The following is a 230,686-nucleotide window of genomic DNA, read 5'->3' on the forward strand; positions in this document are numbered from 1 at the left end:
CACCCTGAGCCTGTCGGGGACGCCTAGTCGAAGGGCCAGGCCGCACCGGCGGACCGGTCAGCAATACGCTCACTCAATCTATATGCCCCTAGTGTAAATTTACAAATCGCTGTTAATCAGTGATTTCAGTGACAAGCTTCTATAGATTAAACGTCCCCGACGGCTTTCGAATAGAGTAGCGGGAGAAATCTTGGTCAGCATCCATACCCAGACCATAGAGCTTTTCGCCGGTGAGCTGACTGGTGATGATGACCTTATTTTCGGTAAAGACCTTCTTGGTGTTCGGATTCCAGTTGAGCAGGTTGGTCTGGAGTTTCTCCTGTTTCTGCTTGTTCACCACCACCACGTGGCCCATCACCGTGTAGAGATCCTTGCCCCGGTCATACCGGCCCGAATCAGAGCGGAGGGTCGTGACTATCTGCTGGCCGCTGGGGTCGTAGAAATCAATGTGTACTTCGTCGGGGTATTTGCGGTCGTCGTTGAGGAAACGAAACTGACGGGCCGTGGTAAGTTTTACTTTCAATAAAGCCGCCTCACTATAGCGTAGATTAACGTCTTTTATTTCCTCAATCGGCCCCACATACGGCACCGATTTCACCGGCTTTTTTTCTTCTTCGCAAGAGAATAATAATGTACAATGTATAATGTACAATGTACAATGAATGAATGCTCGTAAGTGCTTGTAAACACTTGATCTGTTGGGGCTGAACCGTTTAATTAAACAGACAAATGCATTGTTCATTGTTCATTGTACCGCGTCGGCGGACCGATTGTACATTACCTTAATCAATCACCGACTTCCGGAACCACCAGTCGTTGAGCGACAGGCCGAGGGCGAAGCGGAAATAACGTTCGCGGATTTGAGTACCCACCAGTGCGCCGCGCTGCCCGCCAATGATGGCGAAGTTGACGTGGTTCACGAAAAAGGCCCCCACCGGAATAGACAGGCCAAGGCTACCGTTGATGTCGGTGAGCTGGGTGCCCTCTACCTGATAGGGGAGGGTATTGTACTGAAAACCAGCCCGGTAGGTGATCAGGTCGCGGTAGCGGGTAGAGTTAGGCTTGGGCGTATACTCGAAGCCAATGGCCGTGTGGAGCGCGTCGCGGAGGTTGCCGGGTTGGTTGGAGATGGTGCGGTAGAGGCTCCAGTTTTGCACACCCGCTTCAATGCCTATGGCCAGCTGGTTGTTTTTTTCCAGCGTTACGCCAATCTGAAACTGTTGTGGCAACACTGCACTACCCACCGTATTGTTGCGCAGGGTATCGCTCGACGAGATGGGCCGTCCGCCCAGCACCTGCTGATACACATCGGTTTCGTTGCCGCTGATGCGTGACTGAGGCGAGTAGGTGGCCCCCACGTTTAGCGTATAATCTTTACCCAGGGTTGGTCGCCAAGCACCGCCGAAGGTGAAGAATGCATCGGCATAACCCACCCGGTTTACCCGCGACACAGTGATGTCGCTGGTTGAGTTGATAAGCACCTGCGAGTCGGACGAAGAAGAGATGTTGCCGAACAAAAAGGCTGCTTCTACACCTGCATAAATGTTTTTGGTCACCCGCACCCCGTTGCTGATGGCCGCTTTGTTGATGGCCCCGCGCCCGGTATAATTCAACACGGTCTCGTAGATCGTGCCAGGCACCTTGCCGTATTGGCGGCTTTGGTAATCGACAAAACTGTAGGGTCGCAGGCTGATAGACGTGTTCCAGCGCTGCGACAGCGGAAACGCCAGGGCCAGGTAACTGAGGTTGCCCCCAAAATCGCGCTGCGTTTGCTGGTCATTCGCCCGAATCTGGCTGATGGTCTTCTGTTGACCCAGCAGGCCGATTTCGAAGATGGTAAAGCGCGTGCGGCGGGCCAGCAGTGCGGGGTTTTGGCTGTTGAGGTAGAAGGGGCTGGCGTAGCTCACGCCAATGCCGCCCATGCCCAGGTTAGCCACATTGGCCGAAGGGAGTACTTCTCCCAGACCAAGTGCCGAATAAGGCGAATTGCCAAGGCCCTGCCCCCGCAATGTGGTGGTGGCCAAGAGACCCAGACCGACCGCAAATAGACTGATTTTTTTCACGAAAAGACGAAATAACGGGCCATCGACTGGCAGGTAAACAATGGGTTGGCGGGTGGTCAGGATGGACGATTGAACCGCAAAATGTGATTCAGGCCCCGCAGCACCAGTTCTGGCACTGCAAATATACCCGGTTTCAGGCGGTTTAGGAACAACGCTCCATCCCCACCGCAGACAATGACCCGCAAATCGGGGTGTTGGTTGGCATAGTGCGTCATCAGTCCGTCCAGCTCGAAGGTCATGCCGTAGAGTACGCCGCCCAACATGGCGTCGCGGGTGTTTTTGGCAGTAATGGGCGGTGCCTCGTCGGGGGTGGGCGTAATGAGGGGGAGGCGTTGGGTGAGCGTGTGCATGGCCTGAAGGCGCATCTGAAACCCCGGCGCAATAAGTCCACCCTGAAAAGTGCCGTCGGCCGAGACGAAATCGGCGGTGAGGCAGGTGCCCAAATCGAAGATCAGGCAGGGCTGATTTGGGAACAACGACACCGCCCCGGCGGCCCCGGCCAGGCGGTCGGCACCCAGCGTTTGGGGGGTGCCATAGCCGTTTCTGATGGGCAGGGGCGTATTTGGCCCTAAAACCAGCCAGTCGGCGCCCAGATCGAAGCTGCTCAGGTCGGCCCGTAGCTGGTCGGCAGGCCGGTTGGTCGACGACACAATGACGTGCTCGGCGGGGCGAGTCGGGAGCGCTGCCTGTAGGGCCTCGTGACTGGCAAACCGGGCAGTATCCACCAGTACGTCACCGTCGAACCAGCCTGCTTTCAGTCGGGTATTTCCCCAGTCAATAGCGAGATTCATAGGGATTGGGGATTGTGGATTTCGGATTTCGGATTTGTTGCTTACGCATGGGCTTGCGCCAGAGAGAACCCATGCGAAAGCAACAAATCCGAAATCCGAAATCCACAATCCGAAATCTTTTTTAACAAACTTTGTGAACCTATGCCAACGCTCTATCTGATTCCGACGCCGCTTGCTCCCGATACCAATGCCGACGTGTTGCCAACGCCGATTGCGGCGGTAGTGGCCCGCGTTGACTGCTTTTTTGTGGAAGAAGTACGCACCGCCCGCCGGTTTATCAGCAGCCTACGCACGGGACGGGTCATCGACGACACCCAATTTTTCGACCTCAACAAAGACACCCCTGAAGCCGACACCCGCCGCCAACTCACGGCCTTATTGGCGCAACACCGCGATGCGGGCGTGATCTCAGAGGCGGGCTGCCCCGGCGTGGCCGATCCGGGGGCGGTGGCGGTGCGGCTGGCACACCAATTGGGGTTTCGGGTAGAGCCGCTGGTGGGGCCGTCGTCTATACTGCTGGCCCTGATGGCGTCGGGCATGAGCGGGCAGTCGTTTGTGTTTCATGGCTACCTGCCCATCGACCGCGCCGACCGGAGCCGGGTGCTAAAACAACTCGAAGCCGATGCCAAACGGAAATCACAGACGCAGATTTTCATGGAAACGCCTTACCGAAATAACGCCCTCCTCACCGACCTCCTGGCCGGTGCTCAACCTGATACCCGCCTCTGCATTGCCTGCCACGTAACGGCCCCCGACGCCCTGATTCAGACCAAAACTATACGTGAATGGCGTAGCCACCTGCCCGACCTGCACAAAAAACCCACTATCTTTTTGCTGTTTTGACATCCAACGTCTTTATGCTTTATCGAACACTACTACTACGCAGTTTTTGGTTTTTCACGGTGTTGGCTGGCTTACCGGGTCTGGCCCAGACTACCGCACAGGATTCGGCCAAGATTGTGGCTATTAAAGATGATTCGACCCGGATCAGGCAACTGGCCAAGCTGGGCGTCGACATTATGTATAAAGGTACGGGGCGTTATGAACAGGCGCTGCCTTATCTTCAATTGGCTGAAGATCAGGCAAATGAAACGGGGTCTACGTTGTTGGTAGCCCATGTCCTGCGCGAACGGGCCGAACTGGAACGGGCAGTAAGCCACACGAGCGAATCTCTGGGCCGGTTGGGCAAAGCTGAAGCCCTGTATACCCAACTCGCCACCGGAAACGGTCCGGCTGCGGCTAAAAACCGGTATTTCGTGCTGCTAACTAAGCTAAAAATCGGTCAGGTGCAGATGGACAACAACGACTTCGAGAAGTCGCGCCGGTCGCTGGAAAGTGCCCGCCGGTATCAGCAGCAACAGCACCTCACCGACCGCGACAGCGAACGCCTGCTTTCCGACATCTATAACAGCTATTCTATTTTGGAAGGAAAGTTGAAACACCAGGAAAAATCGCTCGCCTACGCCGATACGTCGGCCATGAGGTCGCTGGCCGTGGGCGACACTGCCGACTATTACGTGACCTTGCTGAACACGGCCATTACCCGCAAAAACCTGGGCCACTATGCTCTGGCTGTGAAGCAGTATGAGGCCTGTGCGGCCTATTTCGCCCGGAAAAAAGACGCCTTTGCGCTTACGATGGTGTATGCCAACCTGCCCCGTGCGCTCTATGGCCTGAAGCGTTATGACGAAGGCATTGCCGTAGCCAACAAAGCCCTGACGATGGCCGCCACCACCGCTGACCGGCTCGCCATTCAGTCGGATGTGTACGAGGCCCTCTCGCAGCTGTACGAGGCCAAAGGTGACTACCGGCAGGCGTTGCGGGTTTTTCGGCAGTCGAAAGCGCAGCAGGACTCGCTGTTTAATGGGGAAAAGGAACGGCAGATTCAGGAATTGGAATCGAAATATGAGGCCGAAAAACGGGATGCCGAAATAGGTCAGTTAAGCGAAGAGCGGGGCCAACGCCGCTGGCAACTGGGTATTTTGGGGGCGGGGGCGCTACTGTTGGCCCTGTTGCTGGGCCTGAGCCTGAGCCAATCCAAACGGCTGCGGTTGGGTAGTCAGCGCATGAGCAAGCAGGCCGACCAGCTACAGTTGCTCATGAAAGAACTGCACCACCGCGCCAAAAACAACCTCGCCATTGTGTCGGGACTGCTGGAGCTACAGGCCAACCGCACCGACGACGGGCGCACGAAACAGGCCTTTCAGGAAGGTCAGCAGCGTATTCAGGCCATGTCGATGATTCACCAGCGGCTCTATCAGACCGATGCCCTCACCACCATCGACCTCCGCGACTACATCAGCAACCTGGTGCAGTCGCTGATGAACACCTACGGGTTTACGCCCGCCACCCTCGATCTGCACATGTCGCTGGTGGCCGACGCCGTAGATGCCGACCTGGCCATTCCGATGGGGTTGATTATCAACGAAGTACTCACCAATGCGTTCAAATATGCGTTTCAGGGCGTGGCGCACCCCCGGCTGAGCGTGATGCTGCACGCCAACCACGACACCATCCTGCTCGAAATCACCGACAATGGCCCCGGCCTTGACCTGGCGGCGTGGCAACAGGCGAAGGGGTCGTTTGGCAAGCAGCTGATCCGCAACCTGAGCGACCAACTCGACGCTGAGCTGACGGTCGAAAACCGGCAGGGTACTTACGTGCGGCTACAGGTGCCGGTGGGGACGCACGCGGTGGCATAGTGGCTGGTGTAGGTTTTTCGTACTTTTGCCCCCGCATTATGGTTCACTCATTCGTATTCTCTCCCCTTCAGGAGAACACCTATATCATTGCCGACGAGGCCACGCGTGAGGCCGTGGTGATTGACCCCGGTTGCTACACTCAGGCCGAAAAAGAGCAGCTGGCGGCCTACATTGCGGCTCAAAACTTCACCGTTCGTTACTTGCTCCTCACCCACGCCCACCTCGACCACGTGTTTGGCGGAGCGTTTGTGAAGCGCAAATACGGTGTAGATGCTTACCTGAATGAAAAAGATATTCCCATTCTCGACGACGTGCCCAGCCGCTGCCGCATGTTCGGCTTGCCGGGCTACGAACTCTTCGAGCGCGACCATAACCTGGCCGAGGGCGATGTGATCCGGTTTGGCAACACTGAGCTAGCCGTGGTGGAAACGCCGGGCCACGCACCGGGCCATGTGGCGTTTATCAACCATGCCGACCGCTACGTCATTGGTGGCGACGTGTTGTTCAACAACAGCATTGGCCGCACCGATCTGCCCTTTGGTGATTTCGATGTGTTGCTGCACAGTATCCAAACAAAATTCTACACCCTGCCCGACGATTACATTGTCTACGCCGGCCATATGGACTCCACCACTATTGGCCACGAAAAACGCACGAATCCGTTCACGAAATTAATTAAGAATTAAGAATGAAAAATTAAGAATGTTTTTGCGGGTTAGCCGGTACAGGATCATTCTTAATTCTTAATTCTTAGTTCTTAATTCTCTCCTATGCTAAAACACGTACCTAACGCCATGACCTGCGGCAATTTGCTTTGTGGGTGTATCGGGATTTTGTTTACCATGCGCGGCGACCTTGTTACGGCAGCGTGGCTGATTGTGCTGGCGGGAATACTCGATTTTGGCGATGGGTTTGTGGCGCGGGCGGTGGGTGCTTCCGGGCCGTTTGGCAAAGAGCTTGATTCCCTGGCCGACGTAGTCACGTTTGGCGTATTGCCCTCATTTATACTGCTAGCGTTGCTACAAGGCTCATTTTTGCCATCGTCGGCGCTGACTATAACAGGTGTAGACACAGCCTCTTTCTGGCCGTATCTGGCATTCTCTATTGCGGTTTGTGGTGCCCTGCGTCTGGCCCGGTTCAATATTGATACGCGCCAAACAGAGCAGTTTTTGGGCCTGCCTATTCCGGCAAACGCCCTGTTTGTGGCGTCGCTGCCTATGATCGTTGCGATGCAGCCGCAGTACGAATCGCTGGTATTAAACCCGTTTGTGCTCTACGGCACTATCATTGGTTTATCACTCCTGATGGTGTCTGAATTGCCACTGATGGCGTTTAAATTTAAGTCATTTGGCTGGGCCGAAAATAAAGTAAAATACAGCTTTTTACTTGCCTCCATTTTGCTATTATTCCTGCTCCAATTCGCCGCCATTCCGCTTATTATTTTGTTGTACATTTTTCTTTCAATTAGTATAAATCGTAAGACGAAAAGAATGTACAATGAATAATGAACAATGTACAATGAATACGCTCCGCAATGTGACTCCGAAGCCCAGCCATTGTACATTGTTCATTATTCATTGTACATTCCTTTCTCCCCCCCATGACGTACCTCGCTGAAATTGACATTATGCCCCAGAAAGAGATTCTGGACCCACAGGGTAAAGCCGTGAAACTGGGCCTGCACAACCTGAATATGGACAGCATCGATAACGTGCGTATTGGCAAGCACATCCGCCTGGAGGTAGAGGCCGCGTCGGAAGACGAGGCCCGCGCCACCGTCGATGCCGCCTGTCGGCAATTGCTGGCCAACCTCATTATGGAAGAATATTCCATTACGCTAAAGACGTCTTAAAAGGTCTGGTGGTTAGCCTGTTTGTCTGTTTGTCTGTTGCCAACCAGTTTGCAGGAAAACAGACAAACAGACAAACCAACAAACAGTTGTTATGACATCAATTTATTCGCGTATCACCGGTCTAGGCTTCTACGTGCCCGAAACGGTGGTGACCAACGACGACCTCACGCAGTATATGGACACGTCCGACGCCTGGATTCAGGAGCGGACGGGCATAAAACAGCGGCGGTATTTCACCTACGGCAAAGACACTAATGCCAGCATGGCCACCGCCGCCAGCAAACAGGCCATGGAACGTGCGGGCGTGGCGGCTTCAGACGTTGACCTGATCGTGTATGCTACCATCACACCCGATTACTACTTTCCGGGATCGGCGTATCTGATGCAGCGCGAGCTGGGCATGGACGGCATTGCCGTGATCGATGTGCGGCAGCAGTGTTCGGGCTTTGTGTATGCCCTTTCCATTGCCGACCAGTTTATACGGGGCGGTATGTACAAAACCGTGCTGGTGGTCGGGTCGGAGATACAGTCGTCACTGCTAAACAAGTCGACGGCGGGGCGGAACGTGGCGGTAATCTTTGGCGACGGGGCCGGGGCGGCCGTGGTGCAGGCCACCGACAACGCCGAACACCGCATCCTGAGCACCCACCTCCACGCAGACGGTCGCTATGCCGAAGACCTGATGGTGAAAGACCCCGGCAGCAGCCGCGACGGTCGCTGGCTTACCGAGGCTACCCTGGCTGCCGGGGACTACAATGTGGCTATGAACGGCAATGCGGTGTATAAACATGCCGTGGTGCGGTTTGCCGAAGTCATTAACGAAGCCCTCGACACCAACGGCTACACCGCCTCCGACCTCGATCTGCTGGTGCCGCACCAGGCTAATATCCGTATTTCGGAGTACGTGCGGCAGCAAATGGGCCTGCCCGAAACGAAGGTGTATAATAACATAGAGCGGTTTGGCAACACCACCGCCGCCTCTATCCCCATTGCCATGACCGAGGCCTATGACCAGGGCCTAATTCAGCCCGGCAGCCTCATCTGTCTCGCCGCCTTCGGTAGCGGCTTCACATGGGCCTCGGCGCTGATACGGTGGTGAGTGAAAGAGTGAATGGTGACGGTCCGGCGTCCCGGAGAGTGAAAGAGTGTGATCCGGCACTCTTTCACTCTCCGGGACGCCGGACCGTCACCATTCACTCTTTCACTCATAGTTCCCAATCGAGAGCATCACCAGGGTACAGGCCTCGATGGGTTCGATGCCGGCCTGGGCGAGTTCGTTCTCCAGGGCGGGGTTTTCGGTGCCAGGGTTGAAAATTACGCGCCTGGGCTTTAATTGCTTAATATAGTCGGCGAAGACGTGCTGGTTGGCGGGACCCACGTAAAGCGTCACCGTGTCGATATCGGTGAGGGTAGGGAAGCCGGTTTGGATAGGTGTGTCCTGAATGGTGCCTTCTTTCAGGCCGAGCAGTGCCACCGGGTGGCCGTGTTGTTTCAGGCTACGGGCGGCTTTGTTGGCGTAACGTTGCGGGTTTTCCGACGCCCCAATTACCAGAGTTTTCGTTGGCATAAGCAGATAAATAAAGTAAAACTATTGTGGCCAAATTGGCATTATTCGCTCTTAAGGATAAGACACGCATACGAGCCAGGTTGTTCAGCCGTTTTTATTTCGTATAGGCTTAACGGTATCTGCTTAGGCAAAGTAGTTATCTTGCATTCAATCCAGTGAATATAGGATTAACAGTAGAGTTCATATCCGTCTGACAGACACAGTTCCCCCATGATGTAATGATAAATCAACCTAAAAACACCAGCTATTGGCACGAGCGTTGGATGCCTATCGCTTTTGATGACGTGGGGCAGGCCCCCAACTACCAAATTTCGAACTATGGCCGGTTGCGGAGTTTTCAGTCAGGGCCAGAGGGTACCATCATTAAAGGGTCGGTGATTCAGGGCTACCGTTCACTCAATATCCGGGTGGGTGGTAAAACCGTAAACCGCTATGTTCACAAGCTTGTGGCGCAGTATTTTCTGGATGCCGCCCCGCCCGACCGTACGTATGTGTTGCACCTGGACCACGACAAACTGAACAACCGCGTAGAAAACCTGCGCTGGGCTACTAAAGAAGAAATGGTGATGCACAACCGCGATAATCCAAACGTGGTGAACCGCACCCAGCCCCGCCGCACCAGCAACTATAAACTGACAGAAAGTAAGGTCCTGATGATCAAAAAATTATTGCGAAACGACAAGAACCGGCTCAAGATGATAGCCCGACAGTTTGGCATCACCCACACACAGTTGAACCGGATTCGGTCGGGCGAGAATTGGCGGCACGTGGTGCTCACCGACGATACGCACGCGGCGGTGAAAGAAATGGCGTTTGCCACCGAAAATGGGTAGCCCTCGGGCTGCCTCTTTTTTTGCCTAATTATGTACCGTTCGGGTTTGGCTTACCAGGGGTAGGGCAATGAAAAACGACGTGCCTACATCCTCCTGAGTCTCGAACCAGATGCTGCCGCTGGCGTGTTCGATACCCCGCTTCGAAAGGGCCAGGCCAATGCCGTTGCCGCCCTGCTTGGTGCTGAAATTAGGCAGAAACACCTTGCTCCTGATATTTTCGGGAATACCCACGCCGTTGTCGTGTACTTCAATGTTGGCGTTGCCGTCGGTGGTGAACAGGCGCAGATCGACCACAGGCCGTTTGCCGTTCTCAACCGATTGAATACCGTTGATAATCAGATTGGTAAGTATTCGGGTGAGTAGTTGGCGGTCGCCCATGATCCAGACGGGGCCGGCTTCTATTTGCCGCCGGATTACCACATCCTTATCATCGTTGTAGAGATCGGCCGCTTTGTTGAGCACTGAGGCCAGCTCTACCAGCTCGTTTTGTGGCAGCGGCATGTTGGCAAAATCAGAGAACGACGTGGCAATGTCGCTGATGTTGTTGATCTGGTCGAGGAGGGTGTCGAGGGTGCGGCTCACAGCCCGGTCTGTCACAGGGTTCATGCCCGGCAGGGTGCGCTGAAGCTGTTGTAGGGTGAGCTTCATGGGCGTGAGCGGGTTTTTGATCTCGTGGGCCACTTGCTTGGCCATTTCGCGCCAGGCCGACTGTTTTTCGCTCTGCGCCAGGGATACCTTGCTCTCTTCCAGCTTGGCCAGCATCCGGTTGTATTCTTTGATCACCGCGCCAATTTCGTCGTCCGATTTCCACTCGATAGTCTGGTTGAGCCGGTCGAGGCTGGTGCGCCGAATTTTGTGCGTCAGCAACCGTAACGGGCCGGTGAGGCTGTTCGAGGCAAAGTAAGAGAGGATCAAAAACAACAAAAACAGGGCCGTAAACACACTCAGCGCCGACGAAACCACGTCGAGCAGTTGCCGGTCGAGTTCGGGGCGGGCGTAGAAGTAGGGTACACTCAGGATACCCAGCAGCTTGCCTTCGTACGACTTAATACCCGTGTAGACGGTACTGAATTGTTTGCTGCCCAGCGACTCGTTTAGCATTTTCTGGGTTTCCTTGTCTTCCACAATGTGGATGTAGGCACTGGGGTTTATAAACTTCGACAGGTGCCCGCTCTCATACATGAGTGGCCGCGTTGACGTATAGAGCTGCCCGTCGGTACTGAACACGTTGATGTCAATGTCGGCGTCGCGGGCAATGGTCTGCAACTCCTGTTCCATGGCCTCTTTACTGCGTAGTCCCTGTTGGTGTTCTTCGAGATACGTCCAGAAGTTGGCTGCAATATTCTTGGTATTACTGAGGTAGTTAGCCTGCTGATTGCTGATGTAGTTGGCGCTGATAACGCCTAAAATGATGAGCACCACCAGCAGCAGCGGCAGGAAAAAAGCCACGTTCAGCAGAATCTGGATGCGCGTGGAATAATTGATGCTGAACCGCGACAGGCCGTATTGCACGGCATAGAGCACGATAACCAGAATGACCGACAGCACCAGCAGCAGGTAAAGAAATGAAAAGCTCGACAGCACGGCCTGATAGGGGTACGCCTCTGACGATACAACCAGCGTGCGGTTGTTGGTGCCTTTAATTCCGAGGTGGTCATAGCCCTCTACGGTTACGCCGTTGCCATACAAGGCAGGGTCCTGGAGCAGGGTAGCCGGTAGCTTTCGTTCATAGTTGTAACTGCCCGTGCTGAGCAGCAGCCGCTGTGCGGTGGGGCGGCTGCTAGCAGACGTGTTGCCCGTTCCGAAAATAGCGTAGCTGTAGTCGCGCATCGCGGGCGACTGGCTGAGTTTATCATCGACCAGTAGTTCAGGATATACACTCCGGGGGGCCTCATTGCGTAGTTTCAGATCGAGCACAACGTAGCCCAGCAGGGTGCTGTCGGGGTTTTTTATGTTGATGAAGCTGACGTATTCCTTCAAAAAGCGGTTGCCTACTTCGTTAGCGAAATAGAGGTCTGGATACTGCGTTTTGTAGGCGGGCTGCTGAAAACGCTGCACCAGCGAGGCCAGCGACACGGCATCTTTGATTAAATCAAGCGGATAACCATTGGCATCGAACGATGACACTTCGATGTCGTACTTATCGAAATAACGGTCGAGGTGGGCAATTTTCACTCGTTTTTGAATGCGGGCGTGCTTGAGTAGCGAGTCGGTCTGGAAAATGCGCCGAATAGCGGGGTCGTTGTCGATAGACGTAGATGCTTTCCGCAGCAGAAATTCGCCAAACTGGTCATTTTCGGCCAGCAGTTGTTTGCCGATATCCTGTTTGGTGAGCAGGTCCTTTTTCAGGTGCTGCGTGTAGACCACGGTGGCGGCGGTGGCGGCGCAGATAAAACTGCCCAGAAACAGGTAGAGCGACGTCTTGTAGCGAAACGTGTAGAGGTAGCGCGGAAAGTGGCTGAGGTACAGCGCCAGGAAATAGAACGTGTTGAGCAGGTAGATCGGCTCGGCGGGCAGGCTAAGCAGCAGGCATATACTGCCCGACAGGAGGGTACCCACCAGAAAGACTACCAGACCCTGCCAGCGGTTTTGGTTTAGCCGTAAAAACAGACTGGCGAATACGTGCTGGGTAAGAAAATACAGCAGCGACAACACAATGAAAAAGAGGAGACAGGCCACCTTCAAGGGCGGAAACTGAATACTCAGTGACAAGTCGAGGGTGTACTGCGATTTTTCGTAGAGGGCATTGAGTTGGTTAAAACACAGAAAATAAACGGCGTAGCTGGCAATAACCAGTCCCAGCGACACGACCACTTGACCAGCCAAAGGGAGGTGGATGAGCCGAAAATAAATACGTGATCGATAGAAGGTCATCACCATATGAAACGCCAGCGCCACCAGGGCCAGGCTGTTGAGCAGCAGGTCGCCGAGCGAGGGAGATAGCTCAGAGGCGGCATAATATTTGGCGTTGAAGAGGTCGCTTTCGACAAACAAAAACGGCACGCCTGTGTAGAGCATCAGGCCGCGAAGGAGCACCAGGTAGCCCAGCAGCCACAGAAAACCCTGCTCGTATTGCCGCTTGCGGGCTGCCCAGCTAATGCGCCGCAGTACATAAATGCCCAGCAGCAGGACACCCAGTGTGGCCAGAATGACCGTGTTGACGGGGGTGCTGCGGTTATGGTAGGGGTCTATGCGGGGCGGCACCACCGAAAACAAAAACACGGGCGTATCGTCATACACGTTCTGGTAGGCCGGGCCGCGCTGGGTGGTGAGCGTGAGCGGGTCGTGGGTGAACAGTTGCGGATTATAGCCCGACTTCAGGTAGTTGTTGGTGCTGGTGTAGCGGCGGTAGACGGGCACCATAGAGACCACGTCGAGCGAATCGCCCTTGATGGCTACCCGCTGGCGGCTAACCACAAACTGGCCCTGGTCAAACTCCACTACGCGGGGGATGGCCACGTCGGCAATGCGGGCATAGTCGGGAATGAAGCGATTGTCGGACCAGAAGAGAAGCCTGCGATTTTTGAAAACGAAATAGGGGTACTTGTAGTCGGGCTGGTAGAGGGCACCAAACGAAAACTTGGGCAGTTGTTTCAGCCGTGCCGTTACCTGGTTTAGCTCGGTATGGCTGGTTTGCATTTCGGCTTTTACGCGTTCCTGCACGGCCACTACATATTGCTCATCGGTAGCACCGGGGGCATCGCGTTCCAGAAACGTGTAGCAAAGTCCTGAAAGCCCAAATGCCAGGGCAGCCAGCAACAGGAATATATGTCGTTCAAGAAAAGCCACCGAGTTAAGGTATGAGGTCTGTTGAGAAGACTTGCCCCCTAAAATCGTGCCATGATTTTGCTGTGCCATAATCTCGCTAGCTTAACGACACCGCCGCCTGCCGATCTACCACAAAGCCCCAGCCTTCATCACCCTGTTCAAAGCCAATGGTGGCGTCGAGCACGTAGAGTAGATGCTTTCGGTCAATGATAACCCGCACATCGTCAACCACATACACTTCGTCGGTAGGGCCGGGTAGATCGAAGCCGAGCAGCCACGAGGCCCCGCAGCCGCCGCCGCGCACACCCACCCGCAGGCCGTAGTCGGCGGGGATTTTCTGGGTTTGCAGGGTGTCGAGAATCTGGGCACGGGCTTCGGGCCGGATTGTAACGGGCGTGACGACCATCTGTAGTGGGGAGTTGGATGAAAAGGGACCTGACCCAATACCGGGGCAGGCAACCCCAACGTTACCTTTACGCTAAATTACGAAAAGACCCGCGAAATGACTGTCCTTAGCGACCTGGTAAAACTACTGGTGCCCGCCGCGCTGGTGCTCTACGGCATGTACCTGACGGTGAAACTGCTGCTGCAACGCGAGGCCGACCGCCACCACAACGAGGTGAAACAGCGCTACTCGGAAACGGTGGTGCCCATTCGGCTACAGGCCTACGAGCGCATGGTCCTGTTTCTGGAACGCATCAGCCCCAACCATTTATTGCTTCGGCTGGGCAATACCGCCGACACGGCCCTGGACCTGCATCAGACGCTGCTGCGCGAAATCCGCGACGAGTATAACCACAACCTGAGCCAGCAGGTATACATGTCGCAGCAGGCCTGGGATCAGGTGCAAAACGCCATGAACGACGTAACCACGCTCATCAACCAGGCCTCGGGCGACGTCCGTGCCGACGCCCCCGCTATTGAACTCTCGAAACGTATCTTCGAGCGCATCGTGCAGCGCGACCGCCTTCCCACCGCCGACGCCCTTCGCACCGTAAAAGACGAAATCCAAACGATGTTTATGTGAAAAAAAGAGTCTGGAAAGTCGTAAGTCTGGGAGTCGTAAGTCGTAAGTGGCTTCGCGTACTAGGCCCCTCGACTGCGCTCGGGGTGACATCAAACTTGAATCAACTTAGTAGACCTGAATCCATTTCCCTGTCACCCCGAGCGCAGTCGAGGGCGGTCCCGCGTCCGGGCCGCGCGTCAGCAACCACCAGCGCGAAGCCACTTACGACTTACGACTTTCCAGACTTACGACTCCTTCACTCCCAGACTTTTATGCTCAGACGTACTTTTATCAAGCAGGCCGCTGTTGGGGCGGTTGGTGTGGCTGCTGGCAGTACGCTGGCTTCATTTTCGGCCAAAAGCTACCGCCGTATTATTGGGGCCAATGAACTGGTTCGGGTGGCCACCATCGGGGTCAATAGCCGGGGCAACAGCATGGGCGGCACCTTCGCCGGGCTACCCAACGCCGAAGTCGGTACCGTCTGCGACGTCGATGAGCGGGCCATTCCCAGGGCGATTCAGACCATTCTGAAGACAAAGCAGACCGCCACGCCCAAAGCCGAACGCGACTGCCGCCGGGTGCTCGACGACAAATCCATTGATGCCATATACATTGCCACGCCCGACCACTGGCACGCGCCGCTAACCATTATGGGCTGCGCGGCGGGTAAGCACGTCTATGTAGAAAAGCCCCTGAGCCACAATCCCCACGAGGGCGAACTGGCCGTGGCCGCCGCCCGCAAGTACAACCGCGTGGTGCAGATGGGGGCACAGCGGCGGTCGGCACCAGTGCTGACGCAGGGTATCGAGCAGCTGCACAAAGGCATTATTGGGCGGGTCTACCTGGCCAAAACGTGGTATACCAACAAGCGGAAAACCACGTTTCTGAAGCCCGGCACCGTACCCGCCTGGCTCGACTATGAGTTGTGGCAGGGACCCGCCCCCCGGATGCCCTATCAGGAGGGGCTGATCCATTACGACTGGCACTGGTTCTGGCATTGGGGCACAGGCGAGGCCCTCAACAACGGCACCCACGAAGTAGACGTGGCGCGGTGGGGCCTGGGCGTGGATTTCCCGATCCGGGTGAGTTCGATAGGAGGGCGGTATGCGTTTAGAGACGACTGGCAAACGCCCGATACGCAGCTGATTACGATGGATTACCCCGGCCGGGTGTCGCTGATCTGGGAGTGCCGGAGTTCAAACGGGCGCAAGATTGAAGGCCTGGACCGGGGCATCATCTTCTACGGCGAAAACGGTAGTCTTGACACCGGCGGCGACAGCTACCGGGTCTACGACCTCGACGGCAAGCTGGTGAACGAGGTGAAACCCACCGCCGACGAGGGCGCGGTGCAGGGGCGCAACACGGCAAGCCCCAGTTTGGGGATGGATGCCCTGCACGCCGCCGATTTTCTGGATGCCATAAAAACCAACCGCCGCCCCAACTGCGACGTTGAGCTGGGTTACAAAAGCGTGTTGGCCATGCAACTTGGCAACATTGCCTGGCGCGTGGGCCGTGACCTGCATATCGACCCTAAAAACGGCCACATCGTCGGCGACAAAGACGCCCAGAAACTCTGGACCCGCGACTATGCAAAAGGCTGGGAGCCGAAGATGTAGGAGCAGAGAGCCTGGAGCGGAGAGCAAATAGTATAGAGTCTGAAGCGGCTTATTTAGTAGAAGCAAAACCGCGGTTAGGCCTTGTGTTTGTCAACTAACTGACTGCCGTATATGCCCCGGTGGCCCGAACAGAGGTAGGCCGTGACGCAGGCAAGGGCCGCGTAGGGTCCGCAGGGGGTGCCGAAGAGTTCGAGCGCCAGCACCATGCAGGCCAGCGGGGTATTGGCCGCCCCGGCAAAAACGGCCACGAACCCCATGCCCGCCAGTAGCCCCGTGGGCAGCGCAAGCCAATAGGCGAGGGCGTTGCCCAGCGTGGCTCCGATAAAAAACAAGGGCGTCACCTCCCCGCCTTTAAAGCCCATGCCTAGCGTGACGGTGGTCAGCAACAGCTTGATAATGAAGTCGTAAGCCGGAAGCGGCTGACCAAACGACTCGACAATGACGGGGATTCCCAGGCCTATGTAGCGCGTGGTGCCCAGTGCCCAAACGGCCCCGGCTACCACCACGCCGCCCACCACCGGGCGCAGGGGTGGGTAGGCGATGTAGCGGCTAGCCAGGTGGGCAATGGCGTGGGTGGTGCGGGTGAACAGCAGGGCGCAACCGCCAAAAATGGCCCCGGCCAGCAGGGCGCACCCCGCCAACAGGGGCGTGATGGGTGGCACCGTAGTGATGGCGTAGTGCGTATGCCCCACGCCCCACCAGCGCGTCACGTAGTCGGCACCGAGGGCGGCGATGAACACCGGAAAAATGGCCTGGTAAGTCAGGCGACCCACCACCAGCACTTCCAGTCCGAACACGGCCCCGGCCAGCGGCGTACCAAACACCGACCCAAACCCCGCGCTGATACCCGCCATCAGGATCAGTCGGCGGTTGGTAGGGGAGAGGCGGAAGGGGCGCGTGAGCTGATCGGCGAGGGAGCCGCCCAGTTGCAGGGCCGTGCCCTCGCGCCCCGCCGAACCGCCCAGCAGGTGGGTCACGAGCGTACCGATCAGCACCAACGGAAACATCCGAAACGGAATCCGGGCCGGGTGCTGTGCGTCTGAGCCGTGGATGGTGTCGATGACCAGGTTTGTGCCCCCCACCACCGACTGCCCCACGCGCAAATAAAGCCATTCGACGACAAAGCCACCCACCGGCAAGAGCGCAATAAGCCACCCATGCGCCTCGCGGTAGTCCGTAACCCAATCCAGCGACACGAGAAACAACGCCGACGCCGACCCCGCCCCAACGGCCACAAGGCTGCTCAGCAGCAACCATTTCAGGATATACGAGAGGAGGCGGGTGGGCATGGGGTAAAGATAGTTGGTGGTTAGTGGTTGGTGGTTAGTGGCCCCCCACCACTAACCACCAACCACTAACCACCAACTATCTTTACCCCATGCGTACACTTTTCTTTACGGCCCTCATGTTCTACACGCGGTTGCCGGTGCCTAAAGGCATTGACCATTCCGAAGACCTGCTCAACCGGTCTACGTTGTTTTTTCCGCTTATTGGCTGGATCGTGGGGGGCATCGGGTTGGGCGTGTACTGGCTGGGTACGTATGTTTTCCCGCCCGAACTGGCCGTTTTGTTCAGCATGATCGCTACTATTTGGGCCACTGGCGCTTTCCACGAAGATGGCTTTGCCGATATGTGCGACGGCTTTGGTGGCGGCTGGAGCAAGCAGCAGATCCTGACCATTATGAAAGACAGCCGCCTGGGCACCTACGGGGCGGTTGGGCTGGGGCTGCTACTGGCGGTGAAGTTTTTTGCGCTACTGAAACTGTTCACGATCCAGGAGCTTGGCTGGCCCGTGGCGCTGGTATTCCTGGCCGGGCATACCCTGAGCCGGTGGGTGGCTACAACCATCATTGCGGCCATGCCCTACGCCCGCGAAGACGAACAGTCGAAGGCCAAACCCATTGCCAAAGGCGGCATATCGGGCTGGCCGCTGGCTATTGCTACGCTGTTTGGCCTGCTGCCCCTGCTGCTGCTGGCGCTGGCGGGTTTCTGGGCTTACTTCGCCTTCCTCATCCCGCTGTGGCTGGTGCGCTGGCGGCTGATGGCATTCTTCCGAAAATGGCTCGGCGGCTACACCGGCGACTGCCTGGGCGCCACGCAGCAACTTACCGAAGTCATTGTGTACCTGGCCTACGTTTCTATTACCCACATCAGCCTCATGGCCTTATGACCATTTACCTTATCCGCCACACCGAAGTAGGCGTGGGTCGCGGCATCTGCTACGGCAACTCCGACGTGGCCCTGGCCGACAATTACCCCGATCAACTGGCCCGTATCCAGACCAACCTCCTGGCCCCACCCGACCTGATCTGGTCGAGTCCGCTGAGCCGCTGCCGCCAACTGGCCCAGGATCTGGCCCCGCCCGACACCGTCATTCAATTTGACGAACGCCTGCGTGAATACCACTTCGGCGACTGGGAAATGCTGCCCTGGACTGATATCCCCCGCGCCGCCCTCGACGGCTGGATGGCCGATTTCGTGACCAACGCGCCCCCCGGCGGTGAGTCGTTTCAGGCGCTGGCCAACCGTGTTGGGGCGTTCTGGCAGGAGCAGATTCTGCCCCTGGCCTCGCCGGAGGGGCCAAAAACGGTGTATCTGGTGGCGCATGGTGGGGTAATCCGCACGTTGCTTTGTCTGTTCTTAGACCTATCTTTGCACAACGCCTACCGCCTGCATCTGGACTACGCCGCCGTCTCGAAGGTGACGATTCAGCAGGGGACTTACCAGGTGGGCTATATCAATCGCTAAGTCAAAAAAGACGTTTTTTGCTTTCCTAACTACGTCATATTCGTCAATGAAACCGTTCCAGATTCGCCTTACTACGGCCGCTTCGCTTGTATTACTCGTTGCTCTGTCGCGCGTGTTGCCCCACCCGCCCAACGCCGCCCCCGTGATGGCGATGGCCCTTTTCGGCGGTGCCATGTTCGACAAAAAGTGGGTTGGCCTGGTAGTGCCCACGCTGGCTATGCTCCTGAGCGATGCCTACATTGGCTTCCATGGCACTATGGGCGCAGTCTATAGCTCGTTTGCCCTGGCGTGGCTCATTGGCGCGGTGGCCCTGCGTCAGCCTACGTTCGGTAAAGTAGTGGCGGGGTCGCTGGTGGGATCGGTGTTGTTTTTTCTGATCACCAACTTCGCCGTGTGGTACGGCAGCAGTTTTTACCCACAAACGGGCGTGGGCCTGCTGGGTTGCTACGCCGCCGGTTTGGCATTCTATAACAATCAGTCGTTTTTCGTCAACGCCCTCCTCGGCGATCTCTTCTTCAGCGGCCTGCTCTTCGGTGGCTATGCCTTGTTGCAACGTCGTTTCCCGGTGTTGAAAACAGCGTAAGCGCTTTATGATAATTGGCAAAAAGCGGCCTCTGGAGATTCCAGAGGCCGCTTTTTTTGTTGAGGGTTGGTCGTACGGGGTGTTGTGCTGTCAGGTCTGAGGACCTGACAGCACAACACCACCACCAGACACCCAATACAAAAAAAGCCCGAACCTCGCGGTCCGGGCAACATCTCACTAGGTTACTTGGTACTGCCTTAGTTCGGCATCAACACCGTGTCGATCACGTGGATCACACCGTTCGACTGGTTCACATCGGCGATTGTAACGGTCGATTTGCCACCTTTCTCGTCGGTCAACACAATCTTTTTGCCTTTCTGCATGGCGGTCAATGAACCGCCAGCCACTGTTTTCAGCGTTGCGGTGCCGTTACCGGCTTTAATTGCCTTCATCAGGTCCATAGCGCTCATCTTGCCCGACACCACGTGGTAGGTCAAAATGCCCGTCAGGGTTGCTTTGTTTTCGGGCTTCACCAGCGTTTCCACCGTGCCTTTGGGCAGTTTATTGAATGCCGCGTTGGTAGGCGCAAATACCGTAAACGGACCCGGACCCGACAGCGTTTCGACCAGACCAGCCGCCTTTACGGCCGCTACCAGCGTGGTGTGGTCTTTCGAGTTCACCGCGTTTTCAATAATGTTTTTCGAGGGGTACATTGGCGCACCACCCACCGTTACTGTTTTCTCCTGTGCGAAAGCGGATTGACCGACGGCCAAAAGGGCCACGGCACCAAGAATGAATTTGAACGAAGTCATTTGTTTAGCAGGAAAAACCTGCGTTTGTTAGTGAATATTGTTGAGATCGATCCTCGCCATCATTTACGACGATACCTACATGTTTAGATTTGCCCGTATTTAAAAAAAACCAAAAAAGGCCCTGAGCACGCGCCCAGGGCCTTTTTTGACCAATGACCAATTTCACCTCCCCCCCGGCGGGCAGTTTTTCTTCAGGAAATTGGTATAGAGCGCGTTCAAATGCGGGCGTGTACCGGCCCCTTCGTAAATCCCGTGCGACCGGTTGGGGTAGGCCATAAACTGAAACTGTTTGTTGTATTTCACCAACTCGTTCACCAGCATTTCGGCGTTGGCGTAGTGCACGTTATCGTCGCCGGTGCCGTGGATGTAGAGTAAATTACCGCGCAGGTTTTTGGCGTGTGTCACGGGTGAACCAGCCACAAAATCCCCCCTGTTCTCTTGCGGCAGACCCATATACCGCTCCTGGTAAATATTGTCGTAGGTAAGCTGGTTGGCCACGGCCGCCACGGCAATGCCCGTTTTATAAATGTCAGGGTACTGAAACAGCAGGTTCAGCGTGGTTGACCCGCCGCCGCTCCAGCCCCAGACCGCCACCCGGCTCGTGTCGATGTAGGCGTGGCGGCTGAACAGCGCTTTGGCGCCCATAGCCTGATCGCGGATGTTGATGCGGCCAATCTGCCGGTAAATACTTTTGCGCCAGGCGGCACCTTTCAGCGTAGGCGTTCCCCGGTTGTCGAGGGCGGCGTAGATATAGCCCGACTTCGCCATGTTTTCGGTATACATGTTGTTTTCTCCCGTGCCAAATACGTCGTTAGTAGTTGTGCCCGCCGGTTCGCCGTAGACGTAGAAAACGATGGGGTACTTTTTGGTGCTGTCGAAATCGGTCGGCAGGGCCATCCAGCCATCCAGTGTCACGTTGTCGGCAGTGTTGACGGTGAAAAACCGGACGTTGCGGCCTAGTTCTGCCGAGGGACGCGGGTTGGTACCGGGGCGCAGGGGCTTGTGGTCGGCTAGGGTCACAAATTCGCGCGTGGGTGGGGTGCGGTGGCTCGAAAAGCTGTGAAACGCCACTTGCCCGTTGGGCGACACGTCGTAACTGTGCGTGCCTACCTGTTCGGCGGGGGAGAGCCGTTCTGCTTTGCCGCCACTTGCCAGGGGTACCCGGAAGAGGTAGCGTTGCGTAGCGTTGTCGGGCGAGGCGGTGAAGTAGACGAAGCCCCCCCGCTCGTCGATGCGCTCCAGTTCGGCCATATCATAGTCGCCGGGGGTGAGCAGGGTCTGCTGCTTGCCGTCGGGGCTGAACTTGTAGATGTGCCGCCAGCCGTCTTTTTCCGACACCCACAAAAACGACTTACCCCCATCAACCCACTCCCAGCCGGTGGGGTCGTCGCGGTCCCAGCGAGCCTTAATGTCGATCCAGGCCTTGTCGGTTTCGGTAAAAATGGGCTTCACCGTGTTCTTCGCGGCATCACAGACGAAGATGATCGACTCGTTTTGCTTGCGGTTAAGCTGTTGCACAATCAGTTCGTTACCGGTCGATCCTGTGCTTGGAAACCACTCGGCCCGGACGAGGTAATGCTGCGCCGGGTCGCCGGGCAGGGGTAGCCAACGCGTGGCCCCACCCGTAGCCGACACCAGCCCAATGCGGGTAGGCGAGGGTGATTCGCCCACCTTCGGGTATTCGACCGGGATGGTGTAGGAATAGATCGAGTCGGTGTTGTCGATCATCAGGAAATCGCGGATTTTGCTCGCGTCTACCTGCCAGTAGGCCAGTTGCTTGCTGTCGGGACTCCACCGGAACCCGTCGCGGCAACCAAATTCTTCTTCATACGCCCAGTCGAAGGTGCCGTTGATGCGCTGCCGGGTGCCATCGGTGGTTAGCTGCGTTACTTTTCCGGTGGCAATTTCTTCCGAAAACAGGTTGCTCTTGCTCACGTAGCCTACCCGCTTGCCGTCGGGCGAGAGCTTGGCATACAGCAGCGATTGCGCGGGCTGTTTGGCCCCTACCTGCTTCAGTTGGCCCGTTTTTCGGCTTAGCACGTAATAATCGCCCCGCGTATTGTAGCGCCAGACGCGGGCCGTGTTGGTGAAAATGAGCACCTGCGACGAGTCCTGACTGAAGGCGAAATCGGCCACGGTGATGGGGCCTTTACCCCCGGCGGACGTGAGTTGAGCGGGGGTAACAAGGGTCGTTTCCTGGCCGGTGCGCACATCGGTGCGGGTGATGCCACCTTTGGCAATCTGCACGGTGGCGTTGCCGTCGGCGCTCCAGCGGAGGTTGCGCGACCGGAATTGTGCCGTGGCCGAGAGGGCGGTGCCGAGGAGCAGGGCAAACAGAAGTTTTCGTGAAAGATGCATTGAGTGGTTAGATTGAAGGCAGGGGAACGCGGATTTTTTGGGACAGGATTATCAGGATGACAGGATGAACAGGATTCTGAGTTTGCTCTACTAACTTGTTCGGAAGTGAAAAGAAAATCCTGTTCATCCTGCCATCCTGATCATCCTGTCCCAAAAAATCCGCGTTCCCCTGTTTTATTCTGCCGTGAAGTTAAATCCTAAGCCGTAAATACCTTTACGTTACCTATGCACCTGTTTTACCAACCCGCGCTTTCACCCACCGACACCTCCGGCCAACTAAGCGACGACGATGCCCGGCACGCCACCCGCACCCTCCGCCTTGGCCCTGGCGAGGCCATTTTGGTGACCAACGGACGCGGAAATCGGTTCGGCAGCGTTATTACCAGGGCCGATAACAAAGGTTGTGCGTTTCGGATTGAGACGGTCGAAACAGTCGAACCACGCCCGTTTTCCGTACGTATCTGCGTGGCCCCCACCAAAAACCTGGATCGTATTGAGTGGTTTGTGGAAAAGGCCGTTGAACTGGGTATCGAGCAGATTAGTTTTTTCTACGGGCAGCATTCCGAGCGGCGCGTACTGAAGCTGGAGCGCATCGAAAAAATTGCTGTGGCGGCCATGAAACAGTCACTGCAATCGTGGTTACCACAGCTTGATGAGGGCCTTCCGCTAACAAAGTTAATAAGTCAATCGGTTGATGGTCAGTGCTTTATTGCTCATCTGCCCGACGATGGCCAGGCCCCGCACTTGTTCCATGCAGCCAGCCCGACTCAGAAATACACCGTGCTCATTGGCCCGGAAGGTGATTTTTCGGCACAGGAAGTGCAGCAGGTTATAGCGGCGGGTTTCCAACTCGTCACCCTCGGCCCCAACCGCCTCCGCACCGAAACCGCCGCGTTGAGTGCCTGTCAGTGTTTGAATTTGCTAAACGTAGTAAACTCAGTAAACCTATAAGGTTTCCAAAACCTTATAGGTTTGATAACAGCCCTATGAAACGCCTCCTTCTTTTACTGTTCGTTGCCTACTGTTCACTGCATACTGTAAACGCTCAGCCCTACGGCTTCAAAATTGCCAAGCTGAAGTATAACGGCGGGGGCGACTGGTATGCCAACAAAACGTCGCTGCCCAACCTGATCAAGTTTGCCAACCAGCAGTTGCGGATGGCCATTTTCCCCGAAGAAGACATCGTAGAGGCGGGTAGCCCCGATCTGTTTTCGTACCCGTTCGTACACATGACCGGCCACGGCAACGTGTCGTTTTCCGACGGCGAGGTAGAAAACCTGCGCAAGTATTTGCAGTCGGGCGGGTTTTTGCATGTGGATGATAATTACGGCCTCGACAAGTTTATTCGCCGCGAGATGAAGCGCGTGTTTCCCGATCTGTCGTTTATTGAACTGCCCTTTTCGCACCCCATTTACAATCAGAAATTCAAGTTTCCCAACGGCCTGCCCAAAGTACATGAGCATGATGGCAAGGCCCCGCAGGGATTTGGTTTGATTTATCAGGGACGATTAGTTTGTTTTTACAGTTATGAGTGTGACCTGGGCAACGGCTGGGAAGATCAGATTATCTACAACGACCCCGAATCGGTTCGGCAGGCTGCGTTGCGTATGGGAGCCAATCTGCTTCAATACGCTACCACGGTGGCCAATTGATCGAATTAGCCAATTAAATAGGCCATCATAGTCTGGAATAGCCTTGTAGTCCCCGAAAAATCTTATTTTTGTTAAGACATTCGGTTTTTGTTTCTGCTCAAAGTTTAACTGTTAATCACTGTGATCGTTATCGCCGCCTTTGCCGCGCACTGGTACCTCTCGTTGTTCTGCCAGACGTTTTTTCTGCACCGCTATTCGGCGCACAAGATGTTCTCGATGAGCAAATTCTGGGAGCGCTTTTTCTACGCCCTGACCTACGTCTCGCAGGGGTCGTCGTACTTAAGCCCACGGGCCTACGCCGTGCTGCACCGGATGCACCACGCCTTCAGCGACACGCCCAAAGACCCCCACTCACCGCACCACACCAAAAACGTGTTTACGATGATGTGGCAGACCAAAAATATTTACAACGCCGTATTGCACCGTAAGCAGGCTATCGAGCGTCAGTTTGACCGTAATTACCCGGAGTGGAATTTCATCGAAAAAGTGGGTGACTCGTGGTTTTCGCGGGCTGGTTGGGGTGTGGCCTATAGCCTGTTCTACATCTTCGCGTTTATTTACCTCGACATGCACTGGGCGTTTTTCTTCCTGCTGCCCGTTCATTTCGTGATGGGACCCGTGCACGGCGCGATCATCAACTGGAGCGGCCACAAATACGGCTACGCCAACTTCGACAACCACGACAAATCGAAAAATTCGTTGATGCTCGACGTGGTGATGATGGGCGAACTGTTCCAGAACAACCACCACAAACTGCCCAATTCGGCCAATTTCGGAGCCAAGTGGTTCGAGTTCGACCCCACGTATCCGATGATTAAGGTGCTCTCGAAGCTCCGCATCATTAAGATGCGCCCCGCCAAAGCCACCGCTGAGTTTGAAACCGGCCACGAGCGGAGGGTGGAAGAGAATGTACAATGAATAATGTACAATGTATAATGGCTTCGCGCTTTGAGATGTACTGCCGCACCGGCGGACCGGCGGAGCCATTATACATTGTACATTATTCATTGTACATTAAAAAAGACATATAATCCATCCTTCCCTGCCACCACTATATCATTGCGGCCGGTGTTGCGGAGGTCGGCGAGGGCGAAGTAGATGCCGGTGCCCTTGGCTTCGCCGGCGGGGCCGTAGCTAATGATATGCTTGTCGAAGGTCTTGCCATTGTAGGTGAAGTAGTATAGGCCCACGGGGTCGTTCGAGCCGGGGTCATTGTCGTTGTGGGCGCGGAAACGTTTGCCCGTAATTAGCTCAGGCTTGCCGTCGCCGGTGATGTCGGCCCACTCCATGACGTGGTATTGCGAGTTTTTTTCATCGATAACGTGCTTTGTCCAGGCACCAGGTTGATTTCCCTGTTCATACCAGTGCAGGCCGTAGCCATGGCCTTGCCCCACAATGAGGTCGGCCCGCTTGTCGCCGTTCACGTCGGTCACGATGATGGGTACGCTGGCCGTGCCTAGGGCAAAGTCTTTGTGTAATGTCCAGGTAGGGGTTTCTTTCGGTCCGCCTGCTTCCAGCCAGCCTTCGCTCACGATAAAATCACCTCGGCCGTCGCCGTTGACATCGCCAAAACCGAGGCCGTGGCCCTGCGTAGGGTGTACGTCGACCACGCGAAACGACTTATCGGCGGGTTGGTACTTGAGGTATTTTAGAGCCTTACCGGGGTTGTTAGGGCAGATTTCGGGCTTGCCGTCGCCATCTACGTCCCAGGCGCGGGTGGTTTCTACGTTGCCCACAGTGGCAATGTCGTGCACGGGCCAGTCGCCTTTGGGCACGTTTTCGAGCCAGCGGAGGGTGCCGCTCCACCAGCCGCCCGAAATGACGTCCATCCGCCCGTCGGCGTTCACGTCGAAGGGGATTGTGGAGAAGTCGTCGTAGTACTGGTCTTCGCGTTTTTGGTGGCCAATCAGGTGCCGTCTGCGAAACGTAGGCCTGCCGCCGCCCGGCCCGGCTCCCTCATTTTCATACCAAAAATCGCCCGACACGATATCCAGCGTGCCATTGCCGTCAACATCCATTACCCCCGCCGACTCATAGCTTTCGGCGGCCACAAAATATTTCTCAAAGCGCGGCGGCGCAGCAGGCTGAGGCATGGTAACGCCAGCAAACAGGGTACCAATAAGTAGCATGATCGTTTTCATAAGTTGGTTTTGGTCTGGTACATGGGCAATAGTCAACCCTCTTTTAGGAAAGTCACCTAACCAGCCTATTTACCGGACTCATCCATTATCTATCATGGTCGTTTTGCCGGACGTTCATTGTCCGATTCTGGACAGCCTATATGTTCAGAAAGCTCCTCAAGTGCTGTCAGGCTTATTGTTGGGTATTGGCGTGGTCTTTGAACCTAGGTAAGCAACACACGGTACTCAGTATGAACATAACGCGCACTTTTTGTTGGGTAGGGTTGATGGCCTTCACCCACCTGGCTCTGGCAAGCTACCCCGACACTAAACCATATGCTGTGAAGACCTTTCCGGCCAAATTTATCAATCGCCTCAACGTACAGATCGAAGGGGGTGGAGGTAGTGTTTTCTTTGTCGGTACCAGTAAGACTGCCAACCAGATCAGCGTGGAGATCTACGTGGAAAACAACCACTGGCAGGTGCCGCTTTCTGACGAAGAACGCGCCCAGCGGCTCAACAACTTTGTTGTTACGGTGGCGCTGGACCCGGTCACGCCTACAGCCTTGTTGGCCCGGGTGGCACAGACCAAAGCCGACTGGCGCGAGGGGCTAAACATCTCGTTCAGGATAGTTGTACCCGCCGCTATTGATACTTACGCTAAAACCAGCGGTGGCAACGTGGAATTTACCGATTGGCAGGGGGGACGGCATCAGGCGCAAACCAGCGGTGGTAACCTTCAGTTAAACAGCTTTAGCGGTAACCTGGTGGGCGAGTCGAGTGGGGGCAACATTAATCTCGATGATTCGTCCGGCGAACTGACACTGCGTTCGTCGGGCGGTACTATTTGGCTGGGGAGCATCAGAGGCAACGTTGACGTGGTGTCTGGCGGGGGTAATCTACAGGGTGACATAGCATGGCTGGACAACCATGTGGCCATCAACACGGGCAGCGGCAACGTGCAATTGCGCCTGCCGCTCAAGCAGGGGCTAGACCTGGACCTGCGTGGTCGGAAGGTGTCGATACCATTGACCAACTTTGTGGGCGAATCGTCGACAGAGCGCGTGTTAGGCAGGCTCAATGGGGGTGGTGTTCGCGTGCAGGTCGATGGGGGCAGTAGTGGCACCATCCAAATTGCCAGATAGCACCACAGGCACTGCTGTCTCGCCCATCGTTATACAAGCAAAGCCCGTTCAGACGCATCTGAACGGGCTTTGCTTGTATAACGATGGGCAGTGAGCTCCCTACAACTTACAGTCTTCCAGGATCTTCTCGTTGTTTTTGATGTAGGCATCGTCACCGGCTTTTTTTGCCAGGTCGAGCGACATTTGGGCATCGGTGCGAGCGGCTTTGCAGTTGCCGCTACGAGCCAGAATCTTGGCACGGAGGTGATAGGTCCAGTACTCGGTGCTTTTCTCGACTACTTTATTGGCCCAGACCAGCGCCTGTTTCAGGTCGCGGTTGGTGTCGAGGTAGTAGTTGGCGGCGCTGTAATACGTATCTGTCGATACGGTAGCAGCGCTCGTTTTCTCTTTGATCTGCGCCATCACGTGCGAGTCGGCATCGTCGGCAATGTTGAGCCGGACAAGGGTATTTTCCCAGCGCATTTGCAACACCGCTGAGGCGGGTGTAAGGTCCACAAACTCGAAGGTTAACGTCTCGGTTTTGGCCGCGGTCTTCTCTGATTTCACCACCAGCCGAATTACGTCATTGGCAGCTTTGTAGTCATAGGCTCCCCAGGCGTTGGCGTCTTTGTTAATGATAAATGTAAACGAGTCGGCGTTGGGGATCGAATAGAGGCCATATTTGCCCGTAGCCACGGCTTTGCCTTCAATCGTCATTGGCTCTGAGAGCGTCAGATCGGTGATTTTGTTGGCCCCGGTGCGCCATACTTTTCCATAGGGTACCCGGTCGCCAAACATGGTCCGGCCCTTGAGCGATGGTCGGCCATAGTCGACGGTGACAGTGCCGAGGCCTACTTGCTGGGCAACGGTGGCGGCGGGGCTGGCGGCGGGAAGCGTAATCTGGGCATAGCCCGCTGTCAGACAAACCGACAGGCACGCGGTGATGATGAATTTAGACATCTGTAGTTCTCTTAAATATGGAGCAAGTTTACGACTCAATGATGAAAAAACAGCCCGGATGGTCTCCGGGTCGTTTGACAACGCTTGGGTAGGTGGGGTTTAACGAGTGTGTTACTATTACAGGAACATATTGCTACTTTTTTAGATCACCTTCTTTTCAATCACTATTCATGGAACGCATGGTTACTGCCAAACCGCACACCCAGTCTCGGACCGTCTGGCGCAACGTTCATTTTGCCTCCGGCCTGCTACTAGCCGTTTTTGTGGGTACGCACCTCACCAACCACCTACTGGTGCTCATCAGCCCGGCGGCGCATATTGCCTTCATGACGGCGGCGCGGGTGGTGTACCGAAACCCGCTTATCGAAGTGGTGTTGTTGGCGGCGGTGTTGCTTCAGATTGTGACGGGCCTGAGCCTGGTAAGGAAAGTTTGGCGTGTACCAAAAGCTGGCTGGGGTCGTTTACACGTGTTTTCTGGTCTGTATTTGGCCTTTTTTCTGGTTATCCACCTCACGGCGGTACTGTCGGGACGGTACATTTTCCGCCTCGATACTAACCTCTATTTTGGCGCAGCGGGGTTGAATCAGTTTCCGTTGCTGCTCTTTTTTGTGCCCTACTACAGCCTGGCTATACTGGCTTTTTTCACTCATGTGGCGGCTGTTCATCACAAGAAAATGACTCGTCGGGTGGTTGGTTTGTCTGTCAGCAGACAAAGCCAACTTATTTTGGTAGTGGGTATAGTGCTCACAATCAGCATCCTATATGGCCTTACGGGTGGCTTCCGGGGGTTGTCTATTCCGCCGTCATCGTCGCTACTCACGCGTTAGTGTAGTAGGCGAATGATTTGACACCGTTTTGCCACACTGTAGCAGGGCGTTAAGTGAATGGTAAATCATTTGTGTTGCTGCAATAACCACTGATACAACTTCGGATTTTCGTAGAGATACTGAATCCCATGCCCTTCGTTCGGCAGCTTTGTAAACTGCACCTTGCCATGACACCGCTCAAGGCGCTTCACCAGCCGGGCGGTTTCGTCGATAGGTATGAGATCGTCGGCGGTACCGTGGAACGTCCAGACCGGTATGTTACGGATAGAGCAGATTTGGGTGGAATCATCGCAGCCACCGCAAAGGGGCATAATGGCCGCGAATGTATGAGGATGGGCCACGGCGGTTTGCCATGTGCCATAGCCACCCATACTGATACCCGTCAGGTATACCCGTTTTTTGTCGATCCGGTATCGTGTAGTTAATTCCGTAAAAAGCGAGTCAAACCAATTATCGGTCGACCAGAATTTGCCTTCGGGGCATTGGGGGGCTGCCATCACGAAGGGAAAATCGTGGCCCTGACTCACCTGTTTAGGCGGTCCGTACAAAGAAAGCTTCGCTAAATCTGTTCCTTTCTGCGACCCTCCGTGTAGGTAGATTACCAGCGGAAAATTCCGCTTCGCTACAGCGTAATTTTTGGGTAGGTATAACTGGTACGGATAGCTAGCCGATTTCTTTGTTTGAGCAAGTACCGAAAAGGAGAACAAGACAAGTGCGAATAGCAGGACAAAGCGCATCGAAGCTGTTAGGAGATTTTGTTTTAGTTGAGGTATTAGCCTGGTATTCAGGTGAGTAGCTGGGCCTCAGCTACCCTACCTCATCACTCAATACCCCTACTTATTATTCCCATCTGTCACTTTTGCGGGGGTATTTGGGCTGTTGCCTGGTCCGCTGGCGGGGGTGTTCTTTACGTACCGCTCCATCCAGCCGTTCATTTCCCAGAGCATGTGCAGCAGCGACTCTTTGGCCGCGTAGCCGTGCGACTCGTAGGGGAGGAACACCAGACGCGTGGTGGCACCGAAGCCTTTGAGGGCGTTATAATACCGCTCCGACTGGATCGGGAATGTGCCCGTATTGTTGTCGGCTTCGCCGTGGATGAGCAGCAACGGCGTCTTCATCTTGTCGGCGTTCATAAACGGCGACATTTTGTTATACACGTCGGGTGCCTGCCAATAAGACCGCTGTTCGTTCTGGAAGCCGAAGGGCGTCAGCGTACGGTTGTAGGCCCCGCTCCGGGCAATGCCTGCCTTGAATAAGTTGCTGTTCGACAGCAGGTTGGCCGTCATGAAGGCCCCGTATGAGTGCCCGCCCACGCCCACGCGAGTGGCATCGACCACGCCCAGCCGAACGCCTTCGTCAATGGCCGCTTTGGCGCTGGCTACCAGCTGCTCAACGTAGGTGTCATTGGGTTCTTTGTCGCCTTCGCCCACAATCGGGATGCTGGCGTTGTCTAATACGGCATAGCCCATGGTGGCGAAAACAGCCCCGCCCATCGCCGCAATCCGGTTGAACTGGTAAGCCGATCCCTGCGCCTGTCCGGCGGCGTCTTTGCTTTTAAACTCGGCGGGGTAAGCCCACATAAACGTGGGCAACGGACCATCTGTTTTCTTGTACCCCACTGGCAAATAGAGCGTTGCGGTGAGGTCTACGCCGTCGGCACGTTTGTAACGAAGTTGCTGTTTGGTGATGCCTTTCAGCTGCGGGTAGGGGTGTGGAAACTGCGTAACCTGGATGGGAGCAATACGCTTTTTCAAGTTGCGAATAAAGTAGTTCGGATTCTCGTCGGGCGTTTCGCGGGTGGTAAGCAGCACGCCACCTGTGGCATCGAGTACGGCAATGGGCCTTTCGAAAACGGGGGCTTCTGACCGCCAGAGGGGCGTAACTTTTTTGGTGGTCAAGTTCATGACGTTCACAAACGGCCGGTCGCCTTCGGGCGAGGCACCCTGCGCGTTAACAAGCATGATGTCGTTACCGGGCAGGATGTTGAGTACCTCGCGACCATACTGATTGGGCTTGGTGTCGGGGTCGCCGGGGTTGGTGTAGCGGTCTTCAAACGACCGGTCGAAGAGTGTAGTGGCGGCGAAATTGGCCGACGGGTTCACGAGTTTGGTGACAAGTTTACGCGTTTGCCACCAGCGTTCGGTGGCCAGAGCGGTGTTGGCATTGCCCCAGGTGAAGCCTGTAAACCGGAAAGCGGCATCATAGATGGCGTGGGGTTCGGCCGAAAACGGGGCATCGACCAGATATACCCGGTCGCGCACGTCAGCCTTTACTTTGGGATCGCCTTTGTCCTGCGCCACGGTGAAATAAACAGAGGCGGGGGCGTCGTTGCGCCACTCAAAATCGCGCGGGCCGCTCGGCGCACCGTCTGAACTGTAGGGCACGCTCTCCTGCAAGGGGCCGTCGTTCAGGGTTTTCACCAATTGCCCATTTATAGCATACACGTCTGTTCTGAGCGGAAACCGGTACACCGGCACGAGGTACGAAAATGGTATGTGCACCGTCTCGATGAGCACATACTGCCCGTCGGGCGAGGGCGACGCGGTGGTGATAATGCCCGGCTGACCAATGGGCTGCACCGACCCGTCGAGACCGAGTTTCGCCACCTGCGCGGTGGTGAAGTACGTGAACTGCTGCTCGTCGGAAGGGCTTTTCAGCAAGTCCTGGTAGGTGGGCGCCTGCCCTTTTTTGCCGCTGCTGTTGTCCTGCGTGGTGGGGCCGCTGGGTACCCGGTTTGGCGGCGTGGCAGCGGGCCGGTTCTGAACTATCGTTTTGGCAATCAGTGCTTTACTATCCGACGTCCACTGGAATGGCGCACCGAGTGTAGCGTTCAGCGCCCGGTCGCCAAGGTGGCTGGCGGTGGCCGTGGCTACGTCGGCCACATAAAGGTCAAGGCGCGAGTCGCTGGCTACGGCAAAGGCGACCTTCTTTTCGTCTGGCGACCATTGCACGTAGGCAATCAGCGGTGAGGCAGGCAGGCCTTTCACGGGAATCTCGGTACCACCGGGCAGTTTTTTCAGCCGCAAGCCGGTGATGTACGACGCCCGGCTGGGACCGTTGTTGGCGGGGTTGATGCGCAGGCCGGCCAGTTTCAGTTCAGGCTGCGCCAATTCGGCAATAGACGGTGCCGATGCCCGTTCCAAAATCAGCAGTTGGTCGCCTTTCGACGTCACGCTGACACCAGGCGTGGGGGGCACCGTCACCAGATCGGCGAGGGCTTTGGGCGGCGTTTGGTAGGTAGGCAGGTCCTGGGCCGTGGCCAGGGCAGGGGGCAGGCTGAGTAGCAGCAACGTGCTCAGCAGACGAAGGTAACGCAGTGTCATATTGAGGTGTTTTGTCAGGTTGAGCAGTCAAACGAGCGAACATCACGCCGGTTATGCCCAGAAAGATAAGTGTGGTGTAGCTAAAATACATAGCCTGCAAGATAGTCAGCAGACGTAATGACCACTACCTATCTGTTGAAGATGGCGCGTAGGGCGCTGTGGGGGAGGCCTTCTTTACAGGCCAGTCGTAGGAGCCAGTTGCACGACTGGCTGGTGGTTGGCGACGACTGGCAGTCGGGGTGTTGCCACGCTTTAATAAGCGTATTACTCAATATGGTTTCGGCCTGGGGCGTTGGCAGATTAGCCGCCAGAATCAGCCCCCACAGCCTGGGCGCGTGGGCCGCATAAAAAACGGCGAAAGCACGCTGCTGCGCCTGGGTGGGCGCTTTCTTGAATAGAGATAGCATACAAACGTTGAGCGTAAGCAAAGGTCAACATATAACGCAAACTGACCTGCGATGGCCGGGGCTGGTAATCTATTTTTTAGCGAATGGAACAGGATTATCTTTGGTTGTTAATCTATTGACTAACACGTATTAACGCTTCAGGCTGCTGAGCTTCTCCACCATGAGCAGAGCTTCGGCTACCCGCTACCGCACCGACTGGGTAGGCCAGCTTAAACATGCGTTCCTATTGCGCGGCTATCGGTTGCCAGCATGCCAATTGCCTGGTTAGCCACCACCTGATAATGGTATACGAGGGCTAAAAAGTCGGCCTTTGAAATGGCGCAGATGTGGGTATCATCGAGTAGTTCGGCAATTTCGGTAGAGTTGGTGTCTCCGGTTAAACTGGGTAGTGGGGTAATACTGGCAAAGCACCCGACGGACGTCATCTATGTCAAGCAACGCCTGCCTTACCGGAGTCAGGTTAGCCGGACGCTGGAGCAAATCGGGTTGGCTGAGTCGGCATCCGGGATACCAATACCCTTGGAAATCGTTGAGCAGGCTGGCCATTTCGGTCATCGCTGTCATCGTCGGCCAGGTAAATGACAGATTTAGAAGAAATCATATGGTTAGTAGCAGTACGGTTACAGGGAATATAGCAAAGCTACATTGGTGATCTGCTTTCTACCTATGACGCTCGTCACTACCGGAGATGATCCTTTACAGACCTATGGACAAACATAAAAAAGCCCCTCTGTGACGCACAAAGGGGCTTTTTAACCAATATAACAGCTTGTCAGCGCGTCTTTGGCTCGTCTTTGTTGCTGGCCGGGGTGGTTCCAGCTTTGGCCGCCGGGGCCAGGGAGTTGATCCAAGCGGCAATTTTCAGCGCGTCGGCTTTGGGTACCTGCGGCATGGGGGGCATCTCGGTGGCGTAGTCGGGCCAATTGGTGGGCTTGGGGTTGTAGATCAGCTCTACCAGCTGGTCGTTGGTATAGCCGCGCTTGGCCACTTCCTTGTAGGCCGGACCAACCTGCCGTTTGTCGGCGTTGTGGCAGGCCAGGCAGGTATTCTTGGTTAGCAGGCCGCGCACCTCTTCGTAGGTGGGGGCCTTGGCCATGCTTACGGCCTGACCCAGTTGCAGGGCCGACTTGGTCTTCGCGTTGGCTTTGGCCAGTTCCTGTTTGGTCATCGGCTTACTACCGCCCGCTTTAACGGGTGTGGCGGCGGTGCTGACGGGAACTGCCGTGGCCGAATTTCGGGTGCTCACGCCCGTCATGGCCAGCTTGTCGCCGTCGGGAATATTGTTGAGCGTGTAGTAGGCAACGGGGTGAACCAGCGAGTAGCTCCCGTCCTGCGACCGTATGCCGTCGATGGTGAGCTGATGGATGTAGTGCTGCCGGAGGTTGTCGACAATCACCCGCGCTTTCATCCCGTCGTTAGACAGCTTCACGCCCTTGATCGCGTGCTTTTCTTTGTTGATCGTGGGCGACCCATAGACGGGGTGGTACTTGTAGATGAAACTCTCTACTGAGTACGACGCCAGGTCTTCTGCCGAAATCTTGGACACGGGCTTCGTGAATTCTACCTCAAAGCCATCGGGCATGGCTTTTACGGTGCGCATCTCAAACGGTATGCCGTCGTTATACACCAGCCGTTGCAGGCCCTCGTTGGCATCACCAGCCGATCCCCAGCCCCGGTTAGTTTCGCCCACAAACAGCGACCCGTCGGGCGCGAACGCCAGCCGCATCACCCCCGACCGGAACCCCGACCGGAACATGATGGAGGCACCCTGGTATTCACCTTTTACTTTCTCCATCATCACCCGCGAAATAATGCTCATGCCCTGATCGCCCACCAGCAGCTGCCCGGCAAACGGCCCGAACACGCCATCGGGTATTTTCACGATTTCGGAATTAGAGATACCCAGCACCCCGTGTGGCAAATAGACGGCGGGCGTCTGAATGTCGGGGAAGGTTTCTTTGACTTTATAGAGAATGTCGGGCGTTTCGTTCACCACGTTTTCGGGCTTGATCATCCGCCCGTTTTCGCCCCGTTTCTGCCTAATGTCGATTTTGGCGTAGAACTGCTGCTCCGATAATTTAAGGGGTGAGTTGGGCATGCCCGTCCATTTCAAACCCGCCGGGTGGCCCGTGAAGGCTCCTTTCTTTACGTGTACGACCCCACCCGAACCTTGCCAGTCGCCCTGATTGTCGGCGTAAAACAGTTCGCCGTCGATCATGCCGAGGCCCGCCGGTGAGCGCATTCCGGTGGCCCAGGGCTGCATTTGACCATTTTCCGAAATCTTCATCGTCCAGCCGCGCCAGGGCACCCGGCTTTCGCCCCGCCACCACTCTTCGTCGCCGAAGGCCACGTTACCCGTCACGAAGAAGGTGCCGTCGGGGGCAATTTTTGGTCCGAAACTGTACTCGTGGTAATGCCCGGACAGGGGCCATGCGTAGACCGTTTCGAAGAGATCAGCCTTGCCGTCGTTGTTGGTGTCGGTTAGTTTGGTCAGCTCCCCGCGTTGCGCACAGTAGAGCGATCCGTCTTTCCAGGCCAGGCCCAGCACCTCGTGCAGCCCCGACGCAAACTTGCGGAAGTAGGGTCGCTTGCTGGTGGGGTTCTGCACAATGAAGATATCACCGCGCCGGGTCGAAATGCCCAGGTCGCCGTTGGGTAGCATGGTCAGGCCACCTACTTCCAGCAGGGTGCCTTCCGGGGCCGACACTTTCGTGATTTTGAAGAAGTCTTCCTCCTTAGGCGACTCTTGTGCCTGCGCCAGCGATACCACCGAAAGGGCAGCGAGGAGGAGGGATTTTTGGATGAATTTCATTTTAAAAGAGTATCGAATACGTGAGTTTGCTTGCTACGGGTACAATCAGTTCCTGTCGGCCATTGCTGCCGTTGCGCACCTGCGCACCAGCGGCATTGTCGAGCTGGATGTAATAGGCCTTACCGTCAACGAGATACATATTATTCGTCATAGCCTCAATGGTTTTGCCGTCGGCGAGACGGGCGTAAAGGCTGGTGCCGGGCTGGGTCACGGTCAGTTCGCGACGCAGGCCGTGGCCGTCGGGCAACACCCGGATCTGATCCTGTACAGCGGCGCTACCTACCAGATAGCGGAATGTAGGCCTTTCGGTATCGTCGAGGGCGTAGCCTTTGGGTCGGAACCCGCTGCCAGTGGTGTCGGTGGGCCAGGCTGCCCCAGCCGAGGCCAGCCGGGCCAGCGTCAGTTGTGGTTTCAGGCCCAGGTACTGCACCGCGCCCATGGGCCGCGACGAGCCGTCGCCCCGGTTTTCCCACATCGGCGTGGCGTTGAGAAACATACCCCGCCACACCTGCACCACCGAGCCATTGTCGGCATCGTAGGTGTAATGCACCTGTTCGGGGCTACCCACCGAAATGCCGTGGGTGACGCGGTAGGCCCGGCCGCGCTCGTTGCGGGCCAGGGGCAGGTCCATAAAGCTGCGCAGGAGGGTGTTGGTTTCGGCAGTCACCAGAATCGGGTCGGCCACTTCCTCGTCATCCAGGGCGGGAGTGAGCATAAACTGCCTGATGCCGGGACCCGACACCGCCAGTTGCAGGTTAGCCTTGCTCCATTCTACGTATTTGCTGTAGGTGGCCTGGAAAGGCAGGTCGCCTGCGGGTAGCGTTACTTTGCCCCGGTGGCTATTGTCCGACCATTTACTCAGTGGCTGGTTGTTGATAGTCAACTGCCCGGAGCCGCCCGCCGTATTCAGCGCGAAGGTGTATTCGCCGGGCTGCTCGATGTGGAGCTTACCCGTATACTGCACCACAAAATCGTTGGGCAGCCGGTTCACCCCCGACGTCAGAATAGGCGTAGTGCCTTTCGACTCCGGGGCCATGCCACCAAACGAGGGTTCGTTTTTGTATTGCCCTTTATAGATCGAGTAGCTCAGGTCGGTGAGGCGGGGCTTGATCCCGTCGTAGGGCGTGTACTGGATAGTACGAAAAGCCACCGCACCGTGGTCGCCCTGAAGCATCAGCGGACCGCGGGCTTTTTCGTCCATAAACTGCGCAGACCGGGTCGGGCCAGTGACTTCCACGTCTTCATGCAACACTACGCCGTTCAGTTCCACCCGCAGAAAACGGGCGTTGGCTGTTTTCTGGCCCGACGCATCGAACCGGGGGGCCTGAAACGAGATCCGCAGGTGCTGCCAGAGACCGGGGGCCTTGCCTGCATTCTGCCGGGCGGGGTGGCCCTCGTAGCCTTTCTTACCGTCGGGCCGGGCGTCATCCCAACGTTCATAAATAGACCCCACGTCGGTCGTTTTCGGCGACGTAACCCCCCAGCTATCAAAGAGTTGTACTTCGTAGCGGCCCTGTAGGTAGATGCCCGAATTAGCGCCTTTGGCCACCATGAAATCCAGTTCCAGGTCGGCATCACCATGTTCGAGGGTGGTGAGCAGGTTATACTGCGAACCGTACTGCCCGGTAGGCTGGCAGACCAGCACACCCGTGCCGGGTTTGGTGGTCAGGCCATTGTTTTTGGCCAAATCAGCGTTGACATCAGCCGTAATTTTCCAGTTAGCTGGCACGGGCTGTCTGAATGCGCTGAGATCGTTGAGTGGTAGGGGAGTGCTTTGACCAAGGGCCAACAGGCTACTTAGCCAGCCCCCGGTAAGGAGCAAAACGCGTCGAGTGGATTGATGCATGAACGAAGTTGGTGAATGCAAAAAATACACTCAAAAGTACTGCATTTTAGGTATTTACGGCTGTATAGGTCACTTTGGGCTATTGAATGGGATAGATTGGATACTGGATATTGGACAGCGTCCAGCGTCTAGTATCCGATGTCCAATATCTAACGTCTAGCATCCAGCATCCGCTACTGACAATTTTGCCTTTATCTTTGACCGCTATACGTTTACTCGTGCACATGAAAAAAATAACCTTACCCCTCGCATTAATTGCCTTGTCGGCGGGCCTGACAATGGCACAGGTTCAACCCAGTAAGCAGTCACCCGAATCGACCGAGATTTGGGAGCCAGTACCCCCCGTGGTCACGCCCGGCGTGTACTCGGCCAACACCGCCGGTACCACGCCACCCTCTGATGCTATTGTGCTTTTCGACGGTAAAAACGCCGATAATTGGGTGGCCAACAAAGGCTACAACCCCACCAACAGCACCGACCCGCTCCAGTGGCTGGTGAAAGACGGTGTGCTCTATTCGGGCAAAACATCGTCGGCGATGACCAAGCAGCAATTTGGCGACATGCAGCTGCACCTTGAGTTCCAGACGCCGCCCAAAGTAGAGGGCAACGGGCAGGGCCGGGGTAACAGCGGTGTCTTTTTACAGGGCCGTTATGAGGTGCAGGTGCTGGACAACTACGAAAACCCGACCTACGTGAACGGCATGGTAGGTTCGGTCTATAAACAGGCGATTCCGCTGGCTAATCCTAGTCGCAAACCCGGCGAGTGGCAGAGCTACGATATCATTTACCTGGCCCCCCGGTTCAACAAAGCTGGTCTGATGATTGAACCCGGCTACGTGACGGTGCTGCTCAACGGCGTACTGGTGCAAAACCGCGCTGCCATCCGGGGCACCACCGAATACATCGGTTACCCCAAAGTACAAGCCCACGGCAAAGGCCCACTCATCCTGCAAGACCACGGCAACCCAGTGGGCTTCAGAAATATCTGGGTGAGGGAAATTTAAGAACAGTCTTCTGTTTACCGTCTTCTGTTTTCTGTTGCTTCGCCAGCTTAGATTGTTTCTCTGGCGAAGCAACAGAAAACAGAAGACGGTAAACAGAAGACTTCCGAAGGATGAAACGTACCCTCTATATCGTGCGGCATGCCAAGGCTGAAGACCGGGCTGCTTTTATGAGCGATCATGACCGTGACCTGGTGCCGGAAGGCATCATGGCATCGGCCCGGATGGGCCGTTATCTGCACGAACAGGGTGTGCAGGCAACTGTGCTAATCAGCAGTACTGCCAACCGCGCCCGCGACACCGCCAAGGTAATTGCCGAACAGTTGGCTATTGATCCTCAGTCTATTATACTCGACGAAAAACTGTTTGAAGGTGGCCCCAAAGCCTATCTGGCGGCGGTCAACAGCCTGCCTGCCGACTGTGAATCGGCTATGATTTTTGGGCATAATCCCGATGTGTCGTACTTCGCCGAATACCTCACCCATCAGGACGTAGGTTCTATGAGCAAGGGGAGTGTGGCGGCCATTACGTTCGACAATCTCAACTGGAGCGAGGTGTCGGGCCGAACGGGTTTTCTGGCGTTTTACGTTACGCCTAAAGAACTCCTGAAACAATGAACCGCAATAAGCGCATTTTCATCGGCGTCTTCCTGGCCTTTACGCTCATCGTGATCCTGCTCACCATCGACATGGCGCGGCATACCACGGCCCCCTGGAACCGCAAAAAACAAGCCGGACGCGCCCTCCCCGGCAACCGCGTCGATGCCAAAACCATGCTTCTCGACACCACAGGATTAGACTCGCTGAAGTGATTTACGATGTACGAATTACGAATTACGATTTTTGCTGACCCGTCAGCCTGCTCTACAGCAAACACAGGCGTCAGCAAAAATCGTAATTCGTAATTCATACATCGTAAATCACTTCAGCGCCTCCACCAACGCCTGCACGTCTTCTGGTGAGTTGTATACGTGGGGCGAGATGCGGATGGCACGGGCGCGGGCCGATACCGATACGTTCCGGGCCAAGAGGGCTTTGGTAATGGCCATCGGGTCGGCGTGGTCGGGTACCCAGACTCCCAGCAAGTGATGACCCCGGCCCGATGCGGGTTCGATTCGGTACCCCAGCGATTCAAGTTCGGGCAGGGCATCGGCCATTAGGTTCTGGCAATAGGTCTGAACGCGTTCGGGTTGGTAGTCAAGCAGTTGGCGGAGGCTGGCTTCCAGCATGGGCATCTGCGTGAAGTTGCTCTGCTCACCCATATTGTAGCGATAGGCCCCCGGCCGGTAGGCGGGCTGGTACTCGGCTAGGCGGTGAAACTGGTTGCTGTCGAGGCGGTTCATCCAGGCTTCTTCCAGCGGAATACCCCCATCAAACGCTGGTCCGAAACAGGCCACCCCCAGCGAATACGGCCCCATCAGCCACTTGTAGCCTGCGCATACCAGCGCGTCGGGACGGATGCGCGCCCAGTTGAAGGGCATGGCGCCAATGCTCTGCGTGCCATCTACCGCCAGCCAGGCTCCCACGTCGCGGCACCGTTCGCCGATGGCTTCCAGATCGAATTTGGTGCCGTACATCCAGTGAATCATGGGCACCACCACCAGGGCCGTTTCGGAGGTTATCCGGGCCAGGATAGCTTCGTTCCAGGCGTCGGCGGCGGGCAGGGTAGCGGGCATGTCGACCGTAACGATGGTCAGATCTTGTTCCTTGCTCACGCGGTCCCAGGCAAACACGTCGCTCGGAAATTCGCCGGTGGCCAGCACAATTGTTTGTCCCTTCCGGAAACCCGGTTTGCGGGGCAGGTTTTGCGCGACCACGGCCATACCGTAGGATATAGATGGAATGATGGCAATGCGCTCTGGGTCAGGCTGGTCGATAAGCTGCGCAAACAGTTGCCGGACCAACACGCCGCCACTGAAAAAATCGTCGGGCACAAGGCCCATGGGGTTAAGCTGCCGCTGCACGGCGTCGATACCGGCCTGGGCCACGGCCCGACTCAGCGGTGCCCGCGTGGCGCAGTTGAGGTAATGTGCATCGGCCGGGTAGGGGTACTGGTCCCGTTGACATACCAGCAAGTTATTTTCTGCAATCATGCCCCTAAGCTACGGATTTGGCATAATTATAGTCTTCAGAAGACAGTAAACAGAAGACTGCCTTCTGAAGACTTCCCTCCAAAACAAACTCACCTATGACCCTCCTCGGCATTGGCTCCCGCGTTATTCACCCCGACTTTGGCCACGGGGTAATTATCAACCTCAAAAGCAATGGCTACACCATCACCTTCATGGATGAAGGCGTGAGAGTGCTCAAGTTTTCGGCTCCGCTGGAGATCATCGAAGCCATTGAACCCGACGGCGATTTGGTGAGCCTTTTCGATGTGGAGCAGGCCCTTTCCCGTGTACTTCAGAAGTGGGCCGACGTGACCGAGGTAGTACCCCTGGGCGATAAATGGAAGGGCGGCAAGCTCATCATGAAGCCCGGCCGCACCGATCTGGCATCAAAAGAAATGCCCATCGATGCCTTCTTCCACAAGATCGTGATGGTCCGCGACCGGCTTCGTGTGCTCGAACAGCGCGTGAACGCCAGCGCCCTCGACGACGAAGAAAAGGTAAACATCCAGCAGTACATCACCCGCATCTACGGCAGCCTCACGTCCTTCAACGTGCTCTTCAAACAACCAGAGCAGGTATTTGTAGGAGCGGGAGAGAATTGATTTACGATGTACGAATTACGAATTACGATTTTTGCTGACGCATGGGGTTGCTCTACAGCAAAGGAGTGCCGCACCGGCGGACCGGTCAGCAAAAATCGTAATTCGTAATTCGTACATCGTAAATCACTTCCCTCTCGGGTGGAAATCCGTCAGCGTTTGGGTCAAATACGCTCTGTCCAGGTGGGTGTAGATCTCAGTGGTGGTGATCGATTCGTGGCCCAGCATCTGCTGTACGGCGCGGAGGTCGGCCCCACCTTCGATGAGGTGCGTGGCGAAGGAGTGCCGGAACGTGTGCGGGCTGATGGTTTTGCGAATGCCCGCCGCTAGGGCCAGCGTTTTAATGGTAGTAAAGACCGTGATGCGCGAAAGCTGCGTACCCCGCCGGTTTAGAAACAGCGTGTCTTCGTCGCCTTTCTGAACGTCGTATTGGCTGCGGGTGTGGGCAATGTAGAGCGTGGTGTAATGGATGGCATCGCCCCCCACGGGCACCAGACGGGCCTTGTTGCCTTTGCCCAGCACCCGCACAAAGCCCGAATCGAAGTAGCAATCGGTCAGTTTCAGGTCCAGCAACTCCGACACCCGAAGGCCCGAACTGTAGAGCAACTCTAGGATAGCCCGGTCGCGCGGCCCCGCCGGTGAGGACAGGTCAATGGCGGCCAGCATCTGCTCGATTTCGGGGAAGCTCAGCGTATCGGGCAGTTTGCGGCCTAGCTTGGGGCCTTCAATATGCTGGGCGGGGTCGTGCTGAATCAGGTTTTCGAGCAGCAGGTATTTGAAGAACGCCTTCAGCCCCGACAGCATCCGCGCCTGACTGTGCGCCACCAGCCCCAGTTCGCCCAGGTGCTGCAAAAAGCCCGAAATATGGCCCTCGTGCACCTGCAACGGCCCCACGTCGGGGTGAATCCCCTCCAGGTATTGCCACAGGCTGTTTACATCGTGCAGATACGCCTCGATGGAATGTTCCGACAACGACCGCTCGAGCCGGAGGTAGTTCTTAAACGCGATACTATACCTTTGCCACAAGTTGGAATTTACGATTTACGATTTACGATTTACGATGTAGCCAGTTGGCGTATTGCGGCGCTTTTCAGGGTGGCTTGTTTGTAGATCGTACACCTCTATGAAACAGATACTGATTATTAACGGGCCGAACCTGAACTTGCTGGGCAAGCGCGAACCGGACATCTACGGCAACCGGTCGTTTGTGGATTACCTAAAGACCGTCGAGCCGCTGTTTCCCGACGTGCAACTTCGCTATTTCCAGTCGAACCACGAAGGCGAGTTGATCGATAAAATCCACGAACTTGGTTTCGACGTCGACGGGATCGTAATCAACGCGGGGGCTTACACGCATACGTCTATCGCCATCGCCGATGCGCTATCGGCCGTGACGGCCCCGGCGGTTGAAGTACACATCAGCAACGTCCACGCCCGCGAAACCTACCGCCACCACAGCTACCTCTCTGCCAAGTGCAAAGGCGTAATCCTCGGCCTGGGGTTGATGGGCTATGAGTTGGCAATCAGAAGTTTACTATGACCACCTTCTACCCCGGCCCCTCAAAAATATACCCTGCCGTGGCCGAGTGGGCGGCGGAGGCCTGCTCGTCGGGTGTGGTGAGCATGAACCACCGCAGCCCGGAGTTTATGGCCGTGACCGAATCGGCAATGCGTGGCCTGCACGAGAAGCTGGCCCTGCCACCCGACTACCATGTCGCGCTGGTATCGTCGGCCACGGAGTGCTGGGAGATCGTGGCGCAGTCGCTCACGGCGCGGCATAGCGTTCATCCCTATGAGGGGGCCTTTGGCCAGAAATGGATGGAGTATGCCTACCGCATCAAGCCCGTGGTTGGGGCACACCAGCCTGACGTGCTGTGTGTGGTGCAAAACGAAACGTCAAACGGTACGCAGGTAAGCATGGCCGCGCTGGCGCAGTACCGGCGTGCGTATCCCGATGCCCTCGTGGCTGTTGATGCCGTATCGTCCATGGCCGGTATCGTGCTCGACTGGGCACTGGGCGACGTCTGGTTTGCTTCGGTGCAGAAGTGCTTCGGCCTGCCGGCGGGGCTGGCGGTGGTGATCTATTCGCCCCGTGCGTTGGCCCGCGCCGAGGTTATTGGCGAACGAAACCACTACAACAGCCTGCTCTTTTTGCACGACAATTTCAGCCAATTCCAAACCCCCTACACGCCCAATGGCCTGGGTATCTACCTGCTGGCTCAGGTGCTGAAAAAAGTACCCCCCCTGGCCCACGTTGACGCCACGACCAAAAAACGCGCCGCCGACTGGTACGCTTTTTTCGACCACGAACAACCGCACCTGCCGTTTAAACCCCTGATTCCGGCCCACAATACCCCCCAGACAGCCACCCGTTCCGACACAGTGATTGCCCTGACGGGCGACGAAGCTGCTATTGCGCTGGTGAAAAAAAAGGCCAAAGCGGCGGGGTTGCTGCTGGGCAACGGCTACGGCGACTGGAAAAATACCACCTTCCGCATCGCCAACTTCCCCGCCATTTCAGACGAAGAAATCGGGCAGCTGAAACAGTTTTTTCGGCAGTACAAGGGGTAGGGTAGGGCGTCCTAAATCCAACGGCTACTATCCAGCGTCTTTTTTTATGGAATTCGCCAGCGGGCTGCATCCATAGGGCTATACTTAATTCCTTACTCAATAGACCATTATGATACGCAACGCACTTTTGGTTGGGGGGCTACTTAGCCTAGGCACGCTGGGTTGGGCGCAACAAAAAAACGCCGAGGTTCGGGTGATGCTGGCCGCCGATACAGCTCAGTTTGGTATTAGTCCCGCCCAATTAACGGCCACGCACACACCGTTCGATAGGCAGGTTCAGGAACTGCCCGATCAGGCACAGGTAATTCCACGTAAAGCGATGAAAGCCTATAACACGGCTAAGATTGGGCTACTGAAGAAGTTATCTCAAACTATCTCCACTAACGTTTTCTACAGCTACCAGGCATTTTATCGGGCCGATGGGACCGCCGAATGGGTTATTATCGACCCGAAAGAGGATGCCAGTATACAGGAGATTAGCACGTTACTGACCAGCCTGACGCAATTTTATCAGAGCACACCACTGTCAACCAGCCTACCTAAGCCGTTTACGATCAGCGGTGCGCAAATGGCAGGGCGGCCATCGTTTGTCTCCAAACGAACCATTCGTACCGGTGACAGCACGATTAGCACCCTCGAAGCAGCCCGGCTGACCAACCGCCCCGACACGGTGAAATACGTTTTTTTCAATCAGCTTAATCTGAAGACCATACCCGACGAATTGTATCGGTTCAGCAACCTGGAAGAACTTGACCTGTCGAAAAATGACCTAACGCAATTACCTCTGCGCCTTACCGCCGACCTGCCCAACCTAAAGCGGTTAAGCTTGCTTGAAAATGAGGTGGGCGACGAGGGCGTTTTCTTTGCCAAGAACACGCATTTGGAGGCACTTAACATCCAGCACAATAAGCTCACTCGGGTGCCCAAGTCAATATCGAAAAACCGGAAGCTGGCAAGTCTCTGGCTGGGGCATAATGCGTTGAACACATTGGCGATCAGTCCGTTGAAAAAATTAAAGCGGCTGTATGACCTTAACTTGTATGAAACGGGATTGACCAGTATACCCAAAAAAATCTGGAAACTAAGGAGCCTGACCACCTTGGATCTGTACTACAATGAGTTGACTACCCTGCCTAAACAGATGGGTAAACTGAAGGCGCTGGAGCAGCTTGCCGTGGCCAATAACAGGCTCACGCAATTACCCAAAGAATTGGCCAGGCTACCCCGGTTGAATACTTTGTTTGTTCACCACAACAAACTCAGCCAACTACCAACCGAACTGGCCAGCCTAAACAACCTGCGCCTGCTCGATATTGGCAGCAACCAGTTCAGCGAGTTACCCGCCGTGGTGCTAACGCTGCCCTCATTGGAAGATCTCGACCTGTCGAGCAACAATATCCAGACGCTGCCTCCCAGCATTGCGCAGCTTACCAAGCTCAAAAAGCTTTACATGCGCAGCAATCCTATTACCAAAGACGACGCTAAAGTTGGCCCCTACGCCAAGGTAATCGACCAACTGGAAGCTAACAAAACAGAAGTATTTTATTGAGTGGTAAGTGCTGAGTGGTAAGTGATGAGTTTGCTGACGCGAGCGTAATGCTCTTGCGTCAGCAAACTCATCACTTACCACTCAGCACTTACCACTTCCTTATTCCTCTTCCCCCCGCCGCACCATGATTTTGTCGATGCGGTTTTTGTCCATGCCCACGATCTCGAAGGTGAACTGTTGCCAGTGGAAGGTTTCGCCTACTTTGGGAATGTCGCGGATGATGTGGAGCGCGAAGCCGCCGAGTGTGTCGAAATCGGTGAAGTCGCGGCGGGCCTGGGTAGAGAGGGTGATGTCGAAATGGCCCAAAAAATCGTCGAACGGCATGGCCGCGTCGATCAGGTAGCTGCCGTCTTCGCGCTGGTGGATGTCGTAGCTGAACTCGCTGGTGTCTGAGATGTCGCCCACAAGCGCGTCGAGGATGTCGTTGAGCGTTACGATGCCCAGCACCCCGCCGTATTCGTCAACGATGATGCCCACGTACTGCCGCCGTTCGCGGAAGCGTTCCAGCACCTGATAAGCGCGGTTGTTTTCGGGAATAAACAGCACGTCGCGCTTGAGGTTTTCCAGCCGGGTCAGTTCCGTGTCGAGGTCTTTGCCCAGCAGGTCTTTGGAATAAATCACCCCTACCACCTCATCGACGCTGCCGTTGCAGAGGGGGTAAATAGCGTGGCGGTATTCCAGAATGTGCCCCTTGTTTTCGGCCACGTCGGCTTCCAGATCGAGGTAGACAATGCTCTGCCGACTGGTCATGAGCGAGGTAATCTTGCGGTCGCCGAGCTGAAACACGTTCTGCACAATCTCGTGCTCGATCTCATCAATAGCCCCCGCTGTGCTGCCTTCCTGCACCAGGCTTTTGATTTCTTCTTCCGTAACGGCGCTCTCGTTGGGCTTGATTCCCAGCACTTTAATGAGCATATCGCTGGAAAATGTCAGCAGTGCAATAAACGGCGAGGTGGCACGTGAGAGCAGGTTCATGGGCGCGGCCATGGTTTTGGCAATGCCTTCGGGGTTCGAGAGACCAATGCGTTTGGGTACCAGTTCGCCCAGCACCAGCGAGGTGTAGGTCAGGCCCAACAACACCCCCACCACGGCCATTGTGTGGGCATAGGGGCGCAGCAATTCCACGCGGGCAATCAGCTCCTGAAGGTCGGTGGTGAGTTTATCGCCCGAAAAAATACCGAGCAGAATACCGATCAGCGTAATGCCAATCTGCACCGTCGAGAGAAACCGGTTGGGTGAGTTGGCCAGCGCGAGGGCCGTTTCGGCGCGACGGTCGCCGTTTTTAGCCGCGGCTTCCAGGCGTGACCGGCGCGATGATACCAGCGCAATTTCCGACATTGAGAAGATGCCGTTCAAAATTGTTAGCACCAGGATGATGAGTAGCTCCACGAAATAGACAATTGGCCTGTTCGCAAAAATAGCAGAACTATAGCGCCTTCAACCACGGCCTGTTTGCTATTTTTGCGGGCTTTACGGGTCACTCAGCTCCGTAATTCACTTGCATGATCGTATTCATCGACGACCGCCCGCTGCGGCTCATCAGCCCCAAAGCCACCGAAAAACTGGCGGCTCTCACTGATTTTGACCGTATTGTCGACGCTCGACTCGATTCGTTGAAAGCCGATGCCCTCAACGGCCATTTGCTCATTCTGAACGCCACACCCGCCACTGCCGAACGCCTTATTGGGCTGCTGGAAGACGAAGACATTAGCCATTTGCTCTCCGTCACGCTGCAATGCCTCGATAAAGACGCGGTAGAAACGCGGATCAAGTCGCGCTACAAGGTGGTAAAAGCAGCCGGGGGCGTAGTCATGACCGGGGGGCGTATGCTGCTCATATACCGCCGGGGGGTGTGGGATTTGCCCAAAGGCAAACTCGACGACGGCGAAGACTCGAAGACGGCGGCGGTTCGGGAGGTAGAAGAAGAAACCGGTGCCCGCGTTACCCTCGGCGACAAGATCTGCACCACCTACCACACCTACACCCTCAATGGCAACCGTATTCTGAAGCGTACCAAGTGGTACCGCATGACCCTGGTCGATGATAGTAAGCTGGCCCCGCAGGCCGAAGAGCAAATTGAGAAAGTGGTGTTCATGGAACCTCGACAGGCGCAGGTGGCCCTGGCCAATTCTTACAGCTCTATCCGCCATGTGGTAGAACAAGCTATGCTGGTGAAACAATCCTAGTTACCCCATATATTGATAGTTTTCTGCTGATTTTGAGGCGCTTAGAAAAGAGCATCGTTAATTTCTCGTTGTAAAATCAGTCGGCTTAGTGACCGAAAAAGGGAGTATAATAACCTTTAAGGTAAAAATTGAACCCTTTAATAAATAGGTAGGATATGTGTATCGCGGTGTTGAAGAATACTCTTTAGCTTACTCCCAGTACTGCCATACACCATTTAACTCCTACACATTATGAAACGGTTTACCCTTTACCTCACAGTCCTGGTTGCTGGTGGTATGCTATATGCCTGCCAGCCCATTCAGGAAGAAGCACCCATCAGCCTTACCGACATTGATCCGGCGCTGGAAGCCAACGTACGGGCACTTGGTTTCGGCACCACCGGTATGCAGCGCGTGGCGGGTGGCTACGTTGTAGAAAACGACATCTTCCTCGACGAACATCAGCTCAGCAACGCCAAGCAGATGCAACTCACACGCGTGGGCAATGAAGAGCAGTATCGCACCACCAACCTCGTCACTAGCTTGCCCCGCACGATCACGGTGAGCCTTGCCGCTGGCCTGCCATCGGGCTATGCACAGGCGCTGGATATTGCCGTGGGACGCTACAATGCCGAGAAACTGCAAGTTAAGTTTACGCGGGTAAGCTCAGGTGGTACCATTCAGTTTGTGGCGGCCCCCAGTGGCTCAACCTACCTGGCATCGGCTGGTTTCCCCAGCGGAGGCAACCCCTACAATCAGGTTCGGGTAAATACGTCTTACCTGACGGCTACGTCCGATGCCACGAAGCTCAATAACTACGCGTCAATCTTCGCGCATGAGATGGGCCACTGCATCGGCTTCCGTCATACTGACTACATGAACCGGGCTTACAGTTGCGGCGGTTCAGCTGTCAACGAAGGTGCCAGCAGCGTAGGGGCCATTCTTATTCCGGGTACCCCGTCGACGGCTGATGCAAACTCGTGGATGTTAGCCTGCATTGGCAGCACGACCAACCGGCCGTTCAATGCTAATGATAAAATTGCGCTGAATTACCTATACTAATCGTCATGTCGGCAGTACAAACAGACAGCCCGGCCTCAGGTATCTGAGGCCGGGCTGTCTGTTTGTAAAGGGAGAAAAGTACGCTCTTAATAAATAGTCGGTGGGTAGGTAGTGAAAAACCCATTAAAAATGCTTGCTTTGTCTTGTTACTGCATCACACAAAATCATACTAACTTACTCCTTGTTCTATGAAACGAATAACCCTTTACCTAACTGCCCTCGTTGTTGGTGGCGTACTTTATGGCTGCCAGCCTATCCAGGACGAGGCAACCCCTACCAGCCTTACTGAAATTGATCCGGCTCTGGAGGCCAACGTACGGTCGCTCGGCTTCAGCACTGCGGGCATGCAGCGCGTTGAAGGCGGCTACATTGTGGAAAACGACATCTTCCTCGACGAACACCAACTAAGCAACGGCAAGCAAGTCCAACTCATGCGGGTGGGCAATGAAGAACAGTACCGCACCACCAACCTCGTCAACAACCTGCCCCGTACTATTACGGTGTCACTGGCCAGTGGCCTGCCTGCGGGTTACGCAGAAGCAATGGACGTAGCGATTGCCCGGTATAACGCCGAGCCGCTGCAAATCAAAATGGCTCGTGTGCGCTCTGGCGGCGATATCAAGTTTGTGGCCGCCCCGGCTGGTGTAGGTTATCTGGCTTCGGCTGGTTTCCCCAGCGGTGGTAACCCATTCAACCAGGTTAAAGTGAACACTTCGGCGCTGCCTGCTATTGACCCCGTGGCCAACACCACAAAGCTCAATAACTACGCGTCAATTTTCGCGCATGAGATGGGCCACTGCATCGGCTTCCGCCACACCGACTACATGGACCGGTCTTACAGTTGCGGTGGTGCAGTTGCCAACGAAGGGGCCAGCAGCATTGGCGCTATCCTGATTCCGGGTACCCCTGCTGCGGCTGATCCGAACTCGTGGATGCTGGCCTGTATTGGCAGCACGACCAACCGGCCGTTCAACGCTAATGATAAGATTGCGTTGGACGCTCTGTATTAAGCGTATCTCCCTTTTCTGGCAGTAACATCCACGAAAAACCCCCGGCCACAATTGGTCGGGGGTTTTTCGTTTAGCAAACGCCTATTCGTAGTCTAGTGGCTCCGCCGGGAATCGAAGGCGAACGCGCCCCCGGCCGTATCAAGCGTTTAGCAAACGCCTGTTTATTCGTGGCTCCGCCGGGAATCGAACCCGGATCTAGCGTTTAGGAAACGCCTATTCTATCCGTTGAACTACAGTGCCTTTTACTCCCCGAACTCGGATCTAGCGTTTAGGAAACGCCTCGGTCCGCCGCTGCGGTTCTATCCGTTGAACTACAGTGCCTGGCTGCTGACGCTTGTGGAGACGCAAGGATGCGTCTCTACGGTTGGCCAACAAAAACGCCGGGTGGCTAACCCGACGCGGGTGCAAAAATGCGAAAAAATCAGCCTACGCCCTACGCGACTTTACCCGCTACCTCAACTTTCTGTCTCCGTTGGTACTTCTTTGGTGGCCTGACTGTCGCCGCCGAGCGTGGCCGATTCGAGGAGGGGTACGTCGAGCCAGTTGGGGTAGATTTGGAAGTGCTGCGGTTTCACCATGTCGTGCAATAACACCCGCAACTCGTCGATGTTCTCACGGGTTTGGGCCGACACAAACACCACGTGCTCGGCCTGTTTGGTCAGATAGGTGCGTTTCAGGTACTCCAGGGCCGTTTTGCGGCGGGTCTCCACCGGCACTTCGCCCTCAGTGGCTTCGTCGAACTCCGGTGCCCATTCCTCTTTTGGCACAAACGCGTCTACTTTATTAAACACCAGCACCACCGGCTTATCGGCCACACCGAGGTCGGCCAGAGTCTTGTTGACCACCTCGATATGCTCTTCAAACGACGGGTGCGACACGTCGACCACGTGCAACAAAATGTCGGCTTCGCGCACCTCATCGAGCGTCGATTTAAACGACTCGATCAGCATGGTAGGCAGCTTGCGGATGAACCCAACGGTGTCGGTAAGCAGAAACGGAATGTTGCCAATCACCACTTTCCGCACGGTCGAATCGACCGTAGCAAAGAGCTTGTTTTCGGCAAAGACGTCGGCCTTGGCCAGCGCCCGCATCAGCGTCGACTTGCCCACGTTGGTGTACCCCACCAGCGCCACCCGCACCAGCCGGTCACGTTCTTTGCGGCGGGTCATGCTCTGGCGGTCAATCTTCTCCAGCTTTTCCTTCAAAAACGCAATCCGGTCTTTCACAATCCGGCGGTCGGTTTCCAGTTCGGTTTCGCCTGGACCCCGCATCCCGACGCCCCCCTTCTGGTTTGTTAAGTGCGACCACATCTTGGTTAGGCGGGGGTAGAGGTACTGATACTGAGCCAGTTCCACCTGCACCCGCGACTGTGCTGTTTGCGCCCGCATGGAGAAAATGTTCAGAATCAGCAGGCTCCGGTCCAGCACTTTCACGTTGGTGAACTCGGCCTCGAGGTTGCGGACCTGCGCCGGCGAAAGGTCATCATCGAAGATGATCGTGTCGACGGGTTCGGCCAGGATATAGGTCTTTATTTCGTCGAGCTTACCCTTGCCCACAAACGTCCGGTGGTCGGGGTGTTCGAGCTTTTGGGTAAACGATTTCTTCGTAATAATCCCCGACGTTTCGGCCAGAAAGGCTAGTTCGGCAAGGTATTCACGCGTCTGTGCGGCCGTCTGCTTTTGGGTAGCCACGGCAACGAGCACAGCGGTTTCAGGGTTTTTATGGTTATCAATCATGGGGATGTCGGATTGGGGATTTTTGGATTGCGGATTGGGGATTTCGGATTGCGGATTGGTTGCTTACGCCACAGCAAACACTGGCGTAAGCAACCAATCCGCAATCCGAAATCCCCAATCCGCAATCCAAAAATCCCCAATCAAAATAACGGTTGGTTATAGGTGAAGGTTCAGACCTGTACGGTGCGCCAGCGGCCTTGTCGGAATACCCAGACCGCCGCTAGGGCCAGCAGCGATTCAGAAATGGCCACCGACCAAAACACGCCCGGAGGTCCCCAGCTCAGCCCGTTGGCTAGTGTGTAGGCCAGCGGGATCTCGATTACCCAGAAACACAGGATGTTGATGAGCATGGGCGACCGGGTATCGCCCGCGCCGTTAAGCGCCTGCGTGACCACCATACCGTAGGCCATGAACACAAAACCAAGGCAGAATATGCGCAGGCTCTGCGCCCCAATGGTCAGCACGGCCACGTCGTGGCTGAAAATACCAACCACGTTTTCGGCGAACACATACAGCAACAGCCCAATGGGCGTTAGAAAGAGTAGGTTGCAGAAAGCCGCTCGCCATACCGACGTTTCGGCCCGGTCGGGTTGGCCCGCGCCCAGGTTCTGCCCCACCAGCGTAGCGGCCGCGTTGGCCATACCCCACGAGGGTAAGATCGTGAAGATGAAAATGCGGATGGCCACGGTATAACCCGCCACCACGTCGGCACCAAACGTCGAGACGATCCGAGTGAGAAACACCCAGCTTGCCGACCCGATCAGGAACTGCCCGGTGCTGCCCGCTGCCAGGCTCAGCAGCGTTTTTACCACGCCAAGGTCCGGCACGAACGAGGCCAGGCTAATAGAAATACGACCATTACGGCCAGCCAGCGCCCAAAATTGGTACAGCACCCCCGCCGACCGCCCCAGCGTAGTGGCCACTGCCGACCCCATCACGCCCAGTTCGGGAAACGGCCCCAGCCCGAAAATAAACACCGGGCAGAGCACGATATTCAGCCCGTTGGCTAGCCACAACGACCGCATCGCCACCGAGGCGTCGCCTGCGCCGCGCAGGCAGCCACTGAGGGTGTGTAGCAAAATGATGGCCGGTGCCGATGCGAAAATGACGCGCGTATAGCCGCTACCGTTGGCAATCAGGTGGGTATCGCCGCCCATAAGCCGCAGCAGATCAGGAGCGAAGACCAGCCCCGGAATGCCCATGAATACTGCGAAAGTGAGCGAGATGAAGATCACCTGTCCCACGGCATGGCTGGCTCCGGCCGGGTTTTCTTCGCCAATACGCCGCGCCACAAGGGCTGTGGCGGCGGTGCTAAGGCCAATAGCAATGGAATACACCAGCGTAAGCACCGACTCGGTCAGGCCCACGGTAGCTACGGCTTCGGTGCCGATTTTGGCCACAAAAAACACGTCGACAATGGCAAAGAGGGCCTCCATGACCATCTCGAGGATCATGGGTACCGACAGCATGAAAATGGCCCGGTTGATGTTGCCGGACGTAAAATTGGTTTCTGTGCCGCGCAACGCAGCTAGGAATAACCGGATGATTCTGGTCATTTGAGACAAAAGAGTATTGAGCCGCCCGTGGGCAGCTACCGATGGTATATGAATGGGGAGAAATGGCCAGCGCGGCCCGGAGGGCGGCAGAGTCTGGCAGGAAGAAATTGCCCGGAGGCAATTAGCAGGTGAGCTTCATGGGCGTTGGCGACCGCAGGGCGCGGTGCAGTTAGCGGTACAAACGTACGGTAATTCGCTCGAAATCACCAAGCCAATTGAGGGAATGGTAGGTTATAGACGAAACACCAGACCCGATGATCCACCTATATAACCTCGATGTATTGCTGCAAACGGCCCTGATCACCCACCGCTACCCGGCTGCTGAACGGGGCGGTATTTACCGGCCATCGTCCCGGCCCGTGGAGCGCATTGGCCTCGCGCTGGAGCCACCACCGCAGGTAGGTAACTGGGTGAGAGATAACAATCTGGATGCCCTTTGGCTGCACCGCCCGTGGCGGTTAGATCAGGCTGCACTGCCGCCCGATGTAGGCGTTTTGTATCACCACCTGCCATTTGACGAAACGCTGACTACGGGCTACAATGTGCCCCTGGCGGCTGCACTGGGCCTTTCTGAACTGGACATCCTCGGCTACAAAACTGCTCCCGGCCCTGCCGATGCGCACCTGCCACCCCGGCCCATCGGTATGGTGGGCGCGGTGCCTCATCGTTCGTTTGACGAATGGAAGCAACTGATAAACAACCTATTTGGAGGCTATGATAGAGCTGAGTTCGGCTCGGTGCGGATGCCGGAAATGGTAGCGGTGGTGGGGGCTATGAACCCGGCCCTGATACAGGAAGCCCACGAGTGCGGTGTGGGCTTGTACCTCACCGGCGAGTATCGCAAAAGCGCCCAGGAAGCCGTTGATGAAACGGGCATGGCCGTCATTGCCATTGGCCACCGCCGCACCGAAGAATGGGGCCTACGAGCACTGGCAGGCCTGTTGCGAGAGAAAATAGGCGTAGAGGTCCATGTCTATCGGAGCAATGCTCCGCTGTGAACGTAATGGCTAAGGTGAGTTATTGATAAGATATATCACAACTCGCTGAACCCCGGCTTGTGTCTCCACAGGCCTACGCCTGCGTAAGCCATCCGGGCGCGTAAGCTGGCCGGTCCGCCGTGGTTGGATTGCCGTACCACCGGCATTCCGGTGCGGCACTAGTAGGCCTGTGGAGACACAGGCCAGGGTGGCGGCGGTATCTGCTCCGCTAGACATGCCTCAAAACCGCCCTACAAACCCTAAGCCTGCACTGCTGTAGGACGAATAGGGCTGCAACTGCCACGAGATGCCCTGCCGTTGCTTCAATGCCCGGTTGTAAAATTGCACTGCCTTCCGAACGTGCTTGCCGGGATATTGCATACTCCAGCCAATGCTCGTCAGAACACCGCCCATCACAAATGTCAAAACCCCTGTCTTGACGGCCGTTTCACGCTGATGGTCGATGGCATTTTGATAGCCAACTACCTGACCACCGTAGACAGTGCCGTTTGCCCCTCCGCAGACCATACCCGTTGGGCAAACAATGGCCTGTTGCACATTGACGGGGCTATTAGATGTACCGATAATAGCCCCTACGAGCATGGCTGTGAGTCCACCGCCAATAAGCCAACCACCAGTGTGCCGGTTACTGAGGTATTTGTTGAACTCTTGAATGGCCGTGGGTTCGCCGGAGGCCATGATGTAGGGAGCAAGGTCTTTTGCCCGGATGTCTAGCCCGTCGTACATATACTGCGACCGAACCATGCTGCCGTAGCGGCCATAATAGGCCGGTTGCAGCTCACTGTCAATCAGTTTCAGGTCATCTCGCCGCAGCGTTTGTACGCTGTCTGTCTGCGCCAAAAGCTGAAACGGGCAGAGGAGTAGCAGGAGTACTGTCAGTTTCATAGCGCTCGTATCTTCTGTGAGTTGAAAAGTATAAACTGTAACAACTGTAGACATTAAGCGGCCTATAAATCTGGATTAAGATGCTGTTAACCACCTCACTTCGCTTTCCCAATCAACTTCCCCATCATTTCCGAAAAGTAGGCACCATTCTGGGGGCCGAACCAGTTCATGACGCGGGTTTCGTAAGCGTCTTTTTCGTAGTAGGCGTCAGGGGTGATGTAGCCTACGTAGCCGCCGTTGAAGCTGGTTACAATTAGATTAAGGCCTTGTTGGTCAGCAATTTTGGCGAGTGGCGGTAGTAATTCGCCGGAGAAATCGCAGGGGGTACCCAGCAGCAGCGCCGGACCAAGGCGCAGGGCTTTAATATCAGACGGGTAGCGGCCATAAATGGCATGAAACAGCCAGGGCCGGATGCGCCAGTCGCCGATGAGGCGGGGGGCGGGGTCGCGCAGGGTGAGGGGCAGGGTGAGCAGGCCCAGCGTACTATCGGTGCCCGTCTGAAACTGCGTTAGTTCGGGCTTCAGGCGGGTCAGTATCTCAGACGCGTATTGTTTCACCAACGGAAAATCCTTACCCGTGGGTGGTCCTTTTGGCCCCATACTGCCCACGGCCCCGGCCATAAACAGGGCGAAGCCACCCGTTTCGCGCTCGATGCCGTCTACCACCTGCCCTGGCCAGTCGCGGGTGAGGTATTGGTAGCTGAACATATCCATCATGGTAGCGTGGGCGGCGTAGGTGCAGAGCGTGGCGGTCTGGCCCGCGCCGCCGGTCTGTTTCAGTTGCACTAACCGGAAAAACGGGTCTACGGGCTTGGTGTCATCCAGCCGGTTATAGACGAACTGCGGCGCATTAACGGACCGAAACCCCACGCTGACGGGCTGCAAATTGGCTTTTGCCCGCATCAGCGCGGTCAGTATGGTGTTGGTAATATGGTCTACCACACGCCCGTCATAGCTGCCCGAAAACAGGTTACCCACCAGGCCCGGTGCCCAGCCGCCGAGGCTGTTGTGGCTGTGGGTAGTGCCAAAATACACCGACTCCCAGCGCAGGCCTACCTCAGGCAGGCGTTTACGCAGTTGTTCACTCACGCTGGGTGGCGTAATGAGCAGGTCAGACGCCACCATGGCCACGGGACCGTTGCCGTTGTCGAGTACAATGGCCCGCACCCAGACCGAGTCAGCCACGGTGGTCCAGTGTTTACCCTGCCGTGCACCATAGCCGCCGGTGGGGGTGGTGTAGGCGGGAGTTAGGTTGGCCTTTGCCCAGCCCGCCCAGATGGCCGTTTTGGGCGTGGGCAATGCGGGCAGACTATCGAGCCGATGGATGGTCTGGCTATAGAACCCGGTTTGACCGTAGGGGGTATGGTCGTTGGGCGACAAACCAATAGCCAGCAAGAGCACGATTATGGCTAGTAGACCCAGCAGGCCTTTGAGCAGAATGCGCAGAAATTTCATCTGGCAAAGCTACGCGATAGGCAGCAACACAGTGATTTTGGTGCCCTTGCCCACCGCCGATTCGGCCGAAATCTGACCGTTGTGCCATTCGGCAATCTTCTTCGATACGGCCAGCCCCAGCCCCATGCCTGGTGTGTGGGGGTGCAGTTTTTTCAGTATCCGAAAGATCTCCTCGCGCTGGTGATTGTCGAACCCAATGCCGTTGTCGCTGATGGTGATGCGGGCATAGTCTACATACCTATACTTGTCGGGGTTGGTGCGAAAGCTGTTGTGGCCCACCACGGTACCGCTGATGCGCACTACAGTCAGGTTATCGTCCATCTTCCGGAACTTCACCGCATTGTCGAGCAAGTGCCTGAATAGGCTGGTCAGGCTCTCTCTGTTGCCCATCACCACCGGGAGCGACGTAAGGTTGAACGTCACGCCAGTGGTTGTGTATTGCGCAATTAATTCCTGCATAATAATCTGAAGATCAACGCTTTCTATATCTGACCGCTGACTGGTGAGCGTGAAGTAAAGCTGTAAATCACTGACCAGCATTCGCAGTCGGTTACTGGCTTTACTGATGCCCGCCAGGGCCGAATAGCCCATGCTGGTGAGAGCACCGGGCTGTTCGTTGGCTAGCAAACCGGCAAAGACGTTGATCTTTCGCAGGGGCTCCTGAAGGTCGTGAGTGATGACCTTGCTAAACTGTTCGAGTTCGTTGTTGCGTTGTTGAAGCTGACTTAGTTGCCGGTCTTGCTCGGTTTGGTGCTGTTCCAATTGCTGTTGTAACGTCAGCAATTCATCATTGCGCAGCAGGGCGTCTTCGGCAGCTTTTTTGGCATCAAGAATTTCTTTTTCGTAGAGCCGCCGCTGGTGGACCGGTATAAAGGAGATATAGATGACCTGTTGCCCCTCGTGCTCGCGTCGAACAGCATTGAGCAGTACAGGAACAGGTTGGCGTTGCTGGGTCTGTATGGTAGCGTACAGTGCGCTGGCACTACCGTGGAGGGTGACAAGGGGGAAAATGTGGGTTTGAAAATAGATCCGGCTGGCCACGCTCAACAATACGTCAATACCCTTACCAGGCAGTTCGTCGGCGGTATAACCCATCAGGTCATACACAAATGCATTGGCTGTTAAAATCCGACTTCGGGCATCCAGCACCAGTATGCCACAGGGAAGTAACGCCGTAATGTCTTGTATGACACGTGATTCCAAGGCTCAGTGTGGCTGGTGGAGGTACTGATTGATGGCGTCTATAGTCTCCTGGGGAGCGCTCATATGGGGGCAATGCCCAGTGGCGTCAATCACGTGCAATGTACTGTTGGGCGTATGTTTGGCCATATAGTCACCCACTGCAACCGGTGCAATGATGTCTTCGCGGGTCTGAATAATCAGGGATGGGGTCTGGAGTTTTGGCAAATCCTGTCGATTATCGCCCAGGAAGGTTACACGAGCAAAATGTAGGGCTACTTCGATATCTGTATGGCAAAAAGTTGCCCCCAGTTCTGCCCCCAATTCTGGCCGATCACCGTTGGCCATAATAGCAGGGGCTGTTGAGGTGGCCCAGCCAAAAAAGTTACCATCCATCGTCTCGATCAGTTCTTCGACATCCTCCCGCTCGAAGCCGCCAACATACCCGTCGTCATTCAGATATCGGGGCGAGGGGCTAACCATAACCAGATTGCTAAACCTGTCTGGTTCCTTAATAGCGGCTAACATACCAATCATGCTGCTCACCGAGTGACCCACAAAAACAATGTTATGCAAATCCAGTGCCTGGCAAATGTCGAGCACATCCTGGGCGTAGCCGTGCAGGCTGGCGTACCGCTCCCGATTATAGGCGTTCAGGCGGGTACGGCCGTGCCCAATGTAGTCGAAGCAGATGACCCGATAGTCGTTCTCAAAAGCGGGGGCCACAAACCGCCACATGCTCTGGTCGCAGCCAAAGCCATGGGCAAAAAGCATGGGCTGTGTACCCCGCCCACTGACGGTAACATTATAGCGGTCAACGATGGTCTGACTGGTGGCCAATGGTGGTGTGGTAAGCATAGCTAGAGGGGTGTTTCGGGTAGCCATTGGCGCGTCAAGTCGCGGGCCAACTGGGTTAAATCGGGAAAGCTGTCGGGTTTTGTATGAAAATCATTGGCCCCCAGGGCAGTCGATTTCTGTCGGTCGGCCGGATTATTGGACGTAGTGAGCACCACCACCGGCAGGTGCCCGAACTGCGGCAAAGCCCGTACCTGCGCCAGCGCGTCGAACCCGTTGAGGTAGATCATATTGAGGTCGATCAGGATCAGGTGTGGAAACGGGCGCGTATCCTGAAGTTGTGGCAACAGGTCTTCGCCGTCGGCCATGGTTCTAATCTCGATCCGGGGGTCTACGCTATTAAAGGCCGCCCGCATCAGCAGCAGATCTTCGTCGTCATCATCTACTAACCAGACGCAGGGAGGCGTGCTATATTCTACAGACATAGTAGTTAGTACAGAAAGTGTAGTGTAAACAAAAATAACGTATGGCCATCATTATCTACTTAGTTGCTTGGGTAATTTTTCTAGATAAACCTGCCATGCCTGTGCTGGCGAGACAGGCCCCTCACGGCATCAGTCGGAAACCATTGACCAACCAGAATGAGTTACCTTCCCAGCACCAGGTAATGGCCGTTGGCCACCGGTACTGGCTAACAAAACGCGCACAACTACGCTATCTCCTTTGTCAACAGGCTTAATCATACGCTCAACCGGTTCGTGGTACGACCTCCGCAGTGAAGACGGACATATTTTTCACGCCCGGCTGAAAGGGAAATTCAAGATCAAAGACCTGAAAGTCACCAACCCCATTGCCGTGGGCGACCGGGTGCAGTATGATGTGGAAGACGAGGCCGAAAACACGGCTATCATCTACGACATCGAACCCCGCGAGAACTACATCATCCGGCAGTCAGTACATAAAACGGCGCACGGCCATATCCTCGCTGCCAACCTCGATCAGGCCGTGTTGCTGGCTACGCTTACCCTGCCTCGCACCTCGCTCGGCTTCATAGACCGGTTTCTGGTGGCCGCCGAATCGTTTCGGATTTCCACCACGGTGGTATTTAACAAAACCGACATTCTGAATGACGAAGGGCTTGATTATCAGCGTGAAATACAGGATATGTATGAACGAATTGGCTATAACACCCTCGCTACATCGGCCACGGAAGGCGATGGCGTAGAGGCGTTTCGGGCGTTGCTCACGGGAAAAATTACCCTGCTGTCGGGGCATTCGGGGGTGGGCAAATCGTCGCTGGTGAACGCCATTGCCCCCTCGCTGGATCTGCGCACCAACGAGGTCTCGACCTTTGCCAACAAAGGAGTACACACCACCACCTTCGCTGAGATGTTTGAGCTAGCCCCCAACACGTTCATTATCGACACGCCGGGCATCAAAGAGTTGGGTTTGGTAGAGACGTCGAAGGAAGAGATTGCCCATTATTTCCCCGAAATGCGCGACCGCCTGAACCAGTGCCGGTTTCATAACTGCCTGCATATCAACGAACCCGGCTGTGCCATTAAGGCCGCCGTGGAAGAAGGCACCATCGCCGAGAGCCGCTACTACAGCTACCTGAGCATGATGGAGGGGGGGGATAATAGAAGGTAATTCTACCGCATCATCATGCCATTAATCAACGCCTGCACTTCGGCGGGGGGGCGTTTCACGACCAGGTGGGCGTGGCCCTTGGTGGTGGTATCCCAGCTGTTGCTGCCGCCGGGACCCATAATCAGTCGGCCCTGTTGAGTGGTGTAGTAGGGTTCCGCGCCGTCGATAGCGACCAGCACGGCGGTTTGGTCCCAGCTCATGCGGCCCTCTTTGTCGTTTTTATCGAGCGGAATACTGATGCGGAACACGTCGCGGATGGGGCTGTTTTTGATGGCCTTGTTCTGGGCCAGAGGTAGCCCTGTCTTGATGACTTCGCCAATTTCAAACCCGCTCAGCAGCATCGGCGTGGGCCATTCGGCGAAGACAATTTTTGAGGCGGTCGAGTCTTTGAACACGTTGTATTCGTAGCCCGACGGAAACTTGCCTGCCATGCTCACCAGGTTACGTACTTTCTGTATAACCAGTTCACGACCAGGGAGTTTAGAGTACTGGTCGGGTTTCGAATTGAGCAGATTAGCCAGGTTGGTCAGGAAGCCCACCGTGAGGACCGTTACGCTGCGGTCGGGCTGTTTGGCCAGAATCTGCCGGTAGAGAGCCACGGCGTCGGGGGCGTCGTCGTTGGTCTTCAGCATGTGCGGGTAGCGGGCCACCAGCGTGTCGGACCAGTGTTGCTTATCGGCATCGGTTACGGCCCAGCCTTTGGGTACGCCAATAGGAATAGTGGGGCGGTCGAAATAGGTATTCAGCACACTCAGCACCGGCCCCACCCGCGGGTATTTGCTCGACGCAATGGTAGCCAGAATTTCGGCTTTGCCCGCGTCGGCATAGGTATGCAGCATGGTAATGGCCCCCACGTCGTCGTAGTCAGGACCCATATCGGTATCGAAAATAACTTTCACGGGTGCTTCGTGCTGGGCGAAAGCAGGTGTGGTGGCAAGCAGGAATAGGAGGATGAGGTATCGCATAGAAAGGGAGTAGCAGTCGGCAGCGGTCCGACGTTTCGAGGCAGTCGGCAATACTTGTGTGAGAGCAATACGCTGGCCGCACCGGGATGCCGGACCACGGCGGACCGCTGCTGACTGCCATTTAATTTGGAAACAAGCTCTTGTCAAGCCCAGGAATGAGCCGCAGGGCGTTTTTGTAGTAGACTTTTTTCAGCACCTCGTCGGGGAGGGCCATGCCATACATGCGCCAGAAGGCGTGGTACTTCTTGTGGTACGGAAAGTACTCATCGGCAGTTTCCAGCACGCGGAAATAGGTCGCGTATTCCGATGGTACCCAGCTGTCTTTGCCGAAGACGATACGGTCCTGGTGTTTCACAAAAAAGGCATGGGCAGCGCGGGGCTGACGACCCAGTTCGGCAATGACTGCCCCAATTTCGAGCATCATGTTGGGGTACACTCGCATCAGGCTGTCAAGCTTGCCGAGGTTGTTGGGGTACCAGCCCATGTGGGCGTTGATGAACGTGGTTTTGGGATGCTTTTGAAAGATATGGTGCTGTTGGTCAAGCAGTTTGGCCCAGTCTACGGAGTTGGCACCGCGCTTCCGGTTGGGGTGCAGTTTCAGTTCCAGCCAGCGTTCGTTGTAGCGGTCCATCGGGTCCCAGAATGATTTTGGGTCGGCGGTGTGAATGAGCACGGGGATGCCCAGTTGGCCACATCTTGCCCAGATAGGGTCCAGGCGCGGGTCGTCGATAGCCACCAGTTTGCCGCCAGCATCTTTGATATCCATGCCCAGGTTCTTGTAGATTTTCAGGCCGTGGGCACCCGCTTTCACGTCGGCCTCCAGTCGTTTCACCGAGGCCTCTGTCCAGCCCGGCGTACCGATACCGTCGAACAGGATATTGGTAAACAAGATGAGCCGGGGGGTGTTGGTTTGCTTGATATTGGCCAGCGACTTCGTAAAAAACTTGTCCGATTCCGCCTCTGACCCCCAAGCCCGCCCGCTGAGGTTGACCATGATGCCCATATTGAGCTTATCCATCTCGCTCAGCAACGGTTTCAGGCTGGCGTCGTCCATGTCCCACTGGTGATTATGCACATCGATGAACGGGTATTTGGCCCGCGTCAGCTTGTGTTCGGGCACTTTCAGGGTTGAGACGGGGTCGTATTCCTCAAAACCCAGGGGCACGTCGGCGGGCTTTTGCTGGGCATGGAGGGTACGAATGGTGAGGGCACAAAGGCAAACGATGAGTAAACTCAGGAACGGAAGGCGCATGATGAATGGAATAGCGATGAACAGGCGGTCAGAAACTAACAACCTTTTTCAAAGATACAGCCAAAGCACTTTCTACGCAGTTGGGCGTCAACTCCCCAAACGGACCACTCGCCGCTTGAAAGCTGGACGTAATAGCCCTGCACCTAGCGCCAGCGGGGGCTAATGGCAACGCAAGATTTACTTGAGGGTATCTAATTCCTGCTGAACTTGAAGTACGAAATCAACGGAAACGCCGCTGTCTTCTGCTATTTCCTCAATCGTGAGTTTCTCCCGATTCAGAGCTTTTCTCACGACCTCGGCTCCAACCTCCTCTATCTTCCTTTGTTCGTTCTTGACTGCGAATGCATTAGCCGAAATGGTCATTTCGTAGCTCAATCGCTGTTCAGGGGTTAAAGCTCGCTTGTCTAATTCATGAATCGCTATCTGTAACCACTCCTCATCCCAGAAGGGGGGAAACTGCGTTGGCTCGGTTACTTCATGTATCGTTTTCATCGTATAAATCAGTTTGTCCAAGTCGCTTCCAATAGCCGCTAAGCCCTTTGTAAACTTGTCTAATTCTACTGTTATAAACACGGTCCGCCGCTGCGGTCATTTGGTCATCGATCAGTTCGTTGTTCTGATTTTTTAGAACCGCAATGTTTTGATAATCAGCAACGTTCGGGAAAATATTAACGGCTAAGATGCCAATGCAGTATATTTTGGGTAGGTCGTCAAATTCGTAATCTCCTTTCCGAATCAAGGTGTTCAGTCGGTAGAATAAGTAAAATTTCACGCGTTGAATGAACTCCGGGTACTCGCTCAATTGCATCTCCACAATGAACTCGTCACCCCGCTCATCTTTGCAAAACAGATCATAAATGCCTCTTCGGCTGTCGCGGGTTACGCCCTTAATTTTGTTCTGAATAAACGTTACCTCCTGAATGGCTACGGGCGAGTTGATGAGTGCCTGTAATGCTTTCCGTAAAAACCGGGTGTCGGTTTCGTTGCCAAACGTCGCTTTAAAGCCATAATCGGAGAGGATAGAAATAAACCGCTCATTATCATTGTACAAGTCCAGGCGGTAAAAGTAACTAAAACCGGAACCAGACAAAGCAAGTAAAAGGCCTTGACTATGAGCTAGCTATTCTGTGAACTGACACCGCCGAGTTTTGGAACCTTTAGGTTCTAAGTTCTTGGTGTAATACAATGCCTAGTTCTTCGGCTTTATTGAGAACCATCAAATGCCCGCCGCCTGCTATGGCTCGGCTACTGTGGGCAGAGCTGAACGGCAAAATATGGTCGTTGGTGCCATGAATGTGGACGACATTGGCAATACGAACTTGGTTGTGCCAACGGGCAATTTTGTCAATAGCCCACTTCAGGAAAACTGGATCGGTATCCTGTAGGATCTGTTTTAACAACCGCTTATGGGCGGGTGAACTTACCCCAAACAGCCAGTTAGTGATGAAGTTGGCTTGCTTGAGTAGGGTAGCGGGTAATAGGTTATGCAGGCCCATTGCTCCGGCGAGGCGGTAATAAATCGGTAAGTCCTGCTTGGTCTTGGCTGACGAGATCAGAATGACCTTTTCGCTGTCGATGAGCTTGGCAATTTCTATAGCCATGATGCCTCCAAACGAAACCCCGATCAAAATGGGTTTAGGTGCCGATAGCTGCCGGGTTATTCGTTGAGCGTACTGCTCAATAGTTTCGGCCTCGATGGGTAATTGCCAGCGAACGAATGTAGTGGCAAAGCCTGAAAAGTCGAGGTGCTGAAAAACACGCTCGTCGGCACCCAGACCGCTAAAAATATAGAGTTGCTTCACGCTAATGGGACATTGACGGATTCCGTGACGGCGTTAAGGTGCCTAATTGGCCATTTCGCCCCGCAGCGACGTACCCAATTGCTGGGCTACGGTGCCGGGGTAGGGGAACTGGCCGAGGAGTACCATGAGCTTGGTGATGGCGGCTTCGGTGGTCATGTCGGCCCCGCTCACCACGCCGATTTCCTGGAGGCGCGAACTGGTCTGGTACTGCCCCTGCGTGACGCGGCCACCCTCGCACTGCGACACGTTGACCACCACCAGCCCCCGCCCAATGGCCGCGCTCAGGGCTTCGGATAGCCACGCATCGGTGGGGGCGTTGCCTGACCCGAAGGTTTCCAGCACCAGTCCCCGCAGGCCCGGAATGGCCAAAATGGCGTTGACTACGGCGGGCGTGATACCGGGAAACAGCTTCAACACGGTCACGTTGGCGTCGATGACTGTGTGGATGCTGAACGGGTGCGACACGTCGGCGGGGGCAATAAACGGGCGGTTGTATTCGATACGTACCCCGGCCATGGCCAGGTGGGGGTAGTTTTCGGAGTGGAACGCGTTGAAATGGACGCTCTCTCGCTTTTTGGCCCGGTTACCCCGCAGCAGCAGCGAGTTGAAATAGATGCACACTTCGGGCACGGCGGGGCGTCCGTCGGGGCGGTCGGCGGCGATTTCGAGAGCGGTCAGCAGGTTTTCGCGGGCGTCGGTCCGGGCTACGCCGATAGGCAGTTGCGCCCCGGTCAGGATCACCGGTTTACCCAGATTCTCAAGCATGAAGCTCAACGCCGACGCCGTGTAGGCCATCGTGTCGGTGCCGTGCAGAATCACGAAACTGTCAAACTCGTTGTAGTGCGCCTCAATAGCCTGCGCCAGCCGCACCCACACCGCCGGTTTCATATCCGACGAGTCGATAATGGGGTCGAGCGTGATGAGCGACACGTCGAAGTCGAGCCGCTGAATTTCGGGTACGCGGTCCATCACCTGACTGAAATCGAACGGGCGCAACTGCCCGGCCTTGTCGGGTCCGGCGCGGTAATCATAGACCATGCCGAGCGTACCACCGGTGTAAATCACCAGCACCGCACCAACGGGGTTTTCGGCTTTGTTGAGTTGGAACATGGAAGGAAATTAAGAATTGACAATTAAGAATTAAGAATGGGCCTGCGCTAGAAGTAGGACGGAATGCGAAGCCATTCTTAATTCTTAATTCTTAATTGAGCGGCGTTTCGCGTGGTCACTTCCGCCACTTCGTCCACCGAAACGCTCAGCATCTCGGCGAGGCGGGCGGCGATGTAGGGGACGTAGGCGGGTTCGTTGCGTTTGCCGCGAAAGGGCACGGGGGCGAGGTAGGGGGCATCGGTTTCGAGCACCAGATGATCGAGGCCAATGTGGGGAATGACCTTGTCCAGGCCACCATTTTTATAGGTCGCCACGCCGCCAATGCCCAGCATAAAGCCCATCTCGATGGCGCGTTTGGCTTCGTCGAGAGTGCCCACAAAACAGTGAAAGATGCCCCGTATGCCGCTTTTGGGGGCGGGCAGGGCTAGTTTATCGATTAAGTCGGCTGCTTCCATCATGGCGTTGCGGTCGTGACCTGACCGGGTGTGGAGCGAAACGAACATACCCCGTTCGGCGGCCCAGCGCAACTGCGTTTCGAAGGCCATAAACTGCTGTGGCACGAAGGTCATGTCCCAGTAAAAATCCAGCCCGATTTCGCCCACGGCCAGAAACTCGTGGCTGTTCAGTTGGCTCTCTACCTCGCCCAGTTCAGCCTCGACGGTCTCGTTCACATAGGTGGGGTGGAGGCCCATCATGGGTCGGCAGCGGCCGGGGTATTGGGCGGCGAGGGCCATCATGCCGGATATGGTTTCGGCGGCGCAATTGGGCATCCAGATTTCCGACATACCTGCCGCAAAAGCCCGCTGTAGCATGTCGTCGCGGGTGCCGTGGGGCTGGCCGTCGGTGAATGTATCAGCCTCGAATTTATCGTCGTAAACGTGGGCGTGGGTGTCGATGAAGGTAAACATGGGGGCGAAATTACTGTAGTTTACAGTTGCTTCGGCGTAACCCCCCGCCCTGAAGGGTGCCCGCTGGCGCAAACGGCTGACGCGTAAGCAACTACTCGTGCGCAAGCAGGGCCCCCTTCAGGGCGGGGGGTTACGCCGAAGCATATTCCCTTTCCTTCCACCGTATCCCCACCGGAAGCAGGTAATACACTAGACAAGCCAGGCTGGAGATAACCAGGTAAGGTTCGAAGAGAAAGATGTCAGGCCAGCGGTTTTTCTGGTGCGTGTAGCGCAGGGTTCTGAGCAGGAGCGTACTCTGGAACGTGAGCTTGGCGAGGTAGATGAAGAGGGCTATTTTCGGAGCTAAAAGGGCTAATAGAAGCAAGAAAGGCACGAGTAGGTATTGAACCAACACCCCGACCACCAGCAGTGGCGGCAGCGAAAAGGCACCCCGCATCCAGCGTTTGCGCTGTTGCAAAAAAGCCCTCAGCGTGGGTGCGGGCAGGGTTTCGGCCAGCACGTCGGGCTGGAGGCGGTGGCCAAAACGGAACCCTTTTGCCACGATAGCCTGAAACAACGTGTAATCTTCCACCACCGAAAACGGTAGGCCCTCGAACCCACCCACGGCGTCATAGGCCGACCAGCGGAGGGCCATGTTGTTGCCGGAGCCGGTGAGGGGCAAACGCAGGGTCGTGCCCAGGTCAATGAGGCCAAACGCCAACAGCCAGTCAAGTGCCTGTAGCCGCGCCCCGACCGACCGCCCCGCCACCAGCGTGGTACCCGTAACGATGCCCGTTTCCGGCCCGAACTCGGCCAGCATTCCCGCAAGCCAGGTGGGTGGTACGCGCACGTCGGCGTCGGTGATGAAGAGGAACTCGCCGGTGGCGTGGCGGGCTAGCTCGGCCAGTACGCGGGCTTTGCCGTTGAGGCGGGTAATATCGCCAGGGGGGATATTGAACAGCCGAAAATGGGGTTTGTCGGCAATAAAATCCGCGGTAAGCCGGGCGGTTTGGTCGGTCGAATCGTCGTTGCCGACCAGCACTTCATAACCGCCAAAAGAGCCATCCAACGCCGCCAGGGCACATAAACAGGCCTCAATAGTGACGGCTTCGTTGCGCGCGGCCACCAACACCGACACCCGTGGCCGGTCAGGCATAGTGGGGTAGGGTGTGCAGCTTGCCGGTGGCAGGCTTTAGCGGCAATGCCCGGAACTGATAACCCTCCTGAGCAAAGTGAGCCAGGTAGCGCGGCAGCACATACTGCAAATTGGGCCAGGCTTTCAGGCTGTCGTGAAACACCACGATAGACCCCGGTTCGGTATACTGAATGCTCTTCTGCAACACCGTCTGTGGCGATAAACTCTGATCGAAATCGCCGGTGAGCACGTCCCACATAATAACCGAATACTCATTTTGAATACCCACCGCCTGACTTTTGTTAATGCGGCCATAGGGTGGTCGGAACAGGGGCGTGGGCACGTTCATCTGCCGTTCGCACTTACGGATATTTGCCCAGTACACCTCGTTGTGGGTTTTCCAGCCGTTGAGGTGGTTGAACGTGTGATTGCCCACCATATGCCCAGCCTCAATCACCTTATAAAACACGTCGCGGTGTTTGCGCACATTATCGCCGATACAAAAAAACGTAGCCTGCGCGGCGTATTCCTCCAGCAGCCCCAGCACAAACTCGGTCACGCCCGGAATCGGCCCATCATCGAAGGTGAGGTAGATGGTGGGTTCCTGCCCGTCGGTCACGGGTATCCGCCACCAAAAGTCGGGGTACACCGTGCGGAACAGGAAGTTGGACTTATGCAGGAATAGCGGCATGAGAAGGAATTTACGATTTGGGATTTACGAATTACGATTTATTGCTTACGCCAGAGCAGTCATTCGCTGGCGTAAGCAATAAATCGTAATTCGTCCATCGTAAGTCGTAAATCAGTTTAGTTTGCGTTCTTTCCAGATAAAGCCGCGCTGTTGGGCGACGAGGCCGAAAAAGACGACATAAAACGGGTAAATCCACTGGGTCGGCGGAATCCAGGGGAGGGTAGCTCGCTTACGGAAAAAGAGCAACACCGCGCCCAAAAATAAGGCTTCGGGCACCCACTTCAATACGAATATACTCAGTACGGCACCTACCGAAAAGGCGCCCATTAGTCCACCAGCCAGGGCGACAACCGGCGTGAGGTTGCAGAGAAATACAAACACCGCCAGCAACGTCGGAAACCACGATGCGTAGGCCCGCCACTTGCCTGCCCACCGCTTGCGTTGCTGATAAAATGCCCCCAGCGACTCGTGAGGGCTTGTTTTGACAATGGCGTCGGGATGTTTCAGAAACCGAACGCCACCCGGAAACCGCGCCGCAATCTTGTGCATCAGCAGCTCATCATCGCCCGAAGCCACCTGATCGATGCCCGTAAAACCACCTACTTCCTCAAAAACAGCTTTACTGTAGCAAAGGTTAGCGCCGTTGCACATGGTGGGGTTGCCCAGGGCCATGGTGGCCGCACCCGCACCAATTAGGCTGGCAAATTCCACCGTTTGTAAGGAGCCAAAAACGGTACGGTTGGTTGTAAACGTGACAGGACCACTAATGAGTTTGGCACCGGTTTCGGCCTGGAAACGAGCCAGCAAACCCAGCCACTGCGGCCCCACCCGACAGTCGCCGTCGGTGGTTACAATGAGCTGCCCCGTGGCTTGCGCAATGCTCTGAGCTATAGCCCGTTTCTTAGGCGAACGAACGGTAGGGTCATCTATCAACGTGTTGACTATCAAGTGATAACTTGCCGTTTTGGCAAAGGCCCGGGCCAGGGCGGCGGTGTTATCGGTAGAGGCATCATCGGCCACGATAACCTCGAAATCGGGGTAATCCTGCTGACTTAAATCAGCTAATAAAAGAGGCAGATTATTGGCTTCATTGCGAACGGGAATAACCACCGTCAGCCGGGGTAAGGGGGTAGTTGGCAACGGCGCGGGCCTAAACGTAGGCATCTGCAGCCAGGTGCGCCACAGCACCAACGTCATAACGGCATATGCCCCCGCCAGCACCCATAAGATCCAGATCATAGAGGCAAGATAGGCTGGGTTTTTAATGAACAATGCATAATGGCTTTGCCGGTCCGCCGTTCGCCGAATCGGTGCGGCATTGAGTATAGTGCGCAAAGCCATTGTACATTGTTCATTATGCATTGTTCATTAAAAACCCCTTTTTCCCGTTGCCTCAGTCTTTGTAAGCCACTTGAAAAAGCCTAGTGTTTAAATAGGGTAAACCAAAACCAACCCCATTTTATGCAAGCGCAGACGACCGCAGGCCTGAAAGCGCAGGAGCTTGATCTCCTCCGCGATAAGATTAAAGACGTTCGTATCACTATGATGACTACGACGGAAGAAGATGGCGATCTGCACACGCGCCCCATGGCTACCCATGCTATTGATGACGACGGCACGATGTGGTTTTTCACCTACGACGATTCTAACAAGATTAAGGAAATCCAGCACAGCAGCAATGTAGCATTGGGTTTTGCCGATCCTGGCTCTGAACTATACGTATCGGTGCAGGGGCGTGCCGAAGTGGTGAAAGATCAGGCCAAAATCGATCAGTTGTGGGACGACTTTCTGAAGACGTGGTTCCCCGGTGGTAAAGATGACCCACGCATTACGCTGTTGAAAGTGACCCCCCACGGCGGCGAATATTGGGACCGCCCCGGTGGTAAAATGCTGAAACTGTTCGAAATGGCCAAAGGTGCCCTCACTGGCCAACAGGACAAAACCGGCCGCAACGAAAAATTCGGAGACGAGCCGAGGTAGGAGGGAGTCGTAAGTGGTATGTAATTCGTAAGACTGGAAAGGGCCTAGAGCGCGAAGCCGCACTGCATACCCCCTTTCCAGACTTACGACTGTTTAAAGAAAAAATATCCCGTCATCAACAGTCCTACCAAGATGACGAAAATGCGAAGGATGTGGGCCGGAATGCGCTGGGCGAAGCGGGCACCGAGGTAGCCACCCAAGATAGACCCACCCACCATGACCCCCGCCGCCGACCACACCACCACGCCCGATACTACGAACGTAACAATAGAAATGCCGTTGACAAAGCTGGCAAACAGCACCTTAAGCGCGTTGGCATGATGCACGTTGCGCATCCCCAGCAGACTAAACATGGCCATAAACAGGATGCCAATACCCCCGCCAAAAAAACCTCCATATACTGCCACCGCAAAGATGGTCAGCCATTGCATCCAGTCAGGGGCCGGTTTGGCAGCCTTTTCCTGCTTCTCCAGCCGCGACCGAAACGCAAACAGGCCTGTGGCCGTGAGCAATAGATAAGGAAAAATGGTGCCCAGCACATCGGGCGACAAGCGCAGCAGGAGCAGGGCGCCCGTTAGCCCGCCTACCAGGCAGATAGACAGCCACACCAGCAACTGCCCCTGGTAGCGTATCCAGTCGCGGTATAGCGCCACGGCACTAGATAATGACCCCGGCCACAGGGCTACCGTGCTGGTGGCGTTGGCCTGGAGCAACGGCAACCCCGAAAATGTCAGCGCCGGAAAGGTAAGAAACGTACCCCCACCAGCCAGGGCGTTCAACCCCCCGCCCAGCAGCGCCGATATAAAAAGTAGCCCGTGTATAAGCATAAAAAAAATGGCCCGGCTGCGTCTAGTTAAGTGTTAACTCGTTTAGCTGCTCAGGGGCCATCACGAAGGTGTTGATGTCAACAAAACCGCGGATGCCCCGCACCCAGCCGCTCTTATTGTGCTGCCAGATGTAGAGCTTGTCGGCGTTGTAGCGGTTGAGGTCAGACTTCGAGTAGTCGGCAATCCAGAGGGGATACACGTCAAAGTTGCCCTTCACAAACCGCTTGTAGAGGCTGGGGTTGGTGTAGATAATAGGCCTGATGTTGTATTCGGCCTCGATGGCATCCAAAAAGAGATGTAAGTCGCTGATGATCTTGTCTTCGGGCACGCCATTGGTCACCTCAAAATCGAGTACCGGGGCCAGGTCGCCGGTTTGTAGCGACACCCGTTTAATGAAGTTGGCGGCCTGTTTGATGGGGTCGCGGGTGGGGTGGTAGAAGTGGTACGCCCCCCGCCGAAGGCCCACTCGTTTGGCTTCGCGCCAGTTTTTGGCAAAGGTAGGGTCGCCTAGGGTGGCCCCTTCGGTGGCTTTCATAAACGCAAACTGCATCCGTACCCCGTCTGCATTCATCCCCGCCACCCGGTCCCAATCGATGCGGTTATTGTGCCGCGACACGTCGAGACCGTGCAGGCTGTAGCGCATGGGGAACTTGATCCCGTAGGCATCTACAAACTGCCATTGCATCACGTTGTTGGCCGTGGTCCGCATAAGTCGCCAAACCATCAACCCAACCACCAGCACACCTATGCCTAGCCAGACCTGGCGTTTATACTGGCCGTAAATGAACCTGACAAGGGTAAGAAACTTCATAAAGCAAGTGGCAGCACCAGGCCGTAGCCCGCCACAAACTTAAAGCATAGCGGTGAGAGGTAAGTGGTAAGCGGTTAGTGATGAGTGGGGCTGACGCAAATTAATGGCTGCGTCAGCTCCACTCATCACTAATCGCTTTCCACTTACCACTCTAATTAGATCCTTCCAGTTTCACCAGCTTGTTATACAGGCCGAGGATGAGGATGGGGGCTGCCCATTGGCCAATCAGCAAGGCTTCGTGGCGTTTGCCGTTGGCGTAGCTGACGGCCGCAGTGGCCAGAGCACCAAGGCCACCCCACAGAAAAATATCGGAAGGCAATTTGGCGGTTTGTTGTTCGATAGCCTCGGCCACTGGGCCTTCATCGTGTTGGGGATTCATGTTCTTTGGCATGACGTTGAGTTTTTAATTGGTTACGTATGCCTAACGAGGAGGGATGGGAAAAGTTTAAAAGCAAAGAGGGAAGGGCTGAGAGCTAAGAGGTGAGAGCCAAGGGCCAAGATTGCTGTCGCACGAATAGGCTTGCGACAGCAATCTTGGCCCTTGGCTCTCACCTCTTAGCTCTCACCTCATTTATTTGGCTGCGGCGTTTTGCGCAGGTAGGGCTTCACGAAGGTGACACCCTTGGGGAATTTCTCGTCGAGCTGGTCATTCGACACGGCGGGCGTTACAATTACGTCTTCGCCCTCCTGCCAGTCGGCGGGGGTAGCAACGGAGTAGTTGGCCGTCAGTTGCAGCGAGTCGATCACGCGCAGGATCTCGAAGAAGTTGCGGCCTGTGCTGGCGGGGTAGGTCAGCGTAAGTTTGATCTTCTTGTCAGGCCCAATAATAAACACCGACCGCACCGTGGCTTTCTCGCTGGCGTTGGGGTGAATCATGTCGTAGAGGGTGGCCACCTCGCGGTTTTCGTCGGCAATGAGAGGAAAGTTCACGGTGGTGTTGTTCACCTCGTTGATATCCTTTACCCATTCGTGGTGCTGATCGAGGGGATCAACGCTCACGGCAACGACCTTCACACCCCGCTTGGCAAATTCGTCAGACAGTTGCGCTGTGCGGCCCAGTTCGGTGGTGCAGACGGGGGTAAAATCGGCGGGGTGCGAAAAAATCATGCCCCACGAGTTGCCCAGCCATTCGTGGAAATGTATTGGGCCTTCGGTGGTGTTGGCCGTAAAGTCAGGGGCGATATCGCCAAGACGTAGAGACATAGGATGAACAGTTTAGTGTTAGTACTCGATTGACTGACTAGAGTAGTTCTAAAAACTGAAAGACCGGCCACAGACCGGTCTTTCTTGTTATACTGACTTAACGAAATGCGCATGGAAAAGGGTTCCTAACGTGCCTAGTGGCTTACCAGCGTTGAATCGGGTTGAACGCCTTTTGGGCCGGGCGGGCGAATACCACCAATAGCGCGTTGCATATCGGGCTTTTTGTTTTGGTAGGTCGTCCACTGTTCAGGGGTGAGCAGTAGCTTCAGTTTGTCTTCCTTTTCCTCGTTATACATCATCATCGCGTCTTTGATCTGCTGCGACGCCTGCGGGTTCGACTTGCCGCCGTCAGCGCCTACAATCTCTTTGATGGCTTCCTGTTGCAGCTTGGCGTAGTCGTTATTGAGGGTCTTCACATCTTTGGCCTGCTCTTTGGTAAGGGCCAGATTTTCCTTCAGCCACTTGGTTTCTTTGGCCGCCATATCGCCCGCCACGTTGGGTATCGACGGCTTGAAGTTAGCCTGCGGCTGACTCATGGCCCCGCCCATGCCACTACCATAGCCCCCGCGTCCGTAGCCACCACCATACCCGCCATATTGGGCAAAGCAGCAGGAAGTGGTCAACAGGAACAGCGCAACAAACAAGAGCCGGGTCGTTTTCATGGAAACAGCGTTAACGGTGAAGCCATAAAGTTCGGGAAACTTGACCTGTTTAGCCAATGCAATCAAAGCAGATTTAAAACCAGTTTTCTACTGAGCTACTGCTTTCACGATCAACTGGACAGCTTTGGGCGTCGGCTCTTTGGTGAAGTCGACTGTGCCACCATTTTTCTTGTCAATACTAGCCAGTGCAAGGCCACAGAAAAAAGCAATGCCTGATTCTTCGTCGGTCAACGTCTTCTTCGACAGATCTACGTTTATAGTGCCCAACTCCATACTGCTACTTGTGAGCGATTTAATCTGCCACGACGATGCCAATGCGTCGGCATCTGTCAATGTCAGAGTCTGGTTATTATTGCTGAGCGTCCATTTGCCTTTTTTCACCAGTTTGTCTTCTGTGTAGCTGTATGTGCCACCCGGTGCAAGCGTAATGATATTATCATCACTGACGAGTTGAGTTTTGTCGCCAGGGATGGTGTACTTTTTGGCATCTGTTTGTACGAAGATCTCGGAGAAAGCCCACTTACGGGCTATTTGAGTAGGTACATCGGCGGGCGAAACCGCATCCGTCGATTTTTTGCAGTTGGCAAGCAGAAAAACAAGGGTTAACAGCGCAACAAGGTTAGACAGGCGGTTCATAGTGTATGGTTTGGTTTGATTAGAGATCCAAACCTACTTGCCTGGCGGTAAGCCACCATGATACGATTGAGCCACTGGTTATTCTGTTGTGTTACCGGCAAAAGATTAAGGTTTAACGTCTAAAGGCCAATGGGTAAGGTTGCCAGCCCGCTCCAGCGTACTAGCAACCTTACCCATTGGCCTTTAGACGTTAAACCTTAAACGTTAAACCAGTTTTTCTTCCACTGCCATCCGCACTAGTTCGGCGGCGTTGCGTACCTGTAGGCGGCGCATCATATTGGCGCGGTGGTTGTCTACCGTGCGGACGCTGAGTTGTAGTTTTTCGGCAATAAGGCGGCTGCTAAGACCTTCAATGAGGTAGCTCAAAATCTCTTTCTCTTTCTTCGACAGCTTCGAGCGGCGGGTTTTGCCATTGGCCACAGTACCCGTGTCTTTGCGCATCTGCTGCATGTAGCCGTTCAGGATAATCGTGGCCACGGGCGAACTGAAGTATTTCTCGCCGGTAGCTACGGTCTTGATCGCCTTCATCATCTCATCGCTCGACGAGTCTTTCAGGATGTAGCCAATGGCTCCAGCTTCTACGGCCCGCAGGATGTAGTCTTCGTTGTTGTGCATCGACAGCATCAGCACCTTCGCCGACTTGTATAGCCGGGTGATCTGCTGCGCCGTTTGAATGCCTGACATACCGGGTAACGAAATGTCCAGCAGCACCACGTCGGGCATGGTGCCGTCGGTGGCGTGGGTTTTCAGCTTCTCCAGCGCCTCTTCGCCGTCGTTTGCTTCGTCAATAATTTGCAGGCCTTCGCCCTGCTCCAACAATAAACGGACACCATCGCGCACTATGGCGTGGTCGTCAACTAACATTAGTTTTATCATAATCGTGAGTTAATGCATGCGAATGATAGGGTATGCTGACCTTCAGTTTGGTGCCTTTGCCCGGCACCGAGGTTAATTTAAACGTCCCGTTAACCAGTTTCACACGTTCGTGCATATTATGTACGCCCTGTCCGTGTGGCTCTTTACTCAGCCGTTGTGTTTTAAAGCCCACGCCGTTGTCGGTAATACTCAGGTGCAGGTACTGATCTTTTTCAAACAAATGAATGCCAATGTGGGTGGCCTTGCCGTGCCGGATGGCGTTGGTGAGCGCCTCCTGCGTAACACGATACAGCGTAATTTCAACGGGTTGGGCCAGCCGTGCGGCATGGGGATCCATCAGCCACCGGTCGGCCTCTAACGTAACCATGCCGGGGGCCAGTCGGTTATGCTGTTCGGCCAGTACGCGCAACGCAGGCATCAACCCAAAGTCACTTAACGCACTGGGCATTAAATTGTTAGATATGGACCGTGCTTCCTGAATGGTTTGCGTAATCAGGCTTTTAAGCGGTTGCAGGTTGGTTTCTACGGGCGCCCCGTTGGCGAGCCTGCCTTCCAGCCCTTCAATTTGCAACTTAATGGCGGTCAGCATCTGCCCCAGGCCGTCGTGCAGTTCGCGCGAGAGGCGTTTGCGCTCTTCTTCCTGTCCGGCCACTAGGTAAGCCGTGCGCGATTTTTGCTCATTGATCTGTAGCTGAAACTGTTGCTTAGCCGACTCGACCAGTTGCTGCCGGGCTTTGTTAAGCGAAGTGTTCACCGAGGTTAGTTTCCGATTGGCTTCGGTGGTGCGTTGTTCGGCTGCCACCAGTTGGGCTACTGCCTCGCGGAGACGCCGGGCGGCGGGGCGATACACAAACCAGGCAATGGCGGTCAGTATAGCCAGGGTGAGCAGGTAGAGGTATTGCTCAAACCGCTGAAGACTGGCCAGCTTTTGCCGCAACTCGTGGGTGTATTGCCGCACTACCGCGTCTATACGTTCCAGAAAAGCCGTTTCATTAGCCAATATCAGCTTCAGCCCCCGCTGTCCTGCTTCTGTGCGTAAATCATCGGGGCCGCGGAGCTCCGTTAACAGACGAGTACCTGCCTGGAGACCGTCAAAATGGGGCTGCACGGCCCGGTAGAGTAGTTTTACGCTGTCGCTATTGGCAATGGTTCGGCTAGGCTCGGTCAGAATTCCCTGCTGTCCCTGCCGGTAGTATTTACTGATTGTCTCGAACGTGTTTTGCAGGCTTTTCTGCGTCTGCCGAAATGCGGCAGGATCATGCTGATCGGACAGTAAAAGGGCCTTTTTAGCCACCTGCTGGCTCTGATGGCGTTGCAGCGCGGTATACCGGATGATCCAAAGTTCGTCCTGGAACTTATCAAACTGCCACTGCGTAATGAGTTGACCAACGGTCAGAAGAACAGCCAATCCAAGAAGCGTGGCTATATATAGCCTAGTGAGCCGGAGCGGCCCTGTCGTTGAGGTAGCCACTGGAGTGGTGAAGAAGGTTCGTCGTTGAGTTGGATTGGCGCGTCTGTCGGTTGCCCGCATTCGCATCAGTAAAACTAATAAAGTTTGTAGATTTACTACTCTGTTCCTCAAAAAACTTACTTAAGTATGCGCCGTTTAATCCTGTTATGCTGTCTGCTTAGCGTTGGTTTAACCAGCTTTCGGCCTGCGGTGGTTACATCTAGTTCGTTGATCAACAGTCGTTTAGCCGACCCTGTGAAACTTTCTTGGGAGTCGCTGCGCGATGTTACCTTTAAAAAGAAGTGGTATGCTGAGGAATCGGTATACATGCTTTATCCTACGTTTGGTCAGTCGGTGCAGAAGTTAAGTGGTAAACCTGTTGAACTGACCGGCTACGTGTTGCCTGTCGATCTCGAGTCGAACGTATATGTACTGTCGGCTTTTCCGTTTTCGGCTTGTTTCTTTTGCGGCGGGGCCGGTCCCGAATCGGTGGTGTCGCTGAAGTTTAAGAAGCCAGGCAAGAAGTTCAAAACCGACGAACGCCGCACGTTCCGGGGCACGCTGAAACTGAACGCCGACAATATCTACGAGTTGAACTACATCCTGGCCGATGCCGAGATGCTGGATACGCAGTAAAGGACGCTGGATGTTGGACTTTGGATTTTAGACCTCGGATTTATAAGCGAAGATCAATCAAATAATGTAGTTGAATGCCAGATAGTTGCCGGGAAGTCCAGTGTCTATCGTCCAAAATCCAACGTCTTTTTCGGCTCTGCGCTTGACAAACGTCCCGAAAAAGCCCATCTTTGCAACCGCAATGGGGGATTAGCTCAGCTGGCTAGAGCGCTTGCATGGCATGCAAGAGGTCATCGGTTCGACTCCGATATTCTCCACTCTTCATTGTAAAAGGCCCAATCTGATTCAGATTGAGCCTTTTTTGTTTCAGAATGGTCGCAATGCTTTTACGAAACGGCCTTTGAAATAGGTGGAGTAGAGGTTGTCTTCGCGGACGCCGCGAGAGGAGGAGGCGTGGATAAACCGGATGTCGTTGGGGCCGCGCACTTCCGTCACGATGGCCGCGTGTGAGACGTAACCCTCCTTGCCCGATTCCGGCACGAAAAAGACCAGATCACCGGGCCGAATTTCGGCTACTTCCACCTCATAACCCACCTCCGACTGTTGCCACGAGATGCGGGGCATCTTTAGCCCCACCGACGAAAACGCCGCGCAGATCAGCCCCGAACAGTCGATGCCGTCGTAGGTGTTGCCGCCCGATACATAGGGGGTGCCTGTGTAGGTGCGGGCCTGGTTAATCACCTCGCGGGCGTACTGACTCACGTATACAGTTGAGTTGACCACTTTCAACGTGCTGCCCGTTTTGGCACTGGTGCCCGTTCGGCTACCCGACCGGCTGGCGGTACTGCGGCTGGTGGTGGTCCGCTTCACCGCGCTACGGCTGGCCGGGGCCACGAATTTTGACGAGGCACAGGCCCCGCCAACGGTGATCAGGCCCGCCAACAGGCAAACCCGGATGAGTGACGTGCGAACGGGAGGCCGTTGCATAGGCGATGGGGTAGGGTGGGGTGGGGGTACTGGAAGTAACTGAGTAGGCTTTACGCTGCAACCTATCCAATTTTCATGGTTAACGCAATACGTTTGCGGTTGGTATCGACCTCCAGCACTTTCACCTGTACGGTTTGCTGCACCCGCACCACCTGGTTAGGGTCCGAAACGTAGCGGTCGGCCATCTGCGAAACGTGGACGAGACCATCCTGCTTCACGCCAATGTCGACAAACGCGCCGAAGGCGGTGATGTTGGTGACCACACCACTCAGCACCATGCCTTCGTGAAGGTCGGCCATGGTTTGCACGCGCTTGTCGTATTCAAATACAGTTAGGGCCTCGCGAGGATCGCGGCCGGGCTTGGCGAGTTCGGCCAGGATGTCGGTGAGGGTGGGCAGGCCAACCGAGGCCGAGACGTAGCGTTCGGGCTTGATTTGCTGGCGCAGGTTTGGTTTTTGCATGAGATCGGCCACGGTACAGCCCAGGTCGGCGGCCATCTTCCCCACCAAGTCATACCGCTCCGGGTGCACCGCCGAGTTATCGAGCGGGTTAGTGGGCGACGATATGCGCAAAAAACCGGCCGCCTGTTCATAGGCTTTTGGCCCCAGGCGCGGCACCTTTTTGAGTTGCTCCCGCGACGCAAACGCCCCGTGCTGCGCCCGGTAGTCAACCACGTTTTTGGCCAGTTGCGGTCCCAGCCCCGACACGTATTGCAGCAACGACGCCGAGGCCGTATTGAGCGAGACCCCCACCTGGTTCACGCAGCTTTCGACCACGTCGTCGAGGCTCTTTTTCAGGTCGTTTTGGTCTACGTCGTGCTGGTATTGGCCTACGCCGATTGATTTCGGGTCTATTTTGACCAGTTCGGCCAGGGGGTCCATCAGGCGGCGGCCAATGCTCACGGCTCCGCGCACGGTCACGTCTTTGTCAGGAAACTCCTGCCGCGCTACTTCCGAGGCCGAATAAATGGAGGCACCCTGTTCACTCACCATCAGCGCGGGAATGCCCAGGTTCAGGCCCTGGATAAAGGCCTCCGTTTCGCGCCCGGCGGTACCGTTGCCAATGGCGATAGCCTCGATCTTATACTGTTTCACCAGCGCCGAAACGGTCTGAGCGGCGCGTTGTTTTTCGCCTTCCGACGCAAACAGGTTCAGCACCGTATGGGTCACCAGGTTGCCCTGCGCATCCAAGCAGACGGTTTTGCAACCGGTGCGGTAGCCGGGGTCGATGGCCATTACGCGTTTCTGACCCAGGGGTGAGCTAAGCAGCAACTGCCGGAGGTTTCCCGCAAAAATACGGATGGCCTCCAGGTCAGCTTTCTCTTTAGAAAGGGCCGCAAATTCGGTTTCCAGCGCGGGCCGCAGCAGCCGTTTGTAGCTGTCTTTGATGGCCAGGCTCATTTGGTCCTGACTGGCCGTAGTTGCAGCGGCGTAGTTCAGGCCCAGAAACTGCCGGTCCAGCCGTTCTAGGGCGGCGGCTTCGTCGGGGGCAATGCCCACGTTCAGGATGCCCTCGGCTTCACCCCGGCGCAGGGCCAACAAACGGTGTGAAGGTACTTTTCGGAGGGGTTCGGCAAAGTCGAAGTAGTCTTTGTATTTCTGGCCTTCGGTCTCCTTCCCCTTTTTCACCACCGACCGCACGATGGCCTCCCGCTCGAACAGCAGACGGATGCGCTGCCGGGCGTCGGCGTTGTCGCTGATACGTTCGGCAATGATGTCGCGGGCACCTTGCAGGGCGTCGGCGAGGGTGGGTACCGCGTCGGAGAGGTGGCGACGGGCGGTCTGCTCTGGACTAGGGTCGCGGAGGCTGAAGATACGGTCGGCGAGGGGTTCCAGACCACGTTCGATGGCCAGCATAGCGCGGGTTTTGCGCTTCTGTTTGTAGGGTAAATACAGGTCTTCGAGTTTGGTAAGGCTGTTGGCGGCGGTGAGCTTCTGGCGCAGTTCGGGCGTGAGCTTGCCTTGCTCGGCAATGTTGCTCAGGATGGCGTCGCGGCGTTTGTCGAGGGCTTGCAGCGCCACGGCCAGATCACGAATGGCGGCGAGCTGCACTTCGTCCAGTCCGCCAGTGGCCTCTTTCCGGTAGCGGGCCATGAAGGGTACGGTGGCACCTTCGTCGATAAGCTGGAGGGTATTGGCAACAGACCGCCCCGGCAAATTCAGGCGGCTGGCAATGGTGGTTTCGTAGGGCATTAAACGGAGTTTACAGTCTTCAGTTTACAGTTTTCAGTGGCGTTTTAGCGCACTGGCTGACGGCAGAATTGCGTTATTGTATTACCCTTCTAACGACGCCAGCCGGATGCTTATAGCGCGTTTATGGGCATCCAATGATTCAGCTTCGGCCATGATTTCTACAACCGGACCCACGTTTTTGATGCCCTCCTTCGTGATGTTTTGCACCGTGATTTTCTTGACGAAACTATCCAGCGACACGCCACTGTAGGCCCGCGCATAGCCGTTGGTAGGCAACGTATGATTGGTGCCGGAGGCGTAGTCGCCAGCCGATTCGGGGGTGTAGTTGCCCAGAAAAATAGACCCCGCGCTGGTGATCTCGTCGGCCACGGCCTCGGCATTGGCTACGCTCAGGATCAGGTGTTCGGCGGCGTACTGGTTCAGCAAATCAACCGCATCGGCGTGGGTGTCCACCAGAATAGCCTTGCTGTTGTCGATGGCTTTAGCGGCGAGGTCGCGGCGGGGCAGGCGGCTCATCTGCGAGTCGAGCACGAGGTTGACCGAGGCCAGCAACTTCTTGCTCGTCGACACCAGCAGCACCTGACTGTCGGCCCCGTGTTCGGCCTGCGAGAGCAGATCAGCAGCCACGAAGGCGGGCACGGCGGTGTCGTCGGCATAAACGGCTACCTCGCTCGGTCCGGCGGGCATGTCGATGGCGATGCCTTCTTTGGCTACCAGCATCTTAGCAGCAGTAACGTATTGATTACCAGGGCCGAAAATCTTGAATACCTGCGGCACGGTCTCGGTGCCGTAGGCCATGGCGGCAATGGCCTGTGCTCCGCCGATGCGGAAGATCTTGGTCACGCCCACCAGCTTAGCCGCGAAATAGATGGCCGGGTGGTTGCTGGGCGAACATAACACCACCTCGCGGCAGCCCGCCAGCTGCGCCGGTACGCCCAGCATCAGCACCGTGCTAAAGAGCGGGGCCGTGCCACCGGGAATGTAGATGCCCACCTTGTCGATGGCCACGCTCTTACGCCAGCACGTCACGCCGGGCATGGTCTCGATCTTCTGAACGGGCTGCTGCTGCGCTTTGTGAAAGAGCCGGATGTTGGCGTACGCCTGCCGGATGGCGGCTTTTAGTTCGTCGCTCAGGCTGGCCTCGGCGGCATCAAGCTCGTCAGTCGAAACCGCGAGTCCCGCCGTTGACAGATCGACGTTATCAAACCGCATGGCGTAGTCGATCAGGGCGGTATCGCCCTGGGTGCGTACCTGTTCCAGAATGGGTGCCACTACGGCCTCAATCTGCATCAGCGACTGCATAGGCCGAGCCAATAAACCGTGCCAGTCAGACCGGGCGGGGAAGGGGATGAGTTGCATAAGGGAGGGGAGGAAGGGAGGAAAGGGAGAAAGGAGGAAAGGGAGTGGCTGACGCCAGGCAATCCCTTTCCTCCTTTCTCCCTTTCCTCCCTTCCTCCTTTAATTAATCATTTTCTCAATAGGTACAACTAAAATGCCTTCGGCACCGGCGGCGCGGATGGCTTCGATATTTTCCCAGAAGGCGTTCTCGTTGATCACCGAATGCACCGAACTCCAGCCCGCTGTGGCTAAGGGCGTTACGGTAGGTGATTTCATGCCGGGCAGCAGTTTTGAGATAGCCGGGATAGCCTCGTTGGGGGCATTCAGCACAATGTATTTGTTGTTTTTGGCCGCCTGCACCGCGTTGATACGGAACAGCAGTTGATCCAATAGTGCCTGCTTTTCAGCCGACAAACTGGCATGGGCAATCATGACGGCCTCTGACCGGAAGATGGTCTCTACCTCTTTCAACCCATTGCTCATCAGCGTACTTCCCGACGACACAATGTCGCAAACGGCTTCGGCCAGACCAATGCTTGGCGCAATTTCTACTGAGCCGCTGATCTCGTGGATATGGGCCTGTACGCCTTCGCCGGCCAGGTAGTTGCCCAGCAAGTTGGGGTAGGAGGTGGCAATGTTTTTCCCCTGCAAATCGCCGATGCCGTTGTAGGCGTCACCGCGCGGAATGGCAATAGAGAGGCGGCATTTCGAGAACCCCAGCTTATGCACGGTGGTCACTTGCCGCCCGGTCTCGACAGCTACGTTTTCGCCCACGATGCCCAGGTCAGCCACGCCGTCTTCCACGTAGCCGGGGATGTCGTCGTCGCGGAGGAAAAGAAATTCGGCGGGGAAGTTGGAAGAGACCGATTTGAGTTTGCCTGTGCCGTAGTCGAACCGAATGCCGCAGGCTTTAAATAACTGGTATGAATCTTCGCTGAGGCGCCCCGATTTCTGGAGCGCAATGCGAATGGATGATGCCATTACGAAGGTGTTAATTTTTGAGGGTGCAAAGATAGGCAGGAAAGGAGGAAGGCAGGAACGGGAGAAAGAGTGCCAGATATATACTTACTTGCAAAACGCTATAATACAAAACATTATGCGCAGCCACCGCGCTCCCTTCTTGCTCTGTTTATTCATGTGTGTGCCGCTTCTTAGTTGGTCACAACCAGTTAAGCCAGCGCTTAGTAAGCTGTTCACCAACAAGCCATTATACTGTTCAGGCGACCAAGTGTCGGTCACGTATGCTTCGGAGGGCGATTTTGGCACGGCAAATAAGCTCTCGTTTTATTTGGTCGATACGTATCCTCCGCAGGTAAGAACATTGTTGATTGAAACGGCAGCCACAAGCGGCACTTTTTCTTTCTCGCTCAACACGTCAATGCATGCCGGAACTTACATTCTTGAGTGTCAAGCATCGGCCCCCGCCGTTACGTTAGAGCGAACATCCACGTTTTTTCTGCAAACGCCGCTAAGTCTTACGCTTTCGCCGGTGTCGAAGGTTGTCTACGAAAATTACAGTCCGCATTTGGTGCTCAACACCACAATCAACGGGCCGCTATCTTATACAATTGCCACACCCACCGGTGATAAAGCGTATGTTACTGACTTTCCGCTCGTTACCGGGCCAGCTACCATTCCGGTGCCCATCACGCAGTCGGGTAATTACTCGCTAGTTGGGGTAGCTAACCAGTGCGGGCCAGGTCAGGCGTCGGGAGTGGCTTCCGTTACCATCCTGCCCACGTCAAACGTGACCATCTTTCCCCGGATGGCGGCCTATGAAGGCATATTCTGCGCCGGGCAAACCTACCTCGTTGGCCTATTAACGACGGGCACGTTTAGCACCGGCAATGTCTTTACTGCTTACGTCGCCAATGCGCAGGGCCAACGGCTGCGAACCTTGCCACTGATAATCCTGCCAGATAAACCGGCTGCAAACAGGTATGTCGTTATGCCCACCGATTTACCCGATAGCGACAACTATGTGTTTCAGGTTGGGTCAAGCAGCCCTGCTCATCTGGGCGCTTCCTTACTAAATGATAAATCATCGGAATCGGCGAGTCTACGGCTTAGGCAGCTATCCACGGCTACGCTCACAGGCGCTGTGTCTGTTTTTAAAAATGACTCGGCTCGTCTATCGGTAGCCCTAACGGGTTCGCCGCCCTGGAGGCTAATTTATCCGGGGCAAACCGAGACAGCGATGCTATATAACATCAACCAAAGCCCTGCCACTTTCACAGTAAAGCCGGATTCGACAACTGACTTTCGGCTTACGGCTGTTTATGATCTTTATTGTGGTCGGGGGAATGTAGTTGGCTCTACACTTATCACCGTTTCGGTTTTGCTGGCTACCGAACCTGCTTTACCGTTGCAGGTGCGGGCCTGGCCCAACCCCACAGCTGGCGGCCTTCAGATTGAGGGCGAAATGGCAGGCCAGGGCGACGTGGCCTTTACGCTGCACACGGAGTTGGGTAAGCTGATACTGACGTCGGTGGGGGGCGTGCAGCAAGGCAAGCTCAATCACCGAATGGATCTGAGTCAGCAGCCCGACGGGCTATACATCCTGACGGCCGAACAAGACGGGCGGTTGAGTCAGTTTAAGGTCTTGAAGCAGTAGGTTTGGCCGAATCAAAGCCACTGTCTTCCAGTCCCTTCTCGACACGCTCACTACTTTGGCCCTGCTCCACCAAACCGACGCGGGGTATGTGGGGTAGGATGGTAGCGTGTTTGCTAGGGTTATTCGCTATACCGCCACCGAATCGGGAATTTTACGATGAGGTTGTTAACAAATAAAACTAGCTTTTAACTGTCGTGTATGTGTTGACAGCAATATGAATGCTATAGCCTTTGAATGTATATCTCAACCAATAGCCACTTTGGGCTGAAAAACCTTCAACAATTAATCCGTTTTCTTGGTATACTATTTCATGAATTTCCTTGAAAGTCTCAGGACGATCAAGGTCTAATGTTTTCCAAACATTATCTTGAAATAGATCGACAATTAACTCCTGCCAGTTTGAGATCGTTAATGCCAACTGATCAACCGCTTCCCATTGCTTGTTTGTGTTGATATATAGATAGTCAAAAACTACTTGTAGCTCTTTACCTGGTAAGCTGATAGTCATGTTGTGAACAGGACAATCAGAGAAATTAATTAAGTTTAAATCGGTTAATGTTTTCATGGATTAATTTTGATGTGTACGTCAGCACTTTTAGCGTCACCAATTTGAAGATTGGCGTCAAGTGGTTGACCCCTTCGATTGTATATATGGATGTGATCGTACGGTGTTACTTTGTCTGGTGGATGAATTTTTAGGCGAGTGGTTCCCCGCGAGTCAACAAATTCGAAAAAACGACCATCGGGACTTTTTCCTTTTAGTTTGAGCGAGGGAACATTTTTTTGCACATGCTGCAAAATGTCTGTTTTGGTTAAAGATCCCGCGTTTTTCAAAAAGGCTTTTAATGCCTTAGACCCTTTCCTCATAAATTTAGCTCCTGTCGCTAGATTACCAACAACTGGTATCATAGCGGCAGCGGCTATAGCTGCTTCGGCGTAGTTGCCTTCGGCGGCATACATTAGGGCGTTGGCCCCGTCGGCTAGTTCACCTACTACGGGGATCATGCCCACCACATCGAGCACCGAGTGCAGGCCTTCGCTGAGCGCACTCGGCTCCTTGGGCAGGGTAGGCGGGGTATGGGTGATGCCTGCCCCGTGGCTTTCGACGGGCCAGTTGTTGTCATGCACTACCGCCCCAACAGCCACCCGCTGAGGGGAAATGACGATGGTCATCAGCATGGGTCCCGACCCGGTGGCCGAGAAATGCACCGCAGCGGCGGACCGTACCCATGTCAACGCAGTAGGCGTTAAAAAACGAAATGGTCTTGAACTTCGCCTTAGTATCTTCCCGGTAAAGATGGACAAAGCCATCGTGCTGCTTCGTGGGCGAGAGCATCCAGACGATGAGGACTGTGTCGGTCTGGGGCGGCGAATGTAATTCCACCGTGATGGTGCCGCCCTGGGTGAGCGAAGCGGGACGGCCCAGCATGTCAGTTTGCTGGTGAATAAAAAGGTCGTAGTACGTTAGTGGATAGCGGTTGCCGCCCACTTCCAAATACGCCGAAAAAGATGCCATACGTGCTTACCCTAACTCTGTGCAATAGCGCTGTTTAAAACTACCAAATTCTATAGACACGCTTGATTAGTCGAAGCTACGGCCTTTGTAAGTAGTCAGCAATGGCACCGGAACGGCTTTTGGCTTACCTTTGTTTCATAATCAAGCGGTTAGCTGGCCGGGAAGAAAAGGTCAGCATCCTATTCACTTTACCAAGCTGTTACCTTGACTTTTCAGGAATTTAGCCTCCACGATGACCTCCGGGCGGGTGTCGAGGCCATGAATTACAAACAGGCCACGCCCATTCAGGAGCAGGCCATCCCCCTCATTCAGGACGGAAAAGACCTCATCGCCTGCGCCCAGACCGGCACCGGCAAAACGGCGGCGTTCCTCATCCCCCTGCTCGACAAGATTGCCCACGCCGAACACGACCACACCAGTACGCTGGTGCTGGTGCCCACGCGCGAACTGGCCAAACAGATTGACGACCAGGTAGAAGGCTTCAGCTACTTCGTCTCGGCCACGAGCATCGCCATCTACGGCGGTGGCAAAGGCGACGACTGGGACAAGCAGCGTAAGGCCCTCGAAACGGGTGCCGACATCATCATTGCCACGCCGGGCCGCCTCATCGCGCACATGCAGATGGGCTACGTCAACTTCGACAAGCTCAACTACCTGGTGCTCGACGAAGCCGACAAGATGCTCGACATGGGCTTTTCGGACGATATTCTGAAGATCGTGAAAACGATTCCCACGAATCGGCAAACGCTGTTGTTTTCGGCCACCATGCCCGCCAAAATCCGGTCGTTTGCGGCGCAGATTCTGAATCAGCCCGAAGAAATTCGGCTGTCGGTGTCGAAGCCCGCGGCGGGGATCGACCAGCGGATTTACCTGGCCAAAGACCACCAGAAACTACCCCTGCTGGAGCACCTGATGGGGCAGATGGAGGTAGAGAGCATGGTGCTGTTTACATCGCGGAAGTCGGAAGTAAACGCCATTGTGCGGGCGCTGGCCAAGCGGGGCTACGTGGCCAAGGGCGTTAGTTCAGACCTGGAACAGGAAGAGCGCGAGGCCGTGCTGCGCGAATTCAAAAACAAGCAACTCCAGATTGTGGTGGCCACCGACGTGCTCTCGCGGGGGATCGACGTAGACAACATCACCCACGTAGTGAACTACGACGTGCCGCGCGACGCCGAAGACTACGTACACCGCATTGGTCGTACGGCCCGTGCCAACACCACCGGCATTGCCATCACGTTTGTGAACGAGGCCGACATGAACAAGCTGGGCCGGATTGAAAAACTCATCGAACGCAAGCTTGACCGGCTATCGATTACCGAAGAACTGGGCTTTGGTCCGGGGCCGGTGGCGGGTGAAAAAGATGAGCCTGGGCCGTTCAGCCGGGGGCGCGACAATGGCCGTAATGGTCGGGGTGGGCGCGATAGCCGCAAGGGTGGCCGTCGGGAAGGTGGCCGCGATGGCAACCACCGCGAAGGAGGTCGTGATCGCCATGCACCCGCCCGGCTGGCTCAGCCTGCCTCGGTAGCTACCCCGTTAGCTGACGGTGAAACAAGTGACGTCGTTGCACTGCCCGAAGGTCAGGTAGTTACGTCTATTGAGCCGGGCCATGAAGGCACCCGTCGCCGGAATAAACGTCGTCGGGGTCGTGGTCCGCGCCCAGAAGGCGAGGCAGCTAACCCAACCGAAGCCACCACCAATGGAGCCATTGAGGCATTGGCCGATGGTGCGGAGGCAGGTGTGCCGACTGGCCAAACCACCGACGAAGGGGCAACTAAACCGCGCCGCAAAAACCGCCGTCGCAACCGTGGCCCCCGTCCCGAAGGCGTTGGTACTGCCACGGCTGGTGTGCCTATTGATCACGCCGCCGAAGCACCACTGCCCGCCGTTGACCTGGCACCCATCTCTACCTGGCGCGAGATTGATTAAGTAAGAAGTCATTAGGCTTCGCCGTTATTCGCTTCGCTGTCATTAGGTCATTGGTTGTATCCAGCCACCAATGACCTAATGACAGCGAAGCGAATAACGGCGAAGCCTAATGACTTCTTATTTCCGCGCCACTTCTACCGGGCTGATCACGCTGGCGTCGGTGTTGCTCACAAAGGCAATGCGCTTGCTGTCGGGCGACCACGACGGGGTGTTGATAGACCCCTGCCCGCCGTAGAGGTAAGCAATTATTTTGGGCTGCCCGCCTGTGACGGGCATGAGCCGGATGTAGACGTGCTTGTAGGGTGGGTGGTCGCCGGGTTTCACTTCATCTTTCAGAAACGAGAGAAACACCATCCACTTCCCATCGGGCGAAATGTGCGCGAACCAGTCGTGGAAATCGCCGTTGGTTACGGCTTCCTGGTTGGTGCCATCGGGTTTCATGCGCCAGATCTGCATGGTGCCCGTGCGATTTGAGTTGAAGTAGATGTACTTGCCATCGGGCGAATATTCCGGGCCGTCGTCCAGGCCTTTGGCATCGGTCAGCCGTACTTCGGGGCCACCCGCTGCGGGCACTTTATACACGTCATATTCGTCATTGCGCGACCCGCAAAACACCAGATCCCTGCCATCTGGCGACCAGCCGTGTAGGTACGACGGGCCTTTGGGCGTGACCTGTTTGGGCGTTCCGCCCGTGAGTGGCATGGTATAAATAATGGACCCGCCCAACGCCGAAACGCCACTGCTCAGGCCAATAGTCTTGCCGTCGGCGGCCAATACGTGGTCGTTATTGTTGTTTTTTACGTCGCCTGTGTTCACCACATTGGCCTTCCGGCTGCGCAGATCGAAGGCGTAAATAAGTCCTTCGCTATTGTAAATCAGAGACTTATTGTTTAAGGTCCAGTTAGGTGCCTGGATGGAGTTGGGGGCGGTGAAGACCACTTCGCGGCTGCCGGTGGCAATGTTCATCAACTCCAGTCGGCTGCCCAGTTTCATCTGTCCGGCTGGTACGTCGGGCTTCACAGGCACGCTGATGCGCACGTCTTGGAATAGCCCCTGCTCCACTACGTCTTTGTTGTGCGACCCGATAAACAAGCCTACGTACACGTCATCGCCCAAGTCGATGTTAGCCACCTCGCGCACCTCAAACGGTTGCCCGAACTTGGCCACCCGCATGGTGAAGGTGTTGCCCTGCCGTTCCAGCTGAATCACGTCGGCCCCGGTCATGGTGGCGCGGTTTTCCTCCGTAATGCCCCCGGTAGTGCGCCGGAATTGCAGCGACGTGAGGCCGTCGCCGTGCACGGCGACGTTTACCTGCGCCGAGTTGGCGTCGAGGCTGGTACGAGCCATCCAACCGATCTTCCGGTGGGGGTCAACGCCTTTGCCCAGTAGGTTACCGCGCGTGTATACTATGAAATCTCCCTTGATTCGTTTCCAGAGAAAATGAAACTCATCGGCAGTGCCCCAAATGTTGGTGCCCGCACCGCTAAGGGTGTACGTTTGCCCGGCGGGAGCAAAAGCCGCCGATCCCGCATGAAGCACGGCACCGACGTCTGTTTGACCATCGAACACACCGACGGCTTTAGGTTGCGATAATACTGGCTGGCCAACGGTGGCCAAAAGGCCAACCCAGGCAAGTAGGCGGGTAAGTTGGTGGTGCATAGTAAAGTTGACGGTTTGGGGCTGTTGGGGTGTTTTCTGTGCCTGCTATTCGTTCTAAGTAAGCGTCAGCCGCCGCCGTTTTACTTCCAACATTGCTACTAAAAAAGCGTAGCCCTGGCACAACTCACACGTTGTACTGGGGCTACGCTTTTTTAGTCCTTGCCGAATAGCATTCAGGAGGCTACGGACCTACCTGCGAGCGGACTTTCTTGACCACAATCGGCAGGCACTGTGGCGGTGGGCAGGCGCAGATGGTGGGCAGAATCGTCACTACCGTATCAGAGAAGCAGCCGTTGGCCGAGTAGACCCGGATGGTGTAGGCCTGCGCTACGGTGGGGTTGGCTTGCCCACCGATGAGTACCCCGCCTACCACAGCTGAGAGGTTTTGGGGCGTGGCAAACAAAGGTGTGGCGGCTGTGAAGCTGCTTCCTTTGGTGATGTTGTAGCTCACGGCGGCACTGCTGCTACCCACCAGCGTGATGGCTGCGTTGGCCTGTGGAGTCTGACCGACGCAACTGGCTGAGACAGCAACGGCCGTTAGGCTCGGCGCGGGATCTTCAACAATGATGTAAGGGCAGCACGAGCCGTCGGGGCAACCGCCGTTGCTTACAGCAGCTACGGTATACTCACCAGCAACAGTGGCACTATAGGTAGCGCTGGTGGCTCCTGGAATGATCACACCGTTGCGGCTCCATTGGTAGGTGGAGTAGGAGGCCGGTGCCGTCAGGTCAAACTGGAAGGTCGTGTTGGCGCAGACGTGGGCGGGTATGCTGGTACATACCGTAGCCGTGGTGCCATCTGGGGCAGTAGCGGTGTTGTAGGCTATCCCTTCCTGATTGGCCTGGGCCTGGAAGCTAAGTGTAGCTACCTGCCCGCCATTGAGGGTCGGAATGGTCCATGTGCCTCCTGTAGCAGCCGCAACGAACGTGCCGGACGAGGCTGTTGAGCTTCCTATAATGCTCAGCCCACTGCTGGTGCTGAATGCATCAGTCACAACTACACTGGTGGCCTGCGTGGTGCTGGTGTTGGTCAGCGAAACGGTGTAGGTAACAGTGCCGCCTTTCTCGACACGGTTGGCACTGACTGTTTTGCTGATCGCATAAGAGGGTGGTACTTCGGCAAAGCCAAAGTCGTAGGTATGGTTGGCAGGCGAAGCCCCTGGGCCAGCGGTTTGGGCACTGATCGTTGGTTTGCCGCCAATAAGGGTTGCATCGTTGTTACGTACGCTGGTGCCCGAATTAACCGACGTGCTTTCGCCGGGAGTAACGGGTGATAGCGACGACAGCGCCAGAGAATTGCTTGTAACCACGCTGCTGCTACCCAGGTTGGTGACCACCAGTTTGTAGTTTGTGTTGTAAGTCAGCGACGTGCTGAGCGTACTACCCGGCTGGGCTACCGACGAGAAATAATACTCGCCCTTGGCGTTGGTAATGGCTGTACCGAGGGCATTGGTGCCGGTGGCATCGTAGAGCGTTACGGTAGCCCCGGCAATGGGTTGTTCGTCTGGATTTTGAATACCATCCCGGTTTTTGTCGAACCAGATGCGGTTGCCCAGTTCAATGGGGGGCATGGCGCACAGGGCAATCAGGTCGCCAAGGCCGCCCCCTTTACCAAAGTTGGTTTGCGCCTCGCCGCCCGCCTGGGTGGTTCCATCACCGGCATAGAGCCGGTACGACTGTACCCACTGGCCGGTGGTGTTGTTATACCAGCGCACCCCGGCATCGTGAAAACCGTCGCCGCCATTGTCAAGCACAGGGTCATACGCCGCGTTGACTACGTCGGTAAAGCCGGGAACCTGCACGACCGTACCCAGCGACACTTCGTCGTGGTTCAGGCCGAATCCCTGAATGCCGCTCGGATTGTTGGTGAAGGAAGTAGGACCAACGGTGCTGGCCCCCTGAATGATGTTGTAGGTGGTGGCTACGCCTAAAGCGTTGAGGGCTGTGTAGGTGGTAGTGCCGGTAACGCTGGATGAGATCGGGTACGAATCGCCGTGATAAAACTCGGCTCCGCCTGGCCCCTGGTTGGTGCCTGTCACTGAGGTGCCATTACCATTGCTGCGCCCCGCATTTTCCAACGTCCAGCCACTAACAGGGTTACCGCTGGCCCGCAACACGTCGCCGGCAATTCGGGCCTGATACAGGGTTGCGTTGGCCGGGTTGTCCAGCGCGTTGTTCCCGGCAATGTCCGAGATGCGGTCGCGGAGGCCAATGACCATGTCGCCATTGTCAAACGCAATACTTGTCAGCATCGGCATGGGGTGGATCAGGCGGTTAGCGCTGTTGGCGATATTAATAAAGCTCGACGTCCAGGGTTGCCACAGGGCCGTACCGGTGCTGGCGGCTTTGTTGCGGGTATAGTCAAGGTCGAACTGAAAGACGGGGCTGCTGCTGAATGCCAGCGTGGTAGGGTCTGCGGTGTAGACGTAAGCCTGCAAATCGGAGGTGAGCGAACTACTCTCTGCCGAACAGACGATGCCCACATAGACCTTGCCCCGGTAGGTTTCTACGGCAAAGGGGCGGGCATCACCGGCAGTAGGGCAACCCGGCAAGGCCAATGGCACAGACTGACTGCCCAGCACGGCCCCGGTGGTGGTGTTCAGCGCATACAGCTTCCGATCTTCCAGGTTCATCACAAACAGCCTGGTTTCATCGTCGGATATGGCGATACCACCCAACGACGATTTACCGACCGCGTTCCAGGAAGCGTCGCCCTTATCGCGGTTGAAGCCTGTGTAGTCGTGTTGGTTGCTCGTAGCGTTGGGTACGGTGAAGGTCTGCACCACGTTGCTTGTGGCGGGGTCAACGACATACACCGCCCCTGGGTCATCGGCTGAGAGGGCCACCGTGGTGGAGGCTACGCCGTCGGCACCCGGTCCAAAACCCACGTGTTTTTTGAAATAAGACCCTACAAACAGGCGTTGCGTGAGCCGTGCATAAGCCAGCCCGAAGGTGGCCCCAATTTTTTTGGCCGACACTACCAGCGAGTGCGATGCGGGTGAATCATAAATGCCTGTGTTGGTGGCTATAGACCGGCTGCCTGCGTTGTAGGGAAACGAGACCAGTACGTCACTGTCCTTGTTGAGGCCATTGACCTGATCGCCAAACAAGTAGCAGTTAGTAGCCAGATCGGGGTTGGCCTGGCAATAGTCAGTTGGGTAGTTCAGGGCAAAGTCGACGGTAGTGGCCGGACTCTGCACAAACTGCACCGACGTGCCGCTGTTGGTACCGTGGAAACTACTCCGATCACCCGACGAAGCCGGAAAACTGAACTCAACCCGGTAGGGGCCAGCCGGTGCCGCCAGCGAATAGACACCCGCCGCGTTGGTGGTTGCCGATATAGGAGCACCAGTGGCTGGGTAGGCGGTAACGACCACCCCCGGAATGCCAATTTCAGCGTAGGTATACGTTACAGACGCTGGGTAAGCGTTGCTGGCAACGTCTGTTGGTTTATACGTTCCATCCGAGTTGTAGTCGCGGAAGACCGTACCGGAAATGGATTGTGCCCGAATGGATGATATGCCAACCAGGCCTGCAAGTAGTGTCAGCAGTAACAGGAAGACACAGTGCCAAAAACCTTGACTGGCAATGGATGACGGTATATCGTTTCGTTTCATACTAGGTAAGTGGTCAGGTACTAATTGGTTAAGTAGCGCACGTGCCAAAAACGGGCAACTTTCATGCCACGCCCAAATTAGTCGTCGGCTGTAAAGGAGTAGAAAGGCAGAGCACCCAGTTGACACTAGGCTACTTAATAACAACTGCCCGGTACATAGACCGGGTAGTTGCGTATTGTACATGTGCCAGTGACCGTCCCAGACGGCTTGGCAGGTTCTGAATTATGGTGCTACGGGCCTGCCCTGCGACTTGGTTTTCTTCACCACAAACGGGGCGCATTGATCAGGTGGGCAAGCGCAGAGCGTAGGCAGAATGGTCACCACCGAATCGGAGAAGCAGCCGTTGGCCGAGTAGACCCGAATGGTGTAATCCTGGGCTACGGCAGGGTTAGCCTGCCCCCCGATGAGTACCCCACCTACCACGGCTGAGAGGTTTTGGGGCTGAGCAAACAGGGGCGTGGCGGCCGTGAAGCTGCTTCCTTTGGTGATGTTGTAGCTCACGGCGGCACTGCTGCTGCCCACCAGCGTAATGGCGGCATCGGCCTGCGGGGTTTGCCCCAGGCATCGGGCCGAAACAGCGACGGCCGTCAGGCTCGGGGCGGGGTCAGCCACCACGATGAAGGGGCAGCACGAGCCGTCAGGGCAGCCGCCCAGGCTGGTAGCCTGCACGCTGTACTCACCCACGGCTGTCACGCTGTAGGTGCTGCTGGTGGCTCCGGGAATAATAACCCCGTTTTTGGTCCACTGGTAAGTCGAGTAGCTGGCGGGGGCCGTCAGGTCAAACTGGAAGGTCTCATTGGCACACACATGAGCGGGTACACTCACGCAGGTAGTGGCTGTCTGCTGACCGGGCAGCGTGACGGTGTTGTAGGTGATGCCCTCTTCGTTGAGCTGCACCCGCAGGGTAAGCGTAGCTACTTGGCCCCCTGCCAGGCTGGCGATGTTCCAGGTGCCGCCGTTGCTACCAGGAGCAAAGCTGCCCACTGAGGCCGTGGCACTGCCAATGAGGGTAACGGCCGATGAGCTGAGTTGGTCGGTTAGGGCCAGGCCAGTAGCGGTAGTAGGAGAGGTGTTAGTCAAGGAGATGGTGTAAGTGACAATACCGCCCTTCTCCACCTGTTTGAGGTCCACCGTTTTAGCCAACGCAAATGTGGGTGAACTAGCCGTTTGACTACAGGCTGCGGGAGCTGTGTAGGTGGCCGTAGCTGAACCGCAGGTGGCTGAACTAACTAATATAGAGTAGGGCTGTCCGTTGGACGTTAGGTTGTTGAAGACGGCCGTCAGCGTGTTCTGACTAAAACCCGCCGAGGTCGATAAGATTTGGGTGATGCCCTGGTTGGTAATACTCACCGACCCATTACCGGGGTTGGTCACCGTCACGACCACGGTGGTCGAATATTGGTTGGTGGCCGTGTTGCAGGTGCCAGCCGTAGCCAGGGCACTCAGCGAACAGAGAGGGGCCACCGAGCAGGAGGCCGGGGCCGTGTAGGTAGCCGTAGCCGAGCCACAGCCAGGCAAACTTACTGTAACAGTATGGCTGGCGACGCCAGCTGTCAGACCTGTGAGTGAGTAGGCCACTGACGTAGCCGACGCAGCTACTGGTACCGTTGTGGTTATGGCGCCGTCGGTGATGGTAGCCGTACCACCCGATGTACTGGTCAGGCTTATGGTGCCATTGACCGTATATTGATTAGTGGCTGAGTTACAGATTGTAGGCGTAGCTGTCGCCGCAAGCGTGCAGGTTGAACACACCGTTTTGTCAATAATGACAACATCATCCATGACAATTCCTATGGTAGGATTGGCATTAGTTCCTTTGGCTACACTAATATAAAACTTGTCATCACCCGCCTGTAGCGTGAAACTGAAGCATATACTGGTCCAGTTTAGGTTATTGATGTCATTGTTGGTGGCTCCGTTCGTGCTTAGGGTCTGACTGTAAAGAGAGCGGAAGGGAGTTTCCATTTCGGCGGTAAAGACCGTTGAACCGCCTGCTGAGTTGGTTGGGTTAAAGGCGGCGGCTTTCAGACAAACCTGATATGTGTGGCCTACTTGCCAACAAGTGCTGACAGGTATTTCGTAGCGAGCGCAGTTAGCAGCCGTGCTGTTAGCGGCCGCCTCCTGTAACCACAGCGCCTTATTATTGTTTGGGTACTTAAACCAGTAGCCTGGGGTGTCAAAGCCCTGCCATTCGGGTAAAATGAGCCCATTGGTGCTCACCGCTGGTAAGCCGGCCAGTGTAGTGTTTGAGGTGAACGTTCCTGTCTCGAACCCTCCATTGGTAAGAATGTTAACGCAACAAGAAGCTACCGCCGAGCAGGCTGCAGGAGCTGTGTAGGTAGCCGTAGCCGAGCCGCAACCTGCCAGCGAGGCCGATACGATGTGAGTGGTCCCGTCAGAGGGAATGTTGTTGAAGGTGCCCGTTACGCCGCTAGTGTTGGCCGCCACCGTGAGGGTCAGGCTGCGGGGGCCATCGGTAAGGGTAATGGTACCAGCCACAGGGTTGGTCAGTGTTACGCTCACCGTAGATGAATACTGGTTCGTGGCCGGGTTGCAAGACGTGCTTCTTACGGAGGTAGTTAGTGAGCAGGGTAGCACAGCAGCATAGGCAGCATCGTAAGTAAAGTTGTTCTGGCCTGCTTGTGCCAGCGTAAAGCTAACTACGCCCGCTGCGTTGGGATCGGTGTCGATGGCATCGGCATTGGGGCCTGTGGCCGTGTTGGGTTTGCTACTGAGTAATAATGCTCCGGCACTGGCACTGGTTGGAAAGGTGAGGGTGTAGGCACCACCGCTAATAAGCCCTGTCAAGCTGTACACGAAACCAGTAGCATTAGTGCCGGTTGCATTCGAGAAATAGTAGTCACCGTTGGCATTGGTTGTCACGGTAACGCCGGTGCCGGATAGTCCGGGGCCGGTTAGGGTCACAGCAATGCCTGCCAGGGGTGGTTCGCTGGGGTCCTGAACACCATTGTCGTTAAGATCTTTCCAGACCCGGTTCCCAATTTGAATAGGAGCGAGGTCGCAGGCGGCTGCAATAACTCCAACGCCCGCCGCCTTACTAAACGTAGCTACTTCTTGCGTCTCATATAAATTCAACGCACCGGTTAGTGCGCCCGTGCTTGTGTTGTAGCTCTGAATACCTCCCGCGTTGGGTGCAAAAATGGGGGCGCCACTGCTGTTTAAATAAACGGGGTCTGTAGCTGTAGACAGTACCGACGTGTGACCTGGCAGAACAAACACCCCACCGGTACCACTATTGGGCAGACCATCACCCTGAATGTCGGCGTAGAAGAATTCGCCGCCACCCGGACCCTGCTTGTTGTTTTGACCAACCGTAGTTTCTGAGCCACAGGTAGCGTTGTTCTCAAGTGTCCAGGTGCCGCTTCCATTCTTACAGGCTTTGAGAATATCACCGCTTGAAGTGAAACCTTTGTATAGAATGACGCAGTCGCCCAGACGGTCCCGGAAGCCAAGAATCATATCGCCTTTATCGTCAAACGCAATTCCTGACAGCATAGGCTCATTTTGAGCGGCCGTTGGTTGATCGTAAATGCCGGGTGTGCTTAAATCAGACCATGGTTCCCAGTCCAAATCGTATACTGGACTAGCATCAATGTGGTTGTCGAACGTGGTGTAACCACCATTATTCCGATCAAAATTCAGCGCGCCACTCATCACTAGGGTAAACGTACCCGCCTGAAATTTCCAGACGTAACCAGTCAGATAGTTAGAGCCTGGGTTTGTAACGGGGTCCTGCCCGGTAGATACGGACGAAGCTGAACAGACCGCGCCCACATATACTACACCTGCTTTGTCGATGCCCAGACCAAAGGGGCGAACGTCGCCGACTGGACACGTACCTGCGGTGGTCGACAAGCCCGTTGTCGGGATGGCGTAGCGCTGAATGGTGTTCGTTGTTAGGGCTCCCGTGGTTGGGATGCTATACAGTGACCGGTCATAGAGGTTAACCGTATACAGGGTACTGAAATCGTTTGAAATCTTTAGGTCGCCCAGGCCAACCAAGCCAATGACCTTGTTGGTCTTGTAATCGCCGAGGTCCTTGAAATCAGTCGATGCACTCGGGTGGGGGTTAGGACCGGCTGTGTTCGCGCCAAATACGGCGTTCAGGTCAACGTAGGATGCAGTGGCGTTAACCGAATTAGGGTCAACGATATAGATCACACCCGTGCTTTCACCCGGCCCGAGGCTAGTGCCCGCTTTGATGTACGAAGCCGCATACAGCTTTTTAGATAGTCGGTTGTAGGCGAGTCCGTAAGTTGAACCAATATACTGATGATCAGCCAATGGTGACGGGGTGGGCTTCGCAGGTGTGTAAGTAGGCCCTACGGAAAAAGGTGTCGGTGACTCAGCTGTTGTGCCGTTTACGTTACCGTCGGGGTCTGTTGTTGAACTGTATTGGAGGCCGACCAACGTGTGGTTTGCTTTGGCCGCGCCATCGTAAGCACCGGATACATAGCAGTTTATAAACAGCTTAGGATCGGGCTGGCAGTAATCAATTGGCGCGTTTACACCGAAATTGGCCGTAGCCCCTGCCGTCACAAACTGAACGGATGTGTTAGAACTGCTACCATCGAACGCATCGAAATCGCCGACAGACAAACTGGTAAATTCAAGGCGTACCGGGCCGCTTAAACCAGTGATTGTGTAGGAACCAACAGCCGAGGTGGTAACTGAAACAGGGTTACCCGTGGCTGGATAAGCCGTAACAACGACGCCCATCACCCCTAGTTCACCATAGGCATACGTACCCGAAGCCGGGATGCTTTCATAAATACCATTGCCATTAAAATCCCGGAAAACAGTACCAGAAATAGCCTGTCCATAGCTAGGCAGTGTACAACACACCAACCCGATTACCAGCCAGGCCAGTGCCCGAATCGTTTTGACCGTAGAGATATGCATAATAGCAGAAGGATTAAATGTACAGAAGGCTAAGTAACTCTCTTAGGTATACAATTAATGTGCCATACTGAAACATGCCCGATTATAACCCGTCGAAAGGCTATTATCGGCTCACAAATGATTGCCTACCCTAGAGCGTGTAGTGGTTGAGAGATCGAAAAGGATACTTAACAATAGGTGTGCCAAGCCGCCAGATTAGCTTCGTCGGTAGTCATAAGTTGGGCCGTGGCGAGAACAGAGCGCACTGACACGTATAAATTATAGAACGTGGGTATAGCCCGCCGTTTGGTGGGTTTAGTACATTTGGGGCTGGGTTCTCGCTCACATGTATTCTCACTTCTTTCATGAAAAAACAACTAATCACCGGGCTGCTATTGTCCTGGGCGATGTTGACGGGTTGGGCACCGCAAACGCTGGCGCAAACGACTTTTCCGCGCAACGGTGTCTATGACGAACGGCCAAACCTGTACGCCTTTACCAACGCGACCATTGTGGTCGACCCTCGCACTACCCTCCAAAACGCGACGCTGCTGATTCGTAATGGCCGGATCGAAGCCGTTGGTAACGCCGTTTCGGTACCGGCCGGGGCGGTGGTCATAAACCTACAGGGCAAGCGCATCTACCCCGGCCTCATCGACCTGGACTCTGACTACGGTATGCCCGACCTGCCCAAGCGGGCACCGGGTGGGTTCAACGCCCCGCCCCAACTGGAGTCGAACAAAAAAGGCCCCTATTACTGGAATCAGGCCATTCAGCCCGAAACCGATGCCGGGCAACTGTTTAAAGTGGTTAATGCCAAAGCCGAAGAACTGCGCAAGCTGGGCTTCGGAGCGGTGCTCACCCACGCCCACGACGGCATCGCGCGGGGCAACGGTACGCTGGTGACCCTGGCCGACGACCGCGAAAACACCGTGGTCCTCCGCAATGGTCTCAGCCAGCATTTTTCATTTAGCAAAGGCTCATCGACGCAAAACAACCCCAACTCGATCATGGGTGTGGTGGCGGTGTTGCGGCAGGCATTTTACGATGCCGACTGGTACAAGAAAACCGGCCCCGGCGAGCAGGCCAATCTGTCGCTCGATGCCCTGAGCCGCGCTGCTGGCCTGCCCGCGTTCTTCGAGGCAGGCGATAAGTTCGGCGTGCTCCGCGCCGACCGCATTGGCGACGAATTTGGGCGGCAGTTCATTATTCGGGGCGGTGGCGACGAATATCAGCGTATAGACGAGATTAAGGCCACCGGGGCTACGCTGATTTTGCCCGTGAGCTATCCGCAGGCCTACGACGTAGAAGATGCCTGGGATGCGGATAATGTGTCGCTGGCCGAGATGAAGCATTGGGAAATGGCCCCCGCTAACCCCGCTATGCTGGCGCAGGCGGGTATTCCGTTTGCCCTCACTAGTGCGGGCCTGAAAACCCGCGCCGACTTCATGGCCAACGTGCGCAAAGCCATCGAAAACGGCCTCACCGAAGCGCAGGCACTGGAAGCTCTCACCACGCGCCCCGCCCAACTCATCCGAGCCGACGATTTGCTGGGTAGTTTGGCGGTGGGTAAACTGGCCAATTTCATCGTGACGTCGGGCAACCTGTTTGCGGCCGATAACGTGATCTACGAGAACTGGATTCGCGGGAAACAATACATCCTGGCCAACCGCGGCATCGCCGATCTGCGGGGTACCTACGACCTGAACATCACGCCACAAGCGGGCGCCGCAGCCCTGAAACTGCTGATTACGGGCACTAACCCCGATAAGCCAGACTACCAGATAATGGCCAACGACACCACCAAGCTGACACCCAAAGTGGCCATTGACAATAACCTGGTGTCGATGCAGGTAGCGCTGGACAAAAAACAGCCTAATGCCCTCACCCGCCTCACGGGTTACCGCAACGGATCTACCTTGCAAGGCGATGGTCAACTAGCTAGTGGACAGGTTGTTGCCTGGTCAGCCACGCTGAGCAAGCCGTTTGTTAGTACCGCCGCTACGGCCAAAACGGATACGGCCAAAAAGACCCCGATGGGTGGGCTGCTGTACCCGTTTGTAGGTATGGGCAACGCCAAAAAACCACAGCCGCAGGCTATGCTCATTCGTAACGCCACGGTCTGGACCAACGAAAAAGACGGTATCCTGACCACCTCCGACGTGCTGGTGACGAACGGAAAAATTGCGCAGGTGGGCAAAAACCTGACGGCACCAACGGGAGCCTCGGTCATCGACGGGACGGGCAAGCACCTCACCAACGGCATCATCGACGAGCACTCGCACATTGCCTTGTTTTCGATCAACGAAGGGTCGCAATCCAGCACCGCCGAGGTACGCATGGCTGACGCCATCAACCCCGACGACGTAAACATTTACCGGCAGCTGGCGGGTGGTGTTACGTCGTCGCAACTGCTGCACGGGTCGGCCAACGCCATTGGCGGGCAGTCGGCGCTGGTGAAGCTGAAGTGGGGTGAACCGGCTGACGGGCTGCTGATTAAGGGTGCCGACGGCTTCATCAAATTCGCCCTGGGTGAGAACGTGAAGCAGGCCAACTGGGGCGAGGCCAATCGGGTACGTTTCCCCCAAACGCGCATGGGCGTAGAGCAGGTGTATATGGACCATTTCATCCGTGCCAAAGAATACGCCAAAGCCTGGGCGGAGTACACAGCAAAGAGCGAAGAGCAGAGAGGGAAGAGCAAGGGAAAGTCAACGACTGCCGGTACGTTGGTGGCTCCGCGCCGGGATCTGGAACTGGACGCGCTGGCCGAGATTCTGAACAAGAAGCGGTTCATCACCTGCCACTCTTACGTGCAGTCGGAGATCAACATGCTCATGCACGTGGCCGACTCGCTGGGCTTCAAGGTGAACACGTTTACCCATATTCTGGAGGGCTACAAAGTGGCCGATAAGATGGCCAAACACGGGGTGGGTGGCTCGACGTTTTCTGACTGGTGGGCCTACAAAATGGAGGTGAAAGATGCCATACCCTACAACGCCGCCCTGATGGCCCGCGAAGGCGTGACGGTGTCGATCAACTCGGATGATGCCGAAATGGCCCGTCGCCTGAACCAGGAAGCGGCCAAAACGGTGGAATATGGCGGTATTTCGGAAGAAGATGCCTGGAAGATGGTAACGCTCAATCCCGCCAAACTCCTGCACCTGGATAGCCACATGGGCAGCATCCGGCCCGGCAAAGACGCCGACCTGGTGCTTTGGAACAACCACCCCCTTTCCATCTACGCCCGCCCCGACTACACCATCATCGACGGCGCGATCTACTACAGCCAAACCAGCGACGAGCAGAACCGCACCGCCATGCAGGCCGAACGCGCCCGCCTGATTCAGAAGATGATACAGGCCAAAGCTGGTGGCCAAACCACCACCCGCCCCACCGCCCGCCGCCAGCGGATGTGGCATTGCGAAGACATCGAAGGCGTCATGGCAGAAGGAGAAAATAAGTAGGTACAGATTTTTTGACAGGATTATCAGGATTGCAGCGGTCCGCCGTCGCGGATCAACAGGATGTCTCACTCTTCTGAGCAAACAAAAATCATGTTCATCCGCGACGGCGGACCGCTGCAATCCTGATAATCCTGTCAAAAAAATCTATCGAATCACAACATCATGAAACACATCACAAATACCATATTCCTCTGCCTGATGCTTACGAGCGCGTGGGCACAGAACCCTGCGCCGGGGCTGCCACAGCAGAAGGCCATTGCCCTCATGGGCGGCACCATCCACACCGGCACCGGGCAGGTGATTCCCAACGGCTATATCACGTTCGACAAAGGGGTGATTACGGGCGTGGGCGATGCCAGCACCGTGCGCATGAATACCAACGAGGTGCAGGTCATCGATGTGGCGGGGCGGCATGTGTACCCCGGCCTGATCTCGCCCGCTTCGCTAGTGGGGTTGCAGGAGGTTGCCTCCGTCCGCGCCACCATCGACTCGCGGGAGGTGGGTGTGCTGAACCCCAACGTGCGGGCGCTCATTGCCTACGATTCAGACTCCGAAATCATCCCGACCATCCGCAACAACGGCATCCTGATCACGCAGGCCATGCCCGTGGGCGGCACCGTGTCGGGGTCATCGTCGATTATGCACACCGACGGCTGGAACTGGCAGGATGCCGTGCTACGCAAAGACGATGGTATCTGGCTCAACTGGCCCGGCTACTACGCCCGCGATTTCGACTTTGACACGTTCCAGTCGACGGTGAAGAAAAACGATAAGCGCGACGAGGCCATCCGGGCCGTGCAGCTCGTTTTCGCCGAAGCCAAAGCCTACGCCGAGGGTGCCACGCTTGCTGCCGCAAATCTCAAATTCGAGGCTATGCGGGGCCTTTTCACCGGGAAGCAGAACCTCTACGTCCGCGCTGACTACGCCAAAGACATCATCGAAGCGGTGCGTTTTGCCAAAGCGGCGGGCGTGCCGAAGGTGGTGATTGTAGGCGCCGAAGACAGCGACAAGGTGGCTGCGTTTCTGAAAGAGAATAACGTGCCGGTGATCCTGAGTCCATTGCACCGCCTGCCCAACCGCGAAGACGAACCTGTGGATTTACCCTACCGGCTGCCGGGCATTCTGCAAAAAGCAGGCGTGACCGTAGGCTTGAGCTACGCCGAAGAATGGTGGCGGACGCGCAATCTGCCTTTCCTGGCGGGCACTGCCGTGGGCTTTGGCGTAACCGACCGCGAAGAAGCCCTGAAGATGGTCACGGCTAATACCGCCAAAATCCTGGGCATCGACGGGCAGGTGGGTACCCTCGAAACCGGTAAGCAAGCCACCATCGTGGTCTCGAAAGGCGACATCCTCGACATGCGCACCAACGTGATTGAACAGGCATTCATCCAGGGCCGCCAAGTTAACCTCGACGACAAGCACAAGCGCCTCTACAACAAGTTCAAAACTAAGTACGGGCAGAAGTAGGGGCAGGCCCTCGTGCCTGCCCTTACGTTTTCTCAATCAACGCCACGCAGAACCCGGCGATACCTTCCTGACGGCCTACGAAACCCATGTGTTCGGAGGTGGTGGCTTTGATGGCGATGTCGTCTTCGGGGATGGCCATGACCCCGGCGAGGCAGGTTTTCATAGCCGGAATGTGGGGGTTCAGCTTGGGTTCCTGGAGCACCACCGTCACATCGAGGTTGCCTACTTCCCAGCCGGCTTCGCGGATCATGCGCAGCACTTCGGCCAGCAGCACTTTGCTGTCTACGCCTTTCCAGCGGGGGTCTTTGTCGGAAAAATGGTAGCCGATGTTGCGCATGTTGGCGGCACCCAAAAGGGCGTCGCAGATGACGTGGCAAATGATGTCGGCGTCAGAATGGCCATAGGCACCATGCGTGTGCGGAATCTGGATGCCTCCCAACCAAAACGGATGGCCTTCCACTAGTTTGTGGACGTCGTATCCCTGCCCAACGCGAATTTTCATAGGTTATACACTCAATGAATTAACATACTGGCGCACGACTGCATTGAATTCCGATGCGGTTTGAAGACTGTCTTCTGCGTCAGCTTGTGATAACACGATATCAAGTTCATAATCGCCGCCTTGTCGCTTTTCCATCAGACGGTTCACGTCACGACTGTACTTGGCGTTGAAAAGACCGGGCTTCACAAAATGCAAACCAAAGAGTGATTGTGCCGCACTATGCGAATTGATACTGATTAGCTTGGTGGCCAGCAGTGCACGAATAGCATCGAAAAAAGCATAATAAGCTCTGTTACAGGCTGCTTCATAACGGCCTTCCCGAACCAGTATCTGGCAGTCAATCAGACACTCATCAGCTTTATGCAGGTAAGCAAGCGCGTCCTCATTCATACAACAATGCCCTCGCTACGAACAGCTTGATAAAATAAACGAGTTGACTGATTATACGCTGTAGCAGACACTGGTTTGGCAGACACATGTACAGTATAGTCGAGGCCCAACTGACTGGCTACTATACTGATTTTATCAACCTCCGGTCCAAAATGAACGGTATCCTGTTTTAGCACGACGAGGTAGTCCACGTCCGAATCACTCCTGAAGTCGCCACGTGCGTAAGAACCAAATAAGATCAGTCGATCTAATTGAGGTCCGTAAATCGACAACAAGGCCCGCTTGAGTTGCTGCGATAGCGCCCCAAGCTCAGCTTCTGACAGTGGTTTAAGCGATGTACTATTCATGAGAGTGGTCCGTAGCAGATACAAAAAAACAGGATTTTTTAGGTCTACTCCGTTCTAGACGTAACTCATTTATGCCAAAACTGGAGCAGACTAAAAAAATGCATTTTTTTAGTCTGCTCCAGATGCCCCTAATTTTACTAGGCCCGCCGCCGGTAATACAACGTCGAACTGTTCTCGGGGCGGAGGATCTGGCGGGCCATGGTCTGGATAGAATCGGGGGTGACGGCCTGGATTTTGGTGGCTTCCTGGTTCACTAATTCGGGGTCACCAGCGTTGGCGGCGTAGGCCAGGTTCATGGCTCGGTTCAGCAGTTCCACCTCCGAAAACGCCAGCGTCGATTCGGCCTGGTTTTTCACCTTCGTCAGTTCATCTTCCGGCACCGTCTGATCAACTACGGCCTGCAACACCCCGTTGATTGCCGCGTCGGCTTCCTCCAGCGTAACGCCTTCATTGAGTGTGCCCTGCACTAGCAGCAAACCCGGCTCGACCGACGAGGTCATGTAGGCCCCGATGTTGCTGAACAACTGTTGATCTTTCAACAATTGCTGGTACAACCGGCTCGATTTGCTCCGGCCCAGCAGGTCACTCAGTAGATCGACGGTCTGGAAATCGGCCTCAAACCGACCGGGCATGTGGTAGGCTTTGTAAATCGCGTTCAGGGGTACGTCGGCAATGGTATCCTGAGCGCGAGCCTGCGTTTGGCGGGGTTCGGCGGGGAGGCTGCGGATGTACTCGTTGCCCGCCGGAATAGGCTCGAACCACTTTTTGCAAAGCTGCTTCACCTGCTCGGTGGTCACGTTGCCGGCCACCACCAGAATGGCGTTGTTGGGCAGGTAGTATTTGAAGAAAAAGGCCTTCACGTCGTCCAGCGTAGCGTTTTCAATGTGGCTGATGTCTTTGCCAATGGTAGCCCAGCGGTAGGGGTGCTGCTGGTAGGCGAGGGGCCGCAGCTTCAGCCAGACGTCGCCATAGGGCTGGTTGAGGTAGCGCTGGTTAAACTCTTCGATCACCACTTTCTGCTGCACGTCGAGCACGGTCTGGTCAAAAGACAGGCTGAGCATCCGGTCCGATTCGAGCCAAAACGCCGTTTCCAGGTTGGCCGTGGGGAGCGTGATGTAGTAGTTGGTGATATCGGGGCTGGTGAAAGCGTTGTTTTCGCCCCCCACACGCTGCAACGGCTCGTCGTAGCTCGGAATGTGCTTCGACCCACCAAACATCAGGTGTTCAAACAAGTGCGCAAAGCCGGTGCGGGCGGGGTCTTCATCGCGTGAGCCGACGTTATATAAAATATTCACGGCCGCCATGGGCGTGCTGGCATCTTCGTGCACAAACACCTTCAGGCCGTTATCTAAGACAAACTGGTTGTATTGAATCATTGCAAAACGTTTCGCGAAGCAGGGCGGTTAAACCTAGTAACAAAAGTACGTCTAAAGGATTGGGGATTTTGGATTTCGGATTGGTTGCTGACGCATCAAGAGACAGGCTGGGCGCCCCCGGCTGGGCGCCCCCGGCTGGGCGCCCCCGGCTGGGCGCCCCCGGCTGGGCGCCCCCGGCTGAAGCCTGCGCTACATCGCCCGCGTCAGCAACAATCCCCAATCCGAAATCCCCATTCCAAAATTCTATATTTCTCGCAATGAAACACCTGCTTCTTTTCATCTTGTTCTTTTCCCCTCTCTTTTCGCAGGCGCAGATCCTGACCGATCCCGGTGCGCAGCAGACGGTGGTAAAGGCGCTGGACCATATCTATAATTATGAGTTTGCCGAGGCGGCTCCCTACATCAAACAACTGCAAACGAAATACCCCCAAAGCCCCATCATTCCGGTGCTGCGCGCGCTCACGATTCAGTGGCAACACCTGCCCATCAGCGACAGCCGAACCGCCACCAACCAGTATGTTGCCCAGGTAGAGCAGGCCATCAGGGGGGTGGAGCAACTTATTGACAAAAACGATCAGGACCCTGAAGCGGTGTTTCTGGGCCTAACCGCCCACGGTTACATGGCTATGAAACACAACCTCGACAATGAGAGCATGAAGGCCGTTTCGGAGTCGCGGAAGGCTTATGCGTATATGAAAGACGGCTTTAAGCTAATGGACAAAAATGTGGAGTTTTATTTCTCGACTGGCCTCTACAACTATTACGTGGAGCGCTACCCCATCGACCACCCGGTGGTGAAGCCGTTTATGGTATTTTTCAAAGACGGCGACATTGCACTGGGCCTGAAGCAAATGGATGTGTCGGCCAAAAGGGCCATTTTCACCCGCCCTGAGGCTAATTTCTACCTCGCCCACATCTACGTCAAGCACGAATCGAACTTTCCGAAGGCGGTAGAATACATGGATTATCTGATGGATCACTTCCCGAAGAACCCCATATTCCAGATGCGCTACGTGGAAGCCCTGCTACTGGCGGGCCGCTACGCCGACGGGCAGGTGGCGTTGAAAAAGCTGAAAACCATGCAGCACAAAATGCTCCCCGCTGCCATCAGCACCTTCGAGGGTATGCTAGCCGAGCGCGTGGCCAAAGACGATTCGGCAGCAGCGGCGGCCTATAACGCGGCCCTGAAGCTACCCGTCAATGTCGCTTACACCAAAGAGTACCACGGCCTCGCCTACGCTGGCCTAGCCCGCATTGCCGCCCGCGCCAACAACCGCGCCCTGGCTAAGAGCTATTACAAAAAAGTACTCGACACCTCCGAATATAAATTCGTGATCCGGGAGGCTAAGGCGTTCAAGTGACATAAACTAATGTGAATTATGGATGTCAGAATCAGCGTATTGCTGACGACATACAACCGCTATTGCTCATGCACCAACGTCTCCATTACGCCTTTGCTTTACTCCTTACACTGACCGTTGCCTGTCAGCGGCCCGTTACGTCGACAAAACCGTATTTCCCGCCAAAGGGAGATGCGTGGGCGCACCGTGACCCCACGCAGGTGGGCATGAATGCCACCAAACTGGCTGAGGCCGTAGCCTTTGCCCAGACGAAAGAGACTACCCAAATGCCGCCCGACTTTTCGACGCAGGAGGAAACCTTCGGTAAGCTACTCGGCCCCATGCCCACGAGCCGCGCCAAAACCAACGGCCTGGTGTTGCGGCACGGTTATATCGTGGCCGAATGGGGCGATACCCGCGCCGTTGACCCTACCTACAGCGCGGCCAAAAGTGTGCTCTCCACCATCACGGGCATCACGCTGGAACGGGGCATGATCGCCAAACTCACCGACCCCGTGGCCAACCTGATTCACGACGGCGGCTACGATTCCGACCAAAACAAAACCATCACCTGGGAACAACACCTGCGCCAAAGCAGTGAGTGGGAGGGGAGTCTGTGGGGTAAAAGCAGCGATTTTGTGGGTAAGGAAGCCTTCGGTAAGGGCGAACGCAAACCCCGCGCCCTGCAAGCCCCCGGCACCTACTACGAATACAACGACGTGCGGGTTAACCGGCTGGCTCTGTCGCTGCTGCAGCTCTGGAAAAAGCCCCTTCCCGATGTGGTCCGCGACGAACTAATGGCACCCATTGGCGCATCGGACACCTGGAAATACATCCCTTATCCCAACGCTGTGGCCGAGGTAGATGGCAAGCAGCTACCCTCTGTCAGTGGTGGTACGCGCTGGGGCGGTGGCCTTTGGATCAGCGCCCGCGATTTGGCTCGGTTTGGGTATTTATTCGGGCGGCAGGGGCGTTGGCAGGACCGGCAAATTGTGTCGGCCAATTGGGTGAAACAGGCTACCACCTGCGGCCCGGTGGGGCCTGACTATGGGTATTTATGGTGGCTGAATACGGGCAACAGTCAGCAGCTGCCCCGCCCCTGGGCCGACGCGCCCACCAGCAGCTTTGCGGCCATTGGCGCAGGGTCAAACACCGTTTGGGTTGACCCCGAACACGATATCGTGGTTGTCTGGCGTTGGCACGACGGTAGCCCCAACGAACTTATTAAGCGGGTGGTGGCAGCCATAGAAAAGTAGTTTCGTAGACTGAGTAAAATCGCATAGTTTGGGGTTATATTGCAAAAAAAGCCCCAAACTATGTACGCATCGCGTCGCAACTTTCTTCAAAAACTGGCAGGTACCTCAGCCCTGGCCACCGTTGCCCCTTCCATGTTCAACGGCTTGTATGCCGGTGATAAGTACCTGATCGAGCCTATTCGGCCCCGGTCGGCCAATGATACGGTGAACCTGGCCCTGATTGGTGCCGGCATCATTGGGCATTACGACCTCAACTGCGCACTAAAAGTGCCTGGTACTAAAGTCGTGGCCGTTTCCGACCTGTACGACCCCCGGCTGGTGCGGGCCAAAGAAGTCTGGGGCAACGATATCCAGACCACTCGCGACTACCGCGAAATCCTGAAACGCGCCGACGTTGACGCCGTGCTGATCTGTGTACCCGATTTCTGGCACGACCGCATTGCTATCGACGCGCTCAACGCAGGCAAGCACGTCTACTGCGAAAAGCCAATGGTGCACCACATTGAAGAGGGTGCGGCGGTGATTGCGGCGCAGAAAAAATCGGGTAAGGTGTTTCAGGTGGGTAGTCAGCGGGCAAGTGCGTCAGCTATTCTGGAGGCCAAAAAGTATTATGAGCAGGGCATGATTGGCGAACTAACCTACGTAGACGCCTGCGTAGACCGGGCCGATGCGCTGGGTGCCTGGCAGTACACTATGCCGCCCACCATTGACCCCAAAGAGCTGGACTGGGACCGCTATATGCAGATGGCCGACCAGAAGAAGCCGTACAAAGCTGAAGAATTTTTTCGGTGGCGCAACTACAAAAACTACGGCACCGGCGTAGCAGGCGACTTGTTCGTGCACCTCATTACGGGCCTCCACACCATTACGGGGGCCATTGGACCCACTCGGATCTATTCGCTGGGTGATCTGAACTACTGGAAAGATGGCCGCGATGCTTACGACCTCGTGACCGGGCTGATGGACTACCCCAAGACGGCCACCAACCCGTCGTTTCAGTTTATGACCCGCGTAAACCTCGCCGACGGTCGCGGCGGCTTAAACCAAACCCGGCTGGTGGGCACCGACGGTGTGATTGAAATTGGCTGGAACGACTTTGTGCTGAAACGCCTGAAACGGCCCAACGCGCCCATGTACAGCACCGGCTACGACGCCCTGTTTACGTACCCCAAGGCCATGCAGGAGGCATTTGTAAAAAACTACGACCAGAAATACCCCGCCGACCAATATCAGCGGATGGTGAAGCAGGAGCCGGAAGTAGTGTACAATGCCCCCGAAGGCTACGATGACCGCCTCGACCACATGATCGTGTTTTTCAACGCCATCCGCGAAAACAAACCGTCGATGGTGAAGGAGGATGCTGTGTTCGGTCTTCGCGCCGCCGCTCCCTCCCTGGCCGCCAACCTCTCCGCCGAACAGCGCAAACCCATCAACTGGGACCCGGTGGGGATGAAGGTGGTTTAAGTAGTGGTAAGTGCCAAACGGTAAGTGGTGAGTTTGCTGACGCGTCTATTATTGCGTCAGCAAACTCACCACTTACCGTTTAGCACTTACCACTAATTTCTTTTGGAAATCTCATCCCGAATCTTGGCTGCCCGTTCGTATTCTTCGTTGCCGAGGGCTTCGTCGAGCATTCGTTGGAGTTCGTCGACGGTCATGTCCTTGAGTTGCTCGCCGAAGGCGCGGGGCGACTTGCCTGCCGACGTGCTCCGAACAAGTTCCTCCTGGTCTTCCTCATCATCGTCGGCCGAGGCGGTGATGCCGGCTTCGGAGAGGATGGTTTCGTAGGTGAAGATAGACACGCCAAACCGGATGCCAATGGCGATGGCGTCTGACGGGCGGGCATCCACTACTGTTTCCTGAACGCCGTCTGAACAGACAATGCGAGCGAAGAAAATGCCTTCGCGAAGGTCAGAAATGACGATTTCGCGCACGGTAAAGCCGAAATTTTTGGCAAACTGCTTGAACAGATCGTGGGTCATGGGCCGGTTGGGCACAATTTTCTCGATCTCGATGGCAATAGCCTGGGCCTCAAACATGCCAATAATAATGGGCAGCCGACGGTTGCCATATTCTTCCCCCAACACCAGCGCAAACGAACCCTGCTGCGACTGACTTGGCGACAAGCCTAATATCTCTAACTTAATTTTTTCCACGTCCCAAAATTAACCGATGTCGGTATTTATTGTTCGCCCAGTCACGCAAAAAAGCGGGCTATCACAGCATGTGGTAGCCCGCTTTTCAAACTGTAAACTCCCTTACAGTGCCTGCACGGCCTTCGTTAGTTTGGGAAGTACCTCAAACACGTCGCCGACGATACCGTAATCGGCTGACTTAAAGAAGGGTGCATCCGGGTCTTTATTGATAACTACGATCACCTTCGATGAGTTTACACCGGCCAGGTGCTGAATAGCCCCCGAAATACCCGCCGCGATGTAGAGGTTTGGGCTTACTTTAATGCCCGTCTGGCCCACGTGTTCGTGGTGAGGCCGCCAGTCCAGATCCGATACGGGCTTCGAGCAGGCCGTGGCTGCGTGCAGGGCTTTTGCCAGATCTTCCACGATACCCCAGTTTTCGGGGCCTTTCAACCCACGACCAGCCGACACCACCAGATCCGCTTCGGGCAGGAGTACGTCGCCGGTAGCTTTTTCGGTGTTGGTCACGCGCAGGGCAAAATCGGCGTCGTTCAGGCTGGGTGCGAAATTTTCGACCGTGGCCGTGGCGTCGGTTTCTTCCGTGGCAATGGTGTTTTTCTTGATCGCCAGAATCTTTACGTCGGCTTTCAATTCGTTGAATGCGAAAGCTTTACCGGTGTAAATGCTGGTCTTCACGCGGAAGCCACTGCTCATATCGGGCAGCTCGATCACATTAGGCGCGAGGCCCGCTTTGAGCTTGCCCGCCAGCCGTGCGGCCATGGCATCGCCCAATGACGATTTGGCCAGCACCACCACCTTGGCCCCTTCCTGCTGCGCGGCAGCGGCCACTACCGAAGCATAGGCCATGCCGTTGGGTTCGTTTAGTTTGCCGTCGGCGGCGTGGAGCACCTTGGTAGCACCAAACCGGCCCGCCGTGGCGAGTTCGCCCTGATCGGCAGCACCAATGACCACGGCCGTAGCCGACGTACCCATCATACCGGCTACTTTCGAGCCGTAGAATATTGCCTCCTGTGAGGACTTCTTGAGCTTCCCTTCGTCGAGTTCAGCAAAGATTAGGACAGACATATATGTTTTGGATTGTGGATTGTGGATTGCGGAATTCGGATTGTTGCTTACCGGTCCGCCGTGGTCCGGCCAGAGCAAACCCATGCGTTAGCAACAATCCGAAATCCGCAATCCCCAATCCGAAATACTAGATGACTTTTGCTTCGGTGCGGAGAAGCTTGATGAGCGTTTCGGCTTCGTCGGCGGGGATCATTTTTACGGCACCGCGGGGGGCGGGCATTTCGTAGTTGGCCACGGCCGTTAGCGAATCTTGCCCGGCGGGTTGCACAATTTTCAGGGGCTTGGTGCGGGCCGTCATGATGCCGCGCATGTTCGGAATCTTCCATTCGGCGATGGGTTCCTGGCAACCCAGCACCAGCGGCAGTTGAGCTTCAATATCTTCTTTGCCGCCTTCAATTTCGCGGGTCATCTTGGCCGTGGTGCCTTCTACGTCGAGCTTCATCACCGGCGAAATTGACGGGATGCCGAGCATTTCGCCCACGATGCCGTGCACCTGCCCACCATTGTAGTCGATGGATTCGCGGCCCATCAGAATAAGGTCGTAGGGCGTTTCTTTGGCCACAGCGGCAATTTGTTCGGCCACGAAATAGGCGTCGATGGGTTCGGCGTTAACCCGGATGGCATCGTCGGCCCCGATGGCGAGGCACTTACGAATCACAGGTTCGGCATCGGCCTCACCCACATTGAATACCGTTACCGAGGCACCCAGCTTCTCTTTCAGCTCTACGGCCCGCGCCAGGGCGTAGTCGTCGTAGGGGCCGGTGATAAACTGCACACCCGCTTTGTTAAACTTGGTGTTGTTATCGGTAAAGGTAATTTTGGTCGTCGTGTCGGGCACGCTCGTCACGCACACTAAGATTTTCATAGACTATGTGGTTGTTTGTGAGTTTGTCTGTTTGGCTGTTTGTGTGTTGCTCTTTATCGTCTTGACGACTAACAAACGCACAAACAAGCAGACAGACAAACAACTTCTTGCCGCGAAAATACACATGTTCATCTAAATAGTATGCATGCATACTATTTTTCTCATTGACTCATGAATCAGGAACGCATCCAACAATTGCTCAACTTTGTCCAACAAGAACCGGGCGAACCCTTTAATGTTTATGCCCTCGGCATGGAATACCTGGCCGAGAACCCCGCCCAGGCGCAGCACTACTTCGAGCGGCTGCTGACGGAACACCCGCAATACCTGCCTACCTACTACCACGCCGCCCAACTCTATGCCGATCTGGGCAACCGCCCCAAAGCCGCCGAACTCTACGACTTCGGCCTGCTGCTGGCCAAGCAGCAGAGCAACGAAAAAACCTTCGACGAGCTAAACCGCGCTTTCCGGGCCTTCAAGGATGAGGAGGATGATTTTTGATGACCCTTTTTGGCCTACCTATTCGTTATCTTTGGAAAGACGACCAACCAGCTAAACGTTGTCAATCGATAGTATGAACCTGCAATATCTTGCTGATCACCGGGGCAATGTCACGGGCGTTTTCATTCCGATTCAGGAGTGGGAGCAAATCCGTACGCAACTGCGTCTGCCCGACGAGTCGAAAACGGAACACCGTCAGGAATTGATTGAGGCGTTTGAGGAGATGAAGGAAATTAAGGCCGGAAAACGGCCCAAGCCTGCACTTAACAACTTCCTGGATGAACTCCGTACTCTTTGAGGTCATCCCGATTTCGCCGTTTCAACGGCAGGCCAAGCGGCTTATCAAGAAATTCCCATCGTTGAAAAACGAAGTTCTAAGCTTGATTGACAGTTTAAGTAAGACACCGCTTCAAGGTACGCCGCTTGGCAATAACTGCTATAAAATCCGGTTGTCGATTGCCAGCAAGAACAAGGGGAAATCGGGTGGCGCGAGAGTAATTACCTGCGTTTATTCAGCAGACCAAGAGGTGTACCTGCTCTCTATTTACGACAAATCTGAGCGGGGAACGCTGACAGATAAGGAGGTGAAGGAGTTGATCGAATGGATTGCGAGGTAGGCCCGTTTCAGGATGAGTTGTGAGTGGTGTGCCGATTTAAACCTATAAGGTCTCCTAAGACCTTATAGGTTTGGCCGTAGCCTTCGTATTTTGCGGCTATGAAAATTACCGGCGTTACGCTCTACCAGTACAACATTCCGCTGAAGGCACCCATCACTATTTCGCTCGGCACCATTGATGCGGCGCGGAATATGCTTGTGCAGATTGATACCGACGAGGGGCTGGCGGGCTGGGGCGAAGGGTCGCCGTTTTGGATGATCGTGGGCGAAACGCAGGCGTCGGGGTTGGCGGCGGCGCAGGACATGGCCCGGCTGCTGCTGGGTAGAGATCCGCTGGATATTGAGGGGTGCATGGCCGCCATCGTGCGGTATCTGCCCGGCCACCCCACCACCCGCTCGGCGTTTGACATGGCCCTCTACGACCTTGCCGCCAAACGGGCCAACATGCCGCTGTATCAGTACCTCGGCGGCGGCAACCGCACCCTCGTCACCGACGAAACCATCTACCTCAACGACCCTGAACGTATGGCCGACGATGCCCGCCGCATTGAAGCCAACGGGGGCGAGGCCATCAAAATTAAAGTAGGCACCACCGCCCAGGCCGACCTTGACCGGCTGGCCATGATCCGGCAGGCCATCCGCTACGAAACGCCCATCCGCCTCGACGCCAACCAAGGCTGGGACGTGCCCACCGCCCGCGCTGTGCTGGGGGCCATTGGCGATTGGAACGTACAATATTGCGAACAACCCCTGCGTCGCCATGACATCGCCGGGCTACGTAGCCTGCGGCAGTCGGTCAACGTGCCCATCATGGCCGACGAATCGGTGTTCGACGCGACCGATGCCCTGCGGCTGGTGCGCGACGAGGCGGTGGATTATCTGAACATCAAGCTCTCGAAAAGTGGGGGTATCTATGAAGCCCTCAAAATCAACGCCGTGGCCGAGGCGGCGGGTATGGCCTGCATGATCGGCTGCATGTCGGAATCGCGGCTGGCGCTCACGGCCAACGCCCATTTCGCCTCTGCCAAACAAAATGTGCGTTTCTGCGATCTGGACGCTTGTTTTGAACATGCCACCGACCCCGTGCTGGGCGGCATCGTCTACGACGGTTACTTGATCACTCTCCCCGACACCCCCGGCATCGGTGCCGAAATAGACCCGCCGTTTTTGGCGGGGTGTGAGAAGCAATGGGTGAAAGAGTGAATGGCGAAAGAGTGAAAGAGCGCAGGAGTACGCTTTCGCTCTTCCACCATTTGCCCTTTCACTCTTTCACCATTCACTCTTTCACTATATGACCATTACCACTACCAAAACAGACGATGACCTGCGGGGGCTGCTGGCCCTGCAACGGCGTAACCAGGTGAGGAACGTGCCGCCTGACGTGCAGCAGGAGCAGGGCTTTGTAACCCTGCTGTATACCTTCGAGCAGATCAAGCGGATGCATGAGGCCGCGCCGAGCGTCATTGCCAAAGACGGCGACGAAGTGGTAGGGTACGCCATTACTACCCTGCCCGACGTGCGCGCCGATATTCCTGAACTGGAGAGCCTGTTCCAACTCATCGACACCATCGATTACCAGGGAAAACCGCTGGGCGAGTACTCGTATTACGTGGTGGGGCAGGTGTGCGTGGGGGAGGGGTATCGGGGGCAGGGTGTTTTCGATGCCATGTATGCCCATCATAAAAACCTGTTTCAGGATCGCTACCGCCTATTTATCACCGATATTTCGTCGCGGAATGCGCGGTCGATGCGGGCGCACGAACGGGTGGGCTTCCGGGCGGTACACACCTTCCACGAACCCGCCGCCAACGAGTCCTGGACCGTGGTAGTCTGGGACTGGCAGGCGTAGATTTTGGCCCGTAATTGCTTTTCACCCCACTATGCATAAAACCCTCTACCTCTGTTTGTTGTCGTCGTCGTTGCTGGCTCAGTCGGGGCCTTTTCCGTCTACGGGCGCCAAACCGCAGCAGTTCTATTCCACGTCGTCGGTGGCGAAGCAGGGGTTTTCGGCGCAGCGGCTGCAACGCATCGACAGCCTGTTGCAGGGCTTTGTCGACAAAGGCATTGCCCCCAATGCCGTGGCGTTTGTGGCCCGAAACGGCGTGGTGGTGCACCATAAGGCTTACGGATACAGTAACCTGGCCAAGCGTATTCCCGCCCGCACGTCTGACATTTACCGGATTGCCTCGCAGAGCAAAGCCATCACCACGGCCACCTTGCTGACCCTGCTGGAGGAGCAGAAATTCCTCCTCGACGACCCCATTGCCAAGTACATTCCGGCGTTTAAAAATCCCACGGTGCTGGTCAGCTACGACAAAAACGACCCCGCCAAAGGTTCCTACGAAACCCGCCCCGCCAAAACGGGCATCACCATCCGCGAACTGCTGTCGCATAGCGCGGGCATTCCCTACGAACACCCGCTGGAGACACGGGCGGAGTTTAAAGTGCCGTTTTTTGCGTCGCTGGAACCTGACCGGCTGGAAGACGTGGTGAACAAAATAGCCAAACGGCCACTGCTGAAAGACCCCGGCGACGGCTTTGTCTACGGCCTTAACACCGACATCATTGGTCGGCTGGTGGAAATCCTCTCCGGCGACCCCCTCGACGTGGCCATGCGCAAGCGTGTGCTCGATCCGCTGGGCATGAAAGACACTTACTTCTACCTGCCCGCCAACAAAGCCGCCCGCCTGGTAGAACTGTACTCCAAAGAAGCCGACGGCCCGCTGACGGTGCACACCAACGACGTGTACCGGAAGTTTGCCGTGGCAGGCGGGAAGACCTACTTTTCGGGTGGGGCGGGGCTGGTGAGCACAGTAGAAGATTACGCCAAATTCTGCCAGATGCTGCTCAACGGCGGCGAGTTCAACGGTAAGCACATCCTGGGCCGCAAGACCGTAGAGATGATGGTGCGCAACCAGATTGGCGAAGGTACCGTCTGGGACCGGCAGGATAAATTCGGGATGGGGTTGCAGCTTATCACGTCCAGCAGTCACTACGGCGATCAGGCTTCGCCGGGGTCCTACACCTGGGGCGGCATGTACTGCTCGGAATACACCGTTGACCCCACCGAAAACGTGATTATGCTGGTTTTCACCAACGTACACCCCTACGCCCACTACAGCGAATTCGTCCGCAAGTTTCGCATGGCGGTGTATCAGGCAATGGAGTAGAGGGCTGGTGCTATATTTACCCACATGAAACTCACCATTACTACCAAAATCGTTATCGGCTTTGTGCTGGGCGTACTTATCGGGCAGGTGCTCCACAGCAGCTTTTCGCCCGACGAAGCCACCGCCTACGGGGCCAAGCTGCAACTGTTCAGCAAGGTTTTCCTGAAGCTTATCAAGATGATTATCGGGCCGCTGGTGTTCTCTACGCTGGTGGTGGGCATTGCTAAACTCGGTGATTTCAAAGTCGTTGGCCGCATCGGCATCAAAACCCTAGGCTACTTTTATTTCGCCACCATCCTGTCGCTCATTATCGGGCTGGTGGTGGTGAACATTACCAAGCCGGGCAGTATCCAGAGCTGGCCCCGTCCGGCGGCGGGCACGGCGCTGGGCATCGAAGGCAAAAAGCTCAACTCGCTTGAAGACTTCATCCTCCACATCTTCCCCGACTCGGCCTTTCGCGCCCTGTCTGAAAACGAAATCCTCCAGATTGTGGTGTTTTCGTTGTTTTTCGGCGTGGCGCTGGGAGCCATCGGCGACAAGGGCAAGTCAATTTTAAAGGCGCTTGACGCCCTAAGCGAATTGGTGTTCAAGATGGTGGGCTACGTGATGCAACTGGCTCCGTTTGCGGTGTTAGGTGCTATGGCGGCAGTGGTGGCCAGCAAGGGTCTGAGCATTCTGGTGTCGTATGCCTACCTGCTGCTGTGCTTCTACGGCGGACTGCTGTTCTTCATTTTCGTGGTGCTGTTTGCCATTTGCACAGTCATGCGCATCCCGTTCTTCAAGCTGTTGCAGGCTATGAAAGCTCCGCTGCTGCTGTCGTTCAGCACGGCGTCGTCAGAGGCGTCGCTGCCGCAGCAGATCAAGGTGTTGGAGAACTTCGGCATCTCCAACCGCATTATCGGCTTTGTGCTGCCGCTGGGCTATTCGTTCAACCTCGACGGGTCGATGATGTACATGACCTTTGCCACGGGGTTCATTGCCCAGGCCTACGGTGTGCCGCTGACATTGCAACAGCAGATATTCATGCTGCTAACGCTCATGATCACCTCCAAAGGCATTGCGGGCGTACCCCGCGCCTCGCTCGTGGTCATTGCCGGTACCCTCTCGCAATTCAACCTGCCGGTAGAAGGCCTGGCCCTCATTCTGGGCATCGACCCCTTTCTCGATATGGGTCGTTCGGCCACCTCCGTCATGGGTAACGCCGTGGCGACCAGCGTAGTAGCCAAATGGGAAGGCGAGCTGGATTTAAATCACGTGCCCGTGCTGGATGAAGCGTAGGGATTTACGAGCGGTCCGCCGCTGCGGTACGAATTACGATGTACGATTTTTGCTGACGCCAGCGTACCCCTGCGTCAGCAAAAATCGTACATCGTAATTCGTACCGCAGCGGCGGACCGCTCGTAAATCCCTTCACTCGCTTCGCAACGACGTCACCGGGTTCATCAGGGCGGCTTTGATGCTCTGGAAGGACACCGTCAGCAGCGCAATGACCACGGCCAGTAGGCCCGCACCGGCAAAGAGCCACCAGTCGATGGTGATTTTGTAGGCGAAATCCTGGAGCCAACGGTGCATGGCGTACCAGGCAATGGGCGTAGCCAACACCGCCCCGACCACCACCAGCCGCAGAAAATCTGTCGACAGCAGGACCACCACGCTGCCCACGGTGGCCCCCAGCACCTTGCGTACGCCGATTTCTTTGGTGCGCTGTTCAACGTTGAACGATGCCAGCCCGAACAAGCCGAGGCAGGAAATCAGGATAGCGACAAACGTGAAATAGCCCACCACAGTAGCCAGGCGGGTTTCGGCCACGTAGTTCTTCTGAAACTCGTCGTTCAAAAAGCTGTACTCGAACGGCTCGTTGGGGTTAAGCTTTTTCCAGGTGGCTTCCAGCGACTGCAATACTGGCTGAAGCTGCCCCGCCCCCACGTGGGCCACGACATAGTTGTAATTGGGGCTGTCGTTGAGGGTAAAGGCGTAGGGTGTAATGGGCAGGTGCAGGTCTTCAAAGTGAAAGTCGTTGACCACGCCAATGATGGTGAACCCCACGCGGCCCCCGTTACGGTCGGTAAAGGCTTGTTTGCCAATGGCTGCCTGCGCAGAGGGGTAGCCCAGGGCCTTGGCAGCCCGCTCGTTAACTACCAGCCGGTTGCTGTCGGCGGGGAAGGCCCGCGAGAACAATCGGCCAGCTACGGGCCTGATCGATAACGTGTTGAGGTAGTCGTAGTCGATCCGGTTGGTGCGCGTCCGCTGTCCTTCGGTACTGGTTTGGCCTTCGCCGTAGAAGTTGCCGTCTTCGGGGTTCATAATGCCCGGATAGTAGGCCGACGCCCCCACCGATTGAATTTGCGGGTTGGCGGCCAGGGCATTTTTCAGGGCTGGGTAGCTCTTTTTTGCCATAGCACTCCGTAGCGACAGGATGATCTGCTGGTCTTTGGCAAAACCCAGATCGGCCGACCGCAGGAATCTCATCTGCCGACCAATGGTGAGCGATGCAATGATGAGTACCACCGACAGCGTGAACTGAAACACCACCAGCCCCCGCCGCACCGACACTGCCGCCAACGAGTTGGTGATTTTGCCCTTGAGCACCAGAATAGGCCTGAACGATGACAGATAGAAGGCCGGATAACTCCCCGCCAGTAACCCCACCAGCAGGCTCAGGACCAGAAAGGCGGTCAGCAACAGCCCATTCTGTCCCGGCGAAAACCACAGTACTTTGCCCGACACCTGCCCGAAGGTGGGCAGCAGCAAGGCCACAAAAATCAGGGACAGCACAAACGCCACCACGCTAAACAACACCGATTCGGCCAGAAACTGCCCAATGAGCGACCCCTGCCCCGCGCCCAGTACCTTCCGGACCCCCACCTCGCCCGACCGTTTGGACGACCGCGCTGTGCTGAGGTTCATGAAGTTGATGCAGGCAATGAGCAGCGTAAACAGGGCAATAGACCCCAGAATGTAGAGGTAGGTCAGGCTGCCGTTGGGCGTTACGTTGTGGGTTAACTCGGTACTAAGGTGGATGTCGGGTACGGCGGTCAGAAACTGCCGCTTGTCGAACGAGGCCGCTCGAAGGTCTTTGCGCATGTACTTTTCCACGAAAGCGGGCAGCTTGGCTTCCAGCTTTTTAGGGTCGGTGCCGGGGGCCAGCTTCAGGTAGGTGAAAAACATGTTATTGCCCGCCATGCTCGTCTGACTCTGCACATACTTGGCTAGCCCACCCCCGGCAAACGACATAAAAAAACGGGCATCGATGTGCGACGGTGCCTTGCCGGGCCGAAACACCCCCGTAACGGTGTAGTTGCCGTCACCGTTGGTGTTGCTCTCCACGTGGATGACCTTGTTCAGCGCCGGTTGGGTGCCAAAGAGCTTGTGGGCAATTTCTTCCGACAGCACCAGGGCGTTGGGATTCTTCAAGGCCTGTTCGCCGCTGCCTTCAATAAAATCATAGGTAAAGAACGAGAAGAACGTAGGGTCAGCCAGGTAGCCATTGGTTTCGTAAAAAACCGCCGACTTGCCGGGGGGCGCGTCGTAGCGCAACATCGTCTTGTCATCCACGAAAAGGCCTACCAGCTGCGTAGTGGCCTTTATCTCGGGGTACTCCAGCTTCAGCGCGTCGGCTACGGGGTAGGGAGTGGCGGCAGTTTTGCTCTCGCCGTCGGGCCGCACAAACACCGTCCCGATCTGGTACAGCTGCCCTACGTTGCGGTGGTGCTTGTCGTAGCTCAGTTCGTCGATCAAATACAGGCAGATGAGCAGGCAGCACGACAGCCCCGCCGCCAGCCCGACAATGTTGATGAACGAAAACACCTTGTTGTTCACCAACGTCCGGTAAGCGATTCTAAGATTAGTAGTCAGCATGGTTGTAGGCGGTTCGTATAGGTTGCTGTGGTGTAGTACAAGCCACATGCCAGACATAAAAAAAGCCCATTCCTGGGCTTTAGAGGGCGTTTTTATTTTGTTAACCTGTCCGAAACTGGACAACTACGTCCGGCCTTCACCACCGTAACTCACCGCCGCTCGTCAGCGCAGCAAGGGCGCCACCCGCGTGCCCAGCAGGTCGATAGCGTGCATGAGTTTTTCGTGGGGCTGACTGGCTACGTCGAGTTGAAACGTCACGCGCGAAATGCCCCCTAGGGCCTCGCTGTGGCGGATTATTTTTTCGGCCACTTCTTCCGGGTTACCAATCAGCAATGCCCCCAGCGGACCCAACTGTGCACTGAAGGCCGCTCGCGAAACGGGTGGCCCGCCGCGCTCAAGGGCGCGTTTGTTGAAGGTACGCGCATAGCCCGGAAACGCCGATTCTACGGCCTCTTCGCCCGTTTCGGCTACGTAGCCCAGCGAGTGCAGGCCCACCTGTAGTTGCTCCGGCGCGTGCCCCGCCCGGCGGCCAGCTTCGCGATACAGATCAATGAGGGGTCGGAAACGGTGGGTGTCGCCGCCAATGATCGCTACCATCAGGGGTAGGCCCAAGGTACCCGCCCGCACAAACGAAGCCGGCGTGCCACCTACGCCCAGCCAGATGGGCAAGGGGTTTTGCATGGGCCGGGGGTAGATGCCCTGCCCCGTCAATGCAGGCCGGAATTTGCCTTTCCAGCGCACCTGCTCATTATCGCGGACGGTGAGCAGCAGGTCCAGTTTTTCGGCAAAGAGGGCATCATAATCGTTCAGATCGAACCCAAAGAGGGGAAATGCCTCGATAGACGACCCGCGCCCCACTACTAGTTCGGCCCGCCCTTTCGAGATGAGGTCGAGAGTGGCAAATTCCTGGAACACCCGTACCGGGTCGGCGGCGCTGAGCACCGTAACGGCGCTGGTGAGCCTGATGCGGTTGGTGCGGGCCGCTGCCGCCGCCAGAATCACGGCCGTGGCCGAGTCGAGGAATTCCGAGCGGTGGTGTTCGCCAATGCCAAACACGTCCAGCCCTACCTGATCGGCCCGTTCGATGCGGTCAAGTACCTGACCCATGGCCACCTCGCCGCTGATGATGGTGCCAGACCCGTTGTCGAGCACGTTCGTAGCAAAACTGTCAATGCCTATTTCCATATGAGTTAGAGTCGTAAGTGTGGGAGGTGGTTTTAATGTTGGTGGGTAGGTTGCTGTCGCACGGCTCCGCGCCCCGGGCCCTTCAACAAGCTCAGGGTGACAACGAGCTTGAATCAACTCAAGAGCCTGAATCCATGTCCCTGTCACCCTGAGCTTGTTGGAGGGCCCGGGGCGCGGAGCCAGGCGTCAGCAACCTACATAGCGAAGCCACTTACGACTTTCCAGACCTACGACTTACGACTATTTTTCACACTTACGCCGCCATGGCTGGTTCGATGCTGATACTGGCAATGGCTTTTTTCATAGCCGTTTCTTTCAATTCGGGAATGCTGGTGCCTTCCACCCGGAATACAATCACGTCGGTGAGGCCCAGCATGCCCAGCGAAGTCTTCAGATAAGGCACAACAAAGTCAATAGCAGCACCTGGCCCTTCTGAATAAATACCGCCACTTGCTATGACCAAATACACTTTTTTGCCTGGTTCGATCAACCCTACGGGGCCATTGGCAGTGTAGCGGAAGGTAACGCCGGCGCGGGCAATGTGGTCAATCCAGGCTTTCAACGTCGACGAGACGCCAAAGTTGTAGACCGGTATGCCAATCACGATGGCATCGGCGGCTTTGAGTTCGGCAATGGCCTGATCTGAGTGGCGAATGGCTTCCTGCTGCTCTGGGCTGTGGTTTTCGGCGGGCGTAAAGAATGATTGCAGGTGAACTTCTTCCAGGTGGGGGAAGGGTTTGTTCGTGAGGTCATGCACCGTAACGGTACTGCCGGGGTTAGCGGCTTGGAGTTGGTTAACAACCGCGTTACCGAGTTGGATACTGGCCGATGCCCCTTTGCGTGGGCTGGAAATAAGGTGCAAAATGTTCATGTGACGTTGATCGTAAAAAGTAAGTTGGACTAAAGCGCGTGGCGTAACAGACCGGACGTACTACCGTTGCTACAATAGCTGAACAAAGCTGCGGGCAAAAAGTGGCATATTTGTGACTCATTACTTAAAGAATACCAGTTACAAAAAGGATACCGTTATGAAGGATTTTTCGTCTCCTGAGTGCCAGGGTGCTCACCGGGCCATGCGTGACACGCTCGACGTAATTGGCGGCAAATGGAAATTGGTTATTCTCTCTATTATGCTTGAACGCAAGTGGCGATTCAAGGAGCTGGTGCGGGAAATTGGTATCTCGCCACGCATTCTCTCAAAAGAATTGCAGGAACTGGAGATCAATAAGCTGATTACCCGCACCGTCTGCAACACCCGCCCTATCACGGTAGAATATGAAGCAACCTCCCACAGCCGCAGCCTCGAGCCGGTTATCCGTGCCCTCCGCGAATGGGGTGTTGCCCACCGGCAGGAGATTATTGGCAGAAAGGAAAATGCTGTTCCGCAGTTGTCAAATTAGCATTGCACTGGCAATGGTGATTTGACGCGAACTATGAGACTGAGATTTAGTCTACCGGTTGATTATCAGATAGGTGACTAATTTTGAAAACTTATAATCTACCAAAACAAAAAACCCCACTAACCAGTGGCTAGTGGGGTTTTTTGTTGCCAGATAGCTGGCTTTATTCTTTCAACACCTTCTGCACGTGTACGCCTTCTTTGGTCTGCACTTTAAGCAGGTACAGACCCGCAGGCAGCGTATGCATACTCACCGAATGGTGTAGCACCTGCGCCGTTTTGTCGACCACCTGCGTTTGCAATGACCTGCCAGTCAGTCCGTTAACCGAAATCGTAACGGAACCACGATAGGCACTCTGCCAATGTATCGTGGCCAAATCGGTGGTGGGATTGGGTGAAATGGTCAGGTTGGGCAGGGGTTCGGTAGCCAGGATGGGGGCGGGGGGCGGCGTAACCAGCCAGGGTACAAGGCCTGCTTCGGGGGTGGGCAGCTTGGTGGCCGTCAGGATATGCCATTGACCAGGTTGCAGGTTCAGCGCCGCCCCGGATTCGATGGTTTGTCCTGAAAAGTAGTCGTACCAGGTGCCAGCTTTGGGTAAACTTAGGGCCACCACATTAGCCTGCACGTCGAAGTTGCCGATCACCACCACGGGGTTGGTGGCGTCGTTGAGAGTAAGGCTTTTCACCGGCGTAGCTCCCTGATACACAAAATCGGTGGTCTGGAAGGCAGGCTGCGAGAGCTTCAGCTTAATCAACTCCTGGTATACGCGCAGCAGTTTGGTCCGGTTGGCGTCGCGGAGGTATTCCCACTTCAGGGGCTTGGCTCCGGTGCGGCCGTTGGTTTCGATGCTGACGTCGTAGCCAAATTCGCCAAACTGCCAGATGAGCTTGGGACCGGGCACGGGCAAAAACAGCGCCGCCGCCAGTTTGGCCCGTTCCTGGGCCGTGGCGGGGTCTTTGGTGTTGTAGGTGCCCGACGACGCCCCGTTTTGCAGCACGTCATATAGCAGCCGCTCTTCGTCGTGGCTTTCCATATAACCCACTACGTTGGGGTTGTTCCAGCCGCGCTCTTTATACGAAATCCAGTTGGTGTTGATGTCGTTGGGATTGCTCACCGCGCCCCGCGCCGAGTAGCGGAAATTATAGTTGTGGTTGCCCCAGAACAACATGCCGTAGTTGGCCAGTTCTTTCTCCTCGCTGTTATCGGCAAAGTGTTCCAGAATGACGTAGGCCGACTTATCATAAGCCCTGATTTCGTCGTAAATGCGTTTCCAGATGGCCACGCGGCTGGCGTCGTAGTTGCCCCAGGCCCCCACGTTGGTGGGGTTGGGGGTTTGGGTGAATCCCTTGGAAAGGTCAAACCGGTAGCCGTCGAATTTGTATTCCTGCAACCAGTACTGATTTACCCGCTGCACATAGGCCTGGGTGGCTTTGCTTTCGTGGTTAAAATCGAAAAAGACGCTGAACGGGTGGGTGGCTTGCTGGTTGAAAAACGGGCTGTCGGCGCTGGGTTTGGTGCCGTCCCAGTACATTTTCACGTAGGGAAATTCGTAGTCGGCCTGGTTCAGAACCATATCGAGGATCACGGCAATGCCGTTTTCGTGGCACTTGTCGATAAACGCTTTCAGGTCGTTTTTGGTCCCGTAGGCCTTGTCGGCGGCGAAGTAGTAGATGGGGTTATAGCCCCACGAGTCGTTGCCCGAAAACTCCATAATCGGCATGAGTTCGATGGCGTTGATGCCCAGCTTTTTCAGGTATGGCAGCGAGTCGATCACGGTTTTGTACTGACGCGTGGCGGTAAAATCGCGCACCAGCAGTTCATACACCACCATGTTTTTGGCGTTGGGGCGCGTGAAGCTGGCCACCTTCCAGGGGTAGGCCGTCTGCCCCGTTTGCAGCACCGACACGATCTGCCCCTGCGCTTTGGTGGGGAATGCTTTTAGTCCGGCATAGGTGGCAGAAAGAAACGAGTCGTTGTTGCGGTCCAGAATCTTGTCGCCGTAGGGGTCGCCGGTGGCAATCTGCCCGTCGATAAGGTATTGAAACGCGAGTTCCTGTCCGGCCGTCAACCCCTTGATCTCCAGCCAGTAGCGGGTTCCGTCGGCGGTGCGGTTCATGAGCGAAGCGGGCGTGGGCGTGAAGTCGTTTTGCTCACTGATCACGTTGACAAACGTCTTCAGCGGGGCATACAGCACCAGCGTGGCACTGGTAGGGTCGGTGCCATAATTGATACCGTCGCGCAGTCCTGCCGGTACCGCCGCCACGGTGGGCGTGGGTTTCACGTACAGCAAAAACGAGTCGGCGGCGGTCTCCGTGGTGGTTTTGGCCGTCACCACCACCTTGCGCAGGGTGTTGATCGTGGCGCCCGACGGCACCGTGGCTACTACCGAATCGGCGTTGGCAACCGTGGTGGCTACCTTACCGTCTACCAGCATCGTGAGTGTGGCTTTGTCGGAGGCATTGGCCCGTACCGACACGTTGGTGTTGGTTTCAACAAAAAGCAGCTTAACCGTGGGGCGGGCAAAGCTCACGGTCAGTTTGGTGTCGTAGATTTTAACGAAAAAATCTTCGGTTTGGGCTTTGCCGTCGCCGCTTTTCACCACCAGCCCCAGCCGCCGAATGGGCGTGTTGGCCGGTACGCCGTAGTAGGTGCGGGGTACAAGCTTAATCTGCCACCTGTCGCCACCCAGGGCAGTCATGGTGCCGGGGGCGAAAGGCAGCCCAAAATCTTTTTGTCCGGCAGGCTGAAACTGAAAGGCATCGCCCGTTTCGGTAGAGCCTGCCCCCGACCACAGGTAGACGTCGTCTTTTTTGCCTAATAGCGCTTTGGCCCGGCCATCTGCCGATTTGGTCAGGTCTACAATGATGGTTACCTCCTTGTCGGCCGTAGGAAACGTGGGGACGGTGGTAACCAGCTGGGCCGCAGATGGCGTTAATGTGCTGATAGTCAGTAGCCAGAAAAGTAGGCTAATACGTTGGTAGCGTTGCTTGCTCATGAGTCAGTAAATAAGAAGATAGTCAAAGGTACACAACGTAACTGCCCTAACAATTGGCCCGGATGTTGTGTTGCCAATAGGAAAGGCCCAACCCTCGTTTTAACTTCGTCTTACTGACGTTGTACTCATCCGGTACGGTCAGGATTGCCTCAACGCCACCCCACACATGTTGCCCGATTCACTACTCGACGTTTCGTTGACTGATATTCTGGATGCGCTCCCCGACGGTGTAATCTGGATGCGACCTGTTTATGATGCTGAGCATCAGCTTGTTGACTTCAGTATCGATTATCTCAACGAACGGGTCCGAAGCCTGACGAGTAATGCCCAAACCGTGCGGCTTGGTATGACCGTGCAGGAGGTGCACGACCCGGCCACAACCAGCGACGAATCGGGGTTTGCCGCCATTGCCCGCGTGTTTACTACCGGCGTGGCACATGAGTTTAGTTACCGAAATACGTTTCTCAATCGCTGGTTTACCGTTCGGCGGAGCAAGCTAAACGGCGGTATACTTAGTGTGCTGCGCGACGAATCGACCTTGCGGCAGGCTAATGAATTGATTACCAGGCAGGCTGATCTGATGCAGACCATGCTCGACGGGTCGCTCAGTGGCGTACTACTACTCGAAGCCATGTATGACAGCGCCGGGCAGGTAGACGATTTCCGGATTCTGGCAACCAACCAGACCCTGAGCGATATTACGGGCATTGATGGGCAGGCCATTATTGGGCAAACAATGGGAGGGGTGTATCCTGGTTACAAAGAGGGTGGTTTTTTTGCTTTATACTGCCAGACACAAAACGATGGAAAACCCCGGCGCGGCGAGTATTATTACGAAGATGAGCGCCTGACAGGCTGGTTTGAAGTGTCTATTGCCCGGCAGGATAATCACCTGGTACTGACCACCACCAACACCACCGAGGCCCACAAAGCCACCGAAACTGCCACTTTGGCCACTAAGCACCTGCAAACCGTCATCGACCTGTCGCAGGTGGGTATTTTTGTATTTAGTCCCGTGCTTGATGAAGCAGGCCAACTGGTCGATTTTCGGTTTAAAACCATCAACCGCATGGTGGCCGCGCTGGTAGGCCAAACACCCGACGTGATCACCGGTGCCGTGGCTTCTGACTGGTTTATCAGCTACCGCGAAACGGGCCTATTCGACTATTATCGCCATACGTACCTCACCGGCGAGATGCAACGGTTCGACATTCACTATAACGTAGATGGGTTCGACGTCTGGTTCGACGTGCAGAGCGTCCGGGTGGACAACGACGTGCTGGTCACCTTCACTGATTACACGCTGCTGAAACAGGCGCAGCAGGCACTGGAGCTGCAAGCGGCTGACAATCAGCATCAGGCCGAGTTGATAAACAGTGTTTTAGACAGTTCAGATAGCGGCATCATTGCGTTTGATGCCATTCGCGGCCCGGCGCAACAGGGGCAGATTATTGACTTCCGTTTTATGGTGGTTAACCGGGCATGCATTGGCTTGCTGGGCAAAACCATCGACGAGATGGTTGGCAACACGCTGCTGACAATCTTTCCCGGCAACGTAGAAACTGGTCTCTTCGACCTCTACAAACAGACTACCGAAACAGGCCAGCCGGGGCGTACGGAGGTGTATTATAACCACGACGGGCTGGACTTCTGGCTCGACATCTCTGCCCAAAAGCTGGGCGATGGCTTTGTGGTCACCTTCACCGACGTGTCGCCCATCAAGCGGGCGAATAAGGCTGTGGAAGCATCGGCGGCCGAACTGACCACAGTGATCGACACGGCGCAGGCGGGCATTTTCCTCTTTGAACCCGTTTTCGGTGACCATAATCAGGTGGTCGATTTTCGGTTCAGGCTGGCCAACCGCCAATTGGCCGCCTATGTAGGACAGGAACCTGCCGCCGTTATCGGTGAGTTGGGTAGCCGCTGGTTTCCAGGCTACAAGACCAATGGCCTGTTCGATACGTACCTGAAAGCCTATGTTACAGGTCGTACGCAACGGTTTGATTTTCATTACGATACCGATGGTATCGATGTGTGGCTCGACATCATGGCCACTAAAATGGGGAACGAAGTGCTGGTCACCTTTGCCGACTATACCAACCTTAAACGCCTGCAACGCCAGCTCGAACACTCCATCATCGACCTGCGCCGCAGTAACGAGAGCCTGCAACAGTTTGCCTACGTGGCCAGCCATGATTTGCAGGAGCCGCTGCGCAAAATTCAGTCCTTCGGCGATGTGCTTCAGCAACGCTTCGGCCCGGAACTAGGCGAGATGGGCAGTGATCTGATCAGCCGGATGCAGATTGCATCGGCCCGGATGTCGAGCCTGATTCACGACTTGCTGACCTACTCGCGGCTATCAGCCAAACCGGGTGATCTGAAGCCCGTGGCGCTGACCAACGTGGTGGCGCGGGTGCTCGACGACCTCGACCTGACCATCCGCGAAACGGGTGCCATCATTCAGGCCATAGACCTGCCCACCCTGCCCGGCGACGAGTCGCAACTCAGGCAGCTGTTTCAAAACCTGCTCACCAACGCGCTGAAATTCAGGAAGGTCGATATCGCTCCGGTTATTACCATCCATAGCCAGGAGGTCCTGCTCGAAAACCTGCCTCAGACTATTTCGCCACCGCGAAAAGTGCCTGTCTATCAGTGTATTACTATTGTCGATAACGGCATTGGCTTCGACCAGAAATATGCTGACCGCATCTTCCAGGTGTTCCAGCGGCTACATACCAGGGCGCAGTATGACGGCACCGGCATTGGCCTCGCCATTGTCAAACGTGTGATCGACAACCACAGCGGTGCCATCCGTGCCCACAGCACCCCCGGCCAAGGCGCCACGTTTGAACTGTACCTACCCATTTGAAGGGATTGCGGATTGGCTGACGCAACAGGATTGGGGATTTCGGATTGTTGCTGACGCCAGCGCAAACCCATGCGTCAGCAACAATCCGAAATCCCCAATCCTGTTGCGTCAGCCAATCCAAAATCCGCAATCCCCAATCCGCAATCCCTTATATTTGGGTATGGATAATTTTGTGGTATCCGCCCGGAAATACCGCCCTGCCACCTTCGACACCGTTGTGGGGCAGGGCCATATCACCACCACCCTTAAGAACGCGATCAGGACCAACCAGTTGGCATCGGCGTTTTTGTTTTGCGGGCCGCGCGGCGTGGGTAAAACCACTTGCGCCCGCATCCTGGCCAAGACAATTAACTGCCAGAATCTGAGTGCCGAGGTAGAAGCCTGCGACAAGTGTGAGTCGTGCGTGAGCTTTAATCAGAACGCGTCGTTTACCATTCACGAGCTTGACGCGGCTTCCAATAACTCGGTCGATGATATTCGGAATCTGATCGATCAGGTGCGCTACCCGCCCCAGTCGGGTAAGTACAAGATCTATATCATTGATGAGGTGCACATGCTGTCGGCGGCGGCGTTCAACGCGTTTCTGAAAACGCTGGAAGAACCGCCCAGCTACGCCATCTTTATTCTGGCCACTACCGAGAAGCACAAGATTCTGCCCACGATTCTGTCGCGCTGCCAGATCTTCGATTTCAACCGGATCAAAACCGCCGACATGGCCGGTCACCTGGCCAGCATTGCCCAGAAAGAAGGCGTGACAACCGATGCCGAATCGCTGGAACTGATTGCCCAGAAAGCCGATGGTGGCCTACGCGATGCCCTGTCGATGTTCGATCTGAATGTGACATTCTCAGCCGACCGGACATTGCGTTACCGAGAAGTGCTTGATAATCTGCACATTCTCGATTACGATTATTATTTCCGCCTCACCGATCTGCTCTTGCAGGGCAACTTGCCGCAGAGCCTGCTCGTGCTGGACGAAATCCTGCGCAAAGGCTTTGACACCCACCAGTTTGTGGTAGGCCTGAACCGCCACTTCCGCGATCTGCTGGTGTGTAAAGACCCCGCCACGGTGCAACTCTTGCAGGTGACCGAGCGCGTACAGCAGCTTTACCTAACCCAGTCGGCCCAGGCCCCGATGTCGTTTTTGCTATCGGCGCTAAGTATTGGCGGGCAGTGCGACATGAATTTCAAGCAGGCCAAAGACCAGCGGCTGCATACCGAACTGTCGCTGATGAAGCTGGCCAGCCTCCGCGACCTGCTCAACTGGGAAACCCTGCCCGAACCAGCGGCTGCCACAAGGGCGGTAAGTTCGAATCCTGCCACCCAGGGTGTTGCGTTGAATGGGGCGGCTGAAAAAAAAAACGGCAACCCAGCACCTGACGGCCCCGTAACGGCCGCTCCAGCGCCGGTGGCGGCCAACCCTGCGGGCGAAAACGACGACGAATCGCATACGCCTACCCCCCCGCCGCCCTTCACGAGCGAACCGGTGAGCAGCTACCAGACCACCCCACCGCCTGACCTCGTGGCCACCGTAGCCCCGGCAAGGCCTGCCGCCACCGGCACCAAGCCTGCTATTCCGCCCCTGCCACCCCGCACCACGGCCCCCGCGCCGGGTGTTGTGCAGCCTGTAACAAGCAAGCTCCGCTCGACGGTGGGGATTGGGTCGCGCCCGTTAGCGGCTGATATCGAGGCGGTTGTGGCGCCTGTTGAGCGCGTAAACCGTCCGTTTACGCTAGAGGATTTGCAAAAGGCCTGGCGCGATTTTGCCGTGCTCCGCCACAAACAGACCGACATGGCCAGTGAGCAGATCATCCTGAACCGTGGGTTTGACCTTACGGGCACCACCGTTAAGATCCAGTTGGATAACCATATCCAGGCCGACCTCTTCACCAGCCTGCTGCCCGACATGCTGGCCTACCTGCGGCAGACGCTCAGTAACTGGCAGCTACAAATTGAGCATGAAGTGGTAATGGTGGAGACGAAAAAGATGCTCTACTCGCCCCAGGACAAATACAATCACCTTGCCGACAAGAACCCCGCCCTCCACCAACTCCGGCAGGCCCTTGGGCTGGAAGTGGATTATTAGGGGTTATTGGTCATTCGCTGCGCCCGCACCGGCGTACCGGTCATTCAATGGTCATTAGTTGTAAAGACAATGAATGACCACCGAATGACCGGTACGCCGGTGCGGGCGCAGCGAATGACCATTGAATGACAGCGAAGCGAAATGACCAATGACTAACCCTGTTCTTCTCTTCGATGGTGTGTGCAACCTCTGCAATGGGGTGGTGCAGTTCGTAATTCGGCATGACCCGGCAGGGCGGTTCCGGTTTGCGGCGTTGCAGTCTGAGGCGGGGCAGGCATTATTGCAGCAGTGTGGCCTCTCCACCACACAGTTCGATTCGTTCGTTTATGTGAAAGATGGGCAGTTTTATACTGAATCAACGGCGGCGTTGCGAGTGGCGCGCGATATGGGAGGAGCGTGGGCGCTGCTGTGGGCGCTGATGATTTTCCCCCGCTTCATCCGCGACGCTATTTACCGGTTGGTGGCTCGCAACCGGTACCGTGTCTTTGGCAAGCAGGATGCCTGCATGATTCCTACGCCTGAACTGAAAAGCCGGTTTCTTTAACGTCGCGGCATCCCTGAGGATGCGAATGGTTGGCCCAAAGCCATTAGCTCACAAATGTTGGTATTTATATAACTAAATCCATAGAGCATAGGTATTGTATATGAACGAACAACGCATACCATGCTTGCTATGAATTACAGGGGCCCCCGGCGGGTCCGGGTTGACCAGAAGCCCTATCCCGAAATTAAACACCCTGAAGATGCCATTGTGCGCGTGACTCGTTCCTGCATCTGCGGGTCAGACCTGCACCTCTACAATGGCAACGTGCCCGACACCCGCGTAGGCTCCACATTTGGACACGAGTTTGTGGGTATCATTGAAGAAGTAGGCCCGGCTGTAGAGAAAGTAAAAGTGGGCGACCACGTGCTGGTACCCTTCAATGTGGCCTGTGGCAAATGTATTTTCTGTCAGCAGGGTCTGTTTGGTAACTGCCACGAGTCGAATGCCCAGGCTACGGCGGTGGGCGGCATCTTTGGCTACTCGCACACGGCCGGTGGCTACGATGGCGGGCAGGCCGAATACGTACGGGTTCCCTACGCCAACTTTGGCCCTACAATAATACCCCCCGACATGGACCCCGATGATGCTGTTCTGCTCACCGACGTGTTTCCAACAGGCTATCAGGCCGCCGAAATGGGGGGCATTCAACCCGGCGACACGGTCGTGATTTTTGGCGCTGGCCCCGTGGGTATCATGGCAGCCAAAAGCTCATGGCTCTTTGGGGCAGGGCGGGTTATCGTGATCGATGAAGTGAATTATCGCCTCGAATTTGTGCGCGACTACGCCCAGTGCGAGGTCTATAATTTCCGGGAAATGGATGATCCCGTGGTGTTCATCAAAAAACTCACAGACTGGCTTGGGGCCGACGTGTGCATCGACGCTGTTGGTGCCGAAGCCACCGGGAATGCCCTCCAGACCATCACCGGGCGTAAAACGCTGCTACAGGCTGGCTCGGCCACGGTGTTGCACTGGGCCATCAACTCAGTCAGAAAAGGCGGTACGGTGTCGGTGGTGGGGGTATATGGCCCAACCGATAATCTGGTGCCCATTGGCAACGTGGTCAATAAAGGCATCACGCTACGGGCTAATCAGACGGCCGTGAAACGCCACCTGCCCAAGCTCATCGACCACATTCAGAGTGGCCGGGTAAGCCCCAAAGCCATCATTACGCACCGGGTGCCGCTGGAAGAAATCGCTGACGCTTACCACATTTTCTCCGAAAAGCTCGATAACTGCATCAAGACCGTTCTCATTCCACCCTCAGCCGGTATGTAATACCAACACCCATGGAAAACTTAGCAGCCAAATACACGCACATAAAGGGATGGGGCATCGACGCCGACCCCAGCAACGACCCTACGTATCCCCTGAAGTATCACATGCCTACCGAACACGATGGCTACAACTGGGAACGTCCAGTGCAACAGTCGCAGGATGTAGAGGTGCTTCAGTCTATTGAACGCCCCAGTCTGCCTGCCGTTTTCGGCACGTCGGTAGCGCCGCAGGGCCTCAGCGGGCAGATCCGCCGGTATGCGTTTAAGTACAGCGAATCGCACTACGGCCACTGGCTTCCCTTACTCCTGGCCGACCGCGTTAATATGGTGGAAGGCCTGGTTGATGACCTGAAGCAGGGGCACATCCCCAACATTTTTGCTGAGAAAGGCTGGAAGGCCGAGTGGAAATACAACCCCGTGGGGTTGGTAACCAAGGTGGCCACTACGGTGCTGATCACTACCGCCATTTTTGCCTTTGTTACGCGCAAAAAAGATAAACGGTAGTATAGCCAAAGAGCAAACGGGGGTAGCCGATTAAGTGAGCTACCCCCGTTTGTTTTTTAAATGCCATCAGGCGTCGCTACCTCCACAACGAGTAAGATCGCATCGTCTGACAAGGCCTCGAACTCGACAGCGCCATGCTGTGGGTCGAGCAACGACAGGCCGTCTTTTTCGTGCAACAGCCGGTTAGCTACTTCAAAGACGCCCTGCAACACAAGGATAAACAGGCCGTTAGCTGAATTGATTAGCTGATAGAGGCCTTCCTGCCGCCCACCGTAACGACCAATGTAAACGCGATTGGCTGAATCGCCGTGTAGCAGCGGCAACAGCTTGTTTTGGTCCGTCAGGTCGAAGGGGGTCTGTATGACGGAAGGGGTAAACGAAGCTTGACCACCAGCAAGCCAGAGTTGCAGGCAATTGATCGTCTCTGTTTCGTAGGGGTTGCTGATCGTGTAGGTTTCTCCCGCCATCAGCGACAGTATCCCAACCTGTCCCGGCTCCAGAAAATCACTTGCCGCCGTGCCCACCTGGTATTCCAGCCCGCCCATAATGGGTAGCAGCAGCGCCGTTGTAACCACCTCCGCTTGCATAGTCAGGCTGGCACTGGCGGTCAGGGTATCGTCGTTGAGCAGGCACAGTGGCCCGAACGGCTCGCGACCCTCGGCCCGGTAAGCTCCAAAATGGAAGGTATGAAGGCTGCGTAAAACGGCGTTTCCTGAAACGCCCCGCCGGTCGGCCAGGTAGATTTGAGCCTGCGTCTGCGTGTCCATAGGGCTGGGCAGTGGTTAATTAGGGCTGAAAAGTGCCTTGAAAGCTGCTGATGCTAAGGTACGGCTGCATCGCAATAAGGTCGGTGGGTACCTCGCTGCCCGCCTGCAACACCGGGCGCTGATCGCCATAGGCAACCAGCAAGCGGTCGCCTACGGTGTCGATCCAGGTGAGTGGGTCGCTATAAAAACTGATGGCAATGCGGTGCGCGGCTTTCTGTGTCACGTCCGACGCCAGCACTTCGAATTTGAATTGCGTGAACGGCAAACAGGACTTCCCAACGGCGTTGACCACGTCGGGAATCACCTGATTGAGTTGCTGTAAATACCCCATGGCCGCCCGGCTGCTGAGGTAATGCAGTTCGGCGGCTCTGGGTACGTTGGCTAGCAGTGCCGCAAACGTGGGGTACTGCCCCGCCTGATCGTAGCGTTGAGCCTGCATAAAAAATTCTTGGTACGTTTCATCAAAAACGACCTTGTCCCACGCCTTCACCGATGTGGCGTCGATGATTTTGTAATACGTCAACCGAATCAGGCCTTTCATGCTAGGCACTCACCACGATGGTGTGCGTTAGGGCATAACCGGCTGACACACTGCCCGATACCGTGGCTAGTTCGGTGGTGAAACCGTCGCTGAACACGTTGTCGCGCTCGTTGGTGGTGTCCTGCTTACCCTTGGTATATCCCTGTGCCTGCGCCGTGGTATACACGAGGTTGGTGATATCGTAGGGAAAAGCAATCTGCGTGACCAGCAATGATTTACCCACCGAATTGTAGATATGTACGTGTACGTGTGGTGCCCGGCCTGAGTACCAGCCCGGAAAAATGGTCGTAAAATTCACCAGCCCATTCACATCCGTTGTTTGCCGACCGCGCAAAAAATCGACCTTCTGGAAGTTCACGCTCTGCATTCCCGACCCGCCATACTCCGAGTAGTAGCCGTCTTTGTCGCAGTGCCACACGTCAACAATGGCCCCGGCCAGGGCGGCGCAACTGGCATTCTTGTTTTTAATGGTAATGGCCATTGTCATGGCTACGCCCGTGCGGTCGGCGCGGATGTCCTGCCGCACAAAATTGGCGGGCACTTTGGTGGGGAATGGCCCTTCGGTTTCGGAGGGCGTCACCGTACAGTCGCTGGCCGAACTGCCGTTGGTCGATCCCGAACCTGTAGTGGTGCCACCGCCCGTAGTGGTTGTAACGGGGTCTACAGACGAGGTGTCTTTGCAGGCGGCTATGGCGGCTATACCGAGGAGGCTACCGAAGCCCCGTTTCAAAAAATCCTTGCGTTCCATACAGTTGACTGTGACTGAAAAATGGATGATAATTGCTGTGCTATACCCTCTTAACGCCGCCAGCATGGCCCATCGTTGCGTGGCCCGCCTACTTAGCGGTAAAGCGGTTAAATGTGTCGGCGAATGTGTCTACTTCCCTCTACGCCAACCATGCCTCCGCCGTTGTGTCCGCGCATAAAATTGGCCGTTAGGGCTGAAATCGGCTGAGCAGACCGGCCTCGTAGCTGGCCCCGATAGGAATCTCGCGCCCGGCCACCGAAAGGGTTTTGTTGCGTACCGCCTCGATGCGGCTGAAGGGCACGATAAACGACCGGTGGACGCGAATGAACTGGTTATCGGGCAGTTTTTCCAGCATGGCTTTCATCGTCATCCGCGCCACCACCGGTCGGCTGCCGCTCGTTCCGCCCGCCTGATTTGCCCCCGGTTGCAGGTGAATTTTCAGGTAGTCGTCCAGCCCTTCGACGTACAGAATGTCGGCCAGGGCAATCTTATAAAGCGTGTAGTCGGCCCGGACGTAGACATAGGCGGTTTCGGTGGGCTTGGCGGTGTCCTGCTGCCAGCGTAAGTAGTCGTTGGCTTTGGTTACGGCCTGCAAAAACCGCTCGTACGTAAACGGTTTAAGCAGGTAGTCGACGGCGTTGAGTGTAAACCCTTCCACGGCGTATTCGGCGTAGGCGGTGGTGAAAATGACCAGGGTGGGCTGCGGAATGGCTTTGTAGAAATCGATGCCCGACATTTTTGGCATGTTGATGTCCAGAAACAGCAGATCAACGGGGTTGGTCGCCAGGTATTGCTGCGCCTCATCGGTACGCGTGAACGTCTGTTGCAGCGAGACGAAATCCACCTGCTGACAAAAATGGTCGATCACTCGCAGGGCAGGCGGTTCATCGTCGAGGGCAATGGCGCGGATCATGACAGGGTAAGGATTAAATCGACGGTATAACTGGTTGGCTCGTCGTTGATAATAAGCTGATGACGAGACGGATAGAGTAGGTTCAGGCGGTTTTTGGTGTTGGTCAGGCCAATGCCATTCGCCACGGTGGCCGGGGTAAATAGCTGTACTTTTTTGTTGAACACCCGGCAGTGCAACCCCTGCGCCGTTATGTCGATAGCAATAGCAATTGGCGAGGGATCTTCCGGGCTAGCTCCGTATTTAAAGGCATTTTCGATAAACGAAATCAGGATCAGCGGGGCAATCTGGAGGCCGTTGGCATCGCCCCTGGTACTATACTGAACAGGTATGGTGTCGGCCAGCCGTAGCTTTTGCAGGGCTATATACTGACTGATATAGGCCAGTTCGTGGCTGAGAGCTACCCGATCTTTGTGGGCCTCGGCAATGACGTATCGCAGAAAAGACGACAGTTGCACAATGGCGCTGGCCGTGCCGGGCGACTCGATAATGGCCAGCGAATAGATGCTGTTGAGGGTGTTAAACAGAAAATGCGGGTTGATCTGTGCCTTCAGGTACGACAGTTCGGCGTTGAGGCGTTCGCGTTCCGTTTCGCGCCAGCGGTTGTTGATTCGGATGGCCAGTGACAGCAGCAAACCGGCCAGAAACAGAAAAAACGTCTGGCTTATTTCGGGCGGCAAACCCGGCTGATCTGACGCGCCGGATCGTGGGCGGGGCGGTGTGTTCGGGGGCGGTCCGTCTGGCGGAGGTCCACCTGGTGGTAACGTATTGCGGGGCGGTGGGCTATACGCTCCAGCGGGCGGTGGGGGTGGTGCCTGACCCAAACCGGGGCGACCCGGTCCGTTGGCTCGGGCGTTGATGGCCACCACGAGTTGATTAATAACGATGAAACAACCCAGCACACAGATGCCGTAAAGCAGGAACTTACGGCCAAAAAATAGCCGCGGAATCAATACAAAGTAGTTGGTGTAGAAAAAGGCAATCGTGAACAGATACGAGGCCAGATTACGCTGCTCATGCGGATTAGTAGACAACTCGCGCAGCTTGGCCAGCCCATCATCGACAAACAAATAGGGCAGCGCCAGGAAGATAACGCAACCCAGCAGGTGCATAAAAACGAGGGCAACAGTCCGGCTCATAGTCGTGAAACGGGAAATTACGCAGGTTGAGGCAGTTCAGCCGGTAATCTCGGCAAACGGGCAGAATGTGCCGGAGAAGGGAGTTATTCAGTTTAGCGTTTTCAGTTTAGCGTTTTCAGTTTAGCGTTGGCTTCGCGCTCTAGGCCGGAACGCCGGACCGGCCTAGAGCGCGAAGCCTGGAGCGCGAAGCAACTGAAGACAGCAAACAGTAAACTGTAAACTTAAAACTGAAGACTTCTTTCCACGCCTTCGTTTAGCATTTTGAACAGATTGCTGGCCACCTGCTTGCTGAAGCCGGGGAGGGTGGTGAGGTCTGTTTGCCAGAGCGTCGTATTCGACAATACTGCCGTGACCAGCGCCGTAACTGACCCTGCTTTAGTGGGGTCTACGTGAAGCCATTGGGCCATAAAGTAGGCCGCCTGCTCGTCGCGGATGGGGTAGACCAGGTCGCCTTTTTGCAGCTTGATTTCGCCCAGGTATTCGCCTTCGTCGGTTTGGCGATGCACGCGCATGAACAGCAGGCAAGCCGCAAAACAGATAGCCATCCGGTCGGGCACGTGGCCGAAGTGAGCTACCGCACGCTGCAAATTGGGCACGTTACGCAGCGCCATTTTGGCGGTCTGTTGCAGGGTGATATTGAGCAGGAAATGCTCGTTGAAGGGGTTTTTAAACCGGTCGAGCACTTCATGGGCAAAGGCTTTCACGGCAGCGGGCCCCTCGTCGCCCAATGAGTCGGAAGGCACAATGGGCACCAGGTCGTCGAGGAGTAGTTGGGCTACGAATGGCCCCATCAGTGGGTGGTTCATGGCCTCGGCTACGGTCACGTTGCCCAGCAGGTAGGCGAGTGGGGTCATAAACGTATGCCCCCCGTTGAGGAGCCGGAGTTTGCGCTCGCGGTAGAAGTTGATGTCTTCGTCGATAACCACCTGATTGGGGCTGACCGTGGCAAACGACAGGATAGATCGTACCCGGTCGTCACCCTCAATGGCCCAGAGGTGATACGGCTCGGTGGCAATGAGCAACTGGTCGGTGTAGCCCATTTCGGCGGCAAACCGGTCCATCGTTTCTTCGTCGGGGTGGCCTGTTACTATTCTATCTACCAGCGAGTTGCAAAACCGAACGTGAAATTTTAGCCATTTGGTAAACAGCTTGCCCAACTCGTTATGCTTGGCCACGCGCTCTACGGCATCGCGCAGGCGTAGGCCATTGTCTGGCAGAAGCTCAGTGGGAATTACCACCAGCCCCATCTTTTTGGAGCCACCGGCGCTCTTGAATCGTTCGTACAAAAAGGCTGTCAGCTTAGCGGGAAATGAGCGCGGCGGCATCTCGAAAACGCTTTCTTCCACGTAGTTCAACCCTACTTCGGTGGTGTTCGACACGATCACCTGCAAGGAGGGCTTCCGGGCCAGCGCCAGCACGTCGGCCCATTGAGTGGGGGCTGCCAGCACGCGGCTGATGGCCGTCACCACCGTTTTTTGGTCAACGGTCTCTCCGTTTTCAACACCCCGCGACCAGACCGTATAATGATTGTCCTGCGCTGAAAATTCGCTCACGTCGCTGCCGGTAGACTTCACCACCACCACCGAACCGTTGAAAACACCCTGCTCGTTGGCCCGCTGAATGAGATAATCGGGCAGGCCGCGCAAGAGGACACCGGTACCAAATTGCAATACGCGTTCGGGTAAATCAGCTACGGCAGGAGACAGTTCGCGGCTTAGCGAAGCAGACAATTGATTCATGGACGAAAGGATAGACCAGTATAACCGGCAAGTTAGGGCAGGCAGGCCATAAAGCGTATTCTGCCTGCCTGGATAACGAGGTAGTGGTATGGATAAGACGATAATAACCACGGCTACTACCTACACAAGTACCGACTTTAGCGCAATTCTTCCAGGGTAACGGGTTCGAGGCGGGGCAACACAATGTGAATCAGTAGCAAGGCCAGCAAATAAACCCCGCCTGCCATAATGAAGAGGGGATAGTAGCCGGTAGCGTTGATGATATCGCCCGAATAACGGGCCAGCAAAATGCCCCCCACGGCCCCAAACATGCCGCCGATGCTGGCGACGGAGGCCGTCACGGTTTTCGGGAAAAGGTCCGACGCGAAGGTGTACATATTGGCCGACCAGCCCTGATGCGCGGCCGTGGCCAGTGAAATAAGCGCGATGGCCACGGTAAGGCTGTTGGTTTTGGCGGCATACATGATGGGTACTACGCACAGGGCGCATAGCAGCATGGTGCTTTTGCGCGCCCGGTTAGCCGACCAGCCGCGAAGCATGAGCTGGGTGCTAAGCCAACCGAAAAAGATGCTGCCCGCGTCGGAGACGACATAAATAATGAGAAACGGAATGCCGAACGACTTCAGGTCCAGCTTCTGGTCGAGGGCTTCGTTGGAATTGAAAAAATCGGGTAGCCAGGCCATGTAAAACCACCAGATGGGGTCAGTGAGGAACTTGCCAATGGCGTAGGCCCAGGTCTGTTTGTAGGCCAGCAGCCGCAGCCACGACACCCGCTCGGCGGGTTCCTGGGGAGCCTCGCTCCGAATATAGGCCAGTTCCCCCGCCGACACCAGCCGGTTGCGTTCGGGTTTGCTATAGGTAAACCACCAGAAAATCAGCAGCGCAAACCCCAGCAGTCCCGTAATGAGAAATGAGCTTCGCCAGCCGAAATGCAGGATTATGTAGGGTACCACCAGGGCCGTGAGAATGATGCCTACGTTGGTGCCGGCGTTGAAAAGGCCGTTGGCAAAGGATCGTTCGCGGCGCGGAAACCACTCGGAGACGGTCTTGATAGCCGCCGGAAAATTGGCCGCTTCGCCCAGGCCCAGCATGACGCGCATGAGCTTCAGACCTGTGAGGCCCTGTACAAACGTGGTGCCCACGGCGGCAATGCTCCAGACCAGAATACCGAGCGAAAACCCCCGCCGCGTCCCGATCCGGTCAATTACCCAGCCCAGCAACAGAAACCCGATGGCATAGGCAAACTTAAACGCCGAATCGACCTTGCTGTATTCCACCCGAAACTGATCGACCCGTTCCTGGTTGAGCACCTCCGACACCGAAAGGCCCAGCATCTCTTTCCGAAACAACTCGTCGGTCATGGTGAACGAGAGCACCTGCCGGTCTATGTAGTTGATGGTGGTGGCAATAAACAACAACGCTACAATACGCCAGCGGAACGTACCTGGAGAAGTAGAAATCATGGCTGGTAAAGGACGGGAGACGGGGGTGTTTACTTGATCTCTACGGTTCTGGTACGTACCAGAACGGAATGGCAATGAGGTCTTCGGGGGTGGGCTTGCCGGGGCGGTTGATGCCTACCCGGAGCAGGTTGCGGCCCGTGACGAGGTTGCCCGGCACCAGTACCGTTTGCCAGCCGCGCTGTTGCACTGTCCCGGCCTGCGCAAACAACAGTCGGGGGTGGTTAATGACCGAATCGTTAACCGTAAGCCGGATAAGCCCGTTGATTTGCCGGTTCATCCACCCAGCGCGTTGGTGGCGACGTTCCGGATTCGACAGCGAATCGGGCCAGGCTGGTTCTGGTGCCAGGCGCGTCAGCAGTGTATCAAGGGATTTGGGGTAGGCAATAAACAGGCGCAGGTAGGGTTCGCGGATTACGTCGGCCTGAATAGACGCTACGTCAATGTACTCATCCTCAGACCGTTGGTTGTCATAGGCATTGGGGTTTACAAACAGGCTATCCTCACGGGCCGAATACAGATGGCGGCTGTTAAAGAAGGAGGTACGCCGGTCGTTTCGTGCCATATCGCTGGTGTACTCAATAAAAAAACACACCATAAACACCGTCATGAAGATCAAGGCTGTACGGGCAAAGCGTTGTTGCGGAATATGGCTGTAGAAGGTGTTTGTAACGAAGGTTGAATGCCGAAACATACCCACCATAATAATCTTCATGGCGAGTTGGGTAGCTTTAGTGAGCTGGTAATGCCACCGGATTCCCGCAGGGGTCTCTTTTACCTTCTTCAGGCTCAGCACAATCAGCGCGGTATAGGCCACCACCACCAGTGCGCCCATCCCGATTTTGATGTAATGCCACACATCGGCAGGTACATTCGGCTTTATCACCAGATACACCACCAGGGTCAGCACATAGAGTTGGCTGACCACGATCAGGAAAAATACAAACTGGAAGGCAAGGGCAAACACAATGTTGCACCGCTTGTCGAGCCAGAGAATGTAGCGGTCAAGCGGCCCAAACTCTTCGGCCATCTTCTGCTGAGCGTGGGGGGTGCTGAACGGGATACGGTCGTAATGAATGCCCGACGGATACACGGCCAACAACCCGACCATCCCTACCCAAAACGCCCGCATGACGAAGTTGACCAGAAACGCGACAAACAGGATGTTGAGCGCCGTTCGGATCATGCTGTAGGCCAACGGCGGAAGCAGGTTCGCAAGCCCCTCAGTGCTTAGCGTAAAGTTATGCTGGAGGTAACTGAAGGCCGAATCGAGCAGGTCGGGTAGTTGCAGAATGGCAAACATGGCCACGCCCGAAATGGCCAGTTCAAGGTTCCAGCTCTGGGCAGTCAGTTCCCGCAGTTTATCCTGCTCGTGGGGTTCTAGGGGGGTGGGGGTGATGGAATTCAAGGTTTAAGGTCTAAAGTCTAAGGTCTAACGTATAAGGTTGGCTGACCGGTCCGCCGGTGCGGGAGGCATACTCTGGCGTTAGCCCGGACGCGGGACCGCAACGTTAAACCTTAGACGTTGAACTCACTTATACTGCCTGCCATCTTTCATCACGAACTTCACTGCTTGCAGGGTCTTGATGTTCTGGATCGGGTTTTCGTCTACGGCAATGATGTCGGCGAATTTGCCGGGTTCGATAGAGCCAATCTGCGTATCCATGCCCAGCAGCTTCGCGTTGGTCATCAGCGCCGACCGGATGGCCTCTACAGCTGGCATGCCGGCTTCTACCATATACTCAAACTCTTTGGCGTTATAGCCGTGGATATACACGCCCGCGTCGGTGCCGAAGGCAATCTTGACGCCCGCTTTGTAGGCCCGCCCAAACGTGGCCTGAATTTTCGGCCCCACGGCCAGGGCTTTGGGTGTTACCAGGGCCGGGTAGTAGCCAAACATCCGGGCGGAGTCGGCCACGGTTTTGCCTGCAATGATAGTGGCCACATAATAGGTGCCGTGCTTCTTGAAGAGTTCAATGGCTTCGTCGTCCATAAACGTGCCGTGCTCAATAGTCTGTACCCCTGCCCGAATGGCCCGTTTGATGCCTTCAGCCCCGTGGGCGTGGGCAGCTACCGCAAAGCCGTAGTCTTTGGCCGTTTCAATAATGGCCTTCAGTTCGTCGTCGGTAAACTGCGGACCCTGCCCGTCTTTGGCGTTGCTGAGCACCCCGCCCGTGGCCGTAATCTTGATCAGATCTGCCCCTTCCTTATACCGTTGCCGCACGGCCTTGCGGGCTTCGTCGGGGCCGTTGATGACTCCTTCCAGCGGGCCAGGATCACCCATCAGGTCGCGGCGGTAGCCATTGGTGGGGTCGGCGTGGCCGCCGGTGGTGGCAATGGATTTGCCTACCGTCATAATGCGTGGCCCGTCGGTGATGCCCCGGTTCACGGCGTTGCGTAGGGCAATGTTGATGCCACTGCCACCAAGGTCACGCACGGTGGTAAACCCGGCCAGCAGCGTTGTTTTGGCATATTTAGCCGACTTGAACGTTACATCAGGAATGTTTTGCGTAAACTGATCGATCCCACCACCGCGCCGGGTTTCGGTTTCCAGGTGCACATGCATGTCAATGAGGCCGGGCAGCACGGTCTTGTTTTTTAGGTCTATTACTCGGTCGGTACCGGCGGGGCTGGTGTAGCCTTTTTGTACGGCGGTGATTTTGTTGCCCTCTACTACCACCGTCATTTGGGGTTGCAGGTCGTTGCCCGTTCCGGCGAAGAGATTGCCGCAGTGGAGTAGGGTACGTTGGGGGCCTGTTGCCGACGGTTGAGCCAGCAGGGGCGAGGTAATAAAGCACGCGCTAAGAAGCAGCGGGAAGTACAGTTTGCGCATAAATAAAGACAAGTGAGTACGAAAAAGCCGCAACCAGACAGCTGCGGCCTCAAAATACGAAAAAGGGCAAAGCAGTAGAGAAAGCGTAGTCTAAACCCGATCAGTCAACAGCTTCACGATCAACGAAAGCTTTTCCTGCATGCTTACTTGTGTTTGGTGCATGCTTTCTTGTGTTCGTTGCATGCTTTCTTGGGTTCGTTGCAGATTCTCCTGAGTTTGCTGAAACTGAGCGAATTGCTCTTTAATAGCTTTAAACCCTTCATTCTGGTCATGCCTGATGGCCCTGACGTCGGTTGTCAGGTCAGCAAGTCCTTTAGACAAGATTTCGATCTGCTGATCGTGCATGTCAACTCTTTGAGTAAGCTGTTCAACTTGTTGTTCTAAAAACATGGAAAGTACAGGGTGGTTTAGTTACGCAACGGCAATATAAAAAAAGTTGCGATCTGGGCCAGCCACCTCAGGCAGTAACCTGATTAGGTTCCAATCATCCGGCCAGAGAGAACAGAGAAAGCTCAAAGTGTCCTAAAGCGGGGAAACCTGGAGAAGTGCCCGACCTACACGACTCAAATCTGTTTCACCAACGTATTCTCCTTTCAAAATAACCTTGTACAGCTGACCATTAAACTGAACGCTTGTTGAATCGCTTCGATTGGCAGATCGATCACTAGACTCACTTCCAAACCAAGCAAATAATCGTACTGCTCTGCTTTCCTGATTGCGAACCAATCGTACAGAGGCAAACAGATTATCGGGTGCAAAACAAGCAGCTTGCTTAGGGCAGATCGATATATTGACCGTATCGACAAAAACGATAATGCCCGTCGATGTTGCTATTGACTTACCCCTTTCCAAAACAACGTGGTTGGCCGGAATTGGATAAACCACTTCCGGTGATTTGCAGGCATAAGCCAACGGAAGGGCAGTAATAAACAGTCCGGCAATTGATTTTTGTGCGTTGTTCATAACACGAGCGGCTTGGTGATAAAAAAGCGTTGTCGATACTACCACTGGTGTATCAACAACGCTTTAATGACCCTGGCCGTGTTTAGGCCGTTGGAATCGAATGCCTACTTTTTCACGATAACCCCATCAGCCACGAAGGTGAGGGCTTTTTCGGGTTCGGTGATTTTGTCAATCTCGGCTTTGCTCTTACCCGCATCTTCAGCGTAGTGGCGCAGTTCGGCTACGGGCGTGGTGGTCTGTTTGGCAAGGCCTTCCATCACCACTTTTTTGCCTTCAATGTCCTTTGGTACAAAGAAGCCGTAGTCCTTAAAGCTCACCCGCATCGTCTGATTATCGGCCGTGCGGACCTGCATCCAGCAGCCTTTCACTTTGCAAACCGACTCTACGGTGCCTTCCACTTTGGCGGGCATTTCGGTCTTGGTGCCCATTTTAGCAACCAGTTGTGAAACAGGCAAAGCACCCTGTTCGGTGATCTTTTTGCCGTGGAACGAGTCCTGGGCTACGGCTCCGTACGCAAGGCCCAACAGCAGGGCGGTGGTGATAATGAGTTTCATACGCTTGTTTGTTTGCTAGTACAAAAGTAGTTTAAAGTTTAAACTACCCCTACTCCAGCACCTCAATCCAGCCTTTGCACTGGGTGCCGGAGCGGGTGGTGAGCAGGTAGAAATAGACGCCGTGGGGTATGTTTTTGCCCCAGTCGTTGGCGTAGTCGTCAGCGCGGAACAGTTCGCGGCCCCAGCGGTTGTAGATCTCCAGCTTCGCGCCCTTGAGGCCCAGGTCGAAGAGGTCATTTTTGCCGTCGTTGTTGGCCGTGATGGCGTTGGGCAGGCGCGAAAGGTCTTCGTAAATAATAGGCAGTTTCTGACTCAGCGAACACCCACCTTTGTAGGCCGTTACCACTACCGTGTACGAGCCGGACTGAGCATAGCGGAACTGATCGGGCAGGGGGGTACGCAGGGTGTCGCCGTTGCCCATGGCCCAGACGTACCGCTCAGCACCGGGCCGTTGATTCGTGAATGAAAGTCGTGTGGGCTGGCTACAATCGGGTGTCGATTCGGCAGTAACTTTTGGTCGAAATGAGTCATCCGTGCGTACAGACACGCTTTTTGTGGCTGTGCAGCCCGCCGCATTGGTCATGGACACCTGGTAAGTGAGCGCGCTGGCACTGCTCATAACTGATATGCTGCTTGAGGTGGGATCTACCAACGTGGTGCTACCCGTCCAGCCATACCGAACCCCGCCCGATGCCGTCAAGGCCACCGGTTTGTCGGGGCAGAGGGTGGTGTCTTTGCTGATGCGAAAATCGGCCGCGCCCACCTCCACCACCTGACTGGTCGAATCCACGAGCAGGCAATTCAGGGGGTTGTAGGCCCGGAGCACTACCGTGTAACTGCCTGGCGTAGTGAACGTTTGCGTGGCGCTGGTGGGCGAGGTAGCAATGACTTTTCCGCCAATGAGCCATTCGTAGCGCCGCCCGCCAATGCTGGTGTTTTTGAAGGTCAGGGCCAGTGGCGTACAGCCTTTTACCACATTTTTGCGGGTGCCTTCGTAAGTATCAAACGCGGCCTTCAGCTTGTCGGTGTCGAACTTGAAAGCCACGTTGTTGCAGTTGTCACTGCCTCGTTTTTGGGCGGCGGCCGTGGCCGTGGCGGGGAAGTTGTTAGACCGGCAGCTACAGGTGGCGTGGTAGATCACTCCGTTTTTGTCGAACCGGCTGGTGCCGCCGTCTACGTGGTCGCCATCGTCATTGATGAGCGGGCGGACGTCGCCCATGAACGTGCCGTAGAGCAGTGATTTGGCCCCTCGCTCCAGTACGCCAATCCAGAAATTGCTGCCGTTGGTGGTGGGCTGGTAGGCATCGAGTGTAACGGGCAGGCCGTAGCTGGAACTGAAGCTGTTGTAGCCTTTCTTAGAATTGACGATGCCGCCCCAGCCCGCTAGGTAAATGTTGCCGCAGGTGTTGACCAAAAACGCCGTGGGGGCAAGGTCGGGTCCCTGCACCGTGGTAGGGCTGGCCAGATCCCGTGCCGAGCCAAAGGTGGTCGAAAACACGGTCTTCGACAAATCGGGCGAGAGGGCGTGGATGAACTGCCCGCTGCGTGGGTTGCTGTATACCCCCGCCGACACCGGGTAGATGCCCCGCGTGAGGCCCAATACGTGCGGCACGTCGCCGGGGCCGATGTCGAGCAGGTTGGCCATGTCTGAACTTGGGGTGCCTAAATAGCTAACAGCCAGTAGCTTATCTTCATTGAAACGGGCGATGAATCCGTCATTGAGGCCCGCCAGTTTGGGTTGCAGCGCGCCCGCCGTGCCCAGGTTGGTGCTGTAGGTGCTGCCGCAAACGTAGAGCGACCCGTCTGAGGCCAGGCGCAGGCTGTAGGCCTCGTCGGCCAGGTCGCCGCTGATGCGGGCGGCCCAGCGTAACTGCTTCAGATCGGCTGATAACCGGCAAACAACGCCGTCGGAATACCCCGCCTGCACAGAGCCGTCCGTCACCGGAAAATCGGGCGATTGCGACGTACTGGCCAGGTAGATGTCGTCGTCGGGGCCAACGATCACTTCACCCCTGAACTCATCGGCATAATTCCGAATTGCTGCCGCGTTGGCGGTGTAGAGGTTTAGTCCGTCGTTATACGAACCACCCAGCAACGTGCTGCCAGTCAGTGATTTACCGTCAGCTTGAAGGCGTGTGATAAACAGATCGGCGGCATTGCGGTAAGGGAGGTAGGCCCCGTAGACACTAACGCCTTCGCCTGCTTTGGCGGTGAGTTTGCGCTGATACGCCCCAACTGTGGTAGGAAAATCTGTCGAAGCGGTGCTGCCCATGATAATTAACTCGCCCTTGCTGTTGGCAATGATGCTATGGGGCAGGTCGGCTTCGTCGCCACCAAGCGTGGCCGAAAAAAGGATGGTAGACCCGTCGGGCGAAAACTTCATGATGCCAATGCTGGTCTTCCCGGCAAAACTGACCTGGAAAGCACCGCGCGTAATCGGAAAGTCGGCACCCCAGACAGACCCCGCCACGTAGGTGTTGCCCTGGGCGTCGTAGGTGGCGGTGTGGCCAAAGTTGTCGGCCACGGAGCCGGTGAAGCTCACAAAAACCAGTTCCGGGTCAACGGTCAGGGGCAGGCTTTTGTCGTATCCGTTCGGAAAGTTAAACCGGGCGGTATGGCCATCCAGCACCCAGCGCGTGGCCACCTCCACGGCGGTGCCTTCGCCGGTGGCTGCTGTTCGGCTTACGTAGCTGTAGGGGGCATTTTCCCGAAACTCATTCACCGACGTCAGAACCCGCAGCCGGTTGTCGGCCAGCGTCAGTTCGTCAGCCCCCTCGTAGGCCAGCCTGATCTGGTCGGGGTTGGCCCCCGGCTGTACCACAAATTCGTACTTAAGTGTCTGATAATAAGCAAACACGCGCAGGTCGATGCCAGGGTAAAGGTTATGGTAGACCACTTCCGAATAGCCCGCTACGGCCCCCGCCCAGCGGGTAGGGTCGTTGCCCAGAAAATAGCTGTAGGTCGTGCCAACGGGGTGCAGTGCCTCCAGTTGCGGCTTGGCGCCAGCCCCCACAAAATCGACGCTTACGCCATGTGCCCGTACGGTGGATAGAACTGGTTCGGTGGTGGGGGCGGCGGCATGGCGGCGGGCGGTTTCGCGGGCATCGTAGAAGGCGTAGTGAAAACCCGACGTTTTCAGGAATAAAAAACCGCCCGGCAGGTCGGCCCGAAAGCGCACGTCGTCGGGCCATTGGCCTTTGTTTTCCACAAACACAAGGCCAGGCTGTTTGGCAACGGCCGGACTAAAAAAGCTAACTAGAGAGAGAAAGAGTAGCCAAAAACGCATCACGGTTTGAGTCAGGAACTAGCGTAGTACAAGCTACAAAAATTGTTCCTGAAACGGCCTATAAACACCACATTACCGCGCAAGCACGCTACCGTTTCCACTGCGTCACGTCGATCACGTTAGGGCAAAAATCGTACTCATCGGGTTGGTTCGAGCCAATCAGGAGCAGACAGTCGGGGCGGGTGAGCAGTTCTTTCACGGCGTCGCGGTACCAGGCGGCACCCTGCCGGTCGAGGTTGGCGGTGGGTTCGTCGAGAAGTACGAGGCGGGCATCGGAGAAAAGCGCGAGGCCCAGCTTCACCCGCTGCTTCATCCCCGACGAAAAGAATTTGATCTCCTTGTTGCGAGCGTGGCTCAGCTGCATCCGGTCCATCAGGGCCGTGGCATCGACACCCGGCCTTAGCGGCTTAAACTGCACGTGAAAGGCCAGTAACTCGCTGAGGGTCAGCTCCTCGATCAGTTCCAGGTAGGGAGCTGCCAGTACTATATACTTGTACCAGGCCTCTTCATCCAGCGGTTTTGCGCCATCCAGTGAGTATGTCAGCTTGCCCGCTGAGGCTGGTTGCATACCGGCCAGCACCTGCAACAACGTCGATTTGCCACTGCCGTTAGGCCCCACAAACGTATAGCTGTTCCCCGCCACCAACGTCAGGTCAACTCCCCGGAATATCCATTCCCGGCGGTACTTTTTCCCGATCTGGTCAGCGGTGATGGTCATGGTGTAGTGATGAGTGCTGAGTGGTAAACGGTGAGTTTGCTGCCGCACGAATAATACGCTGGCGGCAGCAAACTCATCGTTTACCACTCAGCACTCATCGTTATTCACTACTCCCGCTTCCCGGTCCTTTCATGATGCCGCGTTCTGAGTTGCGAATGAAGTTGAGCACCTCATCGCGTTCGGCGGTGGCGGGGATGTCGAGTTCGATGCGGTTGAGGGCCTCAGCGTTATTGAAACCGCGCAGAAAGACGTACCGGTAGATCTCCTGAATCTCGTTGATTTGTTCGTTGGTGAAGCCCCGCCGCCGTAGCCCTACCGAGTTGATACCGGCGTAGGAGAGTGGTTCACGAGCCGCTTTAGTGAACGGAGGCACGTCTTTCCGCACCAATGACCCCCCCGATACCATGGCGTGCGCACCGATTTTGGTGAACTGAAGTACTGAACTCGACCCACCAATGATGGCCCAGTCGCCCATGTGGACGTGGCCTGCCATCTGTACGTTGTTAGTCAGGATGCAGTGGTTGCCAATGCGGCAGTCGTGCGCTACGTGGGCGTAGGCCATCACCAGCGAATTAGAGCCAATTTCGGTGCGCCAGTGTTCTTCGGTGCCCCGGCTGATGGTGGCGTATTCGCGGATGGTGGTATTGTCGCCAATGATGGCCTGCGTCACCTCACCGTTGAATTTGAGGTCCTGCGGCACACCGGCAATGACGGCTCCCGAATAGATTTTGCAGTTTCGGCCAATGCGGGCGCCCGAATTGATCACCGCGTGGGAGCCAATCCAGGTGCCTTCTTTAATCTCAACGTCCTTGTGAATGATGGCAAAAGGCTCGATCACCACGTTTTGGGCAATCTTCGCTTCAGGGTGGACGTAGGCTAATGGTTGAATCATTTTTTCTTAACTAAACTCGCTATCATGTCGGCTTCGCAAACAAGGAGGTTGTTCACGTAACCGCGGCCCTGCATTTTCACAATACCGCGCTTCATGGGCGAGGTAAACTCACATCTGAAGATTACGGTATCGCCGGGCAATACGTTGCGGCGGAACCGGCAGTTCTCGATACCCACCAGAAACGGCCAGTAGTTTTCGGGGTCGGGTACGGTGCTAAGTACCAGAATACCACCCGTTTGCGCCATTGCCTCTAGTTGCAATACACCAGGCATAACCGGATTGCCGGGAAAGTGTCCCGGAAAATACGGTTCATTCATCGTCACGTTCTTAATACCCACCACGCTGCTTTCATCCAGCGCAATGATCTTGTCGATCATCTGGAACGGGTAGCGGTGGGGTAATAGCTGCGTGATGCGGTTAATGTCCAGAATCGGCGGCTGCTTCGGGTCGTATTGGGGTACTTGATTCTGAGCGTTTTTCTGAATCAGGCTCTTGATCTTCTTGGCAAAAGCCACGTTGGCGGCATGACCGGGCCGGGCCGCCAGAATCTGCGCCTTAATGGGCCGCCCAATAAGCGCCAAATCGCCAATCATGTCGAGCAGTTTGTGGCGGGCCATCTCGTTGGGGTAGTGTAGTTGCAGGTTGTTCAGAATGCCCGCCTGCCGGTTTACACCCACTTTTGGCTTGTTGAGCAAATCGGCGAGGTGGTCCAGGTCCGAGTCCGATACGTCGCGGTCAACAATCACGATGGCGTTGCTTAGGTCACCGCCTTTGATCAGGTTCTGTTTGTAGAGGGCTTCCAGTTCGTGCAAAAATACGAACGTCCGGCACGAGGCAATCTCTTTGGCAAACAAGGTCAGGTCGTTGAGCGAGGCATGCTGACTGTTGATTACCTGCGAGTTATAGTCGACCATCACCGTGAGGCGGTAGTCGTTGAGGGGCAGGGCCGCAATCTCGATGTCTTTTTCGGGGTTGCGGTGGTGCACAAACTCGGTGATCTCGAAGTATTTCTTGTCGGCGTTTTGCTCGTCAATCCCGGCAAACTCCAGTGCCTCCACAAACTTGATCGACGACCCGTCCATAATGGGGGGTTCGGGGCCGTCGAGTTGGATGAGGGCATTGTCTATTTGCAGGCCAACCAGTGCTGCCAGGGTATGCTCTACAGTATGGACGCGGGCACCATTTTGCTCCAATGTAGTACCACGCGAAAGGTCCACCACAAAGTCGACGTCGGCATCCACGGTGGGTTGGCCGGGCAGGTCGATACGCTGAAATTTATAGCCGTGGTTGGCTGGGGCGGGCATAAACGTCATCGTTGCCGACACGCCCGTATGCAAGCCCACGCCCGATACCGATACGGCTTTCTGTATGGTTTGCTGTTTGATGTTCATCTCTTCTAAGTCAAAAGTCGACAGTCAATAGTCGGCTGCCGCAAGTGTACTCCTGCGGCAGCCGACTATTGACTATCGACTGCCGACTATTGACTCTTTTTTTCAAGTTCATTAAGCCGCCGTTCCAGGTCGGGCAGGCGGCGGAAGATAGCTTGTGAGCGCATGTTGTCGCGCAGTGAAAAAGCAGTTGATCCGTTGAGCGACGTGCCTTCTTCGGTGACACTTTTCCCCACCCCCGACTGTGCGCCGATTTTGGTTCCGTTGGCAATAGTTAAGTGCCCGGCAAAGCCTACCTGTCCGGCAATGACGCAGTTGTCGCCCAGGCGCGTAGACCCCGAAACACCCGTCTGGGCGGCAATAACGGTGTTTTTGCCAATCTCGACGTTGTGGCCAATCTGAATCAGGTTATCCAGCTTAGCCCCCGCCCTAATGATGGTCGACCCCATGGTAGCACAGTCGATGGTGGTGTTGGACCCCACGCTGACGTTGTCTTCCAGGATCACGTTGCCCAGTTGCGGAATGGGTTTGTAAGTGCCGTCGGCTTGCGGGGCAAACCCAAAACCATCAGCCCCGATTACGGCATTGGGGTGGATAACGCAGTGATTGCCCACCACGGTATTATCCATGAGCTTAGCGCCCGAATGCACCACCGTGTAGTCGCCGATGCAGACATTATCACCAATATAAGCCTGAGGATACAGCTTGACGTGCTGCCCGATCTTGCAATTCTTGCCGATGTATGAAAACGCCCCACGGTAGGCGTTTTCGCCCATCTGCGTACTCTCGTGCATGAACGAAGGTTGCTCTACACCAACCCGCGAAAGGCTGATGAGCCGATAGTATTCTTCTAATAATTGGGTAAAAGCCAAATACGCATTTTCCACCCGTATCAACGTCGGATTTATTGGTTCACGAGGGATGAACGAATGGTCCACAATCACGGCCGAAGCGCGTGTTTCGTACAAAAAGGCTTCGTATTTGGGGTTGGCCAGAAACGATATGCTGCCCGGCTTAGCTTCCTCAATTTTGGCTAACTGGCTGACAGTCAGCGAGTCGTCACCATCTACGTGACCATTGAGTAAAACGGCTATTTGCCTGACTGTGAACTCCATAAACGTTGTTTAGGCCAGTGAATGAGGGTCGTTTTCCACGACATTTGGGCGGCTAAGGTAGCCAACAGATTGCACTATTCGTATAAATGGGGGATTAATTCAACTTATTGTGAAATGAGTTCAAAGTTCAATGTGTAACGTCTAAAGTTGCTCCATGTAAGGCGAATGTGCGAAGCAACTTTAGACGTTATACATTGAACTTTGAATTCATTTTCAGCTCCCGCGCCCAGCACACATAATGCCGCCGCACAATAGTTGACAAGGCACCAATGTTGGCTAGCTCAGAGGCATCGGCAATGTCGCGCACGAAGCCCGTTTTCGACTTAATCCGGATCGAGTCGCCCGTGGGCATATAGGCGGCGTTGGATGCCTGCCCTTCCACCAGAAAATAGGACAGTTCATCGTCCGATACGCCTTTGGCGCGCAACGTTCCAGCCAGTTCCTCAATTAGTTCAGGGGCAAAAGGCTCATTCGAGAGCATAATTTTGTACAGGTGCCGGTCCAGCAGCATCCGGCAAAGCGTGGCCAGCACAGTGTCGGGATGGGTGGCCCAGGCTTTCACGCAGGCCCAGACGTCGTAATCGTCCAGCCGCGTAAAGGCCTGTAAATAAGCCGGATTAGCCCGGAAATCGGCCAGCGAGATGCTTTCGCGCAGAAACAGCAGGAAGTCGGGCAGGCCATCGAGGCGGTTGCCAGACTCTGTATGGCGAATGAGAAACCGCGCCCGCCGCAGTATCTGAATCATCATCGACTCGCAGCAGATGGACGTTTTGTGCAAATACACCTGCCAGTACATGATGCGCCGGGCGTTCAGAAAATTTTCGACGCTCAGGATGCCCTTGTCTTCCACCACCAGTTGATCGTCGTGAAGATCGAGCATCTTAATAATCCGTTCAGCCCCGATAGTCCCCTCGGCAACGCCCGTATAGAAGCAGTCGCGGTTGAGGTAATCCATCCGGTCCATGTCGAGTTGACTGGAGATAAGCTGATGAAAAAATGGCCGGTGGTAGGTGCCCTCAAACATGGCGATAGCCAGGGTGAGTGCCCCGCCAAACTGCTCGTTCAGATCGCGCATGAGCATGAGCGAGATTTCCTCGTGGGGCACGTCTTCCAGAATGCAGCACTCCAGCACATGCGAGAACGGGCCGTGGCCAACGTCGTGGAGCAGGATGGCAATTTGCGCCGCTTCGCACTCAGCCTCAGAGAGTTGGTTGCCTTTGTTGCACAGCGTGGCCGTGGCCTGACCCATCAGGTGCATGGCTCCCAGCGCATGGTGGAACCGCGTATGCAACGCCCCCGGATACACGTATTCCGACAACCCCAACTGCTTAATGCGCCGCAGCCGCTGAAAATAAGGATGCTCGATGAGGTCGAACAGCAGCGGCGACGAGATACTGATGAAGCCGTAAACGGGGTCGTTGAGAATCTTCTTCCGGTTCGTCATAAAGAGAGTTTGCAGTTTACAGTTTGCCCGCACCAGCGGACCGATTTCCAGTTATCAATCGTAAGATTGGGAAGATGGATACATTGATAACTGGTTACTGATTACTGTAAACTGATTTAAGGGGAAATTTCGGCAGAAAGGACGTAGATTCAACAAAATGCCCTATTTTTGTACTGTCTTCAATAGTAAAAAATTGAGACAAGGGCTTGTAACTCAGTTGGTTAGAGTAACTGACTCATAATCAGTAAGTCCTTGGTTCGAGCCCAAGCTGGCCCACACAAAACGCCCCGCCGACGATCCGTTTGCGGGGCGTTTTTGCATTACGAGGGCCGAACCACAATCGGTTTGGGCGGTACGCTTTTCAGGTAAAGCCAGATAGCGTGCAACTCGTTGTCAGTTAGGTTGCGGTAAATTGGCCAGGGCATAATGGCGTGAAGTGCTGTGCCGTTTGGTCGAATGCCCGTTCGCATGATGCGTACAAAATCGGCTTCGCTCCAGGTGCCTATGTGGGTGGGGGTTAGGTTTGGTGCGGGTGGTGCACCGGGTGCCTGCATAGGGCCGCCCGCCAGGTCGGGCCGGTGGCAACCCCGGCAACTGCCGACGTTGGCCAGATAAAGGCCGTAGGTTGCGGAGGAACGTCGGTCAATCGTTTTGGCTGGTACGTGATTGGGTACTTTTTCAGCTGCCAGCAAGGGTAGCTCTCCCAGCACCAGTAAGGTGCGCCCTAACAACCGGAGTTCTGTTGGAGGAACTTCCCGGTCGACGGGCGTTAGCTGTTTGAGGTACGACACCAGTGCCGAAAGGTCGTCATCAGCCAGGTACGCCAGCTTTTCGCTGGGCATCACTAACATCGACGTGCCGTTGCGCTTGACCCCGTACCGAATGGCCCGCACCCAATCCTCATTGGTCAGGAAGCCGCCGATTCCGCCTCTGCCCCGTGTTAGATTCGGGCCATAAACCATGCCGAGCGGTCCCCCGTCGAGGTAGAGCTGCCCCCCCAGATCGACCCCGTGACACTGCGTACACAGCCCGAAGCTAGTGGCAATGTGCCCGCCCCAGGCTACCGTGTCGGCATTGGTGGTGATGGGCAACTTTGGCAGTGCAACTACGTTGTGTCGGCGGTTGAGGCGGTGGCTGCTCAGGCCGTAAATGGTGGCTACGGCTAGTAGAATCAGGCACAGCAGGCCAATAACGCCTCGCTTGAGCCATGTCAGGACTGTTTTCATCGCAAAAAAGAGTTAGTCGGTGTGTTTTGTGGCTTGCACGGGCTGGAAACCGGGGTGGCCCAGTTGCCAGAACAGGAAAGCGATGGCATCCGCGAAGGTGGTCAGTCGTTGCTGTTTCGTGACGCCGGGGCCGTGTCCACTCTGGTAATCGACGCGGAGCATCACGGGGTGACCACTGCGGCTGGCGGCTTGGAGGCGGGCCGTCATTTTCGCCATCAGCCACGGGTCCACGCGCGGGTCGTTAATGCCCGTACCCAGCATCACCGCCGGGTAGTTGGTGCTGTCGCTGACGTGGTGGTAGGCACTCATCTCGTGCAAAATTTTGAAGCCTTCCTCGGTTTTTACGCTGCCAAACTCCGGGATGTTCGGCACGCCGTTGGCCGTGGTTTCGTAGCGCAGCATGTCCGTCAGGCCCACGGCGATCCCTACGGCGCGGAACAGGTCGGGCCGCTCGGTCATGGCCCGGCCCATCAGGATACCCCCCGCGCTGATACCCAGGCCGCCGAGGTGTTTCGACGACGTGTATTGTTGAGCGATCAGGTATTCGGCGCAGGCGATAAAATCGCGCCAGGTGTTGGGCTTGGTAGCCTTGTAGCCGCCCTTGTGCCATTCTTCGCCGTACTCGCCGCCGCCGCGCACGTGAGCCACGGCGTAAATGCCGCCCTGCTCCACCCAGGCCGTAATCATGGGGCTGGTGCCCGATAGCGACGGGATGCCATAGGCACCGTAGCCGTTGAGCCAGGTCGGGTGGGTACCGTCGAGCGTCAGCCCTTTCTTGAACATGATCGACAGCGGAATCAACGTACCATCAGTTGCCGGGACATTCACCTCGCGAACGGCCATCGTACTGGTGAGTTTGTCGTGCGGGTCGTTGGGCTGCAACCCTACTTCGTGGGTACGTTGCCGGGCGGGGTCGTAAGCGAGTGGGCGCGCGGTCTTGGTCCAGGAGGTAAGCGAGAGAAGCAGCCCCGGTAGCCGCGAGTCGGCCCGCACGTCGAACAGAGTGCCCTCGAAAGGAAGCGGTACGTCGGAAGGCGATTCCGTTTTTTGGAATGGGATGCGCCGAATCCGGCCTAGCCCGCCATCCAGTTGCTGCACGTAGAGCGCGTCCTGCGCCAGGTGTAGCGCGCCTTCTCCGGCGACGTAGCCGCCGCTGATGACGGCTTTGCCGGCGGGCAGTACGTCGGTGGCCATTGCCAAATCCGGGTGTTGCAGGCTGGTGCGGATGACCTTGTAACGGGGCGTGTTTTTGTGCGTGACCAGATACAGGTCGTCGCCGTGCGGGGCCGCGTCCGTAATATCATCGGCTGGGCCAAACAGCTTGCGCCAGGGCGTATCGACACCCGTTTTACCCACCGCTGACAGCGAAACAACGTACCCAGTCTTTGCGCCGCCAACGCCCGAAATGACCGATGCTAGTACGTAATCAGTGTTGGGGTACGTATGCAGCCGGGGAATCAGCGTCGGGGGTACGTCGACAGCCGGGTCTACGCCGTGCCCGAAAACAATCCTATCCTGCTCCGCCGACGTACCTACCACGTGCTGATACACGCGGGACTTCTGCTGCCGTTCGGTGTTGGGCGCATCGGGTGGGAGTTGTTGTAGACGGGTGTAGAAAAACGAGCGGCTGTCGGGCAACCACGCCACGCCGCCGTAGCGTGCCCGGTCAATGGTTTCCCCGGTTTCGTAGCCGGTTAGTACGTCAATGATGCGGATGTATGTGTTCTCCGACCCGCCCGCTGCCAACCCCACAGCGATCAGTTTCCCGTCCCACGAGGGTTGGAAATAGCTAATCGATACCGGCTGCCCGTTGCTGGGTTTGAGTTGAGCGGGATCAACCAGGCGCGTTTCGGTGCCCCCCAGCCCCTGCCGGATGCAAAGCGATGCCCCATTTTCGTTGGCGTTGATTTTCAGGTACACGTACCGCTCGCCGGGCAACCGCATCACGTTACTGACGCGGGCAGGCACGGCGTTGCTGAGTTCCGTAAGCCGCGCCAACACCGCCTGCCGACCCGGTACGTTGTCAAGCACGAGGCGGGTGTAGTCGGCCTGCGCCTTCATCCAGTTCAGCAGTTCGGGGTTTTTCATATCCTCCATCCACCGGTATGGGTCGGTGATTTTGGTCCCGAAATAATCATCCACGACCGGGCGGATGGGGGCTGCGGGGAGGGGAGTTGGCTGAGTATACCCGATTTGGTGAGTGAGCAACACCCCGGTGAAAAACAGGGCAACAACGTACCTGGCAACAGGTTTTCTGTTGTCGTTCATTTGTTCTGAAAGATTAAGTGGATTTAAAAAGAGGAAGACGTTGAGTTGCGGTTCCGATTAACAGGCTACTAAGCCAGTTCGGAACACTGCTGATGATAGGCGCAGGCGGCATCTACGATAAACCGGGCGTCTTCGCCAAGACCAAGCAGCGTGGTCGATTTGCGACTGCGTAGCCAGTGGAGGCCCAAGAAGTACAGCCCACCTGTACTGGTTATCCCGTTGTGGTGCTCTGGTTGCCCGGTGCTGTCAAAGACTGGCAGGTGGAGGTAGCTGAAGTCAGCCCCAAAACCAGTTGCCCAAATGACGGACGTGACACCATGCCCGGTCAGGTTAAGCGACGTGATGGGATCCACACAATTGACATCGGGGTCAGGCGCATCGTCGGGGTCGGGGGTTGGTGCGGGGGCCGTCAGCCCAGTCTCCTGAATAAACGCGTCGACCATGCCCTTGACCTGAGCGGAAAATTCGTCGGCAAACTGTACGTGCATGGCCGCGTTGGCTGCGAAAGCCACCATAGTATCGTCGGCATCTGTCATGCTACCCAGTAGGGTCACGCCTTTGCGGGCCAGCGACTGAAGGCTGAGGGTGCGCTGCCCCCCGTCGCGCCCCGTTAGCAGCGGCGTTTTCAGGTGTAGCATAGCCGGGTCGGGCACGTCTTCGGCCCGTGCATTGAAGAAGCCCATCTGCACAAGCCACTCCATGATGTCTTTGCCCCGGTAGCGCCGGGGTAGTCTGGCCACGGGGCTGGTGGCCAGGTAAACCGCGCGGCCAGCTTCGGCCAAATCCTCGGCTACCTGACAGCCCGATTGCCCACTGCCAACCACCAGCACACCCCCGTCCGGTAACTGGTCGGCCTGACGATATGTGGCTACGTGGCGTTGCTGAATAGCCGGTAACAGCTGACCTGCCAACGTCGGTATCTGTGGCGTATTCATGGCACCAGAGGCCACAATTACCTGCCGACTTCGGTACGTATGAAACTGGTCATGGCGGGATACGGCAATTGTGAACGCATCGTCGCCCACCGATTTTTCGATGGAAAGGACGGTCGTGTCTTCGATAATGGGTAGTTCATGCGCCAATGCGTAATCGGTCAGCGTAGCGACAAACGTGTGGGCGGAGCTAAATCCACCCGGATCGTCTTCGGTGGGTATTGTGTCTGGTAACCGATTGAATTGATTTGGTGAATTGACGACGAAGCTGGCCCATCGCTGCGACCGCCACGATTCGCCAACGCGACCGCGTTCGAGCACCAGATGAGCTAATCCAGCCTGTTTTAGGTAATAACTGGCACTAAGCCCAGCATGACCCGCTCCGATGACGATAACGTCTAAAATAGGGGTGTTCATAACAAGAAGAAGGTTAATGGCAGCCCGCAACACCCCAGAGGACGCGGCGGGCTGTGCCATTGGTGTTGCCTTAGCGCGGACCCCACGCTCCGTTGAACGCGTCGATGACGAAGTTGCCGGGATTGGGCAGTACGGGTGAATTGTGGATCAAGGTTACCTGCACGCCAATGGAAAAGTCGTAGAACGACGTATTGAGCGTACCGCTGCCGTTGGGCGATGGAAACCACAAGAAGCCCCCGTGCGATACCTGCGTACCGTTGGTGACGTTGCCCCGATACCAGCCCAATTGATGGTCGTCCATTAGCTTGCGTTGTTGTGCGTTCAGGACGGTGTCGGTGAACCGCAGCTTGCCTAGGAGTTGATTCAGCTCGTTCATCGACAGGTGAATCCCGCTGCCCGCCGAATACAGCGTTGAATCGCCGAAGTCCGTACCGCTTACGTTGCCCGCCGGAAATGGGTAGAACAGCGTCGGGTTGGTGGCAGCGGGTTTGGCCGTGACGTTTTTGATGCCCGCCGGTGCAAAGACGTTGGCGTTCATGTAAGCCAGGTAGGCCGTCGCCAGGGCCATTGGCCGGTTGGCTACGCCTGGGTCACTGAAGCCGTTCAGGTACGGTATGATGATGCGAAACAGGGCGAAATTCTGGTTTTGATACGTATAGGATTTGTCGGTGCTGACGCCCTTCGCAATCATGTTTTTCAGGTAGTCGTAGTCGACTCCGTTGCCGTCCTGCTCCCGAATGCCACTGGTGTGAGTCAGCAGTTGCTTAAACGTGATGGCGGCTACATTTGGGCCACGTTGCCAGTCGGCGGGCAGGTACGTGCCGATGGTCGTGTCGATGGTTATGCCTTTGGCTGTGAGTAACTTAACTACGCCTATTGCCGTGAGCGTTTTGCTGACGCTGGCCAGATTGGTCCGGTCATAGACCGAGAAATCGCGTTGTGGTGGGTTCGTCGCCGTGCGGGCCAACCCGGCATCAAAGCGGAATTCAGGGTTGCCCCGGTATGAAATCACCACACCATAGCCCACGCAGTTACTGTCCAGTTTTTGGCGGATGCCACTCAGCAGTTTCGGCAACGACAGGGCCTGGTTGCCCACGGCGATGCGTTTGTTATAGAGTTCGCCAAGCCGTACCTGAAAGTCATCGAGCGACCAGCCCCAGACAATCCCCCGGCCATCATTGCCCGGCATCCAGATGCCATCGTAGCGTCGTTGACCCCCACCTATATCGTAGCTGTGCTGATGCGCCAGTCGATAGCCCTGGCCGTAGTGTTCGCCGTTTTTCTTTTGAAAATCAGTGAGGGTGTAGCCCCACGCAATAGGCCTACTATCGTTGCCTGGCATCCAGATGGCGTCGTAGCGGCGTTGCCCCGGACTCACTTCGTAGCTGTACTGATGTACCATGCGGAAGCCCTGCGCCCAGAGCTCGCCGTTCTTTTTTTGCAGGTCGGCTAGCGACCAGCCCCAGACCACGGGTCGTCCATCGTTACCGGGCGTCCAGATGGCATCGTACCGCCACTGCCCCCCGCCAATGTCGTAGGCCTGTTGCTGCGTCAGGCGAAAGCCCTGCGCCCAGAACTCCCCATTTTTCTTTTCCAGATCGGCCAGGGTGTAGCCCCACACAATGGGTCGACCGTCGTTGCCCGGCTGCCAGATGGCATCGTAGCGGCGTTGACCCCCGCCAATATCATAGCTGTACTGGTGCGCCATGCGGAACCCCTGTTGCCACAGTTCGCCATTTTTTTTCTGCAAATCGGCTAACGCCCAGCCGTACACGACGGGGCGGCCATCGTTGCCTGGACTCCAGATGCCGTCGTAGCGTCGTTGACCCCCACCTATATCGTAGCTCTGGATATGGAAGAGTTTGTCGCCGTTAATCAGCACTTCCGGGTCGGCAGCGGCAGCCAGGCCGTTATTTGCCTTCGCTTTTGTCGGAGCAAGACCGCCCAAACCCATGTGGTCGGGCAGTATTTGTTCGCTTGTTACTTGGTCAACCGTCATGATTGTTTCGATTAAAAGATGGAACTATGGTTGCACGCCTTGTGCGGGTAGCAATCGTTCATAGGCGCTCGTAGGTCATTCGTTGTCATGAGTACATGTCGAAAATGGTGTGTTTACGACTCAGTGATTTCGGCAACAAAGGTATCGGACGGTGGCGCGACGGGTAAATAGTCCTTTTGTACTAAATGCTGATTGACAGTCGATTATACAAGAAATAGTACAAAAAGACTATTGCTGAGGATAGGCGTGTGGGCGAGTTTTATGCCCGTAGTTCGCCTAACTTGCCCGAACCTGACGACTATGCGAAACCTTGTTTATCAGGTTGCATCGTCGCTCGGCAACTTCATTGCCTATCCCGACGGGTCGGCAGACGGCTTCCTGCCGTCAGGTGCTTACATCCAGGATTTCCTTGACAGCGTCAAGACATACGGGGGCGGTGCTAATGGGCCGGAAGATGTTTGCCCAAACCGATCGGGTTCAGTTGATGCGGAGCAGCTACCAAATTCGCTCAACGTCGCGTTATGTAGTAAGTTTGCCTTAGTTGAATGGCACCAACGAACTGATTCACTGCGATCTGAGAGCGATGAGCACCCCCACACAATACCACCGTATTGAAGATGATATTCAGCAGGCCACGTTTCGCAATGAACTCTCCAAGGCCGGAATCAACCTGATTTACACAGGTACGTGGCTCAAAACAGCCCACAGTGATTTCTTCAAATCGTTCGGCATAACCTGGCCGCAGCATAACCTGTTGCGGATTTTGCGGGGCCAAAAAGGAAATCCTGTTAACGTAAACGCCATCAAAGAGCGTATGATGGACAAGTCGTCCAACGTATCGCGGATTACGGAGAAGCTACAGAAGAAGGAGCTTATCGACTGCCGTCCTTCCGAGGCCGACAAGCGCGCTGTCGACATTACGATCACTCAGAAAGGGCTAGACTTACTTGGCAGCGTGGAAACCCGCGTTCACGAGATCAACAACATGCTGTCTCACCTGGAACCCAGTGAATTGATCCTGCTCAATCTGCTGCTTGATAAGATCCGAACACCGCCGAATGGCGTGGGTTGAGGAACCTGTCGAAAGCTGCGAAGTGCGAAGCTATTCAGTGTCAATTTATGAGTACATACACACATATTTGGTGCGGCACCTGGACCGATAACTAATTCTAAACAACCGTTTAGCGATTTTAACCTGGCTTTTGGCAACATACATACCTACTATTGCTTCATCATTTGTGTGTACGTACTCGTAAATTACGTAAGGAAAAAATTTATGGTTGTGTGCTTAATTGGGTGCCGCCGTAACTGTGAAAGCGATTATGAAAGACGTATTTGACCAACAACCCAACACCCAACTGATTGAGCGGCTGTTTCCTGGCTGGGTGGTTCACCACTGCTTCGATGAAGGCCGGAGCCATCAGTTTATTAGCGGCAACGGAGCCGCCCTCTTCGGGTGTCCTATACAGGAACTAAACCGTAAAACGCTCAGTCAATTTAACGACCTGGTTCACCCCGATGACCGCGAAAGCTACGAACGGCTCCGTCGGAAAGTCGATGACATTGCCCGAATCACTGATCCGCACGAATTGGAACGATACCGCTTTGTACTGCATTACCGCGTGCGGCGGGGTGCCGGCAGCTACTTCTGTCTGCACGACGAGAAGCAACTCTACCAGAACCGCTATGGCAAACTGGAAATTATCAGCCTGTTTCGCGACCTCTCGGCCGACAAATCGTTTGTGCGGGTGCAGTTGGAGACGTACCTGGTCAATGAGTTGGGCTACCGGAAACTCAACACCTACGTACCCACGCAGGCTGAGCAGAGCCTGACCTCGCGGGAAGTAGAAATCATCGATCTCATCAAAGAGGGACTGAGCAGCAAGGAAATTGCCGGGCGGCTATTTATTAGCATCAATACGGTGCGTAATCACCGTAGCAACCTGTTTCGGAAAACCAACGCCCGCAACATGGTCGACCTGCTCAACACCGCCGCCGTGAGTGAACACCTGAACTAGCCGCGCCACAGCCCACCTGTTGACGGCTGAAGGCCGAATTTGCGTAAGTTCGTCGCCTCATATGTCAACGAACTCAATGACAATACACACCCTTGATACCGGTTCGCTACTCCTCGATGGCGGGGCCATGTTTGGTGTAGTGCCGAAACCGCTCTGGCAGAAGCTCAACCCTCCCGATGACCAAAACAAATGCACCTGGGCCATGCGCTGCTTACTCATTGAAGCTGGTAATCGGCTGGTTCTGGTCGATACGGGGCTGGGCGATAAGCAGGACGACAAATTCTTTAGTCATTATGTCTTACCGCAGTGGCCTAAGAATCAGTTGCTCAACTCAACCCGTCAGCTAGGGTATGATGCCGCCGACGTCACCGACGTGCTGCTCACACACCTGCACTTCGACCATGTGGGCGGGGCTATAAAGCGAGAGGGAGAAGCCCTACGACCTGCCTTTCCCAATGCCACCTATTGGTCGCACCCCGGTCATTGGGACTGGGCCGTTAACCCCAACCCACGAGAAAAAGCGTCTTTTCTGACGGAAAATATCCTGCCACTTCAGGAAAGCGGACAACTCCATTTTTTTGGCGAACAGTATATAAATCTGTCTGGCCTTGAACTCATTTACGTAGACGGGCATACCGAGAAAATGGCCTTACCCAAACTAACCGTGGGCAACAAAACCATACTCTACTGCGCCGATTTGATTCCGTCGGCGGGGCATGTGCCACTACCCTATGTGATGAGCTACGACGTACGGCCACTGCTGACGATGCAGGAAAAAGAGCGGTTGCTCGTGCAGGCTGCTGCTGAAGGTTGGATACTGGTTTTTGAGCATGACCCAGTGATCGAAGCGGCAACGGTAGCACAGACTGACCGGGGAATTCGATTAGCGCATACAGGAAAACTAGCCGATTTTTTGTAGTTAACAGATCCTGCGGCTGGACACTGGACGTTGGATTTTAGATGTTGGACTTATCGGTGCAGTTCCCTCAGACTACCATCCAACGTCCAGTGTCCAACATCTAACGTTCACTATCCAGCAAACTATAGAATTGGTAAAGGCGTTTTATAGTTGGACCAACTGTGGCCGCTACTCACGTATTGACAGAATAAGACGTATGAAAATTGGGTTGGCTTTATCGGGGGGCGGGGCACGGGGTATTGCTCACCTCGGCGTGATCAAAGCGCTGCAAGAGCAGGGCGTTGTGGTACATCAACTGGCCGGTACCAGCGCCGGGGCTATCACGGGAGCGCTCACAGCTACGGGCTACACCCCCGACGAGTCGCTGAAGATCATCGAGTCGTCGTCGTTTGTGCGGCATCTGCGCCCGGCCTGGACGCGCATGGGCCTGCTCCGTATTGATACGGCTATTGACCTGTACCGGAAATACATGCCCAAAGACAGCTTTGAGGCGCTTTCCATACCCCTCCACGTAGCTGCCGTTGACCTCACCGAGGGCCAACTAGTCATTTTCGACAAAGGCGAACTGATCAGGCCGGTGCTGGCCTCGTGCTGCCTGCCGGGTATTTTCGAGCCGCTGCTGATTAACAAAAAACAGTACGTCGACGGCGGGATTCTGAATAACCTGCCTGTAGAAACGATCGCCGACCAGGTGGATTTCATCATTGGGTCGCACTGCAACCCGTTTCCCGCGCATAAGCCTATTCGCACAGCGCGGGGGGTTATTGAGCGGAGCCTGGTGTTGTCGGTGCAGAGTAAAACGAGGGAAAAACTGGCGCAGTGCAACCTGGTTATTGAGCCACCCGAACTGGCCCGGTTTAGTGTGAGCGACATTCGGTATGCCCGCGAAATATTTCAGGTAGGTTACCGGTTTGCCCGCACTGTTCGGGTGGCCGAAGCTTTAAACGCCTTCGCAACAGCTTAACAGGCAAGATAGATTGCTGGTCCTGTTATCAAGCCTGCCCTTATAAGGGTGGGCTTTTTTGCGTCTGGCAGCTGGGGGCAGATAACTGCTTAATTGATTGGTTCTGATTAGGTTCTAATGATTGCAAAATCATGCGTAGCAATACTTGAGTATGTAAATAATCCATTTCCATATAAAATTTTGATATAGTGACGATTGTCAACTGTTTATTCTGTTAAACTGTTTTTATAGGTACCATTGTTTTAGTCTAGTCAGAAAGATAAGTTTGTAGGAAAGAAACCATTCTTGACTTAACTTAAACAGGAACTATGAGGAAATCTCTATGGGTAGGACTGCTACTGGCAGGCCTGAGCTGTACGACAGCGTTTGCCCAGGATCGAACTATCACGGGCAGGGTAACGCTCAGCGACGACGGCTCGATAATGCCGGGCGTATCGGTGGCGCTAAAGGGAAGCACCCGCGGCACCAACACCGATGGCAACGGTAATTATTCAATTTCAATACCATCCAATGGTAGTAAGCTGGTATTCAGCTTTGTTGGTATCGCCACCCAAGAGATCACCATTGGTAACCAGTCGGTGGTCGACGTGCAACTGAAATCAGACTCACGGCAACTGAGCGAGGTGGTGGTGACGGGTACAGGCGTGGCTACCGATAAGAAAAAGCTAGGCATCAGCGTAGAGTCGATCACGGCGGCGCGACTACCGGCCATTTCCAACGCCACCATCGACCAGGCGTTGGTGGGTAAGATTGCCGGGGCGCAAATCTCGTCGTCGTCGGGTGCGCCGGGTGCACCGGTCAGCATTCAGCTGCGGGGTATCAACACCCTGGGCGGCGGCACGCAGCCGCTGATCCTGATAGACGGGGTTGAAGTGACCTCAACGGCGCTTAATGCCCTTGATCTGAGCAACGTAGAGCGCGTAGAAGTGGTGCAAGGCGCGGCTTCGGCCACGATCTACGGCGCGCAGGGTGCCAATGGCGTTATCCAGATCTTTACCAAACGCGGTAAGCAGGGTGCCACCCGGATTGATTTCTCGTCGCGGGTGAGCCAGGATTCATACATCAACGTGGCCGACGTACACAAGCCCTTCAACCACTCGTTTGCCACCGACGCCCAGGGCAATATCCTCGACAACACGGGTAAGTTGCTGACCAAAAACGATCTTGGTCTGTGGGGGCAGGTAACCTGGGAGCGGGAAGCTAACTCGCAGAATAACAAGCCTTACAACGACAAGACACCCTATTACGACCATTTTGCGCAGATGTTTCGTAGCGCCTCGACGCTCAATAACTCGCTGAATATTTCGGGGGCTACCGGCAAAACGGACTATTCGTTCACGATGACCAACATCAACCAGCAGAGCGTCATCAATTCAGACGGTAATCTGAACCGGTCAAACTTCTCGGCCAACATCGGTATCGAGCTGTTCAAGAATTTCACCCTGCGCAGCACCACTCAGTTTGCCTATACCAACTCGACCAGCTTTGGGGCCGATGCAGGTGGCTTTCTGTCGTCGGCGTTATACACCTGGCCCTTCGCCGATTTGAACAACAAAGACAAAGACGGTAACCCTACCTATAAGTATGGCGGTGCAGGTACCAACTCCAGCAACCCATTCTACCAGACATATTACCAGAACTATTCGACCAAAGTGCTGGACGTAATTCCCAGCCTGAACCTGAACTATAAGGTGTCGAAGTTCCTGGAGCTTGACTATAAGTATGGGGTTAACCACTCGCGGATCGATTTTGAGCGGTTCTCGCAAAACCAGGAAAGCAACCCGTCGTCGGTAGCCAAAAACTGGTACGTGGGCGAAGGACTCACGGGTGGCATTGCCCAGCGTAACACCAACCGCACCAACCAGAACTCGCTGGTGTCGGCGTTTATTCGCACTGATTTCCAGAAAGATTTTGGTCTGAACATACCCATCACCACGTCGACGCAGTTGGCCTTCGACTGGCGCCGGTACGACTTCAACCGTGACTTTATTAACTACACGGGCTTACCCCGCTACCAGCCGGTAAACGGCGCGCAGGCGCAGTCGAACAATATCAGCACCTGGCGCGACCAGTTCCTGACCTATGGTTACCTGGTAAACCAGCGTATTGAATACAGCGAAATTCTGGGTGTAACGGGCGGTTTCCGCGCTGACTACTCATCGGTGTTTAACGAAGGTCGCAAAGCCAATGTGTTCCCCCGCGGCGATGGCTACATCCGCCTCTCGAAACTGGGCTTCTGGAACGGTGCCCTTGCCGACGTGCTGCCCGAATTTAAGCTTCGTGCTGCCTACGGAGAAGCTGGTATTCAGCCAGTTACGTACTTTGGTGGCATCGGCGGTTTCTATGGTTCATTCCCCAACCACTACATCCGTACCACCACGCTTGGTACGGGTAACTACGACAACGGGGCCTACCTGTCGCTCAACGCCGTGGCTTCCAACCCGGCTTTGAAAGTGGAGGTGTCGAAAGAATTGGAGTTTGGTTTTGATCTGGGCATTCAGCCCAACAAAGGTGGTACCATTCTGCCCTACATCAATGCCAACGTGACCGTCTGGAACCGGAAGGGACAAGACATCATCTGGCCATCAGCGCAGGCCCCCACCACGGGTATCCAGTCGAAATACGACAACTACATCGTAGGGCTGTCGTCGAGCGGGGTGCAGGCTACGGTCGATGCGCAGGTGTACCATGGCACGGCCCTGACCTGGGATCTGGTAACCACGTTTGGTACCCAGAAATCATACCTCGATCAGACCGCCGACGGCAAAGCCATTCCGCTAACGTGGGGGAGTGCCGCTACCTACACGCTCCGTCCGGGCGAGCAGATTGGCACAATCTACGGCTACAAAGCTATCACGAGCGTTGACCAGACCGACCCCAGTGGCAACCGGTATATTCCGGCCAGCGACGCCGCCAAGTATGAACTCGTAGATGGCCGAATCGTCAACACCGCCAGCAAGCAGGTGCAGTTTACCAGCGACAAATATTCGCTGGGCGTAACAGCCCCCAAGTTCAATATGTCGTTCACCAACCGCTTTAACTTTAAGCGCTGGCTCGACGTGTCGTTCCAGATTGACTGGACGGCCGGGCAGAGCACCTACAACCAAACCAAAGAATGGATGTATTCGGAAGGTTTGCACAACGACTTCGACAAGCCCGTAACCATCGGCGGGCAGTCGGGCAACTGGGTAGCTTATTACCGTAGCTTCTACGACGCTTCGGAAAGCAACGGCACGAAAGACTATTTCCTCGAAAACTCGTCGTTCCTCCGCCTGCGCAATGCCAGCGTCGCCGTTGACTTCGCCCAACTGTTCGACATCAAGTTTCTGCGGCGGCTTCAGTTGTCCTACACGGGTCGTAACCTGCTGACACTGACCAAGTATACAGGCCTCGACCCCGAAGCCAACCAGAACGTATCGGGTGGTGGCACGGGTTCGGCCGCTGGTCAGGTGGCGGCACAGCGTGGCCTCGACTTCTGGTCATTCCCGAACGTAAAAACGCACCAAATCGGCATCAGCTTCGGCTTCTAATCGTCATTTCTTAACGGAACAGCAATCATGTTGAAAAAATCATATACCGTACTGGCGATGAGTACCCTGCTGCTAGCGTCGCAGGCCTGCCAGAACGACCTCGAAAAAATTGTTAATACCAACCAGCCCAGCGTTGACGTGCTGTCGAGCGAAGTAGCCATTGTGCAACTGGCCAAGGGGGGCATCTACCAAAACGGCTTTGCCAACCTCTATTCATCCGTCGATGACGGACTGGGTGGCAATTTTCTGGCCAACGGCTATGGTATGCACGAAGCCATGGGCGACGTGATCTACATTCCCTGGGGCAATTTCAATTTCAAATACGCCGATAACCCCACCTCGATCACGCTTGAAGATGGTAAAGTAGTAAACATGCCCATTGGCACTACGCAGCCCAACGAACTGCGCACCCGTAACAGCCGGGGATACGGTGCCTCAAACACGATGTTGCTGGAGTGGACGTACATGTACTTCCTCAACAACGCCACCAACGTGATTCTGGACAAAGTGGGTACTACTACTTTCACTGGAGACGCCGACACGAAGCGCAAAACGCTGCAAGCCTGGTCATACTGGTGGAAAGGCTATGCCTACTCACGCATAGGCTCACTCTATGCCGCTGGCATCGTTACCGATAAGCCCAACGAGACAAACTCGAAGTTTTTGACTAACGTGCAAATGGTGGCCGAAGGAAACAAAAATTTCGACAAGGCCGCTGAGATCCTGAAAGGGTTGAAAATTGGTGGGGCCTACACCGACGTGATGTCATTACTGATTCCGGGGTTTGTGCAAAGCGGCAAGGGCGTGGTACCCTCGCCTGAAGCCTGGATTCGGAGCATCAATACGTACAAAGCCCGTAACCTGGTGGCTAATAAGCGTGTAAAAGACATGACCGCTGCCGACTGGCAGAGCGTTAGTGACCTCACTAAAGCAGGTATTCAGTCGGGCGATCCGGTTTTCCTGATGAAGACCTACAGCGATAACAACAAGTCGGCCATTGATAAGGATTACGGCTGGGTAGGGGCCTACAGCGCTACCGACGGTGGTCAGACGTTTTACATTAGTGAGCGCCTGATTCAGGATTTCCGCACTGGCGACAAACGCCTGGCGCAGAACTTCGACCTGCTCGAATCGCCGGAGGTGAACCGCCGTGGTCGCGGACTTGGGTTTGGCACCCGCTGGCAGTTGCTGGATGGCGGCGCGGGTCTGGCCAACGTAAACACCTACGTACACTTGGCCGATTATGGTAAGGACGACATTTACCTGGCGGGTTCGTATGAAGAAAACCAGTTGCTGCAAGCCGAAGCCCTGATCCGTAGCGGCAAAATAAGCGACGGTGTTAAGCTGATCGACGCCGTACGTACGTATCAGGGTGCCGGCATGGCTCCGTTGTCGGCTACCCTAACGGCAGATAAAGCGGCTGAAGAAATTCGTTCGGAGCGGCGCATTGCCTTGTTTTTGCGTGGACTGGCCTTCTATGACGCCCGCCGGATGGGTGTTATCGACGACGTGAGCAAAGGAGGCGGTCGCAAAAACGCCGTGGTAGTAGTTCCCGCCAGCTTTGCCAAGTCAGGCAAGATCGAGTTTCAAACCAAAGCCACGATTAACTACAACTACCTGAGCTACTTCGATGTGCCAGGTAACGAGATTGAGTTTAACGAACCCAGTGCAGGCAGCGCCCCGATCAAGTTAGACTAACGCGTTTCAAAGAAATTACCCGGAGGGCTATACGGCATCACAGCGGTATAGCCCTTTTTTGTAAAGTTGACCCGGTATAAGTTTTATTACTCAAGTTAGCAAGCAGTCATTTAGGGTGTTATCTTACTGAGCACTCAGATAAACTGCTCATTCTGATATAGATACGTCGGTAGAACATACTTATCGTTTATTAATATATTGTTTGTGTGACCCATAGTACTTAAGTATAATTATATATTGCGAATTGTCATTAAAGCAAAATTTTATTTTGCATTTGGTTAAGGATAAGATTCAAACGATCAAGAATGTTTCTCAATACGTTGGTTAGTAAGTTTCCGTTTGATAAGTTTGTAGCGTATATCTTCGTACTACTACTTAAATAAAAACACTTCACATGAGAAGACTGCTACTATTGAGCATCTTATTGGTGTGCTCAGCCTGGACCGTTGCATTGGCTCAGGCGCAGAAAATTACGGGTCAGGTACTCTCTGCCGATGACAAAAGTGCCATGCCCGGCGTGTCGGTTGTGGTGAAAGGGACCACCCGTGGTGCCACTACCGACGCCGAGGGGCGTTACGCCATTGAAGCTGCTGCAACCGACAAACTGGTTGTCAGTTTTGTGGGCACCGTTACCCAGGAAGTCGCGGTAGGCAACCGCACGGTTGTTAATATTACCATGACCACCGATTCTCGTCAACTGACGGAAGTAGTGGTAACGGGTGTGGGTATTGCCACTACGAAAGCCAAGCTGGGTATTGCCGTTGAATCAGTATCAGCCAAAGACCTGCCAGCTGCGCCCACCGCCTCTATCGATCAGGCACTGGTTGGTAAGATTGCTGGTGCTCAGATTGTGAGCGCCAACGGTACGCCCGGTGCTAAAGCCAACATCCTGCTGCGCGGTATCAACACCGTAAACCGGGGTACGGCTCCTATCGTACTCATGGATGGTATCCAGGTAGGTGCTACCGACCTGAACACGCTGGATCTGAGCAGCATTGACCGCGTGGAAGTGATTCAGGGCGCGGCTGCCTCAACGCTCTACGGTGCCCAGGGTGCCAACGGCGTTATTCAGCTGTTCACCAAAAAAGGACAGGACGGCCCCATCCGTGTGAACATTAACAACAGCTACGCCACCAACGAATACCTGAACATTGGTAATGTGCGCAAGGCCGATAAGCACGCTTTTGTGACTGATGCCAGCAATAACGTCATTGGCGTATCGGGCAAGCCCATTACGCTCGACCCCGCTACGACCTACTGGACAGAGAACGTGCAGTACAACGCGCTCGACGTAAACAGCAATGCGAATAAGGCGTACGACCAGAACCTGAAGTATTACGATCACTTTGCCATGTTCTTCCGCCCGTCGGAGACCATCAACAACTCGGTGAACGTATCAGGTGGTAATGCCAAATCGGATTTCAGTCTGACGCTTTCAAACAACTACCAGTCTAGTAACTTAAAAAACAACGGTGATTTTAACCGTACTAACCTGGTAAGCAACGTTGGGTTTACACTGGCCAAGAACTTGACTTTCCGGAGCGTTACGCAACTGGCGTACACCAAGAACACACTTAAAATATTTGATCAGTCACTGATCTATTCACTGAATAATACTCGCCCATTCGCCGACTACGATTACATAGACCCTGATGGCAATTACGGAGCATTCTATGGGCCTGCATCGGGTGTAAACGCTTACAACCCGAATTATCGCACGCAGTACCGTAACCGCACCGATAACAAGATCGACTTGTTGCAAAGCTTTACGCTGAACTACAAGCCAGTTAAGTTTCTGGACTTAAACGCCCGCTACGGACTGAACTACCAGACCGAAGGTGATAACTACACGTATGGTAACCAATCGTTGAACCGTAATATTGCGGTTGACCGTACAAGGTATACAGGCATCAACGCCTCCGATGAAAAAGGCGAGATCAGCAATTACGACTACAAAACGGTATTCCAGAATGCCTTCGCCAGTGCTACGTTTAAAACGGATTTTCAGGAAGATTTCAAAATCAACCTGCCTATCCGCACTTCTACACTGGTTGGTTTTGATTACCGCAAAAACGTATATAGCGAGTACTTCTCGTATGGCTCGGGTTTACCCCTCTACAGCCCCGTTACGGCAGCACAAGCTGGTACCTACCGGATCACCCGCGACAACGTAACTCCCTTCGTAACGTATGGCTATCTGGTAAGCCAGAACATCGAATACGGTGATTTTGGTGGCGTAACGGCCTCATATCGGAGTGATTATTCGTCGGCGTTTGGTCGGGGGTCAACGCCCTTTGGCTTCCCTGCTGTAAACACCTACATCCGTCCGTCGACGTTTAGCTTCTGGCAAAACAGCCCGCTGGGCCAGATTGTGCCTGAGTTTAAGATCCGGGCTGCCTACGGTGAGGCCGGTATTCAGCCACAACCGTTCGACCGCTACCCCACGCTGAGCACCCAAACGTTGGGCACAAGCAACGTATTCTATTACAGCTCTACGCTCAATAACCCTGACCTGAACGTGGAGGTGTCGAAAGAAACCGAAATCGGTACTGACTTCTCGGTGAAAGGTGGTAACGGTGACTGGCTGCGTAAGCTCAATTTCTCGTTCAGCTACTGGAAGCGGAGCACCGACAACGCTATTTATAACGTTGACGTGGCCCCATCGTCGGGCGTGGGTAAGCTGAAAGACAACTCGTTCTCGCTGGCCTCACGTGGTCTTCAGTTCTCGTTGAACACTACGCTGTACCGCGGTCGCGACTTCACCTGGGATTTCACCACCAACTTTGGTCGGCAGACATCAGAGATTACGGCTGTGAAAGGCAACGCCGAAATAACGGTGACGTCGTCGGCTGGTAGCACCAACTATGTGCTGCGGGCTGGTGAGAAAATTGGCCAGTTGTTCGGCTTTATCGCCATCCGCGACCTAAACCAAATTTTACCCGACGGCAAGCCAGCCATAGCCGAAGCAAACAAAGGCCTGTATGAAGTGGCCAGCAACGGCTACGTGGTGAACAAAACCACCAAGCAGCCCCTGTTTAGCTCGAAACAATACAGCATGGGCGACCCAAACCCCACGTTTACGTCGTCGTTTATCAACAATGTGTCGTTCCGCAACATGGTGTCGCTGAACTTCCAGTTCGACTGGACGCAGGGTAGCCACATCTACAACCAAACCAAGTCGTGGATGTATCGTGACGGTATCAGTTCGGAATACACCAACCCAATTACCATCAACGGTAACACGGGTGCCTGGACCGCCTTCTACCGCGGTGTGTATCAGGCCGGTGCCAACAACGGTACGAAAGACTATTTCTACGAAGATGCCTCGTTTGTGCGTCTGCGGAACGTAGCCCTGAGCATCAACCTCGACAAGATTTTCAGCCGCCTGCCCGTGCGTAACCTGCAACTGCAACTGAGCGGCCGCAACCTGATGACCTGGACTAAATACACGGGCATGGACCCCGAAGTTAGCTCAGGTCAAACCACCGGTAACGAAAGCTCAGCCTGGGACCGGGGTACCGACCACAACACCATGCCAAACCTGCGTTCTTATCAGATTGGCTTAAATCTTGGTTTCTAACAACCTACCGAATCAAATCAATGAAGACATTTCTTATAAAATCGGGTCTGGTTCTGGCGGCAACGGGTATGCTGTTTGCCTGCAAAGATCAACTGGACGTTAAAAACCCAAACCAGCCGACGCCAGCCAGCGCCGCTACCGAAATTGGGGTTATTTCGCTGGGCCAGGGTACCGTTTACATCAACGGTATGGGCAACAGCAGCAACGGTATCAAATACAACGACGGCGTTCCCGGTGGTTTTTGGACCGGTGCTACCGGCTTCCATGCCCTCATGGGTGACGAAATCGGTGAAGAGGCCGCCAACCAATTTGGTAACCAGATCGGTATGCCCGACCTCGTTACCCTCGACGATGGTACGAAGGTGACCAACCCCAGTTCGATTCCTACGCAAAATGCTTTGCTGCGCACAGTGAACGTAAACGCCCAGGGGGCATCGAACCCGCTGTATTACGAGTGGGCCTATATGTACAACCTCAACAACGGCATGAATTCGGTGCTGGAGATTGCAGGGGCTACCAAGTTTTCGGGCGACGCCACCGCGCAGGCATCAAAGCTGAACACGCTGAAAGCCTGGGCTTATTGGTGGAAAGGCTACGCCTACTCGCGCCTCGGCTCGATTTATTACGCTGCGCTGATCAACGATCAGGTGGGTGTGACCAATGGTAACTACGTAACGAAGGAGAAGATCATTGAAGAAGCTAGCAAGAACTTCGATTTGGCTAGTACCGCCCTCACAGCCTTGGGTGCCGGCGATGCCAGCTATACGGAGGTGATGAAAGGACTTGTTCCTGAGTTTAACCGCGTGGGTAAAGGCGTTATTTTGACGCCTGCCATGTGGAAGCGCAACATCAACACGATGAAGGCGCGAAACATTCTGGTGAACACCACGCTGAAAGCCATGTCGGCAGCGCAATGGGGCCAAATATTAGCCCTGGCCAACGACGGCGTTACGGCCTCGGACAATGTATTCACGGGTCGGTCGAATGACAACGGTGACTTTATCAACCGGTTGAACGGAACCCTCGCCTTGAAATCGACAGGACCACCCACGACAACTACTTACAAAATCAGCGAGCGCCTGATTCAGGATTTCCCCGCAGGCGACAAGCGGTTGGCAAATAACTTCACTCAACTGGCCGCCCCTGCGCTATTCAACACCGACCGGGGCAACTCATTCAATACGCGCTGGCAGTTGGTGAACAAAGGCAAAGGCATGGCTGGCGTAGTGACGCTAAGCAACCAGGACGTGGGCGCCCACGAACTGTATCTGGCCAGCACCTATGAAGAAAACGAACTGATGAAAGCCGAGGCCCTGATTAACACGGGCAAGATTGAAGACGGTCTGAAGTCAGTAGATGCCGTGCGCGTGTCGCAGGGCGCTGGTCTCACGGCCGTAGCCGGCACGAGCCTGACGCAGGCGCAGGCACAGGAAGAACTCCGCAAAGAGCGCCGGGTAGCCCTGGCCCTCCGTGGATTAGCTTTCTACGATGCCCGCCGCTGGGAGGTGATCAGCAATGGCCGCACCAACGCCGTAGTGATTGACAAAGCCGGTAAGCTGAACACCAAAGCCACGATTACGTATAACTTCTTGGATTACTGGGACGTACCAGACAACGAACTGGCCTACAACCCCGCCGCAACGGGGAGTGCGCCTACCAAGAACCCAAAATAATTTGCACCCAATTCCTGCCCTTAATCAAAACGCCCGGCCCAACAGCCGGGCGTTTTTTATGGCTACAAAATCACCCAGACTGCTCCTGCGATACCAATTAAACCGGTACCGTAATTCGGGCATTAAACGTAAACTACCCCAGGCAATCTAACGTTTTGTTTATGGTCCTTACCTCGGCTACGCTCACATGCAACTACGTTTGATTATCCTTCTTCTTGGCTGGCTTTTAACCCTCTCGGCGGTGGCGCAGTCTGTCGACTACTCGACGCCTAAACCCCGCGTAGATGACGTCAATGATCCCGATGTGGTGATCAACCGCATTGACCTGACGGCTAAATACACGATCATCTATATGCGGTTTCGGGATCGTAATCTGACCCAAGCTGATGAGGAGGAGCAGGATGTACCGCGTAAAGAAAAGTCCAAACCTGCCCCAAAGCGGCCTCCGTTTCGCTTTCCCGGTATTCCATATCCCATTCCCGACCGTATTGAGGCGGACGATTCGCGGACGATTCACTTTGTGCCCACGGCGCGGCTCTATGCCAACGGCGGGGCGCGGTCGTTCAAATTCCTTAAGGCCGATAATATTCCGACCGACAAACGGCGGAAGGTGCGCCCTGGCGAGAAGGTAGACTTTGTGGCTTACTTCGAGCGGCTGGACCCTGGCATTGAAGTCTTTGACCTCTTTGAGTGTTCAGATCGCAACCGACCCGGCGAAACCTGTTTCAACTTTTGGGGTGTGCACGTTATCAACCCACTAAAGCGCACTACGCCGCCCGCCACCCCGCCCGTCAAACCGAAACCTACGCCGCCGCCCGCCCCCAAACCTACGCCCGTGCCGGAGGTCAAGCCCACGCCCCCCACCGACGTGCTGGCCATTAAGGGTACCGTACGTGACGCCAAAACGGGCAAAGCCGTACCGGCCACACTTACCTACCGGCTACTGTCGGGCCCCGAATCGGGTGGCGACGAGGCTGCCGACTCCGTGCGCGCCCAGGCTGGCGATGGAGCCTACCGCATACCGGGCAACGCGTTGACGGTTTGGGACGTGACGGTATCAGCAAAAGGCTATTTCGGGCAGCGTGACACCGTTGCCATTGCCCGCGCTGAAAAAACGGTCAATTTTGAACTGGTCCCTATTGTGGCAGGGGCTAAGATTACGCTCAAAAACATTTACTTCGCCCAGTCAAAATATGAGTTGCAGGCAGAGTCGTTTCCTGAATTGGACCGCCTGGTAACGGTGATGCGACAAAACCCCACCATGACCATTAAACTGGAAGGCCATACCGACATTATCGGCGATTTCGATGCTAACCTGGAACTGTCGCGCAATCGGGTTTTCGCCGTGAAACGCTACCTCCTGAGCAAAGGTATTGCCACAACCCGCGTAGAGGCGGTAGGCTACGGCCACTCGCGCCCCATCAACAGCACCCGCGGCACCCCCCACCCCGAAAACAGGCGAGTGGAGATGGTGATAACAAAAGTTTAATGTTTAAAGTCTACTGTTTAAGGTTAGCTGACGCGAGCATTGCGAACGCGTCAGCTAACCTTAAACAGTAGACTTTAAACATTAAACTCATGCCTCCCTTTCCCCTCGACACCGTCCTTGCCGCTATTGAACCGGCTATTGCGCCTTACCCCAAAGCGGCCATGTTCGATTTGTTTGAGCGGGGGTACAACAGCCTGTTTGAGCAGCTTATTTCGTGTATCATCTCCATCCGCACCCTCGACGAAACCACCATTCCCGTCTCGTTGCGGCTGTTTGACGTGGCCCGTACGCCCGCTGAACTCGCCGCACTCTCGCCCGAAGAACTGACGCCACTGCTTTACGGCACCTCGTACCCGGAGCAGAAAGCGCAGACCATGATTGGCATTGCCCAGCGTATCATGACTGAATTTGGCGGTGAGCTTCCCGCCGATTTCGATGTGCTGACGTCGTTGAAAGGGGTAGGGCCGAAGTGCGCCAATCTCGCCCTGGGTGTGGCAACGGGGCAGGCGGCCATTAGTGTCGATATTCACGTGCACCGCGTAACGAACCGCTGGGGGTTTGTTCACACCAAAACACCCGAACAAACCCTAGCCGTGCTAGAAAAGCAGGTTCCCGTGGCGCAGTGGATCAACATCAACCGGTTGCTGATGCCCTTCGGCAAACACATCTGCACGGGTCCATTACCACACTGTTCTACCTGCCCCGTGTTGGCCTACTGTGCTCAAGTAGGCGTGGAGCGGCATCAGTGATTTACGACTTACGAGCGGTCCGCCGCAGCGGCGGACCGCTCGTAAGTCGTAAATCACTACGCGTCGTAAATTTGTACGCATGAGCAAACAGCTAGAGCAGCAGGTGGTGCGAATTGCAACGAACACGGCCGTTCCGCTGTCGAAGCAGCAAAAAGCGTTTAACCGCTACACCAAACGCATTGCTGAACAGGAGAAACTGATTGCCGAACTCCGCGCCGCCATTGACAAAGGCCGTCAGCGTATCCAGGCCGATTTACTGCCGCTCCGCAAACAGTTCGATCAACTGCGGGCCGATATGGTGCGGCTGTTCGACCGGATGAACACCCACCATATGTTCACCAAGCCCGAACGCAAAAAACTCACGTACCTGATCACCGACATCTCGTATGAACTGATTCAGAAGGGCCACGAAGACCTTACCGAAATTCATGACCGCTATGACGAAGGTGGCTTTGAAGCGGCCATGGCCGAGGCCGAAGAGCAGGATGCCGCCTCGATGCGGATCATGGCCGAAATGATGTTCGGTATTCAATTCGACCCGGCGGTGGATCTGAGCGACCCCGAAAAACTGCGTGAATACATCGGCGAACAATTGCATCAGCGGGCCGAAGTCGATGCGCAGCGCCAACAGGAAGCCGAAGCCAAACGGGCCAGTAAACCCAAAACGGAAAAGCAACAAGCCCGCGAAGCCAAAAAACAGGCCGAGGCACTCAACGTGACCAAAGCCGTACGGGCGTTGTATATGGACTTAGTGAAGGCGTTTCACCCCGACCGCGAACCCGACGAGGCCGAAAAATCCCGCAAAACGGGCATCATTCAGCGGGTGACGGAAGCTTACGAAAAAAGCGACCTCATGGGCCTATTCCGGCTGCAACTGGAATTCGAACGCATCGATCAGGCGCACCTGGAAAAACTCGCCGACAACCAGCTGTTGTATTATAACAAGATCCTGAAACAGCAGGCCGATGAACTGGACGCGCAGTTGTTCCAGATCCAGAATGAACTGCGGGCCATCACGGGTGGGGGTATGTTTGGGTTCAGCACCGCCGTGGGCCTCGACTATGCCATTAACAACGACGTCAAGGCCATCAAAGCCGATATCAAAACGTTGAAAAGCGACCTAAAATCCCTGACCGACCCTTCCATTATGAAGGCTTGGCTAAAGACGTTCCGCATTCCCAAAGACACCGGATCCGGGCCAATGGGGGTGTTTTAGGAGAGGGGTTGGCGGTTCGTAGTTAGTAGCTTGTGGTTGCTGTCGCGCGACAGCAACCACAAGCTACTAACTACAAACTGCCAACCCCTCCCCCCTAAGCAGACCGTTCCGTCGGTTTTTCTACAGGTCGTCAACTTGGTTGTCCATCAGGCATGATACGCCTTACATTTGTTGTTGGCTATATTACATGCAACAGTGAAGACATTTTGTCGTCTCTTTAGTTGTGTGATTATTAATTCGTTGCACTTACTCAGCGATACAACCTACATTCATGAAAAAGAGATTACTTGTTGCCTTGCTTGGCGTGTGTTTCCTTGCCGGTCACTCCCAAGACGCTCAGGCACAAACACCAGCCCTTCCGGGTGGTAACCCGCCGTCTGCTCCTTCATCACCCACCAGTAGTACGGCAGTTCCCCCCGTCATCGACACGACGGTGGTCGATAGCACAAAACAGGTGCCAACAATAGCCAGCCCGGCTAGCGGTACCGAAACGCCCGCCAGCGCAACACCTGCCACAGGGATGCCTGCCACGGGAACACCGCCAATGGGGCAGGGGCAACCCTCACCAGCCAACCAGACTACGGGTGGGGCCGAAGATATTCCGCGTGGCAATGGGAAAATCACTGGTGTTGTTATAGACTCGCTGACCAATAAGCCCGTTGAATTTGCCTCGGTGGCGCTGATCAACACCCAGACCAACCGCCCGGTAGACGGGGCCGTTTGCGACGCACAGGGCAAGTTCAGCATGAACCGGGTGCTGACCGGAACATTCCGACTGTTGGTATCATTTGTTGGCTACCGCAACCAGATAATTCCCCGCGTTACGGTCGAGGCCAGGGGTAATAATGTGAACCTGGGCACCATTCTGCTGGCCCCCGAAGTGCGCAACCTGAAAGAGGTGACCGTGGTAGGGCAGCAGGCTATGGTGGAAGAAAAAGTGGACCGCCTGGTCTACAACGCCGAAAAAGACCTGACGGCTAAAGGCGGCGATGCTACCGACGTGATGCGTAAAGTGCCCATGCTCTCCGTGGACTTGGACGGCAACGTAAGCCTGCGCGGCAGCAGCAACGTGCGGGTGTTGATCAACAACAAGCCCAGCACTATTGTAGCCAGTAGTGTAGCCGACGCCCTCAAGCAGATTCCCGCCGATATGATTAAAACGGTGGAAGTGATTACCAGCCCCTCGGCCAAGTATGATGCCGAAGGTTCGGCCGGTATTATCAATATCGTGACCAAGAAAAACACCTTGCAGGGCCTTACGCTCAATCTTGATTCGGGGGTGGGCAACCGGGGGGCTAACCTGGGTGTGCAGGGTAATTTGCGGACCGGTAAAATGGGTTTCTCGCTCAACGGCTTCGGTCGGGCCAATTATAACGTGGTTGGTGACTTTGAGAACCGCCAGACCGCCGGTACCGTATTGACCACCCAGCGGGCCAACACCCACAACAACGGCCTGTTTGGGCAGTACCAGTTAGGCTGGGATTATGACATTAACAAAACCACGTCGCTCACCACCAGCATCCGCTACGGTGCCCGCAACCAGTATAATTACCAGGATAAGCTGACGACCACCTCCTACCTGCCCACCACCACCCAGATTGGGGTGCGCGACGTAGACGTGAAAGATTTGTCAGGCACGTTTGATGCCAACGTCGATTTTACGAAGACCTACAAACCGCAGCAGGAGTTGAGCATCCTGACGTTATTTAGCCAGAATAACCGGACCAACAACTTCATTGCCAGCATCTACGACAGTCCCTCGGCCTTGAGTATCCTGAGCCGCGAGCGGAATGACAACAACAGCCGCAACCAGGAAACCACGTTTCAACTGGACTACCAGACGCCCATAAAAACCAACCAACTGCTGGAAACGGGCGCTAAAGGCATTTTCCGGCAGGTAAACAGCGACTACACGTACCTGATTGCTCCCGGCGATAACGGCGCTTTTAGCACCAACCCCGCCCGCAAGCCCAACGGCCTCGATTACAACCAGAACGTGGCGGCTGGCTACCTGTCATACACCTATTCGGCTAAGAGCAAGTTTACCGTGAAGGCTGGTGCCCGTTACGAATACACGTTCATCGACGCCCGCTTCCTGAGCGCTACCGGCGATGCGCTGACCTCGAACGTAGCCAGCATCCCCAGCTACGGTAATCTGGTGCCAAGTATCAACCTGTCGAAGAGCCTGAAGGGGGGTAAGACCATCAAACTGGCCTACAACCGTCGCCTGCAACGTCCTGGTATACAGTTTCTTAACCCGAACGTAAACGCCGCTAACCCGCAGAACATTACGGTGGGCAATCCGCTGCTTCGTGCTGAGCTGACCGATAATTTCGAGTTTAGCACCAGCACCTACGTCAAGCAGGTATACATCAACGGGTCGTTGTTTGCCCGGTTGACGAATAACTCGATTTCGACGGTACGCGACACCGTGCAACTGTCATTTGATCCCACCAATCCGGTTTTGCAACGGGTACTGCAAACGTCGTATGCCAATATTGGGCAGGAAAACGCGTACGGTATTAACCTTTTCGGCAACGCCACATTGTTTTCGAAATTGCAACTCGGCGGCGGCGGCGACGTGTATTATGCCGTGTTGAGCAACAACAGCCCCAACCCGGCTTTGCAGGCCCGCAACACGGGCGTGGTAGTTACGGGGCGCCTGTTTGCTTCGTACCAGATGAAGAAAGGCTGGGGTATTCAGGGCTTTGGTTTTGCCCGGGGCAGGCAAATTCAGCTCCAGGGCTACCAGGGCAGCTTTGCCTTCTACAGCCTGGGTATCCGCAAAGAGTTTGCTGAAAAGCGCGGCAGCTTTGGGGTAGCCGCCGAGAACTTCTTCAACCACCCCTTCACGATACGGTCAGAGTCAAGTTCGCCGGTGTTCTCGCAGATGCAGGTGCAGAACCTGTATAATGCGGGTGTGCGGGCCACGTTCAGCTACCGTTTTGGTAAAATGAGCTTCGATGGCGGCGGCTTCGGCAAACGCAAGAAATCGGTGAACAATGACGACGTGAAAGACGGCGATAATGGCGGCAACGGTGGTCAACAACCCGCCGCCCCCGCTGCACCCGCTGGTGGTGGCGGTCGTGGGCCGAGATAAGGTTTTTCCTTATCTTGTTACCCATGAAGCAGTCGCAATCCCTCAACGGCCAAAAGCAGTCTCAGAGCCAGCATCCCCGCAAATTCTCGTTTGCCAGTTATAAGGCCGATAATTTCTTCGACGAAATGTTTGGGGCCGATGGGCAGGTGCGTGCAGGGTATGTGCCCTTCCGGCAGCGCGTGGAGCAACTCACCCGCGACGAAATGCTGAGCCGCCAACAGGCTGCCGAGCGTACGCTGATGAGCATGGGCATCACCTTCAACGTGTATTCGGAAGGGGAGGGGACTGAGCGGATTATGCCTATCGATATCATCCCGCGCATCATCGAAGCGGCCGAATGGCACCAGATGGAGCAGGGGTTAGTGCAGCGGATCAAGGCGCTGAATATGTTTATCCACGATGTCTACAACGACCAGAAGATCCTGAGCGACGGCGTCGTGCCACGTGATTTGATCGAGTCGAGCAAGTGTTTTCTGGAGCCTTGTTTGGGGGTACGACCACCCAAAGACATTTGGTGTCATATCACCGGCACTGACCTGATCCGGGGCGACGACGGGCAGTATATGGTGCTGGAAGACAACCTGCGCTGCCCGTCGGGGGTGTCATATATGCTGGAGAACAGAGAGTTAACCAAGCAGACTTTTCCCGAAGTGCTGGCCTACACGGGCGTGCGGCCCGTGAGCGACTACCCCACACGGTTGCTGCAAATGCTGCAACACATTGCCGACCGCCCCGACCCTACGGTGGTGGTGCTCACGCCAGGAATTTACAATTCGGCCTATTTCGAGCACTCGTACCTGGCGCAGCAAATGGGCGTCGACCTGGTAGATGCCCGCGACCTGGTGGTGTCGGGTGGGTACGTGAAAATGCGTACGACCAAAGGCTTCCGCATCGTCGACGTGATCTACCGCCGCATTGACGATACGTTTCTGGACCCCCAGACCTTTAATCCTGATTCGCTCATTGGCGTGCCGGGCATTTTCGAGGTGTTCAAAAAAGGCCGCGTCGCCCTGGCCAACGCCCCCGGCACCGGCGTAGCCGACGACAAGGTGGTGTATGCCTACGTACCCCGTATCATCGAGTATTATTTGCACGAAAAACCCCTGATTCAGAACGTGCGCACCTACATCTGCGGCGAAGACGACGACCGGCAGTACGTGCTCGACAACATTGCCGAACTAGTGGTGAAAGAGGCTAATGAGGCGGGTGGCTACGGAATGCTCATTGGACCGAAAGCCACCAAAAAAGACCACGACTTATTTCGCAAAAAGATTCAGGATAACCCCCGCAACTACATCGCGCAGCCCACAATCTCGCTTTCGCGGGTGCCCTGCCTCATCGATGGCCACGCCGAAGGCCGCCACGTAGACCTGCGTCCCTACATCCTATACGGCGAACAGATTAACGTAATCCCCGGCGGCCTCACCCGTGTAGCCATGCGTAAAGGCTCTTTGGTCGTCAACTCCTCGCAAGGCGGCGGCGGCAAGGACACGTGGGTGCTGTATTGACGTAGAGGACACTCAGACTAAGGGCAGCGAAATACAAAACTCACTGAACTCACCTGCCACCGAGTTTACGGCAAGGGTGCCGTTGTGGCCTTTGGTCACGATGTCGTAGCTCAGCGACAGGCCCAGTCCGGTGCCCTCGCCGGTGGGTTTGGTGGTGTAGAAAGGCTGGAAGATTTTGGCTTTCACCGCATCATCCATACCTGTGCCGTTGTCATGGATGCGAACCTCAAGTGCTTTGTTGGTCTGGGTGGTGCTGACCGTAATGATGGGCTGGTAGCTGGCCGGGGCTGTTTTTTGCTTTTCCTGCACCGCATAAAAAGCATTATGATACAGATTCAGCAGCACCCGGCCAATATCCTGCGGAACAACGTGGATGGGTAGTAACCCAGGGTCGAGATGCTGAACAAGCTGACAGGAAAAACTATGATGGCGTAGCCGCTGACCGTGATACGCTAGGTGCAAATATTCGTCGGCCAGTTTGTTAAGGTCGGTGGCCTGCCTATCGCCGGTGCTCACGTTGGCGTGTTCAAGCATGCCCTTAATGATGGCCGACGCCCGCCCGCCGTGATGGGCGATTTTTTTGAGGTTTTGTTTTAAATCACCCAGCAGTTCCACCTCCAGGTTGTGGTCGCGGGCGGGTCGCTGCTGCTCATCTTCCAGTTCAGCAACCAGTTCGGCCGATATGTCAGAGAAGTTGGTGACAAAGTTGAGTGGGTTCTGAATCTCGTGGGCAATACCAGCGGTTAGCTCCCCCAGTGAGGCAAGTTTTTCACGCTGAATCAACTGATTTTGCGTAGCCTTCAACTCAAGCAACGACCGTTTCAGGTCTTCTTCCTGGCGCGTATTTTCCGATTTAAAGTAGTAAACGTTCAGGAAAAGTATCGAGAACATGAAAAAGTGATTGAGGTAATACAGGTTTTCGCCGTTGGGCATGACCCACAGTGGCTTCAGCACCGTGAAGGAGTACTTGCACAGAAAGAAGCAGATCAGGTGTAGCAGGAACAGCAGAAAAACGGTCGAGAATTGCCGAAAGAACAGCATAGGCAGCACCCCGGCCGTAACAAGGAGGTATTCGGCGGCATCGACTTCGCCGTGCGAAATAGACGAGTAGGAGTAGTTGATCAGGTTGAAGATCACGAAGAAATAGCAGGCCGCCGTGTACCTCCGGTAATGGTTGAGCACTACCGGCCCGCACGACAAAATACTGGCGGGTACACACTCCCAGAAGGTGACGCGGTGCGGTTCATCGGTGTAGCAGAGCACAAAGCCCAGATATACCAGCGCAGGCACCACGCTAATGCCATTCACCAGCCGGGTGCGTTTACGTAGCCAGCCATCCATCGGGTCGACCACGCCGATGTTGATTACCCAGGACCAGGCCTTTAGGATGGCTGCCAGCGGCAACGCTAAATACGCCTTATACGATGAACGGGCTGTAGCAACAGATGCCTGCATGGGAGTCGAATTAGATAGCAATGTGTTCCCGCCAATAGCTGGTCAGGAACACATTGCCAGGGTCCATTTTAGACCGTAATGCCTTAAAATGGTCTAATTTAGGGTATTGCTGGCTTAAATAAGCAGCACCCGTTGCGGGATCGGCGGCGGGTGGCAACATTTTGCCCCAATGTGGGCGGAACGGGATTTTATTGGCCTGCAATAAGGCCCAAAACTGAGTGAAATAAGCCGCTGACGTGTCGGCGCTGTCGGCGAAGTGCATAATGTTCAGGCGCACCGTATCGGTCTGGTAGCCGGGGCTTAACCAGAACGGACTTTGCCTGGCCCCCGAAATCTCGACCGTGTAAGCCTCGGTGGCGGCATAACCACCCGTTTTGTAGTGCGTATCCATGAGGGCAATGACTTGCTGCGCCTGGTCAAGTGGCACCCATAATTCGGTGTAATTGAGGTTGAAGATCTTCGTGCTAAACTCGAACGTGTCCATGGCTAAGGCCTCCCACCAGACATCCCAGAAATGCTGTTCTGGTTTTTCGGGGCTGAAATAAAGGCTCATCAGCGATTTATAAATTGCTGGAAAATTTGCCTCGATTGCCTGCTCTATGTCGCTCCAGAACGGCGACGAGGGGGCTTCGCTGAACAGGTTCAGGGTCAGCTGCTTATACCAGTTTGGCCAGTTGTTGATCAGCCAGAAACAGAGCGAAGCCATCATCTCGGCAGGCAGTCGGGTGGTTATGGGCGTAGGCGTAATGGGCATGATGGGTGCCTTAGGTGCTTTGGGCGGGGCAGACAGGGGCATGCCAGGTAACGTAATGGCCGGAAACGGTGGGTCGTAGGGGTTGGGTCCCTGGCCTACAAACGGTTCGTCGGCCCTGGTCATGGGGTGAGCCTGCCAGGTAATGAGCCATTGCAATTCGCTATACGGCCACCAGAGCAACCGCATGTGGGAAGTGGTGCGCAACAGGCTCTCCAGCGTCGGTTTTTCAGGGTCAATCGTTGCCCCAAACGCGTAGGGCGCGGTGTCTTGTGTGGTGGTGATTTCGGTGCCCACTATGTTCACCGACTGATAACCGTCGACGGTGAAACCGGGCAGGCAGGCCAGCGTCACCGACACCACCACGCCCAGTAACCCCAATGACACCCCCACGGCATAAAACGGATCGTCGAGGTCAGCGCAGCGGCGAAACGTGGTGGCCTGCCCGGTGCCGTCTACCAGCCGGATGGCGCACACCTGGTCGCCAAAGGAATGAGTGACCGAGCATCCTTCCGACCCCGTGGCCATAAAACCCGCAATGGTCTGGTGAGCCACGGCAGGCACGTTGGGCAGCACCCAGCCTTTGGTGGCCAGCAACTGAAACAGCCCATTGGTGGCCGTAGACACCGCCGACGGATCGAAGGGGTCGTAGGCAAGATTCCAGCCTGCCCCCACCGTTACTTCGAGGCGTTCGTCGTCGAAACTAGCTGACCGCAGCTGGTCCAGTTGCAGGTTGATGTTTGGCCCAACGGCGGTATCATCGTCGGGGAAGCCATCAGTAAACACCGACTCGTCTACCGATTGGGCCGCCCCCCGTACGCGTACCTGTAGGTGGTTGGCAGCGGCATACCTGACCAGCGCACCCACCTGTTCTTCGGTATGGGGATGATACAGCTTGTTTTTTGTATCGTAAAGGGCTTGTAAATCAGCGGGTAGCATAGGCGTGGTGGGAAAAAAATGGGTGGAGAGACAGAAGTAACGCTAGTGTGGCTGGAGAATCTCCAGGCGGTCCCGCCAGTAGTCGGACACGAGTAGCTGATAGGGGTCCATTTTTTGTCGTAAGGCGTGCCATTGATCCCATTTGGGGTAATTGGCGGCCAGGTAGCCTTTCCAGGCTGGGTCCTGCGCGGGGTTGGGCATGTACTTACCCCAGTGAGGCCGGAACTTGTATTTCCGTAGCAGGTTCCAGAACAGCGAATAATAGGCTATCGGGTCGCCGGTGTTGTTGGCAAACCAGAAAATGTCGATACGGATCACGTCGTGCTGGTAGGCGGGGCTAAGCCAGAAATCGGTACGGCCAGCGGCGTAGATCTCCACGCAGAATGTACTGGCATGGTTGGGGTCGCTCTTGTAAAAAGCGTGAAGCTCATTCATCAGGGCGGTAGTCTGCTCAATGGGAATCCAGAGTTCGGTAAACCAGACCGGAAACAGCTTGTCGCTCATCTGATTGTCCATGGGCAACCCGCGCCACCAACTGTCGCTGAACTGCTGATGCTGACCGAGCGGGTCTAGTTTCACAAATACATTCAGCAAATCCTGAAAAATGGTCTGTCTATTGTCCGCTACTCCCTTTTCGATGATAGTGGTCAGCGGGTTATTAGGCCCCAGGACATTTTCCAGCCAGATGGGCCATTGGCCAATGGCCGTAAAGAGCAGGTCGGCCAACATGGCTAAGGGCAGGAGGCCTGGCGGCATGGAACCTGGTACCGGCACGGCACCGCCAGGCGTGTAGGTGAGTTCCTGGTAGGGGCTGTAGGGTACGTAGGGATTGGTACCGCTGGACTGGGGCACGGTTCGTTTGGCCTGCCACACCACCACTCGTCCGGGGTTGGGCGGTGTGGCTTCTAGGTCTGTCTGAGGCCACCAGATCAGGCGCGTGTAGTCGGTCTGCTGAAGAAACGTCTGCAAGTCGGGGCGGGCGGTGGGGCCGGGGGCGTGGGTGCTGAACAGGTTTACGGCGCAGGTGTCGATGGTGGTGATCGCCTCCTGTCCCGCAATGTCGAAGGTGCGGTAGGTGTTGCCCTGCGGGTCGGTGAAGGCCACCGGACTACAGTCGAAGGTAACGGCGGTTATGATGCCCATCATACCCAGATTGGCAAAGGCAAGCCCAAAGAAATCATCGTCGAGATTCGCCGGGGCGGGTCGCTGCACGGTTTTCTGGTACACCCCCACCGGGCTGCCGGGGTCGTCGGGATTCTGGTGGCCGTAATACACCAGGTCTACGGCCACGATGGCATTTTCAAACGCGAATTTTGTGGACCCCCCCGACGAACCCGTGGCGATGAACCCGCCCACCGTTTGGTGCGAAATGCCCCCTAAATCGGGTAAGCACCAGCCGGTTAGGTCGGGCCGCATACCGTCCAGATAAAAAGGGTCCAGTTGATACAGCAGCGAGTTTTCGAGTTTGGATACGCCCGTTGGGTCAAAGGGGTCGTAGCCCAGGTGGCACCCTGCCTGCACCGTAACCCGGTAATTGGGCCGGTCGAAGGTGACGCTGTTGAGGTGAGAGAGCATGATATACAGCGACGTATTGGGGTGAGCCATGTTGGCCTGCTCTGCCTGTTTAACCATCGGAAACGAGTGGGCCGCCCCCCGCACGGCTATCGTCTGGTTATTGTCTTTGGCCTGTTGCACCAGCGTCATCAGCTCGGCTACGCTTTCGGGTAGCCAATAGGTAACGTCATTAATCGGCAGGTTCTTCATTGTGTCAGGATTGAACTGTGGATAGGATGCACTGATGAGGTAGTAAATTCGGCACGTTATATCCGAACGTTGTGGACAAACAACCTCCCCAACGACCATAGACACGTTGGGCCTTGTTAAACCTAGCGATTGCCCTATGCAATCGACTGTTTATTTAGTGGAAGGGACTTTATTTAAGGAGGTTAACTTGCTGCATGACAAATCATTTTCTGCAAACAATTCAGCGGGTGCGTAGGCACGAGGAGGTCATCTTGTGGGACAATGGACTGGTTATTTCGCAAAGCGATGAGGGCGAAGTAGCGGGGTTTTTGGCCGACGAATACCGGAGAGAAGCGCTCGATTATCCGTTTGTGCCGCCAGCTTTTGATGAAGCGGCCGCCTGTTGGGGTGCCCGAACGGTGTATACTGCCGCCCAACTGGGGCTGTTTCGCCAGCACAAACCCGACGACCTGCCCGCCCTGTTGCCACCCTGTGCCAACCCTGTTTCGGCAGCGGCCATGCTCTCTGCCGACCTGATGCTCCGGTTTTTGCCCGACCTGGTGTTGTTCCTTACCCAGATTGATGCCGATGATCCACTGATACCTTTGCTGGAAAAACACCTGCACACCTGGCATTTTTCGGCTATCGCCTACCCCGTTATCTGGGATGATCTTGATCTTACTCCCCTAACACAAGACCCGTGCCTGTGCCAGCGCTACATCGACCGGTTGCTGGCCCATAACAAACAGCCCGCCCCGACAGCGACTTTGTTGTGGAATAGCATCAACGCTGCCCTGGGCGACCATGCCAGGCAACTAACCCAAACGCCGGGCTACTTTCACCAACTATGACCCCTATTGATACCCTTAATCAGGTAGTCACGTACCTGAAACGTTCGTTTGTTGGTAAAGACGAACTCATTGATTTACTGGCTATTGGCTTGCTGGCGCGGGAAAATGCGTTCCTTTTCGGTCCACCCGGTACGGCCAAAAGTGCCATTGTGCAGCGCCTGGCCACGTGCATCGACGGGGGGCGAAATTTCGACTACCTGCTCACCCGTTTCACCGAACCGAACGAGCTGTTTGGCCCCTTCGACATTCGGAAGCTGAAGGAGGGGGAACTCGTTACCAACACCGACGGCATGCTGCCCGAAGCGGCGCTGGTGTTTCTCGACGAGATTTTCAATGCCAACAGCGCCATTCTGAACAGCCTGCTTCTGGCCTTGAACGAAAAGGTATTTCGGCGGGGGAAAGAGACGCGTGCCCTGCCCGCACTCATGTTTGTAGGAGCCAGCAACGCCCTGCCCGACGACGATGCCCTGGCCGCGCTACTCGACCGATTTCTGATTCGCGTGAAGTGCGATTATGTTGACCCCGACCGGCTCGATGAGGTGCTGGTGGTGGGCTGGCAATTGGAAAACGCCGACCCCACCACCCGCCCCACCATTGCTGCCGACACCGTGCGGCAGCTACAGGCCAAAAGCCGCACCGTTGACCTGGCGCCCATCCGCAAAGCCTACGTCGATCTGGTGCATACGCTGCGTAATACGGGCATCAACGTGTCTGACCGGCGCGCGGTGAAGTTGCAGAGTCTCATAGCGGCGAGTGCGTTGCTTTGTGGCCGTTCAGAGGCCATCCTATCTGACTTGTGGGTGCTAAAATACATCTGGGATACCGAAGAGCAGATTGAGATTCTGGCCGGACTAGTCGATGCCGTCATTGAGCAGGATATAGCCCCGGAGCAAGGGCAAGTAGCTCACCCACAGGCCATTGGTACTAAGCAGCCCAACGCCGAAGACCTCATGGCTGAGGTAATTCTCCTGCGCGACCGCTGGACCACGGGTCTGACGTTGCCCGAGCAAAGTGTGCTGAAAGACAAACTGCGCTACGTGCAAACCCGCGTAAACTGGGTGCAACACATCGGCCACAAACAGCATATCCAGACCGAACTGGACGGACTATGGCAGCAGATCATACAGACCATGTAAGCTGGTTTTTGGCCATCGACCGAGCCAAGATCAACCACCTGTGCGGCCTGCGGGCGTGGCCCAACCTACAGGTGGCTTTTGCCGACGAGCAGGTGTGGGTCACGGGTTTCACCGCCGCCGACATCGACTCGGTAGCGGTGCAGGCAATTCCGCACAAGTGGCTGTATTACCAGCGCGGCGGGCAACTGTTTCCGCGTGGTAGCCTGCTGCCCGCCCGGCCCTTTTCAGGGCAACTCTGGACGCCCATTGCGCGGGCGTTGCCGGTGGAGTTACCCGGCTATAACCACCACTTTTTCGGCCTTGCCGAATCACTGGATATCAGTCTTCAACCCGCTGACAATGAGCAACCTGCCGTGGCCATGATGACCACCTTACCCATGCTGGCCCGCTATGTGCTAACGGCCCCGGCTGTGCGGTTGCGGGCAGTGCAATGGACGGTGCTAGACCAGGACAAAGTGCTGGTGCTGGGTGTGCCGCTGCTGCCCGTGCCTGGTGAGCCATTCTGGCAAAAACTGGATTGGCTGCTACCCGTCGGCTTCGACACGAAATGGCCCGTTTTAGACGAAACCCTGAACGCCAAATTGAATCCTGACGGCACCGACTGGCTCATTTGGCAAGCCACCACTACTGGCGGCGGTGAGATGGGAGCCGCCTTTTTTCGGGTGCCCAAAGCCGACCTGATGTCCCTGTCGATTCGCTCGTTTCGCCTCACTGCCTCATGACCAACGATCAGTATTTCCAGTCTATCAGCGACTACGTCTGGCAGTGGGAAGACAACGGCGCGGTGGTGGCTATTCCCGGCGGCACCACCATTGCCTACCGCCAACTATTGGTCGATTTGCTGAACCAATTGGCCCCGCAGGGGCTGCCACCATTTGGTTCGCTATTAATGGCTCTGGCCGCCACCAACCTCAGCGGTAAGCAGGATGTGCGCCTTATCAACGAATTGATTATCAGAGCTTTGCCTTCATTATCTGCACAGGGATTCATGCAGCAGGAGATCGATCAGGCCATCGCGTTGCTGCATCAGTTGACCACCGTGCCCGACCAGCATCGGCAGGGCAGGAAGCGGCTGTTACTGCTGCAAACGCTCTTCGATGGGGCGCACAATGGCCTGTCGCCGGTGCGGTCGAAGGCGGTGCTGAACGACTTGATTAATCCCGAATCGGCTGCCGGGTCGGACTTTCTTCAGCCACAACCGTTCGCCAAGTCGGTGTTGTTTCGCGACCTGAAAACGCTGACCATCGCCAGTCGCCGGTATCCGACTGTGGCTGCGCTGATGGAAGCAGTGGCTGCCGTGCCTGACCTCCCCGATGCCGACCTGCTGCTCACCCCGCCTATGACCCCGGAGGCGCTGGTAGAGGCGCTGTTAGCGAACGAAAAAACGGTGCATGTGGGCGCGTTGCTCAAGCCGCTGTGGGCAGGGCTGGCCATGCCCCTGCACCGGGCGCAACCGAGTCAACAACCGCTGGGCGGCGTCTCGGACCTGACCAACAAAGGGGCGTATGATCGGCTGCTGCTGACCGAATTTGCCCAGGACGACCTGCTGTTTCTGTCGCGGCTGGCCAACAACGAGGCCCTGTTTCTGAACCGCGAACTGCCCCCCGCCGCCAACGATGCCGAACGTATCTTTCTGCTTGACGTGTCGCTGAAAACGTGGGGAACGCCCCGCACACTGGCCTTTGCCCTGTTGCTGGCGCTGGCCAAACACCCTAAAACCGACATTGGCAGTAGGGCATATGTGGTGGGAAAACGGGCCGTGCCGATTGCCTTCGCCACCGTCGAGGAGCTGATTGATAGCTTATTGCACCTGGATGGTAGCCTGCACCCCGCCGACGGGCTAACCCAGTTTATGACCCAGCAATACGACCGCCGCGCCACCCCCGAACTCGTGCTGATCACCACGCCCGACAATCTGCAAACCCCCGCCCTGCAACGCTGGCTGGCCGACTACCAGACCGATCTGACCTACCTGATGACCACCCAGCCCGACGGTGCGATTGTGGTCTATAAACAGCAGAAAAAAGCCCGTAAGCACCTGCAAACGCTGATTTTGCCCATCGACAAACTTTGGCAGGCGCAGGTGGGTAAGGCCAAAAAAGAAAGGATAAACGAAGACGATCCAGCCGATGACGCGCTAAGTCGGGGCACTTACCCCATCCTGTTTCCATACAGCGGCGGTGGGCAATTATTGTCGACGGCCCATGAGACAGTGCTGTACTATATTACCGCCGGGCGCAGTTTGCTGCGCAGACAGCTTAACAAGGAGTTTGTCTCAAGACCAGATATCGCCCGCAAAGGCTGGACGCTGCTGTATGAAAACCTGCCCACGAAGGGTAAATTCTGCGAGATTGGTGCGCTGAGCAATGGCAAACACGTGTTGTTGCAGTTTGACCCGTCAAAGAAAATCATTTACCTGCTGACCATCGAAACCGGCGACCAACTAAGTATTGATTTTTTGGACTGGAAACAGTCGGGTTACGAGCGGTTTGTATTCAGCAACGATTATTTTTTCTGGAAAACCACATCGGTCTATTGGATAATTGACCCGCGTAGTGCTGCGATCAGTAGGTATGACCAAGACCCACTAACCGATCTACACGATTGGCACCTCAATCGAAAAAAAACGCTAGATGAATTGTTGCTGAAAGTGCCCCAGGTGAATGTGTTGAAAAACGTAAACAGTATATTCATCAATGTACAGAATAACCTGGTCATCAATCAGCATGAGCTACGCCTGAACACGGGCGGGGTATTTAAACTGGATGTGACGTCGTTTCTGAAAGCAAAGGTTGTGGCAGAGCCGAATCGAGGCAAAACACTGTTTACGTTTCCCGACGGAAGCACCGTACAGGTAAACCGAAACGGTATGTTGATCCTGACGAGTACCGACCTTAATTCGTTTCCTTTTTACGTGCCATTGGTGCTCGACGGGGCGTTGGGTATGTGTGTAAAGGGTTTCTTTTCAGGTAATAAATACTACCAGCCTGAGGGTATGGAAACGAGTGATTTAGAATCACCACCAACTAATTTTTGGCATCGTTTTGTAGCCCCATTTGTTCAAACCATTCTGAATCATGCAGTTACGGATTGATCCATCTCCGCGCAATGTTTATCCGATAGGTGGGTTGCTGATTCGGGGGGCGCAGCCGGGCGGGTGGGTGGCCGAGGTGCAGCGCATGGGCCTGTCGCTGCAACAGTGCGTAGTGTATGCCTTGCCGGGGGCTGTGCCCAACTCGGTTTGGGGTTGTCTGGTAGACCTACCCCTGGGAATCACGGTAGCCGACCCTGGCCCAAATGCCGCCTGCCAACTGGCCGAAGGGCTGCTCTACCTGCCCGAACGGGCCGCGCTGTATCCCGCCCTGGCCGCTGATGAACTACCCCGCCTGCTGCGTCAGGTGCCTCACCTGCTGCACCCCGAACTGGGCCTGGTGGAATTGGTCGACGTGGTAAACTGGAGCCAACTGCTCAACCTGCCCGCCGAACGGCCCATGACTGTGCTGCGCCCCGCACAATCAGTGGCTGAACCGGCACGGGTACATAGCTTTCGAGTGGTGCCCGTAGCGCCCGAAACAGCCCTGGCCGGACTTGCCGATGGCTTTGGCAGTGCCGCCAGTGACCCCATCGACAAGCCGCTGAGCCTGCCTGAAAAAGTCAAACTGGGCCTATTACGCACCCTTTTTCGTCGGGAAGAGACCGCCAAATCGGCTGGGTCAACCTCCCGGCCTACAGGCCTGGCCAACTGGTTTGAGCGACTGTTTTCGCCCGGCAGTGAGGTAATGAACAGGCTGCAACAGGACTTCGATAAACTGGACGAACGCAACCAAAAACAGCTCGACAAGCTGCTGAAACTCCTGCGCGACAACCCCGAACTAGCCCTGAAATATGCCTTGCCGCTCGACAGTGAAGGCACCAGCCGGGGTGGCAACACGGGCGGGGCATTATTTAACTGGTCGGTGCGGTGGCTCGATTTTTCGTTGTCGGGTAGCAACTCGTCGGGTCGTGGGCGGGGTGGTGGCCCTACCCTGGCCGAAGCGCAGTTTGCGGCGCTACAGGCGCAGTACAGCCAAACTGCCGAAGCGTTTATCAGGCAGCAGGACTACCGGAAAGCGGCCTTCGTTTACCTGAAACTGCTGAAAGAACCCCTGCATGCTGCTCAGACACTGGAGGCTGGTAAACTGTATGCCGAAGCCGCCGCGATTTACCTTAAGTCGCTGAAAAACAAGGCGAAAGCTGCGGAATGTTATGAAAATGGACAGATGACCCACGAGGCCATTGCGCTATATATCGAGTTGCAGCAGCATGAAAAAGTGGGTGATCTCTACTGCGCCATCAACCAGCGCCAAAAGGGAATGATCCATTACCAACAGGTGGTGACGGACTATGCGCAGCGGCATCAGTACGTAAAGGCATCGCTGTTGTGCCGTAACAAAATGGGTGATGCCACTGCTGCACAAGCCATGCTACTAAACGGCTGGCGTGACAGGCACGACTCGGTCAACTGCCTTACCAATTACTTCGCCAGCATTGCTGATGAACCGCAGTGGCGGGCTGCTATCGAGTCGGTCTATGCCCATGATGTGTCGCTCGAAAACCGCGAAGCGTTCCTGACCGTGATGCGGCACGAGTTTAGTAAACAGACTGAGTTCAGCACCCGCATCCGCGATATAGCCTATGAACTGATCGCTGCCGAACTGCCCCACAAACCCGGTATTTTGGTACAACTGAAAGCGTTTAACCCTACCGACAAACTGGTGGTGAAAGATGTGATCCGTTACAAAAGCAAGGCGTGACAGACACTGCCGCCTTACTTCACCACCTGCACCTCAATGGCTGAATTGCCATAGACGCGGTGCGTGGCTTTCTGGAAATCAGCCGCGTTTGCCTCGAAAATGTTGGGTACGAAGGTCTGCGGATTGCGGTCGATGAGGGGGAACCACGTGCTCTGTACCTGAATCATGAGCCGGTGGCCTTTCTTGAGCGTGTGCAGCACGTCCTGCAAGCGGAATGTCACGGGCGTGACCTCGCCGGGCTTGAACGGCTCTGGCTTCTCGAATGAGTTGCGGAACCGCCCGCGCATTACCTCCGAGCGTACCATCTGCTGATAGCCGCCCAACTCAATGTTCTTGTTGGGCATGTAGGGGTGGTTTGGCTCGTTGGGCGGGTACACGTCAATCAGCTTTACCACCCAATCGGCGTCGGTGCCGGTGGTGCTCACGTTGAGCTTGGCCGTGATCTCGCCGCCCAGGGTCAGGTCGTCGGTGAGGGGTTCGGTCTGGAACACCAGCACGTCGGGGCGGCGACCGGCAAAGCGCTGATCTTCTGACATATAGTTGAACGGCGTAAAGCCCGTAGTGGTCGTGTTATCTTCGGTATAAGGCACCGGCTTGGCGGGGTCGCTGACAAACTCAGAAAAGGAATTGTCGGTGGGTGCGCTTCCCGTTGTCAGTTCACCCGTTTTGGTCAAGAAATAGGTCTGTGTCTGGGCTTCGGCGGCGGGCCATTTGGCGAATTCACGCCACGCTTTCTTGCCCGTGTCGAACAAATACGCCTCCGGCAGGCCCGACTTGCCGTCGCCTTTGAGGTGGGCGTTGAAGAATTTGGCCTCAATATTCCGCTGGTAGAACGTGGCAATGCTGTCGCCGAAATAGACGTTGCTGTGCAGCGCATGACCCGTCTCGTGCGCCCACCGACCGTGACCGAATGGCCCCATCACCAGCGTGTTGGCGGCCATGTCGGGGTTATTTTTTTCGAGGGTTTTATAGATGTTGAGCGGGCCGTAGAGGTCTTCGGCATCGAACCAGCCGCCCACGGTCATCACGGCATGTTTCACGCCCTTCAGGTGGGGCAAAATGCTCCGTTTCTGCCAAAAGGCGTCGTAGTTGGGGTGGGCTACGGTTTCCTGCCAGTAGAAATTGTCTTTGTAATATTTGTCAGCGTTCTTCAGCGGCCCCAGGTCTAGTTGCCACTGAAAGCCGTCTTGCGTGCGCGGCTGGATGAGCTTGTTTTCATACCACTCGCGAGCCGAGGATACCGGGCCGGGGTGCTGAATGCCGAAGACAGGGAACGTGAAGATATAGGCCTGAATGAAGGCGCCGTTGTGATGGAAATCGTCGAAGAAAAAATCGCTAACGGGGGCCTGCGGCGACGAGGCTTTCAGGGCCGGGTGGGCGTTGGGCAGGGCGGCGGCGGTATAAAAGCCGGGGTAGCTGATGCCCCACATACCTACGCGCCCGTTGTTATTCGGCACGTTTTTCAGCAGCCACTCAATGGTGTCGTAGGTGTCCGAGCTTTCATCAACCAAGGTGGTATTAATCGGGGCGGTGGCTTTTGCTCTCCCTTTTTTGGCTAGAACCACCGGTGCTACGTCCGTCACGGTAGGGGTCATGTTGGTCCAGGTGCCTTCGCTCATCCACCGGCCCCGCACATCCTGATACACCACAATGTACTTGTCGCGCATGGCCGTGGCCGACGGCCCCACCTGCCGGGCGTAGGCATCCGGGCCGTAGGGGGCCACGCTATAGCAGGTACGCTGCATCAAAAACGGGTATTTCGTCGTCGCTGAGGCGTCACGGGGCACGTAGACGGTGGTGTGGAGCTTGGTGCCGTCGCGCATAGGAACTTTGTACTCGTACTTCTGATATACTTCCTTCACCGCGTTGGGCTGGCCAAAAGCGTGGGCGGTGATGAGAAAGAAGAGCAGCGAGCGGAGGGCGAAGGGCAAAGAGCGTAGGGCGCGGGGCATGGGCAAAGCGAGTTGCGTGAAATGCAAATATAGTCGCGGGCTGCTGTTGTGTTGGCGCCGTCGGGTCTCGTTGGCGAGTTGTTCAGTGCTCATCACTAAAAAACGATCCACCAAGGCAACTATGAGGTATTCAGGTTCCATGTTCACCAGCCCCAGAAGTTGTCTTCCTGCGCCAGATCAGCTGAGAAAATTCGTGCCTCGACTATTTTACCGTCCTGGATGGTGTAGACGTCAATGTTATCGACGTCCAGCACGCCGCCGCCCCCTTCCATAACGGCTTTCCAATTGATCAAACAGGCGACTTGATTTCCATGAACTGTAATCGATTTGACCTCGGCTAACCGTAGCGTTTTTGTGGATGCTTCGCTCATGGCCCCCACCATCTGAAAAACAGCCGCACTTGACACTTTGAGGCCCGCGAAGCGATGCTTGCCCGGCTGATGCCACTTTACGTTTGGGTGCAGCAGGGCCTTCGGAACCGTATGGTCGCCCTGCTGCACAGCCGTCAGAAACGCTTTGGCTAGTTGGGCCGGTGAGTTATCCAACGTACCGGCAGACGCCTGCTGAACGGCGGGCTGCGCCGTTGTTTGAGCAGTGGATTGGTTTGATGTCATGACGGTTACGACCAGTGCGATGGTCAGCGAAGCGGTGGTAGTCGGGATGTTTTTCATAGCGAGCGTAAACCAATACGTTGTAAGAGGGCCATCATGGCTACCCACGCAGCTACAGCCAGTATCGCCACGATGCCGATGGTGCTGATGGACGACCCAAGAAAAAGAAGCAGAACAAGGCTGGCGATCACCCATAACGCATCGAGCAGGATGATGAAACGCAGGGCGTTCACATTGATGGGTTGCTGTAGGCTGGTGATGAATACGAGACCAGCAAAAACAAGGAGGAATATGCCTGCCTGATTGAACGGGTTGGTTTGGGGTACCCCAAACAAGTCGGCTATTGGATTAGCCAGAAAGACGAGCAGCACCCCGGTGGCTGCGGAGCTGATGGCGTTCACCAGCAAAACTGATTTTAGCGGAAGAACCGGTAGCATAATACTGACAGTTAAACGATTTGATGAAACAGTAACCTACTTAAACAGGGCGCAAACGATAGACACCCCCACGTTAGGAAACAGACTAAAACCGACGCGCCGATTTGTTTCTGTAAAACCAACGAGACAAAAGTAGAGGTACCCCTGGTAGGGGTATTGATAATTTACGCCAACTTATTGCTATTTTACGCCAGCCATGAACACGACCCTGTCATCCCTGCATCTACTTATGCTGCTGGACTACGCAGACTGTAGAGGAGTTAGTAAAAGCAGTCTGCAAGCCTTATTAGACACCCCCGAATCAGAGTTACACGATGAGCAGGGCAGGGTGAGTATGGACGAATATGGCCGGGTCTGGGAACGGCTACTGCAACGAATTCAGGACCCGCACCTCGGACTGCATTACGGCTACTTCCTCAATTTGAAAGCACTGGGAATGATGTACCAGATTTCGCTGGCCTGCTCCAGTATCGAACAGGCTCTGGGCTTGCTGGATGGGTACTTGGCCAGTACGTTCCCATTAGTTACCATATCGACTAAAGTTGGTAAAGACCAGTTCGTCATTAAGCTGCAAAGCGATGTACAGAATGACCTTGTCAGGAAACAGGTCCTGGACTCGGTGCTGTTTCTGATGTACCGGGAAATTAGCCTGATGATTGAGGGCGACATTGCGGAGGTGCAACTTCCCTATGATACCCTCGATGAGTACCGGCGACTATGTAGTAGTTTAGTAGTACAAGCCAATACACATGGGTTGATCATAGACACCCGGCAGGTGGCGGGATCGATCAATCGCCGACGGTTGAAGAATGTTGAACTGCTGCTTCCCGCTTTTCTTCAGTTGGTCAATCAGCCCTCGCCCCTGCATACACCCTTCTCGGATCAGGTAAAGAAGATGACACTCAATCTTTGTTCACCCGAATTGCCAGGGCTGGATCAGGTCGTGGCCCAGTTCGCCTTGAGCCACCGAACGTTTCAGCGCAAGCTCACCGAGGAAAATACGTCGTTCCGGGCCATTGCCGACGACATCAAACGGCAGTTGGCGCAGTATTTGGAGCAGGGCCGTTCGCTACGTACTCAGGACATCGCCTATGTGCTGGGTTATTCCAGTGCCAGCGCGTACCTGCATACCGCCAAAAAATGGCGTAGGCAAGCGGCTGGTAGTCACTCATTAAGATAGCCATTCGGGACACCGGCGTATCTTTTTTTGGCCTGGCTGTAGTTTTTCGGCCGCATCGGCTACTAACTGGTAAAGTGGCAAGGCAACCCCACAATGTACCTGAGCGATGGCCGATCCGTTAGCCCAATCCTTTCTTGATCAGATCAATGACCACCTCGGCATTGCTCACAAGGTCTGTCGGCTGTACTGCCAGGACCCCGACGAGCGGGCCGATCTGATGCAGGAGATGCTGTATCAGCTTTGGAAAGCATACCCCGCGTTTGGCGAACGCTCCAGCTTCACCACCTGGATGTACCGCGTCTGCCTGAACACGGCCCTGACCGGGTATAGGAAGTCGAAACGCAACAACTGGGAAAGCCTCTCGCTCAGCCATCAGCAGATACCAGAACCGATGACGGATGCGGGCGAAGAGCACCGGCAGATTCTCTATCAGGCTATTGCCACGTTGTCCCCGCTGAACAAGGCCATTGTGCTGCTGTACCTGGACGAACTGAGCTACGACGAGATCGCGGGCATCACCGGCCTGACCAAAGCCAACGTCAGCGTACGGCTGGTACGGATCAAAAAACAACTGGAAGCACAACTCAATAAACAAGCAAACTACTCCAACAATGTCAACTCTTGAGCAATTCAAAAAACACTGGGAGCCATCCAACAAGGTTTCTGTTGCCGACGGGCAACCATCGCTAGATGAAGCCTCGCTTCGCAGCCTCGTTACGACGCGGGTACGGACGCACACAAAGGCCAGTTTCCGCTATTTCTGGGCTTCATTTACCCTGCAACTACTGGTATATGCGATGTGTAGCCACCTGCTCATCCGGTACTGGCCGCAGCCGGAGATTCGCCTGATGAGCTTGCTGGGAATACTGTTGTACCTGCCCTTCACCAGTATGTTGATGAGCAAGTTCAAGCGGGTCGCGACGGGGCGGCTGGCAGGAAAAGAACCGGCCCCAATACGTACCTACCTGTCGGAGCAGTATGAGTTACTGAACAGCTTTTTCACGTTTAAGAAGCGGTACGAATGGGGGCTAATTCCGGTTAGTGCAGCCATCGGGGTTTTTCTAACGTTCAAGGTATACGTACCGGGTGGCGTACAGGCGTTTCCGGTTGGTGCAATCCTCACTTACGCCGTTACGCTGCTCTCCTGCTATGGGGCTATTCGCGCCGAAAACCAAAAAAGCTTTGTTGGACCACTCCAGCACCTTCAGGCTCTGCTCCGCGAGTATCAGGCGTAAGCAAACCCACCGATCCGAACGTTATGAACGTAAGTTATCAGAAGCGCATCGGGTTGATGCTCCTCAGCAACGTACTGGTTGCGTACAAGAGCGTAGCGCAAATTGACCCGGCAGTCGAAAAAGGGCAGGTTAAGGTCGGCAATGTAACGATGGCCTATGAAAGCCAGGGGGCGCACCAGGCTCCGGCCATTCTGCTCATTGCCGGTGCTAATATGCAGCTAACTGCCTGGCCTGCCACGTTTTGTCGGCAGTTGGTCAGGCGGGGTTACCGGGTCGTTCGGTTCGATAACCGGGACATCGGCCTTTCCACCAAGCTTGATCAGGCGGGTCTAGCCGATTGGGCGGCCATCGGCAAAGCACTGGCTGAGCGGAAAACTCCGCCCTTGCCCTATACGCTCGATGATATGGCCGCCGATGCCGTGGGCCTACTCGATGTGCTGGGTATCAAGAAGGCGCACATCGTTGGCGCGTCGATGGGCGGTATGATTGCCCAGCGCGTGGCCTATAACCACCCTAAGCACACGCTGTCGCTGACCAATCTCATCGTTGACAACGCCCGCAAGGAAAACAATAGAAGACGGAGTACGGCAATCTTTACCAGGTGATTCCTCCAGCTCAGCAAAAAACAGGCGTTTCGAGGAGATTTTGACAACTTTTTGAGTGGCTTGTCCTGCCACAATCAGTCGATGTTTCGGGACACACATTTGGCTAAAAATGAAGCTTAACTGCTACTTTCGGCAACGATACAGGTGTTGCTTGGCCTGCCACCCTAATTAGATCGTACCATATTTCAGGACGGGTCAATTTCTCAGGACAAGTCAGTTAAAGCGGCAGAGAAGCACCTGATACGCTGGTCACGGCTTCAACGGGGATATTCTGAAATTGAGTAATTAGACGCGATGCCCGGCTATAGCTAAAATAATTGACCGCCCAATTCAAAACAGTGGATGCTTTATTGCGAAAACCAACCAATAAAAGTAGGTGTACGCCCATCCATAGTACCCAGGCCATGAAACCCTGCGTATACCAGAAGGGTAGTTCAACGACCGCCCGATTCCGGCCAATGACCGCCATTACACCTTTGTTTACGTAGCTAAACGCTTGTAACGGTTGTTTCTGGCGCAGGGAAACCAAATTCTTTGCCAGCCAATGCCCTTGCTGAATGGATGGGGGGGCTAATCCCGGAAGACCCTGTGGATAATCACGAAGCACTTGCAGTGCATTATCACCAATGGCAAATACATTTATATAACCTTCCACCTGATTAAATTCATTGACGATATAGCGATTTCCTTTTCCAATACTGACTGGGGATAAACCCGGAATGACTACTCCCTCCACTCCAGCCGTCCAGAACAAGGTCTTGGCGGCATGTGTATCCCCATTACTAAGTGTAACGACAGTGCCATTATAGGATTGAACCAGGACATTTAAATGTACGGTTACACCCATCTGATTCAAAAAGTGATAGGCTTTACGGGAGGATTCTTCTCCCATGCTTTTTAATAAACGACTGTTACCCTCAATCAGGTGAATCTTCATGTGTTTAAGGGGCAGCTCGGGATAGTCTTTGGCCAGTACAATATCGCGCAGTTCGGCGATAGCACCGGCCAGTTCAACGCCCGTTGGGCCACCACCGGCGATAACGATGTTTACCTGTTCGAGTTGTTGTTGCTTATCGGGTAGTTCCAGCGCTCGTTCACTGTTTTCCAGTAGGCGGCTCCGCAAGGCCAGAGCATTTCTCACTGTCTTCATGGGTAAGGCGTAGCGCGTCAACTCGTCATTCCGGTAAAAATTGGCTTGTGAGCCGCACGCCAGCACGAGGTAATCATAGTGCAACGAACCAATTGATGTGTTCAGTTGATTATGCTGTGGTTCAATCCGGAGAACTTCCGCCATTCGAAAATGGAAATGGGGTTGTCCGTTAAAAATTTCACGAACAGGTTCGGCAATGGCGTCTGGCTCCAGCCCAGCAGTTGCCACCTGGTAAAGCAATGGTAAAAACGTGTGATAATTATTCTTATCGAGTAGTACTACCTCAAAAGCTTTTCCTCTTAAGGACTTCGCCAGTTGTATACAGCCAAACCCACTGCCAACAATAACAACGCGGGGTAAACTGGAATCGGGAATGTTAATATCCATCGGTGAATTAGTTTACAAGTGAATTGCCAGACAGCAGCAGTCAGGATTTATTGTACATCTTAAGTATAGGTTCTCGTAAGGCGATGCCCGCTCCGAAGAGCACAAAGGCAATCGTGTCTGCCAGTGTTTGTGGATTCACCCAGTCGGTAAAATTGGCATCCGGCATAGCACGACGGTTCGCATCGGTATCAATAACGCTGGGGGCAATAACTGTAGAGACAATATCGTGCTCCTTGCCCGATGCATTGATCAGGTCCGACAATTCGAATAACAGTGATTTGGATAAGGTGTATGCTACAGCTTGCCGACCCAATTGGGCATTCAGGGCTTGCCTGGCACCAATGAGCACAAATCTGCCTCCGTTGGGTTGGCTTCTCATCTGAGCAAACAGGGGCTGGACAACATGATAAGCCGTTTTAAAATTTAAGGTCATCATGCTGTCGAGTAACTCTCCATTTGTCTCTGCCAGCGAACCACCCCGATATCCTCCCGCCAATAGAATCGCTGCGTCGATAGGGCCGTGTTTGAGAATAACCCGTTGAATTAACGTTTGAACCTGGGCTTCATCGAACAGGTCTGTTTCATACGTATACAGCAAGTCTGAAAAGCCATAAATAAGATTTTGTGGATTATCGCTGTATTGTCGCGTAGCAATGACGACATGCCCCTCGTTGAGCAGGGTTTGGGTGACTACATGGCCTAAGCCACCAGAAGCACCAGTTATGAATAGAGTAGCCATGAGTTTGAAGATGTGTTCGCTCAGGAGCTGTTTGTAATAAGTTAAATGTTAGCTCCAATAGCTTCTTTATCCGCTTTTGTGCCAGTATCATGTTTCCAGTCAGGAATTTCACAAAGAGGCCTATTTGGGGGATTGAAGTCTGTTTGTACCTAAAAGAGTAAGCGATAGAAGGGGGCCAAACATCCAGACAATTCGAACTTTTAGTAGACTACTCCATTATTTCTGGATTAACTATAGCCTAAAAGAAGTACAGGATCATTGATGGTCAACAACAGACCTCGCATTATCACTTTCCGCCCCGATCCGCTTTTCCGTCGAAGGCTGCTAAAAAGATCAGAGCAAACTGGAGTTCTCCAATAAATCTGGGGTTTTCTACTACTTGTCTGGAGTTATAAGAGCTGGAGACTGCCTTTATATGCTGGGCCAAACACAGTGATAGCTTTTTTTTTAGCATAAAAAAGATCATGTTTTCGGCTACCATGATTGGGCATTAGGTAGTTTACCTTCAGAAAGCAACTGCACAGTGATAAACTAAGTACCTTTAGTTACTGCCCTGGTAGGGGCGCAATTCTTGTAAGGTTAATAGATATGCATCCAGTATTTAATCTTTCTCGATTGTTACCAGATTATGCAGCATCACCTCAAGCCTGCCCTATCCTCCAACTCATCCTGTCAAATACTGATCGTGGAAGATGAATACATCATCGCCAATGATCTGGAGTTGATTCTACACGTTGCCGGGTATCCCGTTCTGGGTGTAGCCGATTCCGTGGCCGAAGCCCTGACACTTATTGCGCAGCATAGGCCTGATATGGTGTTGCTTGATATTTACCTGAAGGGAAAAGAGACCGGCATCGATTTAGCCAAACAGTTGGAAGACAAGGGCATTCCATTTATTTATATCTCGGCTAATGACAATAAAAGCGTATTAGAACAGGTAAAAGCTACGCAGCCTAGTGGTTACATTGTGAAGCCGTTTCGCGAAAAAGATATATTAACAACACTGGAAATCAGCCGGTATCGTCACGCGCACAGCGTTGAGATGCGATTACGGGAGGAAAAAGCGCTACAGATTGGTCTGACTGATGCCTTATCAGCGCCCGAAAATTGGGAGCAGAAGTTATTAAACGCAGCCAAGCTGTTGCAACCCTATGTGCCGTTTGATTTTCTGACAATTCAGTATCAGAAAAACGATATTAATCAGAGTTATAACTTCTATCAGATCGGATTTGACGAATTTAAAACCCTTACTCTGAGCGATCTGCAGCCGATGACGGGAAGTACAGCGGAACAACTTTTAGCGATGCAAACTGGAATGCAGCTTACAGAACCTGTTCGCTATAATGACGAGGCTTTCATTGAGTTTTGTAAACTCCATCGGTATGGGCATGTCTTGGCAAAGTCATTCCGGCTCCAGTCAGGGTTAGCTATGCCGCTACAAATGAAGGGCAACGATTCGTTTGTGATTCTCTTTCTGAGCCGCAAAGCAGATGTGTATCGTACGTCGCACCTAACCTTGTTGGAACGGTTAGAGCAGCCCATCGTCCTGATGCTGGAGCGAGTACTGGCTTTCGAGGAGGTGGCCCGGCTCAGCGAACAGCTTCAGCGTGAGAAGAATTATCTTCAGGAAGAGGTTAAAACAACGGCTAACTTCGAAGAAATTATCGGCCGCAGCCAGTCATTACTGCGTGTCTTTGAGCAGGTTAATCAGGTTGCTTATACCGATACAACGGTACTCATTCTGGGAGAAAGTGGGACAGGTAAAGAGCTGATAGCCAGGGCTATTCACGACCTATCTCCCAGGAAGGGCAAAATTTTAGTCAAGATTAATTGTGCCGCACTGCCTGCAACGCTTATTGAATCGGAGCTGTTCGGCCATGAGAAAGGGGCTTTCACTGGGGCTTTTGAGAAACGGATTGGTAAGTTTGAACTAGCCCAGGAGGGAACCATTTTTCTGGATGAGATTGGCGAGTTACCCCTGGAGTTACAGGCTAAGCTTTTGCGGGTGTTACAGGAAAAGGAAATCGAGCGCATTGGTGGAAAAACGCCTATAAAAACCGATGTGCGGATCATCGCTGCTACAAACCGTAATCTGGAAAAAGAAGTAGCTGAAGGACGCTTCCGGATGGATCTTTATTTCCGGCTCGCGACCTTCCCCATTTCCTTACCTGCCTTGCGTGAACGACAAGAGGATATTCCTTTATTAGCTCACTTTTTCGCCCAAAAATCAGCCCGAAAAATGGGCAAGACGTTTCGCGGTATCAATCCTCAGGTACTCGCCGAACTGGTTAACTACGCCTGGCCGGGTAACATTCGGGAATTGGAAAACGTCATGGAGCAGGCGGTAATTCTCAATAATGGACAGACACCGCTCGAATTAGGCAGACCGTTAGTGAATAATCTATTCATGTCCAGCAAATCTGCTTTACCTCCGGAGAGCGGTATTCGTGACAATAACCAGTCAATTATTCCCCCGCCTAAAGACCTTCACGACGTAAAACAAATTCAGCAGCAAACCGAACGGGAATACATTCTGGCGGTGCTCCAGCGCACTAATGGTCGCATTCGGGGCAGCAATGGAGCAGCTGAACTACTCAACCTGAAACCAACAACACTGGAGTACCGGATGGACAAACTTGGCATTCGCAAAACCCTTTCCGTTGAGCCTAATTCTCCCTTGGCTGATCCTGATTGACGGATTTATCCTGAATATATTGTCAACCTTTCGCTGATTCATCCACTCTTCATTCGCCCCGTCCCCAGTAGATCATACCATTGGCAATATCCACTTTACTAAGCACGGGTTGAGCATACTGACTCAATTGAGAGCGAACGATTGGAGCTAAACGGGACTGCGTTAGCTTCCCATAAAATCGTTGTCCGCCCACAAAAAATGTAGGCGTCGTCATTATGCCAAGCCGGCGTCCTTCGCAACGGTTTGCTTCAATTCGATGATGCAGTTCTTCATCATCCAGATCGTCTAGAAACTGATGGTATTGCAAGCCAAGCGAAATGGCAAGCATTGAGAGTGTTGCCCGGGTGATAGCCGGCTGAGTAAACAAGGCGTAATACATAGGCCAGAATTGACCTTGCCGACCTGCAGCTTCGGCCGCTACCGCGGCCATTCTGGAGGCTTCGCACCGGTCAACAGGAAAGTGGCGATAGGTATACCGTACCTGGCCAGCGAACGCCATTAGTATCGAATCGAGTAAAGGTCGGCTCCGGCGGCACTGAGTACAGGTGAAGTCGCCAAACTCAATCAACTCGACGGAAGGAGTCGCCCCCCCCGTATCAGCTGGGAAATTGGTAGCTATCGAATTCATAAATGCCAAAAAGAAAAAAATCGACCAAAAACAGAGTTTCTGTATAGAAGACTATGCGTCAGTTGAGTGAATGGAGGACGACGTATGTGGAAGAATCGGTGGTGCATAGGAAAGGGCTTAGCTGCGTACTCACTGCGCCCATGTAGTAGTGGACGCTAACAATTTGTCCTCCCTGAATCCGGTAGAAACGGGCAAATGGAGCGTTGTACCATAGCCCATTTCTTTGGCGCTTAAACTGGTATTTGCCAACCACAATATCCCCAATGCGAGAGCCGATAACTTCACTAACGATTTCGTGCCATTCCGGATAGGTGCTGTCAATCTGCCGTTGGTAATATCCGTGGAAATCACACCCTTGATGAATCCCCGGGCAGATCTGCCCCTCGGCCAGCTTCCAAACGCAGTGGGGATGGATGAAGGAAAGAGTCGGTGCCCGGATCCAGTTGTCGAGTAGACGACTATGAATGATCTCCATGAGGGGAGTTATGGATGGGCTAAGGAGCCAGCGAAAGAAGCGAACCAGCCGTTTCATGGAGATTGGATTTGGGTGAAATACAGAGCGATTCCTACGCAGAGCAGGTCAACTCCTATGCCACGAAACGGTTAGTGGCCCTACATTCCAGAAAAGGGCTAACACAAGGCTTAGAGCGCGGCAATTCGCGTATAAGTCTGCTTTACAGACTTGTTCTATTCTGAGAAATCTCCGAAATACCTGTTGCATCTGTCCTATAACTCCAATTTCTCTAGAGTTAGCGATCTTAGGCAAATAGGTAAGCAAAGTCGTTTGACGTGACTGAAGGTATTCCAACCCGGAGCCATTTTTGTAGGATGCACATAGACAGTTTGTAGAAATAAGTGGTCATGCTTGACCGCTGCCATTTCGAATGCGTTGTAGCCAATTGATTATGATAGGGTCAGTATTGTCATTTATTCAGTCAACAGTAAGGCCTATTGGCTCAACACGATCAATCCTGTCAGTAGAGGTAGCTATCCGCCGTTGGTATTCTTCGTTTGTACGGATAAACACCTACTTCTTTTTTGGTTTGCTTATAGACGTTCTATCTGCTCATGGGCAAAACATAAACCGGCAGATGGCGAACCAACTTCTGGTTCAGTTACCCAAAAGCAAGGCAGACACCAGCCGGATAAGAATCCTGTTTGAACTGGGAAAGTATCAGCTTTTTAAACCTGGGAATGTTAGAACAGATCTGGATAGCAGCATGACCTACTTGAACCAGGCCAAGCAACTGAGCGATTCGTTGCACTTGTTAACATGGCAGCATGAAATAGACGCGGTACGTGTGGCTAATTACCTAGAGGGAGCCAACAGCCAACAGGCTTATTCGCTATTTGACCGGTTGATCGCTGACTGCCGACGAACAGGTGATCGGGCATCCGAAGCCAACGCCCGCTTTCGACTGGGCTTTTGTATCTCCTTTACCACCAAGAAGTTTCCCGAGATTTTTGACAATTATAACCAAGCCATCGCCATTTACCGAGCACTTCATAACCAGAGGCAGGAACTTCTGATTCGCCACGAGATCGCGGGGCTGCATACGAATTTGGGACAACTGGACCTGGCCGAGAAGGAGTTCCAGACTATTCTGAGACACTACAAAGCGATTGGCTACACAAAACTTCATTACACCTACAACTGGCTATCGACCATCAGCCGGCTAAAAGGTGATTTTGATAAAAGCCTGTTTTACTCGCTGCGATGCATCGAAAGCATGAACCGGACTGGCGACACGGTATCGGCGGCTAGTTTTTACGGCAACCTGGCCCAGATGTATTTTGAGTTAGGACGGTATCGGCAGAGCAATGAATGGTATAGAAAAACGCTGGCTAAGTGGCGGCAGGATGGGTTGCCAAATTACGGAATGTACAGTGCGGCCAACATCATTGTCCGGGATTTAATTGAACAGCACAAACCAAAAGAAGCGCTCAAACTAATTAATGATCTGGTCACTCAGATCCCAACAATAAATTACATACAAAAGGGATCGGTCGCTCAGAGTTTCGCTTATAGTTATGATGCGCTGAAGGATGATAAACTTGCTGAGAAATACTACCTGGAAGCCATGATGTGGTATATGAAGGCAAATCACGATTTTGAAATGTCGCGTAAGGCCCAAATGGAAGTTGGTCGATTTTATCAGGAACGTAATCAGTTTAAAAAGGCCAATTTTTATATAAGATCGCTACTGATTGATTCGACAAAGAAAAATTCGCTTTCCCTACTGAAAGACATTCATTTCATGCTGTTTAAAATCGACTCTGCAGCAGGCGATTACAAATCGGCAATTTATCATTTTCGACTTCACAAATCGTTGAATGATTCAATATTTAATGAAACAAAAAACAATCAGTTTAACCTGTTAGAAATCCAGTATGAAACGCAAAAGAATAAACAAAATATAGTACTTCTGAACAAACAAAAAATATTACAGGATGGAGAGTTAAAACAGGCCCGAATTGTCCGCAATGGTATTCTGGGTGGATCAGCTCTCTTGCTTTGTTTATTGGCACTGAGCTATAACCGGTATCGGCTCAAACAACGCAGCAATCAGCTGCTGGAAATCAAACAGCTTGAGATAAATCGAAAAAACCAGACGCTCGAAACACTCCTGACCGAACAGCAACAATTGCTGACGGAGAAAGAATGGATGCTCAAAGAGATCCATCACCGGGTTAAAAATAACCTTCAGATCATCACCAGCCTGCTCCATTCGCAGGGCGTATTTCTCAAAGACGAAGCGGCCCAGTCGGCCATCCGGGAAAGCCAGAATCGGGTACATGCTATGGCGCTGATTCACCAGAAGCTCTACCAGTCTGACCAGTTGACGGCTATTCCCATGGCCGGTTATGTGGCCGAGATCGTCGACTATTTGATTAAGTCCTTTGATCGGGAAGATACCATTCGCAAATGGATCAACGTAATGCCTCTCGAACTGGACGTCACCCTAGCGGTTCCTCTAGGCTTAATTTTGAACGAAGCGGTGACCAACTCCCTCAAATATGCCTTTATAGATGGTAAGCGGGGCATCATCTGCGTTGAGCTGACCACTCAGGAAAATCACTATTTGCTGGTTATAAGCGATGACGGTACAGGTCTTCCCGCTGACTTTAACCCGCAGAAAAGCCGAACGCTGGGCATGAGTTTGATGCGTGGACTGAGTAAGCAGATTGGAGGAAGCCTGCAAATTCGTCAGCATGCCAATAAAGGTGTGGAAGTACGACTTGAGTTTTCGGAGGAGGCTATTGGCAGAGAGTAGCTAACTGCGCTATAATCAGTCAAATTTGGCTGAAATTGCATCGGGAATACGTAACTAAAGTTGTTGCTCATGAAGCCAGACGCAACGTTCTATCACCAGCAATTATCAAGAGGGCTACCTGGGGTTGCCTTGTCTGATAGAGCCGTGCTTCTTTTCAGGAACCTATTACGGAGCTACATATTAGTGACTGGCCTACTGTTAACCGGTCTGCCTGGCCAGGGACAGAATATAAACCGTCAAATGGTTAATCACTATTTGCAGCAGTTGGCCAATAGTCCGACAGACACCACCCGCATTAATGCGTTGATTGAGTTAGGAAAATTTCATGTGTTAAAGTATGGAGAAGTCAAACCTGATTTAGACAGTGCAAAAGGGTATTTACACCAAGCTAAGGCACTAAGTATCAAGCTTAATTTGCCTGCTAAACGCCACGCAGCCGAAACGATGCTGGTGGTTGCTCACATGGAGTTAAGGGATACAATAGTGGGCAAACTGCTTTTTAACGAACTTATCAACGACTGTAAACGAACCAATGACAGAAATGGGCAGGCCGATGCACTGAGCAGATTTGGTGCCTGCTCCGTATTTACTACAAAGAATTTCCCAGAGGTAGTGGCTTGTTATGCGCAAGCGGCTTCAATCTACAAGGCACTTGGAAATTACGAGTCAGAAATTATGATCCTTCGTGAAATTGCCGCGTTTCATACCAATCAGGGAAAGCTGGACTTGGGTAATAACGAATTCGTTAATGTGTTGAACCGGTACAAAGCGATTGGCTATCCCAAGCTCCATTATACGTACAGTTGGCTATCGTACATCAACCGATTAAAAGGAAACTATGGTAAAGCCCTGGGCTATTCATTTCTGTGTCTTGAAAGTATGAACCGGACCAGGGACACCTTACTGGCGGCCACTTTTTATGGTGATGTGGCCCAGGTTTACTGGGAGCTGGGTAAGCAAGAACAAGCCATTAGCTGGTATAAAAAAGCGCTGATGAAATGGCAGCATGAAAAACAGGCCGAACTAACTATGTATAACGTAGCCAGTATTATTGCCCGTGACATGACAGCACGCCATAAAGCGTTAGAAGCCATCAACTTGCTGAAGACTATTGTCCGCGAAATTCCACCCATCAATAAAGTTCAGAAAGGCTGCATCGCGCAAAGTCTGGCCAATTGTTACAAATCCCTGCATCAGTCTGTATTGGCCGAACGCTATTATCTGGAAGCGATTGACTGGTACGAAAAATCGCATCAGAATACGGAGATGTCGCAGAAAGTTCAGGCAGAAGTTGGCCAGTTTTATCTGGAGCAGCAGGACGTTAAAAAGGCGGGCCTCTTCTTGGAAAAAGCACTGGCCCTTTTTCCTCAGAAACACGCTTTGTCAACTGTGAAAGATATACATTACATGCTCTTTAAAGTTGATTCAGCCCAGGGGAAGTATCTATCCGCTATTCGTCACTTCCGGATACATAAAGCGTTGAATGATTCGCTTTTCAGCGAAACCAAGGCGAAGCAGATTGCCCAGTTGGAAATACAATATGAGACGAAAGAAAATCAACAGAACATTGCCCTGCTCAGGAAACAGAGCAATTTACAGGCAGCGGAATTAGGCCAGGCTCGAACGACCCGAAATACGATCTTGATCTGTTCGGTGCTCTTGCTTTGTTTATTGGCACTGAGCTATAACCGGTATCGGCTCAAACAACGCAGCAATCAGCTGCTGGAAATCAAACAGCTTGAGATAAATCGAAAAAACCAGACGCTCGAAACACTCCTGACCGAACAGCAACAATTGCTGACGGAGAAAGAATGGATGCTCAAAGAGATCCATCACCGGGTTAAAAATAACCTTCAGATCATCACCAGCCTGCTCCATTCGCAGGGCGTATTTCTCAAAGACGAAGCGGCCCAGTCGGCCATCCGGGAAAGCCAGAATCGGGTACATGCTATGGCGCTGATTCACCAGAAGCTCTACCAGTCTGACCAGTTGACGGCTATTCCCATGGCCGGTTATGTGACGGAGATCGTCGATTACCTGATCCAATCGTTTGACCGGGAAGATACTGTTCGTAAGCAGATTTCACTGGTTCTCATTGAGCTGGATGTGACGCTTGCCGTACCCTTGGGGCTGATCATCAATGAGGTCGTGACCAACTCACTAAAACACGCTTTTCCATTTAATCGGGCGGGCGTTATTTGGGTTGACCTTGTAACACTGGACAGCCAAACCTACCAGCTTACAGTTAGTGATAATGGTATTGGCCTGCCCGATGACATAAACCCAAACCGTAGTCGGACGTTAGGCATGAGCCTGATTCGGGGATTAAGCAAGCAATTGGGTGGGAATTTACAAATCGATAACAACGACGGTGTACAGATAAGCTTACTATTTCCGGCAGAGAAGATAGACCACGAGCCTGTAATCAACTCGTGATATAGTATTGTACACCCTGGCTCGACATGTATTTCGTCATTATCTGACTGGTCGTTAATGTGGATCATGCCTGTATCGACCTGCCGGGCCAACTTCATACCCCGGTATATGTCGCGCGTGTGTACAGCACCACTTAAACCGTATTCGGTGATATCAGCAAGCAAAATGGCTTCTTCGTCAGTTCCAAACGGCATAATACTTACCGCAGGACCGAAGATTTCATCTCTAAAGATGGGCATGCTGACCGTAACGTTGGTCAGTACCGTAGGTTGCACCACGTTGCCTTCTGCCTGATTTCCTGTTTTTACGACAGCGCCCATCCTAACCGACTTGTCAATAAGTTTAAGAATATGTTCAACCGCTTTTCTATTTATCACCGGTCCAATAACTGTTTGTTTGTCGGCCGGATCGCCATAAAGTAACGTTTGGGCATGGTTCACAAACTTGGCCTTAAATTCTTCATAGATAGACTGATGGACCAGAATTCGGTTTGTGGCCATGCAAACCTGCCCCTGATGGAGAAACTTTCCGAATATGGCACCAGCAACAGCCTGATCGACATCGGCATCGTTGAGCACAATGAACACATTATTACCCCTCAGTTCGAGTGCCGACTTCTTGACAGATCCGCCGGTAATTCGACCTATACCTTTACCCACTGGCGTCGAACCCGTAAATGAAACCAGTTTAGATACGGGATGTCCGGTGAAGTAGTCTCCAATCAAATTCGACTCCCCTACCACTACGTTGAAAACCCCGGCTGGGAACCCCGCCTCTTCAAATAACTTGGCAATGATCGTTCCACCGGTAACCAACGACTCCACAGAGGGTTTGACGACCATTGTGTTGCCAACTGCTAGGGCGGGTGCAATAGTGCGCACAGAGAGGTATAGCGGAAAATTCCAGGGGCTTATCAGGCTTACGACACCTAATGGCTTACGATACACGTACGATTCTTTTCCATCAATGGTTGAGGCCATAGTTCGGCCGTGCATCCGGGTTGGAAAAGAGGCCGCTTCTACCAGAATATCATGCGCCTGTTGTACCTCAATAACGCCTCTTGTAAAGGTACTTCCTGCTTCTTGCGTCAACTAATCAATGAATTCTTCCTGCCGTTCGGAAATAAGCCGGGCGGCTTTCAGCAACAAATCTCGTCGAAACAGTGGATTGGTACCCGCCCGAGCAGCCGAGGCGTTTTGGGCTGCTTGGAAAGCGGTGTCGACGTCATTAGTGGCGGCTGATGGCAACGAATGAATGACTTCCTCCGTAAAAGGGTTGAGATTACCAAGCATCACTTCAGCACGGCCGTCTGTCCAGTTGCCGTTGATGAATTGTCTGTTTAACCCTGTATATCGAATCATATTTTAACTTGTTTTGGGTCCTTTGTTATCAGATGGATTACCGAACCAGTCGACTAAACAGTCGTGGTCTCCAGCCAATTCAGGATACATTCAGCATCTTCCCGCCAGGTCGGCTGGCCCAGTACAAAGTGATTACGTCCCTCAAATTCTTTGTAATCGGTGATGGAGCGGCTGTCTTTATACTTCATGTAATTGGTATAATTTAGTGAGGCAGGAATAATGTGGTCGGTACTCCCGGAGGTAATCAATAGCGGTGGGTGGTATTTGGCGAAATCAATATGAGCCGCTTCGGTTAGGCCATCCCTCGATACTTTCTTCGACTCCGGCACCACAAATTTGTCGTACGCTTCGCGCTGAGCCTCATAAGGCATCCCATTGGTAAAGATGTACTGCCAGTCCTCGAACGACATTAAATAGCTTTCATCCGAATCGGTAAACAACCCTAAGGGGTGCCATGTGGATTTGTAAAAAGATAGCTCAAACGTTAACAGCCCCTGTGGCGCCACGGGGTGAATGGCCACGCCTGCGGTTCCCAGATCCTGCTGTAATAAGAGCTGGACCATCAGGCCACCAATCGAGTGGCCAATCAGGATGGGTTTTTCGGTATAGTTTTTGGCAATCTCGGCATAGTAAGCCGTTAGCTGGGCGAGCCGAATGGAGGCAATATCAGGGTTGGGTTGACGGCTTCGGAGTTCGGCTGGCGAAGCATCCTTATAGGGCCAGGGCGGTGCGCTACAGGCATAGCCTTTCGCGCAGAAGAACGCGATCCATTCGTCCCAACAGTTGTTGCCGACAAAGGCACCTGTGATAAATAGAATCGGTCGCTTTTTGCTTAGTTCCATGTTAGTAAAAATCTGTTTAGAGAAAAAATCAGCAATCAATTCACCACTAACGCTACACTATATACGTAGCGCACTGACGTCATGTTTGAAACCTACTTGGCAATGTCCATGAGCACAGTTGTTACCTGATCAGGTATCGAAAGAAATGGACAGTGGCTGCTATTCAACGTGTACGTTTTTTTGATACCTGCCGCTGCCACCATACGCTTTTGAAGGGGCAGGCCTACGGCATGATCCAGCGCCGTGTGTATGTAGTACTTGTCTACTTTCCCGAAATTGGTAGCGGTAAGCGTTACAGAATTGGTAAAAGGAATAGCTGGTTCAGGCTGATAGTTATCGACAGCCAATTTTTTTACCGCATCTGATCCATCCTGAACAAAAATCGGGATTAAACTTTCCGCTTTAATCCCCAGCGTCAACTTGTCGGCCGACGGCACCAGAGCGGGACCAAGCTGTGACGTGCTATCTGTCTGAGCCAAAGTCAGCAGCGACTGTCCACTGGCCGGAAGAAACGCCCCAATATAGACCAGCTTATTAATACGGGTCGGAATCTTCTCGGCCGTTGCGGTTACCACTACTCCCCCCATACTATGACCGACCAATATGACATTCCCGGATATATTATTGATGGCGGAAATAACTTTGTCCCGGTAAGTATCTATGGTTAAAGTGGCTGGGGATGTTTTGTCGGCACCGTGGCCGGGCAGTTCCACAACGACCACTTTCTGACCTTTTTGCTCTAATTGGCTCTTGACAAATTGCCAGGCATAAGGGGCCTGCCAAGCACCATGTACGAGTACAAATGTGGTTGACGGTGATGGGCCTTCATTCTTGTTGCAGGCCGTGAGCGTAACCAGCATGGCACTGGTCAGGAGCAGAGAGAGAAATAAGATTTTCATACGATTGCGTGTTTTGGTAGAAGAATTACTGTTGTATTCGTGTCTGTGGAGCTAACAGTTGCCGGTTTGCTATGTGATGGGATTTATCTTAATGACATGGCTTTGCTCAGTTGAGCCGCTTTTCCTTTTTCTCCTTTTGATGCCACATGATTTCCTCGCCCATTAGAGGCGGTTCTTGTTTTTCAGTCATCGCTCATTTTACAGAAGGTGAGCAATAGATTACTAAGAACTAATTCTGCGATCTAAGCCGCCAAGAGGAAGATGCAATTGCTGCTCAAGGTTGGCTGTAACCGATTCGGCATATACACCGTATGCATTGAGCAGAACACCTTTCATCGAATGTCTGTCGGATGAAAGTGCGTACAGAATAAGCTCATCGCCTGGATCAGTTGGCCCCTCGAAACGGTAGATTGCCTCGATGACAAAAGCTTCTGGCTCTACGTAGATGACTGACAACAGGTTGTTGAAGTCTGTTACATAACCTTGTTGGCTCAACTGGCTCATCGTTTCCGATAGCGTCATGGATGATTCCATCAGGATATCACCCGTTAGTTCGACTCGAACGACCCTTGACGCTGACCCACCGATATAGGATACGCCCTGGCCCGGTCCAGCAGCATCGGGTCGGCGATGGTGATGCCGTCCGGTACATTATTTGGATTGAAGAACAGCGTCTTATCCTGGGCCATGGTATTAGCAGCCATGTTCGTGATGCGAATAGTACCCAGTAGAACCCGCTTGCGGCTATCGGGCCAGGCGATGGACGGGTTTCCAATTTGATCACCTGGCTGGGCAAGCTGCGCGTAGAGCTTAAAGACAATCGGTTGTTTGGCCACGTGCTGTCTGATTTCCTCCTGTAGGTAATTCGGTCCGGCCCCAGCGATCTGTTCTTTGGTTAAAAACTGTTCGCCCGCTTCAGGTATGAACTGATACCGTACAAACTGAGATTGTCCAGCTTTATTCGTAAACTTAAAGGAGTTGACCCCGAAATAAGACAACGTCGCCCAGCTGGTGGTCAGCGGCTTTTGAGTCGTCAGAAACGTTTTAGCGATAGGGTGCGTCGCCAAAAACTGGTTCAGTGGAGCAGGGTTGCCCCCTCGAGTAGCGGCTCCTATGGCCTCCAGAAGTACTTTGAACTCATCCGTTGTCGCAACGGGAAAGCCATTGAAACTGTGGGCGACAATGTCTGCCGACTGATTATCAGGCATCAGAAACTTGATCGCCATACCCCTCGGATGCGACGCTCCTGTTGTGTCAGGAATATCTAAAATGCCGGTGAAGTCGGAGAAGCGTACCACAACCGGCAGCGTCTGTTTCTGGACATGTGCGGCTTTAGTCAGGTTAGCCGCTCCACGAGCGGGTGTAAAACTACCTTCCAGAATAATTCCTTTAGCATGAACAGCACGTCCATCATGTTTACCGAACGCCGAATGTAGCATATCAACCGCCTGAATGGGCGTAACACGGGTCTTAGACTGGATACCCGCGTTGCCGTCCTGCGCCTTGATGCTAAGCGGAAAAGCTACGCTAAAAAGCCCTATGGCAAAGGCCACCAAAAAGCATAAAGAACGGCTTGATTCTTTTTGGTCTGTCGGCAAAAGTGGCCGACTGCTGATTGAGTAACTGAGAAAAGATTGCATAGACCTGGTTCGTTATGGTTCGTTTTGCCATCCTATACCAAACCCTGTGCCGCCGCCTAATGCTGATCTACGGCTACAGGAGAATAACTCATATAGGTCAATACGGACTGATTTAGGCGGTTTGCGCTCTTTGCTGACGATAGACTCACCCCAATAATTTCGTAGTTGCAGAGCGCCAATATGGATAAGTACGGATTATCTGGAGCTTGAAACCTAGCTGTCGAGTAGCTAATGGGCCAGAAATACTAGCGAGAGCCAATAACTATTTGTAGGCCGGTTCCGGCACTGCTTTTGTCAATACAGCAAGAGCAGCCGCAGACTGGCATACTATCAGACGGCCGCTCAGGTTTCGGACTTCAACATAATCCATCATGGCGTATCGGAATAAACTCATTCGCAACCCCAAAGCAGGTCAGGAAATCCTGTTTTTATATACAGCCAAAAATACCAATGGCCAGTTTCTCGGCCTGATCATCACGTTTCAGCCGCAGGGGCAGCCTCCTGCTCCATACTATCATCCGCACCAGACAATAGATCTTGACGTATTGTGTGGCGAACTAACGGTGCTGCTTAACGGCGAACAGCGACAATTGGCTATCGGGGCGACCCTGCATATACCTGCTTATCAACAGTATGCTTTCTGGAACAAGTCAACTCAGCCGGTTCGGATCAACTGTCGGCTGCGGCCGGCTCTTGACACTGAATATTTGCTGGAGACGATGACGGGCCTGGCCGCTAACCAAACAGGTAGGGTTAAAGGAGTTTTGCACCTATTGCAGACAGCGCTGATTGCTCACGCTTTTTCGCATGTGTTTCGGCTGCCACGCTGGCCATTCGTACTCCAAAAAACGGTATTAACCCTGTTGGCTTTACTGGCTTATTTAGCCGGCTTACGACCGACATACAGAGAGTATCTTGACTAATTCCGAAACACTTAATAGCCATGATATAAATTTTCAGGATTATTTCGCCACCCTTTCTACCGTTTTGTTTTTGGGGGTATTGGTAGTTAATCCAGCCTTGCTGCGTGTTGGCCTGACATTTACTATTTTCTGGGTAAGCCTGCTCATTCGCACGCGACTAATTGCGTGAAACCTGCTGCGATGACTATCTGTGGTATCTACCGCCAGATTTTTCCCTCGCGGATAGCGACCTTACCGTGCTGCTCCAGCCGTTTTACGGCCCGAATAACAGTCTCCACCCCTGATAGTAGAACAGGGCCGGTTCTTCCTCACTAAAAAGTATCGTTGCTTTGGGTAGGTGAAGCCTGACAGCCCCATACTGTTCCAGTAAGAAGTCGGCAATCATAAGCTAAAATGGGCGGGTGGTGTTAGTGAAAATAGCTGATTAAGTAATAAGTCCCCCAGGCAATAAACACTAAAACGACACTCCACACCCAGGCCGAAATGGGTTTGGGGGTTTCAGAAGCCGAAATAACAAAGGATTCATTTGTCTCGCTCCCGTACGCATTGATCGTGATCGGAATCACATCTGAAACGGTGTCGCCGGACTGTAATCCGATTACCGAAATTGCCGGGCCGTTTCGTACTGTAAAGGCAACCTGCTGAATCCCCTCTTTACCATCTGAAGACAGGGCCACTACTTTCAACATATGTTCGCCGTCTACCAATCGGGTCGTATCGATGTCGATTTTGATCGGTGGTGCATATTCCGCGAAGGGAACCGTGTTGTCATCCATGAACAGAATCACCTTCTGAAGTTGCTTACTCATAGGGCTATCCAGTTAGAAGGTGTGATGCGGGCAGCAAGTTTCCCTGGTTTTGGGTTTGATTACATACCAGATGAACAGAATGAACGTCAGCATAACGATAGCGATAGCGCCATATAAAATCCAGTAGTCGAGCGGACTTTCGGGGCCGGTGCCGTGAGTGATGCCCGCAAACCCTTTGGGTTGCCGTTTTTCGCAAACCGGGCAGGCGGATAGCAGACCGGCCCTAAGCCAGCCAAACAGGAAGAGGATGTACGGGTTCATGGGGCTAGTTCAGTTTTTATAGTTTCCCGGATCTGCTTCACAAAATTGGGCGTTACGGCAGCCGCTTTATTACCCCAGGCACCTCGCTCGTGAGTCATGATGGCAGCAATTTCGGCATCGGTCAGTTTGGCGGCAAAAGCGGGCATAACGGCGTATTCTTCCCGGGCGTTGTAGCCCTGTAAAATAATGCGAACCATCAATTCAGCGTTGGCGTGATTCACCACCGGACTGCCTTTCAGAGGCGGGAAAGCCCCTCTGAGCCCTTCGCCGTTGGCCTGGTGACATGCCTGACATTGTTGGATGTACAGGGAAGCACCGTCTAAAGCCGCTGTTGGTGCCGGATCACCTGTTGCCACCGCTACGCCGGGCTTTTTATACTGAATAAATACGGGTGCGGCCCCATCGGGTAAGTTGACCTGTTTCAACGATAGTAAATAGGCGACTAACTGACGGGCCTTTTCGGTCGGGACGATATGCCCCCCTCGGCCAGTCCGGAACTCATCCGGTACGTTGACCTGGGTATCATATTGGCCTGCTATTGCCACTTCCGCAAATAACCAGGGATAAGCGGGCATAATTGATGCTGTGACTACCGAGCGCGGATTATACAGATGGAGGTAATGCCAGGCCTCACTTGGCTGACGTTCGCCAATTTCGGTCAGGTCGGGCCCCGTTCGTTCGGTCCCTAGCACGGAGGCCGGAGCACGCAGGTTATCTAGACGGGTACGCCAGGCATAATCCGCCGGAATGCCCGGTCGGCCACCCCAGGTTTCGTCCATGTCGATGTTGCGCACCTGCTGGGTATGGCAGCCAACGCATCCCTCGGCTACAAACACTCGTAAGCCTGCTTCAACTTCGCCGGTTTGCGGTTCGCTACCAGGAAGTAGAGCATTGTTTTCCTGCACCGACCAAGCGGGTTGCACTGCAATTAGCACACTGAGCGATAAATAAATCAGCACGATGATACCGACAAACAGCCGGTGGTTTTTGTATAGGTTAAATGGCATGAGCTTGAGGCATGGGTAAAGCACTATCGGAAATCAGGCTTTTATGCAACAGCATATCGTAGAGGTTGTAGGCAAAAACGAAGTGAGATACCAACATCATTGTGCCGCCAATGGCACGCCAGAGCCAAAACGGCATCATCAGCACCACTCCGTCAATAAAGGGTTTACCCTCCAGCCACCCAATACCTTTGAGTGTGCCCCCTACCATCAGCGAAATGATATAGGCCAGCAGCCCAATTAGGGCGAACCAAAAATGAACGCCTACCAAAAGTTGCTTCGGCTCCCGGCCTAGAAATCGTGGTACAAGAGCATAGATACACCCCCAAAGCATAAAGGAAATAATGCCGTACATCGTGATGTGGGAGTGAGCGACGTTGAAGTCGGTGAAGTGCCAGATTACATTGGTAAACCGAAACGCCTGTAAGGATCCCTGCACGGACCCGACAAAGTAGAATAGGATACCAATCAGCAAAAAAGGCAGCGAATAACTGTCGGCGATGTGTTTGTAACTGCCCCGGATGGTCAGCAGAAAGTTAGTCGTTCCAGCCAGCACCGGAATAAACATACCTGCGCTAAACACAATAGCCACCGTTTGCAAGGACCAAGGCAGCGGGCTAAACACATAATGGTGCGTACCGATGAGGGTGTAAAACAACAGTTGGGTCCAGAAAGCCAACACCCCCAGCGAGTACGAATAAATCGGCTTATTGAGCGACATCGGTAGGAAATAATAGACCAGCCCTAGCGTGAATGTCATGAACCACATGCCAACGGCCTGATGCATATAGTAGCCCTGAATGATCGTTTCACCCATACCATTCTGGTAAAGCGGTATATAACCAATCACCGTTAGGATAAGCGTCCAGACCAAGGCAGCCAGCATGTACCAGTTTGAGATATACATTTCGCCTGTTTTGCGGCTGGCCACCGTCTGGTAGAAATTGATAAAGGCAACGCCTACGCCAGCTACGAACAAGCCCATAACAGGCCAGATAAATTCTCGATATTCTCCACCACCATTATTGATCCCAGCCATCAGGCAGACAGAGCCGATGCCCACGCAGATGTTAATCAACCCGAGTGAGAACCAGCCTAGCCCGTAGCTGTACAGGCGGGTATTACCGGTGCGGATCACGACAAAATGGCCTAGTCCCAGCATGGCCAGCGAGGCCCAGCCCCAGAAAACAACATTGGTGTGTACGGGCCGCAGACGCCCAAACGATAGCCAGGCTATATGGTCAATGTCGGGTCGTACGAACTTGATGCCAACGTACCAGCCCACTACTGTACCGAACACCAGCCAGAAGGTCGCACTCAGCAGAAACGCCCCGACCAGCGTAATCAGGCGTGGGTCTACTTCACCATTGCGGAACGTTTTCTTTTTTTCAGCTACTAATGGTGAATGTACATCAGTCGATAAATGGCTTATGAGTCCACGCTCGTCGCGGGGTTCTTCATCGCCTGCCAGTTCATTCCCCACCAGTTGGTAAACGAGTGACTGGTGCCGTTCGACAAGTTTGCCCAATTGAGCAGGCGATAGATTGATTAGTGCTTCGTCAAGATTTCGTTCCTGTGAATTGGGCTGAGGCATGTTGAGCTGCTGAACGACGCGCCCCAGCCGGATGATTGCAATAAAGGCAACGAAGACAACCACTAACAATAGTAGCCCGATGGTGCCGATAATGCCAGGTTGATTCAGCAGGGCATCAATGGAACCGGGTTGAGCAAACGCTGCATCTGCTGAACAGGCCAGCAGTCCAACGACCACTATAATTTTGGTCAATAAGAGCTTAAGTGATTGCCGTTTCATCAGAAGAAGACAGTAACGTGGTAAACGGCTAGCCATGTTCAGACAGTGGCTTAGCGATAAATCAAGAGTTCAGCATCTTGCAGACAAGTGAGTGCGTGGGTATGTCCAGCCGGGAAAACGACGAAATTGCCTGCGCTAAATTGGTCGTGCTGCTCATCGAGCGTAATAATCATCTGCCCGGCGAGTACCAGCACAAACACGTCAACGGGCGCCTGATGCGGGGGCATGGAATCGCCCGTACGGAAGGTCTTGTGAATAATCTTTTTACCGTCGAGATTAGCCAGCGAAACTGTGCTTGTCTGATTAGCCGTGGTGTTCATACAAATGGGCAGACTTCCCTTTTCCATGATGTTTAAGATTAGTGGGTGTTGGCGAGCGTGTGTAGCTTAGCTTGTAAAACCATCGACATAGTCCGGGCACGGGTTTTAGCAGCTTCGGCTATTGGTCTGGTGAAGAGGGCATTGACTGTTAGACAAAACAGACTATTCCACTGCTCGAAATGAACTGGTTCCAGCAACTGCTTTGAATGCAGTTCGATGTGTTTAAGAATTACGTTGCTGTGGTAGCGATTTTTGGCGAATAGTATGGTTTCCCAGAAATCGGCCATCAACGGGAAATGCGTCGCGAGCGTTACATGCGCCACGACCGTAAAGAGGGGGGCAAGCAGTTTATCGGCGAAAACCTGGTCGTAGAAGGTTTCGACTAAGTTTTCAATATCGGCGCGTGTGGTTATATCCGTATGCGATTGCGTGAGCTTCAGGGCTATTTGATTGACCACTACAAAAGTCCCGCTTGCAGATTGCCCCTGTTTATGACCTAAATCATACGTCCCATAAAGAGGTATTCTTAAATCAGACAGGTGTCATGCGCGTGGCGATACCAATCCGGTTCCAGGCATTGATACTGATGATAGCCATGATGAGATTTGCGGTCCGCTTTTCACCAAACACAGCTAATACCCGGTCGTAGGTTTCGTCGGATACTCGTTTATTGTGAATCAGGGTCACCTCTTCCGTTAGGGCCAGAAGAGCGCGCTCCTCGTCGGTGAAGTAAGGACTTTCCTCCCAGGCATCGAGGGCATAAATACGCTTTTCGGTTTCGCCACGTGCCCGCGCGTCTTTGGTATGCGACTGAATGCAGTAGGCACAACCATTGATCTGCGATGCCCTAATTTTCAGCAGGTCGATTTGTGCAGGGTTGAGTTCCGATTCGGCAATATGTTTATCAATAGCCGAAAGCATCTCATAAAATTTGGGTTCGAGGAGGCCGATTTTAATTCGCTTTGCCATACTTGTGCGTGGTTTGTATTAGAAAAAGATGGTAGAACGTCGCTCAAAGATCAAATTATCAATACTATAGGCGTGAGCGTAGAATGTAGCCAATAGTAGTCCGGCTGCACTATCAACCCATACCGAGTAGTTGATTGGTGCCTTGTATCCTAACTCAATGGTCATCGCCAGAGCAAACGCGCCGGTAAGCAGTCCAGCACCTAACGCGGCCCAACGCGTAAATAGACCAAAGACGAGCAGGATGCCGAAACTTGCTTCGCCGAGGGTAGCCAGAATGGCCAGTACACCGGCCACTTCCTCGGAAACAGATGGGTTCAGCTTGTGAGTGTAGAGAACAAAAATTGCCCAGTTACCCCAGCTAATATTTTTCTCGCCAGGCATTCCTATCCAGCCTAGTCGGTCAGCTACTGGGATCAATAATGTAATTCCCAGAGCGATGCGTAGAAAGAACGATAGAATTTGTTGATAGAAATACATGATGCAAGAGCCAATTAAGAATTAACAGATCAGGGCCGGACGTCGTGCCAGTAATTATTCGCGGCAGCAATTGTTGAGAACTCAGTCGCTACGGTTTGCCCAATAGCAATCAGCATCATGGCATCACTGGCGTATACCCCGCGCAGTGTTTCTCGAACCTGAGCGTCAGGTTGTGTCGTTTTGATAATGAGTCGGGCCATTTTAATGGCCAACTGACGACCTTCTTCGGGTGTAGCTGTCAGTAGACTATTGTTGGGAATAAGGGTTACAGGTTCCATATGATTTGCATACTCAAAGCCTTTTTGTAAACACTACAGGCGCTTATTCCAAACTCTATGCCCAAAGCAGAAAACGACGCTCAATACTTAAGAAAGAGTCAAAATAGCCCTTCAGACTAGCTTTAGCCACAATTAAGCTATCTGAAAATAATCAGGCTTAGCTCAACGGAAAATCCAGAAATACTGGAGAAATGAATACAAATTGGAGATATATCTGGAGCGAATAGACTTTCTCGGTTTGCGCTTGTGCTTTAATAATTACATCTTGTGTAGTTCATCAGGCTCAAGCAATTACTCAAAAAATCAGGTGATTGTAGCAGGACGCTACTTGGCATCAAAAAGCCGCGCTCAGACTCAACTGGCGCGGCTTTTTTGAGGGATGATTATTTCGGTACAGCCGATATAGCTTAGTAAGCGTACTAATGAATCTGGTTGCAGGTGACGGTTTCTATACGATTTTTCATAAATAGCTCAAGTAACCTGACACGCTTTCCGCTTGCCTCCATGTCATTTTTTGTACGATTATTTAATTATACCCTAAACTCTTTCCTGATGATAAGCACGTTCAAAGCCCGGTTTGGGATGCTTCTACGGTGGTCTGGTATGGTGTTTCTGGCCTTATTCTGTTTCCGGCTGCTCTATGGCTATCTGGCTACCGATACCGCTCAGGCTAGCGACGACGGAGCTAACTTCTTCAGTTCACTGGAAAATGTGCGAAAGAATTACGCGTCAGAAAAAAGCATGAAGTTAAGCGGCGACGTGCCCGCGCAGTCGGCTATGGCGTCCAGCCAGAAATTTGAAAAGACGGCTTCGGTCAAGCTCAAGACGTCGTCTTTTGAGGATGACGAAAAGCGCGTTAAGGCCCAAACCAAAGCTTACAACGCCGTTATTCAGTACGAACAAAACGAAGGGCAGCGCGGCAACCGCGAAATCCACCTGCTCATTGGCGTCGACCCGGCGCAGTTCGATAAATTCTGTCTGGAGGTGCAGAAAATTGGTAGCCTCAAGGCTATTTCCGTCACCAAAGTTGACAAGACAAATGAGTTCAGGAAATTGAACGCCGAGAAGATTTCCGTCGAAAAATCGCTTCAGTCGCTTAACGAACTCAAGTCGAAGGGTGGGGAGATTGCTGATTTTGTGACCCTCAACGACAAGATCCTGGAGATGGAAACCAAGCTTCAGGACCTGGGCGTCGAGCTGGGCAACTTCGACACTGAAAATGAGTTCTGCACCGTCCGGCTTTCGGTGTATGAAGGGGCGACGGAGAAAAACATCAGCGTCGTTCACCGCATCAAAGTAGCCCTGGAATGGACTATCGAGTACTTCGCGCTGCTGGTGTTCGCGTTGATTGGGCTGTGTGTCCTGGCTTTATTACTGCTCATGATCGCTGATAAGCTGAAACTGATGGCCGTATTAACCACGAGGAATAACTAACCCCTACGCTACCCCCTCTACTAACAACTTCGCCTCGCCGCCGAACTCGATCTGATCGCCGGGGGAGAGTGCGTAGCCCATGCCGGGCATGTCGGCGCGTTCAATGGTGTCGTCGGTATGGAGAATCTTGGTTTTGTTACCGCTGGCGGGCAGCCCACCGGGGTCGGCGTAGAGACGAAAACGGCGGTTGGTGGCATCATATTTAATGGTGGCGTGCTGTCGGCTTACCACGAGGTTGGCCTCGCCCCGGCTTGCGTCGAACCCCACGTCGTCACCATCCAGAAAGACAATGTCGTTGGTCCGAATCCGGCCTGAGGCGGTCTCTACAGTCTGTCCGCGCCCGATGGTGAACTCCGTTTTTTGGGTCGAATCGAGCAGGTAACTGGCTTCGGCGGTTTGCCCCACCAGCGCCCGAAGCCCGATTTGTGCGGGGTTGATGGTGGCGGCTACGGGCTTGAAAATAGGACTTAGCCCAAAGTCGCCTCGTTGGTAAGTGGCCTCAATTGGTAGCACATCCGGCACATACTGCCACTCGAAAGGCCAATTGGGCGGCAGGGCGATGTAATGGTTGGCCAGGTGGCGGTTCAGTTCGGCCTGAAATTGACCGGGCTGATGGGCGTAAAGCACCACGTTCATCAGCTGCTCGTCGTCGGGGGTGGGGCAGCGCACCCACAGGCGCAGGCCCAGCGGCGCATTCTCTTTTTCGTTGGCGTAGGGGGTAAGCTTTTCCACCAAAAAGCGGAACAACTCGTCGCGCTTCCTGGGTGCAGGCGGCGGTTTCGGGCTATTGCTTTGGGCCGAAACTGGTACAGATTGGACTGGTTCTGGTGCTGCTGGTTTTGGTATTTCGGCTGGCGGCGTACCCATGCCGAAAAAGCGTTTCAACGTGTCGGAGAAGGGCATGGAAGTGGTTGATTTGTGTGGTTATTGGTCATTTCTCTATGCTGTCATTAGTCGTATCCAGCTACCAATGACAGCTTGTATTGGTTGATGAGTCTGTACTCTAGATTGGCTTCACTAGCTAGGCCCCTCGACTGCGCTCGGGGTGACATCAAACTTGAATCAACTCAATAGCTTGAATATAGTTGCCTGGTACGCTAGCCCGGTGTCACCCCGAGCGCAGTCGAGGGGCCTAGCTAGTGAAGCCAATCTAGAGTACAGACTCATTAACCAATGACTAAAAACTTCCCAAATACCCCCTTGCTTTCAGAATTGGGGCAATAACGGTGTTGGCAAGTTCGACAGCGTTGGCCGATGATTTCGTGATTTCAATGCGTACGCAAGTTACGGTATGCGACCGGCCGTCGGGGGTGGGGGCAAAGAAGACGTACCAGCCGTCGTTGATTTTTTCACCCAGCAAAATCCGTTCCGGCGTGCCCGTTTTGCCCGCCACCTTGCTGACGCTGATCTTCGCCCGGCCGTTGGCGTTGGATTGTTCGATCATGAAATCGCGGAGGGTGTTGGCATAGGCTGAATCGTTGGCCACGGCTACGCCTTTCTCCAGCGGCACGGGTTTGCCCGCCCGCCGCACTACGTAGCGCGAGGGTTGCATCAGCCCGGCGTTGGCCACCGAACCCGCCATCCGGGCCATCGACATGGGTGTGGCCGACAGCTGCCCCTGCCCCCAGGCCAGGCCCGAAAACTCGCCTCGGTAGCGGCGGGGGTAGCGCAGGTCTTTGTACAGCTTCCGCCGCACCACAAACGACGAGTCGCGCCAGTGCTGCACAATGGCCTTGCGGTCGGCGGGGGTATGGGGGTCGGTGAAGGAGTAGCCACCCACGTAATCGACGTTCATGCCGGTGGCTAAGTACAAAGCCGACAGCTCGTTATCTAACCCAAGCTCGTTGGCAAGTCGGATGAAATAGACGTTGCTGGACCGCACAATGGCCGTGCGCATGTCGACGTAGCCACCGCAGGGTTCGCTTTCGGCCACGCCCCGCCGGATGATCTCGCCGCAGCTGATGTTGTATTTCGTCTTGATCCCGTCGATGCCGAGCCGGTTCATGCCCGCCGTGGCCGTGATGATTTTGGCGGTCGAACCGGGGGCCGTGGGGTAGGTCATGGCTAGGTCGCGCTCGGTAACAAGGTAAGGCAGTTGCAGCCGTTCGCGGTCGCCCAGCAGCATCTCTTCGGGGCGGTTCAGGTTAGGCAGCGGATGCATAGCCGATGTCAGCACTTCGCCCGACTTGGCATCCATGACTACCACCGAAATCCGGTGTTCGTTGTACTTCGATTCGGCCAGGGCTTTCTGCAACTCCACCTGCAAGCCAGCGTCTACGCTCAGCCGAATGTCGCGGTTGCGGCGGCGGCGTTCGGCTATGGCCTCACTTTCCAGCCCACCGCGCAGGGCCGGGGCCAGTTCGGAGTAATCATAAACTGGCAGGGTGATTTGTCGCTGCACCGGCGCGGTAAACCGGTCGGCGCGGTATTCGGTGGTGAGCAGGGGCATCTTACGCGGCTTATTGTCGAAACCGCGCAGGTCGCTGAGGTGGCTGGCTTCGGCAAAATAGCCGTTTTGCTGCCCCCAGAATAGTTTGGTGTTGGCATCGCCCACCCAGAAAAACAGCTGATTACCAAAGGGATAGTACCGTTCCGCTCGCCGGCTCGAAGTGGTCAGTACGCTCTTCGTATCTAGTCCAACCTGCTTTAGCTGAGGCATATTCCGCCGCACGGTGTCGGACGAACTGGTAGCCAGCACCCGTCCGGCGCGGTCGTAGATCGTGCCCGCCGCGAGGGCGTCGGTAATGCGGCCAATGCGCGGATTGTAGCTGTAGACGGGCAGCCCATTACGCCCCACCACCCGCGCCGGACGGACAATGAAATTATCCCAGCGAAGCAGGGCCACATCGGCCGATTTGCCCGCCAAGATGAGCGTTCCCGCCAGAAAACCCATGATGCCCGTAGCCAAAACGGGGTCGTAATGCTGCTCAATGTAGGCGTGTTGCAGGGCCAGACCGGGGCGGCTGGCAATGGCAAACACCACGCCCATGGCCGCCAGATTGATAATCATCGATACCTTACCGTAGCTCAGAAACGGCACCGAAATACCCGTCAGGGGCAATAACCCCAGCGACCCACCCGCAATGAGCAGAAACTGCACCCCCGTAGCCAGGGCAATGCCCGCGCCGAGGTAGAAGCTAAACGGCTGTCCCGCCCGCCGCGCATGGAGCAGGGTGCGGTGAAGCAAGACAAACAAGAGCAAAAACACGGAAATAAGCCCCGCCCAACCCAGTTCTTCGGCCAGGCTGGGCAGAATCATGTCGGTGTGGGAGGCGGGCATGGCGTTGGCGAACCCCTTGCCCAGTCCCTGCCCCGTCCAGCCACCAGAGGCCATCGTCCAGAAGCTGTGCGCCAGGTGGTCACCGCCATACACGTCGTTGTTCCAGGGACTGAGCCACATGGCTTTGCGGTCGGCGAGGCGATCCCCTACAACCGGAATTTGATCACCAAAGGCAAAGGCGGCAATCACCAGCAAGAGCAGCATTGGCCCTTCGGCTAGCAGGGCCAGCCAGCCCAGGGCCGTGGTCGATTTGGCGCGACCCGTGCCCAGCAGCAGGGCCACCGCCACCAGCAGGCCCACCAGCGTGGCCAGGGTGCCGGGCAAAAAAGCCAGCGCCACACCATAGGCCAGCCCCGTAAGCAGGGTGATGCCCAGTGTGTTGCGGGCAATGGTATAAAACAGGAGGAAGGTGAACCCCACTACCAGCGCCGGACCCATGTCGCCCAGGAGCAGGTAAATGCCCATCAGCAGGCCCGTTGCCACGAAGGCTCCAGCGCTTACCCGCCACCGCCAGCGCAGGTCGGGCAGGTTGCGGAGCTGTTCTTCGTTGGCCGCGAAAAAACCTGCCAGGAACAGAATAATGAGGTATTTGATCAGTTCTGAAGGTTGAAACAGCAGCCCGCCAATGCGCAGGTTCACCCGTACGCCGCTGCCCTCCGGCCCCGTTCCGATGAATAGCACAACTATGGCCAGGCCCACGGCCATCAACAGCCACGTCCAGCCCGTGAGCTTGAATGTATTGCGACTGGCTATGTTCGCCAGTGGATCGAACCACCATTTGGTATACCAGCGGCCAATGTTGATCTGCGAAATCAGGGCCATGCCCGCTAGTCCAATTGCCACGCCCTGCACGGCTTCGGCGCCATAAAACGTGTCCTGCAAGGGGTCCTGAATAGCCAGCAACGTCAGCACCGACAGGCCTGTGAGCAGCATGAGCACAGGCAGAAGCAGTGCGTCGGGGTGGAACCGGCGGAAACTCCAGAAAATATGCACGGCCCAGAACGCCAGCAGAAAACCCATTGCTACACCCCAGAACGCCAGCCGGAATTCGCCGGGGGTGCGCACCGTGAAGGCGTGGTCCTGCTTCAACTGCCCATACACCACCGACCCAATGGGCCGCAACGTGTGTGGGCGACCCGTAAAGGTGTACTCCAGCGCCCGGCTTAGTTTGGCGGTGCCGCGCCGGGTGCCAAACTCCATGCCGGGGCGCAGCGGAATAACGCTGTAGCCTGCGTCGGCACTGAGGCCTGCGAAGGCAAAATGCCCCGCCGCATCGGTGCGGGCGTAGGTAAGTCGGTCGGGATCAGTGGGTGTTTCGGTCGGGTCGGAGTTTTCGGGCTGGGGTTTGTGTTGCCGCAGTTGCACCAGCACGCCGGCGAGTGGACGGGCTTCGTCGGCGGCGTCCTGCACCGTGCCGGAAATGGTCAGTCCGCCCGACCCCACGGTAGCCGGGTAGGGTTTTGGTCGACGTAACTCGCTGATATACAGTAGCGAGTCAAAGCCCATCTGAAAGCGCGACAGCCGGAGTCGACTGCTGAAATCGGTGCCGCCAATGGCGGGTTGCCAGTCGGCGGGTACGGCAATGCCCAAGCCGCGCTTGTTGATCGCCCCCACGTTATCGAGGCGGTCTGTGCCCTCTTTTTTGGCCCGGTTGAGTCGGGCGGGCAGCGAATCGACAACCAAGTCAATGTCGCGCGGGTCGGCGTAGTAGGTGCCTTTGGTCAGCAGATTACGCAGCGCGTTGGGCCGGATACCCGCCCGCAGGTTTACCGCCGTGCCGTTGGCGTAGGCTTCATCGGCCCGGTCTAGGATGGGTTCAAGGTTAAAAAACAACTGCACAAACAACACCAGCAGTAGGGCCGTTGCGCCCAGCAGGTAGATGCGTTCGTGGTGGAAAAGGGCATTTTTCATAGAGAGCAATTAGGGCAAAAGACCACTAACTAAAACGTCGTATCCCGCGACATGGTCTCGGCAGAATCCAGTTCGGGAGTCATGACGGGGGCGGGGTCGGGTTGTTTTTGGGCAGGTTCTTCCGTCACCGTTTCGCTGGCGGGCGGGGTATCTTCGGTAGGTGCCGTGGTTGTCTCAGACTGCGGTGTTGCGGGCTGGTATAACATGCTCGAATCAATGGGTGTAGCCGTAGCCGTTGAATCAGCAGCGGGGTACAAACCCTCGGTGGGGCGGCGCTGGTTGAGGAACACAAATAGCAGCACCAGCACGGCCACCACGCCCACGCCACCCAAAAACCACCACAGGCTCCGGTCCGGGGCGGGTTCGGCATAGGTGGGTTCAGCGTACGTTGGTTCGGTGTACGCCGGCGCGCTGTAAACGGGTTGCTCGTAGGCGGGTTCGGGCGCTGCCGGGGCTTCCAGTACCCAGTCCATCACCGCCACGCGGGCGTCGGCCTGCGCACCACTGCCCGACTGACTGGCGCGGAGTAATTCTACTTTGGCCTGTTCCAGCAGCAGCTCCAGCACGTTGGCGCTTTGCAGCCGCTGCCCTGGGTCTTTCAGCAACATCTGACGGAGTGCTTCCGATAAGCTGGGCGGTAGAAACTGATTGTCAGCTAGTTGTGGCGGCGAAGGTTGCGCCGTCAGCACCTGTTTCATAAACGTGGCCAGGCCCGCGTCGTTGTGCAGCACAAAGGGTACCTGCCCCGTGAGGGCTTCGTAGAGCACCACACCCAGCGCATAAAAATCAGAGGAGACGTTCACCTGCCGGG

At 54.9% G+C, this 230,686-nt stretch carries 192 protein-coding genes, 3 tRNA genes and 1 pseudogene (1 of these 196 cut by a window edge); 80 read left to right on the forward strand and 116 right to left on the reverse strand.

The window, feature by feature from the left end; genetic code table 11:
* Positions 1-139: 139 nt before the first annotated feature.
* The 3 genes from lptC to J2I48_RS11645 all read right to left on the reverse strand — a co-directional run bounded on the left by lptC (position 140) and on the right by J2I48_RS11645 (position 2,854).
* Entirely contained in the window at positions 140-652 is a 513-nt protein-coding gene (lptC, locus tag J2I48_RS11635; protein WP_229376141.1) for an LPS export ABC transporter periplasmic protein LptC, read from the reverse strand.
* A gap of 130 nt (positions 653-782) precedes the next feature.
* Positions 783-2,063, reverse strand: a complete 1,281-nt coding sequence (gene bamG / locus J2I48_RS11640; RefSeq protein ID WP_310587272.1) for a BamG family beta-barrel-assembly machinery protein — start codon at positions 2,061-2,063, stop codon at positions 783-785.
* Positions 2,064-2,119: 56 nt separating this feature from the next.
* Positions 2,120-2,854 (reverse strand): type III pantothenate kinase, encoded by a 735-nt coding sequence (locus J2I48_RS11645; RefSeq protein WP_207335625.1) that lies wholly within the window; start codon positions 2,852-2,854, stop codon positions 2,120-2,122.
* 141 nt (positions 2,855-2,995) lie between these two features.
* On the opposite strand from J2I48_RS11645, the gene J2I48_RS11650 reads away from it, so the two are divergent.
* From J2I48_RS11650 to J2I48_RS11675, 6 genes are all read left to right on the forward strand, one after another.
* A complete protein-coding gene (locus J2I48_RS11650; RefSeq protein ID WP_207335626.1) occupies positions 2,996-3,697 on the forward strand; it encodes an SAM-dependent methyltransferase in 702 nt (233 codons plus the stop codon).
* A gap of 14 nt (positions 3,698-3,711) precedes the next feature.
* Complete coding sequence (locus tag J2I48_RS11655; RefSeq protein WP_207335627.1) at positions 3,712-5,556, forward strand: sensor histidine kinase; 1,845 nt, start codon at positions 3,712-3,714, stop codon at positions 5,554-5,556.
* Between the two features lie 38 nt (positions 5,557-5,594).
* A complete protein-coding gene (locus J2I48_RS11660) occupies positions 5,595-6,242 on the forward strand; it encodes an MBL fold metallo-hydrolase (RefSeq protein ID WP_207335628.1) in 648 nt (215 codons plus the stop codon).
* Positions 6,243-6,326: 84 nt separating this feature from the next.
* Entirely contained in the window at positions 6,327-7,061 is a 735-nt protein-coding gene (gene pssA, locus J2I48_RS11665) for a CDP-diacylglycerol--serine O-phosphatidyltransferase (RefSeq protein ID WP_229376143.1), read from the forward strand.
* 95 nt (positions 7,062-7,156) lie between these two features.
* A complete protein-coding gene (gene purS, locus J2I48_RS11670; RefSeq protein WP_207335629.1) occupies positions 7,157-7,408 on the forward strand; it encodes a phosphoribosylformylglycinamidine synthase subunit PurS in 252 nt (83 codons plus the stop codon).
* A gap of 91 nt (positions 7,409-7,499) precedes the next feature.
* Positions 7,500-8,507: a 3-oxoacyl-ACP synthase III family protein gene (locus J2I48_RS11675; RefSeq protein WP_207335630.1), complete on the forward strand. Its 1,008-nt coding sequence runs from the start codon at positions 7,500-7,502 to the stop codon at positions 8,505-8,507.
* A 102-nt stretch (positions 8,508-8,609) separates the two neighbouring features.
* On the opposite strand, the gene J2I48_RS11680 is transcribed toward J2I48_RS11675, so the two are convergent.
* Positions 8,610-8,975, reverse strand: a complete 366-nt coding sequence (locus J2I48_RS11680; RefSeq protein ID WP_207335631.1) for a CoA-binding protein — start codon at positions 8,973-8,975, stop codon at positions 8,610-8,612.
* Positions 8,976-9,193: 218 nt separating this feature from the next.
* Here J2I48_RS11680 and J2I48_RS11685 point away from each other — a divergent pair, with 218 nt between their 5' ends.
* Complete coding sequence (locus J2I48_RS11685; RefSeq protein WP_207335632.1) at positions 9,194-9,808, forward strand: HNH endonuclease; 615 nt, start codon at positions 9,194-9,196, stop codon at positions 9,806-9,808.
* Positions 9,809-9,832: 24 nt separating this feature from the next.
* Here J2I48_RS11685 and J2I48_RS11690 read toward each other — a convergent pair whose 3' ends face one another.
* The gene (locus tag J2I48_RS11690) at positions 9,833-13,597 is read right to left on the reverse strand and encodes a sensor histidine kinase (RefSeq protein WP_207335633.1); all 3,765 of its coding nucleotides are present in this window, start codon (positions 13,595-13,597) and stop codon (positions 9,833-9,835) included.
* A gap of 76 nt (positions 13,598-13,673) precedes the next feature.
* A complete protein-coding gene (locus J2I48_RS11695; RefSeq protein WP_207335634.1) occupies positions 13,674-13,982 on the reverse strand; it encodes an iron-sulfur cluster assembly accessory protein in 309 nt (102 codons plus the stop codon).
* Positions 13,983-14,078: 96 nt separating this feature from the next.
* On the opposite strand from J2I48_RS11695, the gene J2I48_RS11700 reads away from it, so the two are divergent.
* Together J2I48_RS11700 and J2I48_RS11705 are read left to right on the forward strand one after the other, a co-directional pair.
* A complete protein-coding gene (locus J2I48_RS11700) occupies positions 14,079-14,603 on the forward strand; it encodes a DUF7935 family protein (protein WP_207335635.1) in 525 nt (174 codons plus the stop codon).
* Positions 14,604-14,854: 251 nt separating this feature from the next.
* Positions 14,855-16,198: a Gfo/Idh/MocA family protein gene (locus tag J2I48_RS11705; RefSeq protein ID WP_207335636.1), complete on the forward strand. Its 1,344-nt coding sequence runs from the start codon at positions 14,855-14,857 to the stop codon at positions 16,196-16,198.
* Positions 16,199-16,272: 74 nt separating this feature from the next.
* Here J2I48_RS11705 and J2I48_RS11710 read toward each other — a convergent pair whose 3' ends face one another.
* Entirely contained in the window at positions 16,273-17,487 is a 1,215-nt protein-coding gene (locus J2I48_RS11710; protein ID WP_207335637.1) for a voltage-gated chloride channel family protein, read from the reverse strand.
* An 89-nt stretch (positions 17,488-17,576) separates the two neighbouring features.
* On the opposite strand from J2I48_RS11710, the gene J2I48_RS11715 reads away from it, so the two are divergent.
* Genes J2I48_RS11715 through J2I48_RS11725 form a run of 3 tightly spaced genes read left to right on the forward strand, consistent with a single transcriptional unit; the run spans position 17,577 to position 19,529 of the window.
* Complete coding sequence (locus tag J2I48_RS11715) at positions 17,577-18,368, forward strand: adenosylcobinamide-GDP ribazoletransferase (protein ID WP_207335638.1); 792 nt, start codon at positions 17,577-17,579, stop codon at positions 18,366-18,368.
* On the forward strand, positions 18,365-18,946 hold the full coding sequence (gene cobC, locus J2I48_RS11720) for an alpha-ribazole phosphatase (protein WP_207335639.1): 582 nt from the start codon (positions 18,365-18,367) through the stop codon (positions 18,944-18,946). Before J2I48_RS11715 ends, cobC begins: the two co-directional genes overlap by 4 nt.
* A 46-nt stretch (positions 18,947-18,992) precedes the next feature.
* Entirely contained in the window at positions 18,993-19,529 is a 537-nt protein-coding gene (locus J2I48_RS11725) for a DUF6580 family putative transport protein (RefSeq protein ID WP_207335640.1), read from the forward strand.
* A 197-nt stretch (positions 19,530-19,726) separates the two neighbouring features.
* On the opposite strand, the gene J2I48_RS11730 is transcribed toward J2I48_RS11725, so the two are convergent.
* Both J2I48_RS11730 and J2I48_RS11735 read right to left on the reverse strand, forming a co-directional pair.
* Entirely contained in the window at positions 19,727-20,281 is a 555-nt protein-coding gene (locus tag J2I48_RS11730) for a fasciclin domain-containing protein (protein ID WP_207335641.1), read from the reverse strand.
* 162 nt (positions 20,282-20,443) lie between these two features.
* Entirely contained in the window at positions 20,444-22,639 is a 2,196-nt protein-coding gene (locus J2I48_RS11735; RefSeq protein WP_207335642.1) for a S9 family peptidase, read from the reverse strand.
* Positions 22,640-22,864: 225 nt separating this feature from the next.
* Here J2I48_RS11735 and J2I48_RS11740 point away from each other — a divergent pair, with 225 nt between their 5' ends.
* The 3 genes from J2I48_RS11740 to J2I48_RS11750 all read left to right on the forward strand — a co-directional run bounded on the left by J2I48_RS11740 (position 22,865) and on the right by J2I48_RS11750 (position 25,209).
* Positions 22,865-23,590, forward strand: coding sequence for an RsmE family RNA methyltransferase (locus tag J2I48_RS11740; RefSeq protein WP_207335643.1), 726 nt, complete (start codon positions 22,865-22,867; stop codon positions 23,588-23,590).
* 35 nt (positions 23,591-23,625) lie between these two features.
* Positions 23,626-24,291: a DUF4159 domain-containing protein gene (locus tag J2I48_RS11745; RefSeq protein ID WP_207335644.1), complete on the forward strand. Its 666-nt coding sequence runs from the start codon at positions 23,626-23,628 to the stop codon at positions 24,289-24,291.
* Between the two features lie 120 nt (positions 24,292-24,411).
* Positions 24,412-25,209: an acyl-CoA desaturase gene (locus J2I48_RS11750; RefSeq protein WP_207335645.1), complete on the forward strand. Its 798-nt coding sequence runs from the start codon at positions 24,412-24,414 to the stop codon at positions 25,207-25,209.
* 86 nt (positions 25,210-25,295) lie between these two features.
* On the opposite strand, the gene J2I48_RS11755 is transcribed toward J2I48_RS11750, so the two are convergent.
* Complete coding sequence (locus tag J2I48_RS11755; RefSeq protein ID WP_229376147.1) at positions 25,296-26,432, reverse strand: FG-GAP repeat domain-containing protein; 1,137 nt, start codon at positions 26,430-26,432, stop codon at positions 25,296-25,298.
* A 230-nt stretch (positions 26,433-26,662) separates the two neighbouring features.
* Between J2I48_RS11755 and J2I48_RS11760 the strand changes: the two genes are divergently transcribed.
* Entirely contained in the window at positions 26,663-27,556 is an 894-nt protein-coding gene (locus J2I48_RS11760) for a DUF4097 family beta strand repeat-containing protein (protein ID WP_207335646.1), read from the forward strand.
* 99 nt (positions 27,557-27,655) lie between these two features.
* Here J2I48_RS11760 and J2I48_RS11765 read toward each other — a convergent pair whose 3' ends face one another.
* Complete coding sequence (locus J2I48_RS11765) at positions 27,656-28,495, reverse strand: DUF2911 domain-containing protein (RefSeq protein WP_207335647.1); 840 nt, start codon at positions 28,493-28,495, stop codon at positions 27,656-27,658.
* A 170-nt stretch (positions 28,496-28,665) separates the two neighbouring features.
* Between J2I48_RS11765 and J2I48_RS11770 the strand changes: the two genes are divergently transcribed.
* Positions 28,666-29,322, forward strand: a complete 657-nt coding sequence (locus J2I48_RS11770) for a succinate dehydrogenase/fumarate reductase transmembrane subunit (protein ID WP_229376149.1) — start codon at positions 28,666-28,668, stop codon at positions 29,320-29,322.
* Positions 29,323-29,387: 65 nt separating this feature from the next.
* Here the strand turns inward: J2I48_RS11770 and J2I48_RS11775 are convergent, their stop codons facing one another.
* The 6 genes from J2I48_RS11775 to J2I48_RS11800 all read right to left on the reverse strand — a co-directional run bounded on the left by J2I48_RS11775 (position 29,388) and on the right by J2I48_RS11800 (position 37,710).
* Positions 29,388-30,059 (reverse strand): carboxylesterase family protein, encoded by a 672-nt coding sequence (locus J2I48_RS11775; protein WP_207335648.1) that lies wholly within the window; start codon positions 30,057-30,059, stop codon positions 29,388-29,390.
* 96 nt (positions 30,060-30,155) lie between these two features.
* A complete protein-coding gene (locus J2I48_RS11780) occupies positions 30,156-32,645 on the reverse strand; it encodes a S9 family peptidase (protein ID WP_207335649.1) in 2,490 nt (829 codons plus the stop codon).
* A 128-nt stretch (positions 32,646-32,773) separates the two neighbouring features.
* Positions 32,774-33,052: a sigma-70 family RNA polymerase sigma factor gene (locus tag J2I48_RS11785; protein WP_207335650.1), complete on the reverse strand. Its 279-nt coding sequence runs from the start codon at positions 33,050-33,052 to the stop codon at positions 32,774-32,776.
* A 333-nt stretch (positions 33,053-33,385) separates the two neighbouring features.
* Positions 33,386-33,616, reverse strand: a complete 231-nt coding sequence (locus J2I48_RS11790; protein WP_207335651.1) for a hypothetical protein — start codon at positions 33,614-33,616, stop codon at positions 33,386-33,388.
* A gap of 208 nt (positions 33,617-33,824) precedes the next feature.
* Entirely contained in the window at positions 33,825-35,864 is a 2,040-nt protein-coding gene (locus tag J2I48_RS11795; protein WP_207335652.1) for a c-type cytochrome, read from the reverse strand.
* 1 nt (position 35,865) lies between these two features.
* Entirely contained in the window at positions 35,866-37,710 is a 1,845-nt protein-coding gene (locus J2I48_RS11800) for a 3-keto-alpha-glucoside-1,2-lyase-like domain-containing protein (protein WP_207335653.1), read from the reverse strand.
* A gap of 224 nt (positions 37,711-37,934) precedes the next feature.
* Between J2I48_RS11800 and J2I48_RS11805 the strand changes: the two genes are divergently transcribed.
* From J2I48_RS11805 to J2I48_RS11815, 3 genes are all read left to right on the forward strand, one after another.
* Positions 37,935-38,714: a 3-keto-disaccharide hydrolase gene (locus tag J2I48_RS11805; RefSeq protein ID WP_207335654.1), complete on the forward strand. Its 780-nt coding sequence runs from the start codon at positions 37,935-37,937 to the stop codon at positions 38,712-38,714.
* A gap of 110 nt (positions 38,715-38,824) precedes the next feature.
* Entirely contained in the window at positions 38,825-39,328 is a 504-nt protein-coding gene (locus J2I48_RS11810; protein WP_207335655.1) for a SixA phosphatase family protein, read from the forward strand.
* The gene (locus J2I48_RS11815) at positions 39,325-39,522 is read left to right on the forward strand and encodes a hypothetical protein (RefSeq protein ID WP_207335656.1); all 198 of its coding nucleotides are present in this window, start codon (positions 39,325-39,327) and stop codon (positions 39,520-39,522) included. The genes J2I48_RS11810 and J2I48_RS11815 overlap by 4 nt, the downstream gene beginning before the upstream one ends.
* Before the next feature lie 108 nt (positions 39,523-39,630).
* Here J2I48_RS11815 and J2I48_RS11820 read toward each other — a convergent pair whose 3' ends face one another.
* Positions 39,631-40,803: an aminotransferase class V-fold PLP-dependent enzyme gene (locus J2I48_RS11820; protein ID WP_207335657.1), complete on the reverse strand. Its 1,173-nt coding sequence runs from the start codon at positions 40,801-40,803 to the stop codon at positions 39,631-39,633.
* A gap of 95 nt (positions 40,804-40,898) precedes the next feature.
* Between J2I48_RS11820 and J2I48_RS11825 the strand changes: the two genes are divergently transcribed.
* The gene (locus J2I48_RS11825; RefSeq protein WP_207335658.1) at positions 40,899-41,423 is read left to right on the forward strand and encodes a DUF8685 domain-containing protein; all 525 of its coding nucleotides are present in this window, start codon (positions 40,899-40,901) and stop codon (positions 41,421-41,423) included.
* Positions 41,424-41,546: 123 nt separating this feature from the next.
* On the opposite strand, the gene xerD is transcribed toward J2I48_RS11825, so the two are convergent.
* Positions 41,547-42,446: a site-specific tyrosine recombinase XerD gene (gene xerD / locus J2I48_RS11830; RefSeq protein WP_207335659.1), complete on the reverse strand. Its 900-nt coding sequence runs from the start codon at positions 42,444-42,446 to the stop codon at positions 41,547-41,549.
* A gap of 97 nt (positions 42,447-42,543) precedes the next feature.
* Between xerD and aroQ the strand changes: the two genes are divergently transcribed.
* The 3 genes from aroQ (at position 42,544) to J2I48_RS11845 (ending at position 45,540) form a co-directional block, all read left to right on the forward strand.
* On the forward strand, positions 42,544-42,960 hold the full coding sequence (aroQ, locus tag J2I48_RS11835) for a type II 3-dehydroquinate dehydratase (protein ID WP_207335660.1): 417 nt from the start codon (positions 42,544-42,546) through the stop codon (positions 42,958-42,960).
* Entirely contained in the window at positions 42,957-43,991 is a 1,035-nt protein-coding gene (locus J2I48_RS11840) for an aminotransferase class V-fold PLP-dependent enzyme (protein ID WP_207335661.1), read from the forward strand. The genes aroQ and J2I48_RS11840 overlap by 4 nt, the downstream gene beginning before the upstream one ends.
* Before the next feature lie 109 nt (positions 43,992-44,100).
* Entirely contained in the window at positions 44,101-45,540 is a 1,440-nt protein-coding gene (locus tag J2I48_RS11845; RefSeq protein ID WP_207335662.1) for a leucine-rich repeat domain-containing protein, read from the forward strand.
* Positions 45,541-45,639: 99 nt separating this feature from the next.
* On the opposite strand, the gene J2I48_RS11850 is transcribed toward J2I48_RS11845, so the two are convergent.
* Positions 45,640-46,929, reverse strand: a complete 1,290-nt coding sequence (locus J2I48_RS11850; protein WP_207335663.1) for a hemolysin family protein — start codon at positions 46,927-46,929, stop codon at positions 45,640-45,642.
* A gap of 113 nt (positions 46,930-47,042) precedes the next feature.
* Here J2I48_RS11850 and J2I48_RS11855 point away from each other — a divergent pair, with 113 nt between their 5' ends.
* From J2I48_RS11855 to J2I48_RS11865, 3 genes are all read left to right on the forward strand, one after another.
* Positions 47,043-47,726: an NUDIX hydrolase gene (locus tag J2I48_RS11855; protein WP_207335664.1), complete on the forward strand. Its 684-nt coding sequence runs from the start codon at positions 47,043-47,045 to the stop codon at positions 47,724-47,726.
* Between the two features lie 231 nt (positions 47,727-47,957).
* Positions 47,958-48,767 carry a M57 family metalloprotease gene (locus J2I48_RS11860; protein ID WP_207335665.1) on the forward strand — a complete coding sequence of 270 codons (810 nt, stop codon included), beginning with the start codon at positions 47,958-47,960 and terminating at the stop codon, positions 48,765-48,767.
* 188 nt (positions 48,768-48,955) lie between these two features.
* On the forward strand, positions 48,956-49,777 hold the full coding sequence (locus J2I48_RS11865; RefSeq protein WP_207335666.1) for a M57 family metalloprotease: 822 nt from the start codon (positions 48,956-48,958) through the stop codon (positions 49,775-49,777).
* A 168-nt stretch (positions 49,778-49,945) separates the two neighbouring features.
* Here J2I48_RS11865 and J2I48_RS11870 read toward each other — a convergent pair.
* The 3 genes from J2I48_RS11870 to J2I48_RS11880 all read right to left on the reverse strand — a co-directional run bounded on the left by J2I48_RS11870 (position 49,946) and on the right by J2I48_RS11880 (position 53,069).
* Positions 49,946-50,017: transfer RNA gene (locus J2I48_RS11870), tRNA-Arg, on the reverse strand.
* A 215-nt stretch (positions 50,018-50,232) separates the two neighbouring features.
* On the reverse strand, positions 50,233-51,513 hold the full coding sequence (gene hflX / locus J2I48_RS11875) for a GTPase HflX (RefSeq protein ID WP_207335667.1): 1,281 nt from the start codon (positions 51,511-51,513) through the stop codon (positions 50,233-50,235).
* 170 nt (positions 51,514-51,683) lie between these two features.
* Positions 51,684-53,069, reverse strand: a complete 1,386-nt coding sequence (locus J2I48_RS11880) for an MATE family efflux transporter (protein WP_207335668.1) — start codon at positions 53,067-53,069, stop codon at positions 51,684-51,686.
* 254 nt (positions 53,070-53,323) lie between these two features.
* On the opposite strand from J2I48_RS11880, the gene J2I48_RS11885 reads away from it, so the two are divergent.
* Positions 53,324-54,067, forward strand: a complete 744-nt coding sequence (locus J2I48_RS11885; RefSeq protein WP_207335669.1) for a Nif3-like dinuclear metal center hexameric protein — start codon at positions 53,324-53,326, stop codon at positions 54,065-54,067.
* Positions 54,068-54,286: 219 nt separating this feature from the next.
* Here the strand turns inward: J2I48_RS11885 and J2I48_RS11890 are convergent, their stop codons facing one another.
* The 5 genes from J2I48_RS11890 to J2I48_RS11910 form a co-directional block, all read right to left on the reverse strand.
* Positions 54,287-54,952 (reverse strand): hypothetical protein, encoded by a 666-nt coding sequence (locus J2I48_RS11890; RefSeq protein ID WP_229376156.1) that lies wholly within the window; start codon positions 54,950-54,952, stop codon positions 54,287-54,289.
* 95 nt (positions 54,953-55,047) lie between these two features.
* Positions 55,048-56,406 (reverse strand): hypothetical protein, encoded by a 1,359-nt coding sequence (locus J2I48_RS11895; protein ID WP_207335671.1) that lies wholly within the window; start codon positions 56,404-56,406, stop codon positions 55,048-55,050.
* Between the two features lie 9 nt (positions 56,407-56,415).
* Complete coding sequence (locus tag J2I48_RS11900; protein WP_229376158.1) at positions 56,416-57,609, reverse strand: sensor histidine kinase; 1,194 nt, start codon at positions 57,607-57,609, stop codon at positions 56,416-56,418.
* Positions 57,610-57,612: 3 nt separating this feature from the next.
* Positions 57,613-58,443, reverse strand: a complete 831-nt coding sequence (locus J2I48_RS11905) for an alpha/beta fold hydrolase (RefSeq protein WP_229376160.1) — start codon at positions 58,441-58,443, stop codon at positions 57,613-57,615.
* A gap of 2 nt (positions 58,444-58,445) precedes the next feature.
* Positions 58,446-58,865 (reverse strand): response regulator, encoded by a 420-nt coding sequence (locus J2I48_RS11910; RefSeq protein ID WP_207335672.1) that lies wholly within the window; start codon positions 58,863-58,865, stop codon positions 58,446-58,448.
* A 238-nt stretch (positions 58,866-59,103) separates the two neighbouring features.
* Here J2I48_RS11910 and rsgA point away from each other — a divergent pair, with 238 nt between their 5' ends.
* Positions 59,104-60,030, forward strand: a complete 927-nt coding sequence (rsgA, locus tag J2I48_RS11915; RefSeq protein ID WP_207335673.1) for a ribosome small subunit-dependent GTPase A — start codon at positions 59,104-59,106, stop codon at positions 60,028-60,030.
* A gap of 2 nt (positions 60,031-60,032) precedes the next feature.
* Here rsgA and J2I48_RS11920 read toward each other — a convergent pair whose 3' ends face one another.
* The 10 genes from J2I48_RS11920 to J2I48_RS11960 form a co-directional block, all read right to left on the reverse strand.
* The gene (locus J2I48_RS11920; protein ID WP_207335674.1) at positions 60,033-60,995 is read right to left on the reverse strand and encodes a nucleoside hydrolase; all 963 of its coding nucleotides are present in this window, start codon (positions 60,993-60,995) and stop codon (positions 60,033-60,035) included.
* A 121-nt stretch (positions 60,996-61,116) separates the two neighbouring features.
* Entirely contained in the window at positions 61,117-62,247 is a 1,131-nt protein-coding gene (locus J2I48_RS11925; protein ID WP_207335675.1) for an amidohydrolase family protein, read from the reverse strand.
* Positions 62,248-62,424: 177 nt separating this feature from the next.
* The gene (locus J2I48_RS28250; RefSeq protein ID WP_229376162.1) at positions 62,425-62,739 is read right to left on the reverse strand and encodes a hypothetical protein; all 315 of its coding nucleotides are present in this window, start codon (positions 62,737-62,739) and stop codon (positions 62,425-62,427) included.
* On the reverse strand, positions 62,723-63,298 hold the full coding sequence (locus J2I48_RS28255; protein ID WP_229376165.1) for a PD-(D/E)XK nuclease family transposase: 576 nt from the start codon (positions 63,296-63,298) through the stop codon (positions 62,723-62,725). Before J2I48_RS28255 ends, J2I48_RS28250 begins: the two co-directional genes overlap by 17 nt.
* Positions 63,299-63,404: 106 nt before the next feature.
* On the reverse strand, positions 63,405-64,049 hold the full coding sequence (locus J2I48_RS11935) for an alpha/beta hydrolase (RefSeq protein ID WP_207335676.1): 645 nt from the start codon (positions 64,047-64,049) through the stop codon (positions 63,405-63,407).
* Positions 64,050-64,091: 42 nt separating this feature from the next.
* Positions 64,092-65,159 carry an asparaginase gene (locus tag J2I48_RS11940; RefSeq protein ID WP_207335677.1) on the reverse strand — a complete coding sequence of 356 codons (1,068 nt, stop codon included), beginning with the start codon at positions 65,157-65,159 and terminating at the stop codon, positions 64,092-64,094.
* A gap of 77 nt (positions 65,160-65,236) precedes the next feature.
* Positions 65,237-66,067 carry a TatD family hydrolase gene (locus J2I48_RS11945; RefSeq protein WP_207335678.1) on the reverse strand — a complete coding sequence of 277 codons (831 nt, stop codon included), beginning with the start codon at positions 66,065-66,067 and terminating at the stop codon, positions 65,237-65,239.
* A gap of 130 nt (positions 66,068-66,197) precedes the next feature.
* Positions 66,198-67,202 carry a glycosyltransferase gene (locus J2I48_RS11950; protein WP_207335679.1) on the reverse strand — a complete coding sequence of 335 codons (1,005 nt, stop codon included), beginning with the start codon at positions 67,200-67,202 and terminating at the stop codon, positions 66,198-66,200.
* Complete coding sequence (locus J2I48_RS11955; RefSeq protein WP_207335680.1) at positions 67,195-67,872, reverse strand: polysaccharide deacetylase family protein; 678 nt, start codon at positions 67,870-67,872, stop codon at positions 67,195-67,197. The genes J2I48_RS11950 and J2I48_RS11955 overlap by 8 nt, the downstream gene beginning before the upstream one ends.
* Positions 67,873-67,983: 111 nt before the next feature.
* Entirely contained in the window at positions 67,984-69,111 is a 1,128-nt protein-coding gene (locus tag J2I48_RS11960; protein WP_207335681.1) for a glycosyltransferase family 2 protein, read from the reverse strand.
* A gap of 222 nt (positions 69,112-69,333) precedes the next feature.
* Between J2I48_RS11960 and J2I48_RS11965 the strand changes: the two genes are divergently transcribed.
* Positions 69,334-69,852 carry a pyridoxamine 5'-phosphate oxidase family protein gene (locus J2I48_RS11965; RefSeq protein WP_207335682.1) on the forward strand — a complete coding sequence of 173 codons (519 nt, stop codon included), beginning with the start codon at positions 69,334-69,336 and terminating at the stop codon, positions 69,850-69,852.
* A gap of 83 nt (positions 69,853-69,935) precedes the next feature.
* On the opposite strand, the gene J2I48_RS11970 is transcribed toward J2I48_RS11965, so the two are convergent.
* The 8 genes from J2I48_RS11970 to J2I48_RS12005 all read right to left on the reverse strand — a co-directional run bounded on the left by J2I48_RS11970 (position 69,936) and on the right by J2I48_RS12005 (position 76,275).
* Positions 69,936-70,679, reverse strand: coding sequence for a sulfite exporter TauE/SafE family protein (locus tag J2I48_RS11970; protein WP_207335683.1), 744 nt, complete (start codon positions 70,677-70,679; stop codon positions 69,936-69,938).
* Positions 70,680-70,701: 22 nt separating this feature from the next.
* The gene (locus J2I48_RS11975; RefSeq protein ID WP_207335684.1) at positions 70,702-71,490 is read right to left on the reverse strand and encodes a glycoside hydrolase family 25 protein; all 789 of its coding nucleotides are present in this window, start codon (positions 71,488-71,490) and stop codon (positions 70,702-70,704) included.
* 151 nt (positions 71,491-71,641) lie between these two features.
* A complete protein-coding gene (locus J2I48_RS11980; RefSeq protein ID WP_207335685.1) occupies positions 71,642-71,881 on the reverse strand; it encodes a hypothetical protein in 240 nt (79 codons plus the stop codon).
* Positions 71,882-72,057: 176 nt separating this feature from the next.
* On the reverse strand, positions 72,058-72,693 hold the full coding sequence (locus J2I48_RS11985) for a peroxiredoxin (RefSeq protein ID WP_207335686.1): 636 nt from the start codon (positions 72,691-72,693) through the stop codon (positions 72,058-72,060).
* 134 nt (positions 72,694-72,827) lie between these two features.
* Entirely contained in the window at positions 72,828-73,355 is a 528-nt protein-coding gene (locus tag J2I48_RS11990) for a DUF4890 domain-containing protein (RefSeq protein WP_207335687.1), read from the reverse strand.
* Positions 73,356-73,442: 87 nt separating this feature from the next.
* On the reverse strand, positions 73,443-73,991 hold the full coding sequence (locus tag J2I48_RS11995; protein ID WP_207335688.1) for a lipocalin family protein: 549 nt from the start codon (positions 73,989-73,991) through the stop codon (positions 73,443-73,445).
* Positions 73,992-74,195: 204 nt separating this feature from the next.
* Positions 74,196-74,867: a response regulator transcription factor gene (locus J2I48_RS12000; RefSeq protein WP_510186079.1), complete on the reverse strand. Its 672-nt coding sequence runs from the start codon at positions 74,865-74,867 to the stop codon at positions 74,196-74,198.
* On the reverse strand, positions 74,845-76,275 hold the full coding sequence (locus J2I48_RS12005; protein ID WP_229376167.1) for a sensor histidine kinase: 1,431 nt from the start codon (positions 76,273-76,275) through the stop codon (positions 74,845-74,847). The genes J2I48_RS12000 and J2I48_RS12005 overlap by 23 nt, the downstream gene beginning before the upstream one ends.
* A gap of 189 nt (positions 76,276-76,464) precedes the next feature.
* Here J2I48_RS12005 and J2I48_RS12010 point away from each other — a divergent pair, with 189 nt between their 5' ends.
* Together J2I48_RS12010 and J2I48_RS12015 are read left to right on the forward strand one after the other, a co-directional pair.
* Positions 76,465-76,953 carry a DUF3299 domain-containing protein gene (locus tag J2I48_RS12010; RefSeq protein WP_207335690.1) on the forward strand — a complete coding sequence of 163 codons (489 nt, stop codon included), beginning with the start codon at positions 76,465-76,467 and terminating at the stop codon, positions 76,951-76,953.
* A 183-nt stretch (positions 76,954-77,136) separates the two neighbouring features.
* Positions 77,137-77,210, forward strand: a tRNA-Ala gene (locus tag J2I48_RS12015).
* 49 nt (positions 77,211-77,259) lie between these two features.
* Here the strand turns inward: J2I48_RS12015 and J2I48_RS12020 are convergent.
* The 4 genes from J2I48_RS12020 to hisG all read right to left on the reverse strand — a co-directional run bounded on the left by J2I48_RS12020 (position 77,260) and on the right by hisG (position 82,391).
* The gene (locus J2I48_RS12020) at positions 77,260-77,880 is read right to left on the reverse strand and encodes a C40 family peptidase (RefSeq protein ID WP_207335691.1); all 621 of its coding nucleotides are present in this window, start codon (positions 77,878-77,880) and stop codon (positions 77,260-77,262) included.
* A gap of 62 nt (positions 77,881-77,942) precedes the next feature.
* Positions 77,943-80,072, reverse strand: coding sequence for a Tex family protein (locus tag J2I48_RS12025; protein WP_207335692.1), 2,130 nt, complete (start codon positions 80,070-80,072; stop codon positions 77,943-77,945).
* 81 nt (positions 80,073-80,153) lie between these two features.
* Positions 80,154-81,431, reverse strand: a complete 1,278-nt coding sequence (hisD, locus tag J2I48_RS12030) for a histidinol dehydrogenase (RefSeq protein WP_207335693.1) — start codon at positions 81,429-81,431, stop codon at positions 80,154-80,156.
* 99 nt (positions 81,432-81,530) lie between these two features.
* Complete coding sequence (gene hisG / locus J2I48_RS12035; protein WP_207335694.1) at positions 81,531-82,391, reverse strand: ATP phosphoribosyltransferase; 861 nt, start codon at positions 82,389-82,391, stop codon at positions 81,531-81,533.
* 397 nt (positions 82,392-82,788) lie between these two features.
* Between hisG and J2I48_RS12040 the strand changes: the two genes are divergently transcribed.
* The gene (locus tag J2I48_RS12040; RefSeq protein ID WP_207335695.1) at positions 82,789-84,024 is read left to right on the forward strand and encodes a T9SS type A sorting domain-containing protein; all 1,236 of its coding nucleotides are present in this window, start codon (positions 82,789-82,791) and stop codon (positions 84,022-84,024) included.
* A 178-nt stretch (positions 84,025-84,202) separates the two neighbouring features.
* Here the strand turns inward: J2I48_RS12040 and J2I48_RS12045 are convergent, their stop codons facing one another.
* Genes J2I48_RS12045 through tssD form a run of 3 tightly spaced genes read right to left on the reverse strand, consistent with a single transcriptional unit; the run spans position 84,203 to position 85,540 of the window.
* A complete protein-coding gene (locus J2I48_RS12045; protein ID WP_207335696.1) occupies positions 84,203-84,589 on the reverse strand; it encodes a hypothetical protein in 387 nt (128 codons plus the stop codon).
* Complete coding sequence (locus J2I48_RS28450; RefSeq protein WP_207335697.1) at positions 84,586-85,203, reverse strand: hypothetical protein; 618 nt, start codon at positions 85,201-85,203, stop codon at positions 84,586-84,588. The genes J2I48_RS12045 and J2I48_RS28450 overlap by 4 nt, the downstream gene beginning before the upstream one ends.
* Positions 85,145-85,540, reverse strand: coding sequence for a type VI secretion system tube protein TssD (gene tssD, locus J2I48_RS28455; protein WP_207335698.1), 396 nt, complete (start codon positions 85,538-85,540; stop codon positions 85,145-85,147). Before tssD ends, J2I48_RS28450 begins: the two co-directional genes overlap by 59 nt.
* A gap of 204 nt (positions 85,541-85,744) precedes the next feature.
* Between tssD and J2I48_RS12060 the strand changes: the two genes are divergently transcribed.
* Entirely contained in the window at positions 85,745-87,466 is a 1,722-nt protein-coding gene (locus J2I48_RS12060; RefSeq protein WP_310587273.1) for a DEAD/DEAH box helicase, read from the forward strand.
* A 117-nt stretch (positions 87,467-87,583) separates the two neighbouring features.
* Here J2I48_RS12060 and J2I48_RS12065 read toward each other — a convergent pair whose 3' ends face one another.
* The 3 genes from J2I48_RS12065 to J2I48_RS12075 form a co-directional block, all read right to left on the reverse strand.
* Positions 87,584-89,125 carry a TolB family protein gene (locus J2I48_RS12065; protein ID WP_207335699.1) on the reverse strand — a complete coding sequence of 514 codons (1,542 nt, stop codon included), beginning with the start codon at positions 89,123-89,125 and terminating at the stop codon, positions 87,584-87,586.
* Between the two features lie 181 nt (positions 89,126-89,306).
* Positions 89,307-92,741: an SdrD B-like domain-containing protein gene (locus J2I48_RS12070; protein WP_207335700.1), complete on the reverse strand. Its 3,435-nt coding sequence runs from the start codon at positions 92,739-92,741 to the stop codon at positions 89,307-89,309.
* A 222-nt stretch (positions 92,742-92,963) separates the two neighbouring features.
* On the reverse strand, positions 92,964-97,664 hold the full coding sequence (locus J2I48_RS12075) for an SdrD B-like domain-containing protein (RefSeq protein ID WP_207335701.1): 4,701 nt from the start codon (positions 97,662-97,664) through the stop codon (positions 92,964-92,966).
* Between the two features lie 344 nt (positions 97,665-98,008).
* On the opposite strand from J2I48_RS12075, the gene J2I48_RS12080 reads away from it, so the two are divergent.
* Positions 98,009-101,107, forward strand: a complete 3,099-nt coding sequence (locus J2I48_RS12080) for an amidohydrolase family protein (RefSeq protein WP_207335702.1) — start codon at positions 98,009-98,011, stop codon at positions 101,105-101,107.
* A 162-nt stretch (positions 101,108-101,269) separates the two neighbouring features.
* On the forward strand, positions 101,270-102,574 hold the full coding sequence (locus J2I48_RS12085) for an amidohydrolase family protein (RefSeq protein ID WP_207335703.1): 1,305 nt from the start codon (positions 101,270-101,272) through the stop codon (positions 102,572-102,574).
* 22 nt (positions 102,575-102,596) lie between these two features.
* Here the strand turns inward: J2I48_RS12085 and ispF are convergent, their stop codons facing one another.
* The 4 genes from ispF to J2I48_RS12105 form a co-directional block, all read right to left on the reverse strand.
* Entirely contained in the window at positions 102,597-103,076 is a 480-nt protein-coding gene (gene ispF, locus J2I48_RS12090; RefSeq protein WP_207335704.1) for a 2-C-methyl-D-erythritol 2,4-cyclodiphosphate synthase, read from the reverse strand.
* A 3-nt stretch (positions 103,077-103,079) separates the two neighbouring features.
* Positions 103,080-103,466 (reverse strand): HEPN domain-containing protein, encoded by a 387-nt coding sequence (locus J2I48_RS12095; RefSeq protein WP_207335705.1) that lies wholly within the window; start codon positions 103,464-103,466, stop codon positions 103,080-103,082.
* The gene (locus J2I48_RS12100) at positions 103,463-103,813 is read right to left on the reverse strand and encodes a nucleotidyltransferase domain-containing protein (protein ID WP_207335706.1); all 351 of its coding nucleotides are present in this window, start codon (positions 103,811-103,813) and stop codon (positions 103,463-103,465) included. Before J2I48_RS12100 ends, J2I48_RS12095 begins: the two co-directional genes overlap by 4 nt.
* Positions 103,814-103,950: 137 nt before the next feature.
* Positions 103,951-105,189 carry a M16 family metallopeptidase gene (locus J2I48_RS12105; RefSeq protein ID WP_207335707.1) on the reverse strand — a complete coding sequence of 413 codons (1,239 nt, stop codon included), beginning with the start codon at positions 105,187-105,189 and terminating at the stop codon, positions 103,951-103,953.
* Between the two features lie 257 nt (positions 105,190-105,446).
* On the opposite strand from J2I48_RS12105, the gene J2I48_RS12110 reads away from it, so the two are divergent.
* The 3 genes from J2I48_RS12110 (at position 105,447) to J2I48_RS12120 (ending at position 109,249) form a co-directional block, all read left to right on the forward strand.
* Complete coding sequence (locus J2I48_RS12110) at positions 105,447-106,550, forward strand: tetratricopeptide repeat protein (RefSeq protein ID WP_207335708.1); 1,104 nt, start codon at positions 105,447-105,449, stop codon at positions 106,548-106,550.
* A gap of 68 nt (positions 106,551-106,618) precedes the next feature.
* Positions 106,619-107,785: a serine hydrolase domain-containing protein gene (locus J2I48_RS12115; protein WP_207335709.1), complete on the forward strand. Its 1,167-nt coding sequence runs from the start codon at positions 106,619-106,621 to the stop codon at positions 107,783-107,785.
* 60 nt (positions 107,786-107,845) lie between these two features.
* The gene (locus J2I48_RS12120) at positions 107,846-109,249 is read left to right on the forward strand and encodes a Gfo/Idh/MocA family protein (RefSeq protein ID WP_207335710.1); all 1,404 of its coding nucleotides are present in this window, start codon (positions 107,846-107,848) and stop codon (positions 109,247-109,249) included.
* 92 nt (positions 109,250-109,341) lie between these two features.
* On the opposite strand, the gene J2I48_RS12125 is transcribed toward J2I48_RS12120, so the two are convergent.
* The 3 genes from J2I48_RS12125 to J2I48_RS12135 form a co-directional block, all read right to left on the reverse strand.
* Positions 109,342-109,941, reverse strand: coding sequence for a bifunctional nuclease family protein (locus tag J2I48_RS12125; protein WP_207335711.1), 600 nt, complete (start codon positions 109,939-109,941; stop codon positions 109,342-109,344).
* Between the two features lie 102 nt (positions 109,942-110,043).
* Positions 110,044-111,006, reverse strand: a complete 963-nt coding sequence (locus J2I48_RS12130; protein ID WP_207335712.1) for an electron transfer flavoprotein subunit alpha/FixB family protein — start codon at positions 111,004-111,006, stop codon at positions 110,044-110,046.
* A gap of 127 nt (positions 111,007-111,133) precedes the next feature.
* Positions 111,134-111,871, reverse strand: a complete 738-nt coding sequence (locus J2I48_RS12135) for an electron transfer flavoprotein subunit beta/FixA family protein (RefSeq protein ID WP_207335713.1) — start codon at positions 111,869-111,871, stop codon at positions 111,134-111,136.
* A 171-nt stretch (positions 111,872-112,042) separates the two neighbouring features.
* Between J2I48_RS12135 and J2I48_RS12140 the strand changes: the two genes are divergently transcribed.
* The 7 genes from J2I48_RS12140 to J2I48_RS12170 all read left to right on the forward strand — a co-directional run bounded on the left by J2I48_RS12140 (position 112,043) and on the right by J2I48_RS12170 (position 117,436).
* Positions 112,043-112,372: a tetratricopeptide repeat protein gene (locus J2I48_RS12140; protein ID WP_207335714.1), complete on the forward strand. Its 330-nt coding sequence runs from the start codon at positions 112,043-112,045 to the stop codon at positions 112,370-112,372.
* 73 nt (positions 112,373-112,445) lie between these two features.
* Positions 112,446-112,670 carry a hypothetical protein gene (locus J2I48_RS12145; RefSeq protein ID WP_207335715.1) on the forward strand — a complete coding sequence of 75 codons (225 nt, stop codon included), beginning with the start codon at positions 112,446-112,448 and terminating at the stop codon, positions 112,668-112,670.
* Positions 112,651-112,989, forward strand: a complete 339-nt coding sequence (locus J2I48_RS12150; RefSeq protein WP_207335716.1) for a type II toxin-antitoxin system RelE/ParE family toxin — start codon at positions 112,651-112,653, stop codon at positions 112,987-112,989. Before J2I48_RS12145 ends, J2I48_RS12150 begins: the two co-directional genes overlap by 20 nt.
* A 98-nt stretch (positions 112,990-113,087) precedes the next feature.
* Complete coding sequence (locus J2I48_RS12155) at positions 113,088-114,191, forward strand: mandelate racemase/muconate lactonizing enzyme family protein (protein WP_207335717.1); 1,104 nt, start codon at positions 113,088-113,090, stop codon at positions 114,189-114,191.
* Positions 114,192-114,279: 88 nt separating this feature from the next.
* A complete protein-coding gene (locus J2I48_RS12160; protein WP_207335718.1) occupies positions 114,280-114,837 on the forward strand; it encodes a GNAT family N-acetyltransferase in 558 nt (185 codons plus the stop codon).
* A 31-nt stretch (positions 114,838-114,868) separates the two neighbouring features.
* Positions 114,869-116,158, forward strand: coding sequence for a serine hydrolase domain-containing protein (locus tag J2I48_RS12165; protein ID WP_207335719.1), 1,290 nt, complete (start codon positions 114,869-114,871; stop codon positions 116,156-116,158).
* Positions 116,159-116,182: 24 nt separating this feature from the next.
* Positions 116,183-117,436 (forward strand): dicarboxylate/amino acid:cation symporter, encoded by a 1,254-nt coding sequence (locus J2I48_RS12170; protein WP_207335720.1) that lies wholly within the window; start codon positions 116,183-116,185, stop codon positions 117,434-117,436.
* Between the two features lie 132 nt (positions 117,437-117,568).
* Here the strand turns inward: J2I48_RS12170 and J2I48_RS12175 are convergent, their stop codons facing one another.
* The 3 genes from J2I48_RS12175 to J2I48_RS12185 form a co-directional block, all read right to left on the reverse strand.
* Complete coding sequence (locus tag J2I48_RS12175; RefSeq protein ID WP_207335721.1) at positions 117,569-120,016, reverse strand: ABC transporter permease; 2,448 nt, start codon at positions 120,014-120,016, stop codon at positions 117,569-117,571.
* A gap of 162 nt (positions 120,017-120,178) precedes the next feature.
* On the reverse strand, positions 120,179-121,201 hold the full coding sequence (locus J2I48_RS12180) for an LLM class flavin-dependent oxidoreductase (RefSeq protein WP_207335722.1): 1,023 nt from the start codon (positions 121,199-121,201) through the stop codon (positions 120,179-120,181).
* Positions 121,202-121,454: 253 nt separating this feature from the next.
* The gene (locus tag J2I48_RS12185; RefSeq protein WP_207335723.1) at positions 121,455-122,072 is read right to left on the reverse strand and encodes an FMN-dependent NADH-azoreductase; all 618 of its coding nucleotides are present in this window, start codon (positions 122,070-122,072) and stop codon (positions 121,455-121,457) included.
* A gap of 157 nt (positions 122,073-122,229) precedes the next feature.
* On the opposite strand from J2I48_RS12185, the gene J2I48_RS12190 reads away from it, so the two are divergent.
* Positions 122,230-122,601 carry a winged helix-turn-helix transcriptional regulator gene (locus J2I48_RS12190; RefSeq protein WP_207335724.1) on the forward strand — a complete coding sequence of 124 codons (372 nt, stop codon included), beginning with the start codon at positions 122,230-122,232 and terminating at the stop codon, positions 122,599-122,601.
* A gap of 163 nt (positions 122,602-122,764) precedes the next feature.
* On the opposite strand, the gene J2I48_RS12195 is transcribed toward J2I48_RS12190, so the two are convergent.
* Positions 122,765-125,596, reverse strand: coding sequence for an alpha-amylase family glycosyl hydrolase (locus tag J2I48_RS12195; RefSeq protein ID WP_207335725.1), 2,832 nt, complete (start codon positions 125,594-125,596; stop codon positions 122,765-122,767).
* A gap of 166 nt (positions 125,597-125,762) precedes the next feature.
* Between J2I48_RS12195 and J2I48_RS12200 the strand changes: the two genes are divergently transcribed.
* The 5 genes from J2I48_RS12200 to J2I48_RS12220 all read left to right on the forward strand — a co-directional run bounded on the left by J2I48_RS12200 (position 125,763) and on the right by J2I48_RS12220 (position 132,873).
* Positions 125,763-128,465 carry a PAS domain-containing sensor histidine kinase gene (locus J2I48_RS12200; RefSeq protein ID WP_229376169.1) on the forward strand — a complete coding sequence of 901 codons (2,703 nt, stop codon included), beginning with the start codon at positions 125,763-125,765 and terminating at the stop codon, positions 128,463-128,465.
* A 160-nt stretch (positions 128,466-128,625) separates the two neighbouring features.
* Complete coding sequence (locus J2I48_RS12205) at positions 128,626-130,551, forward strand: DNA polymerase III subunit gamma/tau (RefSeq protein ID WP_207335726.1); 1,926 nt, start codon at positions 128,626-128,628, stop codon at positions 130,549-130,551.
* A gap of 148 nt (positions 130,552-130,699) precedes the next feature.
* Complete coding sequence (locus J2I48_RS12210) at positions 130,700-131,095, forward strand: thiol-disulfide oxidoreductase DCC family protein (RefSeq protein WP_207335727.1); 396 nt, start codon at positions 130,700-130,702, stop codon at positions 131,093-131,095.
* 120 nt (positions 131,096-131,215) lie between these two features.
* Positions 131,216-132,370, forward strand: a complete 1,155-nt coding sequence (locus tag J2I48_RS12215) for a zinc-dependent alcohol dehydrogenase (protein WP_207335728.1) — start codon at positions 131,216-131,218, stop codon at positions 132,368-132,370.
* Positions 132,371-132,381: 11 nt separating this feature from the next.
* Positions 132,382-132,873 (forward strand): hypothetical protein, encoded by a 492-nt coding sequence (locus tag J2I48_RS12220; protein ID WP_207335729.1) that lies wholly within the window; start codon positions 132,382-132,384, stop codon positions 132,871-132,873.
* A 56-nt stretch (positions 132,874-132,929) separates the two neighbouring features.
* Here J2I48_RS12220 and J2I48_RS12225 read toward each other — a convergent pair whose 3' ends face one another.
* The 18 genes from J2I48_RS12225 to J2I48_RS12310 all read right to left on the reverse strand — a co-directional run bounded on the left by J2I48_RS12225 (position 132,930) and on the right by J2I48_RS12310 (position 153,370).
* Positions 132,930-133,640, reverse strand: coding sequence for a cupin domain-containing protein (locus J2I48_RS12225; RefSeq protein WP_207335730.1), 711 nt, complete (start codon positions 133,638-133,640; stop codon positions 132,930-132,932).
* A gap of 19 nt (positions 133,641-133,659) precedes the next feature.
* Positions 133,660-134,181 (reverse strand): hypothetical protein, encoded by a 522-nt coding sequence (locus J2I48_RS12230; protein ID WP_207335820.1) that lies wholly within the window; start codon positions 134,179-134,181, stop codon positions 133,660-133,662.
* A gap of 1 nt (position 134,182) precedes the next feature.
* Positions 134,183-134,929 carry a dioxygenase family protein gene (locus tag J2I48_RS12235; RefSeq protein ID WP_207335731.1) on the reverse strand — a complete coding sequence of 249 codons (747 nt, stop codon included), beginning with the start codon at positions 134,927-134,929 and terminating at the stop codon, positions 134,183-134,185.
* A gap of 187 nt (positions 134,930-135,116) precedes the next feature.
* Positions 135,117-135,842: a LytR/AlgR family response regulator transcription factor gene (locus J2I48_RS12240; RefSeq protein ID WP_207335732.1), complete on the reverse strand. Its 726-nt coding sequence runs from the start codon at positions 135,840-135,842 to the stop codon at positions 135,117-135,119.
* Entirely contained in the window at positions 135,839-136,978 is a 1,140-nt protein-coding gene (locus J2I48_RS12245; protein WP_207335733.1) for a sensor histidine kinase, read from the reverse strand. Before J2I48_RS12245 ends, J2I48_RS12240 begins: the two co-directional genes overlap by 4 nt.
* A 221-nt stretch (positions 136,979-137,199) precedes the next feature.
* A complete protein-coding gene (locus tag J2I48_RS12250) occupies positions 137,200-138,717 on the reverse strand; it encodes a tagaturonate reductase (protein ID WP_207335734.1) in 1,518 nt (505 codons plus the stop codon).
* A 137-nt stretch (positions 138,718-138,854) separates the two neighbouring features.
* Positions 138,855-140,180 carry an MFS transporter gene (locus tag J2I48_RS12255; RefSeq protein ID WP_207335735.1) on the reverse strand — a complete coding sequence of 442 codons (1,326 nt, stop codon included), beginning with the start codon at positions 140,178-140,180 and terminating at the stop codon, positions 138,855-138,857.
* Between the two features lie 40 nt (positions 140,181-140,220).
* Positions 140,221-141,585 carry a hypothetical protein gene (locus J2I48_RS12260; protein WP_207335736.1) on the reverse strand — a complete coding sequence of 455 codons (1,365 nt, stop codon included), beginning with the start codon at positions 141,583-141,585 and terminating at the stop codon, positions 140,221-140,223.
* A gap of 123 nt (positions 141,586-141,708) precedes the next feature.
* Positions 141,709-143,010 carry a metal-dependent hydrolase family protein gene (locus J2I48_RS12265; RefSeq protein ID WP_207335737.1) on the reverse strand — a complete coding sequence of 434 codons (1,302 nt, stop codon included), beginning with the start codon at positions 143,008-143,010 and terminating at the stop codon, positions 141,709-141,711.
* 90 nt (positions 143,011-143,100) lie between these two features.
* Positions 143,101-143,400, reverse strand: a complete 300-nt coding sequence (locus J2I48_RS12270; RefSeq protein WP_207335738.1) for a hypothetical protein — start codon at positions 143,398-143,400, stop codon at positions 143,101-143,103.
* 132 nt (positions 143,401-143,532) lie between these two features.
* Positions 143,533-143,973 (reverse strand): hypothetical protein, encoded by a 441-nt coding sequence (locus J2I48_RS12275; protein ID WP_207335739.1) that lies wholly within the window; start codon positions 143,971-143,973, stop codon positions 143,533-143,535.
* Positions 143,974-144,077: 104 nt separating this feature from the next.
* Positions 144,078-144,527: a DUF4920 domain-containing protein gene (locus J2I48_RS12280; RefSeq protein ID WP_207335740.1), complete on the reverse strand. Its 450-nt coding sequence runs from the start codon at positions 144,525-144,527 to the stop codon at positions 144,078-144,080.
* 49 nt (positions 144,528-144,576) lie between these two features.
* On the reverse strand, positions 144,577-147,813 hold the full coding sequence (locus tag J2I48_RS12285) for a DUF7948 domain-containing protein (RefSeq protein ID WP_207335741.1): 3,237 nt from the start codon (positions 147,811-147,813) through the stop codon (positions 144,577-144,579).
* Positions 147,814-147,901: 88 nt separating this feature from the next.
* Positions 147,902-148,531, reverse strand: coding sequence for an ABC transporter ATP-binding protein (locus tag J2I48_RS12290; protein WP_207335742.1), 630 nt, complete (start codon positions 148,529-148,531; stop codon positions 147,902-147,904).
* A 100-nt stretch (positions 148,532-148,631) separates the two neighbouring features.
* The gene (gene lpxA, locus J2I48_RS12295; protein WP_207335743.1) at positions 148,632-149,423 is read right to left on the reverse strand and encodes an acyl-ACP--UDP-N-acetylglucosamine O-acyltransferase; all 792 of its coding nucleotides are present in this window, start codon (positions 149,421-149,423) and stop codon (positions 148,632-148,634) included.
* Entirely contained in the window at positions 149,420-150,814 is a 1,395-nt protein-coding gene (locus tag J2I48_RS12300; protein ID WP_207335744.1) for a bifunctional UDP-3-O-[3-hydroxymyristoyl] N-acetylglucosamine deacetylase/3-hydroxyacyl-ACP dehydratase, read from the reverse strand. The genes lpxA and J2I48_RS12300 overlap by 4 nt, the downstream gene beginning before the upstream one ends.
* An 86-nt stretch (positions 150,815-150,900) precedes the next feature.
* On the reverse strand, positions 150,901-151,926 hold the full coding sequence (gene lpxD, locus J2I48_RS12305; RefSeq protein ID WP_207335745.1) for a UDP-3-O-(3-hydroxymyristoyl)glucosamine N-acyltransferase: 1,026 nt from the start codon (positions 151,924-151,926) through the stop codon (positions 150,901-150,903).
* A gap of 187 nt (positions 151,927-152,113) precedes the next feature.
* Entirely contained in the window at positions 152,114-153,370 is a 1,257-nt protein-coding gene (locus J2I48_RS12310; protein WP_207335746.1) for an HD domain-containing protein, read from the reverse strand.
* Between the two features lie 202 nt (positions 153,371-153,572).
* Here J2I48_RS12310 and J2I48_RS12315 point away from each other — a divergent pair.
* Positions 153,573-153,646: transfer RNA gene (locus J2I48_RS12315), tRNA-Ile, on the forward strand.
* Between the two features lie 44 nt (positions 153,647-153,690).
* Here the strand turns inward: J2I48_RS12315 and J2I48_RS12320 are convergent.
* The 4 genes from J2I48_RS12320 to J2I48_RS12335 all read right to left on the reverse strand — a co-directional run bounded on the left by J2I48_RS12320 (position 153,691) and on the right by J2I48_RS12335 (position 160,212).
* Positions 153,691-154,596, reverse strand: a complete 906-nt coding sequence (locus J2I48_RS12320) for a c-type cytochrome (protein ID WP_207335747.1) — start codon at positions 154,594-154,596, stop codon at positions 153,691-153,693.
* A 12-nt stretch (positions 154,597-154,608) separates the two neighbouring features.
* Positions 154,609-156,864 carry a prolyl oligopeptidase family serine peptidase gene (locus J2I48_RS12325; protein WP_207335748.1) on the reverse strand — a complete coding sequence of 752 codons (2,256 nt, stop codon included), beginning with the start codon at positions 156,862-156,864 and terminating at the stop codon, positions 154,609-154,611.
* 68 nt (positions 156,865-156,932) lie between these two features.
* A complete protein-coding gene (locus tag J2I48_RS12330) occupies positions 156,933-158,213 on the reverse strand; it encodes a flavin-containing monooxygenase (RefSeq protein WP_207335749.1) in 1,281 nt (426 codons plus the stop codon).
* A gap of 70 nt (positions 158,214-158,283) precedes the next feature.
* A complete protein-coding gene (locus J2I48_RS12335) occupies positions 158,284-160,212 on the reverse strand; it encodes a serine hydrolase (protein ID WP_207335750.1) in 1,929 nt (642 codons plus the stop codon).
* Between the two features lie 583 nt (positions 160,213-160,795).
* On the opposite strand from J2I48_RS12335, the gene J2I48_RS12340 reads away from it, so the two are divergent.
* From J2I48_RS12340 to J2I48_RS12400, 13 genes are all read left to right on the forward strand, one after another.
* Positions 160,796-161,284 carry a MarR family winged helix-turn-helix transcriptional regulator gene (locus J2I48_RS12340; RefSeq protein WP_207335751.1) on the forward strand — a complete coding sequence of 163 codons (489 nt, stop codon included), beginning with the start codon at positions 160,796-160,798 and terminating at the stop codon, positions 161,282-161,284.
* Positions 161,285-161,534: 250 nt separating this feature from the next.
* A complete protein-coding gene (locus J2I48_RS12345; protein WP_207335752.1) occupies positions 161,535-162,230 on the forward strand; it encodes a helix-turn-helix transcriptional regulator in 696 nt (231 codons plus the stop codon).
* Between the two features lie 76 nt (positions 162,231-162,306).
* Complete coding sequence (locus J2I48_RS12350) at positions 162,307-163,149, forward strand: MBL fold metallo-hydrolase (protein ID WP_207335753.1); 843 nt, start codon at positions 162,307-162,309, stop codon at positions 163,147-163,149.
* A 196-nt stretch (positions 163,150-163,345) separates the two neighbouring features.
* Entirely contained in the window at positions 163,346-164,113 is a 768-nt protein-coding gene (locus J2I48_RS12355) for a patatin-like phospholipase family protein (RefSeq protein WP_207335754.1), read from the forward strand.
* Between the two features lie 308 nt (positions 164,114-164,421).
* The gene (locus J2I48_RS12360) at positions 164,422-167,643 is read left to right on the forward strand and encodes a SusC/RagA family TonB-linked outer membrane protein (RefSeq protein WP_207335755.1); all 3,222 of its coding nucleotides are present in this window, start codon (positions 164,422-164,424) and stop codon (positions 167,641-167,643) included.
* A 27-nt stretch (positions 167,644-167,670) separates the two neighbouring features.
* On the forward strand, positions 167,671-169,341 hold the full coding sequence (locus J2I48_RS12365; protein WP_207335756.1) for a RagB/SusD family nutrient uptake outer membrane protein: 1,671 nt from the start codon (positions 167,671-167,673) through the stop codon (positions 169,339-169,341).
* 394 nt (positions 169,342-169,735) lie between these two features.
* Positions 169,736-172,921, forward strand: a complete 3,186-nt coding sequence (locus J2I48_RS12370; RefSeq protein WP_207335757.1) for a SusC/RagA family TonB-linked outer membrane protein — start codon at positions 169,736-169,738, stop codon at positions 172,919-172,921.
* Between the two features lie 20 nt (positions 172,922-172,941).
* Positions 172,942-174,594 carry a RagB/SusD family nutrient uptake outer membrane protein gene (locus J2I48_RS12375; protein ID WP_207335758.1) on the forward strand — a complete coding sequence of 551 codons (1,653 nt, stop codon included), beginning with the start codon at positions 172,942-172,944 and terminating at the stop codon, positions 174,592-174,594.
* A 187-nt stretch (positions 174,595-174,781) separates the two neighbouring features.
* A complete protein-coding gene (locus tag J2I48_RS12380) occupies positions 174,782-176,083 on the forward strand; it encodes an OmpA family protein (RefSeq protein ID WP_207335759.1) in 1,302 nt (433 codons plus the stop codon).
* A gap of 89 nt (positions 176,084-176,172) precedes the next feature.
* Entirely contained in the window at positions 176,173-176,832 is a 660-nt protein-coding gene (locus tag J2I48_RS12385) for an endonuclease III domain-containing protein (protein WP_207335760.1), read from the forward strand.
* A 79-nt stretch (positions 176,833-176,911) separates the two neighbouring features.
* Positions 176,912-178,048 carry a cell envelope integrity TolA family protein gene (locus J2I48_RS12390; RefSeq protein WP_207335761.1) on the forward strand — a complete coding sequence of 379 codons (1,137 nt, stop codon included), beginning with the start codon at positions 176,912-176,914 and terminating at the stop codon, positions 178,046-178,048.
* Between the two features lie 271 nt (positions 178,049-178,319).
* Positions 178,320-181,148, forward strand: a complete 2,829-nt coding sequence (locus J2I48_RS12395; RefSeq protein WP_207335762.1) for a TonB-dependent receptor — start codon at positions 178,320-178,322, stop codon at positions 181,146-181,148.
* Positions 181,149-181,171: 23 nt separating this feature from the next.
* Positions 181,172-182,656: a circularly permuted type 2 ATP-grasp protein gene (locus J2I48_RS12400; RefSeq protein WP_207335763.1), complete on the forward strand. Its 1,485-nt coding sequence runs from the start codon at positions 181,172-181,174 to the stop codon at positions 182,654-182,656.
* Positions 182,657-182,668: 12 nt separating this feature from the next.
* Here J2I48_RS12400 and J2I48_RS12405 read toward each other — a convergent pair whose 3' ends face one another.
* From J2I48_RS12405 to J2I48_RS12415, 3 genes are read right to left on the reverse strand one after another with little or no spacing between them, the layout of a single operon-like run.
* Positions 182,669-184,111: a sensor histidine kinase gene (locus J2I48_RS12405; RefSeq protein WP_229376172.1), complete on the reverse strand. Its 1,443-nt coding sequence runs from the start codon at positions 184,109-184,111 to the stop codon at positions 182,669-182,671.
* A 10-nt stretch (positions 184,112-184,121) separates the two neighbouring features.
* Positions 184,122-185,801: a D-arabinono-1,4-lactone oxidase gene (locus J2I48_RS12410; RefSeq protein ID WP_207335764.1), complete on the reverse strand. Its 1,680-nt coding sequence runs from the start codon at positions 185,799-185,801 to the stop codon at positions 184,122-184,124.
* Positions 185,802-185,843: 42 nt separating this feature from the next.
* Positions 185,844-187,565, reverse strand: coding sequence for a D-arabinono-1,4-lactone oxidase (locus J2I48_RS12415; RefSeq protein ID WP_207335765.1), 1,722 nt, complete (start codon positions 187,563-187,565; stop codon positions 185,844-185,846).
* A gap of 194 nt (positions 187,566-187,759) precedes the next feature.
* Between J2I48_RS12415 and J2I48_RS12420 the strand changes: the two genes are divergently transcribed.
* The 5 genes from J2I48_RS12420 to J2I48_RS12440 are packed head-to-tail and all read left to right on the forward strand — an operon-like array spanning position 187,760 to position 194,324.
* Positions 187,760-188,395 (forward strand): conflict system bpX4 domain-containing protein, encoded by a 636-nt coding sequence (locus J2I48_RS12420; RefSeq protein ID WP_207335766.1) that lies wholly within the window; start codon positions 187,760-187,762, stop codon positions 188,393-188,395.
* Positions 188,392-189,531, forward strand: coding sequence for an AAA family ATPase (locus tag J2I48_RS12425; protein WP_207335767.1), 1,140 nt, complete (start codon positions 188,392-188,394; stop codon positions 189,529-189,531). Before J2I48_RS12420 ends, J2I48_RS12425 begins: the two co-directional genes overlap by 4 nt.
* On the forward strand, positions 189,504-190,253 hold the full coding sequence (locus J2I48_RS12430) for a hypothetical protein (protein WP_207335768.1): 750 nt from the start codon (positions 189,504-189,506) through the stop codon (positions 190,251-190,253). The genes J2I48_RS12425 and J2I48_RS12430 overlap by 28 nt, the downstream gene beginning before the upstream one ends.
* A complete protein-coding gene (locus J2I48_RS12435) occupies positions 190,250-192,625 on the forward strand; it encodes a hypothetical protein (protein WP_207335769.1) in 2,376 nt (791 codons plus the stop codon). The genes J2I48_RS12430 and J2I48_RS12435 overlap by 4 nt, the downstream gene beginning before the upstream one ends.
* Positions 192,609-194,324 carry a bpX3 domain-containing protein gene (locus J2I48_RS12440; RefSeq protein ID WP_207335770.1) on the forward strand — a complete coding sequence of 572 codons (1,716 nt, stop codon included), beginning with the start codon at positions 192,609-192,611 and terminating at the stop codon, positions 194,322-194,324. Before J2I48_RS12435 ends, J2I48_RS12440 begins: the two co-directional genes overlap by 17 nt.
* Before the next feature lie 14 nt (positions 194,325-194,338).
* Here J2I48_RS12440 and J2I48_RS12445 read toward each other — a convergent pair whose 3' ends face one another.
* From J2I48_RS12445 to J2I48_RS12455, 3 genes are all read right to left on the reverse strand, one after another.
* A complete protein-coding gene (locus J2I48_RS12445; protein ID WP_207335771.1) occupies positions 194,339-196,276 on the reverse strand; it encodes a CocE/NonD family hydrolase in 1,938 nt (645 codons plus the stop codon).
* A gap of 143 nt (positions 196,277-196,419) precedes the next feature.
* Complete coding sequence (locus tag J2I48_RS12450; RefSeq protein ID WP_207335772.1) at positions 196,420-196,947, reverse strand: nuclear transport factor 2 family protein; 528 nt, start codon at positions 196,945-196,947, stop codon at positions 196,420-196,422.
* On the reverse strand, positions 196,944-197,324 hold the full coding sequence (locus tag J2I48_RS12455) for a hypothetical protein (protein ID WP_207335773.1): 381 nt from the start codon (positions 197,322-197,324) through the stop codon (positions 196,944-196,946). The genes J2I48_RS12450 and J2I48_RS12455 overlap by 4 nt, the downstream gene beginning before the upstream one ends.
* 196 nt (positions 197,325-197,520) lie before the next feature.
* Here J2I48_RS12455 and J2I48_RS12460 point away from each other — a divergent pair, with 196 nt between their 5' ends.
* The 4 genes from J2I48_RS12460 to J2I48_RS28460 all read left to right on the forward strand — a co-directional run bounded on the left by J2I48_RS12460 (position 197,521) and on the right by J2I48_RS28460 (position 200,344).
* Positions 197,521-198,504, forward strand: coding sequence for an AraC family transcriptional regulator (locus J2I48_RS12460; protein ID WP_207335774.1), 984 nt, complete (start codon positions 197,521-197,523; stop codon positions 198,502-198,504).
* A gap of 106 nt (positions 198,505-198,610) precedes the next feature.
* Positions 198,611-199,129, forward strand: a complete 519-nt coding sequence (locus tag J2I48_RS12465) for an RNA polymerase sigma factor (RefSeq protein ID WP_207335775.1) — start codon at positions 198,611-198,613, stop codon at positions 199,127-199,129.
* Positions 199,116-199,739, forward strand: a complete 624-nt coding sequence (locus J2I48_RS12470; RefSeq protein WP_207335776.1) for a hypothetical protein — start codon at positions 199,116-199,118, stop codon at positions 199,737-199,739. The genes J2I48_RS12465 and J2I48_RS12470 overlap by 14 nt, the downstream gene beginning before the upstream one ends.
* Positions 199,740-199,762: 23 nt before the next feature.
* Entirely contained in the window at positions 199,763-200,344 is a 582-nt protein-coding gene (locus J2I48_RS28460) for an alpha/beta fold hydrolase (RefSeq protein ID WP_310587274.1), read from the forward strand.
* A 217-nt stretch (positions 200,345-200,561) separates the two neighbouring features.
* Here the strand turns inward: J2I48_RS28460 and J2I48_RS12480 are convergent, their stop codons facing one another.
* The gene (locus J2I48_RS12480) at positions 200,562-201,881 is read right to left on the reverse strand and encodes an NAD(P)/FAD-dependent oxidoreductase (RefSeq protein WP_207335777.1); all 1,320 of its coding nucleotides are present in this window, start codon (positions 201,879-201,881) and stop codon (positions 200,562-200,564) included.
* A gap of 40 nt (positions 201,882-201,921) precedes the next feature.
* The gene (locus tag J2I48_RS12485) at positions 201,922-202,620 is read right to left on the reverse strand and encodes an SDR family NAD(P)-dependent oxidoreductase (RefSeq protein WP_207335778.1); all 699 of its coding nucleotides are present in this window, start codon (positions 202,618-202,620) and stop codon (positions 201,922-201,924) included.
* 628 nt (positions 202,621-203,248) lie between these two features.
* Here J2I48_RS12485 and J2I48_RS12490 point away from each other — a divergent pair.
* Positions 203,249-205,315: a sigma 54-interacting transcriptional regulator gene (locus tag J2I48_RS12490; RefSeq protein WP_229376174.1), complete on the forward strand. Its 2,067-nt coding sequence runs from the start codon at positions 203,249-203,251 to the stop codon at positions 205,313-205,315.
* A gap of 49 nt (positions 205,316-205,364) precedes the next feature.
* Here the strand turns inward: J2I48_RS12490 and J2I48_RS12495 are convergent, their stop codons facing one another.
* A complete protein-coding gene (locus J2I48_RS12495) occupies positions 205,365-205,943 on the reverse strand; it encodes a DsbA family protein (RefSeq protein ID WP_207335779.1) in 579 nt (192 codons plus the stop codon).
* 58 nt (positions 205,944-206,001) lie between these two features.
* Entirely contained in the window at positions 206,002-206,418 is a 417-nt protein-coding gene (locus tag J2I48_RS12500; RefSeq protein ID WP_229376176.1) for a nuclear transport factor 2 family protein, read from the reverse strand.
* Positions 206,419-207,034: 616 nt separating this feature from the next.
* Here J2I48_RS12500 and J2I48_RS12505 point away from each other — a divergent pair.
* Positions 207,035-209,218, forward strand: a complete 2,184-nt coding sequence (locus J2I48_RS12505) for a tetratricopeptide repeat-containing sensor histidine kinase (RefSeq protein WP_229376178.1) — start codon at positions 207,035-207,037, stop codon at positions 209,216-209,218.
* Positions 209,219-209,287: 69 nt separating this feature from the next.
* Positions 209,288-211,654 carry a tetratricopeptide repeat-containing sensor histidine kinase gene (locus J2I48_RS12510; RefSeq protein WP_207335782.1) on the forward strand — a complete coding sequence of 789 codons (2,367 nt, stop codon included), beginning with the start codon at positions 209,288-209,290 and terminating at the stop codon, positions 211,652-211,654.
* A 41-nt stretch (positions 211,655-211,695) separates the two neighbouring features.
* On the opposite strand, the pseudogene J2I48_RS28270 reads toward J2I48_RS12510, so the two are convergent.
* From J2I48_RS28270 to J2I48_RS12535, 5 genes and pseudogenes are all read right to left on the reverse strand, one after another.
* Positions 211,696-213,015, reverse strand: a pseudogene (locus tag J2I48_RS28270) (aldehyde dehydrogenase family protein); the annotation flags it as partial.
* A 53-nt stretch (positions 213,016-213,068) separates the two neighbouring features.
* The gene (locus J2I48_RS12520; protein WP_207335784.1) at positions 213,069-213,857 is read right to left on the reverse strand and encodes an alpha/beta hydrolase; all 789 of its coding nucleotides are present in this window, start codon (positions 213,855-213,857) and stop codon (positions 213,069-213,071) included.
* A 92-nt stretch (positions 213,858-213,949) separates the two neighbouring features.
* Positions 213,950-214,756, reverse strand: a complete 807-nt coding sequence (locus J2I48_RS12525) for an alpha/beta fold hydrolase (RefSeq protein ID WP_207335785.1) — start codon at positions 214,754-214,756, stop codon at positions 213,950-213,952.
* Positions 214,757-214,978: 222 nt separating this feature from the next.
* On the reverse strand, positions 214,979-215,290 hold the full coding sequence (locus tag J2I48_RS12530) for a phosphoribosylpyrophosphate synthetase (protein ID WP_207335786.1): 312 nt from the start codon (positions 215,288-215,290) through the stop codon (positions 214,979-214,981).
* A gap of 14 nt (positions 215,291-215,304) precedes the next feature.
* Entirely contained in the window at positions 215,305-216,396 is a 1,092-nt protein-coding gene (locus J2I48_RS12535) for a catalase family peroxidase (RefSeq protein ID WP_207335787.1), read from the reverse strand.
* Between the two features lie 371 nt (positions 216,397-216,767).
* Between J2I48_RS12535 and J2I48_RS12540 the strand changes: the two genes are divergently transcribed.
* Entirely contained in the window at positions 216,768-217,319 is a 552-nt protein-coding gene (locus tag J2I48_RS12540) for a cupin domain-containing protein (protein ID WP_207335788.1), read from the forward strand.
* Positions 217,320-217,726: 407 nt separating this feature from the next.
* Here the strand turns inward: J2I48_RS12540 and J2I48_RS12545 are convergent, their stop codons facing one another.
* From J2I48_RS12545 to J2I48_RS12585, 9 genes are all read right to left on the reverse strand, one after another.
* Positions 217,727-218,128: a cytochrome C gene (locus J2I48_RS12545; protein WP_207335789.1), complete on the reverse strand. Its 402-nt coding sequence runs from the start codon at positions 218,126-218,128 to the stop codon at positions 217,727-217,729.
* A 12-nt stretch (positions 218,129-218,140) separates the two neighbouring features.
* A complete protein-coding gene (locus J2I48_RS12550) occupies positions 218,141-218,389 on the reverse strand; it encodes a hypothetical protein (protein WP_207335790.1) in 249 nt (82 codons plus the stop codon).
* The gene (locus J2I48_RS28720; protein ID WP_207335791.1) at positions 218,386-219,396 is read right to left on the reverse strand and encodes a cbb3-type cytochrome c oxidase subunit II; all 1,011 of its coding nucleotides are present in this window, start codon (positions 219,394-219,396) and stop codon (positions 218,386-218,388) included. The genes J2I48_RS12550 and J2I48_RS28720 overlap by 4 nt, the downstream gene beginning before the upstream one ends.
* Positions 219,386-221,206 carry a cbb3-type cytochrome c oxidase subunit I gene (locus tag J2I48_RS12560; RefSeq protein ID WP_207335792.1) on the reverse strand — a complete coding sequence of 607 codons (1,821 nt, stop codon included), beginning with the start codon at positions 221,204-221,206 and terminating at the stop codon, positions 219,386-219,388. Before J2I48_RS12560 ends, J2I48_RS28720 begins: the two co-directional genes overlap by 11 nt.
* Before the next feature lie 50 nt (positions 221,207-221,256).
* Positions 221,257-221,553, reverse strand: coding sequence for a cupin domain-containing protein (locus J2I48_RS12565; RefSeq protein WP_207335793.1), 297 nt, complete (start codon positions 221,551-221,553; stop codon positions 221,257-221,259).
* 11 nt (positions 221,554-221,564) lie between these two features.
* Entirely contained in the window at positions 221,565-221,984 is a 420-nt protein-coding gene (locus J2I48_RS12570; protein ID WP_207335794.1) for a group III truncated hemoglobin, read from the reverse strand.
* A gap of 73 nt (positions 221,985-222,057) precedes the next feature.
* Complete coding sequence (locus tag J2I48_RS12575; protein ID WP_207335795.1) at positions 222,058-222,495, reverse strand: carboxymuconolactone decarboxylase family protein; 438 nt, start codon at positions 222,493-222,495, stop codon at positions 222,058-222,060.
* An 18-nt stretch (positions 222,496-222,513) separates the two neighbouring features.
* Positions 222,514-222,972, reverse strand: a complete 459-nt coding sequence (locus J2I48_RS12580) for a DoxX family protein (protein WP_207335796.1) — start codon at positions 222,970-222,972, stop codon at positions 222,514-222,516.
* 29 nt (positions 222,973-223,001) lie between these two features.
* Positions 223,002-223,250 (reverse strand): hexameric tyrosine-coordinated heme protein, encoded by a 249-nt coding sequence (locus J2I48_RS12585; protein ID WP_207335797.1) that lies wholly within the window; start codon positions 223,248-223,250, stop codon positions 223,002-223,004.
* Between the two features lie 552 nt (positions 223,251-223,802).
* On the opposite strand from J2I48_RS12585, the gene J2I48_RS12590 reads away from it, so the two are divergent.
* Positions 223,803-224,684 (forward strand): DUF4349 domain-containing protein, encoded by an 882-nt coding sequence (locus tag J2I48_RS12590; RefSeq protein WP_207335798.1) that lies wholly within the window; start codon positions 223,803-223,805, stop codon positions 224,682-224,684.
* Positions 224,685-224,687: 3 nt separating this feature from the next.
* Here J2I48_RS12590 and J2I48_RS12595 read toward each other — a convergent pair whose 3' ends face one another.
* The 3 genes from J2I48_RS12595 to J2I48_RS12605 form a co-directional block, all read right to left on the reverse strand.
* A complete protein-coding gene (locus tag J2I48_RS12595; protein WP_207335799.1) occupies positions 224,688-225,587 on the reverse strand; it encodes an FHA domain-containing protein in 900 nt (299 codons plus the stop codon).
* A gap of 274 nt (positions 225,588-225,861) precedes the next feature.
* Complete coding sequence (locus tag J2I48_RS12600) at positions 225,862-229,875, reverse strand: FtsW/RodA/SpoVE family cell cycle protein (RefSeq protein WP_207335800.1); 4,014 nt, start codon at positions 229,873-229,875, stop codon at positions 225,862-225,864.
* Positions 229,876-229,904: 29 nt separating this feature from the next.
* Positions 229,905-230,686 carry the 3' portion of a serine/threonine protein kinase gene (locus tag J2I48_RS12605; protein ID WP_207335801.1) on the reverse strand. Its footprint extends 565 nt past the window's final position, so 782 of the gene's 1,347 nt are visible here — the last part of the coding sequence; its start codon lies beyond the right edge, outside the window; its stop codon occupies positions 229,905-229,907.

The organism is Fibrella aquatilis (genome assembly GCF_017353255.1).
In the GTDB taxonomy this organism is placed as follows: Bacteria; Bacteroidota; Bacteroidia; order Cytophagales; family Spirosomataceae; genus Fibrella; species Fibrella aquatilis.

Excerpts from the sequence above, each read along its gene's own strand:
- J2I48_RS12100 (WP_207335706.1), bottom strand. The coding sequence starts at position 103,813 with ATGAATAGTACATCGCTTAAACCACTGTCAGAAGCTGAGCTTGGGGCG.
- J2I48_RS12465 (WP_207335775.1), top strand. The coding sequence starts at position 198,611 with ATGGCCGATCCGTTAGCCCAATCCTTTCTTGATCAGATCAATGACCAC.
- J2I48_RS12270 (WP_207335738.1), bottom strand. The coding sequence starts at position 143,400 with ATGTTTTTAGAACAACAAGTTGAACAGCTTACTCAAAGAGTTGACATG.
- J2I48_RS12075 (WP_207335701.1), bottom strand. The coding sequence starts at position 97,664 with ATGCATATCTCTACGGTCAAAACGATTCGGGCACTGGCCTGGCTGGTA.
- J2I48_RS12340 (WP_207335751.1), top strand. The coding sequence starts at position 160,796 with ATGAGCACCCCCACACAATACCACCGTATTGAAGATGATATTCAGCAG.
- J2I48_RS11735 (WP_207335642.1), bottom strand. The coding sequence starts at position 22,639 with ATGCATCTTTCACGAAAACTTCTGTTTGCCCTGCTCCTCGGCACCGCC.
- J2I48_RS12395 (WP_207335762.1), top strand. The coding sequence starts at position 178,320 with ATGAAAAAGAGATTACTTGTTGCCTTGCTTGGCGTGTGTTTCCTTGCC.
- J2I48_RS11695 (WP_207335634.1), bottom strand. The coding sequence starts at position 13,982 with ATGGTCGTCACGCCCGTTACAATCCGGCCCGAAGCCCGTGCCCAGATT.
- J2I48_RS12355 (WP_207335754.1), top strand. The coding sequence starts at position 163,346 with ATGAAAATTGGGTTGGCTTTATCGGGGGGCGGGGCACGGGGTATTGCT.
- J2I48_RS12155 (WP_207335717.1), top strand. The coding sequence starts at position 113,088 with ATGAAAATTACCGGCGTTACGCTCTACCAGTACAACATTCCGCTGAAG.
- J2I48_RS11885 (WP_207335669.1), top strand. The coding sequence starts at position 53,324 with ATGATCCACCTATATAACCTCGATGTATTGCTGCAAACGGCCCTGATC.
- J2I48_RS12505 (WP_229376178.1), top strand. The coding sequence starts at position 207,035 with ATGGCGAACCAACTTCTGGTTCAGTTACCCAAAAGCAAGGCAGACACC.
- J2I48_RS12025 (WP_207335692.1), bottom strand. The coding sequence starts at position 80,072 with ATGCCCTACGAAACCACCATTGCCAGCCGCCTGAATTTGCCGGGGCGG.
- J2I48_RS12360 (WP_207335755.1), top strand. The coding sequence starts at position 164,422 with ATGAGGAAATCTCTATGGGTAGGACTGCTACTGGCAGGCCTGAGCTGT.
- J2I48_RS12375 (WP_207335758.1), top strand. The coding sequence starts at position 172,942 with ATGAAGACATTTCTTATAAAATCGGGTCTGGTTCTGGCGGCAACGGGT.
- J2I48_RS12470 (WP_207335776.1), top strand. The coding sequence starts at position 199,116 with ATGTCAACTCTTGAGCAATTCAAAAAACACTGGGAGCCATCCAACAAG.
- J2I48_RS11645 (WP_207335625.1), bottom strand. The coding sequence starts at position 2,854 with ATGAATCTCGCTATTGACTGGGGAAATACCCGACTGAAAGCAGGCTGG.
- J2I48_RS11960 (WP_207335681.1), bottom strand. The coding sequence starts at position 69,111 with ATGATCTGGATCTTATGGGTGCTGGCGGGGGCATATGCCGTTATGACG.
- J2I48_RS12150 (WP_207335716.1), top strand. The coding sequence starts at position 112,651 with ATGAACTCCGTACTCTTTGAGGTCATCCCGATTTCGCCGTTTCAACGG.
- J2I48_RS12425 (WP_207335767.1), top strand. The coding sequence starts at position 188,392 with ATGACCCCTATTGATACCCTTAATCAGGTAGTCACGTACCTGAAACGT.
- J2I48_RS12220 (WP_207335729.1), top strand. The coding sequence starts at position 132,382 with ATGGAAAACTTAGCAGCCAAATACACGCACATAAAGGGATGGGGCATC.
- J2I48_RS11765 (WP_207335647.1), bottom strand. The coding sequence starts at position 28,495 with ATGTCTAAATTCATCATCACCGCGTGCCTGTCGGTTTGTCTGACAGCG.
- J2I48_RS11685 (WP_207335632.1), top strand. The coding sequence starts at position 9,194 with ATGATAAATCAACCTAAAAACACCAGCTATTGGCACGAGCGTTGGATG.
- J2I48_RS12400 (WP_207335763.1), top strand. The coding sequence starts at position 181,172 with ATGAAGCAGTCGCAATCCCTCAACGGCCAAAAGCAGTCTCAGAGCCAG.
- J2I48_RS11940 (WP_207335677.1), bottom strand. The coding sequence starts at position 65,159 with ATGTTCCAACTCAACAAAGCCGAAAACCCCGTTGGTGCGGTGCTGGTG.
- J2I48_RS12000 (WP_510186079.1), bottom strand. The coding sequence starts at position 74,867 with ATGATAAAACTAATGTTAGTTGACGACCACGCCATAGTGCGCGATGGT.
- J2I48_RS12045 (WP_207335696.1), bottom strand. The coding sequence starts at position 84,589 with ATGAAAACATTAACCGATTTAAACTTAATTAATTTCTCTGATTGTCCT.
- J2I48_RS12565 (WP_207335793.1), bottom strand. The coding sequence starts at position 221,553 with ATGGAAAAGGGAAGTCTGCCCATTTGTATGAACACCACGGCTAATCAG.
- J2I48_RS12280 (WP_207335740.1), bottom strand. The coding sequence starts at position 144,527 with ATGAAACTCATTATCACCACCGCCCTGCTGTTGGGCCTTGCGTACGGA.
- J2I48_RS12450 (WP_207335772.1), bottom strand. The coding sequence starts at position 196,947 with ATGAAAAACATCCCGACTACCACCGCTTCGCTGACCATCGCACTGGTC.
- J2I48_RS12105 (WP_207335707.1), bottom strand. The coding sequence starts at position 105,189 with ATGATTCAATACAACCAGTTTGTCTTAGATAACGGCCTGAAGGTGTTT.
- J2I48_RS12380 (WP_207335759.1), top strand. The coding sequence starts at position 174,782 with ATGCAACTACGTTTGATTATCCTTCTTCTTGGCTGGCTTTTAACCCTC.
- J2I48_RS11715 (WP_207335638.1), top strand. The coding sequence starts at position 17,577 with ATGCGTACACTTTTCTTTACGGCCCTCATGTTCTACACGCGGTTGCCG.
- tssD (WP_207335698.1), bottom strand. The coding sequence starts at position 85,540 with ATGGCATCTTTTTCGGCGTATTTGGAAGTGGGCGGCAACCGCTATCCA.
- J2I48_RS12385 (WP_207335760.1), top strand. The coding sequence starts at position 176,173 with ATGCCTCCCTTTCCCCTCGACACCGTCCTTGCCGCTATTGAACCGGCT.
- J2I48_RS11925 (WP_207335675.1), bottom strand. The coding sequence starts at position 62,247 with ATGCGCCTTCCGTTCCTGAGTTTACTCATCGTTTGCCTTTGTGCCCTC.
- J2I48_RS12520 (WP_207335784.1), bottom strand. The coding sequence starts at position 213,857 with ATGGAACTAAGCAAAAAGCGACCGATTCTATTTATCACAGGTGCCTTT.
- J2I48_RS12500 (WP_229376176.1), bottom strand. The coding sequence starts at position 206,418 with ATGGAGATCATTCATAGTCGTCTACTCGACAACTGGATCCGGGCACCG.
- J2I48_RS12575 (WP_207335795.1), bottom strand. The coding sequence starts at position 222,495 with ATGGCAAAGCGAATTAAAATCGGCCTCCTCGAACCCAAATTTTATGAG.
- J2I48_RS11795 (WP_207335652.1), bottom strand. The coding sequence starts at position 35,864 with ATGAAATTCATCCAAAAATCCCTCCTCCTCGCTGCCCTTTCGGTGGTA.
- J2I48_RS12285 (WP_207335741.1), bottom strand. The coding sequence starts at position 147,813 with ATGCGTTTTTGGCTACTCTTTCTCTCTCTAGTTAGCTTTTTTAGTCCG.
- J2I48_RS12490 (WP_229376174.1), top strand. The coding sequence starts at position 203,249 with ATGCAGCATCACCTCAAGCCTGCCCTATCCTCCAACTCATCCTGTCAA.
- J2I48_RS12275 (WP_207335739.1), bottom strand. The coding sequence starts at position 143,973 with ATGAACAACGCACAAAAATCAATTGCCGGACTGTTTATTACTGCCCTT.
- J2I48_RS12180 (WP_207335722.1), bottom strand. The coding sequence starts at position 121,201 with ATGGAAATAGGCATTGACAGTTTTGCTACGAACGTGCTCGACAACGGG.
- J2I48_RS12120 (WP_207335710.1), top strand. The coding sequence starts at position 107,846 with ATGTACGCATCGCGTCGCAACTTTCTTCAAAAACTGGCAGGTACCTCA.
- pssA (WP_229376143.1), top strand. The coding sequence starts at position 6,327 with ATGCTAAAACACGTACCTAACGCCATGACCTGCGGCAATTTGCTTTGT.
- J2I48_RS11905 (WP_229376160.1), bottom strand. The coding sequence starts at position 58,443 with ATGCTTACCACACCACCATTGGCCACCAGTCAGACCATCGTTGACCGC.
- J2I48_RS12560 (WP_207335792.1), bottom strand. The coding sequence starts at position 221,206 with ATGAAACGGCAATCACTTAAGCTCTTATTGACCAAAATTATAGTGGTC.
- J2I48_RS11655 (WP_207335627.1), top strand. The coding sequence starts at position 3,712 with ATGCTTTATCGAACACTACTACTACGCAGTTTTTGGTTTTTCACGGTG.
- J2I48_RS12550 (WP_207335790.1), bottom strand. The coding sequence starts at position 218,389 with ATGAACCCGTACATCCTCTTCCTGTTTGGCTGGCTTAGGGCCGGTCTG.
- J2I48_RS11995 (WP_207335688.1), bottom strand. The coding sequence starts at position 73,991 with ATGAACCGCCTGTCTAACCTTGTTGCGCTGTTAACCCTTGTTTTTCTG.
- J2I48_RS12265 (WP_207335737.1), bottom strand. The coding sequence starts at position 143,010 with ATGCGCAAACTGTACTTCCCGCTGCTTCTTAGCGCGTGCTTTATTACC.
- J2I48_RS12235 (WP_207335731.1), bottom strand. The coding sequence starts at position 134,929 with ATGGAACGCAAGGATTTTTTGAAACGGGGCTTCGGTAGCCTCCTCGGT.
- J2I48_RS11890 (WP_229376156.1), bottom strand. The coding sequence starts at position 54,952 with ATGAAACTGACAGTACTCCTGCTACTCCTCTGCCCGTTTCAGCTTTTG.
- J2I48_RS12405 (WP_229376172.1), bottom strand. The coding sequence starts at position 184,111 with ATGCAGGCATCTGTTGCTACAGCCCGTTCATCGTATAAGGCGTATTTA.
- J2I48_RS11910 (WP_207335672.1), bottom strand. The coding sequence starts at position 58,865 with ATGTCTGTAGAATATAGCACGCCTCCCTGCGTCTGGTTAGTAGATGAT.
- J2I48_RS11660 (WP_207335628.1), top strand. The coding sequence starts at position 5,595 with ATGGTTCACTCATTCGTATTCTCTCCCCTTCAGGAGAACACCTATATC.
- J2I48_RS12440 (WP_207335770.1), top strand. The coding sequence starts at position 192,609 with ATGCAGTTACGGATTGATCCATCTCCGCGCAATGTTTATCCGATAGGT.
- J2I48_RS12365 (WP_207335756.1), top strand. The coding sequence starts at position 167,671 with ATGTTGAAAAAATCATATACCGTACTGGCGATGAGTACCCTGCTGCTA.
- J2I48_RS12460 (WP_207335774.1), top strand. The coding sequence starts at position 197,521 with ATGAACACGACCCTGTCATCCCTGCATCTACTTATGCTGCTGGACTAC.
- J2I48_RS12160 (WP_207335718.1), top strand. The coding sequence starts at position 114,280 with ATGACCATTACCACTACCAAAACAGACGATGACCTGCGGGGGCTGCTG.
- J2I48_RS11880 (WP_207335668.1), bottom strand. The coding sequence starts at position 53,069 with ATGACCAGAATCATCCGGTTATTCCTAGCTGCGTTGCGCGGCACAGAA.
- J2I48_RS12510 (WP_207335782.1), top strand. The coding sequence starts at position 209,288 with ATGAAGCCAGACGCAACGTTCTATCACCAGCAATTATCAAGAGGGCTA.
- J2I48_RS28720 (WP_207335791.1), bottom strand. The coding sequence starts at position 219,396 with ATGCCATTTAACCTATACAAAAACCACCGGCTGTTTGTCGGTATCATC.
- J2I48_RS12330 (WP_207335749.1), bottom strand. The coding sequence starts at position 158,213 with ATGAACACCCCTATTTTAGACGTTATCGTCATCGGAGCGGGTCATGCT.
- J2I48_RS12140 (WP_207335714.1), top strand. The coding sequence starts at position 112,043 with ATGAATCAGGAACGCATCCAACAATTGCTCAACTTTGTCCAACAAGAA.
- cobC (WP_207335639.1), top strand. The coding sequence starts at position 18,365 with ATGACCATTTACCTTATCCGCCACACCGAAGTAGGCGTGGGTCGCGGC.
- J2I48_RS11865 (WP_207335666.1), top strand. The coding sequence starts at position 48,956 with ATGAAACGAATAACCCTTTACCTAACTGCCCTCGTTGTTGGTGGCGTA.
- J2I48_RS11675 (WP_207335630.1), top strand. The coding sequence starts at position 7,500 with ATGACATCAATTTATTCGCGTATCACCGGTCTAGGCTTCTACGTGCCC.
- hisG (WP_207335694.1), bottom strand. The coding sequence starts at position 82,391 with ATGGCATCATCCATTCGCATTGCGCTCCAGAAATCGGGGCGCCTCAGC.
- J2I48_RS11650 (WP_207335626.1), top strand. The coding sequence starts at position 2,996 with ATGCCAACGCTCTATCTGATTCCGACGCCGCTTGCTCCCGATACCAAT.
- J2I48_RS11895 (WP_207335671.1), bottom strand. The coding sequence starts at position 56,406 with ATGAAATTTCTGCGCATTCTGCTCAAAGGCCTGCTGGGTCTACTAGCC.
- J2I48_RS12070 (WP_207335700.1), bottom strand. The coding sequence starts at position 92,741 with ATGAAACGAAACGATATACCGTCATCCATTGCCAGTCAAGGTTTTTGG.
- J2I48_RS12110 (WP_207335708.1), top strand. The coding sequence starts at position 105,447 with ATGAAACACCTGCTTCTTTTCATCTTGTTCTTTTCCCCTCTCTTTTCG.
- J2I48_RS11700 (WP_207335635.1), top strand. The coding sequence starts at position 14,079 with ATGACTGTCCTTAGCGACCTGGTAAAACTACTGGTGCCCGCCGCGCTG.
- J2I48_RS12530 (WP_207335786.1), bottom strand. The coding sequence starts at position 215,290 with ATGGAATCATCCATGACGCTATCGGAAACGATGAGCCAGTTGAGCCAA.
- J2I48_RS11985 (WP_207335686.1), bottom strand. The coding sequence starts at position 72,693 with ATGTCTCTACGTCTTGGCGATATCGCCCCTGACTTTACGGCCAACACC.
- J2I48_RS12130 (WP_207335712.1), bottom strand. The coding sequence starts at position 111,006 with ATGTCTGTCCTAATCTTTGCTGAACTCGACGAAGGGAAGCTCAAGAAG.
- J2I48_RS12420 (WP_207335766.1), top strand. The coding sequence starts at position 187,760 with ATGACAAATCATTTTCTGCAAACAATTCAGCGGGTGCGTAGGCACGAG.
- J2I48_RS11990 (WP_207335687.1), bottom strand. The coding sequence starts at position 73,355 with ATGAAAACGACCCGGCTCTTGTTTGTTGCGCTGTTCCTGTTGACCACT.
- J2I48_RS11970 (WP_207335683.1), bottom strand. The coding sequence starts at position 70,679 with ATGCTTATACACGGGCTACTTTTTATATCGGCGCTGCTGGGCGGGGGG.
- J2I48_RS11810 (WP_207335655.1), top strand. The coding sequence starts at position 38,825 with ATGAAACGTACCCTCTATATCGTGCGGCATGCCAAGGCTGAAGACCGG.
- J2I48_RS12585 (WP_207335797.1), bottom strand. The coding sequence starts at position 223,250 with ATGGAACCTGTAACCCTTATTCCCAACAATAGTCTACTGACAGCTACA.
- hisD (WP_207335693.1), bottom strand. The coding sequence starts at position 81,431 with ATGCAACTCATCCCCTTCCCCGCCCGGTCTGACTGGCACGGTTTATTG.
- J2I48_RS12455 (WP_207335773.1), bottom strand. The coding sequence starts at position 197,324 with ATGCTACCGGTTCTTCCGCTAAAATCAGTTTTGCTGGTGAACGCCATC.
- J2I48_RS12065 (WP_207335699.1), bottom strand. The coding sequence starts at position 89,125 with ATGCACCACCAACTTACCCGCCTACTTGCCTGGGTTGGCCTTTTGGCC.
- J2I48_RS12200 (WP_229376169.1), top strand. The coding sequence starts at position 125,763 with ATGTTGCCCGATTCACTACTCGACGTTTCGTTGACTGATATTCTGGAT.
- J2I48_RS28250 (WP_229376162.1), bottom strand. The coding sequence starts at position 62,739 with ATGAAAACGATACATGAAGTAACCGAGCCAACGCAGTTTCCCCCCTTC.
- J2I48_RS11975 (WP_207335684.1), bottom strand. The coding sequence starts at position 71,490 with ATGAAGTTTCTTACCCTTGTCAGGTTCATTTACGGCCAGTATAAACGC.
- J2I48_RS12290 (WP_207335742.1), bottom strand. The coding sequence starts at position 148,531 with ATGACCATCACCGCTGACCAGATCGGGAAAAAGTACCGCCGGGAATGG.
- J2I48_RS11820 (WP_207335657.1), bottom strand. The coding sequence starts at position 40,803 with ATGATTGCAGAAAATAACTTGCTGGTATGTCAACGGGACCAGTACCCC.
- J2I48_RS12345 (WP_207335752.1), top strand. The coding sequence starts at position 161,535 with ATGAAAGACGTATTTGACCAACAACCCAACACCCAACTGATTGAGCGG.
- J2I48_RS12300 (WP_207335744.1), bottom strand. The coding sequence starts at position 150,814 with ATGAACATCAAACAGCAAACCATACAGAAAGCCGTATCGGTATCGGGC.
- J2I48_RS12095 (WP_207335705.1), bottom strand. The coding sequence starts at position 103,466 with ATGAATGAGGACGCGCTTGCTTACCTGCATAAAGCTGATGAGTGTCTG.
- J2I48_RS12335 (WP_207335750.1), bottom strand. The coding sequence starts at position 160,212 with ATGACGGTTGACCAAGTAACAAGCGAACAAATACTGCCCGACCACATG.
- J2I48_RS11725 (WP_207335640.1), top strand. The coding sequence starts at position 18,993 with ATGAAACCGTTCCAGATTCGCCTTACTACGGCCGCTTCGCTTGTATTA.
- J2I48_RS12545 (WP_207335789.1), bottom strand. The coding sequence starts at position 218,128 with ATGAGTAAGCAACTTCAGAAGGTGATTCTGTTCATGGATGACAACACG.
- J2I48_RS12215 (WP_207335728.1), top strand. The coding sequence starts at position 131,216 with ATGCTTGCTATGAATTACAGGGGCCCCCGGCGGGTCCGGGTTGACCAG.
- J2I48_RS11845 (WP_207335662.1), top strand. The coding sequence starts at position 44,101 with ATGATACGCAACGCACTTTTGGTTGGGGGGCTACTTAGCCTAGGCACG.
- J2I48_RS12210 (WP_207335727.1), top strand. The coding sequence starts at position 130,700 with ATGACTAACCCTGTTCTTCTCTTCGATGGTGTGTGCAACCTCTGCAAT.
- J2I48_RS12390 (WP_207335761.1), top strand. The coding sequence starts at position 176,912 with ATGAGCAAACAGCTAGAGCAGCAGGTGGTGCGAATTGCAACGAACACG.
- J2I48_RS12600 (WP_207335800.1), bottom strand. The coding sequence starts at position 229,875 with ATGAAAAATGCCCTTTTCCACCACGAACGCATCTACCTGCTGGGCGCA.
- J2I48_RS12010 (WP_207335690.1), top strand. The coding sequence starts at position 76,465 with ATGCGCCGTTTAATCCTGTTATGCTGTCTGCTTAGCGTTGGTTTAACC.
- J2I48_RS12350 (WP_207335753.1), top strand. The coding sequence starts at position 162,307 with ATGACAATACACACCCTTGATACCGGTTCGCTACTCCTCGATGGCGGG.
- J2I48_RS12225 (WP_207335730.1), bottom strand. The coding sequence starts at position 133,640 with ATGGACACGCAGACGCAGGCTCAAATCTACCTGGCCGACCGGCGGGGC.
- J2I48_RS11800 (WP_207335653.1), bottom strand. The coding sequence starts at position 37,710 with ATGCATCAATCCACTCGACGCGTTTTGCTCCTTACCGGGGGCTGGCTA.
- J2I48_RS12445 (WP_207335771.1), bottom strand. The coding sequence starts at position 196,276 with ATGCCCCGCGCCCTACGCTCTTTGCCCTTCGCCCTCCGCTCGCTGCTC.
- J2I48_RS11980 (WP_207335685.1), bottom strand. The coding sequence starts at position 71,881 with ATGCCAAAGAACATGAATCCCCAACACGATGAAGGCCCAGTGGCCGAG.
- J2I48_RS12535 (WP_207335787.1), bottom strand. The coding sequence starts at position 216,396 with ATGCAATCTTTTCTCAGTTACTCAATCAGCAGTCGGCCACTTTTGCCG.
- J2I48_RS12415 (WP_207335765.1), bottom strand. The coding sequence starts at position 187,565 with ATGAAGAACCTGCCGATTAATGACGTTACCTATTGGCTACCCGAAAGC.
- J2I48_RS12165 (WP_207335719.1), top strand. The coding sequence starts at position 114,869 with ATGCATAAAACCCTCTACCTCTGTTTGTTGTCGTCGTCGTTGCTGGCT.
- J2I48_RS11745 (WP_207335644.1), top strand. The coding sequence starts at position 23,626 with ATGAAACGCCTCCTTCTTTTACTGTTCGTTGCCTACTGTTCACTGCAT.
- J2I48_RS12175 (WP_207335721.1), bottom strand. The coding sequence starts at position 120,016 with ATGCTGACTACTAATCTTAGAATCGCTTACCGGACGTTGGTGAACAAC.
- J2I48_RS11855 (WP_207335664.1), top strand. The coding sequence starts at position 47,043 with ATGATCGTATTCATCGACGACCGCCCGCTGCGGCTCATCAGCCCCAAA.
- J2I48_RS11790 (WP_207335651.1), bottom strand. The coding sequence starts at position 33,616 with ATGACAGCGATGACCGAAATGGCCAGCCTGCTCAACGATTTCCAAGGG.
- purS (WP_207335629.1), top strand. The coding sequence starts at position 7,157 with ATGACGTACCTCGCTGAAATTGACATTATGCCCCAGAAAGAGATTCTG.
- J2I48_RS12495 (WP_207335779.1), bottom strand. The coding sequence starts at position 205,943 with ATGAATTCGATAGCTACCAATTTCCCAGCTGATACGGGGGGGGCGACT.
- J2I48_RS12190 (WP_207335724.1), top strand. The coding sequence starts at position 122,230 with ATGAAGGATTTTTCGTCTCCTGAGTGCCAGGGTGCTCACCGGGCCATG.
- J2I48_RS28460 (WP_310587274.1), top strand. The coding sequence starts at position 199,763 with ATGAACGTAAGTTATCAGAAGCGCATCGGGTTGATGCTCCTCAGCAAC.
- J2I48_RS11755 (WP_229376147.1), bottom strand. The coding sequence starts at position 26,432 with ATGAAAACGATCATGCTACTTATTGGTACCCTGTTTGCTGGCGTTACC.
- J2I48_RS12145 (WP_207335715.1), top strand. The coding sequence starts at position 112,446 with ATGAACCTGCAATATCTTGCTGATCACCGGGGCAATGTCACGGGCGTT.
- lpxD (WP_207335745.1), bottom strand. The coding sequence starts at position 151,926 with ATGGAGTTCACAGTCAGGCAAATAGCCGTTTTACTCAATGGTCACGTA.
- J2I48_RS12590 (WP_207335798.1), top strand. The coding sequence starts at position 223,803 with ATGATAAGCACGTTCAAAGCCCGGTTTGGGATGCTTCTACGGTGGTCT.
- J2I48_RS12230 (WP_207335820.1), bottom strand. The coding sequence starts at position 134,181 with ATGAAAGGCCTGATTCGGTTGACGTATTACAAAATCATCGACGCCACA.
- J2I48_RS11705 (WP_207335636.1), top strand. The coding sequence starts at position 14,855 with ATGCTCAGACGTACTTTTATCAAGCAGGCCGCTGTTGGGGCGGTTGGT.
- J2I48_RS11840 (WP_207335661.1), top strand. The coding sequence starts at position 42,957 with ATGACCACCTTCTACCCCGGCCCCTCAAAAATATACCCTGCCGTGGCC.
- J2I48_RS12310 (WP_207335746.1), bottom strand. The coding sequence starts at position 153,370 with ATGACGAACCGGAAGAAGATTCTCAACGACCCCGTTTACGGCTTCATC.
- J2I48_RS28450 (WP_207335697.1), bottom strand. The coding sequence starts at position 85,203 with ATGCTGATGACCATCGTCATTTCCCCTCAGCGGGTGGCTGTTGGGGCG.
- hflX (WP_207335667.1), bottom strand. The coding sequence starts at position 51,513 with ATGATTGATAACCATAAAAACCCTGAAACCGCTGTGCTCGTTGCCGTG.
- J2I48_RS12080 (WP_207335702.1), top strand. The coding sequence starts at position 98,009 with ATGAAAAAACAACTAATCACCGGGCTGCTATTGTCCTGGGCGATGTTG.
- J2I48_RS12085 (WP_207335703.1), top strand. The coding sequence starts at position 101,270 with ATGAAACACATCACAAATACCATATTCCTCTGCCTGATGCTTACGAGC.
- J2I48_RS11955 (WP_207335680.1), bottom strand. The coding sequence starts at position 67,872 with ATGCCGCTATTCCTGCATAAGTCCAACTTCCTGTTCCGCACGGTGTAC.
- J2I48_RS12240 (WP_207335732.1), bottom strand. The coding sequence starts at position 135,842 with ATGATCCGCGCCATTGCCCTCGACGATGAACCGCCTGCCCTGCGAGTG.
- J2I48_RS12195 (WP_207335725.1), bottom strand. The coding sequence starts at position 125,596 with ATGAGCAAGCAACGCTACCAACGTATTAGCCTACTTTTCTGGCTACTG.
- J2I48_RS11760 (WP_207335646.1), top strand. The coding sequence starts at position 26,663 with ATGAACATAACGCGCACTTTTTGTTGGGTAGGGTTGATGGCCTTCACC.
- J2I48_RS11945 (WP_207335678.1), bottom strand. The coding sequence starts at position 66,067 with ATGTTTACCTTCATCGACACCCACGCCCACGTTTACGACGATAAATTC.
- J2I48_RS12250 (WP_207335734.1), bottom strand. The coding sequence starts at position 138,717 with ATGAATCAATTGTCTGCTTCGCTAAGCCGCGAACTGTCTCCTGCCGTA.
- J2I48_RS12325 (WP_207335748.1), bottom strand. The coding sequence starts at position 156,864 with ATGAACGACAACAGAAAACCTGTTGCCAGGTACGTTGTTGCCCTGTTT.
- J2I48_RS12255 (WP_207335735.1), bottom strand. The coding sequence starts at position 140,180 with ATGATTTCTACTTCTCCAGGTACGTTCCGCTGGCGTATTGTAGCGTTG.
- J2I48_RS11710 (WP_207335637.1), bottom strand. The coding sequence starts at position 17,487 with ATGCCCACCCGCCTCCTCTCGTATATCCTGAAATGGTTGCTGCTGAGC.
- J2I48_RS11730 (WP_207335641.1), bottom strand. The coding sequence starts at position 20,281 with ATGACTTCGTTCAAATTCATTCTTGGTGCCGTGGCCCTTTTGGCCGTC.
- J2I48_RS12370 (WP_207335757.1), top strand. The coding sequence starts at position 169,736 with ATGAGAAGACTGCTACTATTGAGCATCTTATTGGTGTGCTCAGCCTGG.
- aroQ (WP_207335660.1), top strand. The coding sequence starts at position 42,544 with ATGAAACAGATACTGATTATTAACGGGCCGAACCTGAACTTGCTGGGC.
- J2I48_RS11920 (WP_207335674.1), bottom strand. The coding sequence starts at position 60,995 with ATGCGATACCTCATCCTCCTATTCCTGCTTGCCACCACACCTGCTTTC.
- J2I48_RS11785 (WP_207335650.1), bottom strand. The coding sequence starts at position 33,052 with ATGCTATCTCTATTCAAGAAAGCGCCCACCCAGGCGCAGCAGCGTGCT.
- J2I48_RS11950 (WP_207335679.1), bottom strand. The coding sequence starts at position 67,202 with ATGCCTGACCGGCCACGGGTGTCGGTGTTGGTGGCCGCGCGCAACGAA.
- J2I48_RS12525 (WP_207335785.1), bottom strand. The coding sequence starts at position 214,756 with ATGAAAATCTTATTTCTCTCTCTGCTCCTGACCAGTGCCATGCTGGTT.
- J2I48_RS11740 (WP_207335643.1), top strand. The coding sequence starts at position 22,865 with ATGCACCTGTTTTACCAACCCGCGCTTTCACCCACCGACACCTCCGGC.
- J2I48_RS11965 (WP_207335682.1), top strand. The coding sequence starts at position 69,334 with ATGCAAGCGCAGACGACCGCAGGCCTGAAAGCGCAGGAGCTTGATCTC.
- J2I48_RS12205 (WP_207335726.1), top strand. The coding sequence starts at position 128,626 with ATGGATAATTTTGTGGTATCCGCCCGGAAATACCGCCCTGCCACCTTC.
- J2I48_RS11860 (WP_207335665.1), top strand. The coding sequence starts at position 47,958 with ATGAAACGGTTTACCCTTTACCTCACAGTCCTGGTTGCTGGTGGTATG.
- J2I48_RS12410 (WP_207335764.1), bottom strand. The coding sequence starts at position 185,801 with ATGCTACCCGCTGATTTACAAGCCCTTTACGATACAAAAAACAAGCTG.
- J2I48_RS12580 (WP_207335796.1), bottom strand. The coding sequence starts at position 222,972 with ATGTATTTCTATCAACAAATTCTATCGTTCTTTCTACGCATCGCTCTG.
- J2I48_RS12595 (WP_207335799.1), bottom strand. The coding sequence starts at position 225,587 with ATGCCCTTCTCCGACACGTTGAAACGCTTTTTCGGCATGGGTACGCCG.
- J2I48_RS11825 (WP_207335658.1), top strand. The coding sequence starts at position 40,899 with ATGACCCTCCTCGGCATTGGCTCCCGCGTTATTCACCCCGACTTTGGC.
- J2I48_RS12435 (WP_207335769.1), top strand. The coding sequence starts at position 190,250 with ATGACCAACGATCAGTATTTCCAGTCTATCAGCGACTACGTCTGGCAG.
- J2I48_RS12485 (WP_207335778.1), bottom strand. The coding sequence starts at position 202,620 with ATGGCTACTCTATTCATAACTGGTGCTTCTGGTGGCTTAGGCCATGTA.
- J2I48_RS12185 (WP_207335723.1), bottom strand. The coding sequence starts at position 122,072 with ATGAACATTTTGCACCTTATTTCCAGCCCACGCAAAGGGGCATCGGCC.
- J2I48_RS12245 (WP_207335733.1), bottom strand. The coding sequence starts at position 136,978 with ATGAGCCGGACTGTTGCCCTCGTTTTTATGCACCTGCTGGGTTGCGTT.
- lpxA (WP_207335743.1), bottom strand. The coding sequence starts at position 149,423 with ATGATTCAACCATTAGCCTACGTCCACCCTGAAGCGAAGATTGCCCAA.
- J2I48_RS12115 (WP_207335709.1), top strand. The coding sequence starts at position 106,619 with ATGCACCAACGTCTCCATTACGCCTTTGCTTTACTCCTTACACTGACC.
- J2I48_RS12540 (WP_207335788.1), top strand. The coding sequence starts at position 216,768 with ATGGCGTATCGGAATAAACTCATTCGCAACCCCAAAGCAGGTCAGGAA.
- J2I48_RS11680 (WP_207335631.1), bottom strand. The coding sequence starts at position 8,975 with ATGCCAACGAAAACTCTGGTAATTGGGGCGTCGGAAAACCCGCAACGT.
- J2I48_RS12040 (WP_207335695.1), top strand. The coding sequence starts at position 82,789 with ATGCATGCCGGAACTTACATTCTTGAGTGTCAAGCATCGGCCCCCGCC.
- J2I48_RS11780 (WP_207335649.1), bottom strand. The coding sequence starts at position 32,645 with ATGACACTGCGTTACCTTCGTCTGCTGAGCACGTTGCTGCTACTCAGC.
- J2I48_RS11770 (WP_229376149.1), top strand. The coding sequence starts at position 28,666 with ATGGAACGCATGGTTACTGCCAAACCGCACACCCAGTCTCGGACCGTC.
- ispF (WP_207335704.1), bottom strand. The coding sequence starts at position 103,076 with ATGAAAATTCGCGTTGGGCAGGGATACGACGTCCACAAACTAGTGGAA.
- J2I48_RS12480 (WP_207335777.1), bottom strand. The coding sequence starts at position 201,881 with ATGGATATTAACATTCCCGATTCCAGTTTACCCCGCGTTGTTATTGTT.
- J2I48_RS12135 (WP_207335713.1), bottom strand. The coding sequence starts at position 111,871 with ATGAAAATCTTAGTGTGCGTGACGAGCGTGCCCGACACGACGACCAAA.
- J2I48_RS12170 (WP_207335720.1), top strand. The coding sequence starts at position 116,183 with ATGAAACTCACCATTACTACCAAAATCGTTATCGGCTTTGTGCTGGGC.
- J2I48_RS11815 (WP_207335656.1), top strand. The coding sequence starts at position 39,325 with ATGAACCGCAATAAGCGCATTTTCATCGGCGTCTTCCTGGCCTTTACG.
- J2I48_RS12430 (WP_207335768.1), top strand. The coding sequence starts at position 189,504 with ATGGCAGCAGATCATACAGACCATGTAAGCTGGTTTTTGGCCATCGAC.
- J2I48_RS12020 (WP_207335691.1), bottom strand. The coding sequence starts at position 77,880 with ATGCAACGGCCTCCCGTTCGCACGTCACTCATCCGGGTTTGCCTGTTG.
- J2I48_RS11805 (WP_207335654.1), top strand. The coding sequence starts at position 37,935 with ATGAAAAAAATAACCTTACCCCTCGCATTAATTGCCTTGTCGGCGGGC.
- J2I48_RS12320 (WP_207335747.1), bottom strand. The coding sequence starts at position 154,596 with ATGAAAACAGTCCTGACATGGCTCAAGCGAGGCGTTATTGGCCTGCTG.
- J2I48_RS11775 (WP_207335648.1), bottom strand. The coding sequence starts at position 30,059 with ATGCGCTTTGTCCTGCTATTCGCACTTGTCTTGTTCTCCTTTTCGGTA.